Source organism: Gallalistipes aquisgranensis (genome assembly GCF_014982715.1).
Taxonomy (GTDB): Bacteria; Bacteroidota; Bacteroidia; order Bacteroidales; family Rikenellaceae; genus Gallalistipes; species Gallalistipes aquisgranensis.
On the sequence record NZ_JADCJY010000001.1, the window covers coordinates 980416 to 1211101 of the forward strand.

Annotated in this window: 206 protein-coding genes, 5 tRNA genes, 1 other RNA gene, 1 pseudogene and 2 riboswitches (2 of these 215 running past the window's edge); of the genes and pseudogenes, 131 read left to right on the plus strand and 82 right to left on the minus strand. The window is 54.0% G+C overall.

Features of this window, described 5'->3' with window-relative positions:
- The 13 genes from INF32_RS03685 to INF32_RS03745 form a co-directional block, all read left to right on the plus strand.
- Nucleotides 1-186 carry the 3' end of an acyl-CoA reductase gene (locus tag INF32_RS03685; RefSeq protein ID WP_226387060.1) on the plus strand. Its footprint begins 828 nt before the window's first position, so only the last 186 of its 1014 coding nucleotides appear in the window; its start codon lies off the left edge, out of view; it ends in the stop codon at nucleotides 184-186.
- Between the two features lie 90 nt (nucleotides 187-276).
- Nucleotides 277-795, plus strand: a complete 519-nt coding sequence (locus INF32_RS03690) for a hypothetical protein (RefSeq protein WP_317172666.1) — start codon at nucleotides 277-279, stop codon at nucleotides 793-795.
- Nucleotides 779-1696 (plus strand): tRNA (adenosine(37)-N6)-dimethylallyltransferase MiaA, encoded by a 918-nt coding sequence (miaA, locus tag INF32_RS03695; protein ID WP_226387061.1) that lies wholly within the window; start codon nucleotides 779-781, stop codon nucleotides 1694-1696. The genes INF32_RS03690 and miaA overlap by 17 nt, the downstream gene beginning before the upstream one ends.
- 266 nt (nucleotides 1697-1962) lie before the next feature.
- Nucleotides 1963-3168, plus strand: a complete 1206-nt coding sequence (trpB, locus tag INF32_RS03700) for a tryptophan synthase subunit beta (protein WP_226387062.1) — start codon at nucleotides 1963-1965, stop codon at nucleotides 3166-3168.
- On the plus strand, nucleotides 3165-4568 hold the full coding sequence (locus INF32_RS03705; RefSeq protein WP_226387063.1) for an anthranilate synthase component I family protein: 1404 nt from the start codon (nucleotides 3165-3167) through the stop codon (nucleotides 4566-4568). The genes trpB and INF32_RS03705 overlap by 4 nt, the downstream gene beginning before the upstream one ends.
- A gap of 5 nt (nucleotides 4569-4573) precedes the next feature.
- Nucleotides 4574-5143, plus strand: a complete 570-nt coding sequence (locus INF32_RS03710) for an anthranilate synthase component II (protein ID WP_226387064.1) — start codon at nucleotides 4574-4576, stop codon at nucleotides 5141-5143.
- A 12-nt stretch (nucleotides 5144-5155) separates the two neighbouring features.
- Nucleotides 5156-6151, plus strand: a complete 996-nt coding sequence (gene trpD, locus INF32_RS03715) for an anthranilate phosphoribosyltransferase (protein ID WP_226387065.1) — start codon at nucleotides 5156-5158, stop codon at nucleotides 6149-6151.
- 3 nt (nucleotides 6152-6154) lie between these two features.
- On the plus strand, nucleotides 6155-6946 hold the full coding sequence (gene trpC, locus INF32_RS03720; RefSeq protein ID WP_226388096.1) for an indole-3-glycerol phosphate synthase TrpC: 792 nt from the start codon (nucleotides 6155-6157) through the stop codon (nucleotides 6944-6946).
- Nucleotides 6943-7569: a phosphoribosylanthranilate isomerase gene (locus INF32_RS03725; protein ID WP_226387066.1), complete on the plus strand. Its 627-nt coding sequence runs from the start codon at nucleotides 6943-6945 to the stop codon at nucleotides 7567-7569. Before trpC ends, INF32_RS03725 begins: the two co-directional genes overlap by 4 nt.
- 31 nt (nucleotides 7570-7600) lie before the next feature.
- On the plus strand, nucleotides 7601-8374 hold the full coding sequence (trpA, locus tag INF32_RS03730; protein ID WP_226387067.1) for a tryptophan synthase subunit alpha: 774 nt from the start codon (nucleotides 7601-7603) through the stop codon (nucleotides 8372-8374).
- Nucleotides 8375-8455: 81 nt separating this feature from the next.
- Nucleotides 8456-8541 (plus strand) — tRNA-Leu (locus INF32_RS03735).
- A 261-nt stretch (nucleotides 8542-8802) separates the two neighbouring features.
- Nucleotides 8803-11124, plus strand: a complete 2322-nt coding sequence (locus tag INF32_RS03740) for a TonB-dependent receptor (RefSeq protein WP_226388097.1) — start codon at nucleotides 8803-8805, stop codon at nucleotides 11122-11124.
- A gap of 69 nt (nucleotides 11125-11193) precedes the next feature.
- On the plus strand, nucleotides 11194-12375 hold the full coding sequence (locus INF32_RS03745) for a hypothetical protein (protein ID WP_226387068.1): 1182 nt from the start codon (nucleotides 11194-11196) through the stop codon (nucleotides 12373-12375).
- A 60-nt stretch (nucleotides 12376-12435) separates the two neighbouring features.
- Here INF32_RS03745 and INF32_RS03750 read toward each other — a convergent pair whose 3' ends face one another.
- Entirely contained in the window at nucleotides 12436-13155 is a 720-nt protein-coding gene (locus INF32_RS03750) for a TonB-dependent receptor plug domain-containing protein (RefSeq protein WP_226387069.1), read from the minus strand.
- A 123-nt stretch (nucleotides 13156-13278) separates the two neighbouring features.
- On the opposite strand from INF32_RS03750, the gene INF32_RS03755 reads away from it, so the two are divergent.
- Nucleotides 13279-15174, plus strand: coding sequence for an AMP-dependent synthetase/ligase (locus tag INF32_RS03755; RefSeq protein WP_226387070.1), 1896 nt, complete (start codon nucleotides 13279-13281; stop codon nucleotides 15172-15174).
- A gap of 4 nt (nucleotides 15175-15178) precedes the next feature.
- On the opposite strand, the gene INF32_RS03760 is transcribed toward INF32_RS03755, so the two are convergent.
- On the minus strand, nucleotides 15179-16537 hold the full coding sequence (locus INF32_RS03760) for an MGH1-like glycoside hydrolase domain-containing protein (RefSeq protein ID WP_226387071.1): 1359 nt from the start codon (nucleotides 16535-16537) through the stop codon (nucleotides 15179-15181).
- Nucleotides 16538-16658: 121 nt separating this feature from the next.
- Here INF32_RS03760 and INF32_RS03765 point away from each other — a divergent pair, with 121 nt between their 5' ends.
- Nucleotides 16659-17411: a CDGSH iron-sulfur domain-containing protein gene (locus INF32_RS03765; protein ID WP_226387072.1), complete on the plus strand. Its 753-nt coding sequence runs from the start codon at nucleotides 16659-16661 to the stop codon at nucleotides 17409-17411.
- A gap of 91 nt (nucleotides 17412-17502) precedes the next feature.
- Here INF32_RS03765 and INF32_RS03770 read toward each other — a convergent pair whose 3' ends face one another.
- From INF32_RS03770 to INF32_RS03780, 3 genes are all read right to left on the minus strand, one after another.
- Nucleotides 17503-18489: an aldo/keto reductase gene (locus tag INF32_RS03770; protein WP_226387073.1), complete on the minus strand. Its 987-nt coding sequence runs from the start codon at nucleotides 18487-18489 to the stop codon at nucleotides 17503-17505.
- Nucleotides 18490-18525: 36 nt separating this feature from the next.
- Nucleotides 18526-20313 carry a translation elongation factor 4 gene (gene lepA / locus INF32_RS03775; protein WP_226387074.1) on the minus strand — a complete coding sequence of 596 codons (1788 nt, stop codon included), beginning with the start codon at nucleotides 20311-20313 and terminating at the stop codon, nucleotides 18526-18528.
- A gap of 133 nt (nucleotides 20314-20446) precedes the next feature.
- Nucleotides 20447-21115, minus strand: coding sequence for an aspartate kinase family protein (locus tag INF32_RS03780; RefSeq protein ID WP_226387075.1), 669 nt, complete (start codon nucleotides 21113-21115; stop codon nucleotides 20447-20449).
- Between the two features lie 197 nt (nucleotides 21116-21312).
- On the opposite strand from INF32_RS03780, the gene INF32_RS03785 reads away from it, so the two are divergent.
- The 5 genes from INF32_RS03785 (at nucleotide 21313) to guaA (ending at nucleotide 28857) form a co-directional block, all read left to right on the plus strand.
- Entirely contained in the window at nucleotides 21313-22629 is a 1317-nt protein-coding gene (locus INF32_RS03785; RefSeq protein WP_226388098.1) for an aspartate kinase, read from the plus strand.
- Nucleotides 22623-23780: a diaminopimelate decarboxylase gene (gene lysA / locus INF32_RS03790; RefSeq protein ID WP_226387076.1), complete on the plus strand. Its 1158-nt coding sequence runs from the start codon at nucleotides 22623-22625 to the stop codon at nucleotides 23778-23780. The genes INF32_RS03785 and lysA overlap by 7 nt, the downstream gene beginning before the upstream one ends.
- 70 nt (nucleotides 23781-23850) lie before the next feature.
- Nucleotides 23851-24750: a DMT family transporter gene (locus INF32_RS03795; RefSeq protein WP_226387077.1), complete on the plus strand. Its 900-nt coding sequence runs from the start codon at nucleotides 23851-23853 to the stop codon at nucleotides 24748-24750.
- A 90-nt stretch (nucleotides 24751-24840) separates the two neighbouring features.
- Nucleotides 24841-27303, plus strand: a complete 2463-nt coding sequence (pheT, locus tag INF32_RS03800) for a phenylalanine--tRNA ligase subunit beta (RefSeq protein ID WP_226387078.1) — start codon at nucleotides 24841-24843, stop codon at nucleotides 27301-27303.
- A 24-nt stretch (nucleotides 27304-27327) separates the two neighbouring features.
- Complete coding sequence (gene guaA / locus INF32_RS03805) at nucleotides 27328-28857, plus strand: glutamine-hydrolyzing GMP synthase (protein WP_226387079.1); 1530 nt, start codon at nucleotides 27328-27330, stop codon at nucleotides 28855-28857.
- A gap of 318 nt (nucleotides 28858-29175) precedes the next feature.
- Here guaA and INF32_RS03810 read toward each other — a convergent pair whose 3' ends face one another.
- Genes INF32_RS03810 through glmS form a run of 4 tightly spaced genes read right to left on the minus strand, consistent with a single transcriptional unit; the run spans nucleotide 29176 to nucleotide 35974 of the window.
- Nucleotides 29176-30468 carry a serine hydrolase domain-containing protein gene (locus tag INF32_RS03810; RefSeq protein ID WP_226387080.1) on the minus strand — a complete coding sequence of 431 codons (1293 nt, stop codon included), beginning with the start codon at nucleotides 30466-30468 and terminating at the stop codon, nucleotides 29176-29178.
- Nucleotides 30465-32981: a beta-N-acetylhexosaminidase gene (locus tag INF32_RS03815; RefSeq protein WP_226387081.1), complete on the minus strand. Its 2517-nt coding sequence runs from the start codon at nucleotides 32979-32981 to the stop codon at nucleotides 30465-30467. The genes INF32_RS03810 and INF32_RS03815 overlap by 4 nt, the downstream gene beginning before the upstream one ends.
- On the minus strand, nucleotides 32974-34137 hold the full coding sequence (locus INF32_RS03820; RefSeq protein ID WP_226387082.1) for an exo-beta-N-acetylmuramidase NamZ family protein: 1164 nt from the start codon (nucleotides 34135-34137) through the stop codon (nucleotides 32974-32976). The genes INF32_RS03815 and INF32_RS03820 overlap by 8 nt, the downstream gene beginning before the upstream one ends.
- Entirely contained in the window at nucleotides 34130-35974 is a 1845-nt protein-coding gene (gene glmS / locus INF32_RS03825) for a glutamine--fructose-6-phosphate transaminase (isomerizing) (RefSeq protein ID WP_226387083.1), read from the minus strand. The genes INF32_RS03820 and glmS overlap by 8 nt, the downstream gene beginning before the upstream one ends.
- Nucleotides 35975-36061: 87 nt before the next feature.
- Between glmS and mazG the strand changes: the two genes are divergently transcribed.
- From mazG to INF32_RS03855, 6 genes are all read left to right on the plus strand, one after another.
- On the plus strand, nucleotides 36062-36853 hold the full coding sequence (mazG, locus tag INF32_RS03830) for a nucleoside triphosphate pyrophosphohydrolase (protein ID WP_226387084.1): 792 nt from the start codon (nucleotides 36062-36064) through the stop codon (nucleotides 36851-36853).
- 24 nt (nucleotides 36854-36877) lie between these two features.
- Nucleotides 36878-37393 (plus strand): gamma carbonic anhydrase family protein, encoded by a 516-nt coding sequence (locus INF32_RS03835; RefSeq protein WP_226387085.1) that lies wholly within the window; start codon nucleotides 36878-36880, stop codon nucleotides 37391-37393.
- A 35-nt stretch (nucleotides 37394-37428) separates the two neighbouring features.
- Nucleotides 37429-38469: a sensor histidine kinase gene (locus INF32_RS12095; RefSeq protein ID WP_226387086.1), complete on the plus strand. Its 1041-nt coding sequence runs from the start codon at nucleotides 37429-37431 to the stop codon at nucleotides 38467-38469.
- A complete protein-coding gene (locus tag INF32_RS03845; RefSeq protein ID WP_226387087.1) occupies nucleotides 38460-39224 on the plus strand; it encodes a LytR/AlgR family response regulator transcription factor in 765 nt (254 codons plus the stop codon). Before INF32_RS12095 ends, INF32_RS03845 begins: the two co-directional genes overlap by 10 nt.
- 152 nt (nucleotides 39225-39376) lie before the next feature.
- On the plus strand, nucleotides 39377-40024 hold the full coding sequence (locus tag INF32_RS03850; protein WP_226387088.1) for a hypothetical protein: 648 nt from the start codon (nucleotides 39377-39379) through the stop codon (nucleotides 40022-40024).
- 151 nt (nucleotides 40025-40175) lie between these two features.
- Nucleotides 40176-43154 (plus strand): outer membrane beta-barrel protein, encoded by a 2979-nt coding sequence (locus tag INF32_RS03855; protein WP_226387089.1) that lies wholly within the window; start codon nucleotides 40176-40178, stop codon nucleotides 43152-43154.
- Between the two features lie 93 nt (nucleotides 43155-43247).
- Here the strand turns inward: INF32_RS03855 and INF32_RS03860 are convergent, their stop codons facing one another.
- Both INF32_RS03860 and INF32_RS03865 read right to left on the minus strand, forming a co-directional pair.
- A complete protein-coding gene (locus INF32_RS03860) occupies nucleotides 43248-44279 on the minus strand; it encodes a Gfo/Idh/MocA family oxidoreductase (protein WP_226387090.1) in 1032 nt (343 codons plus the stop codon).
- Complete coding sequence (locus INF32_RS03865; RefSeq protein ID WP_226387091.1) at nucleotides 44266-45264, minus strand: Gfo/Idh/MocA family protein; 999 nt, start codon at nucleotides 45262-45264, stop codon at nucleotides 44266-44268. The genes INF32_RS03860 and INF32_RS03865 overlap by 14 nt, the downstream gene beginning before the upstream one ends.
- 205 nt (nucleotides 45265-45469) lie before the next feature.
- Between INF32_RS03865 and INF32_RS03870 the strand changes: the two genes are divergently transcribed.
- The 14 genes from INF32_RS03870 (at nucleotide 45470) to INF32_RS03935 (ending at nucleotide 56848) form a co-directional block, all read left to right on the plus strand.
- A complete protein-coding gene (locus INF32_RS03870) occupies nucleotides 45470-46429 on the plus strand; it encodes a ketopantoate reductase family protein (RefSeq protein WP_226387092.1) in 960 nt (319 codons plus the stop codon).
- Nucleotides 46430-46433: 4 nt separating this feature from the next.
- The gene (gene purU / locus INF32_RS03875; protein WP_226387093.1) at nucleotides 46434-47300 is read left to right on the plus strand and encodes a formyltetrahydrofolate deformylase; all 867 of its coding nucleotides are present in this window, start codon (nucleotides 46434-46436) and stop codon (nucleotides 47298-47300) included.
- Nucleotides 47301-47619: 319 nt separating this feature from the next.
- Nucleotides 47620-47787: a hypothetical protein gene (locus INF32_RS03880; RefSeq protein ID WP_226387094.1), complete on the plus strand. Its 168-nt coding sequence runs from the start codon at nucleotides 47620-47622 to the stop codon at nucleotides 47785-47787.
- A 216-nt stretch (nucleotides 47788-48003) separates the two neighbouring features.
- Nucleotides 48004-48390 carry a hypothetical protein gene (locus INF32_RS03885; RefSeq protein WP_226387095.1) on the plus strand — a complete coding sequence of 129 codons (387 nt, stop codon included), beginning with the start codon at nucleotides 48004-48006 and terminating at the stop codon, nucleotides 48388-48390.
- On the plus strand, nucleotides 48377-49594 hold the full coding sequence (locus INF32_RS03890) for a sodium ion-translocating decarboxylase subunit beta (RefSeq protein ID WP_226387096.1): 1218 nt from the start codon (nucleotides 48377-48379) through the stop codon (nucleotides 49592-49594). The genes INF32_RS03885 and INF32_RS03890 overlap by 14 nt, the downstream gene beginning before the upstream one ends.
- A gap of 11 nt (nucleotides 49595-49605) precedes the next feature.
- Nucleotides 49606-50307, plus strand: a complete 702-nt coding sequence (locus tag INF32_RS03895) for a DedA family protein (protein ID WP_226387097.1) — start codon at nucleotides 49606-49608, stop codon at nucleotides 50305-50307.
- A 28-nt stretch (nucleotides 50308-50335) separates the two neighbouring features.
- Nucleotides 50336-50716 carry a hypothetical protein gene (locus INF32_RS03900; RefSeq protein WP_226387098.1) on the plus strand — a complete coding sequence of 127 codons (381 nt, stop codon included), beginning with the start codon at nucleotides 50336-50338 and terminating at the stop codon, nucleotides 50714-50716.
- A gap of 257 nt (nucleotides 50717-50973) precedes the next feature.
- Nucleotides 50974-51792, plus strand: a complete 819-nt coding sequence (locus INF32_RS03905; RefSeq protein WP_226387099.1) for a MotA/TolQ/ExbB proton channel family protein — start codon at nucleotides 50974-50976, stop codon at nucleotides 51790-51792.
- Between the two features lie 28 nt (nucleotides 51793-51820).
- Nucleotides 51821-52435, plus strand: coding sequence for an ExbD/TolR family protein (locus INF32_RS03910; protein WP_226387100.1), 615 nt, complete (start codon nucleotides 51821-51823; stop codon nucleotides 52433-52435).
- A 19-nt stretch (nucleotides 52436-52454) separates the two neighbouring features.
- Nucleotides 52455-53120: an ExbD/TolR family protein gene (locus INF32_RS03915; RefSeq protein WP_226387101.1), complete on the plus strand. Its 666-nt coding sequence runs from the start codon at nucleotides 52455-52457 to the stop codon at nucleotides 53118-53120.
- A 31-nt stretch (nucleotides 53121-53151) separates the two neighbouring features.
- Entirely contained in the window at nucleotides 53152-53985 is an 834-nt protein-coding gene (locus INF32_RS03920) for an energy transducer TonB (RefSeq protein WP_226387102.1), read from the plus strand.
- Nucleotides 53986-53992: 7 nt separating this feature from the next.
- The gene (locus INF32_RS03925; RefSeq protein WP_226387103.1) at nucleotides 53993-54229 is read left to right on the plus strand and encodes a hypothetical protein; all 237 of its coding nucleotides are present in this window, start codon (nucleotides 53993-53995) and stop codon (nucleotides 54227-54229) included.
- Between the two features lie 17 nt (nucleotides 54230-54246).
- Nucleotides 54247-55188 carry a PstS family phosphate ABC transporter substrate-binding protein gene (locus tag INF32_RS03930; RefSeq protein WP_226387104.1) on the plus strand — a complete coding sequence of 314 codons (942 nt, stop codon included), beginning with the start codon at nucleotides 54247-54249 and terminating at the stop codon, nucleotides 55186-55188.
- A gap of 16 nt (nucleotides 55189-55204) precedes the next feature.
- Nucleotides 55205-56848 (plus strand): tetratricopeptide repeat protein, encoded by a 1644-nt coding sequence (locus tag INF32_RS03935; protein ID WP_226387105.1) that lies wholly within the window; start codon nucleotides 55205-55207, stop codon nucleotides 56846-56848.
- 77 nt (nucleotides 56849-56925) lie between these two features.
- Here INF32_RS03935 and INF32_RS03940 read toward each other — a convergent pair whose 3' ends face one another.
- The 8 genes from INF32_RS03940 to INF32_RS03975 form a co-directional block, all read right to left on the minus strand.
- On the minus strand, nucleotides 56926-58119 hold the full coding sequence (locus tag INF32_RS03940; RefSeq protein ID WP_226387106.1) for an ABC transporter permease: 1194 nt from the start codon (nucleotides 58117-58119) through the stop codon (nucleotides 56926-56928).
- Between the two features lies 1 nt (nucleotide 58120).
- Nucleotides 58121-59299, minus strand: coding sequence for an ABC transporter permease (locus INF32_RS03945; protein ID WP_226387107.1), 1179 nt, complete (start codon nucleotides 59297-59299; stop codon nucleotides 58121-58123).
- A 15-nt stretch (nucleotides 59300-59314) separates the two neighbouring features.
- Nucleotides 59315-60304, minus strand: a complete 990-nt coding sequence (locus INF32_RS03950; protein ID WP_226387108.1) for an HlyD family secretion protein — start codon at nucleotides 60302-60304, stop codon at nucleotides 59315-59317.
- A gap of 34 nt (nucleotides 60305-60338) precedes the next feature.
- A complete protein-coding gene (locus INF32_RS03955) occupies nucleotides 60339-61769 on the minus strand; it encodes a TolC family protein (protein ID WP_226387109.1) in 1431 nt (476 codons plus the stop codon).
- Nucleotides 61770-61786: 17 nt separating this feature from the next.
- Complete coding sequence (locus INF32_RS03960) at nucleotides 61787-62374, minus strand: TetR/AcrR family transcriptional regulator (RefSeq protein WP_226387110.1); 588 nt, start codon at nucleotides 62372-62374, stop codon at nucleotides 61787-61789.
- Between the two features lie 313 nt (nucleotides 62375-62687).
- On the minus strand, nucleotides 62688-63128 hold the full coding sequence (locus tag INF32_RS03965) for a hypothetical protein (protein WP_226387111.1): 441 nt from the start codon (nucleotides 63126-63128) through the stop codon (nucleotides 62688-62690).
- Nucleotides 63125-63787 carry a RibD family protein gene (locus INF32_RS03970; protein ID WP_226387112.1) on the minus strand — a complete coding sequence of 221 codons (663 nt, stop codon included), beginning with the start codon at nucleotides 63785-63787 and terminating at the stop codon, nucleotides 63125-63127. Before INF32_RS03970 ends, INF32_RS03965 begins: the two co-directional genes overlap by 4 nt.
- The gene (locus tag INF32_RS03975; protein WP_226387113.1) at nucleotides 63784-65049 is read right to left on the minus strand and encodes a metallophosphoesterase; all 1266 of its coding nucleotides are present in this window, start codon (nucleotides 65047-65049) and stop codon (nucleotides 63784-63786) included. Before INF32_RS03975 ends, INF32_RS03970 begins: the two co-directional genes overlap by 4 nt.
- A 157-nt stretch (nucleotides 65050-65206) precedes the next feature.
- On the opposite strand from INF32_RS03975, the gene INF32_RS03980 reads away from it, so the two are divergent.
- Nucleotides 65207-66499, plus strand: a complete 1293-nt coding sequence (locus INF32_RS03980; protein WP_226387114.1) for a DcaP family trimeric outer membrane transporter — start codon at nucleotides 65207-65209, stop codon at nucleotides 66497-66499.
- Between the two features lie 253 nt (nucleotides 66500-66752).
- Nucleotides 66753-68120: a TrpB-like pyridoxal phosphate-dependent enzyme gene (locus tag INF32_RS03985; protein WP_226387115.1), complete on the plus strand. Its 1368-nt coding sequence runs from the start codon at nucleotides 66753-66755 to the stop codon at nucleotides 68118-68120.
- Nucleotides 68121-68165: 45 nt separating this feature from the next.
- On the opposite strand, the gene INF32_RS03990 is transcribed toward INF32_RS03985, so the two are convergent.
- Both INF32_RS03990 and INF32_RS03995 read right to left on the minus strand, forming a co-directional pair.
- Nucleotides 68166-68534 (minus strand): DUF4491 family protein, encoded by a 369-nt coding sequence (locus INF32_RS03990; RefSeq protein ID WP_226387116.1) that lies wholly within the window; start codon nucleotides 68532-68534, stop codon nucleotides 68166-68168.
- Nucleotides 68535-68627: 93 nt separating this feature from the next.
- Nucleotides 68628-69509 carry an EamA family transporter gene (locus tag INF32_RS03995; RefSeq protein ID WP_226387117.1) on the minus strand — a complete coding sequence of 294 codons (882 nt, stop codon included), beginning with the start codon at nucleotides 69507-69509 and terminating at the stop codon, nucleotides 68628-68630.
- 181 nt (nucleotides 69510-69690) lie between these two features.
- Between INF32_RS03995 and INF32_RS04000 the strand changes: the two genes are divergently transcribed.
- Nucleotides 69691-70035, plus strand: coding sequence for a cupin domain-containing protein (locus INF32_RS04000; protein ID WP_226387118.1), 345 nt, complete (start codon nucleotides 69691-69693; stop codon nucleotides 70033-70035).
- 47 nt (nucleotides 70036-70082) lie between these two features.
- On the opposite strand, the gene rbr is transcribed toward INF32_RS04000, so the two are convergent.
- The gene (gene rbr / locus INF32_RS04005) at nucleotides 70083-70661 is read right to left on the minus strand and encodes a rubrerythrin (protein WP_226387119.1); all 579 of its coding nucleotides are present in this window, start codon (nucleotides 70659-70661) and stop codon (nucleotides 70083-70085) included.
- Between the two features lie 142 nt (nucleotides 70662-70803).
- Between rbr and INF32_RS04010 the strand changes: the two genes are divergently transcribed.
- The 7 genes from INF32_RS04010 (at nucleotide 70804) to INF32_RS04040 (ending at nucleotide 78242) form a co-directional block, all read left to right on the plus strand.
- On the plus strand, nucleotides 70804-71208 hold the full coding sequence (locus tag INF32_RS04010; protein WP_226387120.1) for a DUF2721 domain-containing protein: 405 nt from the start codon (nucleotides 70804-70806) through the stop codon (nucleotides 71206-71208).
- Nucleotides 71209-71247: 39 nt separating this feature from the next.
- A complete protein-coding gene (gene ettA, locus INF32_RS04015) occupies nucleotides 71248-72918 on the plus strand; it encodes an energy-dependent translational throttle protein EttA (RefSeq protein ID WP_226387121.1) in 1671 nt (556 codons plus the stop codon).
- Nucleotides 72919-73006: 88 nt separating this feature from the next.
- Nucleotides 73007-74365, plus strand: coding sequence for a histidine--tRNA ligase (gene hisS / locus INF32_RS04020; RefSeq protein WP_226387122.1), 1359 nt, complete (start codon nucleotides 73007-73009; stop codon nucleotides 74363-74365).
- The gene (locus INF32_RS04025; RefSeq protein ID WP_226387123.1) at nucleotides 74365-75957 is read left to right on the plus strand and encodes a S41 family peptidase; all 1593 of its coding nucleotides are present in this window, start codon (nucleotides 74365-74367) and stop codon (nucleotides 75955-75957) included. The genes hisS and INF32_RS04025 overlap by 1 nt, the downstream gene beginning before the upstream one ends.
- 115 nt (nucleotides 75958-76072) lie before the next feature.
- Complete coding sequence (locus INF32_RS04030) at nucleotides 76073-76426, plus strand: DUF3276 family protein (RefSeq protein ID WP_226387124.1); 354 nt, start codon at nucleotides 76073-76075, stop codon at nucleotides 76424-76426.
- A gap of 134 nt (nucleotides 76427-76560) precedes the next feature.
- Entirely contained in the window at nucleotides 76561-77508 is a 948-nt protein-coding gene (locus INF32_RS04035; protein ID WP_226387125.1) for a DUF368 domain-containing protein, read from the plus strand.
- A gap of 2 nt (nucleotides 77509-77510) precedes the next feature.
- A complete protein-coding gene (locus INF32_RS04040; protein ID WP_226387126.1) occupies nucleotides 77511-78242 on the plus strand; it encodes a shikimate dehydrogenase family protein in 732 nt (243 codons plus the stop codon).
- A 4-nt stretch (nucleotides 78243-78246) separates the two neighbouring features.
- On the opposite strand, the gene INF32_RS04045 is transcribed toward INF32_RS04040, so the two are convergent.
- A complete protein-coding gene (locus INF32_RS04045; RefSeq protein ID WP_226387127.1) occupies nucleotides 78247-78549 on the minus strand; it encodes a putative signal transducing protein in 303 nt (100 codons plus the stop codon).
- Between the two features lie 125 nt (nucleotides 78550-78674).
- Here INF32_RS04045 and dnaE point away from each other — a divergent pair, with 125 nt between their 5' ends.
- Genes dnaE through INF32_RS04060 form a run of 3 tightly spaced genes read left to right on the plus strand, consistent with a single transcriptional unit; the run spans nucleotide 78675 to nucleotide 83680 of the window.
- Complete coding sequence (dnaE, locus tag INF32_RS04050) at nucleotides 78675-82307, plus strand: DNA polymerase III subunit alpha (RefSeq protein WP_226387128.1); 3633 nt, start codon at nucleotides 78675-78677, stop codon at nucleotides 82305-82307.
- 35 nt (nucleotides 82308-82342) lie between these two features.
- A complete protein-coding gene (gene trxA, locus INF32_RS04055; RefSeq protein WP_226387129.1) occupies nucleotides 82343-82657 on the plus strand; it encodes a thioredoxin in 315 nt (104 codons plus the stop codon).
- Nucleotides 82658-82675: 18 nt separating this feature from the next.
- Entirely contained in the window at nucleotides 82676-83680 is a 1005-nt protein-coding gene (locus INF32_RS04060) for an aldose 1-epimerase (RefSeq protein WP_226387130.1), read from the plus strand.
- Nucleotides 83681-83754: 74 nt separating this feature from the next.
- On the opposite strand, the gene htpG is transcribed toward INF32_RS04060, so the two are convergent.
- The 5 genes from htpG to INF32_RS04085 all read right to left on the minus strand — a co-directional run bounded on the left by htpG (nucleotide 83755) and on the right by INF32_RS04085 (nucleotide 89664).
- Nucleotides 83755-85824 (minus strand): molecular chaperone HtpG, encoded by a 2070-nt coding sequence (gene htpG / locus INF32_RS04065; RefSeq protein ID WP_226388099.1) that lies wholly within the window; start codon nucleotides 85822-85824, stop codon nucleotides 83755-83757.
- A 196-nt stretch (nucleotides 85825-86020) separates the two neighbouring features.
- Nucleotides 86021-86425: an acyl-CoA thioesterase gene (locus INF32_RS04070; protein ID WP_226387131.1), complete on the minus strand. Its 405-nt coding sequence runs from the start codon at nucleotides 86423-86425 to the stop codon at nucleotides 86021-86023.
- Between the two features lie 53 nt (nucleotides 86426-86478).
- Nucleotides 86479-87951: an IMP dehydrogenase gene (gene guaB, locus INF32_RS04075; protein WP_226387132.1), complete on the minus strand. Its 1473-nt coding sequence runs from the start codon at nucleotides 87949-87951 to the stop codon at nucleotides 86479-86481.
- A gap of 313 nt (nucleotides 87952-88264) precedes the next feature.
- A complete protein-coding gene (locus INF32_RS04080) occupies nucleotides 88265-89020 on the minus strand; it encodes an adenylyltransferase/cytidyltransferase family protein (RefSeq protein WP_226387133.1) in 756 nt (251 codons plus the stop codon).
- Nucleotides 89017-89664, minus strand: coding sequence for a redox-sensing transcriptional repressor Rex (locus INF32_RS04085; protein WP_226387134.1), 648 nt, complete (start codon nucleotides 89662-89664; stop codon nucleotides 89017-89019). Before INF32_RS04085 ends, INF32_RS04080 begins: the two co-directional genes overlap by 4 nt.
- A 93-nt stretch (nucleotides 89665-89757) precedes the next feature.
- On the opposite strand from INF32_RS04085, the gene INF32_RS04090 reads away from it, so the two are divergent.
- Nucleotides 89758-90411 carry an HAD family hydrolase gene (locus INF32_RS04090; protein WP_226387135.1) on the plus strand — a complete coding sequence of 218 codons (654 nt, stop codon included), beginning with the start codon at nucleotides 89758-89760 and terminating at the stop codon, nucleotides 90409-90411.
- 175 nt (nucleotides 90412-90586) lie between these two features.
- Here INF32_RS04090 and INF32_RS04095 read toward each other — a convergent pair whose 3' ends face one another.
- The 5 genes from INF32_RS04095 to INF32_RS04115 all read right to left on the minus strand — a co-directional run bounded on the left by INF32_RS04095 (nucleotide 90587) and on the right by INF32_RS04115 (nucleotide 96340).
- Nucleotides 90587-92404 (minus strand): LysM peptidoglycan-binding domain-containing protein, encoded by a 1818-nt coding sequence (locus INF32_RS04095; protein WP_226387136.1) that lies wholly within the window; start codon nucleotides 92402-92404, stop codon nucleotides 90587-90589.
- A gap of 117 nt (nucleotides 92405-92521) precedes the next feature.
- Nucleotides 92522-93295, minus strand: coding sequence for a 3'-5' exonuclease (locus INF32_RS04100; RefSeq protein WP_226387137.1), 774 nt, complete (start codon nucleotides 93293-93295; stop codon nucleotides 92522-92524).
- An 8-nt stretch (nucleotides 93296-93303) separates the two neighbouring features.
- Nucleotides 93304-94431 (minus strand): DNA polymerase III subunit beta, encoded by a 1128-nt coding sequence (dnaN, locus tag INF32_RS04105; RefSeq protein ID WP_226387138.1) that lies wholly within the window; start codon nucleotides 94429-94431, stop codon nucleotides 93304-93306.
- 29 nt (nucleotides 94432-94460) lie between these two features.
- Nucleotides 94461-95423, minus strand: a complete 963-nt coding sequence (locus tag INF32_RS04110) for a DUF4886 domain-containing protein (protein WP_226387139.1) — start codon at nucleotides 95421-95423, stop codon at nucleotides 94461-94463.
- Between the two features lie 35 nt (nucleotides 95424-95458).
- Nucleotides 95459-96340, minus strand: a complete 882-nt coding sequence (locus INF32_RS04115) for a nucleoside phosphorylase (protein ID WP_226387140.1) — start codon at nucleotides 96338-96340, stop codon at nucleotides 95459-95461.
- Between the two features lie 58 nt (nucleotides 96341-96398).
- Here INF32_RS04115 and glmM point away from each other — a divergent pair, with 58 nt between their 5' ends.
- Nucleotides 96399-97787 (plus strand): phosphoglucosamine mutase, encoded by a 1389-nt coding sequence (gene glmM / locus INF32_RS04120; RefSeq protein ID WP_226387141.1) that lies wholly within the window; start codon nucleotides 96399-96401, stop codon nucleotides 97785-97787.
- Between the two features lie 101 nt (nucleotides 97788-97888).
- Complete coding sequence (locus INF32_RS04125) at nucleotides 97889-99256, plus strand: dipeptidase (protein WP_226387142.1); 1368 nt, start codon at nucleotides 97889-97891, stop codon at nucleotides 99254-99256.
- Between the two features lie 97 nt (nucleotides 99257-99353).
- Here the strand turns inward: INF32_RS04125 and INF32_RS04130 are convergent, their stop codons facing one another.
- The 4 genes from INF32_RS04130 to INF32_RS04145 all read right to left on the minus strand — a co-directional run bounded on the left by INF32_RS04130 (nucleotide 99354) and on the right by INF32_RS04145 (nucleotide 104690).
- A complete protein-coding gene (locus tag INF32_RS04130) occupies nucleotides 99354-100649 on the minus strand; it encodes a cysteate synthase (protein ID WP_226387143.1) in 1296 nt (431 codons plus the stop codon).
- A gap of 134 nt (nucleotides 100650-100783) precedes the next feature.
- Nucleotides 100784-101914, minus strand: a complete 1131-nt coding sequence (gene nspC, locus INF32_RS04135; protein WP_226387144.1) for a carboxynorspermidine decarboxylase — start codon at nucleotides 101912-101914, stop codon at nucleotides 100784-100786.
- A gap of 118 nt (nucleotides 101915-102032) precedes the next feature.
- On the minus strand, nucleotides 102033-103352 hold the full coding sequence (locus INF32_RS04140; RefSeq protein WP_226387145.1) for a hypothetical protein: 1320 nt from the start codon (nucleotides 103350-103352) through the stop codon (nucleotides 102033-102035).
- A gap of 144 nt (nucleotides 103353-103496) precedes the next feature.
- The gene (locus tag INF32_RS04145; protein WP_226387146.1) at nucleotides 103497-104690 is read right to left on the minus strand and encodes a saccharopine dehydrogenase family protein; all 1194 of its coding nucleotides are present in this window, start codon (nucleotides 104688-104690) and stop codon (nucleotides 103497-103499) included.
- Nucleotides 104691-104854: 164 nt separating this feature from the next.
- Between INF32_RS04145 and INF32_RS04150 the strand changes: the two genes are divergently transcribed.
- The 5 genes from INF32_RS04150 to INF32_RS04170 all read left to right on the plus strand — a co-directional run bounded on the left by INF32_RS04150 (nucleotide 104855) and on the right by INF32_RS04170 (nucleotide 109219).
- A tRNA-Lys gene (locus INF32_RS04150) sits at nucleotides 104855-104927 on the plus strand.
- An 82-nt stretch (nucleotides 104928-105009) separates the two neighbouring features.
- Entirely contained in the window at nucleotides 105010-105522 is a 513-nt protein-coding gene (locus INF32_RS04155) for a hypothetical protein (protein WP_226387147.1), read from the plus strand.
- 202 nt (nucleotides 105523-105724) lie between these two features.
- A complete protein-coding gene (locus INF32_RS04160; RefSeq protein ID WP_226387148.1) occupies nucleotides 105725-106606 on the plus strand; it encodes a DUF3737 family protein in 882 nt (293 codons plus the stop codon).
- Nucleotides 106607-106623: 17 nt separating this feature from the next.
- Nucleotides 106624-108069 (plus strand): MATE family efflux transporter, encoded by a 1446-nt coding sequence (locus INF32_RS04165; RefSeq protein ID WP_226387149.1) that lies wholly within the window; start codon nucleotides 106624-106626, stop codon nucleotides 108067-108069.
- The gene (locus INF32_RS04170; RefSeq protein ID WP_226387150.1) at nucleotides 108059-109219 is read left to right on the plus strand and encodes a MalY/PatB family protein; all 1161 of its coding nucleotides are present in this window, start codon (nucleotides 108059-108061) and stop codon (nucleotides 109217-109219) included. Before INF32_RS04165 ends, INF32_RS04170 begins: the two co-directional genes overlap by 11 nt.
- Nucleotides 109220-109288: 69 nt before the next feature.
- On the opposite strand, the gene INF32_RS04175 is transcribed toward INF32_RS04170, so the two are convergent.
- Both INF32_RS04175 and INF32_RS04180 read right to left on the minus strand, forming a co-directional pair.
- Nucleotides 109289-110476 carry a sugar transporter gene (locus INF32_RS04175; protein WP_226387151.1) on the minus strand — a complete coding sequence of 396 codons (1188 nt, stop codon included), beginning with the start codon at nucleotides 110474-110476 and terminating at the stop codon, nucleotides 109289-109291.
- 175 nt (nucleotides 110477-110651) lie between these two features.
- The gene (locus INF32_RS04180) at nucleotides 110652-111242 is read right to left on the minus strand and encodes a DUF4251 domain-containing protein (protein ID WP_226387152.1); all 591 of its coding nucleotides are present in this window, start codon (nucleotides 111240-111242) and stop codon (nucleotides 110652-110654) included.
- 340 nt (nucleotides 111243-111582) lie between these two features.
- On the opposite strand from INF32_RS04180, the gene INF32_RS04185 reads away from it, so the two are divergent.
- The 5 genes from INF32_RS04185 to INF32_RS04205 all read left to right on the plus strand — a co-directional run bounded on the left by INF32_RS04185 (nucleotide 111583) and on the right by INF32_RS04205 (nucleotide 115220).
- Entirely contained in the window at nucleotides 111583-111993 is a 411-nt protein-coding gene (locus INF32_RS04185) for a pyridoxamine 5'-phosphate oxidase family protein (protein WP_226387153.1), read from the plus strand.
- A gap of 115 nt (nucleotides 111994-112108) precedes the next feature.
- Nucleotides 112109-112966: a bifunctional methionine sulfoxide reductase B/A protein gene (locus INF32_RS04190; protein ID WP_394368327.1), complete on the plus strand. Its 858-nt coding sequence runs from the start codon at nucleotides 112109-112111 to the stop codon at nucleotides 112964-112966.
- Between the two features lie 66 nt (nucleotides 112967-113032).
- Entirely contained in the window at nucleotides 113033-113596 is a 564-nt protein-coding gene (locus INF32_RS04195) for an NADPH-dependent FMN reductase (protein ID WP_226387155.1), read from the plus strand.
- Between the two features lie 39 nt (nucleotides 113597-113635).
- Nucleotides 113636-114403 (plus strand): YaaA family protein, encoded by a 768-nt coding sequence (locus tag INF32_RS04200; RefSeq protein WP_226387156.1) that lies wholly within the window; start codon nucleotides 113636-113638, stop codon nucleotides 114401-114403.
- 4 nt (nucleotides 114404-114407) lie between these two features.
- On the plus strand, nucleotides 114408-115220 hold the full coding sequence (locus INF32_RS04205; RefSeq protein WP_226387157.1) for a nitroreductase family protein: 813 nt from the start codon (nucleotides 114408-114410) through the stop codon (nucleotides 115218-115220).
- Nucleotides 115221-115253: 33 nt separating this feature from the next.
- On the opposite strand, the gene INF32_RS04210 is transcribed toward INF32_RS04205, so the two are convergent.
- The 3 genes from INF32_RS04210 to INF32_RS04220 all read right to left on the minus strand — a co-directional run bounded on the left by INF32_RS04210 (nucleotide 115254) and on the right by INF32_RS04220 (nucleotide 117592).
- Entirely contained in the window at nucleotides 115254-115703 is a 450-nt protein-coding gene (locus tag INF32_RS04210) for a DoxX family protein (RefSeq protein ID WP_226387158.1), read from the minus strand.
- 7 nt (nucleotides 115704-115710) lie between these two features.
- On the minus strand, nucleotides 115711-116520 hold the full coding sequence (locus tag INF32_RS04215; RefSeq protein WP_226387159.1) for an SDR family NAD(P)-dependent oxidoreductase: 810 nt from the start codon (nucleotides 116518-116520) through the stop codon (nucleotides 115711-115713).
- Between the two features lie 67 nt (nucleotides 116521-116587).
- Nucleotides 116588-117592 (minus strand): cation diffusion facilitator family transporter, encoded by a 1005-nt coding sequence (locus tag INF32_RS04220; protein ID WP_226387160.1) that lies wholly within the window; start codon nucleotides 117590-117592, stop codon nucleotides 116588-116590.
- A 359-nt stretch (nucleotides 117593-117951) separates the two neighbouring features.
- Here INF32_RS04220 and INF32_RS04225 point away from each other — a divergent pair, with 359 nt between their 5' ends.
- From INF32_RS04225 to INF32_RS04235, 3 genes are read left to right on the plus strand one after another with little or no spacing between them, the layout of a single operon-like run.
- Nucleotides 117952-118473 (plus strand): YtfJ family protein, encoded by a 522-nt coding sequence (locus tag INF32_RS04225; protein WP_226387161.1) that lies wholly within the window; start codon nucleotides 117952-117954, stop codon nucleotides 118471-118473.
- Between the two features lie 21 nt (nucleotides 118474-118494).
- Complete coding sequence (locus INF32_RS04230; protein WP_226387162.1) at nucleotides 118495-119700, plus strand: BamA/TamA family outer membrane protein; 1206 nt, start codon at nucleotides 118495-118497, stop codon at nucleotides 119698-119700.
- Between the two features lie 2 nt (nucleotides 119701-119702).
- A complete protein-coding gene (locus INF32_RS04235) occupies nucleotides 119703-121436 on the plus strand; it encodes a lipid A phosphoethanolamine transferase (protein WP_226387163.1) in 1734 nt (577 codons plus the stop codon).
- 91 nt (nucleotides 121437-121527) lie between these two features.
- On the opposite strand, the gene INF32_RS04240 is transcribed toward INF32_RS04235, so the two are convergent.
- The 4 genes from INF32_RS04240 to INF32_RS04255 form a co-directional block, all read right to left on the minus strand.
- Nucleotides 121528-121998, minus strand: coding sequence for a copper resistance protein NlpE N-terminal domain-containing protein (locus tag INF32_RS04240; RefSeq protein ID WP_226387164.1), 471 nt, complete (start codon nucleotides 121996-121998; stop codon nucleotides 121528-121530).
- Nucleotides 121999-122116: 118 nt separating this feature from the next.
- Nucleotides 122117-122290, minus strand: a complete 174-nt coding sequence (locus tag INF32_RS04245) for a histone H1 (RefSeq protein ID WP_226387165.1) — start codon at nucleotides 122288-122290, stop codon at nucleotides 122117-122119.
- A gap of 94 nt (nucleotides 122291-122384) precedes the next feature.
- The gene (locus INF32_RS04250) at nucleotides 122385-124787 is read right to left on the minus strand and encodes a GumC family protein (RefSeq protein ID WP_226387166.1); all 2403 of its coding nucleotides are present in this window, start codon (nucleotides 124785-124787) and stop codon (nucleotides 122385-122387) included.
- 8 nt (nucleotides 124788-124795) lie between these two features.
- Entirely contained in the window at nucleotides 124796-125566 is a 771-nt protein-coding gene (locus INF32_RS04255) for a polysaccharide biosynthesis/export family protein (RefSeq protein ID WP_226387167.1), read from the minus strand.
- Between the two features lie 123 nt (nucleotides 125567-125689).
- Here INF32_RS04255 and INF32_RS04260 point away from each other — a divergent pair, with 123 nt between their 5' ends.
- Genes INF32_RS04260 through INF32_RS04285 form a run of 6 tightly spaced genes read left to right on the plus strand, consistent with a single transcriptional unit; the run spans nucleotide 125690 to nucleotide 133928 of the window.
- Entirely contained in the window at nucleotides 125690-126883 is a 1194-nt protein-coding gene (locus INF32_RS04260) for an efflux RND transporter periplasmic adaptor subunit (protein ID WP_226387168.1), read from the plus strand.
- Between the two features lie 3 nt (nucleotides 126884-126886).
- The gene (locus tag INF32_RS04265) at nucleotides 126887-130048 is read left to right on the plus strand and encodes an efflux RND transporter permease subunit (RefSeq protein ID WP_226387169.1); all 3162 of its coding nucleotides are present in this window, start codon (nucleotides 126887-126889) and stop codon (nucleotides 130046-130048) included.
- A complete protein-coding gene (locus INF32_RS04270; protein WP_226387170.1) occupies nucleotides 130023-131690 on the plus strand; it encodes a TolC family protein in 1668 nt (555 codons plus the stop codon). The genes INF32_RS04265 and INF32_RS04270 overlap by 26 nt, the downstream gene beginning before the upstream one ends.
- 39 nt (nucleotides 131691-131729) lie before the next feature.
- Nucleotides 131730-132944: a peptide deformylase gene (gene def, locus INF32_RS04275; RefSeq protein ID WP_226387171.1), complete on the plus strand. Its 1215-nt coding sequence runs from the start codon at nucleotides 131730-131732 to the stop codon at nucleotides 132942-132944.
- A 9-nt stretch (nucleotides 132945-132953) separates the two neighbouring features.
- Complete coding sequence (locus INF32_RS04280) at nucleotides 132954-133202, plus strand: TIGR03905 family TSCPD domain-containing protein (RefSeq protein ID WP_226387172.1); 249 nt, start codon at nucleotides 132954-132956, stop codon at nucleotides 133200-133202.
- 21 nt (nucleotides 133203-133223) lie between these two features.
- Nucleotides 133224-133928, plus strand: coding sequence for an SIR2 family NAD-dependent protein deacylase (locus tag INF32_RS04285; RefSeq protein WP_226387173.1), 705 nt, complete (start codon nucleotides 133224-133226; stop codon nucleotides 133926-133928).
- Here INF32_RS04285 and INF32_RS04290 read toward each other — a convergent pair.
- The gene (locus INF32_RS04290) at nucleotides 133858-134334 is read right to left on the minus strand and encodes a GNAT family N-acetyltransferase (RefSeq protein WP_226387174.1); all 477 of its coding nucleotides are present in this window, start codon (nucleotides 134332-134334) and stop codon (nucleotides 133858-133860) included. The genes INF32_RS04285 and INF32_RS04290 overlap by 71 nt on opposite strands.
- A gap of 79 nt (nucleotides 134335-134413) precedes the next feature.
- Between INF32_RS04290 and feoB the strand changes: the two genes are divergently transcribed.
- Both feoB and INF32_RS04300 read left to right on the plus strand, forming a co-directional pair.
- Nucleotides 134414-136843 (plus strand): ferrous iron transport protein B, encoded by a 2430-nt coding sequence (gene feoB, locus INF32_RS04295; protein ID WP_226387175.1) that lies wholly within the window; start codon nucleotides 134414-134416, stop codon nucleotides 136841-136843.
- A 6-nt stretch (nucleotides 136844-136849) separates the two neighbouring features.
- A complete protein-coding gene (locus INF32_RS04300; RefSeq protein ID WP_226387176.1) occupies nucleotides 136850-137092 on the plus strand; it encodes a hypothetical protein in 243 nt (80 codons plus the stop codon).
- Between the two features lie 112 nt (nucleotides 137093-137204).
- On the opposite strand, the gene INF32_RS04305 is transcribed toward INF32_RS04300, so the two are convergent.
- From INF32_RS04305 to INF32_RS04315, 3 genes are read right to left on the minus strand one after another with little or no spacing between them, the layout of a single operon-like run.
- Nucleotides 137205-137633, minus strand: coding sequence for a nuclear transport factor 2 family protein (locus tag INF32_RS04305; RefSeq protein WP_226387177.1), 429 nt, complete (start codon nucleotides 137631-137633; stop codon nucleotides 137205-137207).
- A gap of 6 nt (nucleotides 137634-137639) precedes the next feature.
- Nucleotides 137640-138131, minus strand: a complete 492-nt coding sequence (locus tag INF32_RS04310) for a low molecular weight protein-tyrosine-phosphatase (protein ID WP_226387178.1) — start codon at nucleotides 138129-138131, stop codon at nucleotides 137640-137642.
- A 4-nt stretch (nucleotides 138132-138135) separates the two neighbouring features.
- The gene (locus INF32_RS04315; RefSeq protein ID WP_226387179.1) at nucleotides 138136-139809 is read right to left on the minus strand and encodes a putative transporter; all 1674 of its coding nucleotides are present in this window, start codon (nucleotides 139807-139809) and stop codon (nucleotides 138136-138138) included.
- 151 nt (nucleotides 139810-139960) lie between these two features.
- A riboswitch (cobalamin riboswitch) is annotated at nucleotides 139961-140169 on the plus strand.
- Between the two features lie 196 nt (nucleotides 140170-140365).
- Here INF32_RS04315 and INF32_RS04320 point away from each other — a divergent pair.
- Entirely contained in the window at nucleotides 140366-141481 is a 1116-nt protein-coding gene (locus INF32_RS04320; protein ID WP_226387180.1) for a YncE family protein, read from the plus strand.
- A gap of 5 nt (nucleotides 141482-141486) precedes the next feature.
- Nucleotides 141487-143550, plus strand: coding sequence for a TonB-dependent receptor (locus tag INF32_RS04325; protein ID WP_226387181.1), 2064 nt, complete (start codon nucleotides 141487-141489; stop codon nucleotides 143548-143550).
- A 143-nt stretch (nucleotides 143551-143693) separates the two neighbouring features.
- On the opposite strand, the gene INF32_RS04330 is transcribed toward INF32_RS04325, so the two are convergent.
- The 9 genes from INF32_RS04330 to INF32_RS04370 form a co-directional block, all read right to left on the minus strand.
- Nucleotides 143694-145436 carry an Ig-like domain-containing protein gene (locus INF32_RS04330; RefSeq protein ID WP_226387182.1) on the minus strand — a complete coding sequence of 581 codons (1743 nt, stop codon included), beginning with the start codon at nucleotides 145434-145436 and terminating at the stop codon, nucleotides 143694-143696.
- A 79-nt stretch (nucleotides 145437-145515) separates the two neighbouring features.
- A complete protein-coding gene (locus INF32_RS04335) occupies nucleotides 145516-146898 on the minus strand; it encodes a DUF5074 domain-containing protein (RefSeq protein WP_226387183.1) in 1383 nt (460 codons plus the stop codon).
- Between the two features lie 108 nt (nucleotides 146899-147006).
- Nucleotides 147007-147239: riboswitch (cobalamin riboswitch) on the minus strand.
- Between the two features lie 48 nt (nucleotides 147240-147287).
- Entirely contained in the window at nucleotides 147288-148697 is a 1410-nt protein-coding gene (locus tag INF32_RS04340) for an aldo/keto reductase (protein WP_226387184.1), read from the minus strand.
- A 13-nt stretch (nucleotides 148698-148710) separates the two neighbouring features.
- A complete protein-coding gene (locus INF32_RS04345; RefSeq protein WP_226387185.1) occupies nucleotides 148711-150216 on the minus strand; it encodes a 4Fe-4S binding protein in 1506 nt (501 codons plus the stop codon).
- 186 nt (nucleotides 150217-150402) lie between these two features.
- Nucleotides 150403-150474 (minus strand) — tRNA-Glu (locus INF32_RS04350).
- Nucleotides 150475-150627: 153 nt separating this feature from the next.
- A complete protein-coding gene (locus INF32_RS04355) occupies nucleotides 150628-151260 on the minus strand; it encodes an outer membrane beta-barrel protein (RefSeq protein ID WP_226387186.1) in 633 nt (210 codons plus the stop codon).
- Nucleotides 151261-151294: 34 nt separating this feature from the next.
- On the minus strand, nucleotides 151295-151924 hold the full coding sequence (locus INF32_RS04360) for a DUF4136 domain-containing protein (protein WP_226387187.1): 630 nt from the start codon (nucleotides 151922-151924) through the stop codon (nucleotides 151295-151297).
- A 295-nt stretch (nucleotides 151925-152219) separates the two neighbouring features.
- The gene (locus tag INF32_RS04365; protein WP_226387188.1) at nucleotides 152220-152786 is read right to left on the minus strand and encodes a hypothetical protein; all 567 of its coding nucleotides are present in this window, start codon (nucleotides 152784-152786) and stop codon (nucleotides 152220-152222) included.
- 21 nt (nucleotides 152787-152807) lie between these two features.
- Nucleotides 152808-153017 (minus strand): hypothetical protein, encoded by a 210-nt coding sequence (locus INF32_RS04370; RefSeq protein WP_226387189.1) that lies wholly within the window; start codon nucleotides 153015-153017, stop codon nucleotides 152808-152810.
- 414 nt (nucleotides 153018-153431) lie between these two features.
- On the opposite strand from INF32_RS04370, the gene INF32_RS04375 reads away from it, so the two are divergent.
- From INF32_RS04375 to INF32_RS04400, 6 genes are all read left to right on the plus strand, one after another.
- Nucleotides 153432-153752, plus strand: a complete 321-nt coding sequence (locus INF32_RS04375) for a hypothetical protein (RefSeq protein WP_226387190.1) — start codon at nucleotides 153432-153434, stop codon at nucleotides 153750-153752.
- Nucleotides 153749-154189 carry a hypothetical protein gene (locus INF32_RS04380; RefSeq protein ID WP_226387191.1) on the plus strand — a complete coding sequence of 147 codons (441 nt, stop codon included), beginning with the start codon at nucleotides 153749-153751 and terminating at the stop codon, nucleotides 154187-154189. The genes INF32_RS04375 and INF32_RS04380 overlap by 4 nt, the downstream gene beginning before the upstream one ends.
- A 66-nt stretch (nucleotides 154190-154255) precedes the next feature.
- Nucleotides 154256-154801, plus strand: coding sequence for a hypothetical protein (locus INF32_RS04385; RefSeq protein ID WP_226387192.1), 546 nt, complete (start codon nucleotides 154256-154258; stop codon nucleotides 154799-154801).
- Complete coding sequence (locus INF32_RS04390) at nucleotides 154798-155013, plus strand: hypothetical protein (protein WP_226387193.1); 216 nt, start codon at nucleotides 154798-154800, stop codon at nucleotides 155011-155013. Before INF32_RS04385 ends, INF32_RS04390 begins: the two co-directional genes overlap by 4 nt.
- A gap of 501 nt (nucleotides 155014-155514) precedes the next feature.
- Nucleotides 155515-155940 carry a hypothetical protein gene (locus INF32_RS04395; protein WP_226387194.1) on the plus strand — a complete coding sequence of 142 codons (426 nt, stop codon included), beginning with the start codon at nucleotides 155515-155517 and terminating at the stop codon, nucleotides 155938-155940.
- Entirely contained in the window at nucleotides 155937-156353 is a 417-nt protein-coding gene (locus INF32_RS04400) for a DUF6705 family protein (protein ID WP_226387195.1), read from the plus strand. The genes INF32_RS04395 and INF32_RS04400 overlap by 4 nt, the downstream gene beginning before the upstream one ends.
- A 327-nt stretch (nucleotides 156354-156680) precedes the next feature.
- On the opposite strand, the gene ssrA is transcribed toward INF32_RS04400, so the two are convergent.
- Nucleotides 156681-157083, minus strand: a transfer-messenger RNA (tmRNA) gene (gene ssrA, locus INF32_RS04405).
- A 60-nt stretch (nucleotides 157084-157143) separates the two neighbouring features.
- Complete coding sequence (locus tag INF32_RS04410; RefSeq protein WP_226387196.1) at nucleotides 157144-157557, minus strand: putative signal transducing protein; 414 nt, start codon at nucleotides 157555-157557, stop codon at nucleotides 157144-157146.
- Between the two features lie 122 nt (nucleotides 157558-157679).
- On the opposite strand from INF32_RS04410, the gene INF32_RS04415 reads away from it, so the two are divergent.
- The 4 genes from INF32_RS04415 to INF32_RS04430 all read left to right on the plus strand — a co-directional run bounded on the left by INF32_RS04415 (nucleotide 157680) and on the right by INF32_RS04430 (nucleotide 161650).
- Nucleotides 157680-158417, plus strand: a complete 738-nt coding sequence (locus INF32_RS04415; protein ID WP_226387197.1) for a cell division ATP-binding protein FtsE — start codon at nucleotides 157680-157682, stop codon at nucleotides 158415-158417.
- Nucleotides 158418-158459: 42 nt separating this feature from the next.
- The gene (gyrB, locus tag INF32_RS04420; protein ID WP_226387198.1) at nucleotides 158460-160418 is read left to right on the plus strand and encodes a DNA topoisomerase (ATP-hydrolyzing) subunit B; all 1959 of its coding nucleotides are present in this window, start codon (nucleotides 158460-158462) and stop codon (nucleotides 160416-160418) included.
- 30 nt (nucleotides 160419-160448) lie between these two features.
- Nucleotides 160449-161072 (plus strand): uridine kinase, encoded by a 624-nt coding sequence (gene udk / locus INF32_RS04425; protein WP_226387199.1) that lies wholly within the window; start codon nucleotides 160449-160451, stop codon nucleotides 161070-161072.
- A 74-nt stretch (nucleotides 161073-161146) separates the two neighbouring features.
- Nucleotides 161147-161650: a flavin reductase family protein gene (locus INF32_RS04430; protein WP_226388100.1), complete on the plus strand. Its 504-nt coding sequence runs from the start codon at nucleotides 161147-161149 to the stop codon at nucleotides 161648-161650.
- Between the two features lie 132 nt (nucleotides 161651-161782).
- On the opposite strand, the gene mutS is transcribed toward INF32_RS04430, so the two are convergent.
- From mutS to INF32_RS04445, 3 genes are all read right to left on the minus strand, one after another.
- Nucleotides 161783-164386, minus strand: a complete 2604-nt coding sequence (gene mutS, locus INF32_RS04435; protein WP_226388101.1) for a DNA mismatch repair protein MutS — start codon at nucleotides 164384-164386, stop codon at nucleotides 161783-161785.
- A 92-nt stretch (nucleotides 164387-164478) separates the two neighbouring features.
- On the minus strand, nucleotides 164479-165195 hold the full coding sequence (locus tag INF32_RS04440; protein ID WP_226387200.1) for a head GIN domain-containing protein: 717 nt from the start codon (nucleotides 165193-165195) through the stop codon (nucleotides 164479-164481).
- Nucleotides 165196-165224: 29 nt separating this feature from the next.
- Nucleotides 165225-166658 (minus strand): ATP-dependent DNA helicase, encoded by a 1434-nt coding sequence (locus INF32_RS04445; RefSeq protein ID WP_226387201.1) that lies wholly within the window; start codon nucleotides 166656-166658, stop codon nucleotides 165225-165227.
- A gap of 63 nt (nucleotides 166659-166721) precedes the next feature.
- On the opposite strand from INF32_RS04445, the gene INF32_RS04450 reads away from it, so the two are divergent.
- The 7 genes from INF32_RS04450 (at nucleotide 166722) to INF32_RS04480 (ending at nucleotide 172856) form a co-directional block, all read left to right on the plus strand.
- Nucleotides 166722-167339 carry a hypothetical protein gene (locus INF32_RS04450; RefSeq protein WP_226387202.1) on the plus strand — a complete coding sequence of 206 codons (618 nt, stop codon included), beginning with the start codon at nucleotides 166722-166724 and terminating at the stop codon, nucleotides 167337-167339.
- Entirely contained in the window at nucleotides 167320-168024 is a 705-nt protein-coding gene (locus INF32_RS04455; RefSeq protein WP_226387203.1) for a DUF3822 family protein, read from the plus strand. The genes INF32_RS04450 and INF32_RS04455 overlap by 20 nt, the downstream gene beginning before the upstream one ends.
- Before the next feature lie 10 nt (nucleotides 168025-168034).
- Nucleotides 168035-168568, plus strand: a complete 534-nt coding sequence (locus INF32_RS04460; RefSeq protein WP_226387204.1) for an RsmD family RNA methyltransferase — start codon at nucleotides 168035-168037, stop codon at nucleotides 168566-168568.
- Between the two features lie 88 nt (nucleotides 168569-168656).
- Nucleotides 168657-168733 (plus strand) — tRNA-Asp (locus INF32_RS04465).
- A 301-nt stretch (nucleotides 168734-169034) separates the two neighbouring features.
- Nucleotides 169035-169997 (plus strand): site-specific integrase, encoded by a 963-nt coding sequence (locus tag INF32_RS04470; RefSeq protein WP_226387205.1) that lies wholly within the window; start codon nucleotides 169035-169037, stop codon nucleotides 169995-169997.
- On the plus strand, nucleotides 169997-170221 hold the full coding sequence (locus INF32_RS04475; RefSeq protein ID WP_226388102.1) for a tyrosine-type recombinase/integrase: 225 nt from the start codon (nucleotides 169997-169999) through the stop codon (nucleotides 170219-170221). Before INF32_RS04470 ends, INF32_RS04475 begins: the two co-directional genes overlap by 1 nt.
- A 595-nt stretch (nucleotides 170222-170816) precedes the next feature.
- Nucleotides 170817-172856, plus strand: coding sequence for a hypothetical protein (locus tag INF32_RS04480; protein ID WP_226387206.1), 2040 nt, complete (start codon nucleotides 170817-170819; stop codon nucleotides 172854-172856).
- 228 nt (nucleotides 172857-173084) lie between these two features.
- Here the strand turns inward: INF32_RS04480 and INF32_RS04485 are convergent, their stop codons facing one another.
- Together INF32_RS04485 and INF32_RS04490 are read right to left on the minus strand one after the other, a co-directional pair.
- Complete coding sequence (locus INF32_RS04485) at nucleotides 173085-173582, minus strand: DUF6808 domain-containing protein (protein WP_226387207.1); 498 nt, start codon at nucleotides 173580-173582, stop codon at nucleotides 173085-173087.
- Nucleotides 173579-173821: a D-Ala-D-Ala carboxypeptidase family metallohydrolase gene (locus INF32_RS04490; protein WP_226387208.1), complete on the minus strand. Its 243-nt coding sequence runs from the start codon at nucleotides 173819-173821 to the stop codon at nucleotides 173579-173581. The genes INF32_RS04485 and INF32_RS04490 overlap by 4 nt, the downstream gene beginning before the upstream one ends.
- A gap of 633 nt (nucleotides 173822-174454) precedes the next feature.
- Between INF32_RS04490 and INF32_RS04495 the strand changes: the two genes are divergently transcribed.
- The 3 genes from INF32_RS04495 to INF32_RS04505 all read left to right on the plus strand — a co-directional run bounded on the left by INF32_RS04495 (nucleotide 174455) and on the right by INF32_RS04505 (nucleotide 176027).
- Nucleotides 174455-175054: a hypothetical protein gene (locus INF32_RS04495; RefSeq protein ID WP_226387209.1), complete on the plus strand. Its 600-nt coding sequence runs from the start codon at nucleotides 174455-174457 to the stop codon at nucleotides 175052-175054.
- A gap of 56 nt (nucleotides 175055-175110) precedes the next feature.
- Nucleotides 175111-175521, plus strand: a complete 411-nt coding sequence (locus INF32_RS04500; RefSeq protein ID WP_226387210.1) for a DUF308 domain-containing protein — start codon at nucleotides 175111-175113, stop codon at nucleotides 175519-175521.
- Nucleotides 175522-175598: 77 nt separating this feature from the next.
- A complete protein-coding gene (locus tag INF32_RS04505; RefSeq protein ID WP_226387211.1) occupies nucleotides 175599-176027 on the plus strand; it encodes a hypothetical protein in 429 nt (142 codons plus the stop codon).
- Between the two features lie 28 nt (nucleotides 176028-176055).
- Here the strand turns inward: INF32_RS04505 and INF32_RS04510 are convergent, their stop codons facing one another.
- Nucleotides 176056-176829, minus strand: a complete 774-nt coding sequence (locus INF32_RS04510) for a hypothetical protein (RefSeq protein WP_226387212.1) — start codon at nucleotides 176827-176829, stop codon at nucleotides 176056-176058.
- Nucleotides 176830-176911: 82 nt separating this feature from the next.
- Between INF32_RS04510 and INF32_RS04515 the strand changes: the two genes are divergently transcribed.
- The 5 genes from INF32_RS04515 (at nucleotide 176912) to INF32_RS04535 (ending at nucleotide 181074) form a co-directional block, all read left to right on the plus strand.
- On the plus strand, nucleotides 176912-177598 hold the full coding sequence (locus INF32_RS04515; RefSeq protein ID WP_226387213.1) for a DUF2461 domain-containing protein: 687 nt from the start codon (nucleotides 176912-176914) through the stop codon (nucleotides 177596-177598).
- A complete protein-coding gene (gene rfbA / locus INF32_RS04520) occupies nucleotides 177595-178461 on the plus strand; it encodes a glucose-1-phosphate thymidylyltransferase RfbA (protein ID WP_226387214.1) in 867 nt (288 codons plus the stop codon). Before INF32_RS04515 ends, rfbA begins: the two co-directional genes overlap by 4 nt.
- A 12-nt stretch (nucleotides 178462-178473) precedes the next feature.
- Complete coding sequence (gene rfbC, locus INF32_RS04525; RefSeq protein WP_226387215.1) at nucleotides 178474-179043, plus strand: dTDP-4-dehydrorhamnose 3,5-epimerase; 570 nt, start codon at nucleotides 178474-178476, stop codon at nucleotides 179041-179043.
- Nucleotides 179040-179933, plus strand: a complete 894-nt coding sequence (gene rfbD / locus INF32_RS04530) for a dTDP-4-dehydrorhamnose reductase (protein WP_226387216.1) — start codon at nucleotides 179040-179042, stop codon at nucleotides 179931-179933. Before rfbC ends, rfbD begins: the two co-directional genes overlap by 4 nt.
- Before the next feature lie 97 nt (nucleotides 179934-180030).
- Nucleotides 180031-181074 (plus strand): linear amide C-N hydrolase, encoded by a 1044-nt coding sequence (locus INF32_RS04535; RefSeq protein ID WP_226387217.1) that lies wholly within the window; start codon nucleotides 180031-180033, stop codon nucleotides 181072-181074.
- Between the two features lie 3 nt (nucleotides 181075-181077).
- On the opposite strand, the gene ybaK is transcribed toward INF32_RS04535, so the two are convergent.
- Both ybaK and INF32_RS04545 read right to left on the minus strand, forming a co-directional pair.
- Entirely contained in the window at nucleotides 181078-181557 is a 480-nt protein-coding gene (gene ybaK / locus INF32_RS04540) for a Cys-tRNA(Pro) deacylase (protein WP_226387218.1), read from the minus strand.
- Between the two features lie 168 nt (nucleotides 181558-181725).
- Complete coding sequence (locus INF32_RS04545; RefSeq protein WP_226387219.1) at nucleotides 181726-182307, minus strand: RNA polymerase sigma-70 factor; 582 nt, start codon at nucleotides 182305-182307, stop codon at nucleotides 181726-181728.
- 283 nt (nucleotides 182308-182590) lie between these two features.
- On the opposite strand from INF32_RS04545, the gene INF32_RS04550 reads away from it, so the two are divergent.
- From INF32_RS04550 to INF32_RS04655, 22 genes are all read left to right on the plus strand, one after another.
- Nucleotides 182591-183556: a FecR family protein gene (locus INF32_RS04550; protein ID WP_226387220.1), complete on the plus strand. Its 966-nt coding sequence runs from the start codon at nucleotides 182591-182593 to the stop codon at nucleotides 183554-183556.
- Between the two features lie 184 nt (nucleotides 183557-183740).
- A complete protein-coding gene (locus INF32_RS04555) occupies nucleotides 183741-187106 on the plus strand; it encodes a SusC/RagA family TonB-linked outer membrane protein (RefSeq protein WP_226387221.1) in 3366 nt (1121 codons plus the stop codon).
- Between the two features lie 5 nt (nucleotides 187107-187111).
- Nucleotides 187112-188695, plus strand: a complete 1584-nt coding sequence (locus INF32_RS04560) for a RagB/SusD family nutrient uptake outer membrane protein (RefSeq protein WP_226387222.1) — start codon at nucleotides 187112-187114, stop codon at nucleotides 188693-188695.
- Nucleotides 188696-188710: 15 nt separating this feature from the next.
- Nucleotides 188711-189721, plus strand: coding sequence for a glycoside hydrolase family 18 (locus INF32_RS04565; protein ID WP_226387223.1), 1011 nt, complete (start codon nucleotides 188711-188713; stop codon nucleotides 189719-189721).
- A 6-nt stretch (nucleotides 189722-189727) separates the two neighbouring features.
- Entirely contained in the window at nucleotides 189728-190960 is a 1233-nt protein-coding gene (locus INF32_RS04570) for a DUF1735 and LamG domain-containing protein (protein WP_226387224.1), read from the plus strand.
- Nucleotides 190961-190984: 24 nt separating this feature from the next.
- Entirely contained in the window at nucleotides 190985-192385 is a 1401-nt protein-coding gene (locus INF32_RS04575) for a BT_3987 domain-containing protein (RefSeq protein WP_226387225.1), read from the plus strand.
- Nucleotides 192386-192442: 57 nt separating this feature from the next.
- Nucleotides 192443-193984 (plus strand): BACON domain-containing protein, encoded by a 1542-nt coding sequence (locus tag INF32_RS04580; protein ID WP_226387226.1) that lies wholly within the window; start codon nucleotides 192443-192445, stop codon nucleotides 193982-193984.
- A gap of 192 nt (nucleotides 193985-194176) precedes the next feature.
- A complete protein-coding gene (locus INF32_RS04585) occupies nucleotides 194177-195475 on the plus strand; it encodes an MFS transporter (RefSeq protein ID WP_226387227.1) in 1299 nt (432 codons plus the stop codon).
- Between the two features lie 6 nt (nucleotides 195476-195481).
- Complete coding sequence (locus INF32_RS04590; RefSeq protein ID WP_226387228.1) at nucleotides 195482-196489, plus strand: glycoside hydrolase family 130 protein; 1008 nt, start codon at nucleotides 195482-195484, stop codon at nucleotides 196487-196489.
- A 118-nt stretch (nucleotides 196490-196607) separates the two neighbouring features.
- Entirely contained in the window at nucleotides 196608-198830 is a 2223-nt protein-coding gene (locus INF32_RS04595; RefSeq protein ID WP_226387229.1) for a GH92 family glycosyl hydrolase, read from the plus strand.
- Entirely contained in the window at nucleotides 198831-202364 is a 3534-nt protein-coding gene (locus INF32_RS04600) for a GH92 family glycosyl hydrolase (protein WP_226387230.1), read from the plus strand.
- 7 nt (nucleotides 202365-202371) lie between these two features.
- The gene (locus INF32_RS04605; protein ID WP_226387231.1) at nucleotides 202372-204663 is read left to right on the plus strand and encodes a GH92 family glycosyl hydrolase; all 2292 of its coding nucleotides are present in this window, start codon (nucleotides 202372-202374) and stop codon (nucleotides 204661-204663) included.
- 574 nt (nucleotides 204664-205237) lie between these two features.
- Nucleotides 205238-206062, plus strand: a complete 825-nt coding sequence (locus INF32_RS04610; RefSeq protein WP_226387232.1) for a hypothetical protein — start codon at nucleotides 205238-205240, stop codon at nucleotides 206060-206062.
- Between the two features lie 183 nt (nucleotides 206063-206245).
- The gene (locus INF32_RS04615; RefSeq protein ID WP_226387233.1) at nucleotides 206246-206695 is read left to right on the plus strand and encodes a GatB/YqeY domain-containing protein; all 450 of its coding nucleotides are present in this window, start codon (nucleotides 206246-206248) and stop codon (nucleotides 206693-206695) included.
- 126 nt (nucleotides 206696-206821) lie between these two features.
- Entirely contained in the window at nucleotides 206822-207463 is a 642-nt protein-coding gene (locus INF32_RS04620) for an HAD family hydrolase (RefSeq protein WP_226387234.1), read from the plus strand.
- A gap of 20 nt (nucleotides 207464-207483) precedes the next feature.
- The gene (locus INF32_RS04625; RefSeq protein WP_226387235.1) at nucleotides 207484-208383 is read left to right on the plus strand and encodes an NHL repeat-containing protein; all 900 of its coding nucleotides are present in this window, start codon (nucleotides 207484-207486) and stop codon (nucleotides 208381-208383) included.
- 98 nt (nucleotides 208384-208481) lie between these two features.
- A tRNA-Pro gene (locus INF32_RS04630) sits at nucleotides 208482-208556 on the plus strand.
- A gap of 138 nt (nucleotides 208557-208694) precedes the next feature.
- Nucleotides 208695-209099, plus strand: a complete 405-nt coding sequence (locus tag INF32_RS04635) for an Arm DNA-binding domain-containing protein (RefSeq protein WP_226387236.1) — start codon at nucleotides 208695-208697, stop codon at nucleotides 209097-209099.
- A gap of 83 nt (nucleotides 209100-209182) precedes the next feature.
- Nucleotides 209183-209284: a hypothetical protein gene (locus tag INF32_RS04640; protein WP_262892986.1), complete on the plus strand. Its 102-nt coding sequence runs from the start codon at nucleotides 209183-209185 to the stop codon at nucleotides 209282-209284.
- 37 nt (nucleotides 209285-209321) lie between these two features.
- Nucleotides 209322-209801 (plus strand): hypothetical protein, encoded by a 480-nt coding sequence (locus INF32_RS04645; RefSeq protein WP_226387238.1) that lies wholly within the window; start codon nucleotides 209322-209324, stop codon nucleotides 209799-209801.
- Nucleotides 209786-210064, plus strand: coding sequence for a hypothetical protein (locus tag INF32_RS04650; protein WP_226387239.1), 279 nt, complete (start codon nucleotides 209786-209788; stop codon nucleotides 210062-210064). Before INF32_RS04645 ends, INF32_RS04650 begins: the two co-directional genes overlap by 16 nt.
- Before the next feature lie 70 nt (nucleotides 210065-210134).
- Entirely contained in the window at nucleotides 210135-210437 is a 303-nt protein-coding gene (locus INF32_RS04655; RefSeq protein ID WP_226388103.1) for a HigA family addiction module antitoxin, read from the plus strand.
- 171 nt (nucleotides 210438-210608) lie between these two features.
- Here the strand turns inward: INF32_RS04655 and INF32_RS04660 are convergent, their stop codons facing one another.
- From INF32_RS04660 to INF32_RS04700, 9 genes are all read right to left on the minus strand, one after another.
- On the minus strand, nucleotides 210609-211157 hold the full coding sequence (locus INF32_RS04660; protein ID WP_226387240.1) for a PepSY-associated TM helix domain-containing protein: 549 nt from the start codon (nucleotides 211155-211157) through the stop codon (nucleotides 210609-210611).
- Nucleotides 211138-211692, minus strand: coding sequence for a hypothetical protein (locus INF32_RS04665; RefSeq protein ID WP_226387241.1), 555 nt, complete (start codon nucleotides 211690-211692; stop codon nucleotides 211138-211140). The genes INF32_RS04660 and INF32_RS04665 overlap by 20 nt, the downstream gene beginning before the upstream one ends.
- Nucleotides 211693-211730: 38 nt before the next feature.
- On the minus strand, nucleotides 211731-212966 hold the full coding sequence (locus INF32_RS04670) for a DUF4857 domain-containing protein (protein WP_226387242.1): 1236 nt from the start codon (nucleotides 212964-212966) through the stop codon (nucleotides 211731-211733).
- Between the two features lie 11 nt (nucleotides 212967-212977).
- Entirely contained in the window at nucleotides 212978-213649 is a 672-nt protein-coding gene (locus INF32_RS04675; RefSeq protein ID WP_226387243.1) for a hypothetical protein, read from the minus strand.
- Between the two features lie 13 nt (nucleotides 213650-213662).
- Complete coding sequence (locus INF32_RS04680) at nucleotides 213663-214538, minus strand: ABC transporter ATP-binding protein (protein WP_226387244.1); 876 nt, start codon at nucleotides 214536-214538, stop codon at nucleotides 213663-213665.
- A gap of 124 nt (nucleotides 214539-214662) precedes the next feature.
- Nucleotides 214663-216324 carry a fimbrillin family protein gene (locus tag INF32_RS04685; RefSeq protein WP_226387245.1) on the minus strand — a complete coding sequence of 554 codons (1662 nt, stop codon included), beginning with the start codon at nucleotides 216322-216324 and terminating at the stop codon, nucleotides 214663-214665.
- Nucleotides 216325-216375: 51 nt separating this feature from the next.
- Complete coding sequence (locus tag INF32_RS04690) at nucleotides 216376-217884, minus strand: DUF6850 family outer membrane beta-barrel protein (RefSeq protein WP_226387246.1); 1509 nt, start codon at nucleotides 217882-217884, stop codon at nucleotides 216376-216378.
- A complete protein-coding gene (locus INF32_RS04695) occupies nucleotides 217877-219106 on the minus strand; it encodes a DUF4876 domain-containing protein (RefSeq protein WP_226387247.1) in 1230 nt (409 codons plus the stop codon). Before INF32_RS04695 ends, INF32_RS04690 begins: the two co-directional genes overlap by 8 nt.
- A 6-nt stretch (nucleotides 219107-219112) precedes the next feature.
- Nucleotides 219113-221968 carry a TonB-dependent receptor gene (locus INF32_RS04700; protein WP_394368328.1) on the minus strand — a complete coding sequence of 952 codons (2856 nt, stop codon included), beginning with the start codon at nucleotides 221966-221968 and terminating at the stop codon, nucleotides 219113-219115.
- Nucleotides 221969-222170: 202 nt separating this feature from the next.
- Here INF32_RS04700 and INF32_RS04705 point away from each other — a divergent pair, with 202 nt between their 5' ends.
- The 5 genes from INF32_RS04705 (at nucleotide 222171) to INF32_RS04725 (ending at nucleotide 227959) form a co-directional block, all read left to right on the plus strand.
- The gene (locus INF32_RS04705) at nucleotides 222171-222422 is read left to right on the plus strand and encodes a conjugal transfer protein TraO (RefSeq protein ID WP_226387249.1); all 252 of its coding nucleotides are present in this window, start codon (nucleotides 222171-222173) and stop codon (nucleotides 222420-222422) included.
- A 101-nt stretch (nucleotides 222423-222523) separates the two neighbouring features.
- Entirely contained in the window at nucleotides 222524-223342 is an 819-nt protein-coding gene (locus INF32_RS04710; protein WP_226387250.1) for an AraC family transcriptional regulator, read from the plus strand.
- 38 nt (nucleotides 223343-223380) lie between these two features.
- Complete coding sequence (locus tag INF32_RS04715) at nucleotides 223381-225885, plus strand: excinuclease ABC subunit UvrA (protein WP_226387251.1); 2505 nt, start codon at nucleotides 223381-223383, stop codon at nucleotides 225883-225885.
- A 116-nt stretch (nucleotides 225886-226001) separates the two neighbouring features.
- Complete coding sequence (locus tag INF32_RS04720; RefSeq protein WP_226387252.1) at nucleotides 226002-226649, plus strand: CatA-like O-acetyltransferase; 648 nt, start codon at nucleotides 226002-226004, stop codon at nucleotides 226647-226649.
- A gap of 134 nt (nucleotides 226650-226783) precedes the next feature.
- Nucleotides 226784-227959, plus strand: coding sequence for an iron-containing alcohol dehydrogenase (locus INF32_RS04725; protein WP_226387253.1), 1176 nt, complete (start codon nucleotides 226784-226786; stop codon nucleotides 227957-227959).
- 94 nt (nucleotides 227960-228053) lie between these two features.
- On the opposite strand, the gene INF32_RS04730 is transcribed toward INF32_RS04725, so the two are convergent.
- The 4 genes and pseudogenes from INF32_RS04730 to INF32_RS04745 all read right to left on the minus strand — a co-directional run.
- Nucleotides 228054-228632 (minus strand): DapH/DapD/GlmU-related protein, encoded by a 579-nt coding sequence (locus tag INF32_RS04730; RefSeq protein WP_226387254.1) that lies wholly within the window; start codon nucleotides 228630-228632, stop codon nucleotides 228054-228056.
- A 94-nt stretch (nucleotides 228633-228726) separates the two neighbouring features.
- Nucleotides 228727-229077: pseudogene (locus INF32_RS04735) on the minus strand (SDR family NAD(P)-dependent oxidoreductase); the annotation flags it as partial.
- A gap of 104 nt (nucleotides 229078-229181) precedes the next feature.
- The gene (locus INF32_RS04740; RefSeq protein ID WP_394368317.1) at nucleotides 229182-230015 is read right to left on the minus strand and encodes a helix-turn-helix domain-containing protein; all 834 of its coding nucleotides are present in this window, start codon (nucleotides 230013-230015) and stop codon (nucleotides 229182-229184) included.
- 111 nt (nucleotides 230016-230126) lie between these two features.
- Nucleotides 230127-230686, minus strand: partial view of a helix-turn-helix domain-containing protein gene (locus INF32_RS04745; RefSeq protein WP_226387255.1) — the 3' portion only. Its footprint extends 271 nt past the window's final position; only the last 560 of its 831 coding nucleotides appear in the window; its start codon lies off the right edge, out of view — the gene reads right to left on this strand; its stop codon occupies nucleotides 230127-230129.

Here is a 230686-nt window from a genome sequence, read left to right on the forward strand (position 1 = left end):
GTTTCCCGTTACGAACGGGTGGAACAGATCGCCGAGTGGCTCTCTTCACGGGAAGAGAGGATACAGTGCGTGGTGAGTGCCTTGTCCGTCCATTCCCGTGCAGTGCCTTTCGGCCGGGCTCAGCGTCCTTCTCTGACGGATTATCCTGATGGAGCGGACGTTCCGGTGTTTTTGTCGGAAATATAGCCGCATGCCTGTTGGAAAACCGGGGAAAAGATTATCTTTGTTCTGTGATCGGTCTCTCCGGGACCGGAATTATAAAAAAACGCAACTGTTATGATGACTTTTCGGTTCAGAATGCTGAGCGACGAAAACGACGGTTTCATCCGCGAATATGAAATCCCGTACGATATGACCCTGTTGGATTTTCACCGTTTCATCTGTCACGATCTGCGGTACGATCCGGATAACATGGCCTCTTTTTTCACCTCCGACGCCCAGTGGAACAAATTGAGGGAGTTCACGCTGTTCGATCTGGGAGACGGAGCCGGGAATCCGGACGAGGGAATGCCCGTGCCGATGGAAGAGGTGTACGTGGGACAGATCATTCATAAGAACAGGGACCGGTTGATCTACCTGTTCGATATGCTGAACGACCGTTCCCTCTATCTGGAACTGGTCGAGGCGAAAAAGAGCGACACGCAGCCTTTCACTCCGGCCGTCGTGCTCTCCGAATACGAAGCTCCCGATCAGTTCGAGCCGGGAGCGGGCGGAGGAGAGAGTTCCATTTTCGACGATGCAATGGGCGAGTTCAGCGATTTCGAGGGCGACGACTCGTATGACGACGAATATTAAGACGCTCGTCGTAATTCTCGGGCCTACCGGTTCGGGTAAGACCGATCTGAGCATCCGTGTGGCCCGGCATTTCGGCGCTCCGATTCTCTCCGTCGATTCCCGGCAGGTCTATCGAGGGATGGCTGTCGGCACGGCGCAGCCCGATACGGAACAACTGGCAGCCGTACCCCACTATTTCATCGCCGACCGGGAGGTGACTTCCTCTTTTTCCTGCGGCGATTTCGAACAGGAGGCGCTGACCTTGTTGCGGAAATTGTTCGGGACGCACGATGTCGTGGTGGCCGTCGGGGGATCGGGCCTCTATATAGACGCATTGTGCGACGGTATGGACGATTTGCCTCCGGTCGATACGGCTTTGCGGAACCGGCTTGTCGAACAGGTCGGCCGGGAGGGACTCGCTCCCCTGCTCCGGGAGTTGGAGCGTCTCGATCCGGACTATTATGTCTCGGTTGACCGGAACAATCCCCAGCGGGTCGTGCGGGCGGTGGAAGTTTGCCTGCAGAGCGGAAGACCCTATTCTTCGTTTCGCAGGAGAGCGTGTGCGCGACGCGATTTCCGGACGATAAAGATCGGAACCGCCCTGCCGCGGGAGGTGCTTTACGGAAGGATCAATCGCAGGGTGGATGCCATGATGGCGGCCGGATTGGAACGGGAGGCCCGGAATCTCTATCCGCACAAGGAGTTGAACGCTCTCCGGACAGTAGGTTACCGGGAGCTATTCGACTATTTTGACGGGAAAGGCACGTTGGAGGAGGCTGTGGAACTGATCAAACGCAATACCCGCCGTTATGCCAAACGACAGCTTACCTGGTTTCGGCGCGACGGGTCGATCCTGTGGGTCGATCCGTCTGATACGGAGGTGGTTATCTCTCGGATAGAAGGGGTTTGGGGAAACCGCTGATTCTTAATTTTTGTCAAAAAATACAGGAAAAATTATCTAAGGAATGATTTTTTTCATATATTTGCTCCATCGAAACGAAAAAAGATGATTTTCTACGGACAGAATAACTGGTGGTGGCGCTTACAACTTATCAAGTCGTGAGAAGCCGAACTTGTATCTGTCTGTTCAGAATAACCAAATTAGCATAGAGCATAAAGAAGGGCTGTCGATCTCACGACAGCCCTTCTCTTTTTACCCCTGTCAGATCGAAAACAAAATAGAAACGGATGAAAATGGATTACAACGTAAGCGAAGACGGTTATTACGGAGAGTTCGGCGGCGCCTATATTCCCGAGATTCTCCATGCCAATGTGGAAAAACTGAAGGCAGCCTGCCGGACCTATCTGGACGACGAGGCGTTCAAGAAAGAGTTTTACGGTTTGCTACGCGATTATGTAGGACGTCCCTCACCGCTCTACTATGCTCGGCGTCTCTCCGAAAAATACGGCGCGAAAGTCTATCTCAAACGGGAGGACCTGAACCATACCGGGGCACATAAGATCAACAATACGATCGGTCAGATTCTGCTTGCGCGTCGTATGGGGAAGACCCGCATCATCGCCGAAACAGGGGCCGGTCAGCACGGCGTGGCTTCGGCGACGGTATGTGCCCTGATGAATATGCCCTGCGTGGTTTACATGGGGGAAACGGACATCCGTCGCCAGCGGCTCAACGTGCAGAAGATGGAAATGCTCGGAGCCGAGGTACGTTCCGTGACCAGCGGCAACAAGACGCTCAAGGATGCCACCAACGAAGCGATCCGCGACTGGTGCTGTCATCCGGAAGATACCCACTATATTATCGGGTCGACTGTGGGGCCACACCCCTATCCTGACATGGTGGCCCGCTTCCAGTCGGTCATCAGCGAGGAGATCGGACGCCAGTTGCAGGAGAAGGAGGGACGCAGTTACCCGGACTATCTGATCGCCTGCGTGGGCGGGGGAAGCAATGCTGCCGGTACGTTCTACCATTACTTGAACGACGAGCGGGTGAAGCTGGTCGAGGCCGAAGCCGCCGGATTGGGAATCGACACCGACCGGTCGGCTGCCACGATCCATCTGGGCAGGAAAGGGATCATTCACGGAGCCCGTACATTGGTAATGCAGACACCGGACGGTCAGATCACGGAGCCCTACTCCATTTCGGCCGGACTGGACTATCCCGGTATCGGCCCCGTCCATGCGAACCTGGCGGCCCGAGGACGCGCCGAGGTCTTCGCCGTAACCGATACGCAGGCTGTGGATGCCGCATTCGAACTCACTTCGTTGGAAGGGATCATTCCCGCCCTCGAATCCGCCCATGCGCTGGCCGTACTCGGACTGAAAAAATTCCGCCCCGACGAGGTGGTGGTGATTACCGTCTCCGGCCGCGGCGACAAGGATATGGAGACCTATATTCAACTGTTCCAAACGAGAAAAACGGATAAACGATGAAAACACGGATCAACACGACCGGCCGGACTTTGCTGGCCGATTTGCAAACCCCGGTGGGAATCTATCTCAAGGTACGCGATTTGTATCCTGAGTCGGCCCTGTTGGAGAGTTCGGATTATCACTCCAGCGAAAACAGTTTTTCCTTCATCGGGGTCGAACCGATCGCCCGTTTCGGCGTTCGGGAAGGGAAAATTACGGAACAACTGCCCGACGGCACGATCCGTCAGTATGACGTCTCGCCGGAACGGACTGTGGCCGGTGCACTCCATGATTTTATCCGGGAGTTCGACGTGCAGGGTGACGGCGGACCTGCGAATGGGTTTTTCGGATACACGGCTTACGATGCGGTGCGCTATTTCGAGGACATACCGGTCGGGAAAAAGGACGGCCAGGCGGAGGGTGTGCCCGAGATGACCTACATTCTCTATCGTTATGTCATAGCGGTCAATCATCTTCGCAATGAAATGACCGTGACCGAAAACCTGTGCGAGGGCTGGAGAAGCGGCGTGGAAGAGTTGTTGTCGGTATTGGGCAGCCGGAATTTCCCCTCCTACGATTTTCATCCGGCCGGAGAGGTTTCGTCTCCTGTCGGAGACGAGGAATACGAGGAGATGGTGCGACAGGGTATCGCCCGCTGTCTGCGGGGAGATGTCTTCCAAATCGTCCTTTCACGGAGTTTCCGCCAGCATTACCGGGGCGACGATTTCAAGGTTTACCGGGCATTGCGCTCGATCAATCCGTCACCCTATCTCTTCTATTTCGATTTCGGTTCCTATCGTATTTTCGGTTCATCGCCCGAGACGCACGTGAAGATCGAAAACGGAAAGGCCACGATCGACCCGATTGCCGGAACCATCTGCCGCAGCGGCGACGACCGGAAAGATATGGAACTGGCACACCGTCTGCTGTCCGATCCGAAAGAGAATGCCGAGCACGTGATGCTGGTCGATCTGGCCCGCAATGATCTGAGCCGCAATGCCCGCGAGGTGGAAGTGACTGCCTATAAGGAGATCCAGTACTACTCGCACGTGATTCACATGGTGTCACGGGTGAGCGGCCGTGTGCCCGAGGGAACGAATCCTGTCAGGCTTTTCGCCGATACGTTTCCGGCCGGCACGCTTTCCGGAGCGCCGAAGGTGCGGGCCATGCAGTTGATCGAAGAGTTGGAGCCGCACAGCCGGGGCGTTTACGGCGGTTGTATCGGACATATCGGATTCGACGGCAATCTGAATCAGGCGATCACGATCCGCACGTTCCTCAGCAAGAACAACACTTTGTATTTCCAGGCCGGAGCGGGTATCGTGGCCAAATCCTCCCCGGAAAACGAATTGCAGGAGGTGAACAATAAACTCGGGGCCTTGCGCCGGGCGATCGAAATAGCTGCGGAACTTAAAAATTGAAAAAGATGAAACTGTTGGTTTTCGATAATTACGACTCCTTTACCTATAATTTGGTGCAGTTGATCCGGGAAGCCGGTTGTGATGACATAACCGTGGCGCGTAATGACCGGATCGCTTTGGAAGAGGTCGCCCGTTATGACAAGATCGTTCTTTCGCCCGGGCCGGGTGTGCCGACCGAAAGCGGGATGTTGCTTCCTCTGATCCGGGAATATGCCGCGTCGAAAAGCATTCTCGGTGTCTGCCTCGGCGAACAGGCGATCGGTGAAGCATTCGGCGCCCGACTGGAGAATCTGTCGGAAGTGTATCACGGGGTGGCCACTTCCGTTAAAGTTGTGGCGGACGATTCTCTTTTCTCCGGCCTGGAATCCGTTTTCGAAGCCGGCCGCTATCACTCCTGGGTCGTGTCCCGTGAGGGTTTTCCTGCCGATACGCTTCGTGTCACGGCCGAAGACGAGCAGGGCCGGATCATGGCGTTGGCTCACCGGGTCTATGACGTGCGGGGCGTACAGTTTCATCCCGAATCGGTTCTGACGCCGCAGGGGGCCGCGATGATTGCTAATTGGGTGGACATGTAAATCCGAAGAATGATGAAACAGTTGTTGTACAGACTTTTCGAACATAACTGTCTCGACCGTCAGGAGGCGTGCAACGTGCTGTTGCGCATGGCCCGGGGCGAGTACAATGAAAGTCAGATCGCCGCCTTTATCACGGTGTTTCTGATGCGCAGCATCACGATCGACGAATTGGCCGGATTCCGTGACGCCCTGCTTGAAATGAGGGTCCCGGTCGATCTGGCGGAATACGACGCCATCGACATCGTAGGTACGGGCGGGGATAACAAGAATACGTTCAATATCTCGACGGCGGCCTGCTTCGTTGTAGCCGGAGCCGGATACAACGTAGTGAAACACGGTAATTACGGCTCGACCTCCGTGAGCGGTGCCTCGAATGTGATCGAAGCTCACGGAGTGAAGTTCACCCGTGATGCGGATGTGATGCGTCGTTCTCTGGATGCCTGCCACATGGCCTACCTCCATGCCCAGTTTTTCAATCCGGCCCTCAAGGCGGTGGCTCCGGTCAGAAAGGCACTTGGGGTCAGAACGTTTTTCAATATGCTGGGACCGCTGGTTAACCCCACCCTGCCCCGCCGCCAGTTGCTGGGGGTATACAATTTGAAACTGGGACGTCTTTACGATTATCTGTATCAGCAGAGCGGTATTGACTTCACGATCGTCAACTCACTCGACGGATACGACGAAATTTCGCTCACTTCCGAGTTCAAATATTTTGACAACTGCGGCGAGGGCGTCTTCTCTCCGGAAGACCTCGGATTTGTCCGTGCCGGGGAATGTGACCTTTTCGGTGGTGCCACAGTGGCGGAGGCTGCGGCTATTTTCGACCGGGTGCTGGCCGGTACGGCCACACGGGCGCAGACCGATGCCGTGATCGCCAATGCTGCTTTTGCGATTCATACGATCGACCGTACGCTTCCTCTCTCCGATTGTATCGCTGCCGCCCGTGAGTCGATCGTCGGAGGGAAAGCGGAACGAGCCCTGAAAAAATTCATTGAAATCAACTCCTGACGAATCATGAATATTCTCGATACGATCATTGCTTCCAAACGGCGGGAAGTGGCTCTCCGAAAAGCGGAATGCCCCTTCGGGGTGTTGTCGAAAAGGGTGGAGTCTCTATGTGGGTCTGTAATGTCGGGCCGCTCGTTCCGGAGCGCACTGTTGCATTCAGATTCCGGGATTATTGCCGAGTTCAAGCGTAAATCGCCTTCCAGGGGATTCATCAAACGGGATGCAGAGGTCTCGGTAATTGCTGAGGGATATGCCCGTTCCGGCGCTTCCGCCATGTCGGTACTGACCGATGGTCCCTTTTTCGGCGGGACGCTCGAAGATTTGCGTATGGCTCGCCGGACCGTAGACCTGCCTCTGCTCAGGAAAGATTTCATCGTAGACGAATACCAGGTTTTCGAAGCGAAAGCGGCCGGTGCCGATGCGATATTGCTGATCGCCGCAGCTCTCTCTCCCGGAGAGGTGCAGGGGCTGGCACGAACGGCCCGGGAGTTGGGGCTGGAGGTGCTGCTGGAGATTCATCGGGAAGAGGAACTGGATCATCTGTGCGAAGAGGCGGATGTGGTGGGTATCAATAACCGCGATCTGGCCACGTTTGTCACCGATACGGCCCGTTCGTTGCAATTGGCGGAACGGATTCCTGCACGGTTCGTGAAAATATCGGAAAGCGGCATTTCCGTACCGGAAACCGTGAAGGAGCTGCGCAAGGCCGGTTTCCGGGGGTTTCTGATGGGGGAAAATTTCATGAAAGAGCCCGATCCGGCGGCCGCATTGAAAAATTTCATCGAAGTCTTATGAGACCGGCCTTGAAAGTATGCGGCATGAGGGACGCAGACAATATCGCATCGGTGGCAGCCCTCGCCCCGGACTATCTGGGTTTTATCTTTTACGGGCGCTCTCCCCGTTATGTCGGGGAAATGCCTTCCGAAACGCTTCGGAAGGTTCCCTCTTCGATATGTAAGGTCGGGGTTTTCGTCGATTCCGCTCCTGAGTACATTCGGGAAACTGTTGACCGTTACGGATTGGACATGGTTCAGCTGCACGGCGGCGAATCGCTCCGGTTATGCCGGGAGATTCGAAAAATGTGTCCGGTTATCAAAGCCTTTCGTGTCCGGCAGCCGGCCGATCTACGCTCCGTGGTGAAATATGCCGGAGTATGCGATTTCTTTTTGTTTGATACGCCTGCCGATGGGTTCGGCGGTTCCGGCAGACAGTTCGACTGGTCGGTGCTTTCCGATTTCGAAAGTCCCCTTCCGTTTTTCCTCAGCGGCGGGATCGGGCCCGGCGATGCGGACCGGATCGGACTGTTCGGTCATCCGGCTCTGGCGGCCGTAGATGTGAACAGCCGGTTCGAGACGGCGCCCGGGGTGAAGGACGTTGCGCTGCTGGCGGAATTCATTCGAAAGATGAACTCGAAATAATGTGTGGAATGATTGTAATTTACAGGATATTATGAATCGAATAGAGAAACTTTTCAATGAAAAGGGACGGAATATTCTTTCCGTCTATTTCACGGCGGGCTACCCGCATCGGGACGATACGGTGACCGTGGTCCGGGAGTTGGCTGCCCGGGGAGTCGATATGATCGAAGTCGGTATTCCCTTTTCCGATCCGATGGCGGACGGACCTGTGATTCAGGATAGCAGCACGGTAGCGCTGCGTAACGGAATGACGCTTACCCGGCTTTTCGGCCAGTTGGAGAACATCCGGCAAGAAACGGATATTCCGTTGATTCTGATGGGATATCTGAATCCGATCATGCAGTATGGTGTGGAGAATTTCTGCCGGAGTTGCCGGGAGGTCGGTATGGATGGAGTGATCGTTCCCGATCTGCCTTTCCGGGACTATCTGGAAGATTACAAGCCTGTCGGCGACCGGTACGGCCTCAAGTTTATCATGCTCATCACACCGGAGACTTCCGAAGAGCGAATCCGGCTGATCGATGCGCATACGGACGGTTTCATCTATATGGTCTCCACGGCGTCGACGACCGGAACCCGGGAAAGTTTCGACAAAAAGACCAGGGATTATTTCAGCCGGATCGACGCTATGGGATTGAAGAACCCCCGTCTGATCGGGTTCGGCATTTCGAACAGGGCAACGCTGGAAGATGCCCGGACCTATGCCGCCGGGGCGATCGTAGGCAGTGCGTTCGTCCGTCTGCTGGGCAGCGAGTCATCCGTACCTGCCGCCGTAGATAGTCTGATGTCCCGGCTCGGGAAGTGACCGCGAAGGCGAAGGGTTTGATAATTGCGAAATTTATACTACTTTTGGCGCGGTGAAATGCCGCGTTGTGTTTCATGCAGGGCCCGGATGGTGGAATAGGTAGACACGCCGGACTTAAAATCCTGTGGACCGCAAGGTCCGTGCGGGTTCGATTCCCGCTCCGGGTACTCTGTCGGATTGCCAAATTGCTTGTCGCAGTTTGGCAATTTTCATTCCGGGGAATCTTCGTCCGTTCATTTTCTGTTCCGGGGATACATAGAGCGGTCGCTTAAAAAGAAATACCTATAACCGATTATTTATCTTCATAATAATACAAAATAATGATGATTGTCCCGGCTCTCCGTTTCCCGTAATTTTGCATCCATCTGAAAAATGGACGAAATGATCGAATGATGAAAGTGTTTGCCGTTTTATTGTCGGGATTGTTAATGTGTGTTTCATCTCTTGTCGCGCAGTCCGTGATACGGGGGACCGTTAGGAACCGGACGGACAGGAGGCCTCTGCCGGGTGTCAATGTGACGATCAAAAACACACCTGCCGGTGTCTCTACGGGCAAGGAGGGAAAATATGAATTCGGAGAGGTTCCTGCCGGAAAAATCGAAATCGTGTTTTCCTGTATCGGATTGAAAACAGTGACCCGTCAGGTCGTTATCGGGGGAAAAGAGGTCCGGATACTGGATATTTTTATGGAAGAGGATGATTTCCGGATGGAAGGGGTGGAAGTCGTCGGAGTCGGAGAGCGAAAGGAAATCAGGGATGTCAAGCGTCAGGGGGTACCCGTTACCGTCATCGACGGGAAAATGCTGGCCGGGCGGGGTACGACCATCAGCGAAGTTCTGAACCATCAGACAGGTGTGAAGTTGCGTCAGACGGGAGGTGTCGGCAGCCAGACGAAGGTCAATGTCCGGGGACTGGAAGGTAACCGGGTACAGATCTACATGGACGGATATGCGCTGAATACGCCCGACGGAAATTTTTCCATCAACGACATTCCGTTGCAATTCATCGACCGGATCGAGATATATAAAGGGATCGTCCCTCCGGAATTCGGTGGCGACGGTCTGGGCAGCGCCATCAACGTGGTGACGATAGATGCCGGCAAGGATTTTTACGATGCGTCGTATAAGATACAGAGTTATGGCGTTCATGAGGGCTCGGCGACGGTCCGCCATTTTTTCGACAAGATCAATACGGCCGTAACGCTGTATGCCGGTGGAGCCTACGCCAAGAACAATTATACGATAGAGTCGCCTTTTGTCGAAGGGTTGGAAATCACGCGCGATCACGACCGGTTGAAAATGTTCGATTTTGCCGTCGGATTCGATTTCCTGAACGGATATTTCGACGAAGCGGAAATCGAACTGCTTGGTTATCTGAACGACAAGCAGATGCAGGGAATTGAAACCAATATCCGGCATGCGGTCACTCACGGCAAGACTTTCGGCGGGAACACCCATCTGGAAAAGAGAAGTTTCCTGACCGACCGTCTCGACATGAAACTCAATGCGGCCTATCTGCACATCAACTCCTGTCTGGCCGATACATCTTCATATCTGTATGATTTTTATGGGAATCGCTATGCCAACAGCGCCAAGGGCGAAATGGGTACTATACCGAACCTTTCGGACGATTATACGCACGATGTCCGTTACAATCTGAATCTGAAGTATCGGCTCCTGCCGGGAAAGATGTCGGTCAATTTCAACAACGATTTTCGCTTCGTGAGCCAGGAGGCCAATGATCGGGAAGCCGGGGCCTTTTTGAATAAGGATGTGAGCGGACTGAGGGCAAACGTGACTGGCCTGATCTCCTCGCTCTCATTTCAGAACAGATGGTTGAAAAACAGACTGACCTCCGTGCTGACAGGCCGACATTATTATTACAGTGTGAACGGACAGACGGTCGATCTGACCTATCCGGGATCGGGAGATACGCCGGTCGAAACGAACCGCTCAGGCAGTCATTTCGGATACAGTCTGGCGTTCAAATACGACCTTACCCACCATTGGTTTCTCAAGGCCGCCCTCGAACACAATTACCGTCTTCCCCGTTATGATGAGGTGCTGGGCGACCGTATGACCACGATGACCAATCCGCTGCTCGAACCGGAAGTGGCCGACAACTATAATATAGGTGCCATATACGACCGTTTTTACAGCGGGGAATCCAGGCTTCAGTTCGAGACCAACGCCTATGTGACGATGGTCAGGAACATGATGTACACGATCGCCCAGTTCAATTTTTATAAATATCAGAATCTGGGACGGGCTCTGCTGTACGGAGTCGATGCTGAGGTGAAATGGGACATCGACCGCCATTGGTTCGTTTCGCTGAACGGTACGTGGCAGAAGTCGCTCGACCACTCCCGGTATGTGTTCGGCACCGACACGCCGAGCCAGACCTATAAAATGCAGTTACCGCATATTCCGATCCTGTTTTTCAACTGGATGGCAGACTATCGTAAAGACAATCTGTTCGGAGGCAGGGGGCAATACACCCGGATCTATTATGAAGGCGGTTATACCGACAGGTATTACTACGGTTACGAACTGAGCCGGCATCAGGACTATAAGATTCCCTCCTCCTGTATCCATACGGTCGGGTTCGAATACGGTATATTGAACCGGAAAATCATTTTGGGTGTGGAGTGTCATAACCTTTTCAATACGGCGGAGATGACGAACTTTAATTATCCTCTGGCCGGCCGGACCGTTTCTGCCAAAATACGGTTCACCACGCTGGACTGGTAATGCGAAACGGATTTACGATCAACAATTCATATCATTAAAAACAATTCGATGAACAGAAATTTTCTACTTATGGCAGCCTGCCTGGTTGCAGGCAGTGTGTTCGTCTCCTGCGACAAGGATGACGAAGGCGGCGAAACGGGGAGCGGAAAGGCCCGGATGGTGGCGGCGATCGATATGGCTCCCACGGCAAACAACGGGTATGTCATTCCCATTCAGGACCTTTCGGTAGGTACGGCGTCGTTCCGCAACGGATATGAAATCAAGAGCTCTAACCATCTGGTCAAATACAAGGATTGGATATTCGTCGTAGAGGGAGCCTCCGGGGCGGATATCCGGAAGTTCGTGCGCAACGAAGACGGTTCTCTCTCCGAAGCCGGATCGCTGACGGTGGATAACGTGGGATACGGTGCGGCGCATGCCTTGGTGGTGAGTGAAACCAAAGCCTATGCGACGGCAATGGTTTCCAATAAAATAGTGATATTCAATCCTTCGACCATGCAGAAAACCGGAGAGATAGACATTTCGGACCCCCGGTGGGTGGCTTCCGGGGCCAATACGTCCAATCCCATCGGCATGTTCCTGCGTGACGGAATCCTTTATGTGGGTCTCGGACAGTTCGTGCAGATGCCTACCGGCGTGAAGGGAGCTTATGTGTTGCTGATTGACGAGAGTACGGATGAACCCATCAAAATGATTTCCGACGAGCGCCTGACTTCGGCTACTGCTATCGGCGTGGGAGGCATGTTCCTCGACGAGAACAACGACCTCTATGTCCCATGCTGGGGCTCGTACGGTTTCGATCCCGCGCATCACAGCGGTCTGCTCCGCATCAAAAACGGAAAGACGGATTTCGACGAGGATTATTGTTTCGACCTTTCGGCCGCCACGTTCGAAGGTGTGGAGGGCGGAAAATTGCAATATGTGATGACCTATCACTATTTCGGTAACGGCGAGGTCTATTTCTTCGGGTATTGTCCCGCATTCGCCACGACTCCCGATTTCGTGAACGACAAAACCAATTATTCATTCAAGGGGAATATCTATGACCGGACGGCGAAAGTGCTCGGTCTTCCCCGTACGAACGCTTACAGTTGTGCGATCAATCATCTCGGAAACCGGATACTTTTTGGCCTGACCACGGATGCCAACGGTGTCGGCCTGTTCTCATACGACCGGGAAAGCGGTGCATGCAGTACATCGCCCGTACTCAATATCCAGGGAACCGTGATGAATCTTCAGGTGTTTGATTGAGGCTTCTTCACCGAATGAAGGAACCGGGAACGGATATCCGTTCCCGGTTCCTTGTTTATCCTACGGGCGACTGCTTTTGGTCGTGATGATGACGACCCCGTTGGCTCCCCGCGATCCGTAGATGGCCCCGTCTTTGAGGACTTCGACCGTCCGTATGTCTGAAATGTTGACCAGCCGGTTGACCGTATCGAAATCGTCGAAAACCTGACCGTCAACCACGATGAGGGCTCCCGTGCTGAGCATGAATGAATTGGTGCCGCGGATTCGGATTTCGTAATTGCCGTCCTCCCCCACTACGTCCACGCCGGCGATTCTGCCTTTGAGATACGATGCCAAATCGGTATATCCGGAGACTGAAAGGTCTTGGTCCGGATCGAGCCGGTTGGCGGGGAGAACGTTCAGGTATTCCGGAATTTGTTCATAGCCGATATTGATCGTACGGCCTTTGGTCGAACCTGCGCGAAGCTGTTTGCCGGAGAGAACGATACGGGCCGAATCCAATCCCTCCAGCGGAAGGGCTCCGAACAGACCGGAGCAGACCAGGTAAAGCGTGTCAGTACCGGTACATTTCAGTTCCGTTCTGCCGTGCAACGGAAACATTCGGCGGGTCGAATCGCTGGTCAGCAGTCCGAAAGCGGCCGTATTCTTTACTGTTTTGCCCCGCTTGTTTACTACGGAGATCGTGAGCGTACGCAGGGAATCGGCGGTCGGCTCGGGAACGGAAGCGCAAACCGCGGAAGCGGCCAAGCAGAGTAATGGGAGAAACGCGGTCTTTTTCATGGCGTTCGAAAGTTTGTCCTTAAATGTACGGAATCCCGGAATAAAACGGAAATAACTGAAAGGGCTTTTTTCCTGTTTTTCGGATATTTTGATATTTTTGCGCCGTTACAGGAAACCGTTTGTATGAAAAAGACCCTGATTGACCTGTTCGAACAATCCGTAAGGCAATACGCTGCCAATACATTTTTGCTGGAGAAGAAAGAGAGCGATACGTTCCTGCCCATGACCTACGGTGAAGCCCGCGGTGTGGTTTATAATCTGGGAGCGGGACTGGTCGCTTCGGGTATTCGGCCACGGGAGAAAGTGTCGATTCTTTCCGAAGGCCGCAACGACTGGATATTGTCCGAACTGGCCCTGCTCTATGCCGGAGCGATCAGCGTTCCGCTCTCGGTCAAACTGGAGGAAAGCAACGATCTGCTTTTCCGGTTAACCCATGCGGAGGTCTCGGCCGTATTCGTTTCGGCCGTCCAGTTGCCGAAAATCCGGGCTATCCGCAGCCGTTTGCCGTTGCTCCGGCAGGTGTTCGTATTCGATTCACAGGAAGGCTTGCAGGAAGGCGAGATGCTGTTGTCCGACCTGACGGCGGCCGGGAAGAGGTATCTGGAAAAGAACCGGGAAAGTTTTCTGGCAATCGGGAAAGCGATCGGAAATGACGATTATGCGACGATTACCTATACTTCGGGGACCACATCCGATCCGAAAGGCGTCGTACTGACGCATCGCAACTATACCGCCAATGTGGAACAGGCGCTTACCCGCATCTCGATCCCGTCCTGGTTCCGCACGTTGATCATTCTTCCTTTGGACCACTGTTTCGCCCATGTGGTGGGATTTTATATCATGATCGCCTGCGGGGCCTCGGTAGCTACCGTACAGGTGGGCCGTACACCGATGGAGACCCTGAAAAACATCCCGCAGAACATCCGGGAAGTGAAACCTCATTTTCTGCTTTCGGTTCCGGCATTGGCCCGGAATTTCCGGAAAGGCATCGAAACGTCGGTCCGGACCAAGGGAAAATTGACCCAGCGATTGTTCGAGATAGCGTTGCGTACGTCATACCTGTATAATAAGGACGGATACTCCCGGGGAACGGGAGCGGTTGCCATGCTTCGTCCGGCCGTCGCGTTGTTCGACCGCATGCTGTTCCGGAAAGTGCGGGAGGCGTTCGGTGGCCAGCTGCAATTCATCATCGGCGGCGGGGCCCTGCTGGATACGGACATGCAACGGTTTTTCTATGCGATCGGAATTCCGATGTACCAGGGGTACGGTCTTTCGGAAGCCACGCCGATCATTTCGACGAACGCTCCCGCCAAACATAAGTTCGGTTCTTCAGGAACGCTCGTCCAACCGCTCGATATCCGGATTACGGACGAAAACGGAAAAGATCTGCCGGCGGGTGTCAAAGGTGAGATCGTCGTACGCGGAGAGAACGTCATGGCCGGATACTGGAAAAACCCGGAAGCGACGGCCGAAACGGTGAAAGACGGCTGGCTCTATACGGGCGATATGGGATATATGTCCGAAGATGGATTCCTGTACGTGCTGGGTCGTTTCAAAAGCCTGTTGATTGCAGGCGACGGGGAAAAATACAGCCCGGAGGGAATGGAAGAGGCGATGAGCGGACAGTCGCCCTACATCGAGCAGATCATGTTGCATAACAACCAGAATCCCTATACCGTGGCACTCCTTGTTCCCAATCGGGAGGCCCTGCGCCGCCGCATTCCACAGGAACTATCGGCCGAAGAGGCTGCCCGGCGTGCCGTCGGAATCCTGCGGGACGAATTGGCGGCATACAAGGCGGGGGGTATCTATGCGGGGCAATTCCCTGAACGATGGCTGCCGGCGGCCTTCGCCGTGCTCGACGAACCTTTTACGGAGCAGAACGGGTTGGTTAACAGCACGATGAAGGTGATTCGCGGGAGGGTGGAAAAACGTTACGCCGATCGAATCGAACATCTTTATACTCCAGAAGGAAAAGATGTCTTCAATCGGCGTAACCTTTCCGTATTTTTAGATTGAATGGTTAGAAGTCGACGACGTAGGGCTTGCCTTCCAGCCATGCGGCCATGTTGAGCACGAGAAAATTCCAATTCTGGAAACCTTTGTTCAGAACGGGTTCCCCGTTACTGGGAAGGTAATACTCGTGCAGGGCTCCGAATCGTTCGAAATCCCATCCGCACAGAATAATCGCCTTCTCAGCCAGTTCGCGCGCCTCTTCCGTATAGCCGTAATTGACCAGTCCCCGCCATACGAAATACTGTACGTTGAGCCAGATCGGGCCCAGCCACGACGAGGGATTGCCCGAAGCCATCGGATTGTACATCTGTTCGAGTTTCGAGAGCGAACGGATACCCGCGGGGGAGTTGAAGGTCTTTTCATTTTTAAAGTGTTCGTTCACCATGCGTTCCGCTTGTTCTTTGGTGGCGATGCCCGCCCACATGGGGAGGAATCCCGACCACACGCCGAACCGCTGAATCAGACAGGGATACGTGCGTGGTCCGCCCCGGTGAGAGCTGATTCCTTCGGCACCGCGATCGGGCGGCAGCAGATTGAAGTCCACACTGTAAAAAAATCCGGTCCACTCGTCCCAACAATATTTCTGGATCGAATTTTTCAACTCTTCGGCCCGCTGCCGGTAGATGTCGGCGATTTCGCCTAAATTCAGCTGTTCAGCCAGATAGGTCATGGCCAGCAGCTCCTTGTACATGAACGTATTGAGCAGGATCGAACCCGAACTGCGCTTGGGGCGGTAGAAGGTCGAGGGATCGTTATCGACACCGATGCTGTTGTCCGACTGCCAGAAATAAAGGTTTGCCTCGCGGTTCCGGTGAAAATTCCAGTAACTGTTGACAAAAGTCTGCATGTGGTAAAACTTGTCCCGGAGCCATTCCACATCGCCGTCCGTGTTTTTCACGATGAAAGCGGCATGCTGGGCCAGGCAGGGCTTGTGCATGTTGGTTGTCGTGGGGTCTTTCGGTTTCACGACGGGGCGTCCCTTGTAGATGGAGATGGGAAGCCAGCCGTCCTGACTGCCGAAACTCAGGAAATTGAGGATACAGCCCTGTTCGTATTTGATCGCATCCTTACTCTCCTGTTCCGATCCTTTTTCCAGCAGAATCTGGCGTACGACGATATTGCTCATCCAGGAATCCCAGTCCCATAAGGCATCCTTGTACTGTTGGCTGCCGGGAGCCATGAACGGGTACGGTAGGTTGTCGCCCGCTTCGCGGAACATGCCCGTCATGTCGCGATGTATGGATTCCCGACAGATTTTGATGTACTTTTTTACATTGGCTGGTGTACGGGCCGGAAGATTGTTCGCAGCGGAGAGCCCGCTGTACAGAAATGCCGAAACGGCGGTCAGTAACAGGAGTTTTTTCATAGTGTTAGTTTTGGGTTGTGACAAAGATAGCAAACGGATGGGAAAACGCAAGGCGTTTTCATATATTGGGTATAATTCTTGCCGGTGACCGGGTCGTATCTTGTATCTAAATCCGACAGCCATGAGTAAAGAACAGATCGAACAGGGCTCCGTGCCTGCAGACAGAAAATTCCGTATCAGAGTCGATGCCCAGGGACCCTATCTCGTTTTCGGCCGGCCGCCACTGAGTCAGCAGTTCATTGTACCGGACGGGGATGGTGCCAGCTGGAATTTTCAGCCCGGTCGAAATTTTCCCATGAAGGAAGAACCTACGGCATTGTGCCGTTGCGGACATTCGAAGGATAAACCCTATTGCGACGGGGAGCATCTGCATGCCGAATGGAATCCGGAATTGACCGCTTCGGAACATCCCCTGCAAGAGGATGCCGAGGTGTTCGAAGGCCCTACACTTTCCCTTTCCGACAATGAAAGCTATTGTGCATTCGCCCGCTTTTGCGATGCGAGAGGCAGGGTGTGGAATCTGGTCGGAGAATCGGATGATCCTGCGGCCCGGGAAGCTACCGTTTGGGAGGCGAACCATTGTCCGGGAGCCCGTCTCAGTGCATGGGACAATCAGACGCAACAACCTTTCGAGCCTCGTTACGAGCCGAGTCTGGGGCTGATCGAAGATCCGGCCATCCGTTGCAGTGCAGCGCTTTGGGTGCGGGGAGGCATTCGTATTGAGCGCCCTGACGGATATGTTTACGAAATCCGCAACCGGGTCGCTCTTTGCCGATGCGGAGCCTCTTCCAATAAACCGTATTGCGACGGAACGCATGCTTCCGTCAAATTCAGAGACGGGCTGGGCGGCGAACCGAGCGGTGAAAAATATTGAGCGTCGGACGGTTGTCGGTTATTCCGGCATGCATCAGAATGGAAAACGGCATGTGGAAAAGGGGGCGATTCACCCCCCCCTTTTTTTATCGTTATCGGGCGAGTATCTCGTCGATGCGGCCTAGTTCATCGCTGCTGAACGTTCGGTTGCTGAGGGCGGCCAGATTGTCCGAGAGCTGCTCTTTCGAACTGACACCGACCAGTACGCTAGTCACACGATTGTCGGTCAGTTGCCATGCGATCGCCATTTGGGCCAGCGTCTGTCCCCGGTGCAGGGCCATGTCATTCAGGGATCGGACTTTTCCGATGTTTTCGGAGATGAACTCTTCGCTGAGTGAACCATGGCGCGAAGCGCGGGAACCGGCGGGAATGCCGTCGAGATATTTTCCGGTCAGAAGCCCCTGCGCCAGCGGAGAGAACGAGACGCACCCCACTCCTTCGTCCCGCTGGGCTCCGAAAAGCGAATCCCCCGTCTCTCGGACCAACATCGAATAGCGGATCTGGTGGGCCAGGCAGGGCGTTCCCAGGTCGCGGAGGATACCTGCGGCCCGCACGAACTGTTCGACCGGGTAGTTCGAAAGAGCCGCGTACAGAGCGCGTCCCGACCGGACGATGTAGTCGAGGGCCTGCATCGTCTCCTCCAACGGCGTGTGCGGATCGTAGCGGTGCGAGTAGAAAATGTCCACGTAATCGAGCCCCATGCGGCGAAGGCTTTGATCGCAACTCGCCACCAGATATTTGCGGGAACCCCAGTCTCCGTAAGGGCCTTCCCACATGGTGTAACCCGCTTTCGTGGCAACGATGACCTCATTGCGGTAGGACTTCAGATTCCGGGAGAAAATACGGCCGAAATTGGTTTCCGCGCTTCCGGGGGGAGGTCCGTAGTTGTTGGCCAGGTCGAAATAGGTGATCCCCCGGTCGAAAGCCGAGAGGACGATCTCTTCGTTGCGGGCAAAATCGTCGCCGTCGCCGAAGTTCTGCCACAGGCCGAGCGATATGGCCGGCAATTTGATTCCGCTGCGGCCGCAACGGCGGTATTCCATTCCGTCGTAGCGGTTCTGGGTCGCTTCGTATTGCATGGTATGTCGTTTTTATGAGAACACCGCTGTACGTGGTCAGTCCATTTTCAGAACGGCGAGGAACGCCTCCTGCGGAACTTCCACATTACCTACCTGACGCATGCGTTTCTTTCCTTTTTTCTGCTTTTCGAGCAACTTCCGTTTTCGTGATATGTCGCCTCCGTAACATTTGGCCGTCACGTCCTTGCGCACGGCCTTGACGGTTTCCCTGGCAATGATCTTGGCACCAATGGCTGCCTGGATCGCAATGTCGAACTGCTGACGGGGGATCAGTTCCTTGAGTTTTTCGCACATCTTACGCCCGAAATCATAGGCATGGTCGCTATATATGAGCGAAGAGAGGGCATCCACCTGCTCCCCATTGAGCAGAATATCCAGCTTGGCCAGTTTGCTCAGCTTGTAGTCCGTCATGTGGTAATCGAAAGAGGCATAACCGCGCGAAATGCTTTTCAGCTTGTCGTAAAAGTCAAAGACGATCTCGGACAGAGGCATGTCGAAATTGACCTCTACCCGATCCTGCGTGATGAATACCTGGTTTTTGAGAATCCCCCGTTTGTCGATGCAGAGTTTCATTACATTGCCCAGATATTCGGTTTTGGTAATGATCTGGGCCAGGATATAGGGCTCGTCTATGTGGCTGATTAACGTGGGCTCGGGAAGTCCCGACGGGTTGTGCACGTCGATCACTTCGCCTTTGGTCGTATGCACTTTGTAGGAGACGTTCGGGACGGTCGTGATGACATCCATGTTGAACTCTCTGTAAAGCCGCTCCTGAATGATTTCCATGTGAAGCAGACCGAGGAAGCCGCACCGGAAGCCGAAGCCGAGGGCCAGCGAACTTTCGGGATCGAACGTCAGTGAAGCATCGTTCAGCTGCAGTTTTTCCAGCGAGGCCCGCAGGTCCTCGTACTGGTCGGAATCTACGGGATAGAGCCCTGCGAAAACCATCGGCTTCACGTCTTCGAATCCTGCGATGGCTTCGCTGCACGGGCGGTCGATATGCGTCACGGTATCCCCCACTTTCACGTCGGTAGAGGTTTTGATGCCGGAAATGATGTACCCTACGTCGCCGGCGCGGATTTCGTCGCGCGGACTCATTTTCAGTTTCAGTACGCCGATCTCGTCGGCCGTATATTCGCTGCCAGTATTGAAGAACTTCACCTTGTCGCCTTTCCGGATCGTCCCGTTGAATACGCGGAAATAGGCGATGATTCCCCGGAAAGAGTTGAATACCGAATCGAAGATCAGCGCCTGCAACGGGGCCCGGTCATCGCCTTTCGGGGCGGGAATACGGTCCACGATCGCTTCGAGAATCGTATCGACCCCTTCCCCCGTCTTGCCCGATGCAGCGAGAATCTCTTCCCGTTTGCAGCCTAGCAGGTCCACGATCTGATCCTTGACTTCTTCCACCATAGCAGCCTCCATGTCGATCTTGTTGAGCACGGGAATGATCTCCAGATCGTGCCCCAGAGCCAGGTAGAGGTTCGAAATGGTCTGGGCCTGAATGCCCTGTGTGGCATCCACTACCAACAGCGCCCCTTCGCAGGAAGCGATGGCACGCGATACCTCGTACGAGAAGTCCACGTGTCCGGGAGTGTCGATCAGATTGAGAATGTACTTTTCCTCTCCGCGCACGTATTCCATCTGGATGGCGTGACTCTTGATCGTGATACCCTTTTCCCGTTCCAGATCCATGTTGTCGAGCACCTGCGCCTGGAGTTCCCGTTCGGAAAGGGTTTTCGTCGTTTCCAGCAGGCGGTCGGCAAGTGTGCTTTTGCCGTGGTCGATGTGGGCTATGATGCAGAAATTACGTATGTTTTTCATGTGAGTGGCTTAATCGGCGCAAAGTTAAACAAATTTGCGGTTCCTGAAAAGAGAGTGCCTCACCCCGATCATGACAAACAGGCTTCCTCTCTCCCGTTTTCCGATACGGAAAGCGGGAGATGACCGGAGCTGTTTAGAAGCTGGCCTGTCGTTTGGCCTCCATCAGAATGGTAAAGGCACGATGAATGTCCTCGTCGCTTACCACTACCGTAAATTCGTTGGTCGTGCTGATCACTTCCGAGATATTGATGTTGTCCCACGCCAACTCTTTAAATATATAGTAATACACACCGGGGCAAACCGTATTTTCCGCAGGCAGTTTGACCGTGATGGACGAAAGGTTGTGGGTCTGGGCGATATTGTGTTCGCTTGCGAAGATTTCATCGACCAGTGGCACGATCGTGTTGCTCACCACGAGCGTCGTTTCATAGATTCCCTGCGAAAAGGTGCAGAAAACGTCTTTCATGCTGCGCACCCGATCGAGCAGAGCAGCCTGCCGTTCGTAGAGCGTGGGCGAATTGACGAATGCGTAATCCGCCAGATTGGAGCGTACGATGATGTCGCCGATATTTTCGACCACTTTCTTGAATTTCATGGCGGACATCAATTCGAGCCGCGGGACCAACCGGTTCAGAGCCATAATGACGGCACTATCGTTGACCTCTTTCCCGACTTTCTTTTCGATTTCGGGTTTGAGTTGGCGGGCCAGTGCCGAGAGATTGACGAGCCCTTCCACCAAAGCCCCCTCCAGAAAGGGCTTCTTTTTGATGACTTCTTCTACTGCGTTGGGAATGGTTAACATAAGGAGCGGTTAAGGTTACGGATTATCGTTTCGGGTTAAAATTATGCTTCGGATTGTTACTTATGTGCGATTTTTTACCCCTTTTAAGGATGTTGCAAAAAAAATACTTTTTTTAAAGAAAAACAAACATTTTAATGTACTTTTGCGAAAAGCAAACAAAATTAAAATATTTTTAACTTATTGTTCCATTTTGTATGATTAAGGTTTTGAAGTTCGGAGGCACTTCCGTGGGATCGGCAGAGAATATGCGGAAAGTGGCCCTGATCGTAAAGCGGGAGGGGGCGAAAATCACGGTGCTGTCGGCCATGTCCGGAACAACGGACGCGCTGGTCCGAATCGTGAAACTGGCCGGAAAGAAAGGCCCTCTGGACCCGATCGAAGAGGAGCTGGCAATGCTGTCCGAAAAATACACGACCTGCATCGAAAACCTGTTGCGCAGCCACAAGGAAACCGCATTGGACCGGATGAACGAAGCGCTGAAGACGATTCGTCGGGAGGTATCCGATTTCCGAGGGTCTGTTTCCGAACGTATCATCATAGCCCGGGGCGAATTGCTGACTTCTGCCATATTCACCTATTATTTGCAGGAACTGGGGATGAAGGCCGAGCTGCTTCATGCTCCCGGATTCATGCACACCGACGGAGAATCGAAAGTGGATACGGGTCTGTTGAAGGAAAAACTGTCAGTCCTGACCGCCGGAGATGCGGATACCTATTATATAACCCAGGGATTTATTTGCAGCAATGCCTCCGGCGAAATCGACAATCTGGGCCGAGGGGGAAGCGATTATAGCGCGGCCCTGATGGGTGCGGCCATCGGTGCCGGAGAGGTGCAGATATGGACCGATATCGACGGAATGCACAACAACGATCCGAGGTTCGTGGAAAACACCTATCCCATTCGACGGATGAGTTTCGACGAAGCGGCCGAGTTGGCTTATTTCGGGGCAAAAATCCTGCATCCGGCGACCATTCAGCCCTGTAAGGATCAAGATATTCCCGTGCTGCTCAAAAATACGATGGACCCGGATGCTCCGGGCACGACCATTTCCCATGAAGAGGATACGCAGCGTGATTTCCATGCCGTTGCGGCCAAGGACGGCATCACGGTGATCCGCATCTATTCGACCCGGATGCTGATGGCGTACGGTTTTCTGAGGAAGGTATTTGAAATTTTCGAGGAGCATAAGACCCCGATCGACATGATTACCACTTCGGAAGTGGCTGTATCCCTGACTATCGACAGTGATTGTCATTTGGATGCGATCGTCCGGGAACTCAATGCGCTGGGAACGATCGAGATCGAGCGGAATAATACGATCGTCTGCATCGTGGGCCACATGGACCATACCCAGACGGGATTGGCTGCCCGGATCATGGAAAGCGTGGCGGGTGTGCCGATAAAAATGATTTCTTATGGTGCCAGCCATCGGAGCATCGCCATGCTGGTGGAGACCCACTATAAAAAAGAGATATTGCAAAGCATTAACGACAAACTGTTTATCCGATGTTAAGCCGTAAGATCGCCGACAGACTGGCTGTCTATCCCACTCCTTTTTACCTGTACGACATTGACCTGCTCCGTGAAACCTTGCGGCGGGCAGTTGGAGAGTCGTCCCGGTACGGTTACAAAATACATTATGCATTGAAAGCCAATTTCGATCCCCGCATTCTTCGCGAAGCGTTGCAAGCCGGCTTGGGAGTCGATTGCGTCAGCGGCAACGAAGTCCGGTATGCGATCGAAGCGGGGTGTCCTGCTTCGGGAGTCGTGTATGCCGGTGTCGGGAAGAGCGACAAGGAGATAATGTACAGCCTGGAACAGGGAATTTTCGCATTCAACTGTGAATCCCGGCATGAATTGGAGATCATCAATGAGTTGGCTGCCGGTTTGGGAAAGGTGGCCAGGGTGGCGTTGCGGATCAATCCAGACGTCGATCCGATGACTCACCGCTATATCTCCACCGGTCAGGCGGACAGCAAGTTCGGCATCTCCTACAAGGAGATCGAGGAAGTGGCCGCCCGGTTGCCGGAGCTGAAAAATATAGAGATCGTAGGTCTTCATTTCCATATCGGATCACAGATCAGGGAACTGCGTGTGTTCGAATATCTCTGTCTGCGGGTCAATACGCTGTGGCAGTGGTTCACGGATCACGGTTTCCGGCTGAAACACGTCAACCTGGGGGGCGGTCTGGGAATCAATTACGATCAGCCGGAAAGCGAACTGGTTCCCGATTTCGCCACCTATTTTTCCATTTTCAATGAATATCTGAAAATAGATTCTTCGGTGGAAGTCCACTTCGAACTGGGCCGTTCGCTGGTGGGGCAATGCGGGGAACTGATCTCCAGAGTGCTGTATAACAAGGTGACGGCGGGAGGGAAAAATGTGGCCATTGTCGATGCCAGCATGACCGAGTTGATCCGCCCGGCCCTTTACCAGGCTCATCATGCGATAGAAAATCTGACTCCGGGGGCCGGAGAGACGTTATACACCATTGCCGGAACGGTGTGCGAATCGTCGGATATCTTCGCCCGGGATGTCCGGATGCCCGAACTGAGGCGCGGCGATCTTGTTTCGATCAAGTCGGCCGGAGCCTACGGCAGTGCCATGGCTTCGCGGTACAACCTGCACGATCTGCCGGAAGCCGTTTACAGCGATTCGTTGTAATCGGATTTTTCCTTACCTTTGCCCGCGTTCGGCGGCGGACGACCATCCTCGCCCCGGACGCGGGTGATTTATGTGGTTGCTGTTGGCTTTCGGTTCGGCATTCCTGCTGGGATGTTACGACCTGTTCAAGAAAGGAGCGTTGCAGGGGAATGCGGTCGTTCCCGTACTGTTTCTCAATACGCTGTTTTCTTCGTTGATTTTTCTGCCGCTTATAGCCGGCTCCGCCTCCAGCTGCGGATGGATCGAGGACACTCTCTTTTTCGTTCCTTCCGGTGACTGGCAGGCGCACGGACTGATTCTGTTCAAATCGGTGCTGGTGCTGACCTCCTGGCTATTCGGATATTATGGAATCAAACACCTTCCCGTTACGATCGTGGGGCCGATCAATGCCACTCGTCCGGTCATGGTGCTGATTGGGGCCATGATGTTTTTCGGCGAGAGGCTCAATCTCTGGCAATGGATCGGCGTGTTGCTGGCCGTGTTTTCCTTCTTCCTGCTGAGTCGATCGGGGAAAAAGGAAGGCATTGATTTCCGGCATAACCGATGGATTCTGTTCGTCTTTCTGTCCACGCTTACGGGAGCGCTCAGTGGGCTGTACGATAAGTTTCTGATGGCGCGACTGGCTCCGATGTTGGTACAGTCGTGGTTCGCAGTCTATCAGTTCTTTATTATGGCAGCCGTGCTTTTCATCCTGTGGTGGCCCCGCCGTCGGGAGGGGGTTCCCCTGAGGTGGAGATGGAGCATTCTGGGGGTGTCGGTGTTTCTTTCTGCGGCCGATTTTCTCTATTTTTGGGCACTCAGTTACGACGATTCGATGATTTCGGTCGTCTCCATGATCCGGCGCTCGAGCGTGATCGTCTCGTTTGCCGGCGGAGCGCTCTTTTTCAGGGAAAAGAATCTGGCCGGGAAGGCGGTCGATCTGGCGCTCGTGCTCCTGGGTATGGTCTTTCTCTATGTCGGGTCCCGTTAAGGCTCTCCGAAGTCGATTATTCCCGCTTTATTGTTTTTGAAGCTGGGAACTTTTTCGTATCTTTCGCAGGTTTTTAAACTTTTACGAACGATGAAGATTTCCTATAATTGGCTCAAGGATTATATTGAAACGGATCTCTCGGCGGAGGAGATGTCGGCGATCCTGACCTCGATCGGTCTGGAGGTGGAGGGGCTCGAGAAAATAGAGTCGGTGCGGGGCGGACTCGAAGGCGTCGTGGTCGGCGAAGTGCTGACCTGCGAAATGCACCCCGATTCGGACCATCTCCACATCACGAGTGTCTCGGTCGGTGGCGAAGAGCCTCTTCCGATCGTCTGCGGGGCTCCGAATGTGGCCGCCGGGCAGAAAGTGCTGGTCGCCACGGTCGGAACAACGCTCTATCCGAATGGCCAGGAGGAAGGGTTCAAGATAAAACGGAGCAAGATACGAGGCGTCGAATCGCTCGGTATGATTTGTGCGGCGGATGAACTCGGCATAGGGGAAGACCATTCGGGCATCATGGTCCTGGAGGATTCCGCTGTGGCGGGTACTCCGGCCCGTGATTATCTGAAGCTGGAGGATGACTACCTGTTCGAAATCGGTCTGACTCCCAACCGGGTGGATGCAGCCTCGCATTACGGGGTGGCTCGTGATCTGGCAGCCTATCTGCGGGTGAACGGCCGGCGGAGCGATTTGAAGAAGCCTTCGGTGGAGGCGTTTTCCGTCGACGGCCATGAAAATCCGGTTCAAGTGACCGTCCGGAATCCGGAAGCGGCTCCCCGATATGCAGGAATCACGGTGACGGGCGTGAAGATCGCCCCTTCGCCCGAGTGGCTGCAGACGCGACTGAGGGCCATCGGTATCCATCCCAAAAACAACGTGGTGGATATAACCAATTTCATCCTGCATGAGTTGGGACAACCTCTGCACGCTTTCGATCTGGATAAGATCGAGGGAAAAGAAGTGGTGGTGAGAACCTGTGAGGAAGGCACGCCTTTCGTGACACTGGACGGGGAGGAACGCAAGCTTTCCTCCCAGGACCTGATGATTTGCAGTGCAACCCGGCCGATGTGCATGGCCGGAGTCTTCGGCGGACTCGATTCGGGTGTGAGCGACACGACATGCAATGTCTTTATCGAGAGTGCTTACTTCAACCCCGTCTGGGTCCGGAAAACCGCCCGGCGGCACGGGTTGAACACCGACTCTTCGTTCCGTTTCGAGCGGGGAATCGACCCCGACAATACGATCTATGCCTTGAAACGGGCGGCCCTGCTGATGCGGGAGCTGGCCGGAGGCCGGATATCTTCGGAAATCGTGGACATTTATCCGGAAAAGATAGGGCCGTTTCGTTTCGACATCTCCTATGAACGGATCAATGCGTTGATCGGGAAGGAGATTCCGCAGGAGACGGTTCGGGCTATTATCCGGGCGTTGGATGTGACGATCGAGAAAGAGGTGGACGGCGTGCTTTCGGTAGCCGTCCCCCCCTACCGGGTCGATGTACAGCGTGAGGCGGACCTGGTGGAAGATATTCTCCGCATATACGGTTACAACAACGTGGAAATTCCCCTGCATGTCAACTCGACGCTGTCCTATGCTCCGAAGCCGGACAAGGACAGGCTGGTGAACAGCGTGGCGGATTTTCTGACTTCCAACGGTTTTGCCGAAATCATGTGCAACTCGCTTACGAAAAGCGCTTACTACGAACAGTCGGAGACCTGCAAGGCCGAAAATTGCGTGAAGATACTCAATCCGCTGAGTACCGACCTGAACGTCATGCGCCAGACGCTGTTGTTCGGTATACTGGAGACCGTCCAGTTGAATGTGAACCGGAAAAACGGCGATCTGAAGTTGTATGAATTCGGCAACTGTTACTGTTACGACCCTTCCAGGGCAGACGAGGGCGGATTGGCTCCTTATAGCGAGAGCTACCGTCTGGCCGTCGCCATGACCGGGGCGGCCGGAGCTCCGTCGTGGAACCGTAAGCCGGAGCAGGTCGGTTTTTTCCAGTTGCGGGCCGTGGCTGAAAAGTTGTTGCGCCGTTTCGGAATCGACATCTATGCTTTGAAATCGGACTCGTCCGAATCGGACCTTTTCGGGGAGGCGGTGGTCTTTGCGATTAACGGAAAAGAGCTGATGCGGATGGGGACGGTGTCCCGTAAACTCCGTGGCAGTTTCGATCTGAAGAACGAAGTATACTATCTGGAGATGAATTTCGACGTGTTGTTGCAGGTCGTTAAACGTCATAAGGTGACGGCAGAAGAGCTTTCGAAATTTCCGGAAGTGAAACGGGACCTGGCTCTGTTGGTGGACAAGGATATGACCTTCGCCCGTTTGCGCTCGATCGCGTTCGCAACGGAGAAGAAACTGCTCAAGAGCGTGTCCCTGTTCGACGTATACGAAGGTGACAAACTTCCGGAAGGTAAGAAATCCTATGCGTTGAGTTTCATTCTGGAAGACAAGACCAAAACGCTGACGGATGCGGTGATAGACAAGGTCATGAACAACTTTGTCAACCAGTTCGAACGCCAGGCAGGTGCCGTCATAAGAGCTTGAAAATACGAACCCAAAGATAATTTTATGCAGAAAAAGATTCTGATACTCGATTTCGGGTCGCAGTACACCCAGTTGATCGCCCGGCGGGTGCGGGAACTGAATGTCTATTGTGAGATACATCCGTACAATAAAATTCCCGAGCTGGACGATTCGGTCCGGGGGGTGATTCTTTCGGGAAGTCCCTTCTCCGTGCGGGACGAAAAGGCTCCCCGGGTCGACCTGTCCGCCATTAAAGGGAAACTGCCTCTGTTGGGCGTCTGTTACGGAGCGCAGTACCTTTCGCACTATTTCGGCGGAGAGGTGATGCCTTCGGCTACACGGGAATACGGCCGTGCCATGCTTTCGGTGAAAGATGCTTCCGATCCTCTGATGAAAGACCTGTCGGTTAAAACACAGGTTTGGATGTCGCACGGAGACACGATCGGGAAAATTCCGTCGGCTTACCGGATCATCGCCAGCACGGATGACGTGCCGGTGGCGGCCTATCATATCGGAGGGGAACAGAGCTGGGGTATCCAGTTTCATCCGGAGGTGTACCACTCTACGGAGGGGAAACAACTGCTGAGGAATTTCGTGGTGGATATCTGCGGGTGCCGGCAGGACTGGACTCCCGATTCGTTTATCGAAACTACCGTCAGCGAGTTGAGAGCCAAGGTGGCCGACGATAAGGTCGTGCTGGGGCTTTCCGGCGGAGTGGATTCTTCAGTCGCGGCCGTTTTGCTGCACAAGGCTATCGGACGGAATCTGATATGTATTTTCGTGGATATGGGCCTGCTGCGGAAAGATGAGTTCGAAACGGTGCTCGAATCCTATAAGAATATGGGACTGAATGTGATCGGCGTGCGGGCCGGGGATAAGTTCCTGGCCGATCTGAAAGGAGTGACCGATCCCGAGAAGAAACGTAAGATCATCGGACGGGATTTCATCGAAGTGTTCGACGAAGAGGCACAGAAACTGAAAGATGTGAAGTGGTTGGCTCAGGGAACGATCTATCCCGACGTGATCGAATCCATGTCGGTGAATGGTCCGTCGGCAACGATCAAGTCGCACCATAATGTGGGAGGCCTTCCGGAGAAGATGAATTTGAAGATCGTGGAACCCCTGCGCCTGCTCTTCAAGGACGAGGTGCGCCGGGTCGGTCGCCAGCTCCAGATTCCGGACATGATTCTGGGGCGCCACCCCTTCCCTGGTCCGGGGCTCGGAATCCGCATATTGGGCGAGGTGACGGCCGAAAAAGTTCGTATCCTGCAGGAGGCGGACAAGATATTCATCGACGGCTTACGGGAATTCGGGCTTTACGATAAGGTCTGGCAGGCGGGAGTCGTTCTGTTGCCGGTCCAATCCGTAGGCGTCATGGGAGACGAGCGGACCTACGAAAACTGCGTGGCTCTGCGGGCCGTGACTTCGACCGACGGCATGACTGCCGACTGGGTTCACTTGCCTTACGAATTTCTTGCGAAGATGTCGAACGACATAATCAACAAGGTAAAGGGAATCAATCGCGTAGTTTATGACATCAGCTCGAAACCGCCCGCAACGATCGAGTGGGAATAGACAAAGATAGAGCAGAAGCGAACGGACCTTATAAGACAGGCTCGTTCGCTTTTTTATTCGGCGGAAAAATTTTGTCAGGACATACCTCCCATTATAAAGCACTTTTTTTAAATACGATATTGATTTTTCGGTATTATACAGTGTAATTTGCACTGCAATGCCCGAGAGGCGGAAACGGCTGGAATATATCCCGGAAACCGCATTGACGCAATACTGGAGTGCATGGAAAGATTATTGGGATGCTCGGTCCGGAATATGTTGATCTATCCCATCGAATCAAAAAGGGCATTGTTTTTCAATGCCCTTTTTGATTTCCGATCATTCGAATGACTTTTTCAATTCTTCCCACAATTTCGTACGCAGGCCCGACGCGATCAGTCCCCGATTGGTCCGGGACGGATGGACCCGGTTGCTCAGAAAAACCAGAAAAAGGTCCCGGCCGGGGTCGATCCAGATCATCGTTCCGGTGTAGCCCGTATGGCCGAATCCGTCGTACAGGGGGGAGGACGGAGCCCTGCGGTCGAACCCGAGCGCTCGGTAGATTCCTTTCGGGCGAAGCGGTGATGAAGTGAACAATGTGACCGTTGCGGACGAAAGTATCCTTGTTCCCCGGTAGACCCCCCGGTTGAGAATCATTTCGCAGAAATGGGAAAGATCGCTTGCACACGAAAAGAGACCGGCGTTGCCTCCTACGTTGTCGGACAGGGCAGCCAATTCATCGTGGGTGTATCCGCGGAGCGGGCCCCGGCGCATGAGCAGATCGTTTTCGGTCGGGACGATGTGCAGGCTGTCTTTCCATTCATAGGGACGGAATCCCGTGTTATGCATATCCATCCGGTCGTACAAAGGACGGACGTAACGGTCCAGCCTCTGTCCCGTGATCCGTTCGATGACCATTTTCAGCACATGGAAATTCAAGTCACTGTACAGGTAGCGTCCCCGGTTGGCCGGCCGATAACTTCGGACGATTTCGCCCGTGAGCAGGGTGTCGACCGCAGGATTCACATAAAGCCGGGAGCAGACCGTCCGGAACCCCTTTTGGGGAGTGGCTGAGAGGAAAAGGGAGTCGGCGACCATATTCCGGCACAGGTAGGTGGATTTGTCCACATGGAAAGGATAGTCTGCGCTTCGGCGATAACTGAGCAACGGATCGCCGCAGGGATTCCTGTACAGGATTTTGTAGGGCTGGATATTGGTCAGGCCGGAAGTGTGAGTGAGTAACTGGGAAAGCATGATGCCGTCTACGACGGTTCCCCGGAAATCGGGCAGATAGTCCCCTACCCGCTTGTTTATGTCGATCTCTTTCCTGTCGTACAAATGCATGACTGCCAGCGTGGTGGCGACTATTTTCGTGCAGGAAGCCAGATCGTAGAGGTCTTCGGTACACACCGGGATCTTCCTTTCCGCATCCTGATGGCCATAGCACCGTTCGAACAGTAGGCCGTTCCGGTTGCCGATCGCTACGGACGCTCCGGGATAATAGCCCCGGTCCAACCCTGCACGCATGACGGAGTCTATGTACCGGTCCAGTTTTTCTGGCAATTGTTTGCCCCGTACCGGCAGAAATACCAGCAGACACAGAGCGATCAGAGTACAGGAACGTAAGTTCATAGTTTTAGCGGTTTGATCTTCAGGTCCTGGATGGCAACGGCATTTTCACCGTTGCCTTCGCTCGTCGATACGATACGCAGGACTTTGACGGGAATCTCAGGATAAATAACGGCACGCCCGGCCGACAGCGTATCCGCTTTTCGGAAAGTCTTGCCGTCCGGACTGATTTCCACGAATCCTGAAATGATGTGGTATCGCGGCATGTGATGCAGTCCAGTTGCAACTTCCATACTACGGCACTCCACCGGTTCCCGAAACGTAAAAGTGAATGAGTCTCCCGCATGACAGGTTCCACGTGTCCGCGAATAACTCGTATAGTTGTAATCGGTTGCATTCCTGAAGGGGAACCGGACGTTTTGTGGCAATGTGGAGGTGAGAATGACCGCCGGTTCTATGTACGGAGACGGCGCGAGTTCGAATATCAGCCTGCAAGGTTTGGGATCGTTGTTTTTCAGCGTGACGGACAACTTGCCGTTTCGGTTGCGTGCGTCTGCGTACAGACGCATCCGGTGGAACGGATTGATTCTCCATCCATGCCGGATGATGGTGTAGGTCGTGTCGGGTGAAGCGACTTCCATCCGGGTGACCACCACATCATCACAGGGAACGGGAAATCCCACGTACCATAATCCGTTGCGGTCGATCATCTCATGCAGCGGAAACGTTACGGTCAGTGTAGCTGCACTGTCGATGTGGATTTCGCGGCGTACCGAAGGCGTGACGGAGCCGCTGCCCCGTCCCAGATAGAATGCTTTGAACAGATATTTTTCGGGAATCGTATCCTGTATGGGTTTCGAGTACAATAGTGAAGACGCGTCGGGTTCCTGTCCGTCCGTCGTGTAGCGGATGACTGTCTCCGGTATAGGGGCAGATGCTGCGATGTTGCCCTTATGGTAAGAGACTTCCGGAGGGAACATGCGGAAACGGATACCCATGGAGGCGAGCCTGGCTAGATGCTTTCGGACAAGGCGTTCCCGGAAATCGTGCCATTCCCTCGTGTCGGAAGGGCTCCAACCGACCTCCGCAAGGGCGCAAAGTTGCGGATAGTGCTGGAATTCCATGTAACCGTCCGGATTGGAGAGCCCTAATTCGCTCCAGAAGGCGGCCTCTACACCCTCCACCTGCTTCATCTGTTCCGGAGAAAAACCTTCGGAGGAAAAGTGGAACGAGTAGGTCCGTTCCGCATTTACCATGCCGGCCCAGATGGCTCCCGGTTCCGTCGGAGCCTCCCGCATGTCGAGATAAAAATAGGGGCCTGGCATAACGACGGTACGGTATCCTTTTCGGGTGACTTCCCGGCAGACCTCCGTACTTTCCCATCCGTATATCCGTTTTCCCTGCGGTGTGAGGCGGCCGCTGCGAACCGATTCATTCCATACGGCCATCTTTTTGCCGCGGGCTTGCAGTATTTTACCGAGCCTTTCCGTGAAATGATCGGCTATCTGACTTACAGAGGGGCGCTTCCCGTGCATCAATCTGCGGCAATCGGGGCAGGCCTTCCACTGAGACGACTCCACTTCGTCTCCGCCGATATGGATATAGGGAGAGGGGAAGAGATCGCAGATTTCCCCGAGAATGGCTTCGAGCATCCGATAGTTCGATTCCCTGGACGCGCACCACACGTTGCGACGGTCGTATCCGGCCTCCGTGCTGTCTACCGGGCCCCGGCAAAGAATCTCGGGAAAGACCCGGGCGACGGCCCGGCTGTGTCCCGGCAGGTCGATTTCCGGGATGATTTCGACATTGCGGAAACGGGCGAATTCGACTACCTCCCGAATCTCTTCCTGTGTATAATATCCTCCGTATTTCCGTGTCCACTCTCCGTAAATGGCCTTCACGGGTGAGTCCCCGCCGCGAAATCCGGCCGTCCGGGCCAGTTGCGGATAACTTTCGATTTCGACCCGCCATCCTTCGTCATCGGCTAAATGCCAGTGGAATTTATTGATTTTATGGTGTGAGAGCCAGTCTATGTAAAGTTTCACCCGATCAATAGGAATGAATGTGCGGGCCACATCCAGCATCATGCCCCGATAAGAAAAACGGGGATAATCTTTGATTTCGACACATCCGATTCGGGGATACGGAGATGCCGTTCGGCGCGTATAGACCGTTTCGGGCAACAGTTGCAATAGTGTCTGAATGCCGTTGAACAGCCCTCCGCGATCTTTTCCTGTCAGGTCGACTCCTCTACGGGTGGCCGAAAGCCGATACCCCTCAGCTGGAAGGTCGGCCCGGGGATTGACGGCCAACACAATCGCATTGGCAGCCGGCGGCTGTACGGTGATGGACAAAGGCGTCCCGACCATCGGGCTCAGGTATTCATTCAGATAATCGGCGAGAGGAAGACTTACGGAATCGACTGCCACAATGACCGTTGTAGGGGTGATGGAATACCCTCCTTCCGTGACGGTCATCCGAACCGGAGCCGGAATGATATTCGGTACCCGGGCCGATGTATTTCCGCTGAAAAACAGCAAAAAAAGGAATATTGTATGAAGTTTGACTTTATTCATCGTACAACAAGTAAGGCTTGCGCTGTTTCTTGAACCGGACTATGCCTTCGGACCACATCGCTTCGATCTCTGCCGCATTCTTGCCTGCCTCGATCATCTCCCGAACATAAGAGACCCCGATGAGCTTTTCGAACATCGGATTGAAAAAATGCTCTTTATCCGGCATCTGCCGATAGGCTTCGATCACATATTTCAAATTTATTCCTTCCTGGATGATCTTCTCATCGCAAGGGGCGTGACGAAGATCGACCCCGAAACAAACTTTGTCCTTGAGGGGAGGATTTTTGGCTCCTGACAGACTGCGGGGTGTGAATGAAAAGGTCTGCCCTTTCAGCATAGGATGTCCGAATACCTGGAACGGAAAATCCGTACCCCGGCCGACGCTGACAGGCGTTCCTTCGAAATAGCAGAGGGAGGGATAAAGATACACGGCCCGCATGTTCGGCAGATTGGGCGACGGACGGACCGGAAGTTCGTATCTGGTCTGATGGGTGTAGTGTCGGCAACGGACGACCGTCAGCGGACATTTGATGCCTCCGGCGAGCCAGCCCTCGCCGTTGATCATGCCGGCCAACTCGCCCAATGTCATGCCGTGGACGACCGGAATCCGATGCATCCCGACGAAAGAGCGGAATTTCGGATCGAGCAAAGGGCCGTCCACATAAAATCCGTTCGGATTGGGCCGGTCGAGCACGATCAGCGGTGTGCCGGTCTCCGCACAAGTCTCCATCAGGTAGTGAAGCGTGGAGAGATAGGTGTAATACCTCAGCCCGACGTCCTGCAGATCGAACAGCATGATGTCCACGGAGGCGATGTCTTCACGACGGGGTTTGCGATCGGCTCCGTAGAGGGAGATGACGGGAAGGCCGGTTTCGGGGTCTCGGTAGCCTGCCACTTTTTCCCCCGCATCGGCATGGCCGCGGAACCCGTGCTCGGGTGCGAAAACGGCCGTGATGTGGACACCCTCGGACAGCAGGGTATCGACAAGATGGGTACTTCCGATCAGCCCGGTGTGGTTGGTCAATACTCCGACCTTCTTCCCCTGAAGTAAAGGCAGGTACTCCCCCATTCGCTGGGCTCCCGTCACGACGGAATCCTGGCATGAAGCGGCCAGAGGAAAAAGCAGGCCGATGAAAAAGGCAAGTATTCTATTCAACGGTAACGGATTTGGCAAGATTTCGGGGTTGGTCTACATCACGTCCTTTATTGACAGCAATGTGATAGGCCAGCAACTGGAGTGGCACCGAAGCGAGAATGGGAGAAAGGCACTCCGTAACAGTCGGCACCTCGATGCAGTAGTCTGCTATGTTCCGGACTGTATGGTCCCCTGCGGAAATGACGGCGATTACCTTGCCTCCGCGGGCTTTGATTTCCTGGATGTTGCTGACGGTTTTTTCGTAAATGCTATCTGACGGAGCAATTACGATTACGGGCATCTCATTGTCAATCAATGCAATCGGTCCATGCTTCATCTCGGCGGCAGGGTATCCTTCCGCATGGATATAGGAAATCTCCTTGAGCTTCAACGCTCCTTCGAGAGCTGCCGGATAGTTGTAGCCGCGCCCCAGGTAGATGAAGTTATGACAGTAGGTGAATATTTTGGACAGGTCTTTGATCTGTTCGTCGAGCTCGAGCACTTCGCCGATCAGGGATGGCAGTTTCTGCAGATGACCGAGTATCTCCAGATACCGCTCCTCTTCGATGGTTCCCTTTTCTTTGGCAAGAGTGAGGGCAAGCATGGTCATGACCGTTACCTGGCCGGTGAAAGCCTTGGTGGACGCGACTCCGATCTCCGGTCCCACGTGGATATAGGCGCCCGAATCGGTCGCCCGCGCGATCGAGGAGCCGACCACATTGCAAATGCCGAAGATAAATGCACCTTGTCTTTTGGCCAGTTCGACGGCGGCCAATGTATCGGCTGTTTCTCCCGATTGAGACACGGCAATCACGACATCGTCCGGACGGATCACGGGGTTCCGGTAACGGAATTCGGAAGCATATTCCACTTCGACGGGAATGCGGCAGAGGTCTTCGATCAGATGTTCCCCTATCAGCCCTGCATGCCACGAAGTCCCGCATGCCACGATAATGATTCGTCCCGCATGAAGAAAACGTTCCTTATTGTCGAGTACGCCCGAAAGTACGACATGAGTTCCGTCGATATTCACACGTCCCCGTATGCAGTCGATAATCGTCCTGGGTTGTTCGTAGATTTCCTTGAGCATGAAATGGGGATAGCCGCCCTTTTCCAGCTGACTGATGCTCATCGAAAGTTTTTTTATGTCGAACTTGGCTTCGGCGTTGTTCAGGCCGACCACGCGGAGCGGCTTTCCCCGTTCGATCACGGCAATCTCCTCGTCGTTCAGATATACCACTTTGTCCGTGTATTCCACGATCGGCGTGGCATCCGATGCAAGGAAATATTCGTCGTTGCCGAGGCCGACCACCAAAGGGCTGCTTTTGCGGGCGGCGATGATGCGGTCCCGATTGCCTTTCTCGACCACGGCGATGGCGTATGCCCCGATCACTTCCCTCAGCGCCGTCTGTACGGCTTCCAACAGAGAGCACCGGTTGGTCTGCATGACATATTCGATCAGTTGTACGAGCACTTCCGTGTCGGTATTGCTGCGGAAACGGAACCCGTTTTGAATCAATGCCTCTTTCAGCAGACCGTAATTTTCGATAATACCGTTGTGGATCAACGCAAGGTTTTCGCTCTCCGAATAGTGCGGATGGGCATTCGCGTCGTTCGGTTCGCCGTGTGTGGCCCAGCGGGTGTGGGCTATCCCGATATGGCCCGCAATATCCTTCGACTCCGCGAAGCGTTCCAGCTCCGCTACCTTTCCTCTGTGTTTATAGACATTCAGATCGCCTTTTTCGTTGACGAGCGCCACTCCGGCACTGTCGTATCCTCTGTATTCCAGTCTGTGAAGGCCTTTGATCAGAACCGGGTAGGCTTCCCGGAATCCGACGTATCCAACGATTCCGCACATAATCTCTTTTCGATGATTTATCCCCGACAAATTTACCATTTTTGTCGTAAAATGCTACCTTTGTCAGGATAAAAACAGAAAACACTTATGGAAGACAGAAGGCTGGAGGCATTCGCCCGGTTGCTCGACATCATGGACGAGCTGAGGGTGAAATGTCCCTGGGACCGGAAGCAGACGTTCCAGTCGCTCCGGAACAATACGATCGAGGAGACTTACGAACTGGCGGATGCGATCGCCGACAACGACATGGAAAGCATCAGGGAAGAGTTGGGCGACCTGTTGCTCCATGTGGTGTTCTATTCGAAGCTGGGAGACGAACAGAATGCGTTCGACATCGGCGATGTAGCCAATGCGATCTGCGACAAACTGATTTACCGGCATCCTCACGTGTTCGCTGACGTTCATGCCGATACACCTGACGAGGTCATGCAGAACTGGGAGCAGCTGAAGCTGAAGGAGAAGCACAAGAAGAAAGGCGTGTTGGGCGGTGTGCCCCGCAGTCTGCCCGCCATGGTCAAAGCTTTCCGGATCGGGGAAAAGGCGGCCTCGGCCGGTTTCGATTGGGAGAAAAAAGAGGATGTATGGGCCAAAGTGAAGGAGGAGATAGGCGAGGTGCAGCAGGAGATGGACCGGGCAGGATCGGCGTCATTCGACAGGGAGAAACTGCAGGAAGAATTCGGCGATCTGTTCTTTGCCATGATCAATGCCGCAAGGCTCTACCATGTTGATCCCGAGTTAGCGCTGGAGCACTCCAACAAAAAGTTTATCCGTCGGTTCGGCTATATCGAAGACCGTGCGCAGGCAGAAGGAAAACCGCTCGGCTCGATGACGCTCGACGAGATGGAGGCCCTTTGGCAAGAAGCGAAAAAATCGGAATAGATACTTTAACAGGAGAGATACAAAATGGCTATTATCAAAAGTGTAAGAGGATTCGATCCAAAGATCGGGAAAAATACCTTTCTGGCAGAGAATGCCACGATTATCGGTGATGTGACTATCGGGGAGGATTGCAGCATCTGGTTCGGAGCTGTTCTCCGCGGAGATGTCAATACCATTACTCTCGGCGACCGGGTGAACATACAGGACGGTGCGGTGATTCATACGCTCTACAAACGCTCCCAAACGCATATCGGGAACGATGTTTCGGTAGGACACAATGCCGTGATTCATGGGGCCCGTATCGAAGACAAGTGTCTGATCGGGATCGGTTCCACGATTCTCGACAATGCGGTCGTAGGGACCGGATGTATCGTGGCTGCCAATGCTCTGGTGCTTTCGAACGCCGTGTTGGAACCCAACAGCGTGTACGCCGGCGTTCCTGCCAGAAAAGTGAAAGATGTCACACCCGAACAACGGAAGGAGATCATCGAGCGTATCGCGCACGATTACAGGATGTACGCATCCTGGTATAAGGAGTAAGCCGCAGCATGAGGTTCCCGGAAAGATACAGGATAGTGAGCATCAATTTTCTGATCTCCGTGGCGATCAGTCTGATCGTCAACTTCTCCTATTTCATTTTCTATCTGGGAAGCAACACCTCCGTAACAGGACATCGACCGCCGAGGGTGCCGATGGAGGATTCCAGTGTTTTTCTGATTCTTCAGGTGCTTTACTTTATCGTTTTGTCATTCATTCTGCTCTCCCTTACGACGGCCAATCTGCGCAAGAAAAGTTCCTCGAAATTCGTCGTTCAATTGCTCTACTGCGTATTGGTTTGTGTGGCGTTCTATTTCATCACACCCAACCTTACCCGCAGCGGAGAAATCGACATTCAGATGAACGCCCGGCGCATATTCAGCCCGATGCTGACATTGAAGAGTTGTTTTACGCTGATCGTAGCCGTGTTGTACGGCAAGATTTTCGAATTGGTTTATCAGAAACAGCATATAGTGATCGAAAACCAACTGCTGAAAAACGAAAATCTGCAAACCCGTTATAATATGTTGATTAACCAGATTAATCCGCACTTTTTCTTCAACTCGCTCAACTCGCTTTCGATGCTGGTGCGGGCGGGGCAGAACGACGGGGCGCTGACCTACATCGACCGCCTCTCCGACACGTTCCGCTATATCATTCAGAACGGAAGCCAGGGTCTCACCACGCTCGGTGAGGAGCTTAAATTTCTGGATGCCTACAAATACCTGCATGAGGTGCGCTATGCGGACAAACTGTTTTTCGACATCGAGATAGACGAAAACCTGAAACGATGGCAACTGCCTTCCATGTCGCTTCAGCCTCTGATAGAAAATGCCGTAAAACACAATAGCATAACCCGTTCCAGACCGTTTCATGTCTCGATTCGCACTCAAAGGGAATTTCTGATCGTTTCCAATCCGATCATTCCCAAGATTGATGCTCCGGGCAGCACGGGCATCGGGTTGAAAAACCTGTCGAGCCGTTATGTGTTGTTGACCGGCCGGGAGATTGTCGTGAAACGTTCGGCGGAAGAATTCTCTGTCGAACTCCCTCTGATACCGCCCCAGCCATGCGTGTGATTTTTGTAGAAGATGAAACCGCTGCTGCGGTCAATTTGAAAACGTTACTCGGGCAGGTGTGTCCGGACGCACAGGTCTTGGCCGTGCTGGAGAGTGTGACCGACACGGTGAAGTGGTTTCTCGAGAATCCGGTCCCCGATCTTGTGTTTATGGACATTCACCTGGCGGACGGCGATGCTTTCCGCATTTTCGAACAGGCCGAAGTCGCCTGTCCCGTGGTCTTCACGACAGCGTACGACCAGTATGCCCTGGATGCTTTCCGGGTAAACAGCATAGACTATCTGCTCAAGCCGATCAAGCGAGAAGACCTGGCGAGGGCCCTGGCCAAATTGAGTCTTTTTTCCAAAAATGACCGCAGTGAATATTCCGTCCGCGTAGAGCAAATGGCCCGTCAGCAGAATGAAAGACAACGCACTTTCCTGATTCATATAAAGGATAAGATCATACCTCTCGGCATTCAGGAGATCGCATTCTGCTACACCTGCGACGAACGGGTGACAGTCTACACGCTCGACGGCAGGGAACTGCCTATGGAGGGATCGCTCGACAGTCTGATGGGGTCGCTTCCGGAAACACTCTTTTTTCGTGCGAACCGCCAGTTCATCATTTCGAGGAAGGCGATAGTAGACATTTTCGTATGGTTCGGGAACAGACTGAGTTTGAATCTGGCTCTGAAAACTCCCGAACGGATTGTCATCAGCAAGGCCCGCGTACCCGAATTCAAACGCTGGATGACGGGTACACCTCGTAAATAGATCCGTTCTGAAACCGTTTCACCCCTCCTTCCGGCCGTTTGAGCGGAGAAAAGGGACGATTCGCCGTGAAACGGGTGCGTTTCGTATCGTCCCGGCTCTATCTTTGCAAACAGGATAGAGACAAACGATATCCGCATGAAAAACGAAAAAGTATGAAAACAGCGATGAAAACCGTAATGGCACTTGCTATGGTGTGCATGGCGGTCTCCGTCATGGCTCAGCCGCCCCGGGGAGAACGTCCTTCCCCCGAAGACCGGGCCCGGATGATGGCCGAACGGATGAGAAGGGAGCTTTCCCTGACCGACCAGCAGGTCGAACAGATCACCCGATTGAATCTGAATGCTTTCCGCACCCGGATGCCGCAGGATAGTATTGCCAGGAAAAAGATGACGGACGAACGGGCGGAGCAGATGAAGAAAATCCTCACTCCTGAGCAGTACGAAAAATGGACGGAACTTCGGAATACCCGCATGCGGCAGAGGGCAAGAATGACGCCCGAACAAATTGTCGCTCGCCGCGTCGCCCTGATGAAAAAGGAACTTGCATTGACCGACCAGCAGGCTGCCCGGATCGAACAGATGCAATTGGAGGCATGGAAAAACAGAAAACAGGAGGCCGAAAATCGGAAAAAAGAGCAGGTGGCCCGTCAGAACCAACTGAAAGACATCCTGACACCGGAACAGTATGCCAAATGGAGGGAATTACAGAAACAGCAACACCGGAATCGGGGTCCGAAAGACGGACACCGTCCGGGCGTTCACGGACCGCATCGTCCTGCCCCGGCAGACCATGCGGAATGACAGAAAAAAGGACGGAGACGACATCTCCGTCCTTTTTTACTGATGGGCCGTTCAGCCCCCGTTTTTGCCGTTTCACCCGAAAGAAAACCCGCATATTGCTGAAATTCGTTATCTTTGACCACGATTATTCGAAAAACATACCCGAAAAAACATGATGTATCGCTTTCCGCTCGTTTTTATATGCTGTCTGCTGTGGATACAATCTGCAACATCCCAAACTTCGACAAGAACCGCATCGCCCACGGGAACGCTGACCGCCACACTGGTGGATGCTTCCGAAAACGGCGAGGGAATCGCCGGCGCCGTTGTGGAGTTGGCACCGGTGAAGGACACGACGAAAAAGAAATACAACACCTCCGGTTATCAGGGCCGCATTTCGATAGCCGGTCTCGCTTATGGGACATACCGGATGAAAATATCCTTTCTCGGGTACAAGAATATCGAACGTCAGGTGACTATCGGAGCTGCACGGGTCAATCTCGGCAGGCTCCAGATGAAGCAGTCGTCTCAGAAAATAGATGCCGTTGTATTGGAGGTTCAGGCCCTGCGCACTTCCCAGAAAGGAGATACTGTCAGCTACAATGCCAATGCCTTCAAAGTGACCAAAGATGCCGATGCGGAAGGACTGCTCGCCAAAATGCCCGGTGTGACCATCGTGGACGGCGAAGTGGAAGCCCAAGGGGAAACCGTACAGAAAATATTCGTCGACGGCAAGGAATTTTTCGGCAATGATGTCTCGTCGGCACTGAAGAACCTGCCGGCTGAAATCGTCTCCAAAGTGGAGGTATTCAACAAGCTGAGCGACCAGGCACAGTTCACAGGAATCGACGACGGGGAGGGCTATAAGGCGATCAATATCGTGACCGATCCCAAGAAAAGAAACGGAGTGTTCGGGAAACTGTATGCCGGCTACGGGTTCGATGACAAATACATAGCCGGAGGAAATGTGAACATGTTCCGGGGCGACCATCGCCTTTCGCTGATCGGCCTGTTCAACAATGTCAATCAGCAGAATTTTTCAACGGAGGATATTCTCGGCGTGACCGGCGGAAGTTCCGGCCGGGGCGGTATGCAATCACGCGGAGGCGGTCGGATGAGGAGAGGCGGCAGCGCACGCAATTTCATGGTGAGGCCCCAGTCCGGCATATCGACCGTGGCTTCGGTCGGGCTCAATTACAGCGGCACCTGGTGGAAAAAGGTAGACGTTCAGGGCAGCTATTTCTTCAATACGACGAAAAACGAGAATGAAAAGACGACGCAACGCCAATATTACAGCCAGACGGATACGGTACGGTGGTACAATGGCAGCGAAAGCTCCTCTTCCCGGAATTTCAACCATCGGTTCAACGCCAAGATAGAGTATAAGATCAATGAAAACCAGGAACTCATGATCCGGCCGAGCCTCAGTTTCCAGAGTTACAGCACCAACAGCAGTTCCGATTCCCGGATGGACAATTATGTCGGGACCGAAAGTGCGTTGCTGAACCTTCTCAAGGAACTGAAGGATTCCAAATCTTCCGGATACAATATCTCGAACACCCTGCTCTATCGCACCAAACTGGGTAAACCGGGGCGTACGCTGACGCTCGATTTTTCGTTCCGGCTCAACCGGAATCAGCGGGACAACAACAGCGATTCGGAGCTCGACACGCTGGTCTACGCCCCGAACAGTCTGTTGCCGATCGATACGGTGACCTCCCCCACCCGTCTCTATACGGACTATCTCTCTTCGGGGTACCGGCTGAACGGAAGCGTGATTTACACGGAGCCGCTTACCGAAAAATCCCAATTGAGCTTCCAGTACCGCATTTCGTACAATTATTCGGATGCCGACAAAAAGGTGTATCCGTACGATTTTCAGACAGAAATGTTCGAACCGGTCATTGATCCTGTTCTCTCCAACGTATACAACAGCGGCTATCTCACCCACCGTATCGGTCCCGGATACCGTTTGGGCGACAAAAAGAACATGCTGGCGGTGAATGTCTATTACCAGCGGGCTACGCTGACCGGAGACCAGGAGTATCCGTTCGTGAGCAAACTCTCGGCCGGATTCGACAATGCCGTGTATTTCGCCATGTGGAACCATACGTTCAATCCGACGAATACGCTCCGCGTCTTCCTGCGTTCCTATACCGACAATCCCTCGGTTACCAATCTTCAGAATGTGGTGGATAACACCAATCCGCAATTCGTCACGGGCGGAAATCCCAATCTGAAGCCTACCTACACGCACAACCTGTTCATGAACTACAACAAGTCGAGCGTGACGAAAGGCCGGACTTTCATGCTGATGATGGGTGCTTCGCTGGAGAATAATTTCATCGGGGATTCGACCGCATTCTACGGACGCGAGGGCGGAGAGATCAACGGTGTGAGGATCGACCCATACGGCCAGTTCACCAAGCCGGTCAACCTCGACGGAAGCTGGAACGTTCGGGGGGCCGTCAGTTACGGTTTCCCTCTGAAATGGATCAAAAGCAACTTGAACCTGAACGCTTCGATGACTTATAACGAATCGCCCAGCATCATGGACGGCGTAAAGAATATTTCGTCGGGTTATTACTATAATTATGGAGCCGTGCTGGGGAGCAATATCAGCGAAAAGATAGATTTCACTTTCGGATATAACGGAGGATACAACATCGCCCGCAACTCGATCCAGCGGCAAGGCAATAAGGACAACCGGTATCTGACCCATTCGGCCCGGGGGCGTATCAAATGGGTGGCGTGGCTTGGATTCACTCTCTCCGGCGATGCCAATTACATGCGCTATAAAGGAATTACGGATCAGTTCAACGAAGAATATCTGATCTGCAACGTCTATCTCGGCAAAAAACTGTTCAGAAATCAGCGAGGGGAGATCAATGTAGGTGTAAACGATCTGCTCAATCAGAACAAAAGTTTCGCGCGGAACATACAGGAGACCTATATCGAAAACGTAACAAACAAAGTCCTTGGCCGTTATTGGGGATTTCAATTTACTTATAACCTGCGTAATTTCGGCTCGAAATCGAAGGGAGGGGCACCGGATGCCCTGCCTTCGGAATCCGGTCCCGGCGGACACAGGGGATTCGGTCCCGGGCCGGGCGGCCCTCCTCCCGGAGGATTCGGCAGACGGCCGTTCTGATTAAACGAAAAGACTCTGCTGGATGCAGAGTCTTTTCGTTTCAAGATGTTTTTATCCCCTCGTAGTGCAACCGTGATGGTATCAAGGTTGCGGTCAGAACCGCACTGTACGACCCGTTTCGCTGCTTTCGAAGCAGGCTTCCAGCAGACGGACCAAGTCGGTCATCTGGCTGTGGGATACTTCGGGAGCGTCGCCGCCGCGGAGGGTCCTGTAAATTCCGTCATAATACAGACGGTAATCCCCGGCCAGGGTCGGATAACGTGTACGTCCTGCGTCCGTATTGAGTATCCCCCATTGCGATTCGGGAACACTCCCCCAGCCTTCGCCTCCGGGCAGGGCTCCGGCTTTCAGTTCTTCCTCCTGGGGGTCGATGCCGTACACCATATATGAACCGGCCGTGCCGTGCAGGGTGAATCGGGGGCCTTGTTCACGCATCAGATATCCGGCCCTAAGGGTCACTTTCAGCCGGGGATAAAGCAATACGATATGGAAATAGTCGTCGACGCATCCCCCGTCGCGCAGAATATCGACCGTCGCCCACAATCCCTCCGGCATGCCGAACAGCACGAGTGCCTGGTCCAGACTGTGCGATCCGAGATTGTAGGTCATGCCCACACGGCGGTCGACCCGCTCTTTCCAAGTTCCTTCCACCACAAAATTACGATAACGCTGGAAATCGGATTCGAATTCGACGATCCTGCCCAGGCGGCCGGAGTCCCTGATCTGCTTTACCGTACGGAAATCGCCGTCAAAACGACGGTTTTGGTAGACGGTCAGCAGACGGTTGCGTTTCCGGGCCAATGCAGTCAGCTCTTCGGCTTCTTTCACGGTAAAAACGAACGGCTTTTCGACCACGACATGTTTATCGGAAAGCAGGGCCATCCTGCAATAGTCATAGTGCGTGACATCCGGCGTATTGACGACGACCAGTTCCACCTCCCGGATCGAGATCAACTCTTCGAACGAAGCCGGGCGAACCACATCGGGATAGCGTTGGCGGACGAGGTCCTTCGAACGCTCTCCGATCGCCACCAGATCGAAACCCGGGTGGAGGTCCAGAAAGGGTGCATGGAATACCTGGCCGGAAAGGCCGAAAGAAGCGACTGCTGTTTTAATAGGTTTCATTCGTGTGCAGGATTTGATCGATGATTCGGGTCGTTTCGACTGCCTCAAGCGTCCATGCCGGATCGTAACGGTTTTCGAGTATGGCTTCGTTGATATGCGCGATATGGGGCATCTGTACGTGTTCTTCGTGAGGGATCACAATCGTGTCAGTCCCGATCTCGACAGCCACTTCGATCCGATCCATGTCGAAAACGGAAAAACGGATCGTCCCTTTCGTGCCGAAAATCTCTACCCGGTCCCGGTGTTCCTGAGGGCCCGCCGCAAAATTCCAAAGACAGGTCGCTGTCACGCCGCTTTCGAAAGAGAAGATAGCCGCGACATAGTCTTCCGCATCGTAAAGTCCTGCCCGGTTCTGGGCGACGGACCGGATTCCGGTGATCTTACCGAACAGATACTGCAATATGTTTATCTGGTGTGATCCCATGTCCTGCAGATAGCCGCCGCCCGACACATCCCTGTGTAGCCGCCACGGCAAATGCCCCCGGTCGAGGTCTTCGGGCCGGGGAGGTACGATGAATTCGAGACAAATGCCCGACAGCGAACCGACAGTTCCGAGTTCCAGTAACTCCGCCACTTTCCGGAAATAGGGCATCGAGCGACGGTAATAGGCTACGTGAAGCTGTACCCCGGTCTTCTCGGATACTTCCAGCATCCGCCTGCATTCGTCGTAATCCAAGCCCATCGGTTTCTCGACATAAACCGGTTTCCCAGCCAGCATGGATTCAATGGCATATTCGCAATGGTTCCGCGGCGGCGTGGCGACATAAATCGCCGTCACATCGGGATCGGCGATCAGCACACTCGCGTCATCATAGAATTTCGGGACATGATGACGCCTCGCATAATCGGCCGCCCGCTCACGGTCACGCCGCATCACCGCCTTGAGCCGGGAGCCGGGCAGTTTGTAGAATGCCGGACCGCTCTTCTTTTCCGTCACGTCTCCGCAACCGATAATTCCCCAGGAAACCTCTTTTTTCTTTTCCATCGGCCTGCTAAAAATGATTCGATCAACAAATATAACATTATTTTTCCGGATTCAAAGCCTTTTCGAAAGGAAGGGGCACACACCCCGAATTTGGCTCCATTTTGCACAAACGGAGCTGAATCTGTTAAATTCCTGCAAATGGTTGCCTCCCGGTTCCCGTCGTAAAAATTATTCGTTATTTTTGCCCCGTATATTTTTCAGACAGATGAAGACGAAAATAGCGATCGTGGGCACGGGAGGTGTCGGGGGATTTCTGGGGGGACTGCTTGCAGCCTATTACGAAAAGCACGAAGAGATTGACATTTATTTCATTTCGCGGGGCGAGGCGCTGCACCGCATTCGAGAGCGGGGACTCAGGGTGGATGCCCAGACGGGCACTTTCATCGCCCGGCCGGCGGCCGCTACAAACCGGGCGGAGGAGATCGGTCCGGTTGATTATGTCATCTATTGCACCAAAGCCTATGATGTGGAGGGCGGAATTCGCCAGATACTGCCCTGTATCGGACCGGAAACGGTCATACTGCCTTTCCTGAACGGAGTGGACAGTGTGGAGAAAATCCGTCGCATGCTGCCCGGAAACGAAGTGTGGTACGGTTGCGTTTATGTCGTGGCGTACATTCTGGAGCCCGGGCACATCGTCGAGCATACCAACGGTTACCGCTACCTGTTCGGTTCCCCGGAGGGCGATCCCGAAAAAATAGAATGTTTGGGAAACCTGTTTGCGAATGCCGGCATTCAGGCCCATCCGATGCCCGACATCGTCCGTCGCGTATGGGATAAATTCGCCTATATATCGACGGTGGCTACCGTCACTTCCTATACGGACCGGACTTACGGCGAAGTACTGTCCGATCCGGACCGTAAAGCCCTGCTGGACACCCTGCTGTCTGAATTCCAGGAAGTGGCCGCTGCCAGGGGACAAGAACTCTCCGAAAACATAGCCGATGCCGTGATTGCGCAGATGTCCCGGATACCCGGCGATACGACTACGTCCATGCAGAGGGATTTCCGGGCTGGGAAAAGCACCGAACTGGAATCTCTCACCGGTTATGTCGTCCGGGAGGGGGAACGCCTGGGTGTTCCGACACCCGTATACAGCGGCATGTATGGAGAATTGTGGAAGCGAACCGTGCATTCCGCCGGTCATAATTTAGCGACAGAGTAACATCATGGAACGAACGAATCCGACAGCCGTCCTGCTGATGCACTGCCCCGACCGGCAGGGCATTCTGGCGATAGCGACCCGCTTTATCAACGAGAACGGAGGCAACATCATCTATCTCGACCAGCATGTGGACCGGGACGAACAGGTCTTTTTCATGCGGATCGAATGGCAGCTGGAAAACTTTAGGATACCCAAGGAGGATATCGAAGAGGTGTTCAACCGTCTGTTCGCCCGCCGTTACGGTGTGACGCTCAACGTCTATTTCAGCGACCGAATTCCCCGCATGGCCATTTTCGTGTCCAAAATGTCGCATTGTCTGTACGATCTGCTGGCCCGTTACACGGCAGGAGAATGGCAGGTAGAGCTGCCTCTGATCGTCAGCAACCATCCCGATCTCCGGAGCGTGGCGGAACGTTTCGATATCCCTTTCCATCATATTCCGATCACGAAGGACAATAAAGCCGAACAAGAACAAAAAACATTCAAACTACTGTCTGAAAACAGGATAGATTTTGTCGTGCTGGCTCGTTACATGCAAATACTCTCGGAAGATTTCATCAACCGCTATCCGCATAACATCATCAATATCCACCACTCTTTCCTGCCTGCTTTCGTGGGTGCCCGTCCCTATCACGCCGCCCACGAACGAGGCGTAAAACTGATCGGAGCGACCAGTCATTACGTAACGACCGAACTGGATGCGGGACCGATCATCGAGCAGAATATCGTACGTATCTCCCACCGCGATTCGGTGGCCAGTCTCATTCACAAAGGACAGGACCTGGAAAAGATCGTACTTTCGCAGGCAGTGGAAAAGCATATCGAACGTAAAATTCTGACCTATAAAAATAAAACGGTTATATTTACGTAACACTATCCCGGAAGAGCGTATCCGGATTAAAAAGTTTTTTCAAAAACGCGGGCAATTTGTATATTTATAAAAATTGTTCTAAGTTTGTACAGAGTTTAAGAGTATGAAAACACCGACGCTCATATTTCTATCGTTTCTGGCTCTCCTCTTTTCGGGATTTCTGACTCCCGAGACGAAAGCCGAGGTGTCGGTATCTTCGAAAACTCAATTCTTGTCGGAAAATTTTTCGGTAGCCCGGCCCACAGATTTCCTGGCCGTGGAAACGGTTGAATCCGTAACGCCACCCCTCATGCGGGTTTTGCGCAAACCCGGAGAAAGAGTGCAGAAACCGGGGTGCGAAATATCCGACGGATATACGGAGTTCCATTTTGCTTCGATCAACTGCTGCCGTCCGAAAGCACCCATCTCTTTTTCGATGCTCGGCGATCAGATCGCCGTCCTGTCCCATGACGCCGACTATCTCCGGTTCGGCATATTGGTGATTTAGCCCGCTCTTCTTCTTTTCGCGGCCGGAATCGACCGGACGTGGGTGTAGTATGCTTTTCCCAAAAGTGGATATAGGCAGGGACGCCGTGTAACCATATCCGGGAAGTTGTTGCGGCATGTGATTCCGGGATAATTCCTGTTTCACAAAGTGGAAAAAAGTTTTCCATGTAACTGCACCTCCAGAATTTTTCCGATTTCTTTTTTGATGAAGTTCATTATGAATCTGATACATATATGCAAAGAAACCCTGATGATGATGGGTTTCACCTTTGCAGTAGGCATTGCCTTCGCCTATCTGCTCAAACTGATGATTCTGTTGTTCTCCTGTTTCGGAAAAAACGGGATGACCGTATGGATGAAGAAAAGCAGGGTATGGGGACGAGCCTATCGCATGGGAGTCGAACACATATACCGGGAGGCCCGGTATATTACCTTGCCGGACGAGAGTCGTACTCCGGCCGCATCGCTTATGTTAGGAACTTATGCGGGCAAAACCCGCACAATCGACGGACTGGCGGAATATCATTTCGGCGATCCTGAAGAATCTGCCCTGCAGGACAAGGAGATGAAACGGCTTTATGAGTTCCACTATGGAAAAATTTGATTTGAATAATATTTTTCAGGGGATTTCCACCCTGTTGCAGTCCGATCCGGCCATCATGTACGCCCGTATCGGGTTGATATTGCTCGGTATACTGTTGGTCTACCTGGGGCGCAAAGGCGTTCTCGAACCGTTGGTCATGATTCCCATGGGGTTGGGAATGGCCGCCGTGAACGCCGGAGTGCTGATTTTCCCTGGCGGAATACACGGTAATCTGTTTCTTGATCCGATGGTGACGGATACCGATCAGTTGATGAACATCCTGCAAATCGACTTCCTGCAGCCGGTCTATACGTTTACATTCAGTAACGGACTGATTGCCTGTCTGATATTCATGGGAATCGGTACGATGCTCGACATAAACTTCTTGTTGGCCAAGCCCCTGCAGAGCATGTTTCTGGCGCTTTGCGCCGAACTGGGGACATTCGCCGTCGTACCGATCGCTTTCGCTATGGGGCTTAGCCCCAATGACAGCGCCTCGATCGCCATGGTGGGCGGAGCGGACGGTCCGATGGTGCTGTTCACGTCGCTCAATCTCTCCAAAGAGATATTCGTACCGATCACGGTCGTAGCCTATCTGTATCTCGGCCTTACGTACGGGGGATATCCGTATCTGGTACGGGCGATGGTTCCCAAGCGCTTTCGGGCCATCAAAATGAAACCGGCGAAAAAGGCTCCCAAACAGTACAGTGCCGCGACCAAGATATCGTTCGCTGTCGTCATGTGCGTGGTCCTTTGTCTGCTTTTTCCCGTGGCGGCCCCCCTGTTCTTTTCGCTTTTCATCGGAGTGGTTATCAAGGAGTCGGGGTTGAAGCACGTATGCGACTTTATCAGCGGCCCCATGCTGTACGGCTCGACGTTCTTTCTGGGGATTTTGCTGGGAATCCTGTGCGATGCGCACACGCTGCTCGATCCTACGGTGCTGAAACTGCTCGTATTGGGTATACTGGCTCTGCTGATTTCGGGAATAGGCGGCATACTCGGCGGCTACGCGATGTATTTCATAAAGCGGGGCAATTTCAATCCCGTCATAGGCATCGCTGCCGTGAGTTGTGTCCCGACAACAGCCAAAGTAGCTCAGAAGATCGTCAGCAAGGACAATCCTTCTTCGATGGTGCTGCCCGATGCGCTGGGCGCCAATATTACGGGAGTCATCACCTCCGCGATCATCGCAGGCATTTACGTAACGGTTTTCCCTCTGTTGTAAAAAATTGAGCCATGGAATTTCTCTGGGACTTCATCCTGCATATCGACCAGTACATGATCGACATCGTGCGCGATTATCACGCATGGACCTATGCCATTCTGTTCGCCGTCATCTTTTGCGAAACGGGACTGGTCGTAACACCGTTTCTTCCCGGAGATTCGTTGCTTTTTGTTGCCGGGGCGGTCTCGGCATTGCCCGGGATGCCCGTAAACGTGCACTTTCTGGCCTTGTTGCTGTTCGCTGCGGCCGTAGCCGGGGATTCCTGCAACTACATGATCGGGCACTTTTTCGGACGCAAATTGTTCGGCAACCCCGATTCTAGGATTTTCAAACAGCGTTATCTCGACAAAACGCATGATTTTTACCGGAAATACGGAGGTAAAACCATTATCCTCGCCCGGTTCGTGCCTGTAATCCGCACCTTCGCCCCTTTCGTGGCCGGAATGGGAAAGATGCATTATGCCTACTTCATGTCGTACAATGTGATCGGAGGTGCCGCGTGGATCGCGTTGTTCTGTTACGCAGGGTACTTGTTCGGCGATCTGCCGTTCGTACAGGAGAACCTAAAAATGCTGATCGTTGCGATCGTTTTCATTTCGATTCTGCCGGCTGTCGTCGAAATCGTACGGGAGAAGCTGAAATTGAGGAAAGAGGTTCGGCCTGCCGTAAACGGAACGGAGGAGGCAAAAGATAAATACCACGACAGGAAATAGCATTTCTGTATCACCACAACCGGATTATATGAAAAGGGCTGTTCTTTCGGGTATATGGGTGCTTGCGATAATGGTCGTTGTCGCAGCGGGACACTCCGTCCCCCGACATCATACGGACGGTTATCAAAAGACGTCGGTCATGTTGTCCGAAAAGGATGACATCCAAACTATTTCCAATGCCCGTATCATTCACAACGACGACGGCGAACTGGCATCTGCCAGCTGTCTGCGTATCGCCGATCATCGGGATAACAGCACCACATCGAAGAATGCTGCGGCCGATCCGTTTGTCCTGACGGAATTTTTCAGACAGCATCGGTTCCTGAGCGAAATGATCCGGTGCTGTATTTCCATGCACGATCGGCACACACCTTCCCGCCTTCATCTGTATTCACGTCTAAACATTTGACCGAAACGGCATTCCGTTTCCGGCCGGACCCGTTTTCCCGACAATCTCGTCATTTTCTGCCGGGTACGTTTTCGAACGTACTGTCAGATCGTTCCGTAACTGTTCCGTCTCAGTATGGCGAGGCAGCGTGCGACATACATGCAGGGACAAATATGTCCGTGCAGGATAAATGTGTATGGGAAACGGTACGGAAGCGGACCGTGTTAGAAAATATCCTGACCCGATTTCACTTTTAACCTTCAAAAACAAACTTTATTATGAAAACGATCAAATCTGAGAAAGTAGCCGCAACGGCTCAACCCAAACACCGTAAAGGTATCTCTGCGGCACTCGTCATCGCCGTATGCGCCGTCGTCGCCTTCGTATTCTTCTACTACGTTTGCGGGAATCCCTCAAACTTCGATGCCAAAGGGCATCCGATCGACAACAACATATTCGGGACTCTTTATCAGGGCGGTTTCGTGATTCCGATCGTGATGACACTTCTTTTGACCGTGCTTTCGCTCGGCGTCGAACGGATCATCGCTTTGAGCAAAGCGAACGGAAAAGGTAAAATCGTCAATTTCGTCGCCCAGGCCAAATCGCTCCTCCAGAACGGTGATTTGGACGCAACTGAAGAACTCTGCGACAAACAGCGGGGATCGGTCGCCAATATTCTCAAGGCCGCACTGGTCCGTTACCGTGACGTGGAGAACCGGAGCGATCTTACCAGCGACGAAAAGGCCGGCATCGTGGAGAAGGAAGTGGCCGATGCCACGGCCCTCGAACTTCCCTACATGCAGCAGAACCTGAACGTCATTGCTACGATCTCTTCACTGGGTACACTCTTCGGACTGTTGGGAACGGTACTCGGCATGATTCGTTCTTTCGGGGCAATGGCCAATGAAGGAGCCCCTGACTCGATCGCTCTTTCCCTTGGTATTTCGGAGGCCCTGATGAATACGGCCATGGGAATCATGACGGGAGCGCTCGCCATCATCGTTTATAACTATTTCTCCTCGAAAGTCGAAAACATCACGAATGCCGTGGACGAAGTGGGATTTGCCATCGGTCAGACATTCAAGGAGAAGAAATAGGAACCCGCAATCCTAATAATCAAATTATATGGCAAAGGTAAAACCCGGCAAGAAAGATACGTTCATCGACATGACCGCGATGAGCGACGTCACCGTGCTCTTGCTTACTTTTTTCATGTTGACGGCCAATTTCATTCCGCTCGAACCCGTGCAGGTAGTCACTCCGGCATCCGTGATAGAGACCAAGGTGCCCGATTACAACTATGTGACGATATTGGTCGATCCGCAGGGCGAAATTTTCCTGAATCTGGACCGTCCCTCGGATAAGACGGAAACGCTGGAAAAAATGGGAGAACTTTTCAATATCGAATTTTCGGAGCGGGAGAAGGCTAATTTTGCCGAACCCACCACGTTCGCCAGCGTTCCCATGGGTGCGATGAAGCAGTATCTGCAATTGGACATGGACGGACAGAAAGAGTTTATGAAACAGTTCGGGGGCATTCCGGCCGACAGTGCGAACAATCAGTTGGCCATGTGGCTGAAAACGGCGAAGAGCGTGAACAAGGATCTGACGATCTCCGTCAAGGCTGACGAGACTACGCCCTACCCCCTGATCAGAAACGTGACGTCCACGCTTCAGGATATCAAGGAAAACCGTTTCAGTCTGGTGACGCAACTGCGCGGTATGCCGGAAGGACTTTAACAATCAAATCGAATGCATTATGGCTGAAATTAATACGGACACAGGCGGTACCAAGAAGGGGAAACCGAAGAAAATCCGGCTGAGGGTGGATTTTACGCCGATGGTCGATATGAACATGCTGCTGCTGACATTTTTCATGTTCTGCACCTCCCTGTCCAGGCCCCAGGTCATGGAATTGGTGCTGCCGACCAAGGAGGATCAGGTGCTGACTGAAGAGGAGAAGAACAAAGTGAAAGATTCCAAGGCCATTACACTGATTCTCGGCAAGGACGACAAGGTATATTACTATTTCGGCAAGATAGACGAAGCCAAATATGCCGATTACACCTCCCTGCACGAGACGGACTATTCTCCGAACGGAATACGTGCCATTCTGTTGGAACGCAATGCCGATGCCGTACGGCGGATCACCGATCTCAAACGGAAGAAACTCGCGCAGGAGATTAGCGAAGAGGAGTTCAAGAGCGAATCCGCCCGAATCAAGAGCAATCCCGACGGGCAGGTGGTCGTCATCAAACCGACGGACGATTCCTCGTACCGCAACATGGTGGATGTCCTGGATGAAATGCAGATATGCAGCATCGGCAAATACGCGCTGGTGGAGATGACCGACGGCGACCACTATCTGCTCCGGAATTATCTGACGCAGGGCGGTTATGCCGCCACAGGTGAACTTCCCCAATAACAATCCGTCTCATTTCCAATGAAAGAAGATCATGAATGATGTAAAACTGAACTCCCCCGAATGGATCGAACTGATTTTCGAGGGAAAGAACAAAGAGTACGGAGCCTACTATCTGCGCAACACTTCGGCCAGAAGGTATATCGCCGGCATACTGGCCGTTCTGGTATTCGTAATCATCGTGTCGCTTTTGCCGGCACTGATCGAAAAGGTGAAGTCGTCTGTCGACAGGAACCTGGGCAATATCAGTACGACGGTGGAGCTGACGAATATCAAGAGTATCGAAGAGCAGGTCCAGGAAGAGAACATCATCCGGGAAACGGAGCCTGTCGCACCGCCCCCCGTTCTGAAGTCCACGATAAAGTTCACCCCGCCGGTCATTACCGAAGACGAAAATGTCAGGGACGACGAGCAGATGATCTCGCAGGAAGAGCTCAATGAAAGCAAGGTGCAGATCTCGATCGCCACTGTGGAAGGGGTCGACGATCCCGATGCGGTGGACATAGCCGAGCTCAAGGAACACAAGGTCATCGTAGCCGCGAAGGAGGAGGAAGTGTTCGTAAGCGTGGAACAGATGCCGCAGTTCCCCGGAGGGGAGAGGGCCCTGCTCGAATATCTGGGAAAAAGTATCCGCTATCCCGTTGCGGCCATGGAAAACGGAGTCGAAGGGAAAGTCATTCTCCGGTTCGTGGTCAACACGGACGGGACGATCGGCGATATCACCGTCCTGCAGGGGGCGGACAGTTCGTTGAATGAAGAGGCGGTCCGGGTCGTTTCCGAAATGCCGCAATGGAGTCCCGGACGCCAGAACGGACGGCCTGTGAGAGTGTATTACACGGTCCCGGTTCATTTCAAAATCAATTATTGACAGAATCATGTTCACGAACCGAAAAATACCGTTCCGTACGGTCTGGGGAGTACTGATGACCTTCGTGTATCTGGGGCTCGCTTACGCTACCGTATTTACGCCCTTGCTGATCCGCTACAATGCGTACAACGATCCCCGGCATGACGACAACGTGATGCTTCGCACGATTCTGGGTATCGTCTTTTTCGTCTATGCCGTCGTACGGGGATACAATGTCTGGCAAAAAACGAACAGAAAGGATTGACAACTATGGACCGGAAGATGAAAATGATTCTGTGTTGCCTGTGCGTGATTCTGATCGGCGGCGGTTGCCGCCAGAAAAGAATAACCCGGACAGACACGACTACCAGTGGGATCGCGGCCATCGTGAGCGACGATTGTTTCGGCAACATCACGCAGGAGGAGATAGACGTATTCGAGGCATTGAACTTCGATGCTTCCATCCTTCCCCTGTATACGGACGAGGCCCGTGCCGTGAAGTTGCTGATAGAAGACAGCATTCGTTTTGCCATTCTGGCCCGAGACCTGACCGAACACGAGAAAGAGATCATTCACGCCGGAAACAGAGAGTTGGTACCCCGTTCCCAAAAGATCGCCATAGATGGTATCGCACTGATTGTAAACCGGAACAATCCGCTGTCGCGTATGAGTGTCGTTTCGCTGCGGAAGGTCATGACGGGCGACGCGAAAAACTGGAACGACCTCGACCCTTCATTGCCTCACCGGCGTATCGCGGTCGTATTCGACAGTCCGAATTCCAGCATGGCCCGGTTCGTCCGGGATTCCGTTTGCGGGGGAATACCTCTGTCCGGGGATATCCGTGCCCTTGAGGATAACCGGGCAGTATTGGACTATGTTTCCGCGCACTCCGATGCGTTGGGTGTGCTGGGGGTAAACTGGATCAGTAATCCGAACGATTCGACGCAGGTAACGTTCAACCGGACGATCAAGGTGTTGTCCGTCAGCCGCACCCATCCGGCATCGGCCGACAACAGCTACCTGCCGGTACCGGCCTACCTGTATCTTAGGTACTATCCGCTGACCCGTGACGTGTATGCCGTACTCACTGATCTGAAAGGCACGCTCCCGGCCGGTTTCACCCATTTCATCGCCGGAGACCGAGGACAACGGATCATTCTCAAGTCGGGTCTCGTTCCTGCCACGCGTCCCGTACGGACCGTAGAGATAAAAGAGACTTTCTAAATTTAAAATTCGAACCATGAAAAGAATTCTTTTTATTGTAATCGCTCTCTTTTCTGTGCTGCACATCGCGGCACAGGATATGGGGGCGGATTATTTTGCCGTCGGAGAGTTCGATGCGGCCCGCAAAATCTTCGAAAGCCGAAACGACAATCCGGCCGAGACGAACTACTATCTCGGGGAGATCGCACGCTTGCAGGGCGATCCTGCCGGTGCGAAAAACTATTATGCGAGAGGGAAAGCCGCAGACCCTCAGTATCCGCTGAACGAAATCGGACTGTTACGGCTATCGTTTTCCTGCGACAAGGAGGCAGCTGCCGATGCGTTGAACGACCTTGTCAAAGCCAAACAGAACAAGAAAAACCCGCTCGTTCTCACCGTTGCGGCAACCGTGTTTTACGATAATGGAATGCCGTCCGAAGGCGATGAGATGCTGGAACGGGCCGAGACGGCTGACAGGAATTCCGTTTTGCCCCACATGGTGCGCGGGGACCGTTTCTTTCGGGAAAACGATCCGGGGGCTGCTGCCGGACAGTACGAGCAGGCCCTGATGAAAAATCCGGATTATCCGGTTACGTATATCCGGATTGCGCAGATATACATGCGGAACAATCCCGAAATCGCCATCGAAAGGCTGAAAGAGCTGGAAACCAGGCATCCGGATTATCCGCTGACGCAAAAGTATCTCGCAAAAAGCTACTTCCGGACCGGGCAGTACAAACAGGCCATTGCGTTGTATGAGAAAATGTTCACCGTACCCGGACAGGAAACCGATCTGGATGCAGTCACCGGTTATGCCGCCTCCCTTTTTTTCACAGAGGCGTACGACCGGGCGGCCGCACTGATACAACAAGGGCTGTCGATCTCTCCGGACGATTTCGTTCTGAACCGGTTGCGTATGTACTGCGACCTGGCGCAGAAAAAGTATTCCGACGGATTGAGCGCCGCCAGCCGGTTCTTCGCTCTTCCCCGGGGGGACAACGAATATATAGCACGGGATTACATCACATACGGAGACCTGTTGTTCAATAGCGGCCGTCCGGACGAGGCCGTTCTCCAATATGACATGGCCCTCAAACTGCCTGGCGTCGCACCCGAGACGATCCGTCAGATCGCGGAAAATCTTTTCCGAAAAGCTCCCGGAAAAGCGGCCGGATATTATCGCAAATACATTGATGCCATAGGGGAAGCTGCTCAGGCTACCGATTATTACACATTGGGGCAGACTCTTTACCGGGAAGCGGTCGCTCTTTCGCAAGACACGGTAAGTAACGATGCGCCGGAGCGCCTCACCCAATGTCTCAATCAGGCGGACAGCGCCTTTACGGTAGTCTGCGATCGCATCCCCGAAAGCCATCTGGGTCCTGTCTTCCGTGCCCGCGTGAATTCTCTCCGTGATCCGGAAGCTACGGCCGGTCTGGCCAAGCCCTTCTACGAAACCGTTCTCAAGATTATACTCGGCAAAGAAAACCCGACGAAAAACCGGCGGGAACTGGTCGAAGCCTATCGTTATCTGGGTTATTACCATTACGTGCAGTACGAAGCGGAAAAGCGGCCGGAAGAGAAGACCCTGGCTGTGGATTATTGCCATAAAATACTGGAACTCGATCCGGCCAACGATGTTGCGACGCAATTGCTCGCTGCATTGGATGAACAATCGTAGTCAATTCCTGTATTTCAAAAAGAGAGGCGGCAGAACGATTTCGTTCTGCCGCCTCTCTTTTTTACAGTAAACCGGAATCACTCTTTTTCGGTCTTGTCCATTACTTTGCGGATACCGATACAGGCCAGTATCAGATATATTCCGGCCAGTATCCAGAGCGTGCCGTATTGAGCCATTACGTCGGAGAGGGAAGCCCCCATCGTCTGTATCCGCAGGAATCCCTCTACGCCGCTGCTGCTGGGAAAAATCTTTCCGAACTCATACAGCCAGTGGGGAATAGTCTCTTTCGGCACGGAGGCACCGCTTATCATCAGCATCGGAATCGAGCTCCACAGCATGAACAACAGGGAATTTTCCCGATAACGAAACAGGGTGGAGATCGCTATTCCCAGGAAAATGCAGGCCAGCATATAGGGAACGAGAAAGCCGACGATATTCAGGAACGTACCGTTCATCGGATAGTGGAACCATCGGTAATGGACCACCAGAATGTAGGAAAGCGTGACAGCATAGATCGACAGGTAAGCCACTGTCTTGCCCAGCACTACGGGCAGTGTCGAAAGCCGCCTCTCGCCCGGTATGCACAGTCTTTTGTAGACTCCGAACTCCCTCCAAGTTCCCCCGATCATTCCGATACCGATCAGCAGCGTCTGCTGGATGATAATGATGATGATGGCGGGCATGACGAATGAACCGTACCCCCCGTAGGGATTGAACAGGTTCGTAACTCCGTAGGCAACGGGATTTATCGTGGCTTCCGCCTGCGGAATGGTTGCGCCGGAGGCGAGTAGCCGGACGAATTCCACCTCGCCCCCTACTCCGGTTACCCCGCTCACCACATCGGCGAAAACCTGCCGGTACATCAGAAAATAACTGGCGTCGACATAAACCCCGACGATGGCTTTTTCGCCCCGCATCAATTTCTTTTCGTAATCGTGCGGAATATAGACGATTCCATGTACCTTGCGATCGAAGAAGAGGCGTTTGGCCTCCTCCATGGACGGAGGCGTGTAGGAGACGAAGATATTGGGCTCGGCATCGAACGTTTCGATCAGTTTACGGCTCGAAGAGGTCTGGCTGTGGTCGATCACCGCTACGGGAATGTTGCGGACCACCTGGTTCTTGTAGGCCAGTGCATATACTGTGGTGTAGATGAGTATGGCGAAAATCAGGATCAGCATGACTCCCGCGTCGTGGAAAATATGGCTGTACTCGGTGCGCAGCACCGAACGGAATTCCTTCCATTTTACGCCGAATCGTTGTGTCTTCATCTTACATCCTCCTCCAATAGGTTTCGTTCGTCGCGATCTTTTTCAGCCGGGGCAGGCAAAGCAGCGGCAGCAGAATGAAAACGACGGTCATCCAACCCAGGTCGTGTATGGAATATATGACCGGGGCTCCCCGCATGGCCTGGTCAATGAATACATCCGTATAGAACGTGAATGGGAATATGCGGCTGAACGCGACGACATACCAGTCCATTGCCATCAACGGAAAAGTAAGTCCGGAGAAGGTGAAGGCCAGCACCGAATAGCCTCCCGCTATCGAAAGCGACAACCGCAGGTTGCTCAGTACGGAAATGATCAGCACACCGATCGACTGGTAGGAGAGCACGAAAAGAAATCCGGCTAGAATCAACAATGCCGCACTGCCGTTCAGGGGCACTCCCACCCATTTGTACATGATCGTATTCATCAGCAGGCTCATCAGAAACATGGCCCCCGTATAGGGGATCATTTTCCCGATCAGGGCCGGCCATATCTCCCCGCCGGCCGCAGCCATCCATTCTCCTGCCGTCGCGTTTTTCAATTCCGATCCGATGGCGAAGACCGTCAGCAGGATCGTGAAAATCAGAAGCATCATGGGCATGAAACTGGGCATAAGGAAATATCCGTAATTCACCCACGGGTTGAAAAGCAGGTGACGGTCGAAATAGATCGGCATGGCCTGGTTGTACGCCTGTTTTTCGGAAAGCCCTTTTTTCATCAGCGTCTGAATCTGTATTCCCGTAGAAAAGGTCGTGACCGTGGTTTGCAGGTCTTTTCCCAGGAATCCGTTGACAGCGATATTGGTACCGTTCACATAGGCTCCCACCCGGATAGGCGAATTGCTGTATATATCCTTTTCGAAGTTCCTCGGAATATAGACGATCGCCTCTATTTTCCCTTCACGCATCATGCGCTCGCCCTGTTCCATGTCCTGTATGTCGTAAGAGACCATGGCGGCCGGCGTGGCGTCGATCATCGAAGCCAGTTGTCGTGAGAGAGGCGAATGATCTTCGTCGAGTACGGCAATGGGCATATCTCTCGGAGTGCCTTCGCCGAAAACCGCCGCGAAAAAGAGGAACGATATGACGGGCAGTATGATCATGAGCGTGGGATAGATCGGATACTTCCGTATCCGCCCCCACTCACGCCGTAGCACACGCCCTGTCTTTCTGAAGAATCCCATATTCTTCCTCCGTTCCTATTTCAGTTCGTCCCAGTTCACGATCGCGCTCATGCCCGGACGCAGATCGGGTTCCTGTTTCCCTGCGGGACGTGCCTTCACGTTGAAAGTCCGAATGTCGAAACCGCCCCTCGTGCGGGTAGCCGACCATGTGGCAAAGTCGGCCTGCGGTGCGATGTAGTAAACTTCCAACTCCACGTCTTTGGCCAATGCGGGAATGTCGGCCCGGAATTTCGTTCCCATTTTGATCTTGGGCAACAGGGTCTCCTTTACGTTGAACGACACCCATTTGTCGCTCATGTCGAGAATCGTGACGACGGGGTACCCGCTGCCGACCAACTCCCCCGCTTCGGCGATGACGGTCGAGACCTCCCCGTCTACGGGCGAATAGACGCAGGCGTCCGAGACATAGCTTTCCACTTCGGATACGGCTCCGGCAGCTTGGGCGACAAGTGCGGCTGCGGCAGCCTTGTCTTCCTTGCGCGTACCGGCTACGGCCATGTCGTACTGCGATTTCGCAGCGGCGGCCGTCGCCTTCATGGCGTTCAGATTCGCCAGTGCTTCGTCGTGTTTCTGAGCCGGCACTACCCCCTCCTTATACAGATTGTCGATCCGGTCGAACGTTTTCTGTGCCAACGCCACGCCTGCCTCGGCCTTCTGCCACAGGCTCTGGGCCGCCTCTATCTGCTGAATCCTGGCACCTGCCAATGCCATCTTATCCTGGGCCTGCGCTGCACTTTCGGCCGCTTTGGCCTGGCGCAACTTGGCCTCCACTTCGGGAATGCTCAGCGTATAGAGCAATTCGCCTTTCCGCACTTTCTGCCCCTCTTTTACCAACATCCTGTCGATTCGCCCCGCCAGCTTCGAAGATGCCTTATAGCTGGTCACGTCCGTCTCTCCCTGCAGCAGCACGGGTGCGGGTTTGACGACGACCCAGCTGATCAGTGCCACGAGGGTGGCAACGGCAAGAATGGCCCCGATCAATCCGATCACATTACTCTTCTTCATACGTGTAGTTTTTTATTTATAGTTTTCCAACTTTTTATTCTTCGAACCGTATCTGTACGGCAGTCGGCCGTTTTCCGTAGTCTGCGAACTGTTCGCTCGCTCCGGCCGCTTCCAGCAGACGGGCCAGCATCAGGTCGTAGTAATAGGCAGCCTGAATCCGCTCCGTTTTGATTTTGGCAAGGTTCAACTGGGCGTCGATCACGTCGGCCGAAGAAGCCATCCCTTCTTTGAATGCCGCATTCTGAATCCGCAGATACTCCTGCGCGAATTTCAGGGAAGCCTCGATGGAAGGCATCTGATCGTGATAGGTGCGCATTTCATTGTAAAGTTTTTCTATCAGTACCGAGATTTCATTGCCGGCTTTGGTCTGCAGAGCCTCCACCTGCCGGACGGTATTTTTGGCCGCGCTGAATTTGTATTCACGATTCAGCCCGTCGAATATTTTCAGTTGAATCCCCGCGCCTACGGCCCATGTGGGAAGATATTTCGAGAACTGATAATTATAGAAGAAAGTCCCTCCGCCCAAGGCGATCTGCGGCAAAAATTCCGAGCGTTGCAGCCGGACGTTCTCTTTAGCCAGATCCCTCTTCAAAGCCACCTGGTTGAGCAACGGGTTGTTCTTGGCAGCCAAATCCTTGAAATAAGCCACATCTTCTATTTCTTCCAGTATGAACATCGGCGATACCGGGACAAACTCCTGTTCTTCGTTCAGCGTGTTGCTCAACGCAGTAGTCACCGTCCGTGCCTGCAACCGGGACTGGAGCAACTCGCGTTCCGCCTCGGCCATTTTCACCTCCGCATACAACCGGTCCCCTTGCGAAATGATTCCGTTCTTTTCCAGTGCGATGGCGTCATTCAGATGAACCCTCACTCCATCCACTACCTGCTGCCGGACGGCTACGACCTGGTTGGCGAGGGCCAGTCCGTAATAATATTCGGCCAGCTGCGAAACCAGCGCATTGCGGCTTTGCGCACCTTTTTCCCGGGTAGTTCGCTCGTTGATCTTCGCCGCATTGTTCGCCGCATTGATCTTGCCTCCCGTATAGAGCGGCATGGTCACGCTGCCCCCCACGAATGCAGTATTACGGTCCTGAATCGTCATACCCCAGTTTTGTCCCAGCAGCGCCCCCGCCTGTTGCAGGATTTCGGGCGGCAGAATACCTGTACCGCCCATACCTTCCATCAATCCCTTGACCGGTTCCTTCAGACCGTTCAGATCGATGCCGATATCCTTGCCCAGATGCGCATAGGTTCCCGTTACACCGATCTGTGGCAACCGAAGTCCGAACGCAGCTTTCCGCTCCTGTTCCGCGGCCTTTTCCTCATACTGCAAAGCGCTAATTTCAGGGTTGTTGGTCATCGTCCTGACAAGCGCATCGTCGAATGAGAGCATCTTTTTACCCTCCTGGGCCCCTGCTCCGAGAACCGCACCGGCGAGTGCCGTCAGCAGAATCATTTTTTTCATACGGTACATGCTTTAGTTTATCTTGCTTTTATCAATCTCATCGCCTGCCCGACAATATGGCCGGTATCCGCACAATCCGGCTCTTTACAACTGATTATCCGATTGTAACGCAATGCGAGGTATTGCATCGGCAACCCGATCATCGCATGGTAAAGATCATCGGGCAACAAGTCGCTCCTTATCCCGGGACTGTTACGGATCATAATCATCAACTCTTCTGCCAAAGCGTCCACCCGGGCCGTCAATGCGGGACGGATCGTTACGGAGAAATCATTGAGCAGCATGATCAAAAATTTTATCCGGGCTTCGTTCTCCCGGGATATTTGCAGGATGTGGAGAATCACTCCTTCCACGATCTCCTCCACCCCGTGCTTTTCTGCGATCAGCGAAGATATTTTCTCGTTGATAATGTTGAAGTAAAGTTCCAGCATATCATTGATAAGCTCCTCTTTTCCTGAATAATGGCGATAGAGGTAACCTACCGATACGCCGGCCCTCTTCGCGATTGCTGCCACCGAACAGTTGGGAATCCCCTGCTCGCTGATGATTTCGATTGCCGCATCGCGTATCCGTTCGATTTTCGATGTATCAATTCTTTTCGACATGATTCACTTTAATAAATGAATGATTATTCATTCATATTCGAGTGCAAATATGAAAAGTATTTTGCGATTCTCCAAAAAATAATGAATGAATATTCATTTATTTTTAAAGGCTTGACAAAGGCCATGCTTACTCCATTAACTGGACTTTACGAGATGATACAAAAGCGGCCCCTTGCAATTTTCACAAAAGAAATATGGAAGTGGTGCTGATTGCTATCCGGTTATTGGCCGGATAACCGATAACGGAATGTGATCGACGTAATGAACTTGACGCGATTCAAAAAGGCCTTCTTGTTTTTCAATCATTAAAAAATCAGCCACATATATGCCGATTGATCTCCCTCACCTCTGCGGCCTCTCCGGGCAGGACCACTACATCGACACCGGCCTTGCGAAGCAACTCCTCCCCATGGCACTCCACGAAACATGGAGGTTCCTTGAGTGCGAAAACCACTTTGGAAAAACCGTAACGCAAAATCAGTTCCGTACACGATTCAGGTTTCGATTTACGAAGGGAACAAGGTTCCATCGAACTGTACATCGTCGCACCGCGCAGGTCTTCCCCGGCCGCAAGAGCTTTGGCAATGGCCTCCTCCTCCGCATGGTTCGCAGAACCGGTTTCATGAGTATACCCCGTGTAACTGCGGCCCGAAGGCAATACCACGACCGCCCCTACGCAATAAGCGCTGCAGGTCGGCACACAGCGACGGCTTTGCCTTATCGCCTCCTTCAGATATTCCAGATCGGTTTTCATCGTTTCAATTCGTAACGCATTACGGCCATATCCCCTACTTTGCGGACTTCGAGCAACGCCATCCTGCGTTCCCGGCCGAAAGGATAATTTCCATCTGTCACCAGTCGCGGAGCGCCTCCTTGTCCCACGAAAAAGGGCGCCACGGCCAGGCGGAATTCATCCACCATGTTTTCTTCGAAAAACAGGCCGAGCACATGGCTCCCCCCTTCCACCAGCAAGGAGCGGAATCCCCGGCTCCCGAGTTCTTCGACGACGGCACGCGCCGTCAACCGGGGAAGGGTGACGATCGAGGAGACTTCCGAAATCCGGTCACGTACGGAAGAGGGAACGGATTCCGGCAAAAAAACGATTTTTTCTCCCTCCCCTTCCGAGAAAAAACGGAGGTCGACCGGCAAGTTTCCCGTTCCGCTGAGTGTCACTTTCGCCAAATCCGGACATTGCCCCCGGACGATCCGTTCGGCCCGGAGCCCGGAGTCGCGGATCACAAGAGCCGGATTATCCCTGCGAAGCGTTTCTGCCCCTACGAGTATTGCATCACATTCGGCCCGGAGCCGATGTACCTCGGCCCAGTCTTCCGGCCCGGAGAGTACCAGCCGGCGGGGAGTCAGGTCGTCGAGACAACCGTCTGCGGACACGGCCGCCGATACGATCACTTTCATGGCCGGATCGTTTTTGCGCGGGTGTCGGTCCCGTGATGCAGCACGATCAGCGTGACCTCCGGATAAGTCCCGATCCGCATGGGATAGAGTACGTATCCGATTCCGTCGTTAATATAGAGTTGGCGGTTTCCCTCTTCGTAAAGACCGCTCCACCGGGCATACATCCAGCGGGCGGGAGACCATGCCCACTTCCCGAGCCGGAATTTCACCTGCATACTGTGGACATGACCGGCAAGGGTAAGATCGCTTTTCCCCGCCACGAGCAGGTTGTCCCACAGTTGGGGCGCATGCGAAACGGTGATATTGTAAAGGGAGTCGGGCACTCCGTCGAAAGTTCTTTCCAAATCAACCCCGCACATGGAGGAAGCATGTCCGTTCAACTTGTAGTTCGCAGGGAAATTCACTCCCGAAATCGTGATCCGGTCCGTTCCCCGGGTCAGGAAACGGGATTCGTTCACCAACGGTATCCACCCCATCTGCCTTTGCAGGGTCAGCAGGCGTCTGACATTCTCTTCGGGCGAAAGTTTCAGTGTGTCATGGATGTAAACTCCCAGATCGTGGTTGCCCAGCACGGAATAGACCGGTGCCCGCACTCCGGAGAGTACGGAGACGATTTCCGGTGTAAGTTCCGTAACGTGACTGTTGACGAGATCTCCGCTGTTGACAACGATGTCGGGATGCAAGGCATTGATCGTATCAACCATCCGGGGCAGTATCCTGTCGCTGTGGATCAGCATGCCGATATGTGTATCGGAAAACTGCACGATCCGGAATCCGTCGAAAGCAGCCGGAATGCGGGGAGACGTGATGTCGACCCGCCGCACCTCGATCCGGCTGCGCCCTACACTCCCCCCCCAGAGCATGGCTGCGAATACACAGAGCCCCAATGCCGTCCCCGCATATCCGAACAGATGGAACGTCCGGTGCGTGATTTTTCTTACCAGCAGGTCGGGCAAGGAGACAAGTACATAGATCAATTTCGGCAGCGCATTCAGGAAAAAGAGGAAGAACACCCAACTCACGGCATGCAGCAACTGCGGCGATTCCCGATCAAGACTGTTCCGGTAAAAGATCAGCGCGGAGACGATGACCAGGTCTACTGCCAACGCATAGACGATATACCCTACCCTCATCCATTTCCCGAAACGATGCTTCCGGATTATCCTGCGGTATATGTAATAATCCACCAGCAGGGCGATGACGGAGATGACGGCTATGGCGTACACGATCATAATGCGGATACGTTTAGTAAGTTCCGGCATCCAAAAAGCGAACCGGATTCGGATGCGAAGATAATCATAAAATCCAAAAATGCTTTGGCATATATGTTGCTCCGAGGGGAGGCGGATCGAATTTTCTTGCATCCGAAACATTTTCTCTATCACTCAATCAAACTATTACGAACTAAATCAATCGTCTATGAAAACATTGAGACTTTTGCTCGTCGGACTGATTTTCACCTTGCAACTGCCTGCCCAAACCCGGACGGTCAACATTTACGAGTACCGCCCGAACGTGATCGTGACCGGATTGCGCGGTGATGCGGCAGACAGCGCCATGATCGGAGCCGCCGTCCGCCACTATTTCGAAACGCACGTCACCGGTTTCCAACAGTCGCATATGCCGCAGTTCATCATCACGGGACGCGACAACCGATTTCTGCTCGGCATCGGAGGATACGTGAATTTCCGTACGGCTTATGACTTCAGCGGCGTGGTGCAGAACGAAGATTTCGTAACCTACGACATTCCGATTCCGGGGAACGCGACGACCGCCCAACAATTGCGGATGGATGCGAGTACGTCACGGTTGTTTTTCAAGGCCATTGCCAACACGAAAAAACTGGGTCGTGTCATCACTTATATCGAAACCGACTTTCGGGGCGGCGACTACCGGTTGCGGCTCCGTTCCGCTTACATCTCTTTCAAGGGATGGCTGTTCGGACGCGACGTCACGACGTTCTGCGACCTGAATGCCAGCCCCACCACGATAGACTTCGAGGGCCCGAACGCCTACACGTTCGGATTCAACACCATGATCCGGTACACGCACGCGTTCAACGACCGTTGGAGTCTGGGTGCGGCTCTCGAAATGCCGGAGGTCAGCGGCACCTATGCCCCGGGGTTGATCGCCATTCCGCAGCGCCTGCCCGATCTGCCCGTCTACGTCCAGTACAATTGGGGCAGAAATCGGTTCAGCCATATCCGTGCCTCGGCCGTTTTCCGGGACATGTACTATCATGACGAAACGCTAGGTAAGAACAAGTCCGCTTTCGGCTGGGGCACCCAGCTGAGTACTGCGATCCGGGTTACCCGTCCGTTGATTCTTTTCGGACAGGCCGTCTACGGACGCGGCATTTCCCCTTACATTCAGGATATCGACGGGGCGGGTCTCGATATCGTTCCCGACCCGCGCCACCCGGACCAATTGCAGACCCTGCCGATGTTCGGCTGGTTCGGGGCGGCCCAGATCAACCTGCTCGACAACCTGTTCTGCTCGGGAGGATTCTCGCAGGTGAGGGTTTACAAGCGCAACGACTTCGGCACTTCCGACATGTACCGCACAGCCCAGTACATTTTCGGCAACGTGTTTTACCACATCACTCCCAACTGCCAGGTCGCACTGGAATACCTCTACGGCAAGCGCAAAAACATGGATAATGCATCGAACCATGCCAATCGGATACAGGCGATGATTCAATACAATTTCTGATTTTCATGACGATTTTTCCCGGATCGCTTTGATTCTTAAAATAATTTAATTATGTTTGCCGTATCAAAATAGAAAACAGATGTCGGGAACAATGAATCATGGCTGGTGGTGGCGCTCATTGCTTAGAAGTAAACAATGACGGCTTTACCATTGATCCCCGGTACGAAAACATAAAAGGCCCGTTGTTTACTTCGAACAACGGGCCTTAATTTTTTATATGGCAATCATTCAAATGTAAAACACATAACGCACTATGAGTAAAACGAAAAAAATCCTGCTGACCGACAAACAGATGCCCACCCGGTGGTACAACATTGTGGCGGATATGAAAAACCGCCCCCTGCCACCGCTCAATCCCAAGACGAAGAAACCCGTCACCAAAGAGGAAATGAGCGTTATCTTCGCCGAAGAGCTGATCGACCAGGAGATGTCCACGGAACGTTACATAGACATTCCCGAACAGGTTCAGGACGTCTACAAAATATGGCGCTCCACGCCTCTGACCCGGGCTTATGCTCTGGAAAAGGCGCTCGACACGCCGGCCAAAATCTATTTCAAAAACGAAAGCACTTCGCCCGCCGGTTCCCATAAACCCAATACGGCCATTCCGCAGGCCTATTACAACCACAAACAGGGCATCAAGCATCTGACGACCGAAACGGGCGGCGGCCAGTGGGGTACGGCCATCGCTTTCGCCTCGCAGTACTTCGATCTCGACCTGAAAGTATTCATGGTGAAGGTGAGCTACAACCAGAAGCCTTACCGTAAACTGATGATGAATGCATGGGGCGCCGATGTAATCCCCTCCCCCAGCACGCTTACACAGGCGGGCCGCGACATGCTGGCCAAAGACCCCGATTGCTCGGGCAGTCTGGGTCTGGCGATTTCGGAAGCCGTCGAAATGGCCGTCAAAGATCCGGAAACCACCAAATATTGCTTGGGAAGTGTATTGAACCATGTGCTGCTGCACCAGACTATCATAGGTGAAGAGGCGGTCATGCAAATGGAAATGGCCGGGGATATGCCCGACATCGTGATCGGCTGTTTCGGGGGCGGGTCGAACTTCGCGGGAATCGGATTCCCGTTCCTCAAGGAAAAACTGACCAAGGGAACCGACATCCGGGTTATCGCCGTAGAACCCGCTTCCTGTCCGAAACTCACGCGGGGCATCTTCCATTATGACTTCGGAGACACGGCCGGATTCACCCCACTGATTCCCATGTATACGTTAGGTCACAACTTCCAGCCGGCAGACATCCATGCCGGAGGCCTGCGTTACCACGGCGCCGGGGCTATCGTCAGCCAACTGCTCAAGGACGGCCTGATCGAGGCCCAGTCTGTTCCCCAGCTGGAAACCTTTGCGGCGGGTCTGACATTTGCCAAGACAGAGGGCATCATTCCGGCTCCCGAATCAACCCACGCCATCGCCGTTGCGATCCGGGAAGCGCTCAAAGCCAGGGAAGAGGGGAAAAGCAAAACCATTCTGTTCAACCTTTCGGGTCACGGCATGATCGACCTGTTCGCCTACGAACAGTATTTCGCGGGGAAACTCCAGAACTACGATCTGCCCGACTCGGTCATTCGGGCAAGTATCGAAGAACTGGATACCATCATCAAATAGGCCATCCGGCCATGCAAAAAATCCCGTCCCTTCCGACGGGATTTTTTATTGCCCTTTCCGGGCCGGACGCGTCCGGCCGGACTTTCCCGGTTCGCGCTCTTCGTCCCATCCGTACCTCCGCCGGGGATTGCGCGGAAACCATCCTTTTCTCACCCGTTTTTCCTGGTCGAAAATCTCCTTGATCGACCAGAAGGAAGAGAAAGCGAACACACCGAAAATCGTGGATGCCACAACATGGCGACACGCTAAGGAAGCCGCGATTCCGACGATACCCGACAGGAGAAAAAGCCACCATGAACGTGTTCCCCAGTAGTATTCGGCCTTGATCACCGCCGGATGAAAAAGCCCGATGATAAGAAACGTGCAGATTCCGATCACAAGTCCGGACAGATTATGGTTTTCGATCCACTCCATATTTCATTACTCTTTTGGTGAATTTAACCTTACCCGATTCCGGAACAAATATACTAAATCGACGGAGTTTTCCATCCGGCCGGCAAAATCTACTCACTTCGCCGTTCGGGATTTCGAATGCAGTATAACGATGATTACCGCCGTAACGATCAAGCAAAGTCCTGCCGCCGAAAGCGTTCCGAAAGTTTCGCCGAAATAGAACACCCCGACCAGAATGGCGGTCAGAGGTTCCATTGATCCCAAAATGGCAGTCATGGTCGATCCGATATTTTTGACGGCCAGCACCAGGGCGAGGTTGGAGACGACTGTAGGCAGCAATGCCAGCAACAAGGCATCTCCCGCCAGGCGGAAACTCGGCAGCCTTTCGATTCCCGTGGTCGTCGCAGCATAAACCAGGAACATCGTCGCAGCGGAAAGCAACACATAGAAAGTCAGCACAACGGAATCCATCCGGACGACTCTCGTTTTGTTGACACCGACGATATAGCAGGCGTAGGTGACGACCGTGACGAGCACCATCGAAATTCCTCTGAACGTAGCAGAGGAATCCTCTTCGCCCCAGCTCAGCAGGGCAACTCCGGCAACCGACAGGACGGCTGCGACGATCAGCCACAAGGAACATTTCTCCCGGAAAAAAAGAATCATAACCAGCGTGACCACCAACGGATAGAGAAAATGGATGGTGGTCGCCATTCCGCTGGGTATAAATTCGTAGGACATCAGCAGCCAGAGCGAGGTGGCTGCATACAGGCCTCCGAGCGCCAGAAAGATCATCATATCCTTGAAGCCGATTTTCAGTCTGCGATGCGTGCCCCTGGCGATCAACCCCATCAGCAATGCGGCGATTCCCATCCGGTAGAACAAAATGGTCGGGGTCCCGACTCCCGCCTTCAGCAGGGGAATGGAAAACAGGGGTACCAGCCCGAAGGTAGCCGACGACACGATTGCGAACAAAAGACCTTTGACGTTGTTCATGATAACGGAATGTGCGGTGTAATTTTCTGCCGGACCGGCGGCCCGCAAAGATAAGCACGAATCCGTCAAAAAGAACCGGTCGCCTTCCGTTTTGTCAAAGGCACAAAGCGGTCGGGAAACGAAAAATGATTAAATTCGTCCCGGATTCCGACGAACGGCAATCCGACAAAAGCAGGAAGCAATGAAAACACGAAGCCAAACATTTCTGATCGAGAACGAGTTGCCGTGGGAGCCGGCCGGCGAAGGTGTCCGGCGTCAAATCATGGGTTACGACGGGCAGGTCATGATGGTAAAGGTCCGGTTCGAAAAGGGGGCGGTCGGCACGCCTCATACGCACTATCACACCCAGGTGAGTTACGTTGTAAACGGCCTATTCGAGGTCTCATCGAACGGGGAGACCCGCACGTTGGGACCCGGCGACGGTTTCTATGCGGAACCCGATGCCACACACGGGGTCGTCTGTCTGGAAGCTGGCACGCTGTTGGACGTATTCACGCCGCTCAGAGACGATTTTCTGAAAAAATAAAAAACTGCCGGATATTCCGGCAGTTTTTCTTTCATCGAATTTCCCTGTCAGTAGTTTTCTTTCTTGGGTTCGAAATAGGCCTGGGGATGGGCGCAGGCCGGGCATGACTGGGGCGCCGTTTTCCCTTTGTGGACATACCCGCAATTACGGCATTGCCACTCGATCTCTTCGTCGCGCTCGAACACCTTGTCTTCCTCTACCCTGGCAAGCAGCTTGCGGTAACGGGCCTCGTGCTCTGCTTCCACTTTGGCTACATTACGGAACGTCGCAGCAATGGCGGGAAACCCCTCCTCCTCGGCCACCTTGGCGAATTCGGGATAGAGCTCGGCCCACTCCTCGTTTTCACCTTCAGCCGCAGCCTTCAGGTTTTCGGCGGTGGTGCCGATCACTCCGGCCGGATAGGATGCCGTAATTTCGACCATGCCGCCTTCAAGGTATTTGAAAAATTTCTTGGCGTGCTCCTTCTCCTGCTCGGCCGTCTCCATAAACACACCTGCGATCTGTTCGAAGCCCTCCTTCTTTGCCACGCTGGCGAAGAAAGTGTAACGGCTGCGGGCCTGCGACTCACCTGCGAACGATTTCAGCAGGTTCTGTTCGGTTCTGGTTCCTTTAACGCTTTTTCCCATCTTTTTGAATTTTTAGCTGGTTCGTAACTTTTTATGTCAACAAAGATAACAAAAATGCAAAATATTCCAACCCGTTTTCCCTATCATTTGTTTTTATGGTCTTATAAGTTATGCCTATCTTTGCGGGAAACGAACACAAGTCATGGAAGAACTCACTCTGGCCACTCCGTCGATCCTCTTTTCGGCCATTTCGCTCATCATGCTGGCCTACACTAACCGGTTCCTCTCCTACGCACAGGTGATCCGCAACATATCCGCGGAGTACCGCAAAACGCCCAGCCGCGAGGTGCTCCATCAGATCAAGAACCTCAAAAAAAGGCTGTATCTCACCCGAAGCATGCAAATACTCGGCATCTTCAGCCTGTTTCTCTGCGTAGTATGCACTTTCTTCATTTACGTGGGGTGGCAGATGGCGGCTGTCTACATCTTCGCTGCGGCCCTGATCTCGCTGATCGTTTCGCTCGGCATCTCGATCCGGGAGATTCTGATCTCGGTACGGGCACTGGAGATACACCTCGAAGGTATGGAAAACGGAAAAAAAGAGTAAATTTGCGGAACATTAACCCATAACAACCCAAAACGAAACATGGCAGACGAAAAGATCATATTCTCGATGGTGGGCGTCAGCAAGACCTTCACCAACCAGAAAAAGGTTCTCAACAACATCTATCTCTCTTTCTTCTACGGAGCAAAAATAGGTATCATCGGACTGAACGGCTCTGGAAAATCGACCCTGATGAAGATCATCGCCGGAATAGACAAAAACTATCAGGGGGAAGTGGTTTTCTCCCCCGGTTATTCGGTGGGATATCTGGAACAGGAACCGAAACTGGACGACACGAAGACCGTAAAAGAGGTCGTTCAGGAAGGATGCGCCGATGTGGTCGCTCTGCTCAAGGAGTATGAAGAGGTGAATACCAAATTCATGGAACCCATGGACGACGATCAGATGAACAAACTGATCGAACGGCAGGGGGAACTGACCGAACTGATCGAACAGAAGAGCGGCTGGGAACTGGACAGCGTGCTTGACCGGGCGATGGATGCCCTGCGCTGCCCCGACCCCGACACCCCGGTCAAGCATCTCTCCGGAGGCGAACGTCGCCGGGTAGCTCTTTGCCGCCTGTTGTTGCAGCAGCCCGACGTGTTGCTGTTGGACGAGCCGACCAACCACCTTGATGCGGAAAGCGTGGACTGGCTGGAACAGCATCTCCAACAATACAAGGGTACGGTGATCGCCGTCACCCACGACCGCTATTTCCTCGATCACGTGGCAGGATGGATTCTGGAACTCGACCGGGGAGAGGGCATTCCCTGGAAAGGCAACTATTCCAGCTGGCTGGAGCAGAAATCGAACCGCCTGGCCCTCGAAGAGAAACAGGAGAGCAAACGCCGCAAGACGCTCGAACGCGAACTGGAGTGGGTACGGATGAACCCCAAGGGACGCCAGGCCAAGAGCAAGGCCCGTCTGGCCTCTTACGACAGAATGCTGAACGAGGATGCCAAGCAGAAGGAGGAGAAACTGGAAATCTATATTCCCAACGGTCCCCGCCTGGGCGATGTGGTGATCGAAGCGAAAAACGTGAGCAAAGCGTTCGGGGACCGGCTTCTGTATGAGAATCTCAATTTCACCCTCCCTCCCGCCGGCATCGTAGGGGTGATCGGTCCCAACGGAACGGGGAAAACCACGCTGTTCCGGATGATCATGGGGCTCGAAAAACCCACTTCGGGCGAATTCAAGGTAGGCGAAACGGTAAAGCTGGCCTATGTGGACCAGCAGCACAAGTCGATCGACCCGGAAAAAACGGTCTATGAAGTGATTTCCGAGAACAGCGACATCATTACCCTCGGGAACCGGACGGTCAATGCACGGGCCTACGTCGCCCGCTTCAACTTTTCGGGTGCCGATCAGGAAAAGAAGTGCGGCATGCTGTCGGGTGGTGAACGCAACCGGCTCCATTTGGCGCTGGCACTGAAGGAACAAGGTAATGTACTGCTGCTGGACGAGCCGACCAACGATGTGGATGTCAACACACTGCGCGCCCTGGAGGAAGGGTTGGAAAACTTTGCCGGCTGTGCCGTAGTAATTTCCCACGACCGATGGTTCCTCGACCGTATCGCCACACACATTCTTTCGTTCGAAGGCGACTCGCAGGTAGTCTTTTTCGAGGGAAGTTACAGCGAATACGAGGAGCGAAAAAAACAGATGGGCGACACGACGCCCCATCGCGTAAAATACAAAAAACTGATGGCATAAAGGCATGAACGAAGGAAACTCCTGATTCATAATCAGGAGTTCTTTCAGTCGTGTCCTTATGACCGAAACGTTCAATACCACATAAAAAATGTCTGCTCAAAAACCATCCATCCCCAAAGGGACCCGTGACTTTTCGCCTGCTGAAATGATCCGGCGTACCTATATGTTCGACACGATCAAAAGCGTGTTCCGCAATTTCGGATTCCTTCCGCTGGAGACTCCTGCCATGGAGAATCTGTCTACCCTGCTGGGGAAGTACGGAGACGAAGGTGACAAACTTCTTTTCAAGATACTTAACTCCGGAGACTTCACGGAGAAGATCACCCCGGAACAGCTTTCCCATCCCAATGCGCTGGCCACACGGATTTGCGAAAAAGGGTTGCGTTACGATCTGACGGTGCCTTTCGCCCGGTACGTGGTGCAACACCAAGGAGAGATTTCGTTTCCGTTCCGGCGTTACCAGGTGCAGCCCGTGTGGCGGGCCGACCGGCCGCAAAAGGGACGTTACCGCGAGTTTTACCAGTGCGACGTGGATATTATCGGCAGCCGCAGTCTGACCAACGAAGTCGAGCTGATCCAGATCGTCGAAGAGGTATTCGGCCGCCTCGGCATTCGAGTAGTGCTGAAGATGAACAATCGCAAAATCCTGTATGGCATAGCCGAGAGTATCGGCTATGCGGACAAGATGATGGATATTACGGTAGCCATCGACAAACTGGACAAAATCGGACTGGAGAATGTCAATGCGGAACTTCTTTCCAAAGGTATCGGAGAGGAAGCGATAGCCAAACTCGAACCGATACTGAAGTTGTCCGGTTCGAACGAGCAGAAACTGAATTTATTGGAGACGATCATCGGCGGGTCGGAAACCGGCCTGAAAGGGATCGGAGAGATGCGTACCATTTTCGGATATACGGAATCGCTCGGTACGGAACTGGAGGTGGAACTTGATCTGTCCCTGGCACGGGGATTGAATTATTACACGGGAGCCATCTTCGAAGTGAAAGCGAAGGATTTCGCCATCGGAAGCATCTGCGGAGGCGGCCGCTACGACGATCTTACGGGAATTTTCGGCATGCCCAACACTTCGGGAGTCGGTATTTCATTCGGAGCAGACCGCATATACGACGTGCTGACAGGGCTGAATCTCTTTCCGGAAGAGGCCGACCTTTCCACCCGGGTCATTTTCCTCAATCTCGGGGGAGACGAGGAGCTCGCCTCGCTCCGGTTGTTGGCCGAAGTGCGTAAGTCGGGGATCGCAGCCGAAATCTATCCCGAAAACGGAAAAATGAAGAAGCAGATGGAATATGCTAACCGGCGGGGAATTCCCTTCGTGGCCATCATCGGCAGCGAAGAGCTCTCTTCCGGGTGCCTAACACTGAAAAACATGCGTAGCGGCGAACAGGAAAAAATCCCGTTCGGCGAGCTCGCCAAACACCTTGCATAATGAAACGCATCCTCATCATCCTTTGCATCTTACCGTTGTGTTGTCTGGCTCAGCGAACGCCCCGTCATGCGGGAACGGACCCCACGTTGCAGCTCCAGAAATTCAACCAGTTTTACCGCTATCTGAACGGTGCGTATGTTGACACGATCAATAACGAGAGGCTGATCGAGGACGCTATCAAGAAGATTCTTTCGGAACTGGACCCCCATTCGGCCTATGTGTCGGCAGAGGACATGGTGCCGGTCGAGGAGTCGTTTCAGGGAAGTTTCAGCGGCATCGGAGTGGAATTCAATGTATTGAACGACACATTGCTCGTAGTGAATACCGTTGCGGGAGGTCCTTCCGAAAAGGTCGGCGTTCTGCCGAACGACCGGATCGTCGCGGTGGACGGGGAGTCGGTGATCGGAATCAAACAGGCTCGGGTTCCCAAAGTGCTCCGGGGTCCCAAGGGATCGGTGGTGGAGATCGAGGTGCTGCGCAGAGGGGAAACGACCCCGATCAGTTTCCGTATCACGCGGGACGATATCCCGATCAATACGGTCGATGCGGCATACAAAATCGATGACAAGACGGGGTATATCAAGGTGAACCGTTTTGCCGCCACCACGATGAAAGAGGTCGAGGAGGCATTCGGGAAAATGGGGGAAATCGACGCACTGATTCTCGATCTGCGGGGAAACGGAGGCGGTTTTCTGGACCAGGCGGTCAAACTCGGAAACTTTTTCCTTCCGGAGGGTGCAACGATCGTCTCTACGGAAGGACGTCTCGTACCCCCCGAACGATTTTCCGCGCGGGCAGACGGTGCCTATCGTAAAGGCAAAGTGGTCGTACTGATAGACGAATCGTCCGCTTCGGCCAGCGAAATCGTGGCCGGAGCCATACAGGACTGGGACCGGGGAGTCGTTATCGGCCGCCGCAGTTTCGGAAAGGGCCTGGTGCAGCGCCAGTTCCCGCTGATCGACGGTTCCGCCGTACGTATTACCGTAGCCCGCTATCATACGCCAACGGGACGCGTCATTCAGCGACCTTTCGAAAAAGGAAACCAGCAGGCCTACTACGAGGCTTTCGCCAAACGGTTCGAGAACGGTACGGATTCGCTTAAAGCTGTCGATTCCCTGCGTTATACCACACTTCGCAGCGGCCGTCCCGTGTACGGTGGCGGCGGAATATACCCCGACATCTATGTACCTTTGGATACGACGGGTTATTCGCAATATTGGTCGAAACTGGTTCGCCGGGGAGTCATTTCCGAGTTCGTAATCCAGTATCTGGATAAACACAGAGCCGAATTGCAAAGGGCCTACCCCACTTTCGAAAAGTTTCAGTCTTCGTTTACCGTTACGCCTGAAATGCTGCAGCAACTCGTTGCGCTCGGCGAAAAGAGAGATGTCTCTCCCGATCCGGCCGGGCTTAAAACTTCGGAACAGGCGATCGCCCTTCAGATCAAAGCCCTCATCGCGCAGAAAATGTGGAATATGACCGAATATTTCAGGATCATCAATTCGGAAAACGATCCTGAACTGGAGCGTGCGCTCGACGTACTCCGAAACTGGGACAAAACGCCTGAAACGGACGGAATCGGGGATATTTGACCGATATTCTCCTGTTTTACCGGCGAAAATAACAACCGCGACTATGTTTGCGGTTGTTATTTTTTTATTATATTTGTTCTACAACTACATCCTAATAATGAAATTTTAAACAGACATGGCAGATTTTGATCTAAAGAAAGAGAATGATGCGGAAGGGGGCGAGGAGGTCTATTCGAAAGCCGTACGCGCTGGCCGGCGCACTTATTTTTTTGATGTGAAGGCCACCCGCAACGACGATTATTTCCTGACCATCACCGAGAGCCGTAAGAAACTGGGCAAGGACGGGAATTTCTTTTTCGACAAACACAAAATTTATCTGTACAAAGAGGATTTCGCCAAATTCGCCGACGGACTGGATGAGGTCGTGAATTTCATCAAGGAACATAAGCCGGAATTTTTCGCCGGACAGCAAGACGGCGAATTGCCCGGGGAAACCTTGTCGGTCGATGATGAGTTCGAAAAGTTGTAAGGGATCACCACTTTTTTTGCGGTCGAGACAAAGCCGGTCCTTTCAGAGGCCGGCTTTTTCAGATAATTTAACGGAGAGGGTCCTTGCCCCCTCCATCAAAAATCGTATATTTGTCCGAAAATTCGGAACATTCAATGAAGAACACGAATCATATCCTGCTCGTATTGAAAGGCTGTGCCATGGGAGCCGCCGATGTGGTCCCCGGCGTATCGGGCGGTACGATCGCTTTCATATCGGGCATTTACGGAGAACTGATCGAGTCGATCCGGAGCTTCGACATGGAGGCCGTCAAATACTTATTCACGCTGAAATTAGGAAAGTTCTGGGGCAAAATCAACGGAAATTTCCTGGCATCGGTCATAGCGGGAATCGCCGTCTCGATCTTCTCGCTGGCCCGTCTGATGACCTATCTGCTCGAAAATCATCCGATCTACATCTGGTCGTTCTTTTTCGGACTGATCATCGCATCGTCCCTGTTGGTTTCCAAGGAGGTGACCCGCTGGCGGACAGGAAGCGTCATCTCCCTGCTGGCCGGTATCGCAGCGGCTTACCTGATCACGGCCCTCTCCCCTGCATCGACGCCCGATACATGGTGGTTCGTCATGCTCTCGGGTGCCATCGCTATCTGCGCCATGATCTTGCCCGGGATCTCCGGGGCTTTTATCCTGCTGTTGCTTGGCAAATACATGTACATCATGGATGCGGTAGCCAATCTAAGGATCGGAATCATCCTGCTCTTTGTCATCGGAGCGGCGGCAGGGATCATCAGTTTCTCCCACTTCCTTTCCTGGCTGCTGCGTAACCACCACAACATGACCATCGCCCTGCTCACGGGCTTCATGATCGGTTCGCTCAATAAAGTATGGCCCTGGAAACAGGTTCTTTCCACCTATACAGATTCGCACGGGACGGAACACCCCCTTATGGAGGCGAACGTTCTGCCTTCCGGATACGCCTCCCTCACAGGCTCCGATCCGTTATTTTGGGAAGCGATTGTCATGTGCGCCGCAGGATTTCTGCTGATCTGGGGGATCGAACAGATCGGGAAACGCATGAAAAACACACCAAACGCCGACAGATAGATATGGCCCGACTTTACGGATTGATCGGATACCCGCTAGGGCACTCCTTTTCGGAAAAATATTTCGCTGCCAAGCTCTCGTCTCTGCACTCAGATGCATTGTACCGTAATTTTCCGCTGGAGCGGATCGACCTGCTTCCGACATTGATCCGCAGTCATCCGGAACTATGCGGTTTCAATGTCACCATCCCCTATAAAGAGCAGATTATCCCTTATCTGGACAAGTTGGATGAGGAGGCAGCCCGTGTCGGAGCCGTTAACTGCGTACGGATCGAAAATGGGAAACTGACCGGTTATAATGCCGACATATACGGTTTCGAAAGTTCCCTGCTGACACTGATCGGAGGGGAGCGGCCCGCCGCCCTCGTGTTGGGCAGCGGAGGAGCTTCGAAAGCGGTGAAATTCGTATTATCCCGTTTGCAAATGCCCTTTGTGGAAGTTTCCCGGACCAAGCGATCGGGCAATCTGACCTATGGAGAACTCTCACCGGAAGTGATGGAACGACATCTGTTGATCGTAAACACCACCCCGCTCGGCACGTTTCCCGATACGGAATCCGCTCCGGCTATTCCCTACGATCTCCTTACGTCCCGGCATTGTCTTTTCGACCTGGTCTACAACCCCCCCCTCACCCGGTTTCTCTCACAGGGTCAGACTCACGGTGCCGCCATAAAAAACGGCTACGACATGCTGGTCGGACAGGCCGAAAAGTCGTGGGAGATATGGACCCGATAGGTCTCTACTCCTTGTTTTTACAAGATTTCGAGGCGCAGGTCTTCTTTCGGGGTTTCGTACCCGTTTCCGTCTCGAATTCGTCCACATCGAATTTGGCCGCCAGTACCTTACGGGCTCTCTCCATGTCTTTTTCGGCCACCATCAGCTGGATGGGTGATCCGCCTCCCGTGATCGACGGCAGCACGGACTGAATGGTTTCGCCGACCAGCGAACATTCGATACCGTTCGACTCCAACAGACCTTTCATGATCTCGGCCCGGCCGAGTTGATTGAAACGCATAAGCATTACCACTTTCGAAGTATCCATAACGGCTGGTTTTAAATTTCTCTATAAATATAGAAAAAAGATGTTGATAAATTGCAATACGGAGGCCGCGAATCGACCCGAATTTTTCGTTATCTTTACATCCGAAGTCAACAAATAATCGTCGTATGCCGCAATTCGTTCATCTGCATGTACATACACAATACTCCATTCTGGACGGAGCCTCCCCTATCAAAGGCATCATAAAACGGGCCAAAGAGCTCGGCATGCCGGCCCTGGCCATTACCGACCACGGAAACATGTTCGGGGTCAAGGAGTTTCACGATACGGCCGAAAAAGAGGGCATTAAACCGATTCTCGGCTGCGAAGTCTATGTCGTGAAGAACCGTTTCGAAAAGGATAAGGATGAAAAGGCTGGCGACCACCTGATCCTGCTGGCCAAGAACCTCGAGGGCTATCACAATCTGGTGAAGATCGTCTCTTACTCGTGGACGGAAGGTTTCTATTACAAGCCCCGCATCGACAAGACATTGCTCCACCAGTTCCACGAAGGGCTGATCTGCTGCTCGGCCTGCCTGGGAGGCGAACTGCCTCAAGCCATCATGCACGACCGACTGGACGAGGCCGATGCCATCGTGAAGGAGTTCAAAGGTATTTTCGGAGAGGATTATTACCTCGAAATGCAACTGCATAAATCCGGGGAGCCCCGTATCGACCAGCATGTTTACCAGAACCAGCTGAAGGTGAATAAGGTGTTGCTGGAGCTGGCTGCCCGCCACCAGGTGAAATACATCGTTTCGAACGACGTGCATTTCGTCATGGCCGATGATGCCCCGGCCCATGACCGCCTGATCTGCCTCAATACGGGGCGCGATCTGGACGATCCGAACAGGATGCGTTATACGTTCCAGGAGTATCTGAAAACACCCGAGGAGATGGCGGCCTTGTTTCCGGACACGCCAGAGGCACTGGAGACGACGCTCGAGATCGCGGACAAGGTTGAAAGCTATTCGCTGGAACATAAGCCGCTGATGCCCAATTTCCCGCCGCCCGACAATTTCGTGGTGGAACTGGAGCCCCTGAAAGAGTCGTTTGTCAAGAAGTTGGAAGACGAAGCCGTGCTGGCCCGAATCGCATCGGCCGACACCATCGACAAACTCGCTGATGTGGCCCGGGAGACTGGGCTGGAAGACAAATTGATGGTGGCCAAGCAGTTCTGTTATCTGAAATGGCTCACTTACAGGGGTGCGCACGAACGCTACGGAGAGGAATTGAGCACCGAAGTGGACGAACGGCTGAAATACGAGTTGAAAACCATCGAATGGATGGGTTTTCCGGGATACTTCCTGATCGTATGGGATTTCATCCGGGCCGCCCGCGAAATGGGGGTATCGGTCGGTCCCGGCCGTGGTTCCGCCGCGGGATCGGTCGTCGCCTACTGTCTGCGTATCACCAATATCGACCCGATGAAATACGACCTGCTGTTCGAGCGTTTCCTGAACCCGGAGCGTATATCTCTTCCCGATGTCGATGTGGACTTCGACGAGGACGGTCGTGCCGACGTGCTTCACTACGTGGTGGAAAAATACGGAAGCAAACGGGTCGCCCAGATCATCACGTTCGGAACGATGGCCCCCAAGATGGCGATCCGCGACGTGGCCCGCGTACAGCGACTGCCCCTGCAGGAGAGCGACCGGCTGGCCAAACTCGTGCCGGAAAAGCCGGGGACTAGCTTCAAGCAGGCTTTCCAGGAAGTCCCCGAACTTGCCAAAGAGAAAGAGTCGCCCAACCAGTTGATCCGAGATACGCTCAAATATGCGGAGAAACTGGAGGGCTCTGTCCGTCAGACGGGCGTACATGCGTGCGGTGTCATTATCGGGCAGGACGACCTGGAAAAGTTCGCTCCGATGGCCATCGCCAAAGATGCCGACCTGAACGTCGTGCAGTATGAAGGAAAGCAGGTCGAGAGCGTCGGATTGATCAAAATGGACTTCCTGGGCCTTAAAACCCTCTCCATCATCAAGGATGCGCTTGAAAATATCGAGATTGCCAAAGGCTTCAAACTCGACATAGACTCGATCCCGCTGGACGATGCCAAAACCTACGAACTTTACAGCCGGGGGGAAACCACGGGCTTGTTCCAGTTCGAGTCCCCCGGCATGAAAAAGCATCTGCGCAACCTGAAACCCAACCGGTTCGAAGACCTGATCGCCATGAACGCCTTGTACCGTCCGGGCCCCATGGAGTATATTCCGAACTTCATCAACCGGAAACACGGAGTCGAGAAAGTGACCTACGAAATTCCCGATATGGAGGAATATCTGCAGGATACCTACGGCATTACGGTCTATCAGGAACAGGTGATGCTTCTCTCCCAAAAACTGGCCGGTTTCACAGGAGGCCAGGCCGATACGCTGCGCAAGGCTATGGGAAAGAAGAAACGCGACGTACTGGACAAGATGAAACCCAAATTCATCGAAGGAGCCAAAGCCAAGGGACACGATCCGAAGATCTGCGAAAAGATATGGGGCGACTGGGAGGCGTTCGCATCGTACGCTTTCAACAAGTCGCACTCCACGTGCTATGCATACGTATCCTATCAGACGGCTTACCTGAAAGCCCACTACCCTTCCGAGTTCATGGCGGCCCTGCTGAGCCGGAACCTCTCGGACATCAAGAAAATCAGTTTCTTCATGGACGAGTGCAAACGGATGGGGATTTCCGTGTTGGGGCCCGACGTCAACAAGAGCCTGCAACGCTTTTCGACCGACAGCGACGGCAACGTGCGGTTCGGTCTGGCAGCAGTGAAGGGGGTCGGCGAAGGCGCCGTAATGAACATCGTGCAGGAACGCAAGGCGAACGGTCCGTTCACCTCCGTTTACGACTTCGTGGAGCGTGTGAATTTGCAGTCTGTAAATAAGAAAACGATGGAAAACCTTGCGCTGGCCGGAGCTTTCGATTCGCTGTCGGGATTCCACCGCAGCAAATTCTTCTGTACGGACGGCCGGGAGGGAGACCCCACTTTCATGGAGATGCTGATGCGCTACGGCAGCCGCGTGCAGGCAGAAAAAAGCAACTCGCAGCAGAGCCTTTTCGGCGGCGACTCCGGTTCCGTGGATATACAGAAACCCCAGCCTCCGGTATGTCCGGAATGGAACAAACTCGAGACGCTGAACAAAGAGAAGGAGATGATCGGAATCTATCTCTCCTCTCATCCGCTGGACGATTATTCCGTGCTGATCCGCAATTTCTGCAACACGCCCCTTTCGGAGCTGGAGGAGTTGTCGCACCTGAACGGGAAAGACGTGGTGGCCGCAGGCATGGTGACCGGCGTGCAACACCTGATGACCAAGAACGGCAAGCCGTTCGGCCGGTTTACGCTGGAAGACTACAACGGGTCCTACCAGTTCGTGTTATTTGACAAAGATTACGAGAATTTCCGCCGTTACCTCTACAACGACTATTACCTGCTCATCCGGGGAAAGGTGAAGCCCAAAATGTGGAACGACAAGGAATTCGAACTGAAAATCACTTCCATGATGCAACTTTCCGAAGCACAGGAGACCTTGGTACGGGAAATGACCCTCACGCTTCCCGTGCAGGAGATCACTCAGGATTTGGTGGACAGCCTGAGCGAAAAGGTCAAAACTTCGCAGGGAAACATCATGTTCCGTGTCAAGGTGGTCGACCCGGAGTCGGACGTTTCCCTGGGGCTCTATTCCAAAACCATGAAAGTGAATCTGACAGGCGATCTGATCCGGTACTGCGAGGAGAACAATTTCCGTTACACACTGATGTAAACCAACTGAATAATCATACTCAAAACATTTTAAAAATGGCACTCAGCATTACGAAAGACAATTTGAACGACATTCTTGCTTCCGACAAACCCGTGGTGATCGACTTCTGGGCCGAATGGTGCGGTCCCTGCCGCATGGTGGCCCCTTTGGTGGATGAACTGGCCGCCGAGTACGAAGGACGTGTGGTGATCGGCAAATGCGATGTGGACGAAAACGACGCCGTCGCCACTCGATATTCCATCCGCAATATCCCCACCCTGCTCTTCATCAAGGGAGGCGAAGTGGTGGACAAGCAGGTCGGCGCCTGTTCGAAAGACGTTCTGGAAGCAAAAATCAAAAATCTGCTCTAACCCCAAACATACCCTAAAATGATCCGGAAAATCGAATGGAACGGCTTTGCCGCCGTCAAAATGGAAACGGCCGTTTATGAAGCACTGTTGCTTCCCGAAATGGGAGCCAATCTGGTGCGGTTGTATAACAAGGTCAAAAACGTCGATTTCGTACGCACGCCCAAGCCGGAAGAGGTCGAACATTTCAAGGCCCATCCCCAGGTCTACGGTCTGCCCCTGCTGCTGCCGCCCAATCGGATCGAGGACGGCACCTACACTTATAACGGGCATACCTACCACTATCCCATCACAATCCCCGACCAGCACAACCACCATCACGGCTATATCAAGAGCCAGCCTTTCACAGTGACCCGGTGCGAAGAACATGACGGAAAGATCTTCGTGGAAGCGGTATTTTTCTCGAATCTTTTCAATGACGGGGTTTTCTTCTGTTTCCCGCATAATTTCGAATGCCGCATGGCTTTCCGGCTCACGGACGAAGGGCTGGAGCACACGGTCACTTTCGTCAATCTCGACGATATGGAAATGCCGTTGGGCATGGGATACCATACTCCCATCAATGTGCCGTTCATCCCGGGCGGGAACAAAGACGATTACCGGCTGAGGATGTCGGTCGGCAAAAAATGGATTCTGTCCGAACGCCTGCTGCCGACGGGAGAGCTGGTTCCCCTGGAAGAGGACGAGGATGTGTGGCGTTTGCGTACGCCCGAAGGCATGAAACCTGTGGGCAAAACCCTCGAAGTCCACATGACGGCCGAGCCGATCGAAGTCGACGGGAAACCTTACCACGGGGCCGTCATGACCGACACGAAAAGCGGTCTGCGCCTCTTCTATGAAGTGGACGACCAGATCAAGCACTGGACATTCTGGAATAACCGGGGCGGTGTGGACTGGGCCTGCCCCGAACCGATGAGTTGGGCGATCAACGCCCCTAACCTGAAACTGCCGAAAGAGGTAACGGGTTTCACGGCCGTTCCGCCGAAAGGATCATGGTCTACTACCTGCAAAATGTATGTCAAATAACAACACATACCGAGCAGAAACAGAAAAGGAGGCTACGTCGTAGCCTCCTTTTCTATCGGATATCCCCCGCGTAATTATTTGCCGATCAACTCTACGCTCCGGCGAATGAAACTGGTCAGGTTCTCTCCTTTCAGCATGCCGTTCGAAAGCAGAGCCAGGTCTATCAACTGTTTTACCAGATTGTTCCGGGAACCGATCTCTTTCAGCCTGTCGTTGCGCTCTCCGCGCAGTGCATCCACCTTCTGATCGGCCTCCTGCAACGACTTCTTCTCCTCTTCGCTCATGTCGCTCTCTTTCTTTTCCTTGACAGATTCGCTGATACGCGCCTGCTCTTTCTGAGCGGCATCAATCTTCTTTGTGATGGACTTGAGTTTGTCTCCGTACTCTTTTTCCACCTCACCTAAAATGTCGATTACCAACGGATGGTTGCCGTTGACCGCAATCGTAAAATTGTCCGGCATCTGTCCGTAGAACTGGCTCATACCGTCGCCTCCCATCGCAGCCATATCCTTCATCCGGCGCATGTACTCGTTCTGGGTGATAACCACAGGCGGTTCCCCGGCCTCCATGGCTTCGAACGTGATCGTATAATGCACCTTGTCGTCGGAAGGCAACTGAGATTCGAATACAGGACGCAGCAGCTCCTGCTGGTCCGTGCTCAAAGTCATTGTCAAATTGCTCTCTTTCTGAATCAACTTTTCAATGACATCGGCATCTACCCGCGTAAAACGGGTACCCTCGTTCTTGTGCTCGAACCAATTGATGAAATGTCCGTCCAACTGACCGTCCATGACCAAAACATCGTATCCCTTGCTCCGTGCCGCCTCCACGAAACTGTGTTTGCCTACCTTGTCATTGGTATAGAGATAGACGACCGTACCGTTTTTGTCGGTCTGGTTCTCCTTCACCAGTTCGTTGTATTCTTTCAACGTGAAATACTTTCCTTCCGTGTTTTTCAGCAGGATAAAGTCGGCGGCCTTTTCCGCGAATTTCTCGTCGGTCACCACCCCGTATTGGATAAAGATCTTCAGGTCGTCCCATTTGCTCTCGAACTCGGTCCGTTGGGTGTTGAAAATTTCCTGCAGACGATCCGCCACTTTCCGGGTGATGTAGCTCGAAATCTTTTTCACATTGCTGTCGCTCTGAAGATAGCTTCTCGATACGTTCAGCGGAATGTCTGGAGAGTCGATCACACCATGCAGCAATGTCAGAAACTCGGGGACGATTCCTTCCACGGAATCGGTCACATACACCTGATTGCTGTACAACTGTATCTTATTTTTCTGAATTTCGAAGTTGTTCCTGATTTTCGGAAAATAAAGAATACCGGTCAGGTTGAACGGATAGTCGATATTCAGATGAATGTAGAATAGAGGGTCCTCCGCCGTAGGATAGAGTTCATGGTAAAACTGCACATACTGTTCGGGAGTAATGTCACCCGGCTTGCGCACCCAGAGAGGATCGGTGTCGTTGATGATATCGTCCTTCTCCGTCTCCACATACTTGCCGTCTTTCCACTCCTTCACCTTGCCGAAAGCGATCGGGACGGGCAAGAACCGGCAATATTTGCGCAGCATGGTACGGATACGTCCGTCGTCTGCGAATTCGGCATTCTCTTCCGACAGATAGAGAACGATGTCGGTTCCCCTGCCCCGTTGCTTGTCCTCTTCCTCCAGTGTCTGAAGCGAATATTCGGGAGTACCCTCGCAACTCCAAAGGACCGTTTCGGAACCATCCTTATAGGAACGTGTACGCACTTCCACCTTGTCGGCCACCATGAACGCCGAATAGAAACCGAGGCCGAAATGTCCGATAATGCTTTGGTCCTTGTATTTGGCCATGAACTCCTCGGCACCGGAAAACGCGATCTGATTGATGTACTTCTCCACCTCTTCGGCTGTCATGCCGATACCCCGGTCGGAAATAGTCAGGGTCTTTTTCTCCTTGTCGAGCGAAACATGGATCGTGAGGTCGCCCAAATCCCCTTTGAAATCCCCCATCGAAAAGAGGGTTTTCAATTTCTGGGTCGCATCCACCGCATTGGAGACCAGTTCCCGCAGGAAAATTTCATGGTCCGAGTAAAGGAATTTTTTGATGATCGGGAAGATGTTCTCCGTTGTTACGCCGATTTTACCGTTTTGCATCTCTTTCATTTTATATCGTTTTGATTTTATTCCGACACTTCCAGTCATCAATTAATGTGCCACCGCACGAAATCTGACATTTTGACACGGACACCGACAAAATCTTCTTTTTCTCCGGTCCGACTGCCGGTGACATGACACAAAGAAAGCGGCCCACCCTTATCAGGCAAGCCGCTTTCCATTGAACATCGTCCCGTCAGATATGACTGGCGAGCAAATCGATGAACCATCTCGGTGCCCTGCAGGCATGCCGGGTCACGCTGTTCATGAACGCAAGCACTACCCGTCCCGTATTGAGCAACTCCCCGTTCTGGTTATACACCTCATGGTCGAACACCATTCTGACCGTCGGAAGCTGGGAGAGCGTGATCCGCACGGTCAGCAGGTCGTCGTAATGAGCCGGACGGAGATATTTCATGGACACTTCCATGACGGGCAGCATCACACCCTCGTCCTCCAGCTCCTTGTAAGACGTTCCGAATTCACGCAACATTTCCGTACGCGCCACTTCGTAGTAATTCACGTAGTTGGAATGGTGAACGAATCCCATCGCATCGGTCTCCTTATACCGTACCCGAATCTGAATATCACGTGTTATCATCGTCTCATTTTTTGTCGAAAAAAACGGAGCGCAAAAAGCGCTCCGAAACCGTTTTACTCTCCCCGGCTGTAATTAGGCGCCTCCCGCGTGATCGCCACGTCGTGAGGATGGCTCTCCTGCATGCCCGAATTGGTGATCCGGATGAACCGGGCCTCCTTCAGAGTCGCTATATCGGGAGCCCCGCAGTAGCCCATACCGGCCCGGAGTCCTCCGACCAACTGATAAACCACCTCTTTGAGCGTGCCTTTGTAGGGAACCCTCGCAGCAATCCCTTCCGGCACCAGTTTCTTAATGTCGGCTTCCATATCCTGGAAATAGCGGTCTTTTGATCCACACTGCATGGCTTCCAACGACCCCATGCCGCGATAGGATTTGAATTTCCGTCCGTTGTAGATGATCGTCTCGCCGGGCGACTCCTCGACACCGGCGAACAGAGAGCCGGCCATCACCGAATCGCCGCCTGCGGCGAGAGCCTTCACCACATCGCCCGAATAACGCAGTCCTCCGTCTGCAATAACCGTCGCACCGCTCCCTTTGATGGCCTTGGCCGCATCGTATATGGCCGACAGTTGGGGTACGCCGATACCAGCGATCACTCGGGTCGTACAGATCGAGCCGGGCCCTATACCGACTTTCACGCCATCCGCACCGGCATCCACGAGGAATTTGGCCCCCTCGCCCGTAGCGATATTGCCGGCCACCACGTCCAGATCCGGATAGGTAGCCTTCACCTTTTTCAGCACTTCGACAATTCCTTTGGTGTGTCCGTGGGCCGAGTCTATTACAATAGCGTCCACATGCGCCTCGTACAAGGCAGCCACGCGATCCATCGTATCCTTAGTGACACCCACTCCAGCCGCCACCCGCAGACGTCCCTTGCTGTCCTTGCAGGCATTCGGATTGGCCCGGACTTTCGTAATGTCCTTATAGGTCAGAAGCCCCACGAGCTTGCCCTTATCGTCAATCACGGGCAGTTTTTCGATCTTGTTCTGCAACAGGATGTCCGATGCCGTCTGCAGATCGGGATTGTGCGTCGTAATCAGCCCTTCGCAGGTCATCACTTCGGCGATCGGACGCGACATGTCGCGCTGAAAACGCAAGTCCCGGTTGGTCACGATACCGATCAGCGTCTTGTCCTCCGTAATAACCGGGATACCGCCGATCTTGTTCTCCTTCATCAACTGCAGGGCATCTCCCACCGTGTTTTCCTTGCCGATCGTGATCGGATCGTAGATCATTCCGTTTTCGGCTCGTTTCACCTTACGCACATGGGCTGCCTGAGCTTCAATCGACATATTCTTATGAATTACGCCGATACCGCCCTCGCGGGCCAGCGCGATCGCCATTTCCGCCTCCGTCACCGTATCCATGGCAGCCGACACGATCGGAGTGTTCAGTACGATATTGCGGGAAAAGCGGGACGAAATATCCACCGTACGCGGCAGAACTTCCGAATAGGCAGGAATCAGAAGGACATCGTCGAACGTCAGCCCTTCCGCTTGGATTTTGTCGGTAAGAAAAGACATAATGATTGTTTTAGATTGGGGCAAAGATAGTAATATTATCGCTAAATTCCGTGACGGGCGGATCTTTTTATACAGGATTTCGACGATTAACATTCGTTTTCCGACACGGCTTTCGATTCATTTGCATCAATACTTTTTCTATATACAGAATGCAGAACTGGGTTTTACCGCAGATTTTGAGCCATATACTTCTGCCACCGTAATTGGACTCACATTCGTTTATGGTACACAGTGCCCCACACATCCTCATGTACGGCCAGAACATATTAAGGTAAACCGAAGACACCGACTCACCTGTTTTTGAAAATGGATACTATTCGAAACAGATCAGCATCTCACCGCTTTCCGGCCTTTCCCGAAAGGACAGCCGACCGTCTGCGGCGACCGTCAACATTTCGTTCCGGCCGCCGACCGTCACAGGGTACTCTCCGGGAGGAGGAAGCAGTTTATCGGGATCATCCGGCACCATCTCCCCTCGCTCATCCGTCTGCACGATCAAGGTGTAGGCGTGCCCGAGCAGTCGGTTCGCCTTTTCCATTTTTCCCGCCCGTATCAAACGACGTATGACGGTCGAACTGACTTTGTCCCGGTCCACTTCCTGACGGGGAATTTCATAGATCGAAAAATCTTTCTCCCGTTGCAGGCGGCGAAGGAATTCGAAGTTTCCCTCCTGATTATGTCCGAAATGATGGTTATACCCCACGACCAATGTCCGGGCCCCGATCCGCCCCAGCAGGTAATCCGTTACAAAAATATCCGAGGGTATCCGGCTGAATTCTTTCGTGAATTCAGCCACGATCAGATTGCCGATTCCCGCCGCCTCAAGCAACAGAGCCTTTTCTTTCAGGGAACTGAGCAGCGCCACGCGCTCTCCCCGATTACCCAGCACAGCCCGCGGATGCGGGGAGAAAGTAACCACGATACTTTCCCCGTCCTGTTCCTGCGCCAAACGGACGATCCGCTCCAGCAACCGGCGGTGGCCGGTGTGCACTCCGTCATAGGAACCTACCGTCACTACGGGATTTCGCAGTGCAGGCAATTCGTCGAAGCCATACCAGATGCGTATCACTGATTGTTCTCTTCGTTTTCCTTCACGAAATAGGCGACCTTTTCCAACAAAGTGGTGATGTCGTAATTTTCCACGACGATACCCCGGGGAAAATTGAGCGGTTTGGACGTGAAATTGAGCACCCCTTTAATCCCTGCATTGATGATCGGGACCACCAGCTCCGAAGCCACGTTCGTGGGAGACGACAGCACCACCATATTGATGTCGTGCTCCTGCACCCGCTGTTCGAATTCATCCATATGATAGCAGGGGATGTCGTCCACCGTATGGCCCACCTTCTCCGGATCGACATCGAAAGCGGCCACGATTTTCAGCTTCAAATTCTTGCCGTTGAAATATTTGGTCAGTGCCTGCCCCAGGTGCCCCATGCCGATGACGGCGATGTGCTGCATGTTCCTGCTGTCCAGAATCGACGAAATGAAGTCAATCAGCACCTCCACGTCGTATCCCTTCTTCGTGTCGCTCGAGAAACCGATCAGCATCAGGTCGCGTCTCACCTGCACGGCGGTGATGCCGTGAATACCCGCCAGCACGTGCGAAAAGATATGGGTAATACCCTGTTCGTGACTGGCCCGTAGCGTCCGGCGATATTCGCTCAGGCGTTCGATCGTTTTCTCGGGAATGTTACTCGGTGTATTGGCCATGTTCCGGTTCGTTTATTTTCATGCAAAGATAACAATTTATCCCCTCAAATCCGGACAAAACCGTTACCTTTGCCGAAAATTGAAGGAGAAGCTATGAGACAAGGAGTAATTTTCGATATGGACGGCGTTCTGGTGGACAACCGGGACATACACATCGAAGCATTCGTGGTTCTCTGTAAAAAATACGGAGTCACACTTTCGAAAGAGAAGTTGTTCGGCGTTTTCGGCATGGGCAACGATGAAATCCTGCCGATCATCCTGCCGGATAAACTGATCAAGGAAAAAGGTCTTCGTCCGTTGGCAGAAGAAAAAGAGGCCATCTACCGGGAGATATTCGAAAAGACGATCGTTCCGACGCCGGGTCTCGTACCTTTCCTCCATGCACTCCGAAAAGAGGGATTCCGTACGGCGGTAGGTTCCTCCGGCATGGAAGCCAATGTCCGTTTCGTGTTGGAAAAGTGCGGAATCGCCGACTGTTTCGACGCGGTGGTCAACGGAGACATGGTCACTCGCTGCAAACCCGATCCGGAGATATTCCTCACGGCCTCCCGCCTCATGCAGGTGCCGCCGACCGAATGTGTCGTCATCGAAGATTCTTTCGCGGGCATCCAGGCGGCACGCAATGCAGGTATGGGCGTCATCGCCATGGCCACCACCTTTTCCAAAGACAAACTAAAGGCTACGGACAACGATATGATCGTTTCCGATTTCACACCGCTGACTCCTCGCATCATCCGCTCGCTCTGAAAGGGGGGCATTCCGGAGGTCCGGCACCAGAGGGATACTCCGCGACACCGCCCAGACTTTCCGGCCGGGTCATTCACCACTTCGACCGAAACATTGTTGTCCCGGGAAGCCTTCAGGCGGAATAGGCCGGCAGGGACAAGGCCGCACATTCGATTCGCGTGCCCCCCCTGTGTTTTCAACGTACTTCGATCGTATAATCGGGCAGATAACGTACCAGAGCCCATTGGTCGTTCACCTGCACACCGTCCTGAGAATTGCGCCCAAAACGATAAGGCATCTGAAGAAGCGTCTGACCACTCCGGTTGATATTTTCCGAGAAATCGCCCGGAAGCGAAGCCGCTCCGACGAACAGTTTCGCGGCATCGTACCCGCGGTAGGCGTAGAGCGAAGGCAGTGTCCCGAACTCCTTCACGTACCGTTTGTCAAAAGCATTTACCACGCTATTACTCCGGTCAGCGTGGTACGAAGAGATGAAACTGAGACCCAGTTTGAAGAAAAGATTTTTATCGACATTCTGAAACCGGCCCCAGCGCGAACTGCCCACGACCCGTATTCGGGCATTCCTGATGCTCCGTGCCACCAAGTTGTTCTGTACGGACGATATGCGTGCCAAAATCTGGTCCACGGTATATTCGTTGCCCGACAATACGACGAACACATTGTCCCGGTCATCGCGGATCAGCCCCTCCAATGCCGAAACAGGCGTATTCCTGTTATAGGCGAAAGTCCTATATCCTCCCGGCAACAGGGGGATGATCTCGTTTTCGAACTCCTTGTCGTTGTCCGCCGTCGACACCACCACAACATTCTTATCCTCCGTCAGCAAGTCTTTCAGTTTATCGTATTTGCAGGCAGGATCGGGCGACATCTGATACAGCAAGCCGCTCCTGGCCTTTTCCACCACAGCCAGCGGCGACACGACGGGAACCCCTCTTTTCCGGGCGAACGACAATACAGGAGGCAGACATTCCTCGTACACGGGGCCTATCACCAGATCGCTCTGGCGGAAATCGTCCCGCGACACGATCTCCTTCACTTCCTCCTCGGACTTTCCCGTATTGTACACCGACAGATTTACCGACTGCCCCGCAACCTTGATGTCTTCCAGCCCCAACAACACTCCCTGGTAGAAATCCACGAAATTGCGTCCCGTACTTCCCTCGTTTTTCAACGGCAGCATCAGCGCCACGTTCAATGTCGCTCCGGGCAGGAAAGAGCGGACCGGCATCTCCGAAGCATAATCCTCTTCCGAAAATTCGATCGGCGGAGCCGTCATCAGCGACGTATCCGCAACGGGCCGTGCGACAAGCCCTTCGGTTTTCCTTCCGCTTTTATTGGGAATCCGGATCAATGCCCCCGTTTTAAGACCGTCTTTCAGATCGTTGCTGCGAATGATCTCGGCCTGAGTGACGCCGAACAGCCGGCTGAGCGAGTAAACCGTTTCCCCCTTGGCCACCAGGTGATAGACATAATCGTCCGATACGCTGTTGATCGCATCCCGGTACTCTTCCCACCCGGCCTTGATTTCGGTATCCGAAGTCTCGCCCTGCTCCGCTTTACGGATATTGAGTTTCTGGCCGATCGAAAGCGCGGCAGGGTCCATTCCCGGATTGTCTTCCATCAAGACGTTCACGGAAATGCCGTACCGTTTTGAAATAGCATACGCAGTCTCCCCCTGATTCACCGTATGCGTGTCGAACAGGCGGGCCATTTTCCTCGGCTTCATCTTGGGCTTCACATCCGTTACCCGGATTTTAAGAACCTGGTCGGGTTGCAGCCCTTCCACCGCCTGCGGATTGGATTCGAGCAGCTCCTGTTCGCTCACTCCGTACAGACGCGCCAGCGAATAGACCGTTTCGCCCTTTCTTACCGTATGGACATAATAACTCCGACCTTCGATCGTGACGATACTCGACGATTTGGTCTTTATCAGCTGCGCCCTTCCCGGCACACACATCAGAAGGACCAGCGCAATCAAAAGGAATCTTTTCATGAACGATCTTTTAACTCATGGACAAAGATACAAAAAAAGGCATTTCCCCGAAGGAAAACACCTTTTTCCGTTCCTTTTTGATCCGGATTTCCGATTTCGGAGCGACCGGCCGAATGTCTACTTTCTATTCCCCAACTCCCGCAACCGGATTTCGGTAATCACTTTCTGGGTATATTTGGGGAAATCGCCGTTCATCATCCATGAATAGTAGCTCGGTTCTTCACGGAATACTTCAGCTACGCTACGGCCCTTATGCTTCCCGAAATTGAACACCTCCACTCCCTTCTCGTCATAGACGATACGGCCGGCATAATCTACGAACTGACTGCGCGAAGAGAAATCGGCCAGGAAATCTATGTCGTTTTTCAACTCTTCGTAACGGTCGAGCTGTGCCATCAGCACCTCATAAGTGGCCAACGTATCGGCCTCGGCCGAATGGGCGTTCTCCAAATCCTTGTCGCAGTAGAACTTGTAAGCGGCCACCAGCGTACGCTGTTCCATCTTGTGAAAGATGTTCTGCACATCCACCATCTTGCGTTTCTTCAGGTCGACATCCACCCCGGCGCGCAGAAACTCCTCGGCCAGCACGGGAATATCAAACTTGTTGGAGTTGAAACCTCCGAAATCGCACCCCTCGATATAGGCTGCCAACGACTTGGCGATCTCCCGGAACCGGGGACAATCTTTCACATCCTCGTCCGTAATACCGTGTACGGCCGTAGCGGCCGGAGGAATCGGCATTTCAGGATTGATCCGCCGGGTCTTCACCTCTTTCGTACCGTCGGGCATCACCTTCACCAGGGATATCTCGACGATCCGGTCACGAGAAGGATCTACCCCGGTCGTCTCCAGATCGAGAAACACGATCGGATTTTTCAGGTTCAGCTTCATCCTTCCCCCTACGCGTTAATCATCATCGGCATCAGCAGCATCAGCGTGGTACTGGTCTGCTTATCGTCGTACACAGGCTTGAACACACCGGCCCGGGTGGAATCGGCCAGCTCGACCAGAACACTGGGCGTTTCGATATTGGAAAGAATCTCCACGAGGAAGGTCGATTTGAACCCGATCGTGATCGCTTCTCCGTCGTAGTTGCACGGGAGCGACTCATTGGCCGACACCGAAAAGTCGAGGTCCTGCGCCGTCAGGTTGATCACGCTCGAGGCGATGTCCAGTTTGATCAGATTGGTCGCCTGATTCGAGCAGACAGCCACACGTTTGATCGCATTGAGCAGTTCCACCCGATCCACGATCACCTTATTGGGATTGGCCGCAGGAATCACCGCATTATAATTGGGATAGTTACCTTCGATCAGCCGGCAGATCAGCATATGGCTTTTCAGACGGAACATCACGTTCTTCGCATCGAAAGCTACCCGGATCGGTTCGTCCTCCTTCGGCAGGACGGCCCGCAGCAGATTGGCCGGCTTTTTGGGCAGGATGAACGAAGCCGTAACGCCTCCCGTCTGGCTCTCATCCGTGTATTTCACCAGTTTATGGGCATCGGTCGCCACAAAAGTGAATCCTTCTGCATCCATATTGATATAGATACCGTTCATCACCGGGCGCAGTTCGTCGTCGGCCGTGGCGAAAATGGTCTTGCCGACACCGTTCTGCAAGGTTTCCACTTCGAAAGTAAATTCCTTCTTCTCCTCGTTGAGTTCCGGAATCGCAGGATAACTCAAACCCGAAGTGCCGGGAAGCGCCAGCGAACCACTTTTCCAACTCACCTTGATCTCCCAGGTCGATTCATTGGCCTCGATCGTCAGCGGCTGTTCCGAAAACTCCTTCAGCGAATCGAGCATCAGTTTGGCCGGAGCGGCGATCAGCCCCTCTTTCTCCACACTCTCCACCTTGATCGTACCGACCAGCGTAGTTTCCAGATCGGAAGCGGTCACCTTCAATTCGCCATCCTTCAACTCCAACAGAAAGTAATCGAGAATGGGCAACGTATTTTTGTTGCTGATCACCTTTCCGGTGGTCTGCAGCAACGACAGAAGTGCGGAACTCGAAATGACAAACTTCATAGTTTCTGATGTTTTAAATCCTTATATACTTATTTTTTGTTTTTCAATGTCTTTTGCGCCGTTTTCCTCAAGTAGGAAGCGAAGTCGGCCGGGATGCCTTCAGGAACGAAAGTCAGCCGTGCGGGCGACTCTCCGAACAACACGCCGTACCAGACCAGCCCGCCCAGATAGCATCCGGCATCGGAGGCGTGATTGGCGTCCAACTTCAACTTTCCGGTTTTCTTGTCCCAGAAATACCCCTTGTGCAGGGAGTATGCCTGTGCCGGCAATTCAGGTGCTTCGGCCGCCTTCCTGTCGAATGTCGCATCCACCTTATAACCGTATTCCGGATCGGAACAAACCGTCCAGAATGCATCTCCCACGGGAATCACACCGACACCCAGTTCCTCGGCGACTTTCCGGTAAGCCGCACGGGAAAGTCGCCACATCTCTTCGTCCGAAGCACATCTCACCTGTTTTCCCGAAGCGTCAATTTCTTTCAGCCCGAACCGGGGTGCATCCGTCCGATAGGCCCAAGTCTGATGTATCAGAATACGGGCCTCGGGCTGGAATTTCCGGACATAATCGTACAGGTTCCGTGCATACGGTTCATAAGTGGCCGGACAAGACGAGAAGAAGGAATATTGTTGCATCGTCACCACATCCCACTTCTCTTCGGTCAGCAACACTTTCAACGGCTTTTTCGCCCAGTAAGCCCCTCCCTCAGGATTTTCAGGGTCCTGTTCGTGTATCTGTACGAACCTCCAATGCTTTTCCAAAGGGCAGCCGCCGGTTTCCGCCCGACCGATAACGAGGACATGTCCGCCGTTCTCTGCCAATTGAGGCAAATAGGTCGAAGCGTTTTTAGAAAAGCTGTTTCCGATCAGCAGCACCCGCAATGTATCGGCCTTTTTTCCTCCTGCGAATACAGAGGAAAATGCCATTACTCCTGCCAGCACGAGACTGGCGATCACGGTTCCCCGCATGAATCCAGCTTCAGCGATCTTCTTCATTCATTCAAAAATTTCTCAAAGATAACTCAATCTTTTCAGATTGACGACAATTTATCGAGAGACATTACGATCATTTTATTAACAAAAGGCCGGTAGTCCGTGGCGGCATTTTTGGCGATCCGCTGGGCGATGATCGTGCAGATGGTGGCAGCCTCGTGCCCCATCAGACGGGCAAGTCCCGCCAGCGCAGAGCCTTCCATTTCAAAATTGGTGATTCTGCGCCCTTTGTAATCGAACGATTCGATCTTTTCGTTCAGCCGCGGGTCGGCCGGCTGCAAACGCACCCAACGACCTTGCGGAGCATAGAATCCGGGGGCCGACACGGTGATCCCTTCGCGGGTCGAATCGGCGAAAAGTTTCGCCAGACGCTCCGAGGCATTGATGAAATAGGGCTTGGCCAGCAGCGGATTCCAATCCGTATGTTTCATGAAAGCCTGTTCGATATCCAGATCGCACACGTCATTCCGCCCCTTGTAGAAATTCAGCAATCCGTCAAACCCGACCGAAGTGCGGGAAAACAACAGCGTTCCGATCTCCAGATCGGGCTGTATGGCCCCGGAAGTTCCCAAACGCACCAGCGTCAGTTTCCTCCCGGCCTCCTTCACCGTGCGGGTCTTGAAGTCGATGTTGGCAAGAGCATCCAGTTCTGTCACGACGATGTCGATGTTGTCCGTTCCGATTCCGGTCGAAATCACCGTCAGGCGTTTCCCCCTGTAAATTCCCGTAACCGTCGTGAATTCCCGATTGGAGACTTTCATCTCCTTCGTATCGAAATAGGAAGCCACCAGGTCCACCCGGCCGGGATCGCCGACCAGAATCACAGTGTCCGCCAGTTGTTCCGGCAGCAGATGCAGATGAAACACGGAGCCGTCTCCGTTGATGATGAGTTCCGAAGGTGCGATAATTCGTTTATCCATGGCATTGGTTTGTATTATTGGTATAAAAGTAATATTTTCGTGGGAAAATTCATAGCTTATGACCTTAATTAAATCCATTTCCGGCATAAGGGGGACGATCGGAGGGACTCCCGGCGAGAACCTGACCCCGACGGACATCGTCCGTTTCACTTCGGCATACGCACGTCTGCTCCGCAAAAACAACACCGAAAAACCGTTGAAAGTGGTCGTGGGACGCGATGCGCGGCTCTCGGGCGAAATGGTGCAGAATCTGGTGGAAGGCACCCTGCTCGGTTGCGGGGTCGATGTGGCGAGCGTCGGTCTCTGCACCACTCCCGGAGTGGAAATGGCTGTAGTGGCCAAAGGCGCCGACGGGGGCATCATCATCACGGCCAGCCACAACCCCCGCCAGTGGAATGCACTCAAACTGCTCAATGCCCGGGGAGAGTTCCTCAGTGATGCAGAAGGCAAGCAGGTGCTGGCTCTGGCGGCCGACGACGACTTCGCTTTCGCCGAAATCGACCGGATCGGACACATCGTAGAACGCCAATCCTTCGACCGCCAGCATATCGAGGCCGTACTCGCTCTTCCTCTGGTCGATGTAAACGCCGTTAAAGCGAAGAGATTCAAAGTAGTGGTCGATGCAGTCAATTCCGTCGGAGGTATCGTCATCCCTGCATTGCTGCGGGCACTGGGCTGCGATGTGATCGAACTGAACTGCAATCCGAACGGAGAGTTCGCCCACAATCCCGAACCCCTGCCCGAACACCTGACCGCTATCTCCGCTCTGGTCGTGGCCGAAAAAGCCGATCTAGGCGTAGTGGTCGATCCCGATGTGGACCGGCTGGCATTGGTATGCGAAAACGGTTCGATGTTCGGTGAAGAGTACACGCTGGTCGCCGTAGCCGATTACGTGCTTTCGCACACGCCCGGCAACACGGTCTCCAACCTCAGTTCCTCGCGTGCCTTGCGAGACGTGACCGAAAAGAGAGGCGGCAAATACGCTGCCGCAGCCGTGGGAGAAGTGAATGTAGTGGCTAAAATGAAAGAGACAGGAGCCGTAATCGGCGGAGAAGGCAATGGCGGAGTGATCTATCCCGCCCTGCATTCCGGCCGTGACGCTCTGGTGGGCGTAGCGCTTTTCCTGACCCATCTGGCACGATCGGGCATGACCGTTTCGCAACTGCGGGCAACCTACCCCTCTTATTACATTTCAAAAAACAGGATTCAGCTGACTCCCGCGATCGATGTGGACAAGGTGCTTGCCCAGATCAAGGCAAAGTACGCTCACGAACAGGTCACGGACATCGACGGCGTAAAGATCGACTTTCCGACGGAATGGGTCCATTTGCGTAAATCGAACACGGAACCGATCATCCGCATATACAGCGAGAGCCGGGACAAGGCGTCGGCCGACCGGCTGGCCGAACAGATTATCGGCGAAATCAAGGCCGTCTGCGGACTTTAGAACAAAAGACTCTCCACAAGAAAACACCTCCTTTGCAGGAGGTGTTTTTTATTTAACCGGAAAATCCTATATTTGAGAAATCACACAAACCATCTGTATTTATGAAAAAAACCATTGATTATATCCGGGCAAACCGGGAACGTTTCGTCGAAGAACTTTTCGGTGTGCTGCGCATTCCTTCGATCAGCGCGGAAAGCCGCCACAAGGACGACATGGTACGCTGTGCGCAATGGCTGGCCGAATCGTTGCTCAAGGCGGGCGCAGACATGGCCGAAGTGATGCCGACCGAAGGAAACCCCGTGGTGTATGCCCAAAAGATCGTCGATCCGGCCAAGCCGACAGTATTGGTGTACGGCCATTATGACGTGATGCCGGTCGATCCGGTCGACCTGTGGCACACCGCCCCGTTCGAGCCCGTTATTAAAGAGGGACGTATCTGGGGACGCGGGGCCAACGACGACAAGGGCCAGTCGTTCATGCATGTCAAGGCATTCGAGGCGATGACCGCCACGGGCGAACTTCCCTGCAACGTGAAGTTCATGATCGAAGGAGAAGAGGAGATCGGTTCCGAACACCTCGGAACATGGTGCTCGGAGCACAAAGAGATGCTCGCAGCCGACGTCATACTGGTCTCCGATACCAGTTTGTTGGCGTGGGATACTCCCTCGATTACCTGCGGATTACGCGGATTATGTTACATGGAAGTAGAGGTTACGGGACCTGACAAAGACCTGCACTCCGGTCTTTATGGCGGGGCTGTGGCCAATCCAGCCAATGTACTGGCGCGGCTGATCGCTTCGCTGGTGGACGAAAACGGTCATATCACGATCCCTCATTTCTATGACCGGGTTCGAGAACTCACTCCTGCCGAACGCAAAGATTTCAATAAAGCACCCTTTTCACTTGAAAGATACAAAGATGCGCTTTCAATCGGCGAAGTGGAAGGAGAGGCAGGTTACACCACGATGGAGCGTACGGGAGTACGTCCGTCACTTGATGTGAACGGTATCTGGGGTGGTTATACGGGAGAAGGTACCAAAACAGTCATTCCATCGAAGGCCTGTGCGAAAATTTCCATGCGGTTGGTCCCGGACCAGAGCTTCGAAGAGATTGCCAGGCTATTCACCGCTCATTTCGAGGCTATTGCACCGCCCAGTGTAAAGGTAAACGTAAAGACACTGCACGGAGGAGAACCCTATGTTTCCCCAACCGACCTGCCGGCCTACCGAGCTGCGGCACAAGCCATTGAAGATACTTTCGGGAAGACTCCCCTGCCCTTCTATTCCGGCGGCAGCATTCCGATTATCAGTACGTTCGAAAAGGTTCTCGGACTGAAATCCATCCTGATGGGCTTCGGTCTCGACCGGGATGCGATCCATTCTCCGAACGAGAGTTACGGTTTGGAAAACTTCTACCGCGGCATCGAAACGATCGCATGGTTCTACAAATACTTTGCGCAATTGCGGTGACCGCATCCGGTTCATATAGAAAAGTGCCCGCATTTGCGGGCACTTTTCTATATCCATCTCCATGACACCCCACCAGGGTTCCTTCCGAAAATCGAAACTACCGGGTAAAGAGTGCCTCGACCTTTTCGACCACCTCTTCGGGCGAAGGATCGAGAGGAAATACAAGCGAAGGGGTCAGATTCCAAAGTGTTTTACCCTGCTGGAACAGTTTTTCCCCACCTCCCGTAATGTTGAGCATCACGGTGTCCGAAGGTTTGACACGTCCCTCCCTGACCGAGGCGATCAGCGATGCGGTCGCTACGCCGGCTGCCGAATAGATGTCGATTCCTTCGGTCGCCAGAAAAATATTGATCGCGGCCCGGGCCTCTTCATTTGTCACCTTGAGGATGTCCCCGTCCGTATCTTTCAGTGCGTCGTAAAGTCCTCCGGCGATGCCGTAAGGAGGCTTGCGATTGGAGAGCACCTTGGCGTCGATGGACTCGGCATCCAGTCGGGCCTGGTCGTCGTCATAGGGCAACAACTCGCGGGAATCGGCCTTCCATGCATTGTACATGGGCAGGAACGGTGCGTTCTGCGATACGATCAATTTCATCTTATGTTTACCGAACCGACCGTCCTCTATCAGACGAATATTGGCCTCCCAGGCCGCAATGGCTCCCGTACCGCTGCCCACAGCCTGGAAATAGAAGTCCGGAATCCGGCCGATATGAGTCACGGCAGACAATACCGTGGTAGCCATTCCGTCGCGGCGGGCGATGTTCTTGGCTCCTCCTTCGGCAATAAATTTGTCGGATTTGAGCACCAGATTGCTCAAGTGAATGGCATCGAAATAGTCCCCCCCCTTCCGTGCGGCGATCAGTTTCACACAGTCGTCAAGGGGATGTTCGAACCAGAGAGCCTCCAGATTATCCTCCGGCACGCTCAACAGCAGAGGAATGTGGTTGTCAGAGCAGACTTTGGCAAATGCCCGGGCCGTATTTCCGGCCGAAGCCACCACCAGCACCTTACCGCAATCGGGATTGAGGCGGCCACATACGGAGTAGGCCTCCGTCTCCTTGAACGAACAGGTGGTCATCCGCGCCCCGATCCGGGGATAATAACCGTTGAATGTAATGTAAAGATTTTCCAATCCCAGTTCCTCGGCCAATCCTTTGCTCTTGTAGGTCACGGGCGCACTCGATCCTTTCAGGATACGACGCACGGGCAACCAGTCGCAAAAACGATACAACCCGTAGCTGTCGTCTTTGGGGGCCAGCTGCCGGCTCTCATAGTCGGCACGGATCAGCGACGGATGCGGACACAGCGAATCTTCCAACATCCAGCCGTCATCGGGGAAAAGACGTCCCGTCGCGACATTTTTCAGAGAATATCCGGTAGCAGTGAAATTTTTCATTCGAATCGGTTTTGTTCTGATTAAAAATACACACAAATATAGGGCAAAATCGGATGACAGAGCCTTTTAAAAGGCTTCAAATCATCGTCCCGATCCCAAAATACGTCTTTATACTTACTTGGTTCGTACGTATATTATGACATGCGGTCTCGGTAATCCTCGTATCCGAAACGACGTACCAAACGGAAGGCACCGTCCTCCCCCACGATCCCGATCGAAGGATGCGTCACGCCATTGAACATGGTGGTTTTCACCATCGTATAATGAATCATGTCTTCGAAAACGATCCGGTCTCCGGGTTCGGGGTCTTTTCCAAATGCCCAGTCCCCGCAGAAATCGCCCGCCAGACAACTATTCCCTCCCATTCGCCAACGTTTTTCGCCCGGAGCAGGGGCGTGTGCGCCGACGATGGCCGGTTTGTACGGCATTTCCAGACAATCCGGCATGTGACAGGCGAACGAAACGTTGAGCATGGCCGTATGTACGCCTCCGTTGCAGACTACGTCTTCTACTGTAGAAACCAACCACCCCGTGCGCCAGGTAAAGGCACTGCCCGGTTCGAGAATCAGCCGCAGATTCGGATGGCGCTCACGGAAACGGAGCAGAATCTCCACGAGACGATCCCGATCGTAATCCTCCCGGGTCATCAGGTGCCCGCCACCCATGTTGAGCCATTTAATCCGGGGCAGGAAATGTCCGAAACGGTCCTCGACCGCATCGAGCGTACGGGCCAACTCTTCCGGACCGCATTCGCACAGCGTATGGAAATGTAGTCCTTCCACTCCCCGCGGCAACACGGGGAGCGCCTCGACCGGAATACCCAGTCTCGAACCGGGAACACAAGGATTATAGAGATCTGTTTCCACCGGAGAATAACCCGGATTGATCCGCAAGCCGCAGGAAATGCCCCGCAGGATGGCCTGCGGGCCGAACCGTTCGAACTGGGCTACGGAATTGAAAGTGATATGATCGCTGTACTGCATGATCTGCCCGAACTCCGCATCGGTGTACACGGGCGCATAGGTATGGGCCGGGGAGCCGAACTCGTCACTGACGAGACGGGCTTCCGCCACGGAACTGGCCGTCGCACCGGCTGCGTACCGGCTCATCAGAGGAAACACGCTCCACATGGCGCAAGCTTTCAGTGCCACGATAATCTCCGCACCGGACCGGCGCTGCACGTCAGCAATGGTCTCCAGATTCCGGCGGAGCAGTCCCTCATCGAGCACGAAGCAAGGAGAAGGAATCTTTGTAAAATCAATCATCGGGATAAATTTACGGACAAAGGTACGAAAAAGAAGCAGCATGAACAACGAATGCTCCGCACAATGAAGAACACCGCCTTTGGGCGGTGTTCTTCATTTCACTTCGGCGGCCGGGAACTCATTCGGCATCCAGAATACTGCCGATATCGAAAATGTAAAGCTGGCGGCCACCGCTCATGGGACCGTCCACAATCACCCTCCGGCCGTCCTGCGTACTGCGGGGATGCGTGTCGCAGCGCCATTCGCCCTGGAAGGCTTCGGGCGAATAGAGTTCCGCGATGGGTACGCGCCGGCCCGTAGGCTCATGAAACAGATATACCGACTGCATGCGGTTTTCATCCGGATAGGTATCGTTCAGAATCCAATCATTGTAAGGTGCAGGCAGATACGTACAGTGACCGTTGAGCGGCATCTGCTCCTTCCCGATCTGCCGAATATCCGGAGTTTCGCTGTCCCGGAAAAGATAGAATCCGAACCCTGTCTCCGGCAGTTTGGTCCAGGCCAGAATATGCTCGGCATCTTTCCAGATAAAATGCGAGGTGTAGTTGTAGGGGTCGATAATCCGGACATCTTTCCCCTCGGCCGACGCAGTAAGCATCTGCGTGCCGAATCCTCCTACGTCTTCATACTGCGCATTGCGCAGGGAGTCGGGGAAGCGCCAACGGTGCAGAAATTCGAAACGGCTACCGTCGGTGTTGTACAACAGATGATTGAACCAATGTTTGGCCTCCGAGTAGTCATCCAGAGGATTGGGGATGGCGGCGATTTGGGCCAGAGAAATAATCAGCTCCGATTCCCCCGTTTCGAGATTGATCCGCCAGATACCCGAATCTTCCGGAGCCAGTACATCCCGGTTGGGGTCGGGAATACCGGCATAACCATATCCGGGGCGCGTGTCGTTCACCCGGCGGTAATCGGTCGTGACGGCCCATTTCCCGTCGGGACTGAGGGCATATACGGCCCGGGGAATCGTACGCATCTCCCGGGTTTCGATGTCCATGATGCGACAGACGAAATTGTCGCCCTCCTTGTCGTTCCACAAGACTTTGGAATCGGTCCCGGGGATGAACTGCAACTGGCAGCCCTGCTGCCACCCCCAAGCCTCCGACTTGCCGAGCTCGATCCACTTGCATCCGTCTTCCAGATCAACCATGCCGATTTTGATCACATCGTCGCCCGTCGGGGAACGATGCTGGAAATCGGTCTGCATACTGAGCACGTAACGTCCTGTCGGATCGCACTCCTGTTTGTCGTAATAGGCGAACCAATGGTATTTCGGACCGAAAGTGATCTGCTTGACAGGCACATGGAAAACCGAAAGGGAATCATAGGCCGCAATACGGTCGTTGTCGGGATCGGCAAACAAGTCCTGCGATTTAGGCCCGCTGCAACCGGCCAGCAATGCCGCAGCCGCCGAACAGAGAAAAATTTTCTTCATGTTTGAGATAGTTAGATTGAACTTCAGGATAGTATCTTTTTACAAAGATAGTTTTTTCAGCGGAGTTTCCGGCCATTGTTTCCAATAAAAAAACAGACCCCGGCAAATCCGGGGCCTGTCGGCAAAATGTCATGTCGCAGAACCCTAATCCACCTCCAGGTCCACATCGAACTTCTCGACCCAGGGCAATCCCTGCGGCCCGAGTTCCGCCAGAAACGGATCGGGATCGAACTCTTCGACGTTATGTACACCCGGCTTTTCCCAAAGCCCTTTGGCGAACATGGCCGCTCCCAGTGCCGCAGGCACACCGGTCGTATAACTCACAGCCTGCGTCCCGGTCTCACGGAATGCGGCTTCATGGCTGCAATTATTATAAATATAGTAGGTGCGCTCCTTCCCGTCCTTGATACCGCGGATACGGCAGCCGATCGAAGTTTCACCCGTATAATTCTGCCCCAACTCCTTCGGATCGGGAAGCACGGCTTTCAGGAACTGGATCGGCACGATCTCCATGCCGTTGTATACGATCGGGTCAATACGGGCCATTCCTATGTTCTGTATCACGCGCAAGTGGGTCAGATACTCCTGCCCGAAAGTCATCCAGAAACGAGCCCGTTTGATGGAGGGATAGTTTTTCACCAGTGACTCGAGTTCCTCGTGATAAATGACGTACGATTCGCGCGGACCGATTTCCGGATAATTGAGCGGACGATGGATTTCGTGCGGCTCAGTGGTAACCCAACGGCCGTTTTCCCAATAGCGTCCTTTCTGGGTGACCTCACGGATATTGATTTCCGGATTGAAGTTGGTGGCGAAAGCCATACCATGATTGCCTGCATTGCAATCCACGATGTCGAGATAGTGAATTTCATCGAAATAGTGCTTGGCCGCGTACGCCGTGAAAATAGCAGACACTCCGGGATCGAACCCGCAGCCCAGAATCGCCGTCAGTCCGGCCTTTTCAAAACGGTCCCGATAGGCCCATTGCCAGCTGTATTCAAATTTGGCTTCGTCCTTGGGCTCATAATTGGCCGTGTCCAGATAGTTGACCCCGCACTCCAGACAGGCATCCATAATGGTGAGGTCCTGATAGGGAAGCGCCACATTGATGACGATGTCCGGTTTGAACGACCGCATCAGGCCACAAAGCTCGGGCACGCTGTCGGCATCCACCCGGGCCGTTTTGATTCGCCCTCCGCCGACAGCCTCGGCTATGGCGTCGCATTTGGATTTGGTACGGCTGGCCAGCATAATGTCCGTAAAAACGTCATTGCGTGCCACCTTGTGCGCGACGACCGTTCCAACGCCGCCCGCTCCGATAATAAGAACCTTACTCATCGTTCCGTTTTATTCGTTTGAAATAATTGCCATTCAGTTTGCAAAAGTATGCTTTTTTAAATACGGGCGCAACCCCGACAGGAACAAAAACCGATAAAAAGAGAAAACATTTTTGGTAAAACAAAAAAACTCCCTATATTTGCACCACGAAAAACGAAACATGGGATTCAGTAGCTCAGCAGGTAGAGCACAACACTTTTAATGTTGGGGTCCTGGGTTCGAGCCCCAGCTGGATCACTGGAAAATTCCAAACGCCTTAAATCCTAAAGAATTTAAGGCGTTTTTGCATTATCTTCACGACGAATCAACCTACCCCGATATGAAATCCCTGTGTTTTATACTCACTATCGCCCTGGCCATGGCTATTTCTGCCGATGCCCAAACACATTACAAACATTTGAATAGATTACCCCAAGCAAAACGCGACAGTGTTCTGTTGGCCGTTTCCAAACAAGCCATAATGACTTTCGGGCCGGGATATTACAGAGAATATAAAACCTCGATAGAAAGAACAACTTATCTCAATCATAAAAAAACAAAAAAAATACCTGCATACCTGGTAACTTATTATTATGATCCTACCAAAGAATTATTGGGATGGGATTATGCCGCTAAAGTAATAATATATGAAAATACAGGAGAAGCAACTAATGTCATGTTCGGCAACGGATGGGGATTGAAATACCTGGATGATTCGACAAAGATGAAAAAACCGTACCCGCAAATCAAATATCACTCGTATCCGCTTGAAAAAACAAACGACGGGAATATCAATTTTATCCAGGGAACCGATGACAAGGAACTCCCAGACCATGTAACCGAGAAAAAGTGAGAATCGGAACACGATTTTATGCAGCACGGAACGATCACGATAAAAACGACCGCCAGAAACCGGTATCGACAATTTTTCCACAATCCGTAATTCAGGTAAATATGCAGGGAAAATGTCTACAAAAAATCGTCTATCCCGTACTACCTTTGTCATCAGGAAAAACAAACATGATCCTGAAACAGATAATTGCTCCGATACAATAATGGAAACCATAAAGAATACTTCGTTCGGAGGCGAGCGGCCACTGTTCGCCACCCATGATCTCCGACTGGAAAACGTCACCATCCACCCGGGAGAGTCGGCGCTCAAGGAGTGCCGCAATATAGAGGCCGTACATTGCGAATTCCAGGGAAAATATCCGTTCTGGCACAATGACGGGTTCATCGTCCGCGACTGCATTTTCAGGGAGGGGGCCCGGGCGGCGCTCTGGTATTCGCACGATTTGCACATGACGGATACGCTGGTCGAAGCGCCAAAGATGTTCAGGGAAATGGACGGCATCTACCTCGAAAACGTACGGATACCCGACGCGGAAGAAACTCTGTGGCACTGCCGCAACGCCGTGCTGAAAAACGTAGAGGTGGAGCGGGCGGACTACCTGTTCATGCACAGCGAAAACATCCGCATCGAAAATTACCGGCAACAGGGCAACTATTCGTTCCAGTATTGCCGGAACGTGGAGATTCGCAATGCCGTTATCGACTCGAAAGACGCTTTCTGGAACACGGAAAACGTCACGGTGTACGACTCCGTGCTGAACGGCGAGTACCTGGGCTGGCACTCCCGCCGGCTGCGCCTCGTCAACTGCAAAATATCCGGAACGCAACCGCTCTGCTATGCTCACGACCTGATCATGGAGCATTGTACGATGGCCGACGATTGCGATCTGGCATTCGAATACTCCGGACTGCACGCCACCATAGACGGTCCCGTCCGCAGCGTCAAGAATCCCCGCACCGGAAGCGTTGTCGCCGAGAGTTACGGAGAGGTCATCCTCGACGGAAACATCAAGGCTCCGGCCGACTGCGAGCTGAAACTCAGGAACGGCAGTTCGTTCTCTTCTGCCTCCTGCGCGGCAAAATAGCCGGAGTGAGGGCGGTAATGACAAAGAAAGCGAATAAAACCGACCGGCTACTGGCGTTGATCCGTAACGGAAGAAGAATGACGCTGAGGCAGCAGCTGCAACTGACTGCCTACCTCAGCGTACCCTCTATTATCGCCCAGTTTTCGTCCATCGCCATGCAATACGTCGATGCTTCGATGGTGGGACACCTCGGGGCGAACGCTTCGGCCTCCATCGGGCTGGTATCCACCACGACATGGCTGTTCTGGGGTGTGTGTGCGGCAGTAGCCACGGGCTTCTCCGTACAGGTGGCGCACCTAATCGGAGCCGGCGATTTCGTCCGGGCACGGCAGGTACTCCGGCAGTCCCTTACGGCGACCCTGCTGTTCAGTTTCCTGCTGGCGACAGCCGGCATGTCTATCAGCGGAGCCCTGCCCCGCTGGCTGGGCGGAGATCCCGTCATTCGGCACGACGCATCGCTCTATTTTCTGATATTCTCGCTGTTTCTGCCGGCCCTTCAGATGAATTTCCTGGCGGGCGGCATGCTGCGATGCAGCGGCAATATGCGGATACCGAGCCTGCTGAACGTACAGATGTGCCTTCTCGATGTGGTATTCAATTTTTTCCTGATATTCCCCACCCGCCGGGTGGAGATACTGGATTTCAGTTTCACGGTTCCCGGCGCGGGACTGGGCGTTGAGGGAGCGGCCCTGGGCACGGTACTCGCCGAACTGATCACTGCCGGACTGATGCTGCGTTACTTGTGGTACCGCTCCCCCGCTCTGAAACTGGCGGGAGAGAGCGGCAGGTTCCGCCCCGAAACGAAAACCCTGCGAAAAGCGACCCGCATAGGACTTCCCATGGGACTGGAGCATATCGCCATTTGCAGTGCCCAGATCATGACCACGGTCATCGTGGCTCCGCTCGGCGTCTTCGCCATTGCGGCGAACTCGTTCGCCATCATAGCCGAAAGCCTGTGCTACATGCCGGGCTACGGCATCGCCGACGCCGCCACGACGCTGGTCGGCCAAAGCCTCGGCGCCGGCAGGAAAAGATTGGTCCGGCGTTTCGCCAACATCACGGTCCTGTCGGGCATGACGATCATGGGGACGATGGGAGCCGTCATGTATGCGGCGGCCCCTCAGATCATCGGAGCGATGACTCCCGTCGGCGAAATCCGTTCGCTCGGGGTCATGGCCCTGCGCATCGAGGCGTTCGCCGAACCGATGTTCGCCGCGGCTATCGTCGCGTACGGGGTGTTCGTCGGGGTCGGCAACACAATCGTACCCAGCCTGATGAATCTCATCAGCATCTGGGGCGTCCGGCTGATGCTGGCTGCGCTGCTCGCTCCGACCATGGGACTGAAAGGCGTGTGGCTCGCCATGTGCGTCGAACTCTGCTTCCGGGGAACGATATTTCTCGTCAGGTTATGGCGGGGAAAATGGATAGATCATTCTAAAAATACGATCAGTCATGAAATATGATTTCGACGAAGTGATTCCCCGAAGGGGAACGAACTCCTACAAATGGGACACGCCCGCCGAAGAGGACACGCTGCCGATGTGGGTGGCAGACATGGACTTCAAAACGGCTCCGGCTGTTATCGAAGCATTGCAGCGACGTGTGGGCCACGGCATTTTCGGGTACACGAAAGTACCTGAAACCTACTACGATGCAGTCGTGAAATGGTTCGGACGGCGGCATCGCTGGACGATCCGGCCGGAATGGATCGTCTATACGACAGGTGTCGTCCCAGCCCTCTCCGCCGTCATCAAGGCGCTGACCGAACCGGGCGACAAGGTGATCGTGCAGACCCCCGTTTACAACTGCTTCTACTCGTCGATACGCAACAACGGATGCGAAATGTCGGCCAATCCCCTGCTCTACCGCGACGGACGTTATACGATCGACTTCGGCGATCTCGAAGCCAAAGCCGCCGATCCGAAAGCCAAACTGTTGCTGCTCTGCAATCCGCACAATCCGACGGGAAGGGTGTGGACTCCGGACGAACTGCGGCATATAGGCGACATCTGCCTGCGGCACGGGGTTTTCGTGGTAGCGGACGAAATCCACTGCGAACTTACCTACGACGATCACGACTACACCCCGTTCGCATCGCTGTCCGAACGCTATCTTCTGCATTCCGCGACCTGCATATCCCCGAGCAAGGCATTTAACCTCGCCGGGCTGCAGATCGCAAATATCATAGCTGCCGACGGGAATGTCCGCCGCCGCATCGACCGGGCGATCAATATCAACGAAGTATGCGACGTCAATCCGTTCGGCGTGGAGGCTACCATGGCCGCCTATAACGAGAGCGAAGGATGGCTCGACGCGCTGCGGTGCTATCTGTGGGGGAACTACGAATATCTCCGACAGCTGTTCGAAGAGCGCCTGTCCCGTTACCCCGTACTGCCGCTCGAGGGTACTTATCTGGTCTGGATCGACTGCCGAGCAACCAGTCTCGGTTCGGACAGGACCACCCTCCGGCTGCAGGAAGAGCAAAAACTGATGGTCAACTCCGGAACGCTCTACGGCCCCGGCGGAGAGGGATTCATCCGACTGAACATCGCCTGCCCCCGGGCTGTTCTGGCCGACGGGCTGGAACGGATGGCCCGTGTTTTCGAACGGTGAGACCCGACGGCAGAAACAGGCTTAAACGACCTTGTCCGCCCTGCGCTGTCACCCTGTTTCCGGACATCGTCACGATGCTGTCCGAAGAATCGGCAACAGTTTCCTGAGACAATATATGGCCGCAGCGACTGCTGTCGTCCCGCCCACATAACCGATCCAGGCGATCGAAAGATCGGAACAGACGATACCGCCCACCAGCGCCCCGCTGCCGATTCCCAAATTGTAGATGCCCGAATAGACCGACATGGCGACGGCCGTGGATTTCGGGGCGAATCGTATAATCTCAGACTGGAAAACGAGATTGAAAATCGTAATGGCCAGCCCCCACCCTATACACACCAGTATGACCGTACCGTGAGCGAACGAAGCAGGCCGTAACAGCAACAGGGCGACGGAGATGCCGATAACGGCGAACCGGACGAAAGTCTCCCTGTATTTCCCGTAATAACGGGAGAACAGGATGCTGCCGGCAATTCCGACCACACCGAACAGGGTCAGCACCCATGTTACCCATCCGTCACCCATGTGGGCCACCTGCCCCAGAAACGGTTCGATATAACTGTACCCGGTGTAATGGGCCGTGATGAGCACCAACGTCAGGAGATAGATGCCCAGCAGCGCCGGCTTCTCGATCAGGGCAGGCACCTTGCGCAGCGAAATGGCGCTGTCGCTCTTCATTTTCGGAAAAATCCATGCCAGCAATGCCAGCACGACCGCAGCGGCGACCGCAATGTAAAAGAAAGTCATACGCCAGCCCGCGTGCAGGCCGATAACCCGCCCCAACGGCAGCCCCACGATCATGGCGACGGAAGTTCCCGTAACGATGAGCCCCAAAGCCGCCGAACGGTGTACCTTCGGTGCGGCCCGCACGGCAAGCGGCGAAGCGATGGACCAGAATACAGCATGGGCACAGGCCACACCGATCCGGGAAGCCATCAACATCGGATAGGAGGTCGAAAGGGCCGAAACCAGATGACTGACAATAAACAGCCCGACCACCGTCAACAGCAGTCTGCGGCATTCCACCCGGGACACGAGCAGCATCAACGGCAGCGAAGCCATCGCCACGACCCAGGCATAGACGGTAATCAGCAATCCCGCCGCGGCTTCCGTCGTGTGAAAATCCCGCGCGATGTCGCTGAGCAGACCGATCGGGACGAATTCCGACGTGTTGAACACGAACGCTGCCAGCGTCAACCCGATGACCGGCAGCCATTTTTTCAGGAGAATCCTACTCCGAACCAGATGGCGATCCATATCCGTACTCGACTTCAAATCCGGCGGCAAAAATACGCGAACTTTCCGAAATCCGGCCGACGGACCGAAAAAAACATTTCGGGAACCTCAATCCGCCGCACCTTCCGTGCATCAGAAAAGGGAAGTCCCGCAGAAACTCGTTTGCGGGACTTCCGGCCTCAGCGGCAGGGACGGATTACAGAGCCGTTCCCTTGAAGACATTGGTTTGCGAGATCGGATAGAGGTTCCCGTAAACCGTAATGGTCCGCGAATTGAAATTGGGGACGACCGTCGCCATCGCCTTATTGCTCCCGGGCCATAGGGTAACGGACACCTGGGCCGAAATACCTACCCCCACCACACTCATGGTGAGCGTCAGGTTGCCCCGCTTGTCCTCGCTGACGGAGACATTCGACGGAGCGCCCTCGACCGTGACTCCCCCGATACCGTTGGGACCGGCAAAAATCGTATTGAAGGCTATCTGTACCGTCGCCTTGTCTTTGTTCATGGAGATGAAATTGGTGTTCTGATCGACATACGCCATCGCTCCCCGGCGGAACATGATCTGATCCGCCTTTATGACGAAGGTACTGTCGTACAGAGAGACCGCCGCATTGTGGTACAGCACGGAGTCCATCACCATCTGCAGTTGCTTTTCCTTCTCTTTCTTATCCTTTCCCGCCTGTGCAGCCTCCTTACGGGCCTGCTCCAGCCTCTCAGCCGTGATCTGCGCCTGGGTCGTCGACACTGCAGCGGCCATCAGGACTATCAAAAACAATCTTTTCATACTTAATTCTCTTTTTAATTTTAATATCCATACGATCAAAAGCCATTCCAAAAAGCTAATAACTAAGCGTTTCGACCGAGTTTTTTATTGTGCGGAAAACAAAAAAGAAAAGCAACGATCCTGTTTTCCCGCTCCTATGCCCGCAGAGCCGCACTCCTTCCTTTTTTCTGTACGGTTTGTCAAACGGCCATCGTTTCGACAGAAATATGACAGTCCGGCATATTCTCCGCGGTCCGGCAGTAAAAACAGAGAAAAAAACACGGCCCGTTTTCGCCGGATACACTTTTTTCACTCCAATTTTCAGACCGGTTGACTATCTTTGTCCGTATAATTCCGACAAATGATGGAGACGATACGGCAAAAGGCAGAACGGATGCTCGACCGCACCGAGACACTGGTCCTCGCCACGGTGGACGAAAAAGGGTTCCCGCGCCCCGTCCCGATGGTCAAACTCTATTCGGACGGATTCGGGGAGATATGGTTCTCGACCGATACGGAAGCGGAAAAAGTGAGCCACCTGCGGATGAATCCCCGTGCAGGTATCTGCCTGTACGAACGGGGCAACATGGTGGCGCTGACAGGAACGGCCGAAGTGATCGACGATCCCGAAACGAAAAGACAGATGTGGCAGGAGTGGATGATCGCCCATTTCCGGGGCGGAGAAAGCGACCCTACATATTGCCTGATCCGTTTCCGCGCCACCGGAGCTACCTACTGGATCGACCGCAGGGCGGGAAGGGAGACCCTGTGAAGAGTCGCAGGCAGGATTTTTGCAGGAAATTCAAGAAAACGAAAACAACGGCATGAAAACGATTCTGATTGCATTGTCGATCCTCGGTTTCGTTCTGCCGGCCATAGCGCAAACCATGAAAAAAGAGCTTACCGAAGAGGAAAAACGAATCATTCTGCACAAAGGCACCGAAGCCCCCTTCTCGGGTGAATACTGCAATTTCAAAGGCAAAGGCATTTACCGGTGCAAAGCCTGCGGAACACCACTCTACCGATCCGGAGACAAGTTCGATTCGGGATGCGGATGGCCCAGTTTCGACGACGAGATACCGGGAGCCGTACGGCGAACGCCCGACGCCGACGGGAGACGTACGGAAATCACCTGCGCCCGGTGCGGCGGCCATTTGGGCCATGTCTTTCTGGGTGAAGGACTGACTCCGAAAAACACGCGCCACTGCGTGAACTCGCTTTCGCTCGAATTCGTCCCGGAAGGAAAGGAGCGGAGAACGGAGAGAATGGAAACCGCCATCTTCGCCGGGGGATGTTTCTGGGGCGTGGAATACATGATGGAGAAAACGCCCGGGGTGCTTTCCGTGGAATCGGGATATATCGGAGGTAAGACGGATCATCCCTCTTACGAAGAGGTCTGTTCGCACACGACGGGACATGCCGAAGCCATACAGGTAATTTTCGATCCGACAAAAGTCTCTTACGAGACGTTGGCCCGGCTTTTCTTCGAAATACACGACCCCACGCAGTTGAACCGTCAGGGTCCCGATGTGGGCGATCAGTACCGCTCCGAAATATTCTACACCACGCCCGCACAAAAAGAGATGGCCGAACGGCTCATTCGGACACTGAAGGAGAAGGGTTACGACGTAGTGACCCGCGTCACACCCGCCGCCACGTTCTGGAAAGCCGAAAACTATCACCAGGACTACTACCGGCGCAAGGGCACCCGACCTTATTGTCACGGTTATACGAAACGGTTCTGAAACACCTCTTTTGCCACGGGAAAAAGATTTCGTTTTTCCGGACGTTTCGCTACCTTTGCCGTAAACATGAAACCTATGAAACACATCGCCATCCTCTCATCCAGCGTGCGGGAAGGGCGGCTCAGCCACCGCGCCGCACTTTATATCCACCGTTATATCGAAGATCACTATCCGGCAACGGCTGAAATTCTCGATCTGAAAAGTTACGGATTTCCACTGTTCGACGAACGACTGGCCTATCAGAAAAACCCTTCCGAAAAGCTGCTGGATTTCACCCGGAGATTGATGGGAGCCGACGGAATCGTCATCGTTACCCCCGTCTACAACGCCAGTTTCCCGGCGGCACTGAAAAACGTGATCGACCTCTATTATGCGGAATGGAAACGGAAACCCGTCGGAATCGTCTCCGTCACCTCGGGCAGCGTACCGGGTATCGCCACCGTCCAGCAACTGCAAACCCTGCTGCTGAAACTGGGCGCACTCGTACCTCCCGTCCTTGCCACGGCCATCCAGGCCGCCGAAACCTTTACGGAGGACGGAGAGGGAGGACCGGCGGCGGAACGGACGGTACGCCCGCTGCTCGGAGAGTTGCTGTGGCTCATGGAACGGACGGAATCCCCGTCCGTTTAGGCACTCTATTTGCACGTCGATCCCGAAAATTCGCAGACCATGCTGATTCTTCTGTCACCGGCCAAAACCATGAATATGGAGCCGCAGGAGAGGCGACTCCCTTCATCGCGGCCCCGATACGAAAAGGAGGCGGAATACCTCGCTTCTGAGATGCGGAAATTCTCCGCTCCGCAATTGGGAAAACTGCTGAAAATAAACGACAGTCTGGCTCAGGTCAATTTCGAACGTTACCAGCGTTTCGGTTCGGCCTCCAATCCGGAAAAACAGGCCCTTTTCGCTTATGACGGCAGCGTATTCCGGCACATCGACCCGGCAGGAATGACGGACGACGACCTTCTGTATGCCCAGGAACGCCTGCGCATCGTCTCCACCCTGTACGGCCTGGTCCGTCCGCTGGACCTTATCCAGGCCTACCGGATCGCCTTTACGCTCCGCCTCGGCGACAGAAATGGCGATCTGTACGATTACTGGTATCCGAAACTGACCGAGCCGCTGATCGAAACGGCCCGCAAAGCCGGCGATATCGTGATCAACCTGGCAAGTCAGGACGTTATGGCCGCCTTGGACACCGACCGGATCAGGCAACAGGTCGGCATGATCGACGCCGAGTTTCAGGAACACCGAAACGGCCGTTACGAAACGGTGCGAACCTATGCGAAAATGGCCCGGGGAGAGATGACCCGGTTCATCCTCCGTAACCGAATCGAATCGCCGGAGGGGATGAAAGCGTTCGGCTGGAACGGTTTTGCCTTCGACGAGCGGCTCTCCTCCCATGAAAAGATAATTTTTACCCGCGAAAAAAAGTGACACCATGCTGATTCACGTATCCGACCGGTGTATCCGCTGCGGCCGCTGCAAAGCCGTCTGCCCTACCTCCATCATAGAAATGACCGATAGCAAACCGTTCATCGAAGAGAGAGACGAAGGCCGGTGCATCGTATGCGGCCATTGCGTGGCCGTCTGTCCGGAAGAGGCGCTCGACCATCGACTGGCCCCGCTCAAAGAGCAGACAAAAATGAAAAAGATCCCGGCGGCAGGTCCTAAGAAGACACGTACCCTGTTGCGTTCGGTACGTTCGGTCCGCGTTTACAAAAAAGACGAGGTGGACCGGAAGATAGTCACCCGGATCGCGGATACCGCCCGTTTCGCACCTACCGGCCTCAATTCGCAGGACGTGACTTTTCTGGCGGTCATGGAACGGGAAACCGTGCAGGAACTATCCCGCCGCACGATGGAATGGATGAAAAAAGCGTCCGCATCCGGGGCGGAATGGTCCATGTCTTACGGAAAACTGTTCTCCGAAGAAAAGAATGCGAAAAGGGACCCTGTCTTCCGGGGAGCTCCGCACGTACTAATTGCCCTGGCCGACAGTTCCTCCCCGTACGGCACGGACAACGCCTGTATGGCAATGGTCTACGCCCGTATCCAGGCCACGGCGATGGACATAGGCACATGCAGGGCCGGTTTTTTCGAACAATATGCCCGGGCGGAGCCCCGGGAAGTGGCCGCCCTGCTCCGGCTGCCCGAAAAGCGGATCGTAGGGGCGGCTGTCATGCTGGGATATGCGAAATACACATACCGCAGACTGCCCGACCGGGACCCGCTGAGGATCGAATTCATCTGACGAAAAAACCCTGCCCGGACAGGGATTTTTCATCTATCGGTCGCGGCGCTCCCACCGCTCCAGTCTCCGCCATAGCAGCATGTCGAGGGAGAGACGTCCGGGACCGCCTATCAACAGCACGACGAACATGCCGAAATAGAGCAAAGCGAGTTCGGAGGTTTCGAGCGCGAAGGCAGGATAAGTACAGAAGGCTGCGATCCACATGGAAAACAGCAGGGGCAAAAGCGCCAGCCGGGTAAAAAGGCCCAGGATCACCAGCAGGGAACAGACAGTTTCGACCAGCGTTATCATCACGAGCGACGCGGTACTGCCCCAGCCTATGGGATCGGGAAATGTAGCGGAAAGCCTGGCGAAACCGGCGATTTTGGCACAGCCGTGCGTCAGCATCAGCCCGCCGGCCAACAGCCGCAGCAGGAGCAGAGCCAGTCCGGGAGCCTTGCGGGCGAGTACCAGACCTGCGAATGAAACGAAAGAGCGATTCATCGGCATATCATTTATTTTCGGAAATATTGAAAATCTCGACCATATCCTCCACCGTCGGGTTGTGACAGCTCATCCCACCGTCGGCCACGATGTTCTGTCCGGAAATATAACGGGCATCCTCGGAGGCGAGAAAGGCGATCGTCGCCGCAATGTCTCCGGCTTCGCCCAGATAACGCACGGCATTGTATTTCAGAAATATTTCCCGCAGGTTTTCCGGAAGGGCTCCCGTAGCGGCCGGGGTCATCACGAGCCACGGGGAAACGCAGTTGCAACGGATACCCTTTTTCCCGTACTGGGACGCGACATAGCGGGTGAGATTGATCACCCCTGCCTTGGTCATTCCATAAAGCGAGCCGCGGAAATCACCCATCAGTCCGCTGATCGAAGCGACGTTGACGATCGCCCCCCGTTCCCGCTCCAACATGGAGGGCAACGCGGCCTGCATGGTGACGATCATGCTGCGCAGATTGGCATGAAAGATCGTATCGAAATAATCCGTATCCAAATTCAGGATGTCCAGATCACGGTCCAGATCGGTAATTCCGACATTGTTGACCAGTACGTCGATTCTGCCGAACCGGGCAAGAGTCCGTTCGACGATCTGGCGGCCGCTGCCCGCATCTTCCGCATCGAAAAAGAGCGGAAAGGTTTCGCCTCCCTTTTCATTCAACGCTCCGGAAAGAGCGGTGGCGCCCGCCAGGTTGTAGTCGGCTATGGCCACGCGGGCCCCTTCCTCCACGAACCTCTCCACGGTCGCCCGTCCGATACCGCGCGCTCCGCCCGTGACCAGCACGGCAGTATGTTCAAATCGTCTCATCGTGCAATTGTGTTTTATGTGGTAACGGAATCATCTTCTGCAAAAGCAGTTCCAAAAATAATCGGAACTAAGCTTCGCGCTCCTCGTCCGGACGGGTCACCTCGTGGAGGGTGAGCGCCAGCGGCGATGTGAATGCGGCCGTCCGGTAAGGACAGTCGGGCATGGCACAACGGGAACATTGTGAGACGCGGCAGGGATCGGAATGGATCGAGACCTGCACCCTGTTTCCGAAGCCGGCAGCGATGGTGTCCCGGAGACGGTCGCAGGCCGTATGCCCCTGTACGATATCGTAATACCACGGCAGGGTCAGATCGCAATCTATGTAGAGGAAACTCCCGTACCGGATCGTCTTCAGATTATGCACGTCCACCCAATCGGGCTCCCGACTGGCAGAAATCGCTTCGGTCATGGTCTCCAGCACCTGCTCGTCGGCCTTGTCCATAAGGCCGGAAACGGTTTTGCGCAGAATGGAAAACCCCGTCACCACGATAATTCCGCCGAAAAGCAGGGCCAGTGCACTGTCGATCCAGCCGATGCGGGTGAAATAGAGCAGGAGCAATCCCGACACCAGACCGATCGTAGAATAGGTGTCGGACTGCAGATGCCGGCCGCCCGCGACCAGTGCGATGGATTCATATCTTTTACCGACCCGGATGCTGTACCATCCCATGACGTAGTTGACCGCACCCGCCACGGCGATGATGACGATCCCCACATCCAGCTTTTCGACCGCAGAGGGAACGAACAGCCGTTTGACCCCTTCGAATATGATAATCAGACCGGCTGCCATGATCATCAACCCTTCGACCGACGCGGAGATCAACTCCACCTTCCCGTGACCGAACGGATGACTGTCGTCCCTGGGTTTGGCCGACAGGCGGATGCTGTAAAGACTGATGAAACCCGCCGTGACATTCACGATACTCTCCATGGCATCGGTCAGCACCCCCACCGAATTGGTCAGGAAAAAGGCCATGAATTTGCCCGCGAGCAACAGCACCGACACCGTGACGATATAGGTCTGAATCCTCAGTTTGAGGGTATCCTCTTTCGATATGGTATTTTCGGCCATCTTTTTCGATTGAAAGGCAAAGTTAACCATATTCCGCGGAAAACCAAGAGTTTCTCCGGCACTGGAGCAGGAAGGCCGTAAATCGGAACGCCTCGGCCGCAGAGCCACAGACCTTTCCGCAAACGTCCGGCGGTCCAGGCAGACCACCTCTGGCGATCGTCAGCCTTGCAACAGAGAAAAAAACGTTCCGAAAAGCAGACGACCTGCTTTTTAGACCATAAATAAATACTTTCAGACCATGAAAGTGCCTCCGGCAAATCGGGGAAAAATTGTCTGCCCGGATTTTAATTCGTACATTTGCACCGATTTTGGTTGTCACGTACTTTTTATTGACGAAACCGTAATGTAATTTTTCAGTTATGATGAAAATACGCAATCTGATGCTTCTGCTCCTGGCAGCCGTCTGCAGCACCTCTGTCGCCCAAACTTCCGCGGAGACGGGGAAAGTGGGCCCGGTGGAAATACGCGACGCCAGCAACGAACCCGTTGCACTGCCCGACCTGGGGAAAAAGCACCTGCTCATTTTCTATATCGACCCGGACCATGCCTCCCAGAACGAAAAATTCAGGGAAGACCTCGAGAAGAACCAGATCAACAGCCCCAACATCCACTCGTTCGGTGTCATCAATCTGAAAGACGCCCCCATGTTGCCCAACGCAGTGGTGAGGGCCATGATCCGCAAAAAAGCCAAACAGACCGGAGCCACGATCTACACCGATCCGGACCACTTGTTGCGCGATGCATGGAAATTGGGCGACGTGAATGACAAGTTCACCCTGATTTTCGTCACCAAGGAGCGGAAAATCGAATACCTGCGCAAGGGGGAACTGACTCCGGAGGACATCCGGGAGTTTTACCGGATCATCGGCAAATACAAATAATCGTCAGCTAAACGGAACCCTATGAACGGAAAGTCGATCGTCGCTCTCCTATTCGCCGTCTCGTTATCGTCCGGTGTTTCGGCGCAGGAACAAATTCCGGCAGCCGATTCCGCAGGCCGCAGTACCGTCCCTGCGGAGACGGTTCTGGCCTCGGATTCCGTCCCCGCAAAACGGAATCACTTCTTCCGTCGTTTCTACAACTATTTCAAAAACGCCAACGAGGACAAGACCCTCACCAAGAAGTTCGATTTCAGCGTGATCGGCGGTCCCCACTACTCTTCGGACACCAAACTGGGACTGGGACTGGTCGCCGCAGGCCTTTTTCGCATGGACCGTACCGACATGATCACTCCGCCCTCGAACATCTCGCTGTTCGGCGACATCACGACCACCGGATTTTACCTGTTGGGCGTACGGGGCAACCTGATCTTCCGCGACACGAAGCACCGGCTCGATTTCACGACCTACTTCTTTTCGTTCCCGAGTGCCTTCTGGGGCATCGGGCACTACGCCGCCGAACACAACACCCCCAGTTCTTACAAGCGTTTCCAGACCCAGTTCAAAATCGACTACATGACCCGCGTAGCCCGGAATCTCTACGTAGGCGTGAACGGCAGTTTCCAATATGTGGCCGGCAGCAATTTCACCAACATCGAGCAGTTGGGCGGACAGAAAACATTCTACACCAACACGGGCCTCGGTGCATTCGTTCTCTACGACTCCCGGGACGTCATCAACAACGCCTACCGGGGAATATACGCTAAAATCGACCAACGTTTTTTCCCGAAATTCATCGGCAACAACGGTACGTTCTACCATACAGAAGTCAACTTCAATGCCTACCACAAACTCTGGAAGGGAGCCGTAATGGCATATGATTTCTACGGGGTGGTCAACAAGGGCGATACGCCGTGGACGATGCTGGCCCTGCTGGGCGGTTCCTACCGGATGAGAGGCTATTATGAAGGACGCTACCGCGACAACGACATGGTGGAGATCCAGGCCGAACTCCGGCAGCGTATTTACGGACGCAGCGGAGCGGCCGTATGGGTCGGGGCCGGCAATGTATTTCCCAATTTCGGGAGTTTCAAACTCAATCAGACGCTGCCAAACTACGGAATCGGATACCGATGGGAATTCAAGAAACGGGTCAATGTCCGTCTGGATTACGGGTTCGGCAAGCGGGGAAACAACAGTTTCCTGTTTCAGATCAACGAAGCATTCTAGTCATGAATTGGTTCAAATCATTCATTCACAGGCTGTTTTCCACTCAAGAGGGCATTCTGGCCGTATTCGTGGCCGTCATGCTGGTACCCGACCTTTTTCTGGCCTACACAGAGCCGTACCGCCTCAGTACGGTACTGGCTTCGCTGTTGCTGCCCGGAGCCTTCTATCTCCTGTGGGCCCTTATCGCCCGGCGCCCGGGAGGCATGATGCTGGCCGCCCTTCCCTTCATGATACTCGGGGCGTTCCAACTAGTGCTGCTCTATCTGTTCGGCGACTCGATCATTGCCGTAGACATGTTTCTGAACGTATTCACGACCAACGTATCGGAAGCCACCGAATTGCTCGGCAACATCTATCCGGCCATTATCGGCGTATGTGTGCTCTATATCCCCCTGCTGGTTCTGGCCGTACGCTCTCTGCTGCTCAAGCAACGGTTGAACGGCCGCTTCCGGGCCAAAGCGGCGCTGACAGGCTGTGTCATGGCGTTAGGCGGATGCGTCTGTCTGGTCGCATCGAAGGCAGCCAATCCGGAATTCGGCGTGAAATACCATATCTTCCCGGCCAATGTGATCTACAATATCCAACTGACCCTGGAACGTTGGAAACTCAGCGAAAACTATCCCGAGACTTCGAAGGACTTCCGGTTCGATGCGACTAAACGGAGCGATTCGGCCCATAGGGAAGTATACGTGCTGGTGATCGGCGAAGCCTCGCGGGCAGCCAACTGGCAGTTGTTCGGTTACGGACGGCCAACCACGCCCGACCTGGCGGGAACCGACGGAGTGGTGCCGTTCAGCGACCTGCTCACACAGGCCAATGCCACGCACAAAAGCGTTCCCATTATCCTCTCTCCCGCATCGGCTGAAAATTACAGTGATATATACAAACAGAAAAGCATCATCTCCCTCTACAAGGAGGCAGGATTCAAAACGCTGTTCATTTCGAACCAGGTCCCCAACCGTTCGCTGATCGACTATTTTGCGGCGGAGGCGGACAGGAGAATCGACATCTCTCCCCGGGAAAACGATCTGATCACGGAAAACCGCTACGACGGTGATGCCCTGCCCCACCTGCGCGAAGCGATCGTTTCGACCGACAGCAATCTGCTGGTAGTAATCCACACATACGGTTCGCATTTCGACTACACCAAACGGTACCCCGCCTCCTTCTCCCGTTTCACTCCGGATGCCGTATCTTCGGTGCGTTCCAGTCGGGAGAATCTTGTCAACGCCTACGACAACAGCATCGCCTACACGGATCACGTACTCTCGGAGATCATATCCACGCTCGATTCCGCCGACGTATGTTCGGCCCTGCTTTACTGTGCCGACCACGGTGAAGACCTCATGGACGACGAACGCGACCGTTTCCTGCATGCTTCCCCCATCCCGACCTACTACCAACTTCACATCGCCGGGCTGGGTTGGTTCTCAGATCGGTACCGGGAGTCATATCCCTACCGTTACGAAACGGCCCGGGCTAACAGGGAGCGACCTGTGACGACCGCTTCCATATTCCACACAATGGCCCAGATCGGAGATATCGAAAGTCCGTATATCGACTCAACCCGCTCGCTCGTCAGCAATTCTTTCCGCAACTTGCCCCGCATGTATCTGACAGATCACGCCAAAGCGGTGGAATTTTTCAACACAGGTCTCAAGGAGGAGGATTTCCGGATGTTGGACAAACATCGTATCGAATACGACAAGGAAAATGTCAAAAAGATAAAATACTGATTCTCTGCCGACCGAAACCTAACCAATCTGAACCGGAAACGGGAGTCTGCGAACAGACTCCCGTTTTTCCACCACTAACCGACGAGTTCCCCTATTTGAGTTTCAGCGTATAGTTCAATCCGGAAACAGGATGCTCCATATTGCGATTCAGCAAAGTGAGCGTATTTCCCTTGTACAGGAAATTCATCCGGTTGAGCGAATCCCTCGGACTGAGTTGATAGACCGTGGCGTCGTTGTGCTCGGCATCGCCGCGCAGGGTGATCCAATGTCCGGACGTGACGAACGTGGTATCTTTGCCGTTCGCAGCCTCCAGGTAGGTCATCGACAGTTCGTAAACTCCCGTCCCGCTATACTTCTGATTCCAAAGTGTCAGCTTATAGTCGATACCGGGACCGTCGGCTGCTGGCAAAAGCCCCGCATAGACCCGTTCGACAACCGGCCCCAACTGTTTGTCGATAACCAGCGAATCTCGAATGGATACCGATTCCTGCTGACGGTCCCCCCGGGTACCGCAGGCGACGAAGAACAAAGAGATAATACATGCAAAAATAACCCGTTTCATTTTCGTATAGTATTGATTGTGCGACACTATCAGCAAATTCCAAACCAATGGAGCCCTAAAAAGGGAAAAAACAAAAACGCCGACAAGGATGCCGGCGTTTTCTCTCGGTTGAAAGACCTTATTTGGAGGCTTCAACGGATACTTTCCTGAACTCCTTCAGCAACTTCGAAAGCTCCAGAGCGGCTTTGCGGGCACGCGTTCCGGCTGCTTTGTTGTTCTTGGTGAGCTGCAAATTGGCATTCTCGGTAAAAAGGGCGATCTGCTCGTTGATCTGATCCACTAATTTTTGCATAATCGTAATTGTTATTTGGGTTATTAAAAATATTCCAGATACAAAACTAAGGAAAAAAACAGTTTTACAAACTTTTTTTTGCGATTTTGAACGCCTAAAGCCGGAAAAAACGCTTTATTTTCTTTCCCAAACGCTCTTTACGGCGATTTCCGGTTCCATGCTCCCCATACTGTCCCCCATATCCATAATGGTAGCCGTACCCGTAACCATAGTTGTATCCGTAACCATAGCCGTAACGGCTGGAAGAAGTCGCATCGGAAAGGATGATCGCCATATTCTTCAGCGTCTTATTGACCCACAACGCCTGGATAGACTCGAGACTACGTCTGTCGGAACGTCCCACACGTATCGTATAAAGCGTCAGGTCCGCCACCCGGTTTGAAATTACGGTATCGGCGACCAGACCCACGGGCGAAGTGTCCACCACAATATAGTCATAATCCTCACGCAACGTTCTGAATGCCTCGTCGAGCCGTTTGCTGATAAGCAACTCGGCCGGATTGGGAGGAATGGCACCTGCGTAGAGAATGTCCACGCCCTCCACTTCACCTTTCGAAATCAGGCTCCGGATGTCATTTTCCTTTCCAGCCAGATAATTGGAGATTCCCTTGTGATGGGTCGAATGTCCGAACTTTTTGGCCAGCGTCGATTTACGGAGGTCCAGATCAACCAACAGGATTCTTTTGCCGGCAATGGAGAGAGACGAGGCCAGATTCATCGACAGGAAAGTCTTGCCCTCGCTGGGAATCGTCGAGGTCAGCATAATAACTTTCCGGTCTTCTCCCGTCATCATGAAATCCAAATTGGTCCTTACGATCCGGAAAGCCTCAGAAACGATGTCACGGCTGTTTTTCTCCACGATGCGATCGGACATTCCCTCCTCCTTGGACGGAATCTCGCCGATGATGGGCGCCTTCACGACAGCCTCCACATCTTTCCGGCCCCGAATCGAAGTGCGCAACTGGTCGATCAACAGCAACACGCCCACCGGAAGCGCCAATCCGAACAGGAACGAAGCAAGAAGAATGACAGGGACTTTAGGGGAAACCGGAATACCCGTGCTCGAAGCAGGGTCAATCACTTTGGCGATCGGCACCGCCGAAGCCAGTTTCAATCCGTTCTCCTCTCGCTTGTTCAGAAGGAACAGATAGAGAGACTCCTTGATCTTCTGCTGCCGCATGATAGACTGCCCCTCCTTTTCGAGGGTCGGCACGTTACGCACCCGGTTGCTGATCGACTTTTCCTGGGCTGCCAACGACTTCTGGCGGATCAACAGCGAGTTATGCAAATTCCGGATAGACTCCTCCAGCGAAGACTGCATGTTGAGTATCTGGGCATTGAGCTCCTGAATGACGGGGTTCTGACTCACGTCGCCGCTTGCCAACAACCGGTTTCTCTGCAATACCATCTGATTATACAACTCGATGCTGCCGTTCAGCGCAGGGTCCTCGATTCCGATATTGGTCGGCAGGAGGGCATACTGCCCCTTGTATTGCCGGACATATTTCCCCACACTCTCCACCAGACTGATCTGAGTCGCCACATCCACGGACAACTGCTCATACTGGGAAGCCGAATTGAGAAAAATTCCCGACTCGGAGACGATATCCACCGACTCGTTATCGCGTTTGAAGCGCTCCACGTCTCGATCGACCGTTTCCAGTTCATATCCTACCACCCGCAGCCGCTCGTCGATGAAGTCGGCCGTATTCTGCGCCGCCCGCCGTTTGTCGTCGATGGCGTCCTTGTTATATACGTCGATCAATCCGTTGATGATGTCCGTAGCTTTCTGGGCCACGGGTGCCGTCAGCGAGAGCTGGATGATGCTGGTCGTTTTACTGGCCGGAGCACTCGCCAGTTCGGTTGCATACCGCTGCGCCACTTTGAACGGATTGGCTACCCGTACGACAATGGAAGCGTCCGGATAAGAGGAGAAGTTCGTCCGTTTGTTAACCGTGAACGTAACGCTGTCCTGGGTCACGGGAACACCGTAAGGATGGGCTTCGGAAGGACCGTCGTCCACCTGGGCCACATACTCCGTATCGGACTTCAACCGGAGCTGAACCGTAAAACGCCGCTTCAAACTGTCGGGGACTACCAGTTCGACGGGCGACAGCAGACTGTAAATCTCCTGGGTACGCAACCTGCCGTCGATATAATAGGAGATATGGGCCTTCAGGTTTTTCACCACCTTCAGCATAAGCGTGCGGGATTTCAGCACCAACACCTCGTTGTCCACCGATGAGGTCGATTTGAACAGGCCGCCGCCGGAAAAATCGGTAATATCGGCCGAAGCGTCGCGCATATAGTCCTCATCGACCCGTATGGAAGCGGAAGACACATACATCCGGGTCATGGTCTGCGTCAGCAGATATCCCGTTCCGAAGCACAACACTACGGAAATAAGGAACCACCCCCAATTATTCAGAAAAAAATCGAGTATTTGCCGCAGAGTGATCTCCTTCTCCTGCTGTCCGGCTGTTTCGTTGTTCTCCATACTCTCCTCTATTTTGTCAGGGTTACGATCAGCGTGGCAATGGTCACCAGCAGGGAGCCGGACGAAAGGTAAAGCGGGAAATTACTCCGGAACGAAGAACCCTGAATCGCCTTGGCCCTGTTCGGTTCCACATACACCACATCGTTCTGCTGCAAATAATAATAAGGTGACTCGAAAATATTCTTGGATTTCAGATCGAGGCGGGCCATCTTCCGTTCACCGTTCACTTCCCGGATTACCAGCACGTTGTCCCGACGGCCGTACACGGAAAGGTCTCCCGCCTTACCCACGGCTTCGAGCACCGTAATCCGGTCACTGGTCACATCGAAAGTTCCCGGCCGGGCGACCTCACCGAGCACGGTGACCTTGAAATTCCGGAAAGTAATGGTCACTACGGGATCGGGCATAACCTCTGCCAGCCGCTTCTGCAACATCATTACGAGCTCTTCCCGCGTCATGCCGGCCACCTTGAGAGCACCCAGCACGGGAAAATTGATATACCCCTCGCTGTTGACCTGATAGGCCTCCTGCTCCCAGCGATTGGAGGACGAATTGACATCCTGTGTGGCGCGCAGCAGATTGTAGGGAGCCGCCAATTCGGGCTTGGAGGAAGAGACCGTAATGGAGAGAATGTCGTCGGGCTTTATCCGGGGAAGATTGTCTTCGACGATCTTCATCATCTCGTCCCGTTCCGTATCTTGAAAATAGGCTATTTCCTTGGTCGTGGTACATGCGGCAAGCGACATGGCCAACACGAAAGAAAGGCAGATTCTATTCATGAGCAATATAAAAATAAATGAGCGATGAAATGTCCACAAAGATAGGACAAAAATCGTAATCGGAAAAAATTCGTTGGTATGCTTTTTGTCCGTTTTGTGACAAAATCAAGAAAAATATTGATTATGACTGAACTAAGGACGAAAATCGCTCTGTTTTCCATGCTTTTGGCCCTTTTCGGCTGCCGTTCCGAATCCCGGCAGACCGAAATGCCGGCACCGCGCATCGAGGTTTTCCGGGTCATCCGCGACAGTATTCCCAACCGGATGAACTTCATCAGCCAGACAAGCAGCAATGCAGACGTCGCAATCCAGCCGAGAATCAGCGGCTATCTGCTTTCCAAACATTTCGAGCAGGGCCTGCCGGTCAAAAAGGGACAGCTGCTTTTCCGGATAGACCCGTCGCTGCTCCAAACCGAAGTGGCCCAGGCCAAAGCCTCCCTGGCTTCCGCGGAGGCCCAGCTGATCGAAGCGAAGAACAATTACAACCGGTCGATCCCCCTGGCTCGGATCAACGCCATCAGCCAGAGCCAGCTGGATCAATACCGCGCACAGTACGCTTCGGCCGAAGCCAGCCGCAAGGCGGCCCAGTCGCAACTTCGCAACGCCCAGATCGAACTGAGTTACGCCACGATCTATGCCCCTTCGGACGGGATCATCGGCGACAGCGATCCATCGGTCGGGGACTACGTGGGTGCCGGCACGAAATTCCCTGTGCTGGCCACGATCTCCAATACCGACTCGGTCAGCGTGGAGCTGACACTTCCGGTCTCCCAATACCTGAAAATCACGGGTAACAGCGAGATCGCCCCCTCTTACGACAACGCCCGCCTGCTTTCGGACATCGTCATGACCCTGTCCGACGGCACCGTCTATCCCTACAAGGGAAAATACAACTACACAGAAAAGAATGTCAACACCTCGACGGGAACCATCGTATTCAAAGTGCTCTTCCCGAATCCGGACAGGGTACTCAAACCGGGCCAGTTCGCCCAGGTGGCAGCCAATCTGGGTCCGGTGCACGATGCCCTGCTGGTTCCCCAACGGTGCGTGAGCCAAAGCCAGGGGATCAACAGCCTGTGGGTCATGGCCCCGGACAGCACAGCGGAATACCGGAAGGTATCCCTCGGCAACACGTTCGGTACACTCTGGGAGATAACGGACGGAGTCTCCGACGGGGAAACCGTACTGACCTCGGGACAACTCAAAATGCGGCAGGGAATGAAGATCATCCCCGTACCGACAACTCCCGGAGCCGTCACGCAAAAAACATCCGCACAAAGGGCGGACGACTCACCGGCAACCAAAACGAGGAGGTAGCCTATGGAAAAGTTTTTCGTCAACCGCCCCATCTTCGCGATGGTAATCGCCATCGTGATCGTACTGCTCGGACTGCTCTCGATCGGATCGCTGCCCGTAGAGCAATATCCGGACATCACGCCCCCCGTCGTGGAGGTATCAGCCAGCTATCAGGGAGCCGACGCCCTCACTGTGGATCAGGCCGTGGCCACGCCCGTATCGCAGAGCGTGATTGGCGTGAGCGACATGCTCTACATGCAGAGCACCAGCGCCAACGACGGTCAGATGTCGCTTCAGGTCACTTTCGACATAGGTTCCGATCCGGACATGGACGCCGTTTTCACCCAGAACAACGTGACCTCCGCCACCGCCATGCTGCCCGATGCGGTCAAAACGCAGGGTATCACCACCCAGAAAGCCATGAGCGGCTTCCTGATGGTGTTTTCACTCTACTCCGACGGCCGTTACGACGACAACTACCTCTCCAACTATGCATACATCAACATCCAGAACGAACTGTTGAAAATCAACGGCGTGGGAAAGGTGCAGATCATGGGGGCAGGAGAGTACTCCATGCGCATCTGGATCAAGCCCGACATGCTCAACTACCATAATATCTCCATTGCGGACATCACCTCGGCCGTCGAGTCGCAGAGCGGAGTCTATCCTGCGGGAAAACTGGGCGGAGAACCCGCCCCCGAAGCCACTGAATTCACCTATACGGTCACGATGCCGCCCCAGATCAACACGGCCGAAGAGTACGGAGACATTGTCATCCGCACCGAAGCGGACGGTTCCCAGGTCCGGCTCAAAGACGTGGCCACGGTCGACCTGGGCAGCGAGACCTACGGCACAACCTCGGCTTTCGACGGCAAGGCTTCGGCCATGATCGTCGTCTATCAATCGCCGGGCAGCAATGCCGTGAACGTCGGCAAACAGGTGAAGGCCACGATGGAAAGGCTTTCGGACGACTTTCCGGACAGCATAGATTACGCCACGGTCGTGGATGCCACCTCCTCGATCCGGGCGGGCATAGCGGAAATCTCCTCCACGCTGCTACTGGCTCTCGTGCTGGTCATTCTCATCATCTATCTGTTCATACAGGATATCCGGGCGACGATCATCCCCCTGATCGCCATCCCCGTCTCGCTGGTGGGTGCCTTCATGCTCTTTCCCTTGTTGGGCTTTTCGGTCAATATCATCTCGCTGCTGGGATTGATCCTCGCCATCGGACTGGTCGTGGACGACGCCATCGTGGTCGTAGAGGCCATACAGGTCAACATCGCCAAGGGAATGCCGCCGAAACAGGCTACACTCGACGCGATGAAATCTGTCGGGCCGCCGATCATCGCCACCACGGTGGTGTTGGTTTCGGTCTTCGTACCCGTTTCGTTCATGGGTGGCATCACGGGCCGACTTTACCAGCAATTTTCGATTACGATCGCCGTTTCGGTCATCATTTCGGCCTTCAACGCACTGACTCTCTCCCCCGCCCTCTGTTCCCTGCTGCTGAAAAAACGCCCGGAGAAAACCAAGGGATTTTTCGGGGCGTTCAACCGCTGGTTCGACCGCAAGATGGACGGATACATGAGCTTCACCTCGGTACTCACCCGGCATGCGGCACGTTCCTTCATTCTGATCGCCGTGGTCGCGGCGGCCATTTTCGGCATGACCCGCCTTCTGCCCGGCGGATTCCTGCCCGAAGAGGACCAGGGCTACCTGATGGTGGCCGTGAACCTGCCCGACGCGGCCTCGCTCAGCCGCACGCAGGTCTCCATGCAGGAGATCGAAGCGATCATCAAGGCCCGCCCCGACGTGGAACATGTGGCCTCGGCGGCAGGATTCAACATGCTGGCAGGCATCGCCACCTCCAACAGCGGAATCGTATTCGTGACGCTGACCGATTACAACAAACGCAAATATTCCGCCATGGAGATCGCCGACCAGCTCAACGGAGAGCTGTACATAGCCGTTCCCTCGGCCGAGGCTTACGCCTTCGGACCGCCTTCCATTCCCGGACTGGGCATCACCTCGGGCATGTCGCTCATGGTGCAGGACAAAGGAGGCAACAGCGTGGGCTACCTGGCCGACTACACCCGCAAGTTCATCGAAGCGGCGAAACAACGGCCGGAAATCGCCACGATCAGTACGCAGTTCGACGACGGGATTCCGCAACGGCACATCCGTATCGACGAGCAGTACGCCCTGCGCGAAGGTGTTTCACTCGACGAACTGCACCAACTGCTGACCACCTATCTCGGCGGCGCCTACATCAATAACTTCAACCGTTTCGGAAAACTGTACCAAACCTACATCCAGGCGGAATCGGAATACCGCCAGAACAAGGAGAACCTGAACAGCTACTTCGTAAAGAACGCCGACGGGAAGAGCGTCCCCATTTCGGCCTTCGTCACAGTGGAGGACACGGTGGGCGTGGAATACATCACGCAATTCAACCTTTTCCGCTCAATCGCCGTCAACGCCTCCCAGAGCCGGGGATACTCCACGGCACAGGGTATGGCGGCACTGGAAGAGGTGGCCGGAGAGGTACTGCCCCAGGACATGGGCATCGCCTGGAACGGCATGTCCTACCAGGAGGAGAGCGCCTCTTCGGCCGGCAATGCAGTCTACGTCATCGCACTGGTCTTCGTATTCCTATGCCTGGCCGCCCTGTACAACAGCTGGGCGCTGCCGCTGAGCATCCTGCTCGGGGTGCCGTTCGCGGTCTTCGGGGCCATGATTTTCGTCCTGTGCGCCCACTATGTGAATCCGGTCTATGTGGACAACCTGTTCATGCAGATTTCGCTTATCATGCTGATCGGATTGGCCGCGAAAAACGCCATCCTCATCATCGAATACGCCAACCGTCTTTTCTTCGAACAGGGCAAATCGCTGGCGGAAGCGGCAATAGGAGCCGCACGGCTGCGGGTACGCCCCATCATCATGACTGCCTTTGCCTTCATTCTGGGGGTATTGCCGCTGGTATTCGCTTCGGGCGCCTACTCCTCCGCCCGCAACGTGATGGGCGTAGCGCTGGTGGGCGGCATGCTGATCGCCACGATACTCGGGATTTTCGTCTATCCGCTGCTCTATCTGGTCGTAGCGAAAGCGGCCCGTTTCGACCGCAAAAGGGAACTGCAAACACAAGAGGAACAAAACTATGGGAACAATGGAATACAAGGATAACGCCCGGTTACTGGAGAAGGCCAACCGCAATGCCTGTGGTCTGAAAGGGCTTCGCCGGAACCGGCATGCACTCCGGTGGAAAGAGGAAAACGAGCGCTGTTCGGGATACCGGCTGAGCATTCGTTCCATGCTGTGGACGCTGGCGGCTGGTTTGCTGATCGGTATGCTGGCCGGGTGTACGGGGAAATTCCGGTCGCCCGAAATGAAACTTCCCGACCGTTACCTTTACGCCGGCAACCTCGACACGAGCCGCACTGTCGTAAACACCCGGTGGTGGGAAAACTTCGGGGACACACTGCTCAACAGCCTGATAGAACAGGCCTTGGAAAACAACCGTGACCTGGCGGCAGCCGCTTCGAGGGTGGAACAGGCCCGCATCAATATCGGAGCCGTACGGTCGCAATTCCTGCCCTCTTTCGGGGCCGGGCTGTCCGGTTCAGCCGAATACACGGAACAGACGAAAATCGAACAAGAGTATTTCCTGAAGCCCTCCGTGAGCTGGGAAATCAGCCTTTTCGGCAAACTGAAGCACGCCACCGAAGCCGCCCGGGCCGAACTGCTTTCGAGCGAAGCGGCTTACCGGGGCGTCATGCTGTCGCTGGCCGCCGAAGTGGCGACCACTTACTTCACCCTGCTCCAATACGAACGCAACCTCGAAATTTCCATCAAAAGCTACCGTTTGAGAAAGCAGTCGACCGACATGATCGACTCGATGTTCCGGTACGGCATGTCGTCGGCCGTAGCCCTCGAACAGGCCCGGGGACTGACCGCCACAGCGGCGGCAGACATTCCCCAGTACCAGCGGGCGGTCGCCCAGACCGCCCTGTCCCTAAACATCCTGCTGGGAGAAAATCCCCAGCCGTTCATCCACCACAGCCTGCTCTTCTATGATACGGTACAAATCGCCGACGGACAGCAGGCCGAAAACCTGAACGAACGCCGGACGCCGATCAAGACGGAATTCGATCAGGCTATGGATGCCTACATCCGTTCGGGCTGGGAATCGGACGGTAAAGAACAGGACGAGTTGGGTTCGACGCTGCTGTCGGATTCGCTTCCCGAGAAAATTCCCGCAGGGCTGCCTGCCGCCCTGCTGCAACGACGTCCGGACATACTGGAAGCCTATTACAAGGCTCAGGCGGCCTGGGCCAGGATCGGCGTGGCGCAAGCCGCCCGATGGCCTTCGATCTCGCTGACGGCAGACGGAGGGGTGCTCTCCGGCACGGTCAAGGGCCTGTTCCACGGCAATCCGTTCGTCTGGTCCGCCGGACTCTCGGTCACCGAACCGATTTTCGCTTTCGGACGCAACAAACGGAACGTGGAGATCGCCCGGGAAGAGAGCCACCAGGCCGTGCTGGACTACGAACAGACCGTGCTGACCGCCCTCGGGGATGTGGAAAAGGCGCTCGTGGCCATCTCCACGTATCGGGAACAGTTGCAGAAACAGCGCGAACTGCTTCGGGCGACGGCCGTCACCCAACTCCTCACCAACGAACTCTACCGCAGCGGACTGACCGACTATCTGCAGGTACTGGACGCCGAGCGCACGTTCTATGACAACCAAATACAGTACATCTCCATCCGAAGCCAGCAATTCATCAGTTACATAGCCTTGTACAAGGCGCTGGGCGGAGGGTGGTAAAAGCGAACAACGTCCGGAAATAATCGCTATCTTTGGGGCATGAAAGGAATCGGACTACATGCCTTGTGGCTTCCGGTTGCCATGCTGGCTACGGCCTGCGGCAACGGGGCTTTCACCGCGGAAGAGCGTACAAGAATCGGACAGTCCCCCGATGAGGGAATCATGCGTCTGTGGACGATCGACGACCGGTCGGACTCGCTGTTGCTCAGACGGAAGGCGGCGCCATTAGACCGTAAGACGATCGCCTCCGCCGAATTCGCCGTTCTCAAGGAGAGAATGTTGGCCACGGTGAACGACACGACGAACCAGGGCGTGGGAATCGCCGCACCCCAGGTGGGCATATCCCGGCGGCTCATTGCCGTACAACGATTCGATAAGCAGGGTTTCCCGTTCGAGTTCTATGCCAATCCCGAAATCGTGTACGCTTCAGCCTCCCGGCATCCGGGACGCGAAGGGTGCCTTTCCATTCCGGGACGCAGCGGTACAGTCCTGCGCAGCGATACGATCGTACTGCGTTACACGGACGAAACCTCGTTCGATCTGCGCGCCGACACCGTCACGGGATTCACGGCCGTCATCTTCCAGCACGAAACAGACCATCTGGACGGCGTGCTCTATATCGACAAGTTGGCTCCGGAAAATGACGACACGCCGACCGAACGGAAGATGCGGGAAAGAGGGTTGGTGAATCTGGCCGAAGCCGTTCCCTCCCTCCGGGTGAATCTTGTCTATGCTACTCCGGACAACTTCATGGGAGTGGTGCTGTACGAAGACCTCCACAAGGCGTTCGCACTGCCTGCCGTCGCTTCGAACCTGCGGGAAGCCCAAAGGAAACTGGCAGAGAGAGTGCCCGGAGCCGGCCTGCTCGTATATGATGCGGCGCGCCCCTTCCCGATCCAGAAACGGATGTGGGAAAAAGCCGTGGCCCTGGACAAGACCTACTACGTAGCCGATCCGGCCAAAGGCGGCGGTCTGCACAACTACGGCGCGGCCGTAGACGTGACAATCGTCGATTCGCTGGGCCGCCCGCTGCCGATGGGAACGCCGTTCGACTTTTTCGGGGAGGAAGCCCACACCGACAGGGAGGAGGAGTTGCTGGCCCGGGGCAGGATCACCCGGGAAGAGCTGGCCAACCGGAAGCTCCTGCGGGAGATCATGACCGGTTCGGGATTTCTGACGGTCAAAAGCGAATGGTGGCATTTCAATCTCGTCCGAAGGGAAGAGGCCCGCGAGACACTGAAACTCATAGAATAACAAGACCCGATGAAAAAGAGAATAGATTACACTCCCTGCGGCGTATGTTCACGCAGAATCGAAATCGAAACCGAAGACGGGGTGGTCCGGGAAGTCGCCTTCACAGGAGGTTGCAACGGGAACACACAAGGCATCTCCGTACTGGTGCGGGGCATGAAAGTCGACGAGGTGATCGCCCGCCTGCGCGGGATCGACTGCAAGGGCAAAGGCACCTCCTGTCCCGACCAGCTGGCCCGGGCCCTGGAAGAGAACCGATAACGGTGTAAACGGACTGAACATATGGAAAAGAAAAAACTCGTGGTTTTCACCGGCGCCGGCGTAAGTGCCGACAGCGGTATTTCGACATTCCGCGATGCGGACGGCCTGTGGGAAAATTACAGGATCGAAGACGTATGCACGCCCGAAGCACTGGCACGCAACCGGAATCTGGTGATCGAATTCTACAACGCCCGACGCAGGGATCTGCTCGGCCGGCAGCCCAACGAGGGACATTACGCCATCGCGGAACTCGAAAAACATTTCGACGTGGACGTAATTACCCAAAACATCGACGACCTGCACGAACGGGCCGGCAGCAGCCGGATCACCCATCTGCACGGAGAGTTGCGCAAGTTACGCAGCAGCCGGAACGAAACGCTCACTTTCCCAATCGAAGGATGGGAGCAGAAACCCGGCGACATGGCTCCCGACGGCACACCCGCCCGCCCGTTCGTCGTATTTTTCGGGGAAGGGGTTCCGATGTTCGACCGGGCGGCACGGATCGCAGCCACAGCCGACCTGTTCGTCATCGTGGGCACTTCGCTGGCCGTCTATCCGGCAGCGTCGCTGGTACGGTACGTCCGTCCCGAGATTCCGGTCTATGTGGTCGATCCCCACAAACCGGATGTTTCCGGCATCCGCAATCCGGTCGAGTTCATTCAGATGAATTCCGCGAAAGGCATGCCCCTGCTGGCGGAGAAGTTGATCCGGAAATACAGGTCATAGTCAGTTCGGGTTCCCCCGTATAACCGTCGATACCCCGTCCCGTTACCCGGAATCCGTTGCGGCGGTAGAAACGGAGGGCCCGCCCGTTCTTCTCGAAGACGGAGAGAGTGAGTTCGGGACAGAGCCCCTTGGCGAAATCCAGCAGAGAACGCCCCACTCCGCGGCCTTCGAATTTCGGAAGCACGAAAAGCGCCTCGATACGTCCCGGCGTCAGGGAGACGAAACCGAGCGGATCGCCCGACACGTCCCGGCAGAGATAGTTTTCCGAATGCGGCAAATATTCGGTTCGCATCCGGTGAGCCGCTTTCAGCCACAGGTGGAGCGGCACGAAATCGTGTCCGTGCGCCGAGGCCTCCAGCCAGATGTCTACCAACAAGCAGGTATTTACACAGCGCTCTATCGTCATTTGTAGGGAGTATTTTTGCGAAAGATAGCAATAATTCGCATCTTTGCGTGTCAAAAAACGAGCAAGAAAAGAACATAAAATGCGGCTATCGGATTTACGGACCGGCCAGACCGGAATCATCCTCAAGGTATTGGGGCACGGGGCTTTCCGCAAAAGGATACTGGAGATGGGATTCGTGCGGGGAAAGAACGTTTCCGTACTGTTGAACGCTCCGCTGAAAGACCCGATCAAATACAAGATCATGGATTACGAAGTTTCGCTCCGGCGCAGCGAAGCCTCCATGATCGAAGTCATCACGGAAGAGGAGGCCCGCGAGCAGATCAGCCAGGAAGAGTCGGCCGGAGTGCTCGAAAACGACACGATCGAGAAGGTCATCAGTTCCTCCGGCCGCAGCATCAACATCGCCCTGGTGGGCAACCCGAACTGCGGAAAAACCTCCCTGTTCAATTCAGCTTCGGGCAGCCACGAGCACGTGGGCAATTACAGCGGCGTGACCGTGGATGCCAAGCGCGGCCATTTTTTCTATAAAGGATACCGCTTCACGATCTACGACCTGCCGGGAACCTATGCGCTTTCGGCATACAGCCCGGAGGAGCTTTACGTGCGCCGCCATCTGGTGGAACAGACGCCCGACGTGATCGTGAACGTGGTGGCGGCTTCCAATCTGGAACGGAACCTCTACCTGACCACGGAACTGATCGACATGGACCAAAGCATGGTGATCGCTCTGAACATGTATGACGAACTTGAGGATAGCGGCGCCGTGCTGGACTATGAAGCACTGGGCAGAATGATCGGAGTGCCGATCGTGCCGACCGTTTCCCGCCACGGGAAAGGGATCAACGAACTGTTCGATACGGTTATCCGGGTATACGAGAACCAGGAAAAAACCGTACGTCATATCCATATCAACCACGGTCCTGCCATCGAAGCGGGCATTACGGAACTCAAGGAGAAGTTCAAGGCGGCACCGGGGCTCTCCAAGCACTTCTCCCCCCGGTTTCTGGCCATCAAGATGCTCGAAAGGGACAAGGAGGTGGAAAAACTGCTGAGTGCCCAGCCGGAATATTCCGAATGGAAAGAGATACGCGACAGGGAGGACATGCGGATCGAAAAGACGCTCGGAGAGGACGTGGAAACGGCCGTAGCCAATGAAAAATACGGATTCATCTCGGGAGCGCTGCGGGAAACCCTCACTCCCGGCAACAAGGAGGAGGCACAGACGACCCGGATCATCGACTCGTTCGTCACCCACAAGCTGTTCGGATTCCCCATCTTCCTGTTCCTGATGTGGCTGATGTTCGAAGTCACGTTCCAGTTGGGAGCCTATCCCATGGAGTGGATCGAGGCGGGTGTCGGCTGGCTCTCATCGCTGGTAGAACAGGGTATGGCTGAAGGTGCGCTCAAGGACCTGATCGTGGACGGCGTACTGGGCGGCGTGGGCGGCGTGATCGTTTTCCTGCCCAACATACTGATTCTATACTTCTTCATTTCGTTCATGGAAGATTCGGGCTACATGGCCCGGGCCGCGTTCATCATGGACAAGATCATGCACAGGATCGGCCTGCACGGCAAGTCGTTCATCCCGCTGATCATGGGCTTCGGCTGCAACGTCCCCGCCATCATGGCTTCGCGGACGATCGAAAGTCACAGCAGCCGGCTGATCACCATCCTGATCAATCCGTTCATGTCATGCAGTGCACGGCTTCCCATCTATATCCTGCTGGTGGGTACATTCTTTCCGAAGCATGCCAGTCTCGTCTTCATGGGGCTCTATCTGCTGGGTATTCTGGTGGCCATCGTGACGGCCAAGTTGATGCGCAAATTCCTCTTCAAAAAGGACGAGACGCCGTTCGTCATGGAGCTACCGCCCTACCGGCTCCCTTCGGGCAAAGCCACCCTCCAGCACATGTGGGACAAGGCCGCCCAATATCTGCGCAAAATGGGCGGCATCATTCTCGTCGCTTCGATCTTCATTTGGTTCCTGAGCTACTTTCCGAGGCCGAAAGAGGAGATACTGCCCAGGGACGTACAAAGCGAAGCCATCGCGGAGGGAGTGACGTCGACCGACCTCCAGACGCTCGAAACGCTGGAGCAACAGAAAAACTCCTATCTCGGCCGTATCGGGCAGTTCTGCGAACCGGTCGTGGAACCGCTGGGCTTCAACTGGAAAGTAAGTATCGCCCTGTTGTCGGGAGCTGCTGCCAAAGAACTGGTAGTCAGCACACTCGGCGTCCTCTATGCGGAAAGCGACCCGGAAGACACCGGAGCCTTGTCAGAAAAACTGACCGCACCCAATCCTCAGACAGGGGTTCCCGATCTCACGCCTCTTTCGGCCCTGGCATTTCTGGTATTCGTCCTGCTCTATTTCCCGTGCATCGCCGCACTGGTGGCTATTGCCAACGAAACGGGCAGTTGGAAATGGGCTCTGTTCTCGATCCTCTACAACACGCTTATCGCCTGGCTCGTGGCATTCCTGGTTTATCAGATCGGTAGTCTGTTTATCTGAAAAGATATGGTACAGGACATCATCGTATACATCATCATCGGGCTGGTCATCCTGGAAATCATTCGACGGATAGCCAAACTCTTTCTGCGGAAAAAGGGGGATTTCGATCCTTGCGCAGGATGTGCCGGTTGCGAAACTCGTGATCTGTTCCGCCGCAAACAGGAAAAATGCCTGGAAGAAAAAGGAGAAAGAAAACGGCGGAAAGACAATCGCGCAGGAGGATGTTCCTGCGGCTGCGGATGTCATTGACAGTCTTTGTCATTCTGGGAAAGCCTGCAGTCACCATCGCGCCCGGCCCCGAATTCGGACAGAATGTCCTCTTGCAAAAAAGGCCAACATCCCGTCCGGGAAACGGCCCGCTTTAAAACCATAGTATTTTTCCGGAACGGAATCGGGGCTTTTCGTCACCGTCTCCGTAAGGGTCATAGCGGTCGACATTGCAACCGAACTCTTTCAAAAACCCGATTTTACCTTCGGGCGTCCACCCGACAAGCGAAACGCCGTCGAACATATCGCCGCCTCCGTCGTTCATCCGGCTTTCGAAGAACCATTCCACAACCGTGCGGTCCTCTCCATGCATATATCGCCCGATATTCCAGGCAACAACGCGTCCCCGCGTGTTCCACTCGTCAAACCACCGTTTGACTTCGCCGGCGCCCCGGTACTCCGGCCCCCAACTCTCGATATAATGGACATCCGGAGAAAAAATCTCCGCGATTCCCGTATCGGTTCCCTTCACCCACATATCGAACCACCGGCAGACGATACGCTCCCTTCTTTCCGCATCCATAACTTTTTAACGCTTCAACCGCAGCATCCCGTTTTTCAGATCTTCCAGCAAACCCGAGCAGGCGTCTTCCAATAAATCCAGTACGAGTTCGAAACCGCGGGCACCTTCGTAATAGGGATCGGGGACATAAGTGGCCTGATGACACCGGCAGAAAGCTGTCATCCGCCGAATCTTATCCGCTTCTTCCGGAGAGGGGGCCAACCGATAAGCCCGCTCGTAATTCGAATCATCCATCACCACGATCAGGTCGAATTCCCGAAAATCGTCTTCCGTGATCCGCCTCGAACGACTCGCCAATTCATAGCCGCGAGCCCGTGCGGCCCGTCTCATGCGTGGATCGGGCAGATCGCCCGCATGCCCGCCATAGGTTCCCGCCGAGTCGACTTCGATCCGTGAAGACAATCCCTCCCGCTTCACCAGCTGACGCATGATCTCCTCGGCAGCCGGAGAACGGCAGATATTGCCAAGGCAAACAAACAATATCTTTATTTTTTCCATAAGGCTATCCGACGGAGAAAATGATGAGCAGCTGGGCCGTCAGCACCCGCAGGAACATCGTAAGCGGATAGACCGTGGCATAACTCACGGCCGGCATGTCGTTCCCCGCCAAGGCGTTCGAATAGGCCAGCGCGGGAGGGTCGGTCATACTGCCGGCAATCAGCCCCATCAACGTATAATAATTGGTCTTATACACCTTACGGGCGAATACGGCCACAAGCAGAATCGGGACTACGGTGATGACAAAACCGTATCCGATCCAGTGATACCCTCCCTCATACACGATCGTCCGGACAAATCCGTCTCCGGCACCGAGCCCCACGCAGGCCAAGAAGAGCGATATGCCGATTTCACGCAGCATCAGATTGGCACTCATCGTCGTATAGGTAACCAGCTTGTAATGGGGCCCGAAGCGGCTGATAAGAATCGAAACCACCAAAGGCCCTCCGGCCAGCCCCAGTTTGATCGGCTGCGGCACACCGGGGAACACGAACGGGATACTGCCCAGCAACACCCCCAGGCAGATTCCGATGAAAATAGGTATCAGATTGGGTTCGCGCAGCCGCAGCATCGAATTGCCCAACAGGCGGGTAATATCCTTGATCGCCATTTCGCTGCCCACGACCGTCAGCCGGTCGCCCATCTGGAGCTGCAGATCATGACGGGCGATCAGATCGACTCCGGCCCGGTTGACACGGGTCACTGTCACGCCGAACCCTTTGCGCAGTTTCAGGTCTCCGATCCGCTTGCCGTTGAGTTCGGGCTTGGTAATGATGATCCGCCTGGAAATGAACTGGGAATCGAGTTCTTCCCAATCCTTATGGCTCATTTCGATCCGTTTACCGACCAGATTTATAATGGGCCGCATATGCTCAGCCGAAGCCACGACCAGCACCTTGTCCCCTTCACGGAGCACCGTTTCGGCATTCACGATCTCGATCCGTCCGTCGCGCCTCAACACCCGGGAAACGACGAACGGCCGGTTGATGGAATGTTTCACGTCCACGACCTTCTGTCCGTCGATCAGCGGATTGACGATCAGCACGGAAGCGAGTTCCGCCTCTTTGGCCGCACGTTCGTCGTTTTCGGCCAACGCCTTGTTCTCCTCCTCGAAGCGGATGCGGAACAGCCAGCGGATAAAAATGATCGCGAGGATAATTCCCACCACACCCAACGGATAGGCTACGGCATACCCCAGAGCGATGGTCTCGTCGCTGCCGCCCGTCATGTCGGTGAAAGTCTGCTGGGCGGCACCGAGACCGGGCGTATTGGTGACGGCACCGGAGAGGATACCGACCATCGTGGTGATTCCGATACCGGTAGCCAGGTGAAGCGCGTATGCGGTAGCCACGCCCAACAGGACGATCGCCGAAGCGAGCATATTGAGCCGGATACCTCCTTTTTTGAACGAAGAGAAAAAGCCGGGCCCCACCTGCAACCCGATCGAATAGACGAACAGTATCAAACCGAATTCACGGATGAAATGGAGCGTATGGGGGTCCATCCGCATCCCGAAATGGCTGAAAATGATTCCTACGAAGAGAATCCAGGTGACACCCAGCGAAATGCCGGCCACCTTCACCTTTCCCAGAAATACCCCCACGGCGATCACGGCGGACAGAATCAGCACCGAATGGGCGATTCCCTCCCCGAAAATCAAAGAATTAAGCCATTCCATCACGCAGACAGTTTTAGTTTAGCAACGCCCTTCCTCTCAAATTCCGGGCAAAACGCCTGCAAAGATACACAAAACGAAAGAACTAAAAAACATACGGTCCCGCCACGAAGTAAAATTGAGCGGACGGACGGTACAATTTGTCCGATTTTGACTATCTTTGCCGGCGCAAGGTCCGGCGACGGGGGCATTGCCCTGCGGCCGGTTAAAAGGGAATGCCGTGAGAATCGGCGACAGTTCCTGCTGCTGTGAATCTCCGCCCCGCACGGGGCAATTCCGGACAATCTTTGCCACTGGCCCCAAGGTCGGGAAGGCGTCGCGGAAGGGATAAGTCAGAAGACCTGCCCTGCAACATATTCAGATTGTGTCTCAGCGATAAGACAAAGATGAACCTGATTCGTACCAATCATTTTGCAAGGGCTTTGCCCGTCATGTCCCCGGAACCTGCCGCAAGCTGTTCTGCCAGGGAAACCGCACATCTTCCCCGGACCCGCCGGCTCTCTTTCCCGGCGGAAATGCCGCATTTCAAACACCACGGAGAATCAACAATCGCATACCGATGAAAAACAGATTGACAAAATTGCTGGCACTGGCCGTTTTCACCTCGGTACTGGCCGCATGTATGGACTACGGGGAACGCCCCGTCGAACGACTGTCCGCAGACGACTCCCCGGGTCTGTTCATCACCAATGAAGGCAATTTCATGTACGGGACGGCCACCCTCTCCTACTACGACATAGGTAAAAAGCAAGTGGAGAACAACGTCTTCATCCGTGCGAACGGGATCAAACTCGGCGACGTGGCCCAGTCGATGGTCGTCCGGGACGGACTGGGGTACGTGGTGGTGAACAATTCGAGCGTGATTTTCGTCATAGACCTCAAGACGTTCAAGATCGTCAATATGCTCAAGGGCCTCATCTCGCCCCGCTACATCCATTTCGTGAACGACGAGAAAGCTTATGTGACCGATCTTTACGCCTTCGCCATCACGGTATTCAACCCGAAGACGATGGAGATCGTCAAACGGATCAGGACCGACATTCCGGGCAAGACGACACCCTCTACCGAACAGATGGTACAGTACAAAAACTTTGTATTCACCAACTGCTGGTCGTACGACAACAAAATCCTGATTATCGACACGGAAACCGACACGGCGGTCGATTACATCGAAGTCGGCAAACAACCGACCTCGCTGGTCATCGACAAACACGACAAGCTCTGGACGATCACCGACGGAGGATATGCCGGCAGTCCTTACGGGCAAGAGGCCCCGGGACTGTATCGGGTGGATGCGGAGACCCGCCGGGTGGAAAAGGTGTTCAAGTTCGAAATGGGAGACCGCGGATCGGAAATCTGCATGAACGAAGCCCGTGACTCCATTTTCTTTATCCGAAGCCGGCAGGAAACCGTAAACGGAAAGACGGAATCCCGCGACCACATCTGGAAAATGAGCGTCGGAGCGGACGATCTGCCCGACGAACCGTTCCTGACGAACACCAGTACGAACCACTGGTACGGGCTCACCGTAGATCCGCACACGTCGGAAGTTTACGTGGCCGACGCCATAGATTACGTACAGCCGGGAGTGATCTACCGTTACTCGGCCAGGGGAGAACTCCTCGACAAATTCCAGGTCGGGGTCATTCCGGGAGCATTCTGTTTTAACTATTAAGGGCCATGAGACTATCGGAACACGATATTTTTCGGGGAGGAGTGACAGCAGTGCTTCTCTTGGGCGCGCTACACGGCGCCTACGGACAGAAACAGGAAAAGAAGGAGGCGGACCGCCCGGTGCGGACCATCCGGATCGAAGAAGTATCCGTCTCCACGAAACAGAAGCTGTCGGAAATCGGAGCCACCAAAACGGTTCTCGATACCGTCGCCCTGCGGCAGAATGTAGTCCACAGCCTGGCGGAGGTACTGGCCCAGAATACACCGATCTTCATCAAGAGTTACGGTCGGGGAGCCATGGCTACCGCCTCGTTCCGGGGGACCTCACCCTCGCATACGCAGGTTCTGTGGAACGGCATGAAGATCAACTCTCCGATGCTTGGCATGGTAGACTTTTCCCTGATCCCCTCCTATTTCATCGACGACGCCAGCCTGTTGCACGGAGCCGGATCGGTCGACGTGGCCGGAGGCGGATTGGGCGGAGCCATCGTGCTGGGAACCCGTCCGGCAGGCGAAGAAGGGTTCGGGCTGAACTTCATTCAAGGGATCAGCAGTTTCGACACCTACGACGAATTCCTGCGGCTCAGCTACGGAAACAGGAAGCTGCAAAGTTCGACCAGGGTATCCTATGCCCTCTCCGACAATGATTTCGAATACACGAATTACAACAAACTGAACGACGACCTGAAAACCCACCCCGTAGAGCACAATAAAAACTGTTCGTTCCGCGACCTGCACATCATGCAGGAATTGTATTACACCCTCGACCCGCGCAACAAACTGAGTGCCGCAGTCTGGTTCATGGACTCCAACCGGGGCATCCCCGCCCTCAACGTGAACTATCAGGAGGAGGACCGCTCGAGCAACAAACAGGACGAGGCTACGCTGCGCGCGGTCGTAGGATGGGAGCGTCTGGGAGAAAAACTCCGGTTGGGGGCCAAGGCGGGATACACCTACTCCAATATGGTGTACCACAGTCACGGATCGGTCAACGAAGAGGGCGGAACGGTGGCCGTAGAACAGGTTCATTCGCAAAGCGTGGTCCACACGGGGTTTCTGAACTTTTCAGCCGGTTACTATCCGTCGGAAAAGATCGCTCTGACGGCTGCGCTTTCAGCCAACTACCATGCCGTGGACAGCCGGGACAAATACATCTATGCGCTGGAGAAGAAAAACTACGATACGATGCGGCTCGAAGCCTCGATGCTCGTCAGCGCCAAATACCGCCCCCATCCGCGTATCGGTTTCGGAATCGACCTGCGCGAGGAGAGCTACGGCGACCGCATGACGCCCTTGATTCCGGCCGGCTTCCTGGACATTGTGCTATGGCCGCGGTACAATGTGATATTGAAAGGATCGGTGGCCCGTAATTACCGTTACCCCACCATGAACGACCTCTACTTCCAGCCGGGAGGCAACGACACGCTCCGCACGGAAAAGGGATATACGTACGAAGGCGGCATCGAGTTCGGCATCCGAGAAAAAGGATTCCAACTCCAGGGCGAAGGGACGGTCTACAATTCGCACATAAACGACTGGATTCTGTGGCTGCCCACGTTCAAGGGCTACTGGTCGCCGATCAACGTCCGCAAGGTGCACAGCTACGGTGTAGAGCTGCGAGGCAAGATGAATGTCGAACTGGGCCGCCAGTGGGCGCTCTACATGGATGCGAGCTGGGCCCGCACCCGTTCCGTCAACCACGGGACCCCGATGGGAGAAAACGACCAGGCTGTGGGAAAACAACTCGTCTATGTCCCCGAGTACTCCTCTACCGTGACCGGACGGCTGAGTTGGAAAGGCTATTCGCTGACCTACAAATACAACTATTACAGCGAACGGTTCACCACCTCGAGCAACGATCCCGGATCGGTTTACCGGCTCGGTTCCTATTACATGAGCGACGTGTATCTCGAAAAAGGACTTCGTTTCAAAATAGCGGACCTCTCCCTGAAGTTCTGCATTTACAACCTTTTCAACGAAGAGTACGAATCGGTACTCTCCCGCCCCATGCCCCAGCAGAACTACGGTTTCTTCATCGGTATCCGCCCCAACTGGGGGAAAAAGAGATAGGAAACCGGTGTTCCGACCTGTCGGCCCGTACACCGCCGCAAAAGGTCTACCCTGTCTGCCAACCCGCCGAGATAAAGGCCTGTCACAAAGAGAAGAGGGAGCCGAACGATTCGGCTCCCTCCCTTCTGGAATCGCAGGGACACTTATTTCTTCACGACCCACACAGCGGTATCGTCCTTCACGTAACATTTCAGCGTGCCGGAAAAGCCCGTGGTGTGATCGGCAAAAAAATAGGTGGCATCTTCGTCGAAGCCCTCCCAGACATAAAGCGTGGAAAGGTTGTTCTCCTGACAGGATATTTTGCTCAGTCCCGAAATACCCGAAAAATCGAGCTCTCCCGAGAGGTTGCAGCCTTCGCACCGTATCTCCCAGACCTCGCCGAGGCGTTCGAACCGGAATTCGCTCATCTGCGGATTGTCGCTACAGAGTATACCGCGCAGACGCGTGCAGGCATTGACGTCGAGGGAAGAGAGATTGTTGTTTTTGATCTCCAGCCAGGCCAGATGAGGCTGATTGCTCAGATCTATACTCTCGATGCGGTTGTCGTTGAGTTTCATGTACAGGTAATTGGGCGAGGTCGCCGTTCCCAACACAGCGGTACCCATGTTGATCCGGGAGATTTTGTTCTCCTGCCCGAGCAGATAGCAAAGTTTCGTATGGCTGAAATCGAGCTCTCCGATCTCGTTACGGGAACAGTTCAACCACCTCAGCTCCCGGGACTGCGTCAGATCGAGCACTTCGAGACCGTTGTCCTCGCACCAGAGCGTGTCGATCTCGGGACACATCGTAATGTCCAGCGCACCGATCGGATTGTTGCTGCACACCAGAGTAGTCAGTTTGGTGTTGTTGCTCACATCGAGCGAAGTCAGCTCGTTACGCAGGCAACGCAGGTTGCGGAGTTCCTTGTTGGCACTCAGATCCAACTGTTTGAAGGCACACATGTTGCCGTTGAAATACTCCAGTTTGGCATTGTTGCTCAGGTCGATTTCGCCGATGGAATTATACTTCTGAGTGGCCGTGCTCACGAAATAGGACGAGTACGAAACATCAAGGTAACGGAGCTCCGGGTTTTGCGACACATCGAGATGGTCGAACCTGTTGTAATCGGCCCTCAGCCGCTCCAGTTTCGGATTTTTCGTAACATCCAATTCGGTCAGTGCGTTCCCCCCGCACTCCAGCGTCCGCAAGTCCGGACAGTTGGTGACATCCAGTTCGGAAATACCGCTGTTGTAATTGCAGTTCAGTACCTCCAGCCTGGTATTCTTCGAAACGTCGAGCGAAGAGATGCCATTGTTGTAGCAGACCAGTTCGCGCAAATCGGGACAATTGGTGACATCCAGCGTCTTCAGGGAGTTGTATTCGCAGTACAACGTTTCGAGACCGGTGAAGAACTCGATCCCTTTCAGGGAGCTGAACCCTTTCATGGCAACGTTGAGATCGACGATCTTTTTCGCCTCCGAAGCCTGCAGCTTGCCATCCTCGTTCATGTCGTAGCTGAGCAGGATGAAGGTTTCGAACTTGCTGTCCTCGAAAACCACGATGGCATCGGGGTCTTCGCCCGGATTCACCACCTGCAGGGTACACTGGGCCGAAACGGAGGCATCGTTCTGCAATTTGGCCGTGATGACGGTCGTCCCGACGGAAAGAGCGGTTACCAGACCGCTTGCATTCACCGTGGCGATCGACGGGTCTCCGCTCTCCCACAGAATAGCTGCCGACAGGGCCACCTCCTGCGGAGTGACCGTCGCCGTCAACTGCTTGGTCTGCCCAACCGTAGCGACCACCTCGTCATCCATGGCGATAGTGACGTTCAGTTCCAGATCCTCTTTCTGGCAGCCGGAGAACAATACGACCGAACAAGCCAGTGCTGTAAAGATTTTTTTCATGGAATGATACATTTGATTATTAGTATTCACTTTTTCTTGCCGGGTTTGATAAACGCCTTCCTGTCGGGAGCGGGCGTCTCTACCGCAGATCGATCACCGAACCGGCGCTGTAACCGTTTCCATTACACAATTTCGCCGAAGTTCCGGTGCTCAAATCGAAACGATAGAAAGCATACGAATAAGAGCCGAATCCGCCAAAAACGGTTTTGCGGTCATAACTCAAATCGAGCGTACCGGCAGAACCGAGAGACTGACCGGTACTGATCATCGTCAACCTTTCCGCATTCAAATCGAACAGATAGACATTGGTTTTGGCTCCATACATAAATGAGTCCTTACCATAGAACAGCAACGCATTTTCACCGGGCAGATGACGCAGCCCCGAGCCGTCGGTGTACCCCATCGTATAAGCATTCAGCAGCGCACCCGACAACGGATACTCTTTTTCCACGGCAAAAGTCGTCCCGTTCAGACGAACGATCTTGCCGGAAGAACCGGCCACGGCACTCATGCCGCTGAACTCGGCTCCTACCGCCACATAGATCTCGCCCTCGTTTCCGACAGTGAGACCCACCACATGACGGTTCTCCCCGAAAGCAGCAGAAACAGGTGTCACCGCATCGGTCTCCGGATCGACGGTGTACAAGCCTTCTGAGGTTGCACCCAACACCTTATCGCCCAGGCGACACATCAACTCGGGAATGTTTTTGGGAACGACCACATGCCGGACCACTTTCCTTTCCGTCAGGTCCACGACCTGAAAGCCTCCGATGGTTGCACTCTGGGCACAGATGATATAGGCTTTCCGGTCGTCCACCTTAAAGGTTCTGTAAATAGTTCCGCAGGAGGGAAACGTCTCTTTGTCTCCGCTGTTTCCCTTCTCAATCACTTTTTTGGCCTTCAAAGTCTGGGGATCGGCAATGACCAGAGGGTTATCTCCTCCCACCGTAACGTACAGATCATTTCCATACAATGCGGCCCCCTGATTGGCCGAAACACCACTGATCCGTTTGTCGCTTTCGAACGTAGAATAATCCTCGTTCAAGACGGTAATTCCTCCTTCGCCTCCGATCGCCAGCAGTTTTCCCCTGTAAGGACCGTTCACATTGATCGTAAAGGAAGTGTCGGCCGTCGTAGCGTACCGGCTGTTGGTCAGCGACACGGTCAGTGTGTAAGCACCGGACCACTTCGTATCGGAAAACCGACAGGAATTGCCGCTGGCCGAGGTTATTTCCTCGCCGTCCAGCGTCCATTTGTAAGAATCGGCATCTTCAGCGCTGAGGGTGATCGTCACCGGATCGCTGTCCACATCGAGATTGATTCCATTCGCAAGGCTCTGCCCATCGGAAAAAGCGATGCCCGTGATTTTCGGGACGAGCGTCCCCTCTTCATTCCCGCCCTCGTCCTTGCCGCAGGATACGAACACGGCCAAGGCCAACGCACAACAGAAAAAATTCTTCATTTTGCTGTAAACTTTTAATTAATAAAAATTAAAAAACAATCAGATTTTACAGCAAGCCGAAGACAGGCATGGAAGTATGTTTTTCACAGCCACCCGTAAACCGCAGGTCTGTAAAATCCGATGCAGGCAGGTCTTCTGACTCGTTCCTGTTTTAAAGCCTTCCCGGCAACAGCAATACCAGTGGCGTAATTTTAAAACTTTTTGACCCTGCCGCAGGGATTTCCCGAACGGCAAGGCAGGAACATACAGCAGCGGAAACTGTTGCCGATTCGCACGGCATTCCCTTTTAATCGAGCCGTCTCCGAAGAGACGGTTATCGAACCATTGCTGGCGCAAAGGTAACATTTTGCGCCGAAATTATATACAACAAAACAAAAAAAGGCAGGTATTTAAAATACCCGCCCCTGTTTGAGGTCTTCCACGAACCGGTCGATGCGCTGCATCTGCCGGGGAATGTCGATTCCCTGCGGACAGTGCGGATTGCATTGCCCGCAACCGATACAGTGGTCGGCCTGCCGCAGACGGGGCACCGAACGGTCGTACCCCACTAGGAATATCCGGCGGGCCCGCCGGTAGTTGGCATCCTGCGACGAGGAAGGCATATTCCCCTCGTTGATACACTTGTTGAAGTGAAGTAGGATTCCCGGAATGTCCAGCCCGTAGGGACAGGGCATACAGTATTTGCAGTCGTTGCAAGGAATAGTCGGATAACGCAGCAGAGCCTGAGCCGTCTCTTCGAGAAAAGCCTTGTCGTCGTCGGTCAGCTCCTCGAGCGGCGAATAGGTGCGCAGATTGTCCTGCAAATGTTCCATATAGGTCATACCGCTCAGCACCGTCAGCACTCCCGGAAACGAACCGGCGAACCGGAAAGCCCACGAAGCGACGCTCGCCTCGGGCCGGCGCTGACGAAGTTTGGCCGCGATATGGTCGTGCACGTTCGAAAGCCGTCCGCCCAGAAGCGGCTCCATGATGACGGCCGGAATACCCCGTTTCGCCAACTCCCCGTAAAGATATTCGGCATCCGTATTGCGTGCGTTGACCTCCTTGGCATGTTTCCAGTCCACGTAGTTGAGCTGGATCTGCACGAAGTCCCATTTATACCGGTCGTGCTGCGACAGCAGGTAATCGAACACGCGGATATCCCCGTGATAGGAGAAACCGAGGTTGCGGATACGCCCGGCCTCACGTTCCGCCAGCAGAAAATCGAGCATTCCGTTCTCCTCGTAACGGGATCGGAACGCCCCCATTCCGTCGCCTCCCATACCGATTCCGTGAAGCAGATAATAGTCCAGATAGTTCACCTGAAGCTCTTTCATGGAGTTGCGGTACATGGCCATCGACGCTTCCCGGCTCCAGGTGCTCGGAGCGAAATTCGACAGTTTAGTGGCGATGAAATATTTTTCACGCGGATAACGGCTCAGAGCGATACCCGTAGCCCTTTCGGATCGTCCCTTGCAATAGGCCGGCGACGTGTCGAAATAGTTCACCCCGTGTCCGATGGCATAGTCCACCAACCGGTTGATCGTCTCCTGGTCGAGTTCGTCCGCACCGTCCTCTCCGCCGAGCGTCGGCCAGCGCATGCAGCCGTACCCTAAAAGCGACACCCGTTCCCCGGTTTTCGGATTGGTCCGGTAAGTCATCCGGTCGGTCGGGACCTCGCCCTGTACCGGCTGGCCACCCAATACGGGCGTGTTTTTCCCTCCGCAGCCGGCCAGCACCGCCGCCGAGGTGACCGCGGCTCCTGCTCCGATCCGGCGGAGAAATTCACGGCGATCTATCTTTTTGCCTTTCGTTTCCATAGTGATTTCAAATTTAGATCGTTCGGTGTTGTTCGTGCCCCTCCACATAGATGGCACTGAAGGGCCGGGCCGGGCAAAGGTTCTCGCAGGCACCGCAACCGATGCAGCGTTCGACGTTCACGGCCGGTATTTTCGGGGAGTTCTCCGCTTCGGGATCGGATGCGACCATCGTAATGGCTCCCGTGGGACAATGGCGGGCACAATTTCCGCACTCCACACCGTCCGTCAGCGGCACGCAATTCCGACTTATCCAGACGGCATGCCCGATCTGAACGGACGATTTCTCAGCCAGGTCGGTGAGGCGGATCGCATCCGTCGGACACACCTCCGCACATTTCCCGCACTCCGGACGGCAATAACCGCGTTCGTAGGACATTTCGGGCTGCATCAGGGTCTCCAGTCCGGCCGACGGTCTCAATACACCGGTAGGGCACACCGCAACGCAGAGCTGACAGCCCGTACAATGGGTTCGCATGTGGCGGAGCCCCTGGGCACCCGGCGGAACGATCGGGGTGGCACGGTTCGGAATCTGTTTGTCCAGGATAACGGCCAGGCCGCCATCCACTTTTTTCTCCTGAGCCCGGAGAGCTGCAGTACCGGCCAACAATCCCAAACCCGTAAGGAATCCCCTGCGGGCGGCATCCGTCTCCGACGTCTTCTCTCCGACTGCGGCGACTGGCTGCGGTTGCCGCTTCTTGAAACGGAAATCGTAACGGATAGCCCCGTGAGTACAGGTCTCAATGCAGTCCAGGCAGGTCACGCAGCGGCTGTAATCAATCCTATGGGCTTTGCCGTCGATACAGGAAGCCTTGCACGCACGGGAACACAAACCACAGGCATTACACCTCTGCGGGTCAATCTCCGGACGGAACAAGGAATAACGGGAAAGCAGTCCCAACACCGTACCTACCGGACAAATCGTATTGCAATAGGTCCGTCCCCCCCTCCAGGCCAAAAGGACCACCACGATGAACGTGACGGCCGCGATCAGAAAGGTGGGCAGGCTCTTTAGCCATACATCCGTCGTGTAAAAGGCGTAACTACCTGCTCGTTCGGCGAGATAGGCCAGCAGATTGTTGCCCCATCCGTACAGCGGGGCGAACAGGTTCTGCACGATACGCCCGTAAGCGCTGTACGGCGCGAGCAGGGCCACGAACGACCCGACACCCGCCGCCACGGCACACACGAAAAGTGCCAGCACCCCGTAACGCAGCCAGGATTTGGCCGGAGAGTAGGAAAAACGGTATTTCTTCCGTTTCCGGCGTCCGCTGATCCATGAAACGACATCCTGGAAAACACCCAGCGGACAGATCACCGAACAATACACACGGCCGAACAGCAGGGTCAGCACCGCCAGCAGGGCGACGACCCCGACATTGAGCGCCAGCACGGCCGGCAGAAACTGTATTTTCGCCAGCCACCCGAACCATGCATGAAACGTTCCCGTGAAGTCGAGAAACAGCAATGTGACGAACACGAAACAGACGAGAGCAAGGGTTATTCTTATTTTCCGCAACATAGATAGAAATTAGTGTGAACGTCCATATCCTTACATCGTTGCAAATATACCTAAAACTAGGTAAAAATTTGTACACGAATCACAGCTCATCTTACCAATATTACCGTTTTTCAGCGATTTTTTCCGTCCGGAAGGAGAGACCCGGCAAAACGAAGACACCCGATCATCCGATCGGGTGTCTTTCCGTACTCGATAGGGGAATCGAACCCCTATTTGCAGAATGAGAATCTGCCGTCCTAACCGTTAGACGAATCGAGCGATTAATTCGGTCGCAAAGATAGATAAAAAATATAAACCTGAAAAAAAATCGGCAAAAAAATACCCAACAAAATAGCAAGTCGCTGAATTACAAAAAAGTAGGGAGAAGCGAGTCCCCCTACCCTTTTGCAGATTCCAGCCCGGACAGTAACATCAGAACGAAACACCGATCCGGAAACCGAAGTTGTTCAGATCATCGATCGAATAGATCCAGAGGTTGTCATGATTGGATGCATAACTGTAATAGACTGCCACGTGGAACCCGAACCGGTTGGCCGGCGAGGGGAATATATTGACGCCGAGTTCCGGCGACAGATAGAATCCCCAGGTGTTCTCGTACGTCTTCAGAACGTAATAATAGGTGGAAATCCGGGTAAAATTGGGACCTATCTTCAAGCCCGCATAAGGCTGAAAAACGCTGTGCTTAAAGAAATTGTAGCGTCCGGAAACACCGAACGGCAGCTGGAACAGCGAATGTTGCTGGTCGGTGTTGACCGAAGAGTTGCGTCCCAGGTCCAGCGTCTGGCGGTCGATGTACTTGTTATTGGTGTGATAGGAAATGAATCCCCCGACCGTAATCGCAGGTGTGACGAAGGCGCCCCCTTCGAAGTTCATTCCCCAACCGGAGGATTTGTCGGCAAAACTCTTACCCAGCGGTACATTGTACTGCCAGTCGACGTTGAAGTAGCCGTCGGGAATGAGTTGGGCCTTCCCGGGCATAAAGGCGAGCACGAACAGTGCGGAGAGCAATGCCGTCTTAACGATCAGATATCTCATTGTTTTCATAATCATCGGATTTTTAGCTAAAGTAAACAATCGGTTATTTCTTCAGGTAGGGAGATTGCACAAACGCCTGATCGACAGCCTGCAAAGTCCGGTCCAGATTATAGCGGCCCGAGGAGCTGAGCAGTCCGCCGAGGAAAGCGTTCCACACCACAGGCAGCTTGTGACCGGCCCCCTGCTCCGCTTTCAGATCGACGGCTTCAGCCAGCATCGAACCGGAAGTGTAACCGTAATAGACGGCATAGGGATAATACCAGCCATACCAGTTACCCCAGTAACCCGGAGCCCAGTAATAGGGGTAATAATACCACCAGTAGGGAGAGTCGTACCCGACGTAATAGGTCACTTGTTTGACATAGCTAAGCTGGATACCCAGATCGGCCTGGTCTTTTTCCGTGACGCGCGTATAGCCGCGTCCGTCCATGCCGGCAACGAAGGCGTCGATGATCTCCTGAGCATCCTCGCCTTTCCAGTATTCGGCTTTGTTGCCGCTGCCGATCAGCAGGATGCTGTCGGGCAGCACATAGTTGGTAAAGGATGCGAAGTCCGCCTTGGCATCGTAGCTGGTGTAGACGAGGAAATCATTGTCCAGGTCATCCATGTCCGGGTCTTTCTGACACGAGGTGATTGCAAACGCTGCAATGAACAGGTAAATGAATCTTTTCATGTTCTTAACGATTAAAAGGTTTGGTAATTATATCCGCCCGGAGATGTCGCAAAATCCGGGCCGGGAAAGATTCCGGAGACTATCGGATCATTTTGCCAACCAATGTCTTACATATTCCGTTACGGACATTTTCTAACAAATCCGGACAACGAGCCGCCCGCAGGGGCCCGGAAGGACGATTTCCGGAAAAACGTCCCCCCGCAAAATTTGCCTTTTTCCCGTCTTTTCGAAACACCGTAAAGACGGGGCCACGATAATATCTATCGTGGCCCCGTCCGATTTTCCTTACCCGGTATCAGTGCTCCCAATAGAGATCGTTCACCCTGCGCTGCATGTCTTCGGCCGAATCGGCCACATCCTGCCGGATACGCTCCTTCGTACCTTCGGTATGTTCCATCACGCGCTGCGTGTAATTGTTCCTCGTCCCACGGTCGTCCGTTGCCCGGTAATCGCCGTCGCTCTCCATGTGGGAAGCGATGGAAGCAAGGTCCGGACGGCAGGTCGGCTGGTTCTCTATGTCGGACAAGATCGTATCCTCCCCGGTCCGGAAACGCTCCACACGACCCTTTATCGTCTTTTTCGCCTCCCTCACCTCTTCCCGGATCTCCTCTTTCACCCGACGGGCCTGCTTCCGAGCGTCGGAAGCGCAGCCGCACCCCATCTTCCGGGCCTTGTCGGCATAGTCTCGGGTCCGGCGAATATGCTCCCTTGCCCGCGCCTTCACCTCTTTCACCGCCTGCCGGGCCTCCTCTTTCACGTCTTTCTCGGCTCCTCCGACCACCGCCCCGAGCGATTCCTTCTGACGGTCGAACTGCTGTTCGTATCCTTTCGAACCGCAACCTTCTGTTGTCTCCTTTTTCATCTCTTTTCCTCTTTGAAGGGTTCATCCCCGGCTCTCCATGCTGTTCACGTCGGGATTGATCTTCACCACGTCCTCCTCCACCTCTTTGGCATAAGCCTTATGACGGTCGACGGAGACGGTGCCGCTGATCGTATCGTCCGGTGTGAGCTGCGTATTGACGCATACGTCCTGCGGCGTCTGTCCCGGACGCCGGCAAACATTCGGGCCGGCTTTTTCTTTCGATTCTTTCATAAATAATCCTGTTTTGTTTTTCTTTTCGGAAAATATATCGCATACTCCCGGAGTACGCCCTGGTCTGAAATGCAAGGTTCATACCACAACCGGCTCCGGCCCTCCGAAATCCGGGAAGTTCCCTTGTTTTTCCGATGGAAATTCCGTATATTCGATCCGGATGCGAACACACTGTCCGCCTGCAGCCACGGAAACCGAATACGAACCACATACGACAAAACTCGACCGGTATGAACAGAATTGTCCGTACTCTCATCGCAGGAATCGGTCTGGCACTCGCCGTTCCGTCCTCCGCCTCAGTCTATCGTCTGAAAGAAACCGTCCCGCACGCCGGCCACCCGGCCCCCCCTTCAACTGACGGCTCGCGATTCGGTGATCGTCCTGGATTCCGACACGCCCGGATCATTGAAAGTCATGGGCCTGAGATTCGACATGACCCGCAAGTACTCGAGCCGGAAAACCGGGGAGAAGAGTTGGACGGAATACTATTCCGTTTCGGAATACGACTATCGGGTGGGGCTGGAAAAGGACACGGAACGCGGTGTCACAGCCATCCTGCTCCGAGACAGGAACAAGAATCTGTTCCGATACATTCCGGAAGATGAGCCCATTCCTGTTTCATACGTTCCTCCGATTCTGGTACGTAAGGCGGTATTCGAATATTTCGATAAAGGAATACGCCGATCGGCGGATGGGAAGAACCTCCCGAGGCGGATCGGGTCAAGAAACTGGTGACGTATCTGGAATACCAGTCTTTCGCAGCAGATTCGACGATGCTGTATGTCCGGATCACGGACCGGTCCGGCAATACGCGCCAGGGGAGAGGCGGATGGTCCTACACGTTTCCGCTGAAAGTACAGAAAGCGACCGCGTCCGAAATACCCTACATCGGCCATTGGGAAAAGAAACTGCACAAATACGACCGGCTCGAAATATATGATCCGCAGGGACGACAGCTGCTCTGCACACCGATTCCGATAAAAGGAACCACAATACCTGTTCCCATCTTTTCCCGATGCACCTGCCCCGTATGCCAGAGTCGCCCCAGGAAAAGACGCGACGATCCGCACAGATACTCATACTACATGACGCTATATATCAAAGGCACGATCGGTTCGCACATACCCGGACGGGGAGTCCTTGAAGGGTGGAGAGAACAGGAGGTCGAGTAAATTTGCATCGGTCGGTGAAAAGCGGTTCCCCGTTCGTTTCATGGGAAAGTCATGAACTTTGGAGGTATGAAAACAGTCATTTTTTCCACCCTGCTTTTGTTCTGCGGACTGTCTTTTGTCCATGGTCAGACAAATTATTATCAAGGTCACACCACTGTTTCCGGAGATTCGGTTACTTACAGAGTAAAAGTTACATCGACAGGGGCATACCGTATCGAAAACATGCAATATACAAAAATCAACACCCCCCTACGTCTGTTGGACGGGACCCTTGCCGACGGTTCCAAAGGTTACGGCGCCACTCAAAACCAGCCATATGAACAAACATTGTACAGGGCCGTCAAAGAAGTATTGCCTGACTCCGTGTTACAGGCATTAAAGAATGCAGAAGAACAGATGTACATAGGACTGATCGTGGAACACGACGGGAGGGTTTCCGAGGTTGGTTTTATCATCGATGACGATTCTTTGCTTACCGCGATCCCTCCCGACCAATACTACTCCATCGAGCAGAAGATCAAACGATATACGACTTTCACCCTGTGGTCCAACAGTAAAGATGTACAGTTTGTGAAAATGACAGGCATTTTGAGTTTTAAACGATTGAAATGAGAAAAGCGATCTTTCTTTTTTGTGTGGCGGGTTTGACAGTTCAATCCGTGTCTGCTTCAGTCTATCGTCTGAAAGAATCCGTCCCGCACGCCGGACACCCCGCAGCTGACGGCTTACGATCCGGTGATCGTCCCGGAGGACAAGAAGTACCCCATTTTAAAGATTTCGGACAAAATACGCTTTCCTCCTATTTGAAACAGAATTACGAATAATTATGCGGATGATATGAAAATTTACAGACGCAATCCGTGGTCCTTACAACGGACGTGGACAATGATTTTACCTATGCTTGCAGCACTAATCTTTTCATTGTCCAATGTTTCTTTGGTATTGTATTCCGTAGCAAGTATTGTGACATATTCTGCTCTATGTGCCTTGATGTTATCTGTAATTTTATATTTCTCGGCATTTTACACCTATGTAATCGTGGATGACACTACGATTACTCTGCGGGGAGAAATATACAGATTCATTCATCGAAGTTACCGATATGATCAGATCGGATTGATTCGATTCGTCGGGCCTAAAAATATATACGGTTATCCCTCTATGAAAATATATACCGAAGGGAAAAAACACACCTATTACATCGAATTGGTGTCACCGGACCAGATCAAACCACTCATCTTTGATTTACAGAATCATGGGGTGGAAATAGAAACGGTCAACATGGGGGCATATCTGAAGGAGGGCAAGCGATGAAAACATATAAAATGAAATTTTACAAGGCGCCGTACGGCATCCTGTATCTGTCGTTGAGTGCCATACTGCTGGTCACGCTGACCGCCTTTTTCATCCTTTTGCTCAATCCTCTCTCCGCAATAGGTTCGTGCATAGGGGGAATCATGGTCGGGACAGGTTCGCTCTGTGCCGGATTTGCCCAGGCCTACCATCTGACTGTCGACGAGGAACAAATATGTGTAAAGAACGGTATTTTCAAGTATTCACATAAATTTCCTGTTCAAAACATATCTCGGATAAGATTCAGCAAATTGTTCCTCGGAGGGATTCGTATCTCCATCACGCAAAATCTGGACGGTATCAACGCTACCGATGAATATCCACTCTACTTGGTCGATAAACACGACGTGAAAAAGATGATGGAAGATATCAGTGCTAAAGGAATTCCCGTGTTATGAAAAACAAATTGATTTTTGTTTTTATTGCATTATGTTTCGTTGGTCAGACTTTCGGCCAAAAAACTGCAAGCGTAAGGGATTTCTCAGACTACCCGAATGCAGATTACTTGTACGACGCAGAATTACCGAAATTTGTCGGGACATGGGTCTGGCAATCGGGGTCGGACAGATTCGAAATAGAGATTATAAAAGGAATAATGCCTTTAGGTAAACAATCAATAGAAGTAGCATTAGGTGGGGTGAAATATATCAAAAATGGAACGGTCATCAACGACCAGATACAAACATCATATACAGCTTTTAACTCCTCCATTTATGGAAATGTGGAAGAGCATGTAAATATTCTTCCTATGAGAATTAGTGACAGGACACACAAAACTCATTATCAAGGGGATCATGACATTGGATTCTAAAGACCCGCGAAAAGCGGTTATTGAATTCAGCAAATATACGATAGAATGGGCCCCCAAGTCGAGTAATATTATCTACTACCCTTCGGGAATTACTTTGATTAAGAAATAGCTACCGGGATATACGAATAAAAGACTCTGAACTCAATAGTCTAAGTCTTTTCTGGAAAAATGCAACAACCTTTAAATACGACATATATTGTCAAAAAACAACACGTTGCGGACATTTGATATTGATTTTGAATTATGCGATAAAAACAGGGACCAATCCGAAAATTAGTCCCTGCTTAGTCCCTTTGATCTACTAATATACCTGTAAACCAACATTGATTGTGGAGGCGGAGGGAGTCGAACCCTCGTCCAAACAAGGAACCCAAAAGCTTTCTACACGCTTATCCTTTCGTTCGTCCTTCTGCCTGCGCCTGGTGAAAGGCAACCCAACGCGGGCCCCAGTCTGTCGATTTCGCCCCGGCGCACAGACATCCGCCGGGACTATCTTCTCATTTCCGATACCCTGTATGCCGATCTTTCAAGAAGCGGGAGAAACCGGCAGGGTACTCGTCCCCAAGCCTCCTTGGACCCGGGGATTAAGCTAATTTACTCGGTAAATTAGGCAGCGAGTGCATAGCTGTTATCGCCATTTGTAGTTCGAGCGTTGAGATTTACGAGCCACCACACAAAGCTCGGCGTGCTTACAATCAGACTCTGCCTGCTGTCAAAACCGGTCGCCCCCGGTCTTCCGAACAGATTCCGTTCGCAATTACTCTGCAAAGATAACGATTTTTCCCGAATATCATTGTCTCCCGCCGGGTTTAAATTCGTAACGGCACCTGCGGCAATAATAACGGTTCTGCAAATTTCCGACCGCACCACCCGTAAATGCGGCGAAAAGCGATAGGAAAACGGCGACTCTTTTCCAGCCGTTCCAGCCACCCCAGAACCCATAAACCACCTCTTCCGACCCGCACCGGGGACAGACCGGTGCGACATCGTTCGTTTCAGCCCCTTCCGCAAGCAGGGCGAGGGCCCGTTCCGCATCGGCATCGTCCACGACCACCTGGACTCTCAAATCGGACATGGCCGTGGCATAGGGAAGCATCGTATTGATATTCTCGTTGATGACACAGGCCGGAATTCCCTCGTTTTCGAGCCTCGCCCGGATCACCTGCGCCTCGAAAGGGTCGTTGCAATAGCGGATCGTTTTCATAGTGCTATCGTTTATCCTCAAATATAAGGAATTTAAAGGAGATTGCAACGGAAAGCGGCATCCTGATTTCATTTTCCGCGAAAAAATACCTAATTTTGAAGGTTTGAAATAGCACACGAAGCATGGAGAGCAGCAACGTCATCGAACTGAAAAACGCATCTATCTACCACAGCAGGGAACCGTTCCGCCGGATGAAACCTTCGAGCAAGAACCGGGGCGAACTGGTGCTTTCCGAGATCGATTTCGAAGTCGGCAGCGGAGAAATGGTCTACCTGATCGGACGCGTGGGCAGCGGGAAGAGCAGTCTGCTCAAAACCCTCTACGCGGAACTTCCTCTGTGCGAAGGCGAAGGGCGCATCGTTGGCTTCGACCTGCGCAAACTGCGGAGGAAGGACATCCCCTACCTGCGGCGCAGGATAGGAATCGTTTTCCAGGATTACCAGTTGCTGACTGACCGGAACGTGTTCAACAACCTCTATTACGTGATGAAGGCCACCGGATGGAGCAACGAAACGGATATCCGGCGCAAGATCGAAGAGGTACTGGGGCTGGTCGGACTGACAAACAAGGAGTACAAGATGCCCTTCCAGCTCTCGGGCGGGGAGCAGCAGCGGCTGGCTATCGCACGGGCCCTGATCAACGACCCGAAAGTGATCCTGGCCGACGAACCGACGGGTAACCTCGATCCCTCGGCGGCGGACGACATCATGAACCTGTTCAGAAAGATCGTGGAGGGGGGCTGCTCGATCGTCATGTCCACCCACAACATCACCAACATCCAACAATATCCTTCCCGTACGGTCCGCTTTTACCAGGGAAAAATGGAGGAGATCGACATCCACTCCCTGCTTGGGATTTAGGAATAAATTCGCTATATTTGCAGACTACATTTCAAAGAAAATATGAGCACAGAACAAGAAATCGAAAAGAAACAGCAAGCCGAAGAGTATTCCGCCTCGAGCATTCAGGTGCTCGAAGGATTGGAAGCCGTCCGCAAACGTCCCGCGATGTACATCGGAGACATCGGCATCAAGGGCCTGCACCATCTGGTGTACGAAGTGGTGGACAACTCGATCGACGAGGCGCTGGCCGGCTACTGTTCCAACATAGAGGTCTATATCAACGAGGACAATTCGATCACCGTGGAGGACGACGGCCGCGGCATTCCGACCGACTATCATGAGAAAGAGGGCAAATCGGCGCTGGAAGTGGTACTTACGGTGCTGCATGCCGGAGGAAAGTTCGACAAGGGCAGCTACAAGGTGTCGGGCGGACTGCACGGAGTGGGCGTTTCCTGCGTGAATGCGCTCTCCGACCTGCTGATCGCCGAAGTGCACCGCAACGGGAAAAAGTACCGCCAGAAGTTCAGCAAGGGCGCGCCTATTTCCGAAATGGAGGTCATCGGCGAAACCGACAGCCACGGTACGATCGTCACCTTCAAACCCGACGGTACGATCTTCACCACGACGGAGTACAGTTTCGACATTCTCTCGTCGCGTCTGCGTGAGTTGGCCTACCTGAACAAGGGCGTGCGGCTGAATCTGACCGATTACCGGGAAAAGAACGAAAAGGGCGAACCGCTGCGCGAGGAGTACTATTCGCAGGACGGCCTGCTGGAATTCGTCAAATTTCTCGACGCCAACCGCGAACCGCTGATCGAAAATGTCATCTACATCGACACGGAAAAAGACGGTGTACCCGTGGAAGTGGCCATGCAGTACAACACGAGTTTTTCGGAGAATGTACATTCCTACGTCAACAACATCAACACGATCGAAGGCGGCACACACCTGACGGGTTTCCGCCGGGCCCTGACCCGCACGCTGAAAAAATATGCCGAAGATTCGGGCATGCTTTCCAAACTCAAGTTCGAGATCAACGGCGACGACTTCCGCGAGGGACTGACAGCCATCATTTCGGTCAAAGTGGCCGAACCCCAGTTTGAAGGCCAGACAAAAACCAAACTGGGCAACGGCGAGATCGCCGGCGCCGTGGACCAAGCCATCGCACAGGCCCTGTCCAACTATCTCGAAGAGCACCCCAAAGATGCCAAGGCCATCGTGGACAAGGTGATCCTCGCCGCCACGGCCCGCCATGCGGCCCGCAAGGCACGGGAACTGGTGCAACGCAAAACGGTGCTGTCGGGCTCGGGCCTTCCGGGCAAACTCGCCGACTGTTCGTCCCGCGACCGGGAGATCACCGAGATATTCTTCGTCGAGGGAGACTCCGCAGGCGGAACGGCCAAACAGGGCCGGGACCGGGTGTTCCAGGCGATCATGCCTCTGCGCGGTAAGATTCTGAACGTGGAAAAGGCGCTGGAGCACAAGATATTCGAAAACGAAGAGATCAAAAACATGTTCACCGCGCTGGGCGTGACGATCGGCACCGAGGAGGACAGCAAGGCACTGAACCTCGACAAACTGCGCTACAACAAGATCATCATCATGACCGATGCCGACGTGGACGGAAGCCACATCGCCACGCTGATGCTGACTTTCTTCTTCCGCTATATGAACGATCTGCTCAAGAACGGACACGTCTACATCGCCACCCCCCCGCTCTACCTGATCAAAAAGGGCAAGAACGAACGGTACTGCTGGACCGAAGAGGAGCGTGAGGCGACCGTCGCCGAATTCGGCGGCAAGGGGTTGCACATCCAGCGCTACAAAGGTCTGGGAGAGATGAACTCGCAGCAATTGTGGGACACGACCATGAACCCGCAGACGCGGATTCTGCGCCAGGTAACGATCGAGAGTGCCGCCGAAGCCGACCGTATCTTCTCCATGCTGATGGGTGACGACGTGCCGCCCCGCAGGGAGTTTATCGAGCGGCACGCCAAGTATGCCAAGATCGACGCATAGCCGATAAGACGAACGATAAAACCGGACAACATGTTCGACGTTACGGTCATAGGAGTCGCAGGAGGAACGGGATCGGGCAAAAGCACGCTGGTCAGGCGGTTGCAGGAGGCTTTTGCAGAGGACGAAGTGGTCACTCTGTGCCACGATTACTATTACAAAGGATACAAAAACCTCACGTACGAAGAGCGTACCAGACTGAATTACGACCATCCCCAGTCGTTCGACACGGAAATGATGGTCGAACACATCCGGACGCTCAAGGACGGGGTACCCATCGAACGGCCGGTGTACTCGTTCGTAGAGCACAACCGGCTCGAAGAGACGGTTCGGGTCATGCCATCGAAGGTACTGATTATCGACGGGATTCTGATCTTCGAGAACAAACAGTTGCGCGACTTGATGGACATGAAGGTGTACGTGGACACGGACGCCGACCTGCGGCTGGCGCGACGCCTGTTGCGGGACGTGAGGGAGCGGGGCCGCACGATGGAATCGGTCGTGGAGCAATATATCAACACGGTCAAACCGATGCACGAAGAGTTCGTGGAACCCTCCAAGAAGTATGCGGACGTCATCATTCCGGAAGGCGGCTTCAACTCGGTGGCGGTTTACATGTTAATCGAGAACATCAAATCCGTAATACGGTCGAAATAACGAATGTCAAACACAGGATGCCATTTCCGGAGGACATGTCCGGAGATGGCATTTCCGCATCCATCAAATACACGATGAACGCATTGAATCCCAAAGAGATTTCGGAAAAGGCGATCGGGCTGATCGCCGACCGCTGGATGCTGGTCACGGCCGGCACACGGAAACGCTTCAACACCATGACGGCCAACTGGGGCGGCATGGGTTACCTGTGGAACAAACCGGTAGTTTTCGTCTTCGTGCGTCCGAACCGATATACGTTCGGCTTCATGGAGGAGAACGAGACTTTCACCCTGTCGTTTCTGGGCGAAGAGTACCGCGAAGCTCTGAAAATATGCGGTACTCTTTCGGGACGGGACACGGACAAAGTGGCCCGGGCCGGATTAACGCCCGAATTCACGGAACAAGGCAACGTGACCTTCACCCAGGCCGACATGGTACTGGAGTGCCGCAAACTCTATGCCGACATGATCCGTCCCGAACGGTTCCTCGACCCGTCTCCCGACACGAAGTGGTACTCCGACGGGACATATCACAAAATGTACATCGCGGAGATCACCGGAGCCTGGAGACGTGAGTAGTTTCCGGTCTCTCCGAAAGAGCCCATGCTTGCAGACAGAATCAGTTCCTTAAACGAAGTATAGGAATAAACAGAAAACGAAGGAGGTGCGGAAATTTCCGCACCTCCTTCGTTTCACCCGAACGGCAATCCGTCAGATTCCGGCGATCTTTTTGATCTCGTTCAATTTATTCAGTGCTTCGAGCGGAGTGAGCGAGTCGATATCCAGACCTTTCACCTCATCGCGTATCTGAATCAACACCGGGTCATCCAACTGGAACATGCTCAACTGCATGCCTCCGACCGGCTCTTTCACATCGGTAATGTCCGATTTCATCGCCTCGCCGTCGGCAATGCCGGCCCCGGCCCGGTGGGCGGCCTCCAGGTCTTTCAGTACCTGCTCGGCCCGCTTCACCACCGAAAGGGGCATACCTGCCATACGGGCCACGTGGATACCGAACGAATGTTCCGTACCGCCCGGCTCCAACTTGCGCAGAAAAACGATGTTCCGGTCTATCTCCCGGACCGTCACATGGAAGTTCTTCACACGGGGATAGAGTTGCTCCATCTCATTGAGCTCGTGATAGTGCGTGGCGAAAAGGGTCTTGGCCCGAGCCTTGGGGTGCTGATGCAGGTACTCGACCATCGCCCATGCGATCGAAATCCCGTCGTAGGTGCTGGTACCCCGGCCGATTTCGTCCAGCAACACCAGACTGCGGTCGGAGATATTGTTCAGGATACTGGCCGATTCGAGCATCTCCACCATGAAGGTCGACTCTCCCTCGGAGATATTGTCGGAAGCCCCCACCCTCGTGAAAATCTTGTCTACGATACCGATCCGGGCCGAAGCCGCCGGTACGAAGCACCCCATCTGGGCCATCAGCACGATCAGAGCCGTCTGTCGCAACAGGGCCGACTTACCCGACATGTTGGGTCCAGTAATCATAATGATCTGCTGCTCCGTATCGTCCAGATAGACATCGTTGGGAATATACTGCTCTCCGACCGGCATCAGCGTCTCGATCACCGGATGACGTCCCTGCCGGATCTCGATCGCCTTTCCCTCGTCGAGTACCGGACGGCAATAGTGGCGTTCGACTGCGATACGGGCAAAAGAGAGCAGACAGTCGATACGGGCGATGACAGCCGCATCGTGCAAGAGAGGTTGGAGCCAGCCCGAAAGAAACGCGATCACCCCCGCATAGATCTGTTGCTCCAACACGAGCATCTTCTCCTCGGCGCCCAGAATCTTTTCCTCATATTCTTTCAGTTCGGCCGTAATGTAGCGTTCGGCCGAAGTCAGCGTCTGCTTGCGGATCCAGTTACCGGGCACCTTGTCCTTGTGGGCATTGCGCACTTCGATGTAGTAACCGAATACATTATTGAAGCTCACCTTGAGCGATGGGATACCGGTAGCCTCGCTCTCCCGCTGCTGAATCTCCGCGATCACGTCCTTGCCGTGAAGGGCGATCCGACGCAAGTCGTCCAGTTCCAGATTCACCCCGTCGGCAATCACCCCGCCCTTGGCGATCTGGTTCGAAGGATCGGGATAGATCTCCCGGGCAATCTTCTCCCGCACCTCCGGGCAAAGGTCGAGCTTCGAGGCCAGTCTCCTCAAGCCTTTGTCTCCCGATTTTTCCAGTACGGATTTCAGTTTTTCGACCGCATAGAGCGTGTTTTTCAACTGCACGATCTCCCGGGGCATCACGCGCTGGGCGGCGATCCGTGAAACGATCCGCTCCAGGTCGCCCACCAACTCCAACGCCTCGCCCGCCGCATCGCGCAGTTCGGCGTTGTCATGAAAACACTGCACCACGTCCAGACGCTCGTTCAACTGCTTTACATCCTTGACTGGCAGGGCGATCCACCGTTTGAGCAGGCGTCCCCCCATCGGGGAGACGGTGCGGTCGATCACTTCGGCGAATCCGCCCCGGTTGCGCGACCCGTTCGCGGAGAAAAGCTCCAGATTGCGGATAGTGAACTTATCCACCCACACGTAGCGGTCCTCGTCGATCCGCGAAATGGAAGCGATATGGCCGATATTCTTGTGTTCGGTAAATTCCAGATAGTAGAGAATGGCTCCCGCCGCCGCGATCGCACTGCCCATGCTCTCGATGCCGAACCCTTTCAGGGAGGTGCACCCGAACTGCTTGCAGAGTTTTTCCCGGTTGATCTCCTCGGAGAAAACCCACTCGTCAAGCCGGTAACTGTAGTATCTGCGCCCGAACTCCGTCCGGAAACGCTCTTCGCAACTGCGCTGATAGAGCACCTCTTTGGGAGCCAGATTCGAAAGCAGCTTGTCGATATACTCCGCACTCCCCTCCGCAGCATAGAATTCACCCGTGGAGACATCAAGGAAAGAGACTCCCGTACTCTTACGTCCGAAAAAGACTGCCGCCAGAAAAGTATTCCCTTTTGGGGAAAGCACGTTGTCGTCGAATGCGATACCCGGAGTGACCAGCTCGATCACTCCCCTCTTTACAATGGTCTTGGCAGTCTTGGGGTCCTCCAGTTGCTCGCAGATGGCCACCCGTTCGCCCGCCCGCACCAGTTTGGGCAGGTAGGTGTCCAGTGCATGATAAGGAAAACCGGCCAACTCCACCGACGAGGCGGAACCGTTGGCCCGGCGGGTGAGGGTTATTCCGAGGATACCGCTGGACCGGATGGCATCGTCGCCGAACGTCTCGTAAAAATCCCCCACCCGGAAAAGCAGGATTGCATCGGGATGTTGGGCCTTGGCGGCATAATATTGTTTCATCAGGGGAGTCTCCACATACTTCTTCCCCGGTCTCTTCTCTTCTGTCGTTTGCGTAGCCAAAATATTTTCCGAAATTTATATAATTTGAGATTCTACTCCTTCCTCTTCAGGGAGGCCCCCGAACGTACAGCGACCCTGTGGGCTTCACCCCCGCCGTCGTAAACGACCCTCGCACCACCGGAGGCCGTCACATCTATCCCGCGGGAGGCGTATACCCGCACCAGAGCGCCCGAAGCAGCCCGGCAGGCGACATTCCCGGCCTGCAGGGCCTCGCACCGCACCTGGGCACCGCCGACAGCTTCGGTCACAAGCGAATCGCATACGCCCTCCAGCCGGACCGTACTGCCCGAGCTGGCGGAAAGGATCAGAGCCGTGCAGTGCAACCCGCCCCGCACATTCCCTCCCGAAGCGGCTCCGATCCGCAAGATGTCGGCCCGGTAATCCTCCGGCAACCGGAGGGCTGCCCCGTCCGCCACCGTAAACGAACGATACTCTTTCCTCGGCACGTAGACGGTCGCACGCTCCTTTCTGCGGGAAGTCATTCCGCCCTCCGGTCGTTGCCGGACACCGATCTTCAACGTATCCCCGTCCACTTCGATTTTCAGCAGGGACATCATCCCCCTTCCTGCCACAACCGTCACTCCGTCCACTCCGGAGGAAACGACTGTCTCGATCCCATCGGAAACGGAAACGGCTCCGAAACCGAAAAGATCGCTTCGCCGCACGCTGTCCCGTTCAGCCGCACAGGCACAACTCAAATAAAGGGAACAAAGCCCCAGGCAACACAGAATTACCGAATGTTTTTTCATGGCGAGCACCATTTGTTTCACAAATATAACTAATTTTTCGATTCCCCACCGCCGAAAAAGCGCTCGTCGAAATTCACCAGATAGAGCCTTTCGGTGGCGCGGGTCAAGGCCGTGTACAGCCAGCGCATCAGATCGCGGCTCATCGGCTCGTCGCCGAAAAGCACGCGGTCCACGAAGACCGCCTTCCACTGTCCGCCCTGCGCCTTGTGACAAGTGACGGCATAGGCGAATTTGATCTGCACAGCATTGAAATGGGGGTTTTCCCGCACCTCCTTATACCTTTTAATTTTACTCTTGATATCGGCATAGTCCTCGGCGACGGAATGGAACAGCCGGCTGCTCTGCTCCTTCGTAAGCGAAGGGGATTCGGAAGCGATCGTATCGAGCAGAATCCGGCACTCGATCTCCGTGTCGTCGTAATCGGGAAACGTGAGCCGCGCTTCGGCGAAACGGAAGCCGTAGAGCTCCTCGAAACGCCGGATACGGTCCAGCCGGGCAATGTCGCCGTTGGCGATGAACTCCATCCGACGCTCTTCGATCCGCTCGGTGTAGTGATAATTGTTTTTCACCACCATCAGCATATCGCCCGACTCGATCTCCTCCTCGGCATAGAGCACGTAACGCCGGATTCCTTCGTTGAAACGGTTGGCCCGCCGATTCGATCGCGTAATGACGATCGTCTCGTCCCTTCCGTATTTCCCGTAACACTCCTCGACGGCCTCCATGAATTCGCTTCCGTCGATCGCCTTCACATCGGGATACGACATCTCGAACAGAGGCGGTTCGTAGATACCCGCCTCCAGCATGCAACGGACCATCGTGGCATTGAAAAGTATTCCCGAATCGACCTCCTGCCTCACCACTTCGTCCAGCGACACGTACTCCACCGGGCCGTATCCCTCCATGTGCCCGGGATCGAGCGCCGGACTCCGGTCGTGCCCCACGGGAGGCAACTGCGCGTCGTCCCCCACCAGCACCAGACGGCAACGCACCCCTTCGCGCACATACCGTACCAGATCGTCGAGTAGAGAACCCGACCCGAACATGTCGTTGTCTGAAGCATAGTTGGAGAGCATCGAAGCCTCGTCCACGACGAAACAGGCATCCTTCTCCCGGTTGATGTCCAGCGAAAAACGCGCCTCCTCGGAGGCCAGCGTCCGCTGCCGGTATATCCTTTTATGGATCGTAAGAGCCTTCTCCCCCGTGTAGCGGGCCATCACCTTGGCGGCACGCCCGGTCGGAGCGAGCAGCACAGGCTTTATTTTCAACGACTTAAGCGTCTTGACAAATGATGCGATCAGCGTGGTCTTACCGGTTCCGGCATATCCGTTCAGAATGAAAATCCGGGAAAAGTCGGGATCACACAGATAGTCCGCAAACTTTTCTATTATTTTTTTTTGACCAAATGTTGGTTCAAATCCAAAATTACTGTAAATTTGAGACGCAATATGTTCGTTCAGCATAAGACGTTGTGTTTTTTGCGGCGGCTGTTGGAATCGCGTTACAAACTTAAATTAAAAATAGAAATGAAAAAAGTAATTCAGATCGTTCTTGCCGTTGTGATCATCATTCTCGGCTACATTCTCGTCGACCAGATCGTAACCCCCCTGCGTTTCCAGGCCGAGCAGACCCGGCGTGAGGCAGCCATCATCGAGCGCCTCAAGGATATCCGTACGGCAGAACGGGCTTACAAACAGCTCTATCAGCAATACACCGGCAGCTTCGACACCCTCATCCACTTCCTGCTGAACGACTCGCTGGAGTATGAGAAAGCCATCGGTTCGGCCGATGACTCGCTTGCCGTAGCCAAAGGTCTTGTAAAACGCGAAAAATTCAAAGTGGCCGCCATCGACACCGTATTTGGAGCCAAGAAACTCTCACCCGAGGCAATCCGGAACTTCCCCTTCATTCCTAACGGCATCGACAATGCCAAATTCTATCTGGAAGCAGGAGTGTTCACCACGGAATCGGGCGTTGTCGTTCCCGTTTTTGAAGTCCGCGCCCCCTATAAGCTCTACCTGAGCGATCTGGATGCACAGGAACTGCGCAATCTGGTAGACGACCGGGAAAAACTCGACAAGTACCCCGGGCTGAAAGTAGGTGCCATGGATCAAGCGACCAACGATGCCGGAAACTGGGAATAACACGACTTGCGGCACAAAAAAACTGTCCATCCGGTTATCGCCGGATGGACTTTCTTTTCTGGTGCAGGGAGACCGTGCTCCCCTCTGCGGTTTCATCGCCGGAACATCCGGTCCCGAAACCGTTGGGAAACTGGCGAAAAAAAACGCTCCAGGACGAACGGACGGCCCGGTGAATGTCCTGCTGGAGACGTTGAAGACCGTCGCCGTGCCGACTTCGATATTTGAAGAGGAGACCGCGACCTCCTATCTCGCCGTCAATTCATTGATGCCGGCCCACGATGAAACGGCCGTCGTTTCGCCCGAAGCGGGTGGTGTCCGCTGCGTGATGGTTTGGAACACGGACACACTTCGCGCGCTGTACGATCATTGGGGTAACTCAGTCCGCTTCTATTCCCCCTTGCAGCAGGGGATCGCAACCGTCGGGGAACAAGAGGTGCTGATCGGACTGGGCCGGCATCTGCTCTGCCTCGTTTTCCGCGACAGCCGCATACGGTATGCGGAGATGCTTCCATTTCAAGGCGTCGCCGACCTTTTGTATTACATGGGACACTTGCATACACTGTTCGACCTGTCGAAAGCGAAGGTCCGGCTTACAGGACTTGGAGCCGCACAACTGGCAAAAGAGTTGCGGCACCATTATATAAATATGACAGCCGACGAATCCCCCCGATTCATGTATCTCTAAATTTGACGAAATGCGTATCATCAGCGGCAGACTCAAGGGTCGGACCATCCAACCGCCCAAAAACCTTCGGGCACGCCCCACCACGGACTTTGCCAAAGAAAACCTGTTCAACGTACTGAGCAACCGGATCGACTTCGAAGGACTCGATGTACTGGATCTGTTCGCAGGAACGGGATCGATTAGCTACGAATTCGCCTCCCGCGGGGCCGAAAGCGTGATTGCGGTCGAAATCAACACCGTGCACTACAACTTTATCCGTCAGACCGCAGACCGATACGGATTGGAGAATCTCCACCCGATCAAGGCCAACGCATTTCTCTACCTGAAAAATTGCGACAAGCGGTTTGACATCATTTTTTCCGATGCTCCGTACGACCTGGAAGCTTCCGATCGGGTCATCGACCTGGTTTTCGCCCGGGAACTGCTGAAGCCGGAGGGAATATTGATTTTCGAACATTCGAAAAAGTTCGATTTTAGCATCCATGCAAAGTTCTACGGATCAAGGTCTTACGGAAGCGTACAATTTTCCCTCTTCAAAAATTAAAGATTTTTTTGCATATTGATAAATTTGTATTACATTTGCACTGCAAAACCGGAGAAACGACACGGATTTATAAGTTCTAAAACCAAACGGTGTGGTAGTTCAGCTGGTTAGAATACCTGCCTGTCACGCAGGGGGTCGCGGGTTCGAGTCCCGTCCATACCGCCAAAGTCTAAGTCAACTCTAAGACAAAGGCAAGCAAAATTAAGCCAAAAACCTTTTGAAAGCAAGTTTCAGAAGGTTTTTTCTTTTTTTATCCGACATCTTTGGGCCTTTTTCAAGACATTTCCCTGTCATACGAAATCACCTAAATCGTAACATGATCGGATTTTTTCAAAATCATGTTACGAATATACAGGTAACTTAATGATTAATAAGTCCTTATGTTGTCTGCTTATTGTCTTTTGGGTGTCTGTGTTTGATCCGTGTCAGTTAATTATTATTGTAAAACTATTGAACGGAGAACATTATGGGAAGAAGTAGTTTTGAAATCCTGTTTTTCACACGAAAAGACACAGGTAAAAAAACGGGGAAGAACCTAATCATGGCTCGAATTTCTGTAAATGGATTAAAACCCGTACAGGTAAGCCTTAAATTATCAGTTACCCCAAAACTTTGGGATCAAAGGACACATCGTGCAATCGGTCGATCTTCTGAAGCTGTCGAATTAAATGCTATGCTCGACGGGGTACAAGCACGATTCATTAATATTCATAATGATCTTGTAAAACGAGGAGAGGATATTTCACCCGAAATACTCAAAAACCTTTTTCTCGGCAAAAATGCAACCCCGACCTTACTGGAATATTTTAAAGAGCGATTAACTGAAAAAGAAAAATTGGTCGAGGCCGGTCGGTTAAAGAAAGTAACGAAAGACAAATTCGACCGGACGATCAGATATATCATGGCCTTTATGCACTCTGATTTACAAATCAGGGACATTCGCTTTAATCAAATTACGCTCGATTTCATTGAAAAGTTTAATGTCTATTTATTGTCAACTCAGGGTTTGACATACAATAGCGCAGCAAAACATTTGGAGCACTTACAATGGACTGTCAATAAAGCGTTCCAAAACGGAATGATGCCTCGCAATCCCTTTAATGATTTCAGGATCAAAAAGACCGAAACCAAAAAAGAATATTTGAATAAATATGAATTAGGGAAAATCTTATCTAAGAAATTTGCCTCTGAACGTATAGAGAAACTACGGGATGTATTCATTTTCTGCTGCTTTACGGGATTATCGTACAGCGATGCACAAAAAGCAACTGTCGATAATTTATCAAGAGAAAACGATGGTCGACTATGGTTGATTACATATAGAAATAAAACAGAAGTCAAATCGACGGTCTTACTACTCGATATTGCCATAAAAATACTCGATAAATATGCTGAACATAGAAAAAAACCGGACGACTACTGCCGGTAATCAGCAATCAAAAATGTAATGAATACCTGAAGGAGATTGCCGACGTGTGCGGAATAAAAAAACACCTCAAATTTCATTGCTCCCGCCACACATGGACAATGATAGCTGCCGAACTGGAGATTCCCAAAGAGACCATTGCCGCCACACTCGGGCACGGAGGAAACGAGGTAACCGACATATACATCCGTTTCGACCAGAAGAAGGTCGACCGTGCCATCAGATAGGTGATCGACGCGGTGAACGGAATAGCAGACCCAGTATGATGAGAGGTGCCCAAAACCCTTTCATTTTCGTCTGTTGCCACCACGTCAACTCGCGTTCAATTTCGATCGTCTCCGTTTTACCTTGTCTCTATAGATAACACTGTCCCCGATATACCTCCTCTTTTTCGGTGGGTACGGGCCACTTCTGTGGCTTATTGGCGGATGAATGGAAACGATCCGCGGGATTAATCTGCGCGTCTGAAATGGCAAAAGAGGACTCCAGATGGCTCGTTGTGTCTCGCACAGTCTAACGCTTACTGTTATCGGAGCCGGATAACCTCTGGACTATGATTGGAGCGAATTTTCCCTTTATCGGATAAATCCAGGATTGTCTCCCGTTCACTTCTTGGTGTCGAAAACGATACCACTTGCAGAAAACAGGTTACGGCCGATCGGCTTGTCTGAAAAATCGAGAGGGTTTTGTCTGAAAAACGGACAAATGGAAGTATGGATTCGCAGATTGTTTGTATTTTCGGAAATTCCGACGTACCTTGCTGGAACGATCCGCCGTTGGCGGATGTCTTGGTGAACTATAACTTGCTCAAACTTTCTAATGATGAAATGTTTACTCGCCTATCCGCTACTGGCAGGAGCCTTGTTGTTGGGGGCCTTTTCCAATCCGCACTGCGGGGGAAAGAATATCCCTGCCGAAAACCCGGAGTACCGAGACATTTTTCCCGACACCTGGGTGGCCAACGATGCCCTGAACCGTAAAATGCCCGCTTACGAGGAGGTCGGTCCCGTGAAGACTGATCAACGCCGCGTGGTCGGTATTTTCTACATTACCTGGCATACCCAGAAATTGGGTGACGGTGACGGAGTATACGATGCCGATGTGACCAAAATCCTCGAAAAGGATCCCGAAGCCCGCTTGGATGCCAAACATCCGCTTTGGAGATCCCCCTCCTACCACTGGAGCGAGCCTGAAATGGGTTATTTCCTAAGTCAGGATGAATGGGTGATCCGCAAGGATATGTCGATGCTGGCCGATGCCGGCGTGGACGTATTGGTGATGGACGTGACTAATGCCGTACGTTACTGGGACGAATGGGAGGTGATTTTCTCCACCATGCAGCAGATGAAAGCCGAAGGCAATAAAGTTCCAAAATTCTGCTTCTGGGCATTCAACGGGCCAGTAATCACCGTAGTCCAAGATCTTTACGATCGTATTTATAAGAAATCCCGATTTCGGGATCTGTGGTTTTACTGGGACGACAAACCCCTGCTACTTTACAATGGCGACCCGACCCGCGACGCTAACACCACCTCGCTGAAGCATCCCAATCGCCATTATGATCCGGCTGCGGCCACCGATCCTGACCATCCACACTACAAGGATCCCGATTACGCCAACGAATTCTATACAGACTATACCAAAGAGGTGAAAGAGTTTTTTACGCTGCGAACCATGTGGTGGGGCTATTACAAATGGGGCGACAAACGCTTCGTGGGTACTGAAGACAACTGGAGTTTCGGATACAGCCTGGCCGAAGATTCGGTCAAGGTGATGAAACCCGCACAGTTACTTTCCCGACACAATGGCAAGGGAGAACAGGCTGCTATCACCCCGGCCCAGCATCCGGTGGTTATGAATCCGAAAGATTCGGTGGGCGTCGGCAAGTCGTGGACCCGCGAACGGGGCGAGCCCAGACTCAACGAGTACGATATGCCGGAACCCACTTATGTTCCCTGGTTGGGTAAGACAGTGAAAAACCCTGAAAACTACGGGATCTATTTCCAAGAGCGCTGGGACGAGATGATCCCGACCAACCCCGAATTCATCTACATCAATGACTGGAACGAATGGACCGCCGGAAAATATCATCCCGAAGGCGGCGGAACAACGAGGTGGCTGGGCCGCGAAAGCCCTTTCTTCTTTGTAGACCAGTACAATGCCGAATTCAACCGCGGTATTCAGCCGGTCAAGGGTGGTTACGGGGACAACTACTACATGCAGATGGCCCAAAACATTCGCAGATACAAAGGCGTACGCCCTATTCCGGAATTGTACGGTTACCGGAAGATCGATCTTGACGGATCATTCGATCAGTGGAACGCAAACCCTGTGGAATACCGTGACACCCAAGGCGATACCTTCCATCGCAACGCCATCGGCTATGCAGGCATCCGCTACATCAACAAATCGGGACGCAACGACATTGTAACCAGCAAGGTGATTGTCGACAAAAAAAATATTTATTTCTATGCCGAAACAGCTGAAACGCTAACTCCGCACACGGATGACAACTGGATGCTACTGTTGATAGACGCCGATAAGAATTCGGATACCGGATGGTACGGCTACGATTTCATCATCAACAAAAACGTGAAGAACGACACTCAGACCTCCCTGATGCGTTACGACGAGGCCCGAACGGATTGGATAAAGGTGGCCAATGTCGTTTTTCGCTACCAAGGTAACAAACTGATGATTTCGGTTCCACGCAAGGTATTGGGTCTGGAAGGAAACAGTTTTGCATTCGATTTTAAATGGAGCGACAATACAGCCGATCTGAATGATCCGATTTCGCTCTGCCTCAACGGTGACACCGCCCCCAACCGCCGTTTCAATTATCGTTGCATCTGGAACAGGTAAGCCTCTTTCGGGGTACCTACCTATCGTTTCGAACCCGCCCGTTTGTTCCTGGCAAATTTATAGTTCGCTCTAATAATGTCTGATGGTTCTGATTTCGTTGCTGCGGAGAAGGACAAGAGTTTGTGTTTCACGAAAAAATGCATGGAATATTCCTTGCATTTTTTTCATCGGACGTCCCCAATCCATTTCGTTTATTTCCTGTGTACATGTCCGCTCGGTGGGCGACGGCTACCACACGAGTAAGTCATATTGAATCCTATGCCAAAATAGGACGTGTACCAGCCTCGATTTCCCGTCCCAGGCTCCTACCCCATATCCGGCCTGCACGCCGATTCCCCAGCGGGTTTTCCTGACCGTTTCACGGGTTACGTACTGAGTGACCGTTTTCGTCTTGGGATAGACCTCCATTTCCACCAGCGCCGGGTGCCATCCTTCCACCACGGCCCTGTACTCCTCCGTTTCGTATTCCTTCCGTTCAATAGGAACGAGTACCCGGACAGTATCTGAAACATAGACTGTATCAGCTGCTGAGCGTAACCAACAGGTGTCTATCCGAGCCACATATACCTTTCGGGGAACAGGTACCGTATCACGAATCGTATCGACGCGGATTACCGTATCCGGCACCGGTAACTCCAACGGCCGATTCCGTTCATATCGCCGCCCCAGAAGAAAGAATCCCAGGCAAAAAAAGACGGCTGCAACTACAGGAATCGCTGTTTTCATTTCAGATGCAGGATTTGTTTCCGGTTATTGTCAGAATACGAGACATGCAGCCAAGTGTAATTCCTTTCGTCGATCAGCTGATCGAACGCCAACCCCGAAGTGCGGATCAGTTCGAACAACTTGCGGTTATCCTCCGGATTGCCGACCGTAATGTCGGCCGCCTCGCCCTTTACGTGCTGGGACGAGGGAACCCCATTCACCGCTTCATTCAGACGTGGCGATCGGAAACCGCTGGTCACTGTAATCCGCCTCTTCCCCGGTTGTCACCGCAGTGGCCGTCAGACTACTCTTCTCCCCCGTCTCATTGTCCACCAGACGGGGAAACACCGCGAATAAAGGATTTTTCGGCACCGAATACTGCACATGAGTCCGGTCGCCCGTCCGAAACCGTTGCTCATAAACTGCATCTGTCTGAAATCCGAGCCGCCAGCCGTCTTCGAAATTCAGCGAACTGAATCTGGATATGGATATAGAGATCATAAATTTGGTTTTATCCCCACAAATTTACCGCTCCCACGCCCCTCTCGCACCATATTCCTCCTCCCGGTTATTTACATTGCCCCTCCGCATTTTTTACATCTGGCATCCCCTGTTTTTTTCCACCGGTATCGCCGCCTGCGATACCGACCGGAGAACATCAGGAAAATATTTTGCAAATCACAAAAGAATCGACTATTTTTCGGTAACGTTAACTCAAAAATCTGGAAATTATGAAAAAAATATACCTTTCTTTTATTATCATTATATTAGTTTGCTGGTCATGCACCTATCAGTCCAGATATAATCACCAACAAAGAGCTTTTGATAACTTTCTTTTAAACAACAATCTGGCTCTATCCCATTCTCAAAACGATCTTCAAAAAGTCGAATTTATGAACAAGTTCGAGCATGATTTGTTTCGCTATGTGGATTCTGCCAGACTGTTCATAAACTGGCAAGGGCAAATCAGTGATATTAAATACCGGGAAAATAGTACAGCCGTTGAATTTATTATCTCATACAAACCGGAAAAGTATCGAAAAATTAGTTTTTACTGCACACATTTCATTGATCCCGATAGTCTGCAAAATGACTACATATACAATAGTTTGAAAAACATTTCAAATTATTCAACCGTATATTTCGACGGGATCATTCGCACCAATTCCAACGAAACAGTTAAATATCATTTCGGCTCACCCGGAAATGATTTAAACATACCTTATCCAAGCTTCGAATTTTCCATTATTGATATTGGGACAACAAGCCGTAGCGATTCTTTGTCTGTTAATCTGCAAAATGCCATAGACTGTAACAACAAGATGATAGATGTGATCAATTTAAATCATCATAAAAAGATTAGTAATAAAGAACTAAAAGAACGCTATAAAAAATTAGAATATGAATTTGACAAAGCAGAGACCAAATTAACAAAACAAGAAAGGGATTATCTAAACCGAGTAATTAAAGCAATGGTTCTAAATCTTTCTTGATCGATATAGTCGTTATCAACAAACAATAAATAATCTTTAAGTAAAAGAACAACTCTATGGAAACTTTTGCACTAATTACCGGAATCGTTTTTATCGTATTTGGCATTCTGCAAATAATCCTATTTTTCAAAATTTGGGGAATGACAAACGATGTCAAAAGAATATCGGAATACGTGAAACCGAAGCTCCCAAAAGATAATTGTTTCTCGGATTTAATGGCTACTGCCAAGAAAGACATTTATATTGGAGATGTGGAAAAAGCCAAAAGAAATCTTCTGGGGTACAAATTCGATCTCTTAAAAGAGAATAAATATGCTAACATTAATGCACTTGGTATAAACGACAAACTAATCAAACAAATAGACGAATTATTAGCCACCATCGACAAGGACCCAAGCACTGAATCCACGTCAGAAAAAAATGTAATTCAAGAAATTAAGAATGATATTCCACCACACAATAAATAGATTTGCCCTGAATGTAAAAAGGAAATTGAAAACGAAACGGACATGTGTTACTATTGCGGATATATCATCTCAAAATAATGAAAGTTGTGCAAAAAATTCTACTAATATTAGTCTTAACTACATTTGTTGCTTGTAAGCACAAATACGAGTACAAAGAATATAAAATATCCAAAGATTACTATGGAAATCTTGAATGGGAAACGGAATTAAAAACAATAAAAGCAACCGATGATAATGATGCATTAAGCGAAGCTCATATCCGTTTTACCTCAAGTATTACAGTCAACAATATGATTAGCCAGAATCTTGATATTTTTTGCATTCCAGTAACTTACTTTATCCGGAATAAAGACTACAAAATTATCGGAAGTGCATGGGCTGATTCAACCTATAAATATACCGATAGTTTAAATATGGCCTTGATAAAAGAAATGTGTGAAAAGTGCGATAAACACGAAATTGATATAATGCTCCAATCCATACCCTATTTTGACCAGCTAAATTAACACTGCCAAAAAAACAAGGGAGAGTAAATTACTCTCCCTCTCCAATTACCGCATGCAGTCTCCATGTCGTCTCCGTCTCGTGGGCGTAGTTCTTCATCACTTCGATAATATACCCTTTCAACTGTCTCCCTTTATAAGTGAAGTAGACAAGGCCGTCTCGAATGTCCTGCGGCGGTAGTCCTTGCCAATTGCCCGTGGCGAAATTGTACTCTATCGGGCTGAACAGGTGTTTCGTGATCAGTTGGTTTTCTCGCATATTTTCACCCAAAACATACTTATCAGGCTCATATTCAACCATAAACTCCGCCTCCTTACACATGTCCGTCGCCGTATAGGTAATCCGGTCGGTAATCACTCCGATCAGGCTCTCGTTATACTTCACCAGATAGTACGGATTGAAACGGGCATTGAATGTATCCACATTAAAACCGGGAGCATTGTCCACACTCCCGGGATCGACGACATACGCCCGGGCCCGGGTGACAATCCCTTTGTACTCCGTATAATATCCCCCTTCCTCATTGAACACCATGTCCACCACGAAAATATCGTTGTCCGACTTCTCGTCTTTCGTAATATTGGCCCGCTCCTGACAAAGCAGTTCGATTCCTATTGAATCGGCCCGGTAAGGACTGATCAACTCCAGCCGGTTTTCGTCTTTGGCCGTGTAGCCGGTCGTATACTCGAACGTGCCGTTCGCCTCGAAGCGTCCGTTCACCTTATCGTAGTCCTGCTTGTCGTACCCGACGCTGATATTGGTGTATGCATGCGTGTTGTCAGACTCAACTATCAGGTCGGCCACTCACAAGTAGACAAACCGACCTGAGAGCCTTCCGATTCCGTCAAACTTTCTTATCTTTGCAGGAAAAGGAATCCAGATACGCATGGAAAACGTACTCGCTTTTCTGAGGGAACTCAGCAGACACAACGACCGGAAATGGTTCGAAGAGCATAGGGCCCGTTACCGCGAGGTGCAGGAGACATTCAACCGCTTTACGGAACGGCTGATCGACGGCATCGTTTCGTTCGATCCGTCGGTCCGGGGGCTCACTGTCGGAGAATGCATCTACCGCATCTACCGCGACACACGTTTTTCTCCCGACAAACGTCCCTACAAAACCCATATGAGCACCTACATCTGCCCGCACGGAAAAAAATCGGGATTCGGCGGCTACTATTTCCATGTAGAACCGGAAGGAATCGGAGGGCTCATCGGCGGGAGCATGCTTTCCGTGGGGCTTTACCGACCCGAAACGAACGCGGCCCGCAGTATCCGAGAGGAGATTCTGGACCACGGAGAGGAATTCTCAGCCGCGATAAAAAAGGCCCGGGGCTTCCGGCTCAACCGCGAAAACATGCTGAAACGGGTTCCTGCCGGATTTCCCACCGACAGCCCGCAGGCCGATCTGTTCCGCCTGAAGGACTTCTATCTGGACAAACCGCTCCGCGAGAGCGACATGGGAAGAGAAAGACTGTTGGCCGAAACCCTGCGGGAATTCCGTAGCGCACGGGATTTTCTGGAGAGAGTCAACCGGGCGGTCGCCTACGCCCACGAAGAGATGCAGCCATGAAAGGAATCGTTCTGGCCGGAGGCAGCGGCACCCGCCTCTACCCTGTCACCAAAGGGGTATCGAAACAACTGCTGGCAGTTTACGACAAACCGATGATCTACTATCCGCTCTCGGTGCTGATGCTGGCCGGTATCCGCGAAATACTGGTCATCTCCACACCGGAAGACCTCCCATCGTTCCGGCGACTGCTGGGTGACGGAAACGATTGGGGGCTGCGGCTCGAATATGCAGAACAGCCTTCACCGGACGGGCTGGCCCAAGCCCTGCTGATCGGAGCGGAATTCATCGGCGGCGACGACCTTTGTCTCGTACTGGGTGACAACCTGTTCTACGGACAAAGTTTCACCCGCATGCTGTCCGACGCCGTCCGCCATACGGAGCAACGGAGGGAAGCCACCATATTCGGTTACCGGGTAGACGATCCAGGACGCTATGGCGTGGTAGAGTTCGACGACAGGGGCCGTGCCCTGAGCATCGAGGAAAAACCTGTCAGGCCGCGCTCCGATTATGCCGTGGTAGGCCTCTACTTCTATCCGAACGATGCGGTGGAGATCGCCCGAGGGATCACTCCCTCGGCACGGGGCGAACTGGAGATCACATCTGTCAACCAGACCTTCCTCGAACAAAACCGGCTCAGCGTACAGCTTCTGGGCCGGGGATTCGCATGGCTTGATACGGGCACCCACGATTCGCTCAGCGAGGCTTCGACCTTCATCGAAGTGATCGAGAAACGGCAGGGGCTGAAAGTCGCCTGCCCCGAGGAGATCGCGTTCCGGCAAGGATGGATCGACCGGGAGCAACTCCGGCGACTGGCCGAACCGATGCGACAGAACCCCTACGGCCAATATCTGCTGAAACTGTAACGCCATAGATTCATGAAAGTCATCCCCACGAAAATAGAGGGTCCCGTAGTGATCGAGCCGGATATCTTCGGCGACGGACGGGGATATTTTTTTGAAAGTTTTTCGCAGCGACGTTTCGCCGAAGCTCTTTGTAACATCCGCTTCGTGCAGGACAACGAATCGAAATCCCGCTACGGTGTGGTGCGGGGACTGCATTACCAACTGCCTCCCGCGACACAGTGCAAACTGGTGCGGGTCGTCTGCGGCCGGGTGCTCGACGTGGCGGTCGATATCCGGCGGAACTCGCCCACTTTCGGACAGTACGCAGCCGTGGAGCTGAGCGGAGAAAACCACCGTCAGTTCTTCATTCCGCGAGGATTCGCCCACGGATTCGCCGTTCTGAGCGAAGAAGCCATATTCCAATACAAATGCGACACCTTCTACGATCCTGAGCGGGAAGCCGGCATCGCCTACGACGACCCGCAAATCGGCATCGACTGGGGCCTGCCCGCCGAAGACATCGTCCTTTCGGAAAAGGACCGCCGCCACCCTCCCCTTTCGCGGGCTTTCCTGTTCGACGATCCGCAAATACTCTCCCGATGAAAATAGCGGTCACCGGCAGCCAGGGCCAGTTGGGCCTCACCTTGGGACGGATATCATCCGAATATCCCCGCCACGAATTCATCTTCGCGGACAGACAGGAGGCCGACATCACCGATCCGGCCGCTCTCCTCCGCTTTCTGGAACGCACACAGGCCGAAGCCGTCATCAACTGTGCCGCCTACACGGCCGTGGAACAGGCCGAAAACGACAGGGAAACGGCTTCGCGCATCAATGCGGCAGGACCGACCCTACTCGCCCGGATGGCCCGCCAAAAAGGAATCCCCCTAATCCATTTCTCGACCGACTACGTCTTTCCCGGCAACCTGAACCGCCCCCTGCGGGAAGAGGACCCCACCGGCCCGCTGAACGTTTACGGCCAGACCAAACTGACCGGAGAACGGGCCGTACTGGAGAGCGGATGCAGGGGCGCCGTTCTGCGTACCTCATGGCTCTACTCGGAGTTCGGCCACAATTTCGTCCTTACCATGCTCCGGCTGGGCCATGAAGGAGTCTCTCCCCGGGTGATCTGCGACCAGATCGGTTCTCCCACCTATGCCGCCGACCTGGCCCGTGCGGCCGTGGAACTGCTCGGGCAAGGTACTCCCGGCATGGAACTTTACCATTACAGCGACGAAGGCTCCCTGTCATGGTATGACTTCGCGCAGGAGATTTTCTCCCGGGCCAGGCTTTCCGTTCGGGCGCAGGCTATTGCCTCGGCCGACTACCCGTCCACCGTCGCCCGTCCGCCGTACAGCGTCCTGTCCAAGGAGAAGATCGCCGGAAGAGGTATTCCGGTTCCCTGCTGGACTGAATCATTACAATGCTGCCTGGACCGCATCGCCCGACTCCATGCACACGCCCCGGGACAGCGTCCTTCCGGCCGGATCTAAAAAAATCCACACGATCCGTTCCGGCTCCGACCGGCGAAGAAAGAATACGGCCCGAATCTTGCACGGGACACAGCGAATCGACCAAATCCATCGCGACATGAAAACATTCGCTTACTTGGGCGCATCAGCCGCCGCCCTGCTACTCACGACTTCCCACACACCTATACAGGGCTGTACCCGGGCCGTCTACCTCGGTCCCGACGGAATGGTGGTCACGGGACGCACCATGGACTGGAGAGAGGATCTCCGTACCAATCTCTACCTCTTTCCCCGGGGCATGGAACGTTCGGGTGCCGATTCGGGCAAAACCCTGCACTGGATTTCGAAATACGGCAGTGTCATCGCCGCCGGCTATGACATCGGCACCTCGGACGGCATGAATGAAAAAGGGCTCGTAGCCAACCTGCTCTACCTGACCGAGTCGGTCTATACCCGACCGGACGACACCCGACCCGTGCTGGGCATCAGCATCTGGGCTCAGTACGTGCTGGACAACTTCGCCACGGTACGGGAAGCCGTCGCCGCACTCGAAGGAGACACGTTCCGCATCGACGCCCCCGACATGCCCAACGGCGCCCGCTCCACCATGCATCTGGCCATCTCCGATCCCACAGGCAACAGCGCCATTTTCGAGTACCTGGACGGCAAACTGATCATTCACGAAGGACGCCAGTACCAGATAATGACCAACTCCCCCAGTTATGACCGCCAGATCACCCTCGACGACTACTGGCAGCAGATCGGCGGTCTGGTCATGCTCCCCGGTACGAACCGGGCTTCGGACCGTTTCGTCCGAGCATCGTTCTACATCAATGCCGTTACGCAGACTTCCGATCCGCATCTGGCCGTGGCAGGAGTGTTCAGTGTCATGCGGAACGTATCAGTCCCCCTGGGCATCACCACGCCCGACCAACCGAACATTGCTTCGACCCGCTGGCGCACCGTATCGGACCAGAAAAACCGGATATACTATTTCGAATCCACTCTGAGCCCCGACATCTTCTGGGTGTCGTTCGACAAACTCGACTTTTCTGCCGGAGCTCCCGTCCGTAAACTGACACTCACCGGCGGAGAGATCTATGCGGGCGATGCAGCCGGCGAATTCGCACCCGCGCCACCCTTCAAGTTTCTCTTCGAATAACGGTCAGAAAAGATCTGTCACCGAGGCATGTACCAATCCGATCAGATCCGCCGGAGCCACCTCGATCTGAAGTCCCCGCACTCCCGCACTTACGTAAATATGTCCGCAGTCGAGGCAACTCCGGTGAATGAAAACGGGATAGTCCCGCTTCATGCCCACCGGCGAGCAGCCACCCCGCACGTAACCCGTGAGAGGCAGTAATTCTCTGACATGAATCATGGCGGCACTCTTGTTTCCGGAAACCTTTGCAGCCAGTTTCAGATCGACTTCGGCATTCCCGGGCACGACACAGACGAAGATTCCCGTACGGTCGCCTCGAAGGACCAACGTTTTGAAAACATAGCGTATATCCTCGCCCAACTGTTCTGCCACATGAACTGCATCCAGATGCTCCTCATCCACTTCATAGGGCACCAGACGATATACGATCCCCGCCCGGTCGAGCAGCCGGGCGGCATTCGTCTTGTTGATTTTTGCACTCATAACCCACTTGTTTTCCCTGGCAAAGGTAGAAAATAATCCGCCACACAGCTATCCTTCCACACCATTATCGTCTGCACCGAACTCGATCCCTAACGGGTTCGGCCGTATCCGCGTTTATTATCAAAGCACCAGAACGGATGACTCAAGGAAGGTTCCGGTCCATCGAATCTACCGGAAATGTCGCAGGAGCAAGTCGATAGTACAAAAGATGATATATGCCGGCAGATAGTCTTTAAGCGCCTCTTTCAATGCGTCCAATGCCTTTTTAAGTTCGTATTTTACCCTGCGTTCGGAAATGTGGAAACGCTCCGCGATCTCTTTGATGCTCAATTCTTCGGTACGACTGGCAAGAAAGACATCACGCATCAGCGAAGGCATGGACTCCAATCGCCGTCGCATAATTTCGACGACCTCTTCGGCATGGAGTTCTTCGGTCGTATTGTTTTCCAAACTGGCAAGATGATATGCCAGCATACGTTCGTTTGCGTTCTGCAGGTTCTTATGGACCCGGGAGTGTATCCGAAGGGAACGCAGATGCTCCAGGCATTGTTTTTTGATCGTTCCCACGATGTACCGCCGCGGGTCGGTATCCTCGGGAAGCATGTTTCTGCGGAGCCACCAGGAAACGAAAGAATCCGTGACAATATCTTCGGCCACGGCCGTATCCTCCACATACGACCGGGCTATGACGATGAAATTGGTCCGGTATCTGACGTAGAGCCGGTTGAATATTTCCGTATCGGGACTCATGCTTTCGAGCGTATTTCGTCGCTGATTTGTCGTGTCAAAGTTACATAATTTTTTTGACGGTCGTTTCCTGAAAATAACAGGGATTTGTTTTTGCAAATATGCAAAATTTTTAATATACGGCAATTATTAAAATATTTCGGATATTTTCTAAAAATATTTATTTGTAAAAAAACATCCGTTTTTTGTCCTTTTACCTTTTTTATGCAATATAAATAAAAGGATTGAAAAGAATGACAGCCGGAACGGTCGGCAAAATCCGGAAAATGAGTAAATAATATTTAGAATGAAATCTACGGATATACTGAAATATCTTGAAGGCAAAAGTTCGGATGCGGAAAAAGAAAAACTTGTGGAGTGGCTGGATGCCTCGCCCGAGCATGTAAAAGAGTTCGAGGACATCCGTTTCGTCTTCGAGATGACAAAGATATACGATCAGGAGCTCGGGGAAATAGCGGCGGAACCGAACGGTAAATTCGTAAAGGTATGGCTTGCGGAGCGCTTTCCGCGTGTCATACGGCGCATGGCCGGAGTGGCCGCAGCGGTAGCGCTCGTTTTCGGAGCCGGTTATCTGGCGCATCTTCGGACCGTCGATCAGATTTCGTCGCAACTCACCTCTTTGACGGTTCCGGCTGGACAACGGTTGAATATCACATTGACGGACGGTTCCCGTGTCTGGCTCAATTCGGGAGCCCGCCTCGAATATCCGACAGTCTTCGGACGTCATGAACGCATGGTAAAACTCACGGGTGAAGCGATGTTCGAGGTGGAACACGATACGGAACACCCGTTTATCGTGCGGACATTCGCTTCCGATGTGGAGGTACTGGGCACCCGATTCAATGTCGCCGCCGATGAAGAATCGCAAAGTTTTTCGACGACTTTGCTGGAAGGGGTTCTCCGCCTGACCGAACGGAGAACGCGGACCGGAGTCGTGCTGAACTCCGGGGATGAAGCGCATTGGCTGAACGGCAGTTTCGCCGTCGGTAAAGCACGTGATTTCGATGCCGTATGTTGGACGGAAGGGTTGATCAGCGTCCGCGGCCAGTCGTTCGAAGAATTGATGCGGAAATTCGAAAAAGCCTACAACGTGCGTATTGAAATCGCCCGCCGGACCATGCCGGTCATCGGTTTCGAGAGCGGGAAGATCCGTATCTCCGACGGCATTGACCATGCACTACGGGTATTACAATACACTTCGGATTTTACGTTCACGCACGATCTGAAAAACAACGTCATCACGATCCATTAGCAAGAAATCCTTACCGCATAACTAACTTATAACTAACTTAAAATTTTGACCATATGACCTGAATCCGTTGAATGCCGGCAGGGAGCCACAAAAAAATACCTGCGGGTTGGCAGACCCGCAGGCCGGTAATCGGCTCCGCAATCGGAAGACTACAAAACCTATTACCCATTCTTTCTACAAATGTATGAATAAAAAACAAGTTTTTCGCAAAGTCGAGGGACTGATCGGACGGGCGCTGCTATGTGTTTGTCTGAGTTTGTGTACATTGACAGTCAGGGCCGAGGATACACTGCTGACCGTCAATCTGGATAAGGTCCCTCTTTCCAAAGCCATTTCCGTTATAGAAGGACAATCCCGTTATCTTTTCATGCTGGGCGAGGGTGTAGATGCCGCCGCGGAAATTGTTTCCATCCATGCCGAGAAACAACCGCTTCGAGTGGTTCTCGACCAGTTGGTGCGGGGTACCCGGCTCGCTTACAACATCGAGGGGCGCAACATTCTGCTATCCCTGGCCGCTTCCACTTCCGATTCCGACAAGCCTTCCACGGTCAGCGGCCGTGTATTGGACGGAAAGGGAGCGCCGGTGGTCGGTGCAACCGTCCTTGTGAAAGGTACGACGACCGGCACGAGCACGGATGCCAACGGTTCCTACACTCTGAAGGTTCCCGCACCTGCTGCAACGGCCGTGCTGACCGTCAGCTGCCTGGGTTATACTTCAGCAGAGAGTGTTGTCGGTCAGCGTGTGAAGATCGATTTCACGCTGAAGGAGGAGGCCCAGGCCATCGACAACGTCGTCGTAACGGCCCTGGGCATCAAACGTTCGGAAAAGGCGCTTTCCTACAACGTGCAGCAGGTTTCGTCAGAGGAGATCATCGGAAACAAAGATGTGAACTTCGTCAATGCGCTTAACGGCAAAGTGGCAGGTGTGAACATCAACACTTCCTCGTCGGGTGTGGGTGGTGCGTCGAAGGTCGTCATGCGCGGCACGAAAGGTATCGACCAGTCGTCGAATGCACTGTACGTCATCGACGGTGTGCCGATGTACAACCTCGGAGGTGAAGGCGGCACAGAGTTCAGCTCCACAGGAACGTCGGAAGCCGTGGCAGACATCAACCCCGAGGATATCGAATCGGTGTCGGTACTGACAGGTGCTGCGGCTGCTGCTCTCTATGGCAGCTATGCTTCGAACGGAGCCATCGTCATCACGACCAAGAAAGGCATGGCAGGGCACACATCCGTAACTGTGACCAGCAATACCGAAGTGCTATCGCCATTCGTGATGCCCAAATTCCAAAACACCTACGGTACGGGCAACCTTTATGCTTCAGAGGGACAGACGCTGATGAGTTGGGGCCGTCGGCTTCACTCGGCGGACCGTACGGGATATTCCCCGCGCAGCGACTACTTTCAGGCAGGCGTTGTCGGCACAGAGACCGTTTCTCTGTCGACGGGAACCGACCGCAATCAAACCTACCTTTCGGCTTCAGCGGTCAATTCCCGCGGCATTGTACCCAACAACAATTACGATCGTTACAATTTCACGGCCCGTAACACCACCTCTTTGCTCAAAGATCGCATGACCATAGACCTCGGGGCCTCTTATGTCATGCAGAATGACCGCAACATGGTCAATCAAGGCACATACGCCAATCCATTGGTGTCGGCCTATCTTTTCCCGCGCGGAAACGATTGGAACCGCGTACAGATGTTTGAACGTTACGACCCCGAGCGCCACATCTGGGTGCAGGACTGGGACGAATGGATCGGCGCCGGTAATTTGACGATGCAGAATCCTTACTGGATCAACTATCGCAACCTGCGTGAGAACGACAAGCGGCGCTACATGCTCAACGCCAACATCTCCTACCAGATTCTCGACTGGCTTTCGATTTCGGGCCGCATCCGGATTGATAATGCAGTGACCGATTTCACGGAGAAGTTCTATGCCACGTCGAATTCGACTCTCATCGAGGGTTCAAGCAACGGACTGTACGGTATCACCAAGACCGAAGACCGGCAGACCTATGGGGATGTGCTGCTCAACATCAACAAAACGTTCGGTGAAAATTGGTCGTTGCAGGCCAACATAGGTGCCGTGATTTCGGACATCCGGCAGGATGCCTTCAAGAACCGCGGTCCCATCATGGAATCGGGTATTGCCAACCTGTTCAATGTCTTTCAGCTTGACGATACCCGAGTGTCCCGCGAGCAGTCCGGCTGGCGCGAACAATACCAGTCGGTCTTCGCCTCGGCCGAAATCGGGTACAAAGGAGCCTACTATCTGACTCTTACAGGCCGTAATGACTGGCCTTCGCAACTGGCGGGCCCGCAGTCTGTCTCGTCATCGTTCTTCTACCCCTCGATCGGCGCTTCGGTGGTGCTGTCGCAACTCATCCCCAATATGCCGGAAAATCTTTCGTACGTCAAACTGCGCGGTTCATGGGCTTCGGTGGGTCTTCCGTTCGCTCGTTTTCTGGCCAATCCCGTCTATGTGTGGGATGCCGACAACAAAGTGTGGAAAACGGAAACCAACTATCCTTTCTACGACCTGAAACCCGAACGTACGGATTCGTGGGAGGTAGGTCTTACGATGCGATTCCTGAAACATTTCAACCTCGATGCCTCCTATTACAATACGAAGACATACAACCAGACTTTCGACCCGCAGATATCCGTATCATCGGGTTACTCGACGCTCTATGTTCAGACGGGTTCGGTCCGGAACCGGGGCGTCGAGCTGGCATTGGGATACGACAACAACTGGGGCAAGTTCTCGTGGAGTTCGAATTTCACGTTCAGCGCCAACCAGAACCGGATTCTCGAATTGGTGGACAATTATCGCCACCCCGAGACAGGACAGCTCATTACCAAGGATCGCCTCGATGTCGGCGGACTGAATCAGGCTCACTTCATCCTCAAGAAGAGAGGGTCGCTGGGAGACCTTTATTCGATCATCGACCTCAAGCGCGACGCCAATGGTCACGTTTACGTCGATGAGAACAATCAGATATACACTGTCTCCGAGAATCTGGATGATATCAAGTTGGGTTCGGTTTTCCCGAAAGCCAACATGGCATGGCGCAATGACTTCCGGTACGGAAATTTCCGTTTCGGCTTCATGGTTTCGGCCCGTCTCGGCGGTATCGTCTATTCCGCCACGCAGGCACAACTCGATTATTATGGCGTGTCGGAAGACTCGGCTATAGCACGCGACGCCGGAGGCGTGGCAATCAACGGCGGATCACTCTTGCCGGCCTACAACTGGTACGAAGTCGTGGGCGGAAAGAGCATTCCGCAGTATTACACCTATTCGGCAACGAATGTACGGCTGCAGGAGGCTTCGATCGGATATACCATCCCTAAAAAGAAGTTGGGCGACGTCTGCGAGATCACCCTTTCACTCGTGGGACGTAATCTCTGGATGATTTACAACAAAGCTCCGTTCGATCCCGAATCCGTTGCCACGACGGGCAACTACTACCAGGGTATCGACTACTTTATGATGCCCTCGACCCGTAACATCGGTTTTAACCTCCGACTCAAATTTTAAGAGCTATGAAGAAGATCAAAATATCCATTTGCAGGACATCCCTCCGGTTGGCCCTGGCTCTGGTACCGGCGGCATCGTTTGTCGCCTGTACGGGCAACTTCGACGATATCAATTCCGATCCCTATGCTGCTTCGAAAGACGACATGAACAACGACAACTATATCGTTTCGTCGATTCTGACGGGGCTTCAGGGATGGGTTATTCCACTCGACGTCCTCACTCACCAGTTCACCGACATCGTGTTAGGCGGTGCGCTCGGCGGATATATGGCCGACTCCAACCCCGGCCTTCCCACCCGCATCTCTACCTTCAACCCGACCAATGACTGGACGCGTGTGATGCTCATCCGCGTGATTCCCGAGATTTATACGGCCTACAATAAATTGAAGGTTAATTCCGACGATGAAGTGGCTCTCGCGTTGGCCGAAGTGATTCGCATAGCCGCCGTACATCGCGTGACCGACACGTATGGTCCGATTCCCTATTCGCAAATCGGGGCCGGCGATGCACTTACCTCACCCTACGATTCGCAGCAGAAGGTTTATGAACAGTTGTTCAAGGATCTCGACGGTGCTTTGGCCATACTGAGAAACCATTCGGCAGAGACCATCAAGGCGACCTCGGACAAAATCTATGCGGGCAATCTGTCGAAGTGGGTTCTGTTCGCCAATTCACTCAAACTGCGTATGGCAATGCGCATCAGCTATGCGGCTCCGGACAAGGCTGAACAGGCAGTACGCGAAGCACTTGCAGCGGAGAATGGCGGCGTTATCGAATCGAATGCCGACAACGCGCAGATTCCGACCCAAAATAATCCTTTCAAAGTCGTGATGTATGATTATAACGGTGGAGATTCGCGCGTTTCTGCCGACATTACCTCGTACATGAACGGATACAAGGACCCCCGCAGAGCGAAATATTTTACCCGTTCGACCTTCACTGGAGGTATCCAGAACGGTTATATCGGCCTGCGTTCGGGTATCAGTATCCCCACCGAATCGCTTCTTTATTCCAATATGGTGGTCGATTACACGACGCCGCTCATGTGGATGAATGCCGCCGAGGTGGCTTTTCTGAAAGCGGAAGCCGCCCTGCGAGGCTGGTACGGCTCGCAAACCGATGCCGAGCGCTGGTACAAAGAGGGGGTACGCCTCTCGTTCGAGCAGTGGGGGCTTTCAGGCGACTACGATGCCTATATCGCTGACGGGAGATCGCTGCCCGAGTCCTATGTGGACCCGCTGGGCAAGGAGAGCAATACATCGGAAGTGAGTGCCGTAACCATCAAATGGGATACGCGGGGTGATTTCGAGACGAACCTCGAACAAATTATTACCCAGAAATGGCTGGCGATCTTTCCGGAAGGTTTTGAAGCATGGTGCGAATTCCGTCGTACGGGCTATCCGCGTTTGATGCCTGCCACCAACAACCGTAGCGGCGGCATCATTCCCAAAGGCGGCTATGCGAACCGCATGCCCTATCCGGTGGAGGAGTATCAGGAAAACAACGAGCATATCAACGAAGCGGTTTCGCTGCTTGGGGGCCCGGACAACATGGCCACCCGTCTGTGGTGGGACTGCAAGGAGAAATAAATCATTACTCAAGCCATGAAAAGAACGATAAGCAACATATTCTACGGCGCGATGCTTCTGCTCGGAACTTTGGCGGGCGTCTCGTGCGACGAATGGACAGAGAACGAGAAGATCGGGATTTCGGAACCTGTTTTCGGCGAAGGAAATCCGGAACAGTATGCCCGTTATCTCTCATCGCTGCGTGCATATAAAAGCAGTGACCACCAACGGATGATCGTCTGGTTCGACAATTCGGACAAGCATCCCGTCAGCAGAGGCGGCTTTTTTGCCGACGTACCCGACAGTGTGGACATCGTGGCACTGACGGCCGAAGGACGCCTTACGGCAGAGGAACTCGAACAGGTCGGAGCACTCCGTGAAAAGGGCACGAAAGTGATCGGTGCCTTCAACTGCGAAAACGTGCTGGCGCGCAATGACGGCACACAGAAACCGGAGGAGCTGCTCGCCTTCGCCCTGGCCGAGCGCATGGGGCAGATCGAGGCAGACGGCCTCGATGGCATTACCCTCTGTTACGAACCTACCGACCCGGCCTTTGCCACCGAAGAGGAACTTCTGGCACAGCAGGCTCTTGACGCTGTAATAACCCAGGCACTCACCGGATGGCGCGAAAAACATCCCGAAGGACTCATTCTCTTCGAGGGAAATCCTCAGTATCTGAGCGACAGGTCTGCGGTAACGGCTTGCGACTACCTCGTGGTTCGTTGTCTCGATGCCGAATCGGTATATGATTTCGGCATCCGTGCACGCCGCATGTGTGCAGCCGAAGGAATTCCCTCCGACCGCTTCTTGTGGCTCGTCTCCGCCGTACCGCCAACGGCGACCGACGACACGGGATACCTGGCCGATGCTTCGGGCGTTTCAGTGCGTGCTGTCGGAGCTCTAGCCGAATGGCTCCTTCTGCCGGAAGATATCGGCAAGGCCGGAGTGGGTATCATGGACGTGCAGTATGACTACTACAACTCTGCAATGATCTACTATTATACGAAGGAAGCTATCGAAGTGCTCAATCCTTCTCCTAAAAATTAAACGGATATGAAAAGATTCCATACAGTTCTCCTGTTGTCGGTCTGGGCATTGACGGCGATGACGGGATGCGATAAGAAACCGGCTCCATACGGAGACTTCGACAACAAGGTATTCATCGACCAAAACACGAACGTGGCGACGCTGCTCGTCAAACAGAACACCGAATCGGACGAGCGTTCGTTCCATGCAGCGACACCCAAACCCGTTGACAAAGAGATCGGCCTGCTCTTCGATGCCGATGCCGGCCGGGTGGCGGATTACAACCGCATAGCGGGTGAAGAGGCCGCGATATTGCCTGAGAACTATTACGAGATAGTGGGCGGCCAGACCTCCATTCCGGCCGGAACGAACCGTTCAGCCGATGTGACGGTGCGTTTCCACAATCTCGGCGAACTCGATACCGAAGCACTGCACGTGCTTCCCGTCACACTCCAAAAAGCCGACGGGATGGCGATGCTCGAAAGTGCCCGCACGATCTACTATGTGCTGCGCGGTGCGGCTCTCATCAATGTCGTGGCGGACCTCCAGGAGAGTAACTACATAGCCTTCGACAAAGTGCTCGATGGCGAGAGCGCATCGTGCGGAGTGCTCAACGGACTGAACGCCATAACGATGGAAGCACTTATACGGTGCAGCGACTACGTACTCGAACCCGGCATCAAAACGGTAATGGGTATCGAAGGACACTGCCTCATCCGCATCAGCGACGATGGGCTGGAGCCGAACCAGCTTCAGGTCGTCATGCCCAGCGCCTCTGCCACAGCCAACTTTACGGACAAGGCTACGTGTCTTATCCCGGCGAACGAGTGGACCCATATCGCCGTGACATGCGACGTATCTACAGGACGCCTGGTCGTCTACATCAACGGCGAAGTAGCCCTCGACAAGAGCGGCAACTCGTTTCTTTCCATCAATTTCGGACAGCCGAGAATCGATACGCAGCAGCAAAAGCATTTCTTCAACATCGGCTACTCGTACACGGCCGGACGCGAGCTTCACGGCGAAATCTGCGAGGCACGTATCTGGAATATCGTGCGTACGCAGGAACAGATCGCGGCGAACGTTTATGAAGTCGATCCCGGGAGCGAAGGTCTTGTAGCCTACTGGAAGTTCGACGAAGGATCGGGCGAAACCATCCGCGACCATACGGGTAACAACAATAACGGCACGGCGCACGAAAAGCTCAAGTGGAATCCTGTATCGCTGCCCGAAGCCCCGTCTGCCGGGGCGATCAACTAATCGATGATTCAAAAAAGATTCGCTATGAATTACACAAGAAATATTGCAAAGAGTCTTACGGCTGGACTTTCAGCGTTGGTTTTGATCTCGTGTACGGAGGACGACATCCGTCCCAACGGAATCGACGAGGGACGCATCGAGACGGTCAGCGAGTGTTTCTGTTCGGTATACAATCCGCAAGGCGGAGCCGGTGCGACGCTGCGGCTTTATGACGAGCCCGTCTGGGGCGAGGTATACGTGACCCTGGGCTCCGCTGCCGGGAAAGCCGTCGACCTGAAATTCGTGTATGACGCAGAGGTCCTGAACGAATATAACGAAGCCAACGGAACATCCTTCGGGGCCGTTCCGCAGGCGAATGTCGATCTGGAGGCCGACGGCGCCTTGCTGGTCGGGCCCCAAAGCGTGAAATCCGATCCGCTGCGTGTCGGTATAACCCCCGGCGGCACCCTCGCAGAAGGTGAAACCTACGCCGTGCCGCTGAGACTCGTCTCAGAAACCGAAGGGGTCGGGGTGTCGGCCTCCCAGGGAACCTACATTTTCTGGGTACAGGTACAGGGGAAACGGCCCTCGACGGACAAGGGAACGGGGATGATTACCGTCTGCTATGTCGAAGTGAATGACAACAACCCCCTCAATGCGTTGGAATGGACTTGCAAACGGAGCGGGAAACCGCTTATCGACATAGTCAACATCTTCGCAGCCAATATCAACTGGATCGAAGAGGAACGGCGTGTGGGCGTCACGTTGAATCCCAACGTGCGCCACCTTCTCGACAACCGTGCCATCTACCTCGCTCCGCTGCAGGAGGCCGGCATCCGGGTCTGCCTGACGATTCTGGGCAATGGCGACGGCTCGGGCGTAGCCAATCTGTCGGATGAGGCGGCACGTGCTTTCGCACACGATTTACGTACGATCGTCGATACTTACGGGCTCGACGGGGTCGATTTCGACGACGAGTATTCGAAATACGAAGAACATAAGGACAACCTGTGGCCCGGATGCGTGCAATACGGCCCCGATCCTTATGCACGCCTGCTTTACGAGGTAAAAATGGCGATGCCCGACAAGTTGGTGATGCTTTACCAGATCGGACAGGCCAATTACGGATTCAAAAAGGCTGTCGAAGGGGTCCGGCCCGGAGACTTTATCGACTATGTTTACAGCGATTACGGTGCCTTGTGGAGTACGCTGCCTCATCTCGGGTTGTCGCGCCGCCAGGTGGGTGAAGGATCGCTCGACATGACCTATGGATACGAATCTTCTCCCGAAAACCTGCAGTACAACCGGCGGATGGGCAACGGCGTTCAGATGGTCTATAACCTCAAGCCGGGCAACGGACAGATGACTCCGCTGAACGATGTGGCAAAATATATCTATGACGACGAAGCCCTGTGGTCGGGTATCAGACATGAAAAAGACTGGTAGCCGGAGTTCGGTATTACAGGGGACAAAGTGTAGTATTTCTAATATGAAAACGCAATTATGAAAAAGATATTATGGATGCTCGTCGCGGTTGCGGCTTTCGCCGGCTGCGACGATGACGGCGATGCAACATCTCCCGCCTCCGCGGAGACGCTTCAGCTCTCTGCCGAAACGCTCGCGTTCGACGCCGACGGTGCGGCTCTGTCGGACGGGACGAATCAGGTGACTGTTTCCAGCAGTGCCCGCTGGCGGCTCGGCGGACGCCAACAGTGGTGTACTCCCTCTGCCTCGGAAGGCAACGGAGGGGAAACGGTATCCTTCACGGTCGAACCGAATCCGGACCAGCAGATGCGCAAAGTCCGTTTCACTTTCATGTGCGGCAGCGAAGAGCGTTATCTGACCGTCACGCAGGAAGGCGGTTCGGTGCTCGACATGGATTGCGACAGCTATGAGTTGCCGGCAGAGGGCGGTGAATTCCGTCTCCGCGTCGAATCCACGGGAAATACTTCCTGCCGTTTCGAAGAGGAGACACCCTGGATACATCGCGTTGAAACACGTTCCGCGCTCTCGTTTTTCTACTTCACGGTAGATGCCAACACGACAGGTCTTACCCGTGACGCGAAGCTCTTCGTGACCAATACGGACGGCGACGAGCGGGAGGTGACGATACGGCAGGAACGGAACCTGCTGCTTGAAGTCGGCGAAACGTCGTTCAACGTACCCGTAGAAGGGGATGAAATACGTGTGACCGTACGCAGCAACCTGCCTTTCCGGGCAGAACCTTCAGTTGACTGGATCACGTTGCAAACGCCGGCTACCCCGTCAGAGGAGTTGCAGGAACAAGAGCTCGTCTTCAAGGTCGAAGCCACGGAAGAGCCTTTCCGTTCGGGATTCATACACTTCTTGACGGATGCACCGTCGTTGTCTGCCGAGGTGTCTGTCATACAGGGCGAAAGGCCGAAAGGAACTGAATTCCCGGACGAGAAGTTCCGGCAGATTCTGGTAGACGCCGGTTATATCACCGTACTCGACGGGGCCGAATGCCTCCTGACGGAAACGGGCAAGGCCGCCACGCAGCTGCCCGATCTTTACCAGAAAGGCATTGTATCGCTGAAGGGCATAGAGGCATTCACCAACCTTACGACCCTCGAGCCAAACGGAATTTCACAAAATCTGATCCGGGAACTCGACCTGAGCGGCAATACGAAACTGACAACCATCGCTTGGGAGAGTATGATATCCGGATGGCGTTCATATCTGAGTGGAGCTCCGCTGGAAGTGCTGAAACTGGGAGATGCTCCTATCACAGAGGGACGGGTCGTACTTTCCAAACTTTACTGCTCGAGTCCTTACGAGGCAGCCGAATCTTTGACTGTATCGGGCAATACGGTGAAGATTATCGAAGTGACATTGGATTCGTACGACCGGGTTCAGTGGCTTGACATTACGGGGTGCCCGGCCATCCAGAGCGTCAGTCTGAACAGCTACTATCTCAAAACGCTCTATGTCACGGCTGAACAGAAAAGTGCGATCGACGCGAAGCGGATAACGATTACCGACTCGAATTATCCTGTTTCGCAGCTGAAAATCGAAGTCCGCTGAAACTGCGGAGCTATTCCCTACCCGATGTGTCCCGAAAGCAGAAATGTTCTCAGACAGATCCGATAGTAAGATTTCGCCCTCATCGGAAATTGCTCCGATGAGGGCGATTTTTGTATCTATAACCGGTATTTATGAATACAGGAGCATGAAACGTCGGCGCCTGTCTTTCAATTTTGATAGTATCCTTATTGTATGAAACGATCTGAGGCACTTCGGACCTCACCTCTCACGTGGGTGCCTACGCTCTATTTTGCCATGGGTCTGCCTTTCGTGGTGTTGAACATGGTCTCGGCCGTGCTGTTCAAGGACCTGGGCGTCTCGGACACCGAGATCGCATTCTGGACCTCTCTGATCATGTGGCCGTGGACGATAAAATTCCTCTGGAGCCCTTTTCTGGAGTTGTTCCGCACGAAAAAATTCTGGGTCGTGGCGACTCAGCTCCTGAGCGGCACGATGTTCGGCTGTGCGGCACTGGCTCTCCATCTGCCGGCATTCTTCGCCGTGACGGTGGCGCTCTTCGCCGTGGCTGCCTTCAGCGGCGCGACACACGATATCGCCGCCGACGGCGTCTACATGGCCGAACTATCGACCTCCGACCAGGCGAAATACATCGGCTGGCAGGGTGCGTTCTACAACCTGGCGAAACTGGTTGCCACGGGCGGACTGGTGTGGCTGGCAGGATGGCTCTGCGAAAATTTTTCGGAGGAAGGCGCCTCGGCTTACGATGCCTCGGTGCGTTCGTGGACGGCGGTACTCGTCATCCTGTGCGCCGCGCTCGTCGCACTGGGATGTTACCACAGCCGGGTACTGCCATCGGGCGGCGGTGCAGGCGGACATTCGCCCGGCGAGGGGCTGCGCGGCCTTCGGGAAGTGACCGCGGCCTTCTTCGCCAAACGGCATATCTGGTATTACATCGCCTTCATCATCCTCTACCGGTTGGGCGAAGGTTTCGTGATGAAGATCGTGCCGCTGTTCCTCAAGGCCGATACCGCATCGGGCGGTCTGGGCCTGACGAACCGGCAGATCGGATTGTACTACGGCACGTTCGGCGCCGGGGCGTTTCTTCTGGGATCGTTGCTCGCCGGATACTACATCGCAGGCCGCGGCCTGCGGCGGACGCTGTTCACGCTGTGCTGCATTTTCAACATTCCGTTCGCGGTCTATGCGCTTCTGGCGTGGTTCCAGCCGCAGTCGATGTGGCTCGTGGGCGGGGGAATCGTCGTGGAATATTTCGGCTACGGCTTCGGCTTCGTGGGTCTCACGCTCTTCATGATGCAACAAGTGGCGCCCGGACGGCACCAGATGGCCCATTACGCCTTCGCCTCGGGCATCATGAACCTTTCGGTCATGCTGACGGGCATGGTCTCGGGCTTTCTGAGCGATGCGCTGGGCTACCGGATGTTCTTCGTCACCGTGATGCTGGCCACGGTCCCTGCATTCGTGATAACACGGTTCGTACCTTTCACTCATAATGACAAACCGAACAACTGACAATTTATGAAAAACCTGAAAATCACAGGTCCGGCGCTGCCGGACATACCGTGGGAAGAACGTCCCGCGGGTTCGAACGAGGTGCTTTGGCGTTACAGTGCCAATCCGATCATCGGGCGTCACGCGCTTTCGACCTCGAACTCGATCTTCAATTCGGCCGTCGTGCCGTTCAAGAACGGAAAGTACAATTACGCAGGCGTCTTCCGCTGCGACGATACGAACCGCCGTATGCGCATTCATGTCGGCTTCTCGGTCGACGGAGTGAAGTGGGAGATCGACGAGGCCGACTTCCGTCTGAAGGGTGCCGATCCCGAAATCGCCGAATGGGTCTATGGCTACGATCCGCGCGTGGCGAAGATCGACGACAGGTATTACGTAACGTGGTGCAACGGGTACCACGGTCCGACGATCGGCGTCGCGTGGACCGAAGACTTCAGGACCTTTCACCAGTTGGAGAACGCCTTCCTGCCCTATAACCGCAACGGCGTGTTGTTCCCGCGCAGGATCGGGGGCAGGTTCGCTATGCTCTCGCGTCCGAGCGACACGGGCCATACGCCCTGCGGGGACATCTTCTACTCCGAGTCGCCCGACCTCTGCTACTGGGGCCGCCACCGGCACGTCATGTCGCCCGCCGCGTTCGAGGTATCTGCCTGGCAGTGCATGAAAATAGGTGCGGGACCGGTGCCGATCGAGACGAGCGAGGGGTGGCTGCTGTTCTATCACGGCGTGCTGCGCTCGTGCAACGGCTACGTCTACGCCTTCGGTTCGGCGTTGCTGGACCTCGACGAACCGTGGCGGGTAACGGCCCGCAGCGGACCCTATCTGATCTCTCCGCGCGAGTCTTACGAATGCACGGGCGACGTGCCGAACGTAACGTTCCCCTGCGCCGCACTGCACGATCCGGCGACAGGACGCGTGGCGGTCTACTACGGCTGTGCCGACACGGTGACGGGGCTGGCTTTCGGATATATTCCCGAAATCATCGAGTTTACGAAACGTCATAGCATTTTGTAACATTTACAGCCATGATACCCGGACGGCCGCTCCCCCGACATAGGCGGCACGGCCAGGGTGTCCGGCACCGACCTAAACTACCGACCAGTCATTTATGAAGATACGAAAAGGAATCTTGATGACAATATTACCGTTCGCCGTGATGGCAGCCCGAGCACAAACCCCGGCGGATCGGGTCGACCCGTTCATCGGGACGACGAATTTCGGGACGACGAATCCCGGAGCAGTTACGCCGCACGGAATGATGGCCGTTGTTCCCTTCAATGTGATGGGCTCCGGCGAAAACCTCTTCGACAAGGACGCCCGCTGGTGGTCGACTCCTTACGAGCGGTACAACAAGTTTTTCACAGGTTTCGCGCATGGTGCACTGAGCGGCGTGGGCTGCCCCGAGATGGGGGCTTTGCTGACGATGGCCACGACCGGTGCACTGACGGTGGACTATAAGGAGTACGGTACGGCCTACCGGGACGAAAAGGCCGCACCCGGCTACTATGCCCTGACATTGGACAAGTACGGTATCAGAGCCGAAGCTACGGCCACGCCGCGCACTTCGGCCGAACACTACACCTTCCCCGCCGGAAAAGGGCACCTTCTTCTGAACCTGGGGGAAGGACTCACGAACGAAAGCGGAGCTGTGGTACGCCGCGTGAGTACGACGGAGATAGAGGGTATGAAACTGCTGGGAACCTTCTGCTATAATCCGCAGAAGGTCTTTCCGGTCTATTTCGTACTGCGAGTGACGAAAACCCCGTCGGCTTCGGGCTACTGGAAAAAACAGCGGCCGATGACGGGCGTGGAAGCCGAGTGGACGCCGGACAACGGCCGCTACAAGCTCTATACGGAATATGGCCGCGAGCTGGCCGGCGACGACGTGGGGTACTGGTTCACGTTCGACGACCTCGAAGAGGGTGAACAGATCGAGATACGCATGGGCATTTCCTACGTGAGTACGGAGAATGCGCGGCTGAACCTCGATGCCGAACAACCGGAGGGTACGACGTTCGACGCGGTCAGGGAGCGGGCCAGGAAACAGTGGAACGACGATCTGGGCCGTATCCGCGTGGAAGGCGGTACGGAGCAGCAGCGGACGGTGTTCTATACGGCGCTCTACCATACATTGATCCATCCGAATCTTCTGAACGACGTGAACGGCGAATACCCGCTGATGGAACGGAGCGGCGAGGTCGGGACGGCCGACGGCGACCGCTATACGGTCTTCTCGCTGTGGGACACCTACCGGAACGTACATCAGCTGTTGACGTTGGTTTATCCGGAACGCCAGACCGGAATGGTGCGTTCGATGATCGACATTTACCGGGAATGGGGATGGATGCCGCGCTGGGAGCTTTACGGACGCGAAACCTTCACGATGGAGGGGGACCCGGCCATAGCCGTCATCACGGACACGTGGATGAAAGGATTGCGGGATTTTGACATTGCGACGGCCTACGAAGGTTTCCGCAAGTCGGCGACGACCCCCGGTGCGCAGAACCGTCTGCGCCCCGATATTGATCCCTATATTGAGCGGGGATATATCCCGCTGGGATTTTATACACAGGATCTGGCCGGGGATGTCTCGGTATCGCACGCATTGGAGTACTATGTGGCCGATGCCGCGCTCGCACGGCTTGCCGATTCGCTGGGGCATCGGGAGGAGGCAAAACTTTTCCGCAACCGCTCGCTGGGCTACAAACATTATTACGACAGGGAATTCGGGACTTTCCGTCCGCTCAACGACGACGGGACCTTCCTTTCGCCTTTCGACCCGAAGGCGGGCGAGAACTTCTCGGCAGCGCCTGGTTTCCATGAAGGTTCGGCCTGGAACTATACTTTCTTCGTGCCGCACGACGTGGAGGGACTCGCAAAACTGATGGGCGGCCGGAAGAAATTCGTGGAAAAGTTGCAGAGGGTTTTCGACGAAGGATGGTACGATCCGGCGAACGAACCCGACATCGCTTACGCCTATCTGTTCAGCCGCTTCGAAGGCGAGGAGTGGCGTACGCAGAGCCAGACGCGCCGTCTTTTGGAAAAGCATTTTACGGCCGCTCCGGACGGTATCCCGGGTAACGACGATGCGGGAACGATGTCCGCATGGGCCGTATTTACGATGCTGGGGCTTTATCCGGACTGTCCGGGAGAGCCGTATTATACGTTGACGGCTCCGACCTTCGACCGGGCGGAGATCGACACGGAACAGGGAACGTTGGTGATAGAACGGTACGGAGAGGGATACGTTCGCAAAATGACACTCGGCGGCAGGCCGTTAACGAAATATCGTATCGCGCACGAGGAGCTGCTCGGAGGCGGACGTCTGACTTTTGAACTTAAACATGAAAAATAGATGAAGATCGCAGAATTACTGGCCGCGGCCGCGCTGTTTCTGACTGCCTGTGCGCAGCCCGCCGCCGAAGAGGATTTTACCCGCTTCGTGGACCCGAGGATCGGCACGGGCGGCCACGGGCATGTTTTCATGGGGGCGAACGTTCCGTTCGGAATGGTACAGGTCGGCCCCACGAGTATCCCTCAGGAGTGGGACTGGACGTCGGGTTATCACGAAAGCGACTCTACGGTTATCGGGTTCTCGCATACGCATTTGAGCGGTACGGGTATCGGCGACCTGTTCGACATAACGGTGATGCCCGTGGTGGGCGGGGTGACCTATGCCCGTGGATCGGCCGACGATCCGCAGTCGGGATTGTGGTCCTATGCCGACCGGAGAGAGGAGATCGCAAGGCCGGGTTACTATTCCGTGCCGTTGACGAGATACGGCATTTTGGCTGAGATGACGGCCACAGCGCGCGTGGGACTGCATCGCTACACCTTCCCTGCGTCGGCGGATGCCGCCGTAGTGTTCGATCTGGAAAACGGCGGCTGCTGGGACAAAGCTACGGAGACACATCTGGAACAGGAAAGCGACAGGTGCATCAGCGGCTGGCGCTATTCGACCGGCTGGGCCGAGGACCAGCGGGTTTATTTCGTGGCCGAATTTTCGAAACCCTTTGAGAAGTTCGAAACTGTGAATGACAGATACGCCCGGCTCTCTTTCACAACGGACGACGGTGAACAGATGTTGCTGAAGGTAGCTCTTTCTCCGGTAAGCGTGGAGGGTGCGAAGGCGAATCTTGCGGCGGAGCTTCCCGGATGGGACTTCGACGAAACGGTACAGGTTGCCGGGAGGGCGTGGAATACAGAACTGTCGAAAGTACGCATCACCACGGCCGACGAAACCGCAAAACGGATTTTCTATACGGCGCTGTACCATACGATGGTGGCTCCGTCGCTCTTTTGCGATATGAACGGCGACTATCGCGGTTCGGACCGCCAGATACACCGCAACGCGGATTTCACGAACTACACGACTTTTTCGCTATGGGATACCTATCGGGCCGCCATGCCGCTGATGACCATTATCCATCCCGAACGGATGGCGGACATCGTGCAGACGATGCTGCATATTGCGGACGAGCAGGGGCGCCTTCCGGTATGGCATCTGTGGGGCAACGAGACGGACTGCATGGTGGGTAATCCGGGCATTCCTGTCATTGCGGACGCCATCGTGAAGGAGATCGGAGGATTCGACCGGGAAAAGGCTTTTGAAGCCATCAGGAAAACGGCGATGAATCCTGACCGCGGCAACGGTCTCCGGATGCAGTACGGCTATATCCCGTGCGACCTGTTCAACGAGGCGGTGGCTTACGACATGGAGTATGCCCTGGCCGACGGCGCTGCGGCGCGTGCCGCTGAAGCGCTGGACAAAAAGGAGGATGCTGCATATTTCGCCGGACGCAGCCGCTCCTACCGCAACTATTACGATCCGTCGACGCGCTTCATGCGGGGCCGCGACTCGAAAGAGGGCTGGCGCACTCCGTTCAATCCTTTCGCATCGACGCACCGCGCCGACGACTACTGCGAGGGCAACGCCTGGCAATATACGTGGCTGGCGCCGCACGATGTCGAAGGTCTCGAGGAGCTGTTCGGTTCGCGCACGGAGATGATCGAGAAACTCGATTCGCTTTTCACGGTCAGTTCGACTGTCGAAGGCGGCGAGACCTCGCCCGATATTTCTGGCCTCATCGGCCAGTACGCCCACGGCAACGAACCGAGCCATCATGTGCTCTATCTCTATACGATGCTGGGCCAGCCGTGGAAGACGGCCGAACGGGTGCGCGAAGTGCTTGCGACGCTCTATCACGCTGCACCCGACGGACTTTCGGGCAACGAGGATGTGGGACAGATGTCGGCCTGGTACGTCCTCTCGTCACTGGGTATGTACGAAGCGGAGCCTGCGGGCGGACGCTACTGGTTCGGATCGCCGCTTTTCGACCGGGCGGAACTGAAGGTCCAGGGCGGTATGTTTGTCGTTACGGCAGAAAACAACTCTTCAGAAAACAGGTACATCCAACGGGTATGGCTGAATGGACGTCCCTATACGAAGCCCTACCTGTGGCACAAGGACCTGATCTCCGGCGGAGAACTTCGTTTCGAGATGAGAGACACCCCGAAGGTGTGGTACTGTCCGGAGGAACCGGACAGGTATGCCGACCAGCGTCCGGCGAAGGCAAGGCGGCTTTTCCGGTCGGAAGCCGTGGAAAAGGAGATAGCCCGCGTATGCAGCATGCTGACCAACGAACGGTTGCGCTGGATGTTCGCCAATTGCTTTCCAAATACGTTGGATACCACAGTGCATTATGAAGAGGACGAGAACGGGAAACCGGACACGTTCGTCTATACGGGAGACATCCCGGCCATGTGGCTGCGGGATTCGGGAGCGCAGGTGTGGCCCTATGTGCAGTTGTGCGGCAGGGACCCGCAGCTGCAAAAGATGATCGCAGGAGTCATCCGGCGACAATTCCGGCTGATTAATATCGATCCCTATGCCAATGCTTTCAATGTCGGCCCGACAGGAGCCCATAACAAAACGGACCTTCCCGAAGCGGACCCGAGGGTTTTCGAGCGCAAGTGGGAAATAGATTCACACGGTTATCCCATCCGCCTGGCGCATCATTATTGGAAAACCACGGGTGACACGTCGGTATTCGACACCGAATGGATCGAGGCGATGCACAATATCGTGAAGACACTCCGGGAGCAACAGATGAAGGCCGGACCCGGCGAATACACCTTTCTGCGTACGACGGACCGTCAGCTCGATACGCGCTGCCACGTGGGACGCGGGAACCCGGTGAAACCCGTGGGACTGATCGCGTCGGCTTTCCGGCCCTCGGACGACGCCACGACTTTCGGATTCCTCGTGCCGTCGAACTTCATGGCCGTCACGTCGCTGCGCAAAGCAGCCGAGATACTGACGACGGTGAACGGCGAGAAAGACCTTGCCGCGGAGTGTACGGCACTGGCAGGGGAGGTGGAAGAAGCATTGCAGAAATACGCTGTGGTCGAACACCCCGAATACGGTAAGATCTACGCATTCGAAGTGGACGGATTCGGCAGCCGTTTCCTGATGGACGACGCCAATGTGCCGTCGCTTTTGGCGATGCCTTACCTGGGTGATGTAGAACGCACGGACCCGGTCTATGAAAATACGCGGCGATTCGTATGGAGCGAAGCCAATCCCTATTTCTGGCGGGGTGCGGCAGGCGAAGGGATCGGCGGACCTCACATCGGCGTGGAGATGATCTGGCCGATGAGCATCATGATGCGGGCCTTTACTTCGACGGACGACGAAGAAATTCGAGACTGTATCTGTCAGCTTATCACTACCGATGCCGGTACGGGGTTCATGCATGAAAGTTTCTCACGGCACGATGCCTCGAACTATACCCGGGCCTGGTTCGCCTGGCAGAATACCCTGTTCGGGGAACTGATCCTCAAACTGGTGAACGAAGGGAAAACAGATTTGTTGAATTCCATAATATGACCTGATCATGAAAAATCTTGTGGTGATTGTTCTTGCCGCCTTGCTCTCGGGCTGTTGCCGGCAATCCGCCGAAGAGCTCCGGCTCCCCGGCGACTACGTTACGACACTCGCGGGCACGCATTCGGACTATTCGTTCTCGACGGGCAATACCTATCCGGCTGTCGCCGTTCCCTGGGGCATGAATTTCTGGACGCCCCAGACGGGAAAGATGGGGGACGGATGGATCTATACATACGGCGCCCATACGATCCGCGGACTGAAACAGACCCACCAGCCCTCGCCGTGGATCAACGATTACGGACAGTTTTCCCTGATGCCCGTATGCGGCAAGGGCAAGATCGACGAAGAGGCCCGGCAAAGCTGGTTCTCACACCAGTCGGAGACGGCCAAGCCGTACTACTATTCAGTTTATCTCGCCGACCACGATGTCGTGGCAGAGATGGCCCCGACGGAACGTGCCGCGATCATGCGCTTTACTTTCCCGGAGAGCGATGAGAGCGGCATTGTAATTGATGCCTTCGACCGGGGATCACAGCTGAAAATGCTCGACGAGCGGACCATTGCTGGTTATACGACGCGCAACAGCGGAGGAGTGCCGGAGAATTTCAGGAACTATTTCGTCGTCCGCTTCGACAAACAGATCGAGTCGTACCGGTTCTACGACGGGAAACGGCCGTCGGACGGCAACGGTGTTACGGGCGAACACGCATTGGCGGGAATCTACTTCACCACACACCGTGGCGAACGGGTGACAGTGCGCACAGCCTCGTCCTTCATTTCTGAAGAACAGGCCATACGGAACCTCGAAACGGAACTGGGCGGGGACGATTTCGATGCAGTGAAAGGGAAGGCACAGTGCCGCTGGAACGAAGTGCTCGGCCGGATCGAGGTTTCCGGGGGGACCGAAGAACAATATCGGACTTTCTATTCCTGCCTTTACCGGTCAACGCTCTTCCCCCGCAAATTTTACGAAATCAATGCGGAGGGCAAACCGGTACATTACAGCCCTTATAACGGAGAGATACTGCCCGGGTACATGTACACCGATACGGGATTCTGGGATACGTTCCGCAGTCTGTTTCCGCTGTTGAATCTCGTTTACCCTTCGGTCGGTGCCGAGATACAGGCAGGTCTGGCCAATGCTTACCGCGAGAGCGGTTTCCTGCCCGAATGGGCATCTCCCGGACACCGCGGCTGCATGGTGGGCAACAACTCGGCCTCGGTGGTTGCGGACGCCATTCTGAAAGGCATTACGCCAGAGGAAGACATTGCGACACTCTATGAGGCGATGCTTGCAGGACGCAGCAAGGTACATTCCATGGTAAGCTCCACGGGACGCTGGGGGCATGAGTACTACAACACGCTGGGATATGTTCCCTATGACGTGGATATCCCGGAGAATGTGGCCCGCACGCTCGAATATGCCTACGATGACTGGTGCATCGCTCAGGTGGCGAAGCTGTTGGGCCGGGCCGAAGATGTGCGGATACTGGAGGAAGCCTCGCGGAATTACGGAAATCTGTTCGATCCCGAAACGAAACTGATGCGGGGACGGAATACGGACGGCACGTTCCAGTCGCCATTCAGCCCCTACAAATGGGGGGATGCCTATACGGAAGGCAATGCCTGGCACTACACATGGTCGGTGTTCCACGACATCGGAGGACTTTCCGATCTGATGGGCGGTAAGGCCGAATTCGGGAAGATGCTCGATTCCGTGTTCGTCGTACCGCCGATCTATGATGACAGCTACTATGGCGTCCGCATCCACGAAATCACGGAGATGCAGGTGGCCAACATGGGTAATTATGCCCACGGCAATCAGCCTGCACAACATATAATCTACCTCTATAATTACATCGGACAGCCGTGGAAGACACAATTCTGGACCCGTGAGGTAATGGACCGTCTTTACTCCGCGAAACCGGACGGTTACTGCGGTGACGAGGACAACGGCCAGACTTCGGCATGGTATGTCTTTTCGGCTCTGGGATTCTATCCCGTATGTCCGGGAACGGACGAATATGTCGTCGGCTCTCCGTTGTTCCGAAAAGCGGTCATCCATTTGGAGAACGGCGAGAATATCGTGATCGAAGCTCCTGGCAATAGTCCCGAAAACCGTTATGTGAACAAAATGACCGTCGACGGCGAAGTTTCGGAGAAGACATTTCTGAAATACGACGATCTTCGGAACGGGGCAAAGGTTCGTTTCGATATGCAAAAAGAACCGGACAAAGAACGCGGCACGAAAACCGGGGACGTCCCCTATTCGATGAGCGACAGAACACACTCCTCTTAGAGGAAACCACCCCTTTTCGGACCTGCCTTTCCATGCTGGAAAGGCAGGTCCGGTTTACAGGACTACGATCTCCGCATCGCCCGCCTTCCTTCCGGATACATATATTCGGTCGGGGCAGCCCCCGACCGGCAATCCACTTGCAATAATCAAGGCGAGGTTTCGTCAGGCCTTTCATTCCCGGCCGGAACAACTGTCTGCAATGCCCCAAGTTGAAATAACATTGCAGAGAGCCAATATTGATTTTCAAAAACATTTTGTCGAAATTTGTTTCTGCAACAGCCCAAAAAGAAGATGACAATTGCATTTTCCGGATATGTTTTTTATATTCGCATCGACATATTGAAACCACGGAAAGTGTAAGTTTATTCTCGGTGTTTAATCTGGAAAATTCAACGGGAGAGAATAGGCAGACATCTTACTGCGCGTTGTATCCATCCGTGGATATAGGCGTGGGGCTGTTGCTTGTTTTATCCCGAGGCTATTCCAGAGCCCTACACCTAAAATGAGCTTCCGGCACCACGCTTTCTTCGTTTATTAAAGCTGTCGGGGTGCGGACGGCGCTTTTTCGAAGCCTATGAAAAAACTGATTTTACTGGCGTGCATCGTATTGTGTGCCGGAAATGTCTCGGCGCGGAAAGTGGGTGTCTACTGTTTCTTCGCCGACGGTACGAATGCCGTCTATGAGGACGAAAACCTCCGGGTCGTGATCGGGGTTGACGGAGGAAAACCTTGTTGGATCGTGGCAAACAAATCGGACAGGACACTTTACATCGACAAGGGTAATTCGTTTTCTTACAAAAACAACGAGCCGACCTGTCTTTTCACCAATGCCTCCTACACCAGCGGCAAGGAGAAAAACACAGGCCTCGGCATCAATCTGGGAAGCGTCGCCAATGCCGCAGGGATCGGCGGAATAGCCGGAACGCTCATGGGCGGTATGAACGTCGGAGGAGGACGGACCACCCAAAATTCGACGACCGTTCATGAACAGCGCGTGTTGACGCTTGCCCCCAAAGCCGTCTATAAACTTTGCGATTGGACGATCGGGGTTTCCGACATCGCCCGAATAGGCTTTCGTCCCCGAAAAATCGGCCGGACATGGCATTTCGAAAATACGGACACCCCCTATTCGATACGGGGTGTGTTGCGCTATTCGCAAACGGAAGATTTCTCGGAAACATGGGATGTGACGGTATCGAACTATGTCAATGACATCGCATTGGACAAACGTCAAAGCCTTCGTAAATTCGAAAAGGCTCAGGTAGTCAATAACCCCGTGTATGCGAACCGCAGTTTTTGCGCCTTTCATGAGGGACAGAATTATGCGACTGTCGCCTACCTCTTCGGAGGCTGCCTCCTTATCGGAGGCATTGCGGGAGCGGTAGCGGCTTCCGCCTGATACATAGCATCAGAACAAAAAAGGGCGGATGGTGTCCATCCGCCCTTTTTCGAGTGACCAGTGAACGGAAAGAAATACCGTCCGACTCCATTTAGCATCAGCCACTTACTTTAATTTTCCCTAACCTTGCCGTTTTTACGTGAGTTCTTCGTATCTTTGGCATGCAAAACAAAAACGACCGACATGAGACTTGAAGAACAAATCAGTGAAGGCATCAAACAAGCCATGAAAGCGCAGGACAAAGCCCGTCTGGCCGCCCTGCGGAACGTGAAGAAATATATCATCGAAGCGAAAACCGCAGGCACGGAGATCGCCGAACTGCCCGATGCCGAAGTGATACGCATCATCCAGAAACTCTGCAAACAGGGACAGGATTCGGCTGCCATCTACCAGGAACAGAAAAGGGACGACCTCTACAACGAAGAAATGGGACAGGTAAACGTGCTCAAAGAATTCCTTCCCAAGCAGATGGATGACGCCGAATTGACCGAAGCGATCCGTGGTATCATCGCCCGTACGGGAGCCACGTCGATGAAGGAGATGGGAAAGGTAATGGGAATCGCCACCAAGGAACTTGCAGGCCGGGCCGACGGTAAGGAGATTTCGAACAAAGTGAAAGCCTTGCTTGCCTAAAAGTCCGCCGACAGAGAAAGCAGAAGCCGTATTTTCCGGATGTCCTTTCCCCGGTTCCGTCGCAGTCAAACCGTCTCAGGGCCCATTTCACCGTCAAAGATCATCATCAGCAATCCGTCATTATCTATGAATATCCAACCGCAACCCCCAAAAGGCATTATCAAGAATCTCGTTTTCGACATGGGTGGTGTATTGGTCGATCTGGACCGGGAAGCCTGCATCCGGGCGTTCCGGGAAATCGGGTACCCCGAAGCGGCCGACCTGCTCGACCCATACAGACAATCGGGTATCTTCCTGCAACTCGAAGAGGGAAAGGTTTCTCCGGAACAGCTCCACGACTACATCCGAGACAAGACCGGCCGGGCGATCGACAGCCGGGCGATCGACAATGCCCTGGAACGCTTCGTCACGGGTCTTCCGCTCTACAAACTGGAGATGCTGAGGAATCTGCGGCACAGTTTCCGGGTTTACCTGCTGAGCAACACCAATGCGATCATGATGCCCGGTATCCGCGCACGTTACTTCACGCAGGAGGGACTCCGGATGGAAGACTATTTCGACGGTATTTTCCTCTCCTACGAGATGCAACTGGCCAAACCCACTCCCGCCATCTTCGAAAAAATGCTCCGAGAAGGAGGCTTTCAGGCAGAAGAGTCTCTTTTCGTGGACGACTCGCCCGCCAATATCGAGACGGCCCGAAAGTTGAGATTCCACACCTACCTGGCACGACCCGGAGAAGATTTCCGGCCTATTTTCAACGATTTGTAAAAATCAGAAAACGCACACCGATGAAAACAAGACGATTACTTCTGCCTGCGACGGTCGCCTGTATGTTGACGGCCTGCATGCCCCGCACCCAGACCGCATCGGATGACCTCGCCCCGCTGACCGACAACATCCGGTTCGGAGAGAGCGTCCTTGTCCACGGCGACACTCTGCTGGTAGCCAGTTTCGGCAGCGAAAAGCTCGATCCGCTCAACAGGGAGGGCAACGGTTATATTCTGCTGTTCGAAGACACCCTCTCCCGGACACTCGTTCCCGCCGATGGTTCACTCTCCGCACCGAAAGGTATGCTGATAGTGAACGGTCACCTGTTTGTTGCAGACGTGGGCAAAGTGATGGTATTCGACCTCGGCGATCCCCGGAGTACTCCTCAGACCATCGCCTTCCCCGACGGAGAATTGTTCGTCAACGACATGGCCCTAGACAGCGCGACCCGAACACTCTACATCACCGTCACCAACACAGGCAATATCTACTCGCTGAATGTAAGCGATCCCGCTCAGGCATCCGAAGTGCCTTTGACATTTTACACGAATGTCCCCGGCGCCAACGGAATCGTCGTCAAAGACGGTTCCATGTGGATCGCCTCCTACCCTGCCGACGGGATGACGGTTCCGGAAAACGTAATCTATCACATTCCGGACATCGCCTCGCCCCGGATCGTGCCTCTATTCGACCGCCCCGGCCAATACGACGGCTTGGCGTTGAGTCTCGACGGAGCGACCCTCTATTTCACCGACTGGACAAACCCCAAAGTAGGAAGCGTGGACCTGACAACCGGACAGATCGAAATCCTCCCTGTAACGGATACCCTCACAGGCCCCGCACGTATCCAACTCAGGGACGGTATCCTCTACATCCCCGACCTTCCCACCAGCCGGGTCGTGCGCTACCGTCTACCATAACCCCATGCCCGGAACTATTTTCAACCCCATTCCCCCATCATTTTGGAAATAGGGAAAAAACATATTACTTTTGCAGCCTAATCACCGCCATCGGCGGACGGGGTGTAGCGCAGTCCGGTTAGCGCACCTGCTTTGGGAGCAGGGGGTCGTGGGTTCGAATCCCGCTACCCCGACAAAACAAAAAGCCTTTCAGAACTATCCGAGGGGCTTTTTTGTGTTTTGTCGCAGGCGTTCCGATTGTGCTGTTTTTTGCTCGGTTTACACGTTTTTTGCCCGCTTGTGTAAACCAGTGTGTAAACCGAGATTACACGATGAAAGCTACCGTAGATGTTGTTTGCTACAAGTCCAAACCGCTCAAAGACGGCACATTTCCTTTAATGCTCCGAGTTACAAAAGATCGTAAACGTAAATACGTTTCTCTCGGACTTTCACTGCACAGTCGTTTTTGGGATTTCGACAAAAACAAACCCAAACGTAACGGCCCCAACAAGGAGCAAATCGAACGGTTGATAGCCGCAAAAACAACGGAATACAACAACCTTATCGTTGAAATGACCGCACAGCAACGCGAATACACTGCCGATACATTAGTGTCGCATTTCCGTTCGCAAATACAATACGGCAGTGTTGAATCGTTTTACAAACACCTAATTTTTAAACTGAAAAGCGAGGATAAGTTAGGCAATGCAGAAGTATTATACAAATACTCTCTCTAATCTTTGCGAAATTTCACTTCTATCCGCCTCGACATCCCGTTCCGAGACATTGACATGTCGTTTTGCAGCGTTATGAAGATTGGTTGAAAAAGAGGGATTGCAAAGAAACCACGATAAGCCAACTGTTCCGCACATTGCGCAGTGTCTATAAGATAAGAATTACGCAAAAAATACATACTATTTGATTAATAAACTGACATGAACTTATAACAAGGATTGATTATGAAAAAATTATCTTTTATTGTCTTTTTCCTTATTGGCTCATTATACATATATGGGCAGAGTTCTGATTCTTTAAAAGTTGCTGTAAAACCATTAACGGAGATTCACCGCGATAGCTTGCTGATAAGCATAGAGAAAAATTTCTCGGATATTGCACATGATGCTTTCTGGAAAAATAAAGTCGGCAGATATAAGGTATATAGAACATCGAATATCTATAATTCTCTGAAATTAGATACGGCAACAGGGCGCGTAACAGCACTTCAAATTGGAATTAACGATGATAAGGCAAGAGGTGAATATTTAATTTGTGGCAAGATTGAAGATTTTCTTTTTACAGAGGAAATTATCGGTAGATATGAATTGTATCCAACAGGAAATAATTACAATTTTATTCTTATTGATACTATATTAGGCAGCGCGTATCAAGTACAGTGGAGTACTAAAAGTGAACAATGTGGTAGATGGAGAATCTGGTAATTTATGTGGCATATATCCTGCTAAATTCCATTACCCGCTGTAACATCGCCATAGCCATAGGGATTGGTCTGCCCGTCTCTTTTGGGGAAATGCCCCCTGCTGTCCTCTCCCGGAGATGGGAATTCCACCGGATTCACTCGCTGAATTCCGAAGTGCTGACGGGCGACCGGGCCGGGATTTCATCGGTGCGGATCAATGCCAAGTACCGGCTGGGGTTCCGGATGCGCGAAACGGCCGCGAGCCGGTCTTCTCGGTCTGTTTGATTTTGAATATTAGCAATCATCATCGGTAAGGATATGGAAACGCAGAACAGAGTATAATCGGTCGGACGACCTGCTTCTCTTTGAACCCACCCATCCAGGAGAAGTGCTGAAGGAGGAGCTGGAGGCCCGCAGCATCACCCAGAAGAAATTCGCGCAGATGCTCGATGTGCACTACACCTTTCTGAACAACATCGTGAAAGGGAAGCACCCCGTCGCTACCGATATGGCACTGATGCAGGAATCGGCCCGAGGCATCGAGGCGACCTTCTGGATCAACCTCCAGACCTGCTACAACGTGCAGCTCGCCCGCCGCGACCAGCACCTTGCCGAGTGCCTCAGCGAAATCCGGAAAATCTGCGCCTCGATCCTCTGACCCTCTCCCACCTTAATAATTTACAATACGAGGGGTGATTGACATGTTTAATCAGCCTTTTTTAGAATTATTTTTTTCTTACTGTGTCTCAAATATCGAAAGAATATTATGGTTCAACATGAAAGTGAAGATAGTCATCCCAAATAAATTGACTAAACTATACCATTTCCGTCAGGTAAAAATCACATAGCACACGGGAATCAGCACGCCCGCCAGCAGGAACCATTTTCCACGGCCAGGCAGCCCCTTCCGCCCCGGAATCATGAACAGTCCGGAAAGGGCGAAAAAGACCAGCGACACGGCGAACAGGTCGGCCATGACGCTCCATCCGTCCACCCGGTTATAGTGTAGTTTATTGATCCAATACACCAAAACACGTTTCTCGTGAAGTTCGTAGTCCAGCGTACCGGTCGCGCTGTTGTACACTCCCATGCCCCCTTCCAGCATGAGCCTCATATGCTGGTCATCGAGGGGCAGGGCATTTTTCAGCCGGGGAAGACCCGACCTCCCGTTCCATGCCGCACTCACCCCGTCGCGGTCCAGTCCCGCAGGAAAATCCAGCGTGTAGTAGTTGCTCCGGTAGGCAGGGTCCTTCCCGTTCATGTGGTTCAACAGGATGCCCGAAATGCCGTACACCAGACAGATTCCCACCATCAGGTAGCCCAGGTCGCGGTGGACGACCCTCAGCCAGCGGACAACACTACTCCTCCACGACTTCATAATCCTCTCCGTCCATGTAATACAGGGCGTAGTAATCCTTGCCGTTCTCCTTCATCCACGCCCTCATCTCCTCGATATTAGCCAGCTCCGCGGCACACGCCTCGCCCGACTCGGGCTCCTTCACGTTCTTCTCGTTGATCTCCTTCTCCATCTGGGCCAGATACTCCTGGCTGAGACGGTTTTCGTGCATCGTGCCCGTAATGGCCAGCTGCGAGCCGATCAGCTCGCGGTTGAATCCGCCGATGTTGCCTTTCGCCTCCACCCTCATGGACGTTTTCTGGCTCTCTCCCACGATGAAGCAGCGTTTGCCTGAATGTGTGCACGTATGCGTCACATAGCCGCGCACGGTCACTTTCTTGCCGATCAGCTTATCCGCCTCGGCCAGCAGATCATCCAACCCGTAAGTCTCCGTCTCCGCGACGGCTGCGGCGCTGCGGGCCGTCTCCGAACCCTCTCCGCCACTCTTCCGGTTGTCGTTTCCGCCGCAGGCTGCCATCAGGCCGCACAGGGCGGCGATCAGAAATAATCTTTTCATAGCGTTTTTGTGTTAAGATATACGTTCTTCATTTCTATTTATTCCCGGCGCAAGCGGGGTAACAGTGCCATCGCCGCCAGCCCGGCGATCCCGGTCAGCAGGAGATAGCATACCGTCCATACCTTTCTTTTCCGCCCGCCGCCCGTGGCAAGCAACGCGAGAAGCGCCACAACGACATTGGCCGCCAGCGCCGCAACACCGGTAAAAATCAGATGCGGAGCCACATAAGAGGAGTTTTCGCGTCCCATGGTCAGGTAAACCGGGAAGAGTCGGCGCGACACCCTCTCCCACCGGTCGGGTTCCGCATCTATATGATACTCAGCTACCGGCCCCAGCGTCGGCGTATCCAGCGCATAATAGCGGCGGCCTCCGGGCGTCTCCACCGTCACGGTCCAGTACAGCAGGTTTCCCATGACCGTGACCAGGTCCGTCTCCGGGTCCACCGGTCCCATACCCAGCTTCCTCGGTTCGTAGCCTCCCGCCAGATCGCTCTCCAGAATGTACAGGGAGCCTTTCCGGTCGAACATAAAACCGTAGAACCGGCGGTCGGGCGCCTCGTACATGGAGAAAGAACGGATGTCGATCGAATCCCCTGCATGCGTATCGCGCACATAGGGCCGCCCGTTCACCATCTTGAGATGGAACAACCGCCCCCGTGCATCAAGGCAGAAGTATCCCTCGTCATACGATTTGAGAGTCGTGGGATTCCCCGCCGCCCACCGGGCCGGAAAGGCGAAACCGGCTTTTTCCATCGCCTTCCGGAAACGGGCACTTTTCTTCTCGTCCACCCGATTGGTCGCGGCATCGACAAACTCGATTCCCCCGCGCAACCGGAACACGTCCGGCGGAATAGAGAGGCCGCCCCGACGGGGCATGGACTCCTGCAGGATGTACAGCCCGGACTCCGGAGCCGACACCTCTTCGGGCTTGTAGCGGAAGATCACGGTGGACATCCGGAGCAGCGGAGGGGTCACCTCACGCCCCCCGATACTGTCCGGCAGCCTCCCGTCGGACATGAGCTGCCGGTAATTGAGCAGCGGCATCAGCGAGTCGAACTGTTCGGCCGTGTACCGGTTTCCGTCCAGGTCGGTCAACGGCATCTCCTTGTTCTTGTAGTCGACCAGCCCGAACCCCTTCAGCACCGAACCGTAATACACGAACGGATACTCCTGCGGCTCGCGCGTCGCCATCTTCACCAGTGCGGGCAGCACCCACATGCACGCAGCCGTGGCGCACACGAGGATCACCGCATAAAAGATATTTTGATGTTTCATAATTCGTATCGTTACCGGGCTCCCTCCTTGAAACGTCCCGCCGAATGGAACGGGAAGAAGAAACACAGCAGGGTAAACAGTGTCAGATAAGGTATCGCGGGCAGACAGGCCCCGGCAGGACCGTCCACAAAAAAGAAGGCGCACAGACACGCTCCGACCAGTCCGTAGGCGATGCGGAAGCGCCACACGGGTTCCATGCAGATCCAAGCCGCCAGCAGATAGGCACATATTCCGGCCAAGAACCACGGCAGGGAGTCCAGAACCATGCTTCCCACGATCTCCGGGGGATAGACTGCGGAGAACCCGACCGCCAGCACGGCGCAGGTCAGTGCATATAGCAGGACCAGCACCGACGCACCATAGGCCAGCAGCGACGCCAGCAGGGCATCCTCCCCGGCCGGCAGGTGCAGAGTGAGTTTCAGACGCCTGTCCGTCATCTCCGGCACGAACTGAGAGAGGGAGAGCAGCACCCCGACGAACGCAGGGACCCACTGCATGACGGCCGGCAGGAGCGGCACATCCTTCACGATCGCACCGTACCACACCTGCACGGCCCCCGAGAGGCGGAACTCCTGCCCCGACTCCACGAAAGCATAGGCCGTGCAGCCGGCCATGACCGCCGCTGCCAGCCACACGCTGCGCCGGGTCTTGATCCATTCCTTGTAGAATATAGCTTTTACCATGTCGCAGAAAGTTTCAGTATTTTCCGGTCAACCCGATGAAGGCGTCCTCCAGGGAGAGCCTCTCCGCCCTCAGGTTCTCCGCACCGAAAGGCGCTAGCAACCCGGCCACGTGCTCCCCGTCCAGGAAGGAATAGGTCTCCCACCGGTTCCCGATCGCAGAGGTGTTCCACAGACCCCCCAACTTCTCCGGCACCGGACCCGGCGCCGTGAAACGGTAACGACGGAAACCCTCCAAGATCTCCTTCGTAGGCCGGTGGAGCAGGATGCGCCCGTAATCCATGACGATGCAGTCGTCGATCAGCATCTCCATATCCTGTATGATGTGCGAGGTGAGGAACACGGTCTTCTTTCCCGCCCGCGCATATTCGCGCAGATACTCCACGAAAAGCCTCCGGTAACCCGGATCGAGCCCCATGGAGAAGTCGTCGAGGATCAGCAGGTCGGGGTCCTGCGCGAACAGAAGCCCGAGGGCCACCTGTGACCGCTGCCCGCAGGACATGGTGCTGATCCGTTGCGTCGATGTCACCCGGAGTTTCTCCAGCAACTCGTAGTAGGCATCCCTCTTCCATTTCGGAAAGAACCGCCCGTAGAACCGCTCGATCTGCCCCACATTGAAATAGGTGTGCTGGATATGCCCCTCCAGCAGCAGCCCCACACGGGCTTTCGTGGCGGGAGAGAGACGGTCCATCGGCTCCCCGAACAGACGGCATACCCCGCTGCGGGGCCTGAGATAGCCGTTCAGGATATTGATGATCGTGGTCTTCCCGGTCCCGTTCCGTCCCAGCAGCCCCACGACGCTCCCCTCCTCCACCGAAAAACAGAGGTTCTCGTAGATCAGTTTTTTCCCGTAACTGTGCGTTATGTTGTCACATTGGATAACTGGATTCATAGTGTCTCGTTCATGTTCGGAAGAGACAACCTTCCCATGAGGCATCCCTTTCCTGTGTTTGCGAACGGCCGTATGGCCGGATGCATCCGGCCATACGGCCCCGCCCCGTTTCCGGAATCTTTCCCTACTGCGAATCCCTCACGCAGCGGAGCTGCTGCCCGGACTTGGTGCTGATATAGGCCACGTTGATCCTCCCCTCCGGATACTTGGAGGTAAACGTCGTCATCATGGAGAAGAACTGGATATTGGTCAGCTTCGAGGGATCTTCCTTATCCTGGTAAAGCGGAGTGTAGCAGGTCGACGACATGATGTAGGTCATCGCCGGCGTACCGAACAGTTCGCTCTTCGAGGTGTTGCCCGAATAGAACTGGGTCAGCTGATACTTGGGTTCGGCCGCAAAATTGGTCATCATCCGCACGCCCGAAACCACGTAATTCCAGCCGGCCTCGTTGAACTTCGCCATATTGCCGCCGCCGTAGTTCTGATCGTAGAACAGGGCCTCCTCGTTGATCTGGTTGCCGCTCTCGCCGGATGCTGCCTTGTTCGACAGCCCGCAGAGGTTCCAGAGCTCCGTGCGGGTCGGGATATGCCATCCCTTCGGACAGATACCCTGCACGCCCTCGAAGTCGTTGCAGTTCTCCTCGGTGACCTCCACACCGCCCAGCGCGGCATACATGTCGTAGAAATAACCGTTCTTCCTGATATCGTCCGCACCGGTCAGGGCCGTAGCACTGGCGGCGTTGATCGTGTTCTCCGAACCGTCCTCGTTGTTGAGCTTGTAGGGGTACCACATGTGGCTGTCGGCGACCGGATCGGTCGAAGGCGTGATCCCCCGGGGAATGTAACGCATCGGTTCGGCCATCCAGTACTGTCCGTTGGAGAGTTTCACCGTGGTGTAGCGTTCGCCGTCATAGAGGAAATAGTTCTCGTCCAGATGCTCCTCGAAGACCACCTCTTCCGACGGGCCGATCGCCCCTTCGTCCGTCCAGCCGGTGATCTCGCCGCTGAGCGTCACCTGAATGTCGTCCGGAAGGACACGCACGTCCACCGTATACTGGCCTCCGGCCTTCAGGTTCGCCGAAGCGAGGTTCTGGCTCAGCGTCCTGTCGTCCGCGGTGCTGACCGTCAGCGTGAAGGCCACCTCCTGCGGCACCACGATGGCACGGTACTGTTTGTTCGCCGTCACCTGCTGTGCGGTGATCTCGGCGGCCGAAGCGCTGCCGTCCACCGTGGCGGTCAGAGCAGCCAGATCCACGGTCGCCTTGGGGACCGATCCCCCGAGGACCACGGAACGGATATCCGAACCCGACTCGTTGGTCACATTCACCAACAGTTTGGTCAGCAGGTGCTTGAACGGCACCACCACGGCCTGCGCCGTGGGCAGCACGTCGGCCTTGCTTCCCGCGATCAGGTCCGACGCCCCGTATCCCGTCGTCTGGTCGGTCTCCACGGAAAATTCGGTCGGTGCTCCCGCCTCGTCGTACGGATAGTAGGCCGTCAGCGTGGACTTGTCGTTCGCCTCGGCATACCATTGCAGGTTTCCGGAGAACACGCCGTCCCGGAAAGTCATCAACTGATTCTCAGCATATTTGGTTCCGTCCGTTTTGAGGACCGTGAGCCCGATCCGGTCCCCTTCGTCGAAATTCGTCTCCGAAGCCCGGGAGAAATTCAGCACGGGATTGATGACCACCGGGCCCGCAGCGGGTCCGCCCGCCTCGTTTCCGTCTTTGTTGCAGGAGGCCATCACCGCACTCGCAGCCAACAGGAAAAGCAAACTTTTTTTCATCGTTCGATTGGTTAATGATTTATAAAACATTGAAATTATTCTCGTCATCCGTCAGAATACATATCCCACCTTCAGCGTCTCCGCCCAGCGGTTCGCCCCTCCGACGAACCGAAGACCGAACCCGTGGACGAAAGTCGCCCCCAACTCCGCGTAGACCCCCCGGGGGATACGATACCGCACCCCGACCCCTACCGACACCCGGGACGCAGACAGGTATTCGTCCTGCCAGTCGAGATACTCCGTGAGCCGGTAGGGCGGATCGCCGGGTTCCGTCTCCGTAGCGGCCTCCAGTTCCCGCTCCGTCCGGCTGCCCGAGGCGAAGGCCGCGTACCCTTTCAGGTCGAACCGTCCGACGCGGCGTTCCCCGCAGACATACCCCCGATACAGGGTCATCGTCTGCAACGTCCCGTAGGGGAACATCTGTGTAGCCAACCGCCGCAGCGACGAGACCTCTGCTCCCAACCGGACCTCCCCTTTCGGAAAGACCGCCTCGTATTCGGGATTCACGCGCAGCAGGCGGCGTTCGAATATCCGGTTCGACCCGTACACGCGGGTCACGGTGACGCCGCCGGCCGTCTCCCGGCCCAGCACGTTCTCGTCGTTGACCTGCCGGCTCCATGAGAACTCCGCACGCAGGTAATGCCATACCTCTCCCCGCCGGAAACGGTAACCGACATGCGAGGAGACACGATGGGCCGAAAATTCGAACCACACCGTCTGTTTCTCCCCCGCCGAACCCACCGAACGGAGATACTCCGCATCGACATACAGGCCGCCCTGCTGCACCTGCACGGAAACCCCGTGCATCGTCTCCTTCACGGGAAACCCGTCCACCCCGGACTCCTTGAGATGGACGCCGCTGCCCTCCCAGTCTTCGTACGCACCGTACATCAGCCCCTTGTCCAGGAAAGCGTAGTAGGTGCCCACCGTCGACCCCACCTCCTCGGCCCGAATCGATTCGCTGTTCTTTACGAACACATATGCCAGTCCGAGGGCCGTCCGCCCCTTGTGGTACATCACGCCGGGCGCCACCTTCATCTCCAGCCGGTAGTTGGTGTGACGCAGGTCCTTACGCTTGGCGCAGTTGGCCGCCAGGAACTCCATCTTTCCGCCCAGTCTCCAACGGGGAGCCGCATCTACGGCGATTCCCCCCGTGAACGAATAGGTCTGAAGGTCCTTGCGCCCGGGGGTAAACTCCAACACATCCACCGGATAGAAGCCCGGGCGGATGAACATCGAACCACACATTTCCCGTCCGGAGGTATGGTCGAACGAAAACGACCCCGCCATGGAGTACCGCTCACGATGAGCAATGGTCTTCGCCACGGCCCCCGCACTCCACGCCTCGCGGGCCTGGTAGGTGTCGCGGAACTCCCCCTGCATGCCCCGTCCGTACAGTTCGGCATAGGACACGGTCACACTGTCCATCCGCAGCCCCGCGGCATTCACCCCTGCATTCCAGAAATTGCGCCGCTCGATCCGCTCGTAGGGCTGCGCCGAAAGGACCGCCGCCAACGGCAGCAGGGCGCACAACAAGGCTATTTTTCTCCGTTCAATCATGCAGCGACTGTTGTTCCCGTTCGTAAAAATCCGTCGAAGAGTTGTTCGTATCCATGAGTATCTCGTAGCCGGCCTCCCGGGTGGCCTCCTCGTCCGTACGGCGATGGAGCGTCCGCCCGGTATAGAGGGCGCTCTGGGTCACATAACCGGCATCTATCGAAGGCGGGATGCGTTTCTTGTTGTTCGACGATCCTCCGTAGAACACTTCCACGCCGTCCAATACCCATTCCAGTGGAATCTTGACGATACGGTCCACCGTACTGCCGGGTTTCTGTATCACATTCTCCGCTCCGGCCACGAACTCCTGCACCGTGACACCCTGAGCCCTGAATATCGCCACGGCGGGCGAGAACACGGAGAAAGTGAAGGCATTGGCCTGTCCCACCTTGATCACCACGTCCAGATAATGATCCGGAGCAATCCGGTCGCCCGGAGCAGGATGGTAGAGCGTATTCCAGAAATAGACGTTGTTATAGCATACGAAATAACCCTCCCGGTTCAGATTCACCGACAGCGGATACTGTGCCGCATGGTCGATCGCCCCGCAGACCACCAGCACCGCATCCTCGCCGGGCTCCAGCGGAAACGACCTTCCGTTCCCGCCGAACTGCCAGATCGCCTGCACCACCGGCACGAAATCGGGGTACACGCTCGCCCCCGTCTCCGGATCCTGCGTCACCCACACGTTGGTACCCTGCGAATTATAGGGATCGAACGTGGCGAAGCAGAGGCTGTCCAGATACTGCACTTCGGAATCGTTGTTGTGCAGGATGATATACTTGTCCGACTGGTACTTGCCCTCCTGCGGGTACTTCATGCATCCCCCGCAGTAGATCTCCTTGATGACGATGCTTCCGGCCCTGGAGTGGACCAGCGGCAGACCGATCTCCGCATCCTGGTCCACGACACGGACCATGTCGGCCGTCCCGTTGAAAATGTCCTTTCCGTTGCGGTCCTTTACCATAACGCGGTACAATCCGTTGGTGAGCTGCAGCCGCGCAGTCCCCCCGTCATCGGTCGGAGCCTTGTAGGAGTTGCCACGGTCGATGTCCTCCGCCGTCACGGTGACACCTTCGCGGACCATCTCCGCATAACCCTCGGGATACACGGCCTGCACCGTCAGGGTGTGCACCTCCCCGGAATAGAGCTCCTCCCCCGGTTCGGAACAGCCGGCCGCCCACAGTGCGGCGGCAAACAGCGGTATGAAAAACAGTCGTCTCATCTTCGGTCAGAATTTCAGCCGGCAGGTCAGCCCGTAGTAGAAATCGGGGGTGAATATGGCACCCACACCCGTCGCATACGAGGTGACGTAACGCCGCGAATTGGTAAAGTTATTGGCATAGAACGAGAGCGACACATGGTCGCCGATCTCTTTCGTGATACTCAGGTTGGCCGAGAAATAGGGATCGTACCCGTCCCGGGCAAACGTATAGACGTTGCCCGACTTGCGGATCAGGTGCGCGAAGGCGGGATCGTCGGCTTCGGCCTGCGTGAAGGGGCGGATATTGCCGTCCGTATCCATGTAGGCCACGGGCCGGATGGCCGTGTAGGAGTCTCCCCCGTAAATGTCCCCGCCCGTAGGGACGTTGCTGTCCTCCGTCACAGTAAAGGCATAGGGACGTCCGCCGTACTCGGACAGCCGCTGCGAACGCCTCAGCAGCGCCATCTCCAACCGGCAGGAGACCACGAGGCGTGCTCCGGGGATATGAGTGATCGCCGTCACGTTGGCGTCCAGCCGACAGGTCCGCTCCCCGTTGTAGGAGTCCGCTCCCGCATAGATACCCACATACTGATAAGAGCGGTTTGCGATCGACGTGTGCGACCACCCGGTATTGTAGTAATATGTAAGCTGGTCGTCCACGTATTCCGTCTGAGTGAAGGCTGCGTCCACCCGCACCTGCGTGCGGACAGGCACAATCTCCGGAAAATCCACGATCAGTTCCGCCCCCCGACGGGTGATGTCGGTCCCGTTGTCGGGCGAAGTCGAGGCCACGAAGGTCCGGTCGGTCACCTTCAGCGCCATCTCCGTCCAGGAATCCTCCCGTCCGCCGCGCACGTACACCGCCCCGGTCTGGCTGTCTACCTTCACCTCCGGATCCGAGGGCATGGAGAACCCGTCGGGCAGTTGCAGCACGTTGTATGAAAACGGAGTGTAACTCCTCGCATATTTATAGGGAAGCCTCGTGCGGTTATGATAGCCCACCAGCGAGATCCGCACTCCTCCGGCCTCCGCCTCCACGCCGATCTCCGCGTTGTGGTTGCGCTGCCAGCGCAGATTCCCGTTGTGCAGCAGGGTATAGGGCTGGGTGTAATACACGTATGAAGAACGGTTGTTGTCATAGGAAAATCCGAAAGTCTGAATGTCCCGGTACTCCTGCGCCGGATAGAGCACCCAGTAGGAAGGCAATTTTTCGGTGACGCCCCATCCTCCACGTACGGTCACACCGCGGCCCATCCTCCACCGGACATTGAAACGCGGCGAAAAGGTGTTCAAATGGTCGTAATGCGATCCCCGGACGAACACGTTCTCCATCCGTACGCCGGCCATCAGTTCCAGCGAGGTCCGTCCCACAGGAAGTGTCAGATTCTCTTCGGCATACGCCGAAAGGTTGTGCATGTAGGGATAGGAGGAATAGGGTCGAGGACGATAGCCATGCGGCGCCAGCCGGGGATCGAGGTAATACTCCCCCTCTCCCGCGTTGCCTGTGGCCTTCCACTGCACCCCGGCCTTGAGCCGGCTGAACAGAGGGCCGACACGGCCGTTGAGTTCGTACTTCAGCGAGGCCGTATAGTCCAGTTCCCGGGAATCCACCACCTGGTCCGAAAAATAGATATAGGGCAGCTTGTCCGCCAGAAAATAGCCTTCCGAAGCGGCATGGGCGGCCGGTTGTTCCGAAGCCTCGGAACAGTAGGCATGGTCGCGGGTACGCCGGTCGTTATAGAACAGCGAGGCGTCGAACTTGAGATTGGTGATCCACGGCCGGTTCAGCAGCCACACGAGCGCGACGTCGGCCCGCACGACATTGTCCCATTCTCTGGTCCAGGAGCCGGTAAAGGCGTCCGGATCGTCCTCCGTATTCATTCCGCCCACGTTGCCCGACACGCCGGCCCGGAGTTTCAGCACCTTGCGGAACGTGTTGCTGTATCCCACCGAAAATCCGCGGCGGGTATAAGAGGCATAAGGCGAGGAGAGTTTCTTTGTGGCCCGAGTCCACTCACCGTCGATATTGAGCGCACCACGGTTTCCTCCCAGGTCGAACCCTTTCGAGAAGGCAAACTGGTAAGTCCTCGGATTCACGGCCGTGGAGACGTTCCACGGCGTATGGCCCCTCCGGGTATGGATTCGGACGATCCCGCTGTTCAGGTCGCCGTATTCCGCCGACGGCACACCGGTGATCACCTCCACCGATTCGATGTTCGACACGGGAATGTTCCGGGTATCCGCCCCGCCCGGCGCTCCGAAAGAGGCGTTGTTGCCCATACGCACACCGTCCACCTCCACGACGGTACCAAACGGAGCATTGCCCGCATCGGAACCTCCTCCCCGCAGGGAGAAGGCACGTGCCGTGGTCAGGTCGGGATTGACGGTCTTGCCGCCGGGCAGCAGGGCAGCGATATCCGAGACATTGGACATCTGCAGGTGGTCGAGGGCGTTCCTCCCGATCACCAGTGTCGTATTCAGACTCTGCGGACGGGCCTGGGCGGTCACCACCACGTCGCCGATCTCCAGCGACATCGCCCGCATCCGTATGTCGAGGCTGTCCGCATCCCCGCGGATATCGAGGGGGCGGGAGACTTTGGCATACCCTAAGAAAGAGACCTCCAGCACATAATCGCCCTCTGGAATCCCTTCGATGACGAACCGCCCGTCGCGTCCGGACGTGGCCCAGAGATAGGTGCCCTCCAGCACGACGGATGCGCCCCCTATCGCTTCTCCCGACTCGGCGTCCCTCACCCTTCCCGCGATGCGCCGGAGCGGATCCGCCGGGGCGGACACAGCGGCAGCAACGGACAACACACTGGTTATCAGCAAGACGACCCGTCTGAAACGGACACTCCCGACTATTTGTATCTGACTCAACATCATTCTCCGAAAATTCAGTGCAAATTTCCGGAGAAAACACCATCGGAATCAATCCCCACAAATAGGTATTTCCCGAACCGCTCTATCCACAAATGTAGGCACCAGACAAAAAAGGCGGCCGAAACCGCCCGAATATCCGGTTCCCCGCCCCCCCTTCTTATGGTCCATGCCTCGTATGTCAACGACCTGAAGCTGAAATAGGATGGGACGAGGTTGTCGCATATTGTCGGCAGCCCTGGCATCGGTAATGCTCGGGACGCTGCCCGCCGCCGCGCAGCGGGGGCTGCCGGGGCTGTTGGCCGTGGAGCTGGCTGCGGGTCCGGCGGACGGATTTCTGATACGCGACAACAGGGGGGCGCCCCGTATCTGGTGCGGCGTGGCCCTGAACCGCTGGAGCCGGGAGCACTCGCGCTGGAGCTTCGAGGCCGCATGGCTGCAAAAGGACTATAAATGAGCCGTAGGACAATAAAACTAATGAATGATTTTGTATTTTTGTGTCAGAAGAAAGGATAAGTTATGAAACAAGGGCAATCAACAGAAGAAAACCTCGGCCCGATGAAACTCATATTTAACTATGAGGACGTGTTTTTCAGTTTCTTTTATGACGACATCGGCGGTTGCATCCACCGCTCGCGGGAGTATGCAATGAACTATGTCTATTCAGGCGAGATGATACTGGAAAACGGCAAGGAACAGATCCATGTCGGCAAGGGCGAGTGCGTCTTTATTCCGCGCGACCACCACATTACCATGTACAAAAAACCTTTCGACGGGGAGAGGTATTGCGGGATATTCCTGAATTTTACCCGCAGTTTCCTGCGGGAGATGTACTCGAAGTTCGAACGGTATAAGGTTCCGTCCAATACACCGAAACTCGAATCGGGAGTCGTCAAACTGCCCAAGACGGCAGAGATAACGAGCCTTTTTGCCTCGCTGACCCCATTTTTCGATCCGAAAGTGAAGCCACAGGACGATTTCATGCAACTGAAACTGCAGGAGGGCTTGCTGGCCCTGCTCCATATTGACGAGCGGTTCGCTCCCACCTTGTTCGACTTCAACGAACCGTGGAAAATCGACATTCTGGACTTCATGAACAAGAATTACATGTACGAGTTCTCGATGGAGGAACTGGCGCACTATACCGGACGGAGTCTCGCCACCTTCAAGCGGGATTTCAAGAAGATCAGCGACCTGACGCCCGAAAAGTGGCTTATCCGCAAACGGCTCGAAGTGGCCTACGCCATGATGCAGGAAGGCGGAAAGAAAATCGTGGATGTCTATACGAGCGTGGGATTCAAGAACCAGTCCCATTTCTCCGCAGCGTTCAAAAAACAATACGGCATCGCACCGACGGCTGTTGCCGCAATTATATAGCTATTTAATTTTGCGGGAACATTTGCATTTGTGAAATTATGGAAAGGGATAATAAGGGAAATGAGAGACCGGACAGAATAGAGGTGCGCGGAGCGAGGGTACACAATCTGAAAAACATCGATGTAGACGTGCCGCTTGGGAAAATAGTCGGCATCGCGGGGGTGTCCGGTTCAGGCAAGAGCTCGCTGGCGCTCGGGGTGCTGTATGCGGAAGGATCACGGAGGTATCTGGAGTCGCTTTCGACCTATACCCGCAGGAGAATGACCCAGGCCACCCGTGCCGGTGTAGACGAGGTGCTGTACGTGCCGGCGGCCCTGGCCATGCACCAGCGTCCGGCCGTTCCGGGCATCCGCAGCACTTTCGGCACCGGTACGGAGCTACTCAACATGCTGCGCCTGATTTACTCGCGGCTGGCCTCCCACCGCTGCCCCAACGGACATTACGTGCAGCCTTCGCTGAATGTCGCCGCCGGGCTGGAGTTGGTCTGCCCGGAATGCGGAGCGCATTTCTTCGCACCTGGCGCGGAGGAATTGTCTTTCAACAGCAGCGGGGCCTGCCCGTCTTGCGACGGTACCGGGACTGTCCGTACCGTGGATGAGTCCACCCTTGTTCCGGACGAGACGCTGAGCATCGACCAGGGTGCTGTGGCTCCGTGGAATGCCCTGATGTGGTCGCTGATGACCGACGTCTGCCGGGCGATGGGCGTGCGCACGGACGTGCCTTTCAACCAACTGACTCCGGAGGAAAGAGAGATTGTCTTTCACGGACCGGCCGAAAAGAAGCATATATTCTACCATTCGAAGAACACCAATCAGGCCGGCGAACTGGATTTCACTTATTTCAATGCCGTCTATACCGTACAGAACGCCTTGTCCAAAGTCAAGGACGAGAAGGGGATGAAACGGGTGGAAAAGTTTCTGAAGGCCGGACCGTGCCCGGACTGCGGAGGCTCGCGTTTCTCGGAGGCCGCCCGCGCTCCGAAAGTCCGGGGTATCTCCATAGACGAGGCCAGCCGGATGAGCCTGCGGGAACTGGCGGAATGGGTAGGGGGTGTGCCGGCCTCCCTACCGGAAGAGATGCGCCCGATGGCGGAGCGGATCTGCGAATCCTTCCTCGATGCCTCGGTGCGTCTGCTGGATTTAGGAGTGGGCTATCTGAGCCTCGACCGCGCGGCATCGACCCTTTCTACGGGAGAGCGGCAACGGATGCAACTGGCACGGGCGGTGCGCAACCGTACCACCGGAGTACTTTATGTTCTGGACGAGCCTTCCATCGGCCTGCATCCGGCCAACATCGTGGGACTGGCCGGGGTAATGAAGGACCTGATAGCGGACGGCAATTCCATTGTGCTGGTGGACCATGATACGCAGATACTGGCTGAGGCAGACTGGATGATAGAGATGGGGCCGGGAGCCGGTTCCTCGGGCGGGCAGGTGATAGCCGAGGGTACGCTGGAGGATATAGAGCGGAATAACGCATCGAAGATAGGACCGTTCCTGAGCAAGGCTGCTGTGGTAAATGCCCGACAGCGGACTTCGGAGGCGGAGTTGTTCGCCCAAGGCCGCATACACCTGTCCACCGGCCCGGTGCATACCGTGAGGTCGTTGGAAGTAGATATTCCCAAGGGCCGTCTGACTGTGGTGACAGGAGTCTCCGGCTCGGGCAAAACGACCCTCATACTGGAGAGTCTGGTACCGGCCCTGCAGACAATAGTCTCCGGAGGGAAGCTGCCGGACCACGTGCGGGAGATCCGCGCCGACGGCATCCGTCACGCCAAGCTGATAGACGCTTCGCCCATCGGCATCAATATCCGCTCGACTGTAGCTACTTACGCCGATGTCCACGATGAGCTCCGCAAGGTCTATGCCCGTATTCCGGAGGCAAAGGCCGGGGGATGGAAGAACGGGGATTTCTCCTACAATACCGGCCGGCTGCGCTGTCCGACCTGCGACGGTACGGGAGTGATAAGCCTCGACGTGCAGTTTCTGCCGGATGTGGATATTCCGTGTCCGGACTGCAGGGGCTCGCGCTATTCCAAGGCGGCCTACAGGATACGACGGGAGAACAGCGAGGGTGCATTCCATTCACTTCCGGAGTTGATGGCCATGGATGTGGATGATGCGATGGTAGCCTGCGGAGACTTGCGGACTGTGTGTCAGCGTCTGCAGGTGCTCCATGACCTCGGCCTCGGATACCTTACTCTCGGCGAGCAGACTCCCGGACTTTCGGGCGGTGAGGCCCAACGTCTCAAACTGGCCAGCGAGATAGGCAGGGAGCAGGACGATTCGGTATTCGTGTTCGACGAGCCGACCATCGGTCTGCATCCATCCGATGTCCGGATTCTCCTGCAGGTATTCCAGCGGCTGATAGACCGGGGCGCGACTGTCATCGTCATCGAGCACGACCAGGATGTCATCCGCTCGGCCGACTACATTATCGACATGGGCCCCGGCGGCGGCGAGGACGGCGGCCGCATCGTCGCTGCCGGTACTCCCGACGACATCCGCCGCTGCCCAGACAGCGTTACCGGACGGTTCATCTGACCTGAATTTTGAGAGTTTCCGGAAATCAGTCGCATTTCTCGGCAGCGTTCAAGAAACAGTACGGTATCGTACCGACGACGGGGGCGGCCGAATAATGTGAATCAAATAACTGCAATATGGACACCACTTTTCACGTCATTGACCGAACTTCTTGGGAGCGAAATATCTACTTCGAGTACTATTTCTCTCAAATCAAATGCAAGTACAACCTGAATGCCTGCCTTGACATCACACATTTGCGGAAAGTACAACAGGAAAGGGAATTGCGCTTCTTTCCGCTGATGCTGTACGTCATCATGCATGCGGTCAATCAAAACAAGGAGTTCCGCATGAGCTTCAATACCGAAGGCGAACTGGGGTACTGGGAGGAAGTAGTACCGAGCTACACGCTTTTCCATTCCGAAAACCAGACATTTACCGATATCTGGAGCGAATATCATACCGACCTCGACATGTTTTACCGTACTGTTGTAGAGGACATGGATCGGTATCGTAACGTAACCGGAGTCATCAAGGCACGACCCGGACAACCTGCCAATTTCTGCCCTGTGTCGTGCCTGCCGTGGCTCAGTTTCACCTCCTTTTCGCAAGACACCTATACGGACAACTTGTTCCTGTTCCCGCTCATCAGATTCGGAAAATTCACTGAGGAGGGCACTCGGACGAAGATTCCAGTTTCCGTCTTTGTAAGCCATGCCGTGGCTGACGGCTATCATACCTGCAAGCTCATCAATGACATGCAAGAGATTGCCGACCGGATGTGAACACCCCTTTTTATCGGTCTTCAATTTGACCTTTTCACCAATACGATTTGAGCCTCACAACAATTCGGTTGTGGGGCTTTTGCTTTACCTTTGCATCCGTAACCAAGGATAAATGTCTAAAAGGAGATAAAACGATGAACATGGATTTTAATCTTTTCACGCCGACCAAACTGTTGTTCGGTCGCGGTAAGTTGAATGAACTCGGCGACCAAAAACTGCCGGGAAAGAGAGCATTATTGCTGATTTCAAGCGGAAAGTCCGTAAAGGTTAATGGCACGCTCGACCGTGTGACAGCTCAACTGGATAAGGCTGGTGTCGCCTACACCATCTGCAACAATATTCACGAAAATCCCTCAAAAGAAGTCGTGATGGAAGCAGCCGCCTGCGCTAAGGAGAACGCCTGCGACTTTATCCTTGCATTGGGAGGCGGTGCCGTACTCGATTCGGCCGTAGCGGTGGCGGCTATGGCGACCAATCCCGGCGACCTGTGGGATTATGTGTGCGGAGGTACGGGCAAAGCACACCCCTTGCAGTATCCGGGGCTTCCCATCGTGACCATTGCCACCACATCGGGCACAGGCTCGGAAATCAACTGCTGGGGCGTCATCTCCAACCACGAGACCAACGAAAAAATCGGTTTCGGCACACCGGAACTGACCCCCGTGCTTGCCATTGTGGACCCGGAACTGATGTGCACCGTTCCTGCCAGGTACACTGCTTATCAAGGATTCGACGCCCTGTTCCATAATACGGAAGTAATGATTAGCCGTTTTGTGAATGTGTTGAGTGAACCGATAGCGTTGTCGGCCATCGAACATATTGCCAAATATCTGCCCCGTGCAGTGAAGGACGGTAACGACATGGAAGCCCGTGAAGCGGTGGCCTACGGCAGTACCATTGCAGGACTGACCATGCAGCTTACCAGTACCACAGCCGAACATTCGATGGAGCACGCCATGAGTGCCTACCACCACGACCTGCCGCACGGTGCGGGATTGATCATGATTTCCAACGAATTCTACCGTTTTTTCGTGGAGCGGCATGCCTGTGACAGACAGTTCGTCAAGATGGCTCGTGCGATGGGCATGAAGGAGGCTGATAAGCCGGAAGATTTCCTGACCGCTCTTGCCGAATTGCAGAAAGCCTGTGGCGTGGATAATCTGAAGATGAGCGACTACGGCATAACAAAAGAGGAATGCAACACGCTGGCCCGTAACGCCCGAGAGACAATGGGAGGTCTCTTTGCCGCCAATCCTTGCGAAATGACGCACGAGGATTGTACACGCATCTTCGAGAGGGCATACAGATAAGAAACAGGGATAATAAAACAAGGACCGACAGAAGATTGACTTCTGCCGGTCCTCATTGTTTTAAGCTGATCTGCTTCCCGATAAAGCGTAACGTTTACTTCCTGCTTTCGGCACCAATCTTTTTGATGAACTTCGCCGGATTACCGCCTACTACGGTCATTGGCGGAACATCGTGCGTTACCACACTGTTGGCACCAATAATGGAACCGTAACCGATCCGTACACCGGGCAGGACGGTCGAGCCTATGCCAATCCACACCTTGTCTTCTATGACGATGGGGCGGCCGTAGGTCGCGCTACGATTGTCCGGGTTCGGATCGTGGTTGATCGTTATGAGATTTACTTTCGGGGCAATGAACACACCGTCGCCGATGGTAATGCCACCACGGTCGAAAAAGGTACAGCCCTGCTGAATCCAGCAACCTTTACCGATGTGGATATTCTTGCCGTAATCCACGTAAAACGGAGGTAATAGCGTGGTACTGGGGTCAATCTCCCTGCCCGTAATGCGGTGCAGGTAGTCGTGTACCTCTTCCGGCGAGAGCCAACCTTTCGCGTTCATTTCCGCAGCAGTCTTCATCGTGTCAAAGATGACGTTTATCAGTTGATCGTAACCGGGTTCGTCCGGGGAAACCATCGCTCCAGACAAGTCTTTCTTGAAAATATCTTCCATTGTCCTTTTCTATTATCAGTTGTAAATTCGGTTATCTAATGGTAATACCACCCTGCTTCTGCATCTGGAAAATGTCATAACGCATACAGCTTCATACACCTTTCAAATCAACGGCCACCGTACGATCGAACTCTTCATCGGTAATCTCGGTCATCGGGCGTTGCGGTGTCTGAATGCCCGCATTGTTGTGAGCGGCCTCCAAATACCCATAATTCGGGACAATCCAGGCTGTCATCTTCTTTACTGCCTGTGTGTCTGCCATGTCTATACGACAAGCCACCGCCTGACATCCCTCCGCTACCAGTCTGGCCGCCTGCTCCTTCGGTTCATTAATGTCTGCCAATAGCGTAATGTACCCTGCGCGTGCACACGAGTCGGCACACGCCAGCCCGATACCCATTCCCGCACCGGCTACCAATGCCGTTTTCAGTCCTTTTGCATCCATAGTTGTATCTTGTTTTAAGATTCTGGTGCAAAAGTAGCGGATCTTGTCGAAAAAGACTTTGCTTGTCGGCTCAAAGTATTTTGCCGTAAAGCTCAAACAACATATTAGATGCTGTGGACAGGAGAATGTCCGTACAGTCCTTTGTATGCCTTCGAGAAGTGCGATAGGTTCTTGAAACCTACCTTGAAACAAACATCGGTTACTTTTTGCGTACCAGAACGGATGAGTTCGTGTGCGGCTTCCAGCCTTCGACGTATTACCCACTTCTGCGGGGACAGGTCGCTTACTTTGCAGAAATCACGCTTGAAAGTGGCAAGGCTCCGGCCCGTGTAATTGGCCATCTCCTCCAATGTAAGGTCATTCATGTAGTTCTGCTCCATAAAGCCCATGATGTCGATTTTCCACGGGTCGGTAAAGTCGAAAAGCGAGGCATACAGGTTCTTGTCCGTATTCAGAAGCACGTACATTCCTTCGGTCATTTTCAGTTCCAGCAGTTCGTCCGTGGGCCGGATGCCGGAATCGAAATAAGGGGTCATGGACTCGAACAGGCTTACGATGTCGGGACGGCTGGAAGGCAGTTTCCGCAAACTTACTTCGCTTCGCCAGGCATTTTCCGGCAGGCTGTTCTTGTCTATCCGGCTGAAGAAGTTACGCAGGAATGTATTGGTAAACATCAGGAAGATAGCCTTGAACTGCTGTCCTTTGTAGCTCTGCTTGGTAAGTCGCACGCAAAAGTCCTTGCGGATAAAGGCACAATCTCCCTTGTGCAACTTGGTGACTTTATCGCGTTCCCTTATTTCCAGCTCTCCGGAATACATATAGACCAGCACGTGCGAATGGTTGCGGTGCAGGCAACTGCTCCCATTATCAGAGTACATGGCCAGAAAAATATCCGAGTAGCGTAACGTATTGATTCCTTTCAGACAGCCTTTCTCCATCTTCAATCTTTTTTTGTTGGCAAAGGTAATCATTTACACCAAACAGATTATTTGCTGTGAGGCTCAAATATAGGCAAATAAGCAGGGCTTCGTCTCTGTTACCGAGATTGCTTATTTCGGAATCACAGACTTTCTGTAAGCGTTAGGCGAGAACCGGAAATGCTTGGTTACATAACGGCTGAAATAGGAGACGGACGAGAAGTTCATGCGTGCGGCTATTTCCGTTAGCGACAGTTCTTTTTGGCACAGCAGGTTCGTGATTTCATGGAGGGTGAAGCGGTCAATCCAATAGGTGGCCGGCTTGCCGCAGGCTTTTCTGCATATCTCGGAAAGATAGTGAGGGGTTATACAAAGTATGGAAGCATAGTATGGTACATCCCGATGCCGGATATACTCTCCGTTGTACAGCAATTCGATAAACTGTTGCAGCAGTCGGGCGGTATGTTCGGATACTTGCCGGGAAGCCTGTCCACGTGCATGGATGTCATACAAATCCATGATATGCGCCATCAGCAGGTAACCCAGCATCTCTTCGCGGAACAGGTGCGGTTCACCGTCTGTCAATCTCTCGCGGAGCCGTTCCATGTCGTCCACACATTTCCGGAAGTCGTGCGGGGAGAGTTTCATCACCGGATTCTGCAACAGGCCCAGATGCCCGATAATGCCGTAAT

What these genes read in the sequence shown, in the direction of transcription:
- INF32_RS03690 (WP_317172666.1), top strand. Translation starts at nt 277, where the DNA reads ATGATGACTTTTCGGTTCAGAATGCTGAGCGACGAAAACGACGGTTTC.
- miaA (WP_226387061.1), top strand. Translation starts at nt 779, where the DNA reads ATGACGACGAATATTAAGACGCTCGTCGTAATTCTCGGGCCTACCGGT.
- trpB (WP_226387062.1), top strand. Translation starts at nt 1,963, where the DNA reads ATGAAAATGGATTACAACGTAAGCGAAGACGGTTATTACGGAGAGTTC.
- INF32_RS03705 (WP_226387063.1), top strand. Translation starts at nt 3,165, where the DNA reads ATGAAAACACGGATCAACACGACCGGCCGGACTTTGCTGGCCGATTTG.
- INF32_RS03710 (WP_226387064.1), top strand. Translation starts at nt 4,574, where the DNA reads ATGAAACTGTTGGTTTTCGATAATTACGACTCCTTTACCTATAATTTG.
- trpD (WP_226387065.1), top strand. Translation starts at nt 5,156, where the DNA reads ATGAAACAGTTGTTGTACAGACTTTTCGAACATAACTGTCTCGACCGT.
- INF32_RS03725 (WP_226387066.1), top strand. Translation starts at nt 6,943, where the DNA reads ATGAGACCGGCCTTGAAAGTATGCGGCATGAGGGACGCAGACAATATC.
- trpA (WP_226387067.1), top strand. Translation starts at nt 7,601, where the DNA reads ATGAATCGAATAGAGAAACTTTTCAATGAAAAGGGACGGAATATTCTT.
- INF32_RS03740 (WP_226388097.1), top strand. Translation starts at nt 8,803, where the DNA reads ATGTGTGTTTCATCTCTTGTCGCGCAGTCCGTGATACGGGGGACCGTT.
- INF32_RS03745 (WP_226387068.1), top strand. Translation starts at nt 11,194, where the DNA reads ATGGCAGCCTGCCTGGTTGCAGGCAGTGTGTTCGTCTCCTGCGACAAG.
- INF32_RS03750 (WP_226387069.1), bottom strand. Translation starts at nt 13,155, where the DNA reads ATGAAAAAGACCGCGTTTCTCCCATTACTCTGCTTGGCCGCTTCCGCG.
- INF32_RS03755 (WP_226387070.1), top strand. Translation starts at nt 13,279, where the DNA reads ATGAAAAAGACCCTGATTGACCTGTTCGAACAATCCGTAAGGCAATAC.
- INF32_RS03760 (WP_226387071.1), bottom strand. Translation starts at nt 16,537, where the DNA reads ATGAAAAAACTCCTGTTACTGACCGCCGTTTCGGCATTTCTGTACAGC.
- INF32_RS03765 (WP_226387072.1), top strand. Translation starts at nt 16,659, where the DNA reads ATGAGTAAAGAACAGATCGAACAGGGCTCCGTGCCTGCAGACAGAAAA.
- INF32_RS03770 (WP_226387073.1), bottom strand. Translation starts at nt 18,489, where the DNA reads ATGCAATACGAAGCGACCCAGAACCGCTACGACGGAATGGAATACCGC.
- lepA (WP_226387074.1), bottom strand. Translation starts at nt 20,313, where the DNA reads ATGAAAAACATACGTAATTTCTGCATCATAGCCCACATCGACCACGGC.
- INF32_RS03780 (WP_226387075.1), bottom strand. Translation starts at nt 21,115, where the DNA reads ATGTTAACCATTCCCAACGCAGTAGAAGAAGTCATCAAAAAGAAGCCC.
- lysA (WP_226387076.1), top strand. Translation starts at nt 22,623, where the DNA reads ATGTTAAGCCGTAAGATCGCCGACAGACTGGCTGTCTATCCCACTCCT.
- INF32_RS03795 (WP_226387077.1), top strand. Translation starts at nt 23,851, where the DNA reads ATGTGGTTGCTGTTGGCTTTCGGTTCGGCATTCCTGCTGGGATGTTAC.
- pheT (WP_226387078.1), top strand. Translation starts at nt 24,841, where the DNA reads ATGAAGATTTCCTATAATTGGCTCAAGGATTATATTGAAACGGATCTC.
- guaA (WP_226387079.1), top strand. Translation starts at nt 27,328, where the DNA reads ATGCAGAAAAAGATTCTGATACTCGATTTCGGGTCGCAGTACACCCAG.
- INF32_RS03810 (WP_226387080.1), bottom strand. Translation starts at nt 30,468, where the DNA reads ATGAACTTACGTTCCTGTACTCTGATCGCTCTGTGTCTGCTGGTATTT.
- INF32_RS03815 (WP_226387081.1), bottom strand. Translation starts at nt 32,981, where the DNA reads ATGAATAAAGTCAAACTTCATACAATATTCCTTTTTTTGCTGTTTTTC.
- glmS (WP_226387083.1), bottom strand. Translation starts at nt 35,974, where the DNA reads ATGTGCGGAATCGTTGGATACGTCGGATTCCGGGAAGCCTACCCGGTT.
- mazG (WP_226387084.1), top strand. Translation starts at nt 36,062, where the DNA reads ATGGAAGACAGAAGGCTGGAGGCATTCGCCCGGTTGCTCGACATCATG.
- INF32_RS03835 (WP_226387085.1), top strand. Translation starts at nt 36,878, where the DNA reads ATGGCTATTATCAAAAGTGTAAGAGGATTCGATCCAAAGATCGGGAAA.
- INF32_RS03845 (WP_226387087.1), top strand. Translation starts at nt 38,460, where the DNA reads ATGCGTGTGATTTTTGTAGAAGATGAAACCGCTGCTGCGGTCAATTTG.
- INF32_RS03850 (WP_226387088.1), top strand. Translation starts at nt 39,377, where the DNA reads ATGAAAACAGCGATGAAAACCGTAATGGCACTTGCTATGGTGTGCATG.
- INF32_RS03855 (WP_226387089.1), top strand. Translation starts at nt 40,176, where the DNA reads ATGATGTATCGCTTTCCGCTCGTTTTTATATGCTGTCTGCTGTGGATA.
- INF32_RS03860 (WP_226387090.1), bottom strand. Translation starts at nt 44,279, where the DNA reads ATGAAACCTATTAAAACAGCAGTCGCTTCTTTCGGCCTTTCCGGCCAG.
- INF32_RS03865 (WP_226387091.1), bottom strand. Translation starts at nt 45,264, where the DNA reads ATGGAAAAGAAAAAAGAGGTTTCCTGGGGAATTATCGGTTGCGGAGAC.
- INF32_RS03870 (WP_226387092.1), top strand. Translation starts at nt 45,470, where the DNA reads ATGAAGACGAAAATAGCGATCGTGGGCACGGGAGGTGTCGGGGGATTT.
- purU (WP_226387093.1), top strand. Translation starts at nt 46,434, where the DNA reads ATGGAACGAACGAATCCGACAGCCGTCCTGCTGATGCACTGCCCCGAC.
- INF32_RS03885 (WP_226387095.1), top strand. Translation starts at nt 48,004, where the DNA reads ATGAATCTGATACATATATGCAAAGAAACCCTGATGATGATGGGTTTC.
- INF32_RS03890 (WP_226387096.1), top strand. Translation starts at nt 48,377, where the DNA reads ATGGAAAAATTTGATTTGAATAATATTTTTCAGGGGATTTCCACCCTG.
- INF32_RS03895 (WP_226387097.1), top strand. Translation starts at nt 49,606, where the DNA reads ATGGAATTTCTCTGGGACTTCATCCTGCATATCGACCAGTACATGATC.
- INF32_RS03900 (WP_226387098.1), top strand. Translation starts at nt 50,336, where the DNA reads ATGAAAAGGGCTGTTCTTTCGGGTATATGGGTGCTTGCGATAATGGTC.
- INF32_RS03905 (WP_226387099.1), top strand. Translation starts at nt 50,974, where the DNA reads ATGAAAACGATCAAATCTGAGAAAGTAGCCGCAACGGCTCAACCCAAA.
- INF32_RS03910 (WP_226387100.1), top strand. Translation starts at nt 51,821, where the DNA reads ATGGCAAAGGTAAAACCCGGCAAGAAAGATACGTTCATCGACATGACC.
- INF32_RS03915 (WP_226387101.1), top strand. Translation starts at nt 52,455, where the DNA reads ATGGCTGAAATTAATACGGACACAGGCGGTACCAAGAAGGGGAAACCG.
- INF32_RS03920 (WP_226387102.1), top strand. Translation starts at nt 53,152, where the DNA reads ATGAATGATGTAAAACTGAACTCCCCCGAATGGATCGAACTGATTTTC.
- INF32_RS03925 (WP_226387103.1), top strand. Translation starts at nt 53,993, where the DNA reads ATGTTCACGAACCGAAAAATACCGTTCCGTACGGTCTGGGGAGTACTG.
- INF32_RS03930 (WP_226387104.1), top strand. Translation starts at nt 54,247, where the DNA reads ATGAAAATGATTCTGTGTTGCCTGTGCGTGATTCTGATCGGCGGCGGT.
- INF32_RS03935 (WP_226387105.1), top strand. Translation starts at nt 55,205, where the DNA reads ATGAAAAGAATTCTTTTTATTGTAATCGCTCTCTTTTCTGTGCTGCAC.
- INF32_RS03940 (WP_226387106.1), bottom strand. Translation starts at nt 58,119, where the DNA reads ATGAAGACACAACGATTCGGCGTAAAATGGAAGGAATTCCGTTCGGTG.
- INF32_RS03945 (WP_226387107.1), bottom strand. Translation starts at nt 59,299, where the DNA reads ATGGGATTCTTCAGAAAGACAGGGCGTGTGCTACGGCGTGAGTGGGGG.
- INF32_RS03950 (WP_226387108.1), bottom strand. Translation starts at nt 60,304, where the DNA reads ATGAAGAAGAGTAATGTGATCGGATTGATCGGGGCCATTCTTGCCGTT.
- INF32_RS03955 (WP_226387109.1), bottom strand. Translation starts at nt 61,769, where the DNA reads ATGAAAAAAATGATTCTGCTGACGGCACTCGCCGGTGCGGTTCTCGGA.
- INF32_RS03960 (WP_226387110.1), bottom strand. Translation starts at nt 62,374, where the DNA reads ATGTCGAAAAGAATTGATACATCGAAAATCGAACGGATACGCGATGCG.
- INF32_RS03965 (WP_226387111.1), bottom strand. Translation starts at nt 63,128, where the DNA reads ATGAAAACCGATCTGGAATATCTGAAGGAGGCGATAAGGCAAAGCCGT.
- INF32_RS03970 (WP_226387112.1), bottom strand. Translation starts at nt 63,787, where the DNA reads ATGAAAGTGATCGTATCGGCGGCCGTGTCCGCAGACGGTTGTCTCGAC.
- INF32_RS03975 (WP_226387113.1), bottom strand. Translation starts at nt 65,049, where the DNA reads ATGCCGGAACTTACTAAACGTATCCGCATTATGATCGTGTACGCCATA.
- INF32_RS03980 (WP_226387114.1), top strand. Translation starts at nt 65,207, where the DNA reads ATGAAAACATTGAGACTTTTGCTCGTCGGACTGATTTTCACCTTGCAA.
- INF32_RS03985 (WP_226387115.1), top strand. Translation starts at nt 66,753, where the DNA reads ATGAGTAAAACGAAAAAAATCCTGCTGACCGACAAACAGATGCCCACC.
- INF32_RS03990 (WP_226387116.1), bottom strand. Translation starts at nt 68,534, where the DNA reads ATGGAGTGGATCGAAAACCATAATCTGTCCGGACTTGTGATCGGAATC.
- INF32_RS03995 (WP_226387117.1), bottom strand. Translation starts at nt 69,509, where the DNA reads ATGAACAACGTCAAAGGTCTTTTGTTCGCAATCGTGTCGTCGGCTACC.
- INF32_RS04000 (WP_226387118.1), top strand. Translation starts at nt 69,691, where the DNA reads ATGAAAACACGAAGCCAAACATTTCTGATCGAGAACGAGTTGCCGTGG.
- rbr (WP_226387119.1), bottom strand. Translation starts at nt 70,661, where the DNA reads ATGGGAAAAAGCGTTAAAGGAACCAGAACCGAACAGAACCTGCTGAAA.
- INF32_RS04010 (WP_226387120.1), top strand. Translation starts at nt 70,804, where the DNA reads ATGGAAGAACTCACTCTGGCCACTCCGTCGATCCTCTTTTCGGCCATT.
- ettA (WP_226387121.1), top strand. Translation starts at nt 71,248, where the DNA reads ATGGCAGACGAAAAGATCATATTCTCGATGGTGGGCGTCAGCAAGACC.
- hisS (WP_226387122.1), top strand. Translation starts at nt 73,007, where the DNA reads ATGTCTGCTCAAAAACCATCCATCCCCAAAGGGACCCGTGACTTTTCG.
- INF32_RS04025 (WP_226387123.1), top strand. Translation starts at nt 74,365, where the DNA reads ATGAAACGCATCCTCATCATCCTTTGCATCTTACCGTTGTGTTGTCTG.
- INF32_RS04030 (WP_226387124.1), top strand. Translation starts at nt 76,073, where the DNA reads ATGGCAGATTTTGATCTAAAGAAAGAGAATGATGCGGAAGGGGGCGAG.
- INF32_RS04035 (WP_226387125.1), top strand. Translation starts at nt 76,561, where the DNA reads ATGAAGAACACGAATCATATCCTGCTCGTATTGAAAGGCTGTGCCATG.
- INF32_RS04040 (WP_226387126.1), top strand. Translation starts at nt 77,511, where the DNA reads ATGGCCCGACTTTACGGATTGATCGGATACCCGCTAGGGCACTCCTTT.
- INF32_RS04045 (WP_226387127.1), bottom strand. Translation starts at nt 78,549, where the DNA reads ATGGATACTTCGAAAGTGGTAATGCTTATGCGTTTCAATCAACTCGGC.
- dnaE (WP_226387128.1), top strand. Translation starts at nt 78,675, where the DNA reads ATGCCGCAATTCGTTCATCTGCATGTACATACACAATACTCCATTCTG.
- trxA (WP_226387129.1), top strand. Translation starts at nt 82,343, where the DNA reads ATGGCACTCAGCATTACGAAAGACAATTTGAACGACATTCTTGCTTCC.
- INF32_RS04060 (WP_226387130.1), top strand. Translation starts at nt 82,676, where the DNA reads ATGATCCGGAAAATCGAATGGAACGGCTTTGCCGCCGTCAAAATGGAA.
- htpG (WP_226388099.1), bottom strand. Translation starts at nt 85,824, where the DNA reads ATGCAAAACGGTAAAATCGGCGTAACAACGGAGAACATCTTCCCGATC.
- INF32_RS04070 (WP_226387131.1), bottom strand. Translation starts at nt 86,425, where the DNA reads ATGATAACACGTGATATTCAGATTCGGGTACGGTATAAGGAGACCGAT.
- guaB (WP_226387132.1), bottom strand. Translation starts at nt 87,951, where the DNA reads ATGTCTTTTCTTACCGACAAAATCCAAGCGGAAGGGCTGACGTTCGAC.
- INF32_RS04085 (WP_226387134.1), bottom strand. Translation starts at nt 89,664, where the DNA reads ATGGCCAATACACCGAGTAACATTCCCGAGAAAACGATCGAACGCCTG.
- INF32_RS04090 (WP_226387135.1), top strand. Translation starts at nt 89,758, where the DNA reads ATGAGACAAGGAGTAATTTTCGATATGGACGGCGTTCTGGTGGACAAC.
- INF32_RS04095 (WP_226387136.1), bottom strand. Translation starts at nt 92,404, where the DNA reads ATGAAAAGATTCCTTTTGATTGCGCTGGTCCTTCTGATGTGTGTGCCG.
- INF32_RS04100 (WP_226387137.1), bottom strand. Translation starts at nt 93,295, where the DNA reads ATGAAGCTGAACCTGAAAAATCCGATCGTGTTTCTCGATCTGGAGACG.
- dnaN (WP_226387138.1), bottom strand. Translation starts at nt 94,431, where the DNA reads ATGAAGTTTGTCATTTCGAGTTCCGCACTTCTGTCGTTGCTGCAGACC.
- INF32_RS04110 (WP_226387139.1), bottom strand. Translation starts at nt 95,423, where the DNA reads ATGAAGAAGATCGCTGAAGCTGGATTCATGCGGGGAACCGTGATCGCC.
- INF32_RS04115 (WP_226387140.1), bottom strand. Translation starts at nt 96,340, where the DNA reads ATGGATAAACGAATTATCGCACCTTCGGAACTCATCATCAACGGAGAC.
- glmM (WP_226387141.1), top strand. Translation starts at nt 96,399, where the DNA reads ATGACCTTAATTAAATCCATTTCCGGCATAAGGGGGACGATCGGAGGG.
- INF32_RS04125 (WP_226387142.1), top strand. Translation starts at nt 97,889, where the DNA reads ATGAAAAAAACCATTGATTATATCCGGGCAAACCGGGAACGTTTCGTC.
- INF32_RS04130 (WP_226387143.1), bottom strand. Translation starts at nt 100,649, where the DNA reads ATGAAAAATTTCACTGCTACCGGATATTCTCTGAAAAATGTCGCGACG.
- nspC (WP_226387144.1), bottom strand. Translation starts at nt 101,914, where the DNA reads ATGATTGATTTTACAAAGATTCCTTCTCCTTGCTTCGTGCTCGATGAG.
- INF32_RS04140 (WP_226387145.1), bottom strand. Translation starts at nt 103,352, where the DNA reads ATGAAGAAAATTTTTCTCTGTTCGGCGGCTGCGGCATTGCTGGCCGGT.
- INF32_RS04145 (WP_226387146.1), bottom strand. Translation starts at nt 104,690, where the DNA reads ATGAGTAAGGTTCTTATTATCGGAGCGGGCGGCGTTGGAACGGTCGTC.
- INF32_RS04155 (WP_226387147.1), top strand. Translation starts at nt 105,010, where the DNA reads ATGAAATCCCTGTGTTTTATACTCACTATCGCCCTGGCCATGGCTATT.
- INF32_RS04160 (WP_226387148.1), top strand. Translation starts at nt 105,725, where the DNA reads ATGGAAACCATAAAGAATACTTCGTTCGGAGGCGAGCGGCCACTGTTC.
- INF32_RS04165 (WP_226387149.1), top strand. Translation starts at nt 106,624, where the DNA reads ATGACAAAGAAAGCGAATAAAACCGACCGGCTACTGGCGTTGATCCGT.
- INF32_RS04170 (WP_226387150.1), top strand. Translation starts at nt 108,059, where the DNA reads ATGAAATATGATTTCGACGAAGTGATTCCCCGAAGGGGAACGAACTCC.
- INF32_RS04175 (WP_226387151.1), bottom strand. Translation starts at nt 110,476, where the DNA reads ATGGATCGCCATCTGGTTCGGAGTAGGATTCTCCTGAAAAAATGGCTG.
- INF32_RS04180 (WP_226387152.1), bottom strand. Translation starts at nt 111,242, where the DNA reads ATGAAAAGATTGTTTTTGATAGTCCTGATGGCCGCTGCAGTGTCGACG.
- INF32_RS04185 (WP_226387153.1), top strand. Translation starts at nt 111,583, where the DNA reads ATGATGGAGACGATACGGCAAAAGGCAGAACGGATGCTCGACCGCACC.
- INF32_RS04190 (WP_394368327.1), top strand. Translation starts at nt 112,109, where the DNA reads ATGAAAAAAGAGCTTACCGAAGAGGAAAAACGAATCATTCTGCACAAA.
- INF32_RS04195 (WP_226387155.1), top strand. Translation starts at nt 113,033, where the DNA reads ATGAAACCTATGAAACACATCGCCATCCTCTCATCCAGCGTGCGGGAA.
- INF32_RS04200 (WP_226387156.1), top strand. Translation starts at nt 113,636, where the DNA reads ATGCTGATTCTTCTGTCACCGGCCAAAACCATGAATATGGAGCCGCAG.
- INF32_RS04205 (WP_226387157.1), top strand. Translation starts at nt 114,408, where the DNA reads ATGCTGATTCACGTATCCGACCGGTGTATCCGCTGCGGCCGCTGCAAA.
- INF32_RS04210 (WP_226387158.1), bottom strand. Translation starts at nt 115,703, where the DNA reads ATGAATCGCTCTTTCGTTTCATTCGCAGGTCTGGTACTCGCCCGCAAG.
- INF32_RS04215 (WP_226387159.1), bottom strand. Translation starts at nt 116,520, where the DNA reads ATGAGACGATTTGAACATACTGCCGTGCTGGTCACGGGCGGAGCGCGC.
- INF32_RS04220 (WP_226387160.1), bottom strand. Translation starts at nt 117,592, where the DNA reads ATGGCCGAAAATACCATATCGAAAGAGGATACCCTCAAACTGAGGATT.
- INF32_RS04225 (WP_226387161.1), top strand. Translation starts at nt 117,952, where the DNA reads ATGATGAAAATACGCAATCTGATGCTTCTGCTCCTGGCAGCCGTCTGC.
- INF32_RS04230 (WP_226387162.1), top strand. Translation starts at nt 118,495, where the DNA reads ATGAACGGAAAGTCGATCGTCGCTCTCCTATTCGCCGTCTCGTTATCG.
- INF32_RS04235 (WP_226387163.1), top strand. Translation starts at nt 119,703, where the DNA reads ATGAATTGGTTCAAATCATTCATTCACAGGCTGTTTTCCACTCAAGAG.
- INF32_RS04240 (WP_226387164.1), bottom strand. Translation starts at nt 121,998, where the DNA reads ATGAAACGGGTTATTTTTGCATGTATTATCTCTTTGTTCTTCGTCGCC.
- INF32_RS04245 (WP_226387165.1), bottom strand. Translation starts at nt 122,290, where the DNA reads ATGCAAAAATTAGTGGATCAGATCAACGAGCAGATCGCCCTTTTTACC.
- INF32_RS04250 (WP_226387166.1), bottom strand. Translation starts at nt 124,787, where the DNA reads ATGGAGAACAACGAAACAGCCGGACAGCAGGAGAAGGAGATCACTCTG.
- INF32_RS04255 (WP_226387167.1), bottom strand. Translation starts at nt 125,566, where the DNA reads ATGAATAGAATCTGCCTTTCTTTCGTGTTGGCCATGTCGCTTGCCGCA.
- INF32_RS04260 (WP_226387168.1), top strand. Translation starts at nt 125,690, where the DNA reads ATGACTGAACTAAGGACGAAAATCGCTCTGTTTTCCATGCTTTTGGCC.
- INF32_RS04265 (WP_226387169.1), top strand. Translation starts at nt 126,887, where the DNA reads ATGGAAAAGTTTTTCGTCAACCGCCCCATCTTCGCGATGGTAATCGCC.
- INF32_RS04270 (WP_226387170.1), top strand. Translation starts at nt 130,023, where the DNA reads ATGGGAACAATGGAATACAAGGATAACGCCCGGTTACTGGAGAAGGCC.
- def (WP_226387171.1), top strand. Translation starts at nt 131,730, where the DNA reads ATGAAAGGAATCGGACTACATGCCTTGTGGCTTCCGGTTGCCATGCTG.
- INF32_RS04280 (WP_226387172.1), top strand. Translation starts at nt 132,954, where the DNA reads ATGAAAAAGAGAATAGATTACACTCCCTGCGGCGTATGTTCACGCAGA.
- INF32_RS04285 (WP_226387173.1), top strand. Translation starts at nt 133,224, where the DNA reads ATGGAAAAGAAAAAACTCGTGGTTTTCACCGGCGCCGGCGTAAGTGCC.
- INF32_RS04290 (WP_226387174.1), bottom strand. Translation starts at nt 134,334, where the DNA reads ATGACGATAGAGCGCTGTGTAAATACCTGCTTGTTGGTAGACATCTGG.
- feoB (WP_226387175.1), top strand. Translation starts at nt 134,414, where the DNA reads ATGCGGCTATCGGATTTACGGACCGGCCAGACCGGAATCATCCTCAAG.
- INF32_RS04300 (WP_226387176.1), top strand. Translation starts at nt 136,850, where the DNA reads ATGGTACAGGACATCATCGTATACATCATCATCGGGCTGGTCATCCTG.
- INF32_RS04305 (WP_226387177.1), bottom strand. Translation starts at nt 137,633, where the DNA reads ATGGATGCGGAAAGAAGGGAGCGTATCGTCTGCCGGTGGTTCGATATG.
- INF32_RS04310 (WP_226387178.1), bottom strand. Translation starts at nt 138,131, where the DNA reads ATGGAAAAAATAAAGATATTGTTTGTTTGCCTTGGCAATATCTGCCGT.
- INF32_RS04315 (WP_226387179.1), bottom strand. Translation starts at nt 139,809, where the DNA reads ATGGAATGGCTTAATTCTTTGATTTTCGGGGAGGGAATCGCCCATTCG.
- INF32_RS04320 (WP_226387180.1), top strand. Translation starts at nt 140,366, where the DNA reads ATGAAAAACAGATTGACAAAATTGCTGGCACTGGCCGTTTTCACCTCG.
- INF32_RS04325 (WP_226387181.1), top strand. Translation starts at nt 141,487, where the DNA reads ATGAGACTATCGGAACACGATATTTTTCGGGGAGGAGTGACAGCAGTG.
- INF32_RS04330 (WP_226387182.1), bottom strand. Translation starts at nt 145,436, where the DNA reads ATGAAAAAAATCTTTACAGCACTGGCTTGTTCGGTCGTATTGTTCTCC.
- INF32_RS04335 (WP_226387183.1), bottom strand. Translation starts at nt 146,898, where the DNA reads ATGAAGAATTTTTTCTGTTGTGCGTTGGCCTTGGCCGTGTTCGTATCC.
- INF32_RS04340 (WP_226387184.1), bottom strand. Translation starts at nt 148,697, where the DNA reads ATGGAAACGAAAGGCAAAAAGATAGATCGCCGTGAATTTCTCCGCCGG.
- INF32_RS04345 (WP_226387185.1), bottom strand. Translation starts at nt 150,216, where the DNA reads ATGTTGCGGAAAATAAGAATAACCCTTGCTCTCGTCTGTTTCGTGTTC.
- INF32_RS04355 (WP_226387186.1), bottom strand. Translation starts at nt 151,260, where the DNA reads ATGAAAACAATGAGATATCTGATCGTTAAGACGGCATTGCTCTCCGCA.
- INF32_RS04360 (WP_226387187.1), bottom strand. Translation starts at nt 151,924, where the DNA reads ATGAAAAGATTCATTTACCTGTTCATTGCAGCGTTTGCAATCACCTCG.
- INF32_RS04365 (WP_226387188.1), bottom strand. Translation starts at nt 152,786, where the DNA reads ATGAAAAAGGAGACAACAGAAGGTTGCGGTTCGAAAGGATACGAACAG.
- INF32_RS04370 (WP_226387189.1), bottom strand. Translation starts at nt 153,017, where the DNA reads ATGAAAGAATCGAAAGAAAAAGCCGGCCCGAATGTTTGCCGGCGTCCG.
- INF32_RS04375 (WP_226387190.1), top strand. Translation starts at nt 153,432, where the DNA reads ATGGGCCTGAGATTCGACATGACCCGCAAGTACTCGAGCCGGAAAACC.
- INF32_RS04385 (WP_226387192.1), top strand. Translation starts at nt 154,256, where the DNA reads ATGAAAACAGTCATTTTTTCCACCCTGCTTTTGTTCTGCGGACTGTCT.
- INF32_RS04390 (WP_226387193.1), top strand. Translation starts at nt 154,798, where the DNA reads ATGAGAAAAGCGATCTTTCTTTTTTGTGTGGCGGGTTTGACAGTTCAA.
- INF32_RS04395 (WP_226387194.1), top strand. Translation starts at nt 155,515, where the DNA reads ATGAAATTTTACAAGGCGCCGTACGGCATCCTGTATCTGTCGTTGAGT.
- INF32_RS04400 (WP_226387195.1), top strand. Translation starts at nt 155,937, where the DNA reads ATGAAAAACAAATTGATTTTTGTTTTTATTGCATTATGTTTCGTTGGT.
- INF32_RS04410 (WP_226387196.1), bottom strand. Translation starts at nt 157,557, where the DNA reads ATGAAAACGATCCGCTATTGCAACGACCCTTTCGAGGCGCAGGTGATC.
- INF32_RS04415 (WP_226387197.1), top strand. Translation starts at nt 157,680, where the DNA reads ATGGAGAGCAGCAACGTCATCGAACTGAAAAACGCATCTATCTACCAC.
- gyrB (WP_226387198.1), top strand. Translation starts at nt 158,460, where the DNA reads ATGAGCACAGAACAAGAAATCGAAAAGAAACAGCAAGCCGAAGAGTAT.
- udk (WP_226387199.1), top strand. Translation starts at nt 160,449, where the DNA reads ATGTTCGACGTTACGGTCATAGGAGTCGCAGGAGGAACGGGATCGGGC.
- INF32_RS04430 (WP_226388100.1), top strand. Translation starts at nt 161,147, where the DNA reads ATGAACGCATTGAATCCCAAAGAGATTTCGGAAAAGGCGATCGGGCTG.
- mutS (WP_226388101.1), bottom strand. Translation starts at nt 164,386, where the DNA reads ATGAAACAATATTATGCCGCCAAGGCCCAACATCCCGATGCAATCCTG.
- INF32_RS04440 (WP_226387200.1), bottom strand. Translation starts at nt 165,195, where the DNA reads ATGAAAAAACATTCGGTAATTCTGTGTTGCCTGGGGCTTTGTTCCCTT.
- INF32_RS04445 (WP_226387201.1), bottom strand. Translation starts at nt 166,658, where the DNA reads ATGCTGAACGAACATATTGCGTCTCAAATTTACAGTAATTTTGGATTT.
- INF32_RS04450 (WP_226387202.1), top strand. Translation starts at nt 166,722, where the DNA reads ATGAAAAAAGTAATTCAGATCGTTCTTGCCGTTGTGATCATCATTCTC.
- INF32_RS04455 (WP_226387203.1), top strand. Translation starts at nt 167,320, where the DNA reads ATGCCGGAAACTGGGAATAACACGACTTGCGGCACAAAAAAACTGTCC.
- INF32_RS04460 (WP_226387204.1), top strand. Translation starts at nt 168,035, where the DNA reads ATGCGTATCATCAGCGGCAGACTCAAGGGTCGGACCATCCAACCGCCC.
- INF32_RS04470 (WP_226387205.1), top strand. Translation starts at nt 169,035, where the DNA reads ATGGGAAGAAGTAGTTTTGAAATCCTGTTTTTCACACGAAAAGACACA.
- INF32_RS04480 (WP_226387206.1), top strand. Translation starts at nt 170,817, where the DNA reads ATGAAATGTTTACTCGCCTATCCGCTACTGGCAGGAGCCTTGTTGTTG.
- INF32_RS04485 (WP_226387207.1), bottom strand. Translation starts at nt 173,582, where the DNA reads ATGAAAACAGCGATTCCTGTAGTTGCAGCCGTCTTTTTTTGCCTGGGA.
- INF32_RS04495 (WP_226387209.1), top strand. Translation starts at nt 174,455, where the DNA reads ATGAACAAGTTCGAGCATGATTTGTTTCGCTATGTGGATTCTGCCAGA.
- INF32_RS04500 (WP_226387210.1), top strand. Translation starts at nt 175,111, where the DNA reads ATGGAAACTTTTGCACTAATTACCGGAATCGTTTTTATCGTATTTGGC.
- INF32_RS04505 (WP_226387211.1), top strand. Translation starts at nt 175,599, where the DNA reads ATGAAAGTTGTGCAAAAAATTCTACTAATATTAGTCTTAACTACATTT.
- INF32_RS04515 (WP_226387213.1), top strand. Translation starts at nt 176,912, where the DNA reads ATGGAAAACGTACTCGCTTTTCTGAGGGAACTCAGCAGACACAACGAC.
- rfbA (WP_226387214.1), top strand. Translation starts at nt 177,595, where the DNA reads ATGAAAGGAATCGTTCTGGCCGGAGGCAGCGGCACCCGCCTCTACCCT.
- rfbC (WP_226387215.1), top strand. Translation starts at nt 178,474, where the DNA reads ATGAAAGTCATCCCCACGAAAATAGAGGGTCCCGTAGTGATCGAGCCG.
- rfbD (WP_226387216.1), top strand. Translation starts at nt 179,040, where the DNA reads ATGAAAATAGCGGTCACCGGCAGCCAGGGCCAGTTGGGCCTCACCTTG.
- INF32_RS04535 (WP_226387217.1), top strand. Translation starts at nt 180,031, where the DNA reads ATGAAAACATTCGCTTACTTGGGCGCATCAGCCGCCGCCCTGCTACTC.
- ybaK (WP_226387218.1), bottom strand. Translation starts at nt 181,557, where the DNA reads ATGAGTGCAAAAATCAACAAGACGAATGCCGCCCGGCTGCTCGACCGG.
- INF32_RS04545 (WP_226387219.1), bottom strand. Translation starts at nt 182,307, where the DNA reads ATGAGTCCCGATACGGAAATATTCAACCGGCTCTACGTCAGATACCGG.
- INF32_RS04550 (WP_226387220.1), top strand. Translation starts at nt 182,591, where the DNA reads ATGAAATCTACGGATATACTGAAATATCTTGAAGGCAAAAGTTCGGAT.
- INF32_RS04555 (WP_226387221.1), top strand. Translation starts at nt 183,741, where the DNA reads ATGAATAAAAAACAAGTTTTTCGCAAAGTCGAGGGACTGATCGGACGG.
- INF32_RS04560 (WP_226387222.1), top strand. Translation starts at nt 187,112, where the DNA reads ATGAAGAAGATCAAAATATCCATTTGCAGGACATCCCTCCGGTTGGCC.
- INF32_RS04565 (WP_226387223.1), top strand. Translation starts at nt 188,711, where the DNA reads ATGAAAAGAACGATAAGCAACATATTCTACGGCGCGATGCTTCTGCTC.
- INF32_RS04570 (WP_226387224.1), top strand. Translation starts at nt 189,728, where the DNA reads ATGAAAAGATTCCATACAGTTCTCCTGTTGTCGGTCTGGGCATTGACG.
- INF32_RS04575 (WP_226387225.1), top strand. Translation starts at nt 190,985, where the DNA reads ATGAATTACACAAGAAATATTGCAAAGAGTCTTACGGCTGGACTTTCA.
- INF32_RS04580 (WP_226387226.1), top strand. Translation starts at nt 192,443, where the DNA reads ATGAAAAAGATATTATGGATGCTCGTCGCGGTTGCGGCTTTCGCCGGC.
- INF32_RS04585 (WP_226387227.1), top strand. Translation starts at nt 194,177, where the DNA reads ATGAAACGATCTGAGGCACTTCGGACCTCACCTCTCACGTGGGTGCCT.
- INF32_RS04590 (WP_226387228.1), top strand. Translation starts at nt 195,482, where the DNA reads ATGAAAAACCTGAAAATCACAGGTCCGGCGCTGCCGGACATACCGTGG.
- INF32_RS04595 (WP_226387229.1), top strand. Translation starts at nt 196,608, where the DNA reads ATGACAATATTACCGTTCGCCGTGATGGCAGCCCGAGCACAAACCCCG.
- INF32_RS04600 (WP_226387230.1), top strand. Translation starts at nt 198,831, where the DNA reads ATGAAGATCGCAGAATTACTGGCCGCGGCCGCGCTGTTTCTGACTGCC.
- INF32_RS04605 (WP_226387231.1), top strand. Translation starts at nt 202,372, where the DNA reads ATGAAAAATCTTGTGGTGATTGTTCTTGCCGCCTTGCTCTCGGGCTGT.
- INF32_RS04610 (WP_226387232.1), top strand. Translation starts at nt 205,238, where the DNA reads ATGAAAAAACTGATTTTACTGGCGTGCATCGTATTGTGTGCCGGAAAT.
- INF32_RS04615 (WP_226387233.1), top strand. Translation starts at nt 206,246, where the DNA reads ATGAGACTTGAAGAACAAATCAGTGAAGGCATCAAACAAGCCATGAAA.
- INF32_RS04620 (WP_226387234.1), top strand. Translation starts at nt 206,822, where the DNA reads ATGAATATCCAACCGCAACCCCCAAAAGGCATTATCAAGAATCTCGTT.
- INF32_RS04625 (WP_226387235.1), top strand. Translation starts at nt 207,484, where the DNA reads ATGAAAACAAGACGATTACTTCTGCCTGCGACGGTCGCCTGTATGTTG.
- INF32_RS04635 (WP_226387236.1), top strand. Translation starts at nt 208,695, where the DNA reads ATGAAAGCTACCGTAGATGTTGTTTGCTACAAGTCCAAACCGCTCAAA.
- INF32_RS04645 (WP_226387238.1), top strand. Translation starts at nt 209,322, where the DNA reads ATGAAAAAATTATCTTTTATTGTCTTTTTCCTTATTGGCTCATTATAC.
- INF32_RS04650 (WP_226387239.1), top strand. Translation starts at nt 209,786, where the DNA reads ATGGAGAATCTGGTAATTTATGTGGCATATATCCTGCTAAATTCCATT.
- INF32_RS04660 (WP_226387240.1), bottom strand. Translation starts at nt 211,157, where the DNA reads ATGAAGTCGTGGAGGAGTAGTGTTGTCCGCTGGCTGAGGGTCGTCCAC.
- INF32_RS04665 (WP_226387241.1), bottom strand. Translation starts at nt 211,692, where the DNA reads ATGAAAAGATTATTTCTGATCGCCGCCCTGTGCGGCCTGATGGCAGCC.
- INF32_RS04670 (WP_226387242.1), bottom strand. Translation starts at nt 212,966, where the DNA reads ATGAAACATCAAAATATCTTTTATGCGGTGATCCTCGTGTGCGCCACG.
- INF32_RS04675 (WP_226387243.1), bottom strand. Translation starts at nt 213,649, where the DNA reads ATGGTAAAAGCTATATTCTACAAGGAATGGATCAAGACCCGGCGCAGC.
- INF32_RS04680 (WP_226387244.1), bottom strand. Translation starts at nt 214,538, where the DNA reads ATGAATCCAGTTATCCAATGTGACAACATAACGCACAGTTACGGGAAA.
- INF32_RS04685 (WP_226387245.1), bottom strand. Translation starts at nt 216,324, where the DNA reads ATGAAAAAAAGTTTGCTTTTCCTGTTGGCTGCGAGTGCGGTGATGGCC.
- INF32_RS04690 (WP_226387246.1), bottom strand. Translation starts at nt 217,884, where the DNA reads ATGATTGAACGGAGAAAAATAGCCTTGTTGTGCGCCCTGCTGCCGTTG.
- INF32_RS04695 (WP_226387247.1), bottom strand. Translation starts at nt 219,106, where the DNA reads ATGAGACGACTGTTTTTCATACCGCTGTTTGCCGCCGCACTGTGGGCG.
- INF32_RS04700 (WP_394368328.1), bottom strand. Translation starts at nt 221,968, where the DNA reads ATGTTGAGTCAGATACAAATAGTCGGGAGTGTCCGTTTCAGACGGGTC.
- INF32_RS04705 (WP_226387249.1), top strand. Translation starts at nt 222,171, where the DNA reads ATGGGACGAGGTTGTCGCATATTGTCGGCAGCCCTGGCATCGGTAATG.
- INF32_RS04710 (WP_226387250.1), top strand. Translation starts at nt 222,524, where the DNA reads ATGAAACTCATATTTAACTATGAGGACGTGTTTTTCAGTTTCTTTTAT.
- INF32_RS04715 (WP_226387251.1), top strand. Translation starts at nt 223,381, where the DNA reads ATGGAAAGGGATAATAAGGGAAATGAGAGACCGGACAGAATAGAGGTG.
- INF32_RS04720 (WP_226387252.1), top strand. Translation starts at nt 226,002, where the DNA reads ATGGACACCACTTTTCACGTCATTGACCGAACTTCTTGGGAGCGAAAT.
- INF32_RS04725 (WP_226387253.1), top strand. Translation starts at nt 226,784, where the DNA reads ATGAACATGGATTTTAATCTTTTCACGCCGACCAAACTGTTGTTCGGT.
- INF32_RS04730 (WP_226387254.1), bottom strand. Translation starts at nt 228,632, where the DNA reads ATGGAAGATATTTTCAAGAAAGACTTGTCTGGAGCGATGGTTTCCCCG.
- INF32_RS04740 (WP_394368317.1), bottom strand. Translation starts at nt 230,015, where the DNA reads ATGGAGAAAGGCTGTCTGAAAGGAATCAATACGTTACGCTACTCGGAT.